This is a genomic window from Marinobacter xiaoshiensis, assembly GCF_031631795.1.
Lineage (GTDB): Bacteria > Pseudomonadota > Gammaproteobacteria > Pseudomonadales > Oleiphilaceae > Marinobacter > Marinobacter xiaoshiensis.
In genome coordinates this window covers 155,949-386,634 of record NZ_JAVMBO010000007.1, presented here as the reverse complement: position 1 = coordinate 386,634, position 230,686 = coordinate 155,949, and the positions used below count along the sequence as shown (strand labels likewise).

Annotated in this window: 204 protein-coding genes and 4 tRNA genes (1 of these 208 running past the window's edge); 67 read left to right on the top strand and 141 right to left on the bottom strand. The window is 53.2% G+C overall.

Going from position 1 to position 230,686, the window contains the following annotated elements:
• The 3 genes from RKA07_RS05565 to flhA all read right to left on the bottom strand — a co-directional run.
• Nucleotides 1–375: the 5' portion of a MinD/ParA family protein gene (locus tag RKA07_RS05565; protein ID WP_200201149.1), read on the bottom strand. It extends 438 nt beyond the left edge of the window; 375 of the gene's 813 nt are visible here — the first part of the coding sequence; the start codon lies at nt 373–375; the stop codon falls past the left edge of the window.
• A gap of 72 nt (nt 376–447) precedes the next feature.
• Nucleotides 448–1,764, bottom strand: a complete 1,317-nt coding sequence (gene flhF, locus RKA07_RS05560) for a flagellar biosynthesis GTPase FlhF (protein WP_310965817.1) — start codon at nt 1,762–1,764, stop codon at nt 448–450.
• A 60-nt stretch (nt 1,765–1,824) separates the two neighbouring features.
• Complete coding sequence (gene flhA, locus RKA07_RS05555) at nt 1,825–4,005, bottom strand: flagellar biosynthesis protein FlhA (protein WP_200201151.1); 2,181 nt, start codon at nt 4,003–4,005, stop codon at nt 1,825–1,827.
• A 226-nt stretch (nt 4,006–4,231) separates the two neighbouring features.
• On the opposite strand from flhA, the gene upp reads away from it, so the two are divergent.
• Together upp and RKA07_RS05545 are read left to right on the top strand one after the other, a co-directional pair.
• Nucleotides 4,232–4,870: a uracil phosphoribosyltransferase gene (gene upp, locus RKA07_RS05550; protein ID WP_200201152.1), complete on the top strand. Its 639-nt coding sequence runs from the start codon at nt 4,232–4,234 to the stop codon at nt 4,868–4,870.
• Nucleotides 4,871–4,872: 2 nt separating this feature from the next.
• Nucleotides 4,873–6,129 (top strand): uracil-xanthine permease family protein, encoded by a 1,257-nt coding sequence (locus RKA07_RS05545; RefSeq protein ID WP_200201153.1) that lies wholly within the window; start codon nt 4,873–4,875, stop codon nt 6,127–6,129.
• A gap of 253 nt (nt 6,130–6,382) precedes the next feature.
• Here the strand turns inward: RKA07_RS05545 and flhB are convergent, their stop codons facing one another.
• From flhB to RKA07_RS05430, 23 genes are all read right to left on the bottom strand, one after another.
• Nucleotides 6,383–7,519, bottom strand: coding sequence for a flagellar biosynthesis protein FlhB (flhB, locus tag RKA07_RS05540; protein WP_200201154.1), 1,137 nt, complete (start codon nt 7,517–7,519; stop codon nt 6,383–6,385).
• 22 nt (nt 7,520–7,541) lie between these two features.
• Nucleotides 7,542–8,327, bottom strand: coding sequence for a flagellar biosynthetic protein FliR (fliR, locus tag RKA07_RS05535; protein WP_200201155.1), 786 nt, complete (start codon nt 8,325–8,327; stop codon nt 7,542–7,544).
• Between the two features lie 3 nt (nt 8,328–8,330).
• Nucleotides 8,331–8,600, bottom strand: a complete 270-nt coding sequence (gene fliQ, locus RKA07_RS05530; RefSeq protein WP_071267679.1) for a flagellar biosynthesis protein FliQ — start codon at nt 8,598–8,600, stop codon at nt 8,331–8,333.
• A 27-nt stretch (nt 8,601–8,627) separates the two neighbouring features.
• On the bottom strand, nt 8,628–9,392 hold the full coding sequence (gene fliP, locus RKA07_RS05525) for a flagellar type III secretion system pore protein FliP (protein WP_265092097.1): 765 nt from the start codon (nt 9,390–9,392) through the stop codon (nt 8,628–8,630).
• 8 nt (nt 9,393–9,400) lie between these two features.
• Nucleotides 9,401–9,856, bottom strand: coding sequence for a flagellar biosynthetic protein FliO (fliO, locus tag RKA07_RS05520; RefSeq protein ID WP_310965816.1), 456 nt, complete (start codon nt 9,854–9,856; stop codon nt 9,401–9,403).
• A 1-nt stretch (nt 9,857) separates the two neighbouring features.
• Nucleotides 9,858–10,364: a flagellar motor switch protein FliN gene (gene fliN / locus RKA07_RS05515; protein WP_200201157.1), complete on the bottom strand. Its 507-nt coding sequence runs from the start codon at nt 10,362–10,364 to the stop codon at nt 9,858–9,860.
• The gene (gene fliM / locus RKA07_RS05510) at nt 10,357–11,355 is read right to left on the bottom strand and encodes a flagellar motor switch protein FliM (RefSeq protein ID WP_200201158.1); all 999 of its coding nucleotides are present in this window, start codon (nt 11,353–11,355) and stop codon (nt 10,357–10,359) included. The genes fliN and fliM overlap by 8 nt, the downstream gene beginning before the upstream one ends.
• Before the next feature lie 53 nt (nt 11,356–11,408).
• Entirely contained in the window at nt 11,409–11,921 is a 513-nt protein-coding gene (locus tag RKA07_RS05505) for a flagellar basal body-associated FliL family protein (protein ID WP_200201159.1), read from the bottom strand.
• A gap of 174 nt (nt 11,922–12,095) precedes the next feature.
• Nucleotides 12,096–13,235 carry a flagellar hook-length control protein FliK gene (locus RKA07_RS05500; protein ID WP_310965815.1) on the bottom strand — a complete coding sequence of 380 codons (1,140 nt, stop codon included), beginning with the start codon at nt 13,233–13,235 and terminating at the stop codon, nt 12,096–12,098.
• A gap of 134 nt (nt 13,236–13,369) precedes the next feature.
• Entirely contained in the window at nt 13,370–13,726 is a 357-nt protein-coding gene (locus tag RKA07_RS05495) for an Hpt domain-containing protein (RefSeq protein WP_200201164.1), read from the bottom strand.
• 33 nt (nt 13,727–13,759) lie between these two features.
• A complete protein-coding gene (locus tag RKA07_RS05490; protein ID WP_200201166.1) occupies nt 13,760–15,475 on the bottom strand; it encodes an ATP-binding SpoIIE family protein phosphatase in 1,716 nt (571 codons plus the stop codon).
• Nucleotides 15,476–15,499: 24 nt separating this feature from the next.
• Entirely contained in the window at nt 15,500–15,805 is a 306-nt protein-coding gene (locus RKA07_RS05485; protein WP_200201167.1) for an STAS domain-containing protein, read from the bottom strand.
• A 125-nt stretch (nt 15,806–15,930) separates the two neighbouring features.
• Nucleotides 15,931–16,374 carry a flagellar export protein FliJ gene (gene fliJ, locus RKA07_RS05480; RefSeq protein ID WP_200201168.1) on the bottom strand — a complete coding sequence of 148 codons (444 nt, stop codon included), beginning with the start codon at nt 16,372–16,374 and terminating at the stop codon, nt 15,931–15,933.
• Nucleotides 16,374–17,771: a flagellar protein export ATPase FliI gene (gene fliI, locus RKA07_RS05475; RefSeq protein WP_200201169.1), complete on the bottom strand. Its 1,398-nt coding sequence runs from the start codon at nt 17,769–17,771 to the stop codon at nt 16,374–16,376. Before fliI ends, fliJ begins: the two co-directional genes overlap by 1 nt.
• A complete protein-coding gene (locus tag RKA07_RS05470) occupies nt 17,752–18,675 on the bottom strand; it encodes a flagellar assembly protein FliH (protein WP_310965814.1) in 924 nt (307 codons plus the stop codon). The genes fliI and RKA07_RS05470 overlap by 20 nt, the downstream gene beginning before the upstream one ends.
• On the bottom strand, nt 18,675–19,718 hold the full coding sequence (fliG, locus tag RKA07_RS05465) for a flagellar motor switch protein FliG (protein WP_200201171.1): 1,044 nt from the start codon (nt 19,716–19,718) through the stop codon (nt 18,675–18,677). Before fliG ends, RKA07_RS05470 begins: the two co-directional genes overlap by 1 nt.
• Nucleotides 19,711–21,411 (bottom strand): flagellar basal-body MS-ring/collar protein FliF, encoded by a 1,701-nt coding sequence (gene fliF / locus RKA07_RS05460; RefSeq protein WP_310965813.1) that lies wholly within the window; start codon nt 21,409–21,411, stop codon nt 19,711–19,713. Before fliF ends, fliG begins: the two co-directional genes overlap by 8 nt.
• Before the next feature lie 15 nt (nt 21,412–21,426).
• On the bottom strand, nt 21,427–21,795 hold the full coding sequence (gene fliE, locus RKA07_RS05455) for a flagellar hook-basal body complex protein FliE (protein WP_200201173.1): 369 nt from the start codon (nt 21,793–21,795) through the stop codon (nt 21,427–21,429).
• Between the two features lie 340 nt (nt 21,796–22,135).
• Nucleotides 22,136–23,614 carry a sigma-54-dependent transcriptional regulator gene (locus tag RKA07_RS05450; protein ID WP_310965812.1) on the bottom strand — a complete coding sequence of 493 codons (1,479 nt, stop codon included), beginning with the start codon at nt 23,612–23,614 and terminating at the stop codon, nt 22,136–22,138.
• Between the two features lie 12 nt (nt 23,615–23,626).
• Nucleotides 23,627–24,889 (bottom strand): sensor histidine kinase, encoded by a 1,263-nt coding sequence (locus RKA07_RS05445; protein ID WP_200201175.1) that lies wholly within the window; start codon nt 24,887–24,889, stop codon nt 23,627–23,629.
• A 223-nt stretch (nt 24,890–25,112) separates the two neighbouring features.
• Nucleotides 25,113–26,564 (bottom strand): sigma-54 dependent transcriptional regulator, encoded by a 1,452-nt coding sequence (locus tag RKA07_RS05440; protein ID WP_310965811.1) that lies wholly within the window; start codon nt 26,562–26,564, stop codon nt 25,113–25,115.
• 71 nt (nt 26,565–26,635) lie between these two features.
• Nucleotides 26,636–26,989 carry an SOS cell division inhibitor gene (locus RKA07_RS05435; RefSeq protein WP_200201177.1) on the bottom strand — a complete coding sequence of 118 codons (354 nt, stop codon included), beginning with the start codon at nt 26,987–26,989 and terminating at the stop codon, nt 26,636–26,638.
• Between the two features lie 89 nt (nt 26,990–27,078).
• Nucleotides 27,079–28,437 (bottom strand): DUF1329 domain-containing protein, encoded by a 1,359-nt coding sequence (locus RKA07_RS05430; RefSeq protein ID WP_200201178.1) that lies wholly within the window; start codon nt 28,435–28,437, stop codon nt 27,079–27,081.
• 178 nt (nt 28,438–28,615) lie between these two features.
• Between RKA07_RS05430 and RKA07_RS05425 the strand changes: the two genes are divergently transcribed.
• On the top strand, nt 28,616–29,116 hold the full coding sequence (locus RKA07_RS05425; protein WP_200201179.1) for a DUF6586 family protein: 501 nt from the start codon (nt 28,616–28,618) through the stop codon (nt 29,114–29,116).
• 49 nt (nt 29,117–29,165) lie between these two features.
• A complete protein-coding gene (locus tag RKA07_RS05420; protein ID WP_200201180.1) occupies nt 29,166–29,426 on the top strand; it encodes a hypothetical protein in 261 nt (86 codons plus the stop codon).
• Between the two features lie 8 nt (nt 29,427–29,434).
• Here the strand turns inward: RKA07_RS05420 and RKA07_RS05415 are convergent, their stop codons facing one another.
• Complete coding sequence (locus RKA07_RS05415) at nt 29,435–29,926, bottom strand: cell division inhibitor SulA (RefSeq protein ID WP_200201181.1); 492 nt, start codon at nt 29,924–29,926, stop codon at nt 29,435–29,437.
• A gap of 45 nt (nt 29,927–29,971) precedes the next feature.
• Entirely contained in the window at nt 29,972–30,580 is a 609-nt protein-coding gene (lexA, locus tag RKA07_RS05410) for a transcriptional repressor LexA (protein WP_200201182.1), read from the bottom strand.
• A gap of 228 nt (nt 30,581–30,808) precedes the next feature.
• Here lexA and RKA07_RS05405 point away from each other — a divergent pair, with 228 nt between their 5' ends.
• Both RKA07_RS05405 and RKA07_RS05400 read left to right on the top strand, forming a co-directional pair.
• Nucleotides 30,809–31,810, top strand: a complete 1,002-nt coding sequence (locus RKA07_RS05405) for an amidoligase family protein (protein ID WP_227714564.1) — start codon at nt 30,809–30,811, stop codon at nt 31,808–31,810.
• A complete protein-coding gene (locus tag RKA07_RS05400) occupies nt 31,803–32,534 on the top strand; it encodes a gamma-glutamyl-gamma-aminobutyrate hydrolase family protein (RefSeq protein ID WP_200201183.1) in 732 nt (243 codons plus the stop codon). The genes RKA07_RS05405 and RKA07_RS05400 overlap by 8 nt, the downstream gene beginning before the upstream one ends.
• 32 nt (nt 32,535–32,566) lie before the next feature.
• Here RKA07_RS05400 and RKA07_RS05395 read toward each other — a convergent pair whose 3' ends face one another.
• Both RKA07_RS05395 and RKA07_RS05390 read right to left on the bottom strand, forming a co-directional pair.
• Entirely contained in the window at nt 32,567–36,352 is a 3,786-nt protein-coding gene (locus RKA07_RS05395) for a translocation/assembly module TamB domain-containing protein (RefSeq protein WP_310965808.1), read from the bottom strand.
• Nucleotides 36,349–38,082, bottom strand: coding sequence for an autotransporter assembly complex protein TamA (locus tag RKA07_RS05390; RefSeq protein WP_227714563.1), 1,734 nt, complete (start codon nt 38,080–38,082; stop codon nt 36,349–36,351). The genes RKA07_RS05395 and RKA07_RS05390 overlap by 4 nt, the downstream gene beginning before the upstream one ends.
• A 194-nt stretch (nt 38,083–38,276) precedes the next feature.
• Between RKA07_RS05390 and RKA07_RS05385 the strand changes: the two genes are divergently transcribed.
• On the top strand, nt 38,277–39,284 hold the full coding sequence (locus tag RKA07_RS05385; RefSeq protein WP_200201185.1) for a hypothetical protein: 1,008 nt from the start codon (nt 38,277–38,279) through the stop codon (nt 39,282–39,284).
• An 18-nt stretch (nt 39,285–39,302) separates the two neighbouring features.
• The gene (locus tag RKA07_RS05380) at nt 39,303–40,778 is read left to right on the top strand and encodes an amidase (protein ID WP_310965807.1); all 1,476 of its coding nucleotides are present in this window, start codon (nt 39,303–39,305) and stop codon (nt 40,776–40,778) included.
• 86 nt (nt 40,779–40,864) lie between these two features.
• On the opposite strand, the gene RKA07_RS05375 is transcribed toward RKA07_RS05380, so the two are convergent.
• Genes RKA07_RS05375 through RKA07_RS05365 form a run of 3 tightly spaced genes read right to left on the bottom strand, consistent with a single transcriptional unit; the run spans nt 40,865 to nt 44,577 of the window.
• A complete protein-coding gene (locus RKA07_RS05375; protein ID WP_310965806.1) occupies nt 40,865–41,083 on the bottom strand; it encodes a hypothetical protein in 219 nt (72 codons plus the stop codon).
• Between the two features lie 24 nt (nt 41,084–41,107).
• Nucleotides 41,108–42,805 (bottom strand): NADPH-dependent assimilatory sulfite reductase hemoprotein subunit, encoded by a 1,698-nt coding sequence (locus RKA07_RS05370; RefSeq protein ID WP_310965805.1) that lies wholly within the window; start codon nt 42,803–42,805, stop codon nt 41,108–41,110.
• The gene (locus RKA07_RS05365) at nt 42,805–44,577 is read right to left on the bottom strand and encodes an assimilatory sulfite reductase (NADPH) flavoprotein subunit (protein ID WP_310965804.1); all 1,773 of its coding nucleotides are present in this window, start codon (nt 44,575–44,577) and stop codon (nt 42,805–42,807) included. Before RKA07_RS05365 ends, RKA07_RS05370 begins: the two co-directional genes overlap by 1 nt.
• A 296-nt stretch (nt 44,578–44,873) precedes the next feature.
• On the opposite strand from RKA07_RS05365, the gene RKA07_RS05360 reads away from it, so the two are divergent.
• Nucleotides 44,874–46,109: an NAD(P)/FAD-dependent oxidoreductase gene (locus RKA07_RS05360; protein ID WP_310965803.1), complete on the top strand. Its 1,236-nt coding sequence runs from the start codon at nt 44,874–44,876 to the stop codon at nt 46,107–46,109.
• An 81-nt stretch (nt 46,110–46,190) separates the two neighbouring features.
• Here RKA07_RS05360 and RKA07_RS05355 read toward each other — a convergent pair.
• Nucleotides 46,191–46,267 (bottom strand) — tRNA-Met (locus RKA07_RS05355).
• Nucleotides 46,268–46,358: 91 nt separating this feature from the next.
• Nucleotides 46,359–47,696, bottom strand: coding sequence for an acetyl-CoA C-acetyltransferase (locus tag RKA07_RS05350; RefSeq protein WP_310965802.1), 1,338 nt, complete (start codon nt 47,694–47,696; stop codon nt 46,359–46,361).
• A gap of 313 nt (nt 47,697–48,009) precedes the next feature.
• Between RKA07_RS05350 and RKA07_RS05345 the strand changes: the two genes are divergently transcribed.
• On the top strand, nt 48,010–49,416 hold the full coding sequence (locus RKA07_RS05345) for a 3-oxoacyl-ACP reductase (RefSeq protein WP_310966017.1): 1,407 nt from the start codon (nt 48,010–48,012) through the stop codon (nt 49,414–49,416).
• 40 nt (nt 49,417–49,456) lie between these two features.
• On the opposite strand, the gene RKA07_RS05340 is transcribed toward RKA07_RS05345, so the two are convergent.
• The 5 genes from RKA07_RS05340 to RKA07_RS05320 all read right to left on the bottom strand — a co-directional run bounded on the left by RKA07_RS05340 (nt 49,457) and on the right by RKA07_RS05320 (nt 51,927).
• Nucleotides 49,457–49,532: transfer RNA gene (locus RKA07_RS05340), tRNA-Val, on the bottom strand.
• A gap of 8 nt (nt 49,533–49,540) precedes the next feature.
• Nucleotides 49,541–49,617 (bottom strand) — tRNA-Asp (locus RKA07_RS05335).
• 70 nt (nt 49,618–49,687) lie between these two features.
• Nucleotides 49,688–49,763: transfer RNA gene (locus tag RKA07_RS05330), tRNA-Val, on the bottom strand.
• Between the two features lie 131 nt (nt 49,764–49,894).
• Nucleotides 49,895–50,704 (bottom strand): DUF2846 domain-containing protein, encoded by an 810-nt coding sequence (locus RKA07_RS05325; protein ID WP_310966016.1) that lies wholly within the window; start codon nt 50,702–50,704, stop codon nt 49,895–49,897.
• 230 nt (nt 50,705–50,934) lie between these two features.
• Nucleotides 50,935–51,927, bottom strand: coding sequence for a hypothetical protein (locus RKA07_RS05320; protein ID WP_310965801.1), 993 nt, complete (start codon nt 51,925–51,927; stop codon nt 50,935–50,937).
• 310 nt (nt 51,928–52,237) lie between these two features.
• Here RKA07_RS05320 and purE point away from each other — a divergent pair, with 310 nt between their 5' ends.
• From purE to RKA07_RS05290, 6 genes are all read left to right on the top strand, one after another.
• Nucleotides 52,238–52,729, top strand: a complete 492-nt coding sequence (gene purE / locus RKA07_RS05315) for a 5-(carboxyamino)imidazole ribonucleotide mutase (RefSeq protein ID WP_200201192.1) — start codon at nt 52,238–52,240, stop codon at nt 52,727–52,729.
• Nucleotides 52,730–52,935: 206 nt separating this feature from the next.
• On the top strand, nt 52,936–54,060 hold the full coding sequence (locus tag RKA07_RS05310; RefSeq protein WP_310965799.1) for a 5-(carboxyamino)imidazole ribonucleotide synthase: 1,125 nt from the start codon (nt 52,936–52,938) through the stop codon (nt 54,058–54,060).
• An 89-nt stretch (nt 54,061–54,149) separates the two neighbouring features.
• Nucleotides 54,150–54,728: a superoxide dismutase [Fe] gene (gene sodB / locus RKA07_RS05305; protein WP_200201194.1), complete on the top strand. Its 579-nt coding sequence runs from the start codon at nt 54,150–54,152 to the stop codon at nt 54,726–54,728.
• Between the two features lie 269 nt (nt 54,729–54,997).
• The gene (locus RKA07_RS05300) at nt 54,998–57,058 is read left to right on the top strand and encodes a putative bifunctional diguanylate cyclase/phosphodiesterase (protein WP_310965798.1); all 2,061 of its coding nucleotides are present in this window, start codon (nt 54,998–55,000) and stop codon (nt 57,056–57,058) included.
• A 23-nt stretch (nt 57,059–57,081) separates the two neighbouring features.
• On the top strand, nt 57,082–57,669 hold the full coding sequence (locus tag RKA07_RS05295; RefSeq protein WP_200201196.1) for a LemA family protein: 588 nt from the start codon (nt 57,082–57,084) through the stop codon (nt 57,667–57,669).
• An 11-nt stretch (nt 57,670–57,680) separates the two neighbouring features.
• Nucleotides 57,681–59,690 carry a M48 family metallopeptidase gene (locus RKA07_RS05290; protein ID WP_200201197.1) on the top strand — a complete coding sequence of 670 codons (2,010 nt, stop codon included), beginning with the start codon at nt 57,681–57,683 and terminating at the stop codon, nt 59,688–59,690.
• Nucleotides 59,691–59,702: 12 nt separating this feature from the next.
• Here the strand turns inward: RKA07_RS05290 and gspD are convergent, their stop codons facing one another.
• The 6 genes from gspD to RKA07_RS05260 form a co-directional block, all read right to left on the bottom strand.
• The gene (gene gspD / locus RKA07_RS05285; protein WP_200369180.1) at nt 59,703–61,655 is read right to left on the bottom strand and encodes a type II secretion system secretin GspD; all 1,953 of its coding nucleotides are present in this window, start codon (nt 61,653–61,655) and stop codon (nt 59,703–59,705) included.
• A gap of 32 nt (nt 61,656–61,687) precedes the next feature.
• Nucleotides 61,688–62,545, bottom strand: coding sequence for a type II secretion system protein N (locus RKA07_RS05280; protein WP_310965797.1), 858 nt, complete (start codon nt 62,543–62,545; stop codon nt 61,688–61,690).
• The gene (gspN, locus tag RKA07_RS05275) at nt 62,545–63,336 is read right to left on the bottom strand and encodes a type II secretion system protein N (RefSeq protein ID WP_200369178.1); all 792 of its coding nucleotides are present in this window, start codon (nt 63,334–63,336) and stop codon (nt 62,545–62,547) included. The genes RKA07_RS05280 and gspN overlap by 1 nt, the downstream gene beginning before the upstream one ends.
• Nucleotides 63,337–63,511: 175 nt before the next feature.
• On the bottom strand, nt 63,512–65,164 hold the full coding sequence (gene groL / locus RKA07_RS05270) for a chaperonin GroEL (protein WP_200369177.1): 1,653 nt from the start codon (nt 65,162–65,164) through the stop codon (nt 63,512–63,514).
• Nucleotides 65,165–65,242: 78 nt separating this feature from the next.
• Nucleotides 65,243–65,530, bottom strand: coding sequence for a co-chaperone GroES (gene groES, locus RKA07_RS05265; RefSeq protein ID WP_100639400.1), 288 nt, complete (start codon nt 65,528–65,530; stop codon nt 65,243–65,245).
• A gap of 193 nt (nt 65,531–65,723) precedes the next feature.
• The gene (locus RKA07_RS05260; RefSeq protein ID WP_200201202.1) at nt 65,724–66,266 is read right to left on the bottom strand and encodes an FxsA family protein; all 543 of its coding nucleotides are present in this window, start codon (nt 66,264–66,266) and stop codon (nt 65,724–65,726) included.
• Nucleotides 66,267–66,357: 91 nt separating this feature from the next.
• Between RKA07_RS05260 and RKA07_RS05255 the strand changes: the two genes are divergently transcribed.
• The 3 genes from RKA07_RS05255 (at nt 66,358) to RKA07_RS05245 (ending at nt 68,590) form a co-directional block, all read left to right on the top strand.
• Nucleotides 66,358–67,119 (top strand): SDR family oxidoreductase, encoded by a 762-nt coding sequence (locus RKA07_RS05255; RefSeq protein ID WP_310965796.1) that lies wholly within the window; start codon nt 66,358–66,360, stop codon nt 67,117–67,119.
• Between the two features lie 141 nt (nt 67,120–67,260).
• A complete protein-coding gene (locus tag RKA07_RS05250) occupies nt 67,261–67,434 on the top strand; it encodes a helix-turn-helix domain-containing protein (RefSeq protein WP_310965795.1) in 174 nt (57 codons plus the stop codon).
• Nucleotides 67,424–68,590, top strand: a complete 1,167-nt coding sequence (locus RKA07_RS05245; protein ID WP_310965794.1) for a type II toxin-antitoxin system HipA family toxin — start codon at nt 67,424–67,426, stop codon at nt 68,588–68,590. The genes RKA07_RS05250 and RKA07_RS05245 overlap by 11 nt, the downstream gene beginning before the upstream one ends.
• Here the strand turns inward: RKA07_RS05245 and RKA07_RS05240 are convergent.
• The 3 genes from RKA07_RS05240 to RKA07_RS05230 are packed head-to-tail and all read right to left on the bottom strand — an operon-like array spanning nt 68,565 to nt 70,782.
• A complete protein-coding gene (locus RKA07_RS05240) occupies nt 68,565–68,870 on the bottom strand; it encodes an MGMT family protein (protein WP_310965793.1) in 306 nt (101 codons plus the stop codon). The two genes, RKA07_RS05245 and RKA07_RS05240, sit on opposite strands and share 26 nt — an antisense overlap.
• A 4-nt stretch (nt 68,871–68,874) precedes the next feature.
• Complete coding sequence (locus RKA07_RS05235) at nt 68,875–70,260, bottom strand: AmpG family muropeptide MFS transporter (RefSeq protein ID WP_435404608.1); 1,386 nt, start codon at nt 70,258–70,260, stop codon at nt 68,875–68,877.
• Between the two features lie 39 nt (nt 70,261–70,299).
• Nucleotides 70,300–70,782: a YajQ family cyclic di-GMP-binding protein gene (locus tag RKA07_RS05230; RefSeq protein WP_200201207.1), complete on the bottom strand. Its 483-nt coding sequence runs from the start codon at nt 70,780–70,782 to the stop codon at nt 70,300–70,302.
• A gap of 116 nt (nt 70,783–70,898) precedes the next feature.
• Between RKA07_RS05230 and RKA07_RS05225 the strand changes: the two genes are divergently transcribed.
• Together RKA07_RS05225 and RKA07_RS05220 are read left to right on the top strand one after the other, a co-directional pair.
• Nucleotides 70,899–71,870 carry a response regulator gene (locus RKA07_RS05225; protein ID WP_310965792.1) on the top strand — a complete coding sequence of 324 codons (972 nt, stop codon included), beginning with the start codon at nt 70,899–70,901 and terminating at the stop codon, nt 71,868–71,870.
• Nucleotides 71,871–72,192: 322 nt separating this feature from the next.
• Entirely contained in the window at nt 72,193–73,212 is a 1,020-nt protein-coding gene (locus RKA07_RS05220; protein WP_310965791.1) for an AraC family transcriptional regulator, read from the top strand.
• A 21-nt stretch (nt 73,213–73,233) separates the two neighbouring features.
• Here the strand turns inward: RKA07_RS05220 and RKA07_RS05215 are convergent, their stop codons facing one another.
• From RKA07_RS05215 to RKA07_RS05185, 7 genes are all read right to left on the bottom strand, one after another.
• Complete coding sequence (locus RKA07_RS05215) at nt 73,234–74,445, bottom strand: argininosuccinate synthase (RefSeq protein ID WP_310965790.1); 1,212 nt, start codon at nt 74,443–74,445, stop codon at nt 73,234–73,236.
• Nucleotides 74,446–74,677: 232 nt separating this feature from the next.
• Nucleotides 74,678–75,079 carry a flagellar export chaperone FliS gene (fliS, locus tag RKA07_RS05210; protein WP_310965789.1) on the bottom strand — a complete coding sequence of 134 codons (402 nt, stop codon included), beginning with the start codon at nt 75,077–75,079 and terminating at the stop codon, nt 74,678–74,680.
• Between the two features lie 33 nt (nt 75,080–75,112).
• Nucleotides 75,113–77,110 (bottom strand): flagellar filament capping protein FliD, encoded by a 1,998-nt coding sequence (fliD, locus tag RKA07_RS05205; RefSeq protein ID WP_310965788.1) that lies wholly within the window; start codon nt 77,108–77,110, stop codon nt 75,113–75,115.
• 260 nt (nt 77,111–77,370) lie between these two features.
• Entirely contained in the window at nt 77,371–77,805 is a 435-nt protein-coding gene (locus tag RKA07_RS05200; protein ID WP_310965787.1) for a flagellar protein FlaG, read from the bottom strand.
• A gap of 70 nt (nt 77,806–77,875) precedes the next feature.
• Nucleotides 77,876–79,387 (bottom strand): flagellin N-terminal helical domain-containing protein, encoded by a 1,512-nt coding sequence (locus tag RKA07_RS05195; protein WP_310965786.1) that lies wholly within the window; start codon nt 79,385–79,387, stop codon nt 77,876–77,878.
• Nucleotides 79,388–79,615: 228 nt separating this feature from the next.
• The gene (locus tag RKA07_RS05190) at nt 79,616–79,939 is read right to left on the bottom strand and encodes a helix-turn-helix domain-containing protein (RefSeq protein ID WP_310965785.1); all 324 of its coding nucleotides are present in this window, start codon (nt 79,937–79,939) and stop codon (nt 79,616–79,618) included.
• Entirely contained in the window at nt 79,926–80,414 is a 489-nt protein-coding gene (locus RKA07_RS05185; protein WP_310965784.1) for a type II toxin-antitoxin system RelE/ParE family toxin, read from the bottom strand. The genes RKA07_RS05190 and RKA07_RS05185 overlap by 14 nt, the downstream gene beginning before the upstream one ends.
• 249 nt (nt 80,415–80,663) lie before the next feature.
• Between RKA07_RS05185 and RKA07_RS05180 the strand changes: the two genes are divergently transcribed.
• Nucleotides 80,664–82,847: a flagellin N-terminal helical domain-containing protein gene (locus RKA07_RS05180; protein WP_310965783.1), complete on the top strand. Its 2,184-nt coding sequence runs from the start codon at nt 80,664–80,666 to the stop codon at nt 82,845–82,847.
• A gap of 157 nt (nt 82,848–83,004) precedes the next feature.
• Here the strand turns inward: RKA07_RS05180 and RKA07_RS05175 are convergent, their stop codons facing one another.
• The 3 genes from RKA07_RS05175 to RKA07_RS05165 form a co-directional block, all read right to left on the bottom strand.
• On the bottom strand, nt 83,005–83,175 hold the full coding sequence (locus RKA07_RS05175) for a type II toxin-antitoxin system YafQ family toxin (RefSeq protein ID WP_310965782.1): 171 nt from the start codon (nt 83,173–83,175) through the stop codon (nt 83,005–83,007).
• 85 nt (nt 83,176–83,260) lie between these two features.
• Nucleotides 83,261–83,545 carry a type II toxin-antitoxin system RelB/DinJ family antitoxin gene (locus RKA07_RS05170; RefSeq protein WP_310965781.1) on the bottom strand — a complete coding sequence of 95 codons (285 nt, stop codon included), beginning with the start codon at nt 83,543–83,545 and terminating at the stop codon, nt 83,261–83,263.
• Nucleotides 83,546–83,624: 79 nt separating this feature from the next.
• Complete coding sequence (locus tag RKA07_RS05165) at nt 83,625–85,031, bottom strand: plasmid pRiA4b ORF-3 family protein (protein ID WP_310965780.1); 1,407 nt, start codon at nt 85,029–85,031, stop codon at nt 83,625–83,627.
• A gap of 209 nt (nt 85,032–85,240) precedes the next feature.
• On the opposite strand from RKA07_RS05165, the gene RKA07_RS05160 reads away from it, so the two are divergent.
• Both RKA07_RS05160 and RKA07_RS05155 read left to right on the top strand, forming a co-directional pair.
• Complete coding sequence (locus RKA07_RS05160; protein ID WP_310965779.1) at nt 85,241–85,522, top strand: type II toxin-antitoxin system ParD family antitoxin; 282 nt, start codon at nt 85,241–85,243, stop codon at nt 85,520–85,522.
• Nucleotides 85,523–85,886: 364 nt separating this feature from the next.
• On the top strand, nt 85,887–87,887 hold the full coding sequence (locus RKA07_RS05155) for a hypothetical protein (RefSeq protein ID WP_310965778.1): 2,001 nt from the start codon (nt 85,887–85,889) through the stop codon (nt 87,885–87,887).
• Between the two features lie 211 nt (nt 87,888–88,098).
• Here RKA07_RS05155 and sbcB read toward each other — a convergent pair whose 3' ends face one another.
• Together sbcB and RKA07_RS05145 are read right to left on the bottom strand one after the other, a co-directional pair.
• Complete coding sequence (gene sbcB, locus RKA07_RS05150; RefSeq protein WP_310965777.1) at nt 88,099–89,541, bottom strand: exodeoxyribonuclease I; 1,443 nt, start codon at nt 89,539–89,541, stop codon at nt 88,099–88,101.
• A gap of 47 nt (nt 89,542–89,588) precedes the next feature.
• The gene (locus RKA07_RS05145) at nt 89,589–90,362 is read right to left on the bottom strand and encodes a hypothetical protein (protein WP_310965776.1); all 774 of its coding nucleotides are present in this window, start codon (nt 90,360–90,362) and stop codon (nt 89,589–89,591) included.
• Nucleotides 90,363–90,763: 401 nt separating this feature from the next.
• Here RKA07_RS05145 and RKA07_RS05140 point away from each other — a divergent pair, with 401 nt between their 5' ends.
• A complete protein-coding gene (locus tag RKA07_RS05140; protein ID WP_310965775.1) occupies nt 90,764–91,795 on the top strand; it encodes a response regulator in 1,032 nt (343 codons plus the stop codon).
• 3 nt (nt 91,796–91,798) lie between these two features.
• On the top strand, nt 91,799–92,773 hold the full coding sequence (locus RKA07_RS05135; protein WP_310965774.1) for a GGDEF domain-containing protein: 975 nt from the start codon (nt 91,799–91,801) through the stop codon (nt 92,771–92,773).
• Between the two features lie 77 nt (nt 92,774–92,850).
• On the opposite strand, the gene RKA07_RS05130 is transcribed toward RKA07_RS05135, so the two are convergent.
• The 53 genes from RKA07_RS05130 to cysQ form a co-directional block, all read right to left on the bottom strand.
• Nucleotides 92,851–93,219 carry a histone-like nucleoid-structuring protein, MvaT/MvaU family gene (locus RKA07_RS05130; RefSeq protein WP_310965773.1) on the bottom strand — a complete coding sequence of 123 codons (369 nt, stop codon included), beginning with the start codon at nt 93,217–93,219 and terminating at the stop codon, nt 92,851–92,853.
• A gap of 172 nt (nt 93,220–93,391) precedes the next feature.
• The gene (locus RKA07_RS05125; protein ID WP_310965772.1) at nt 93,392–94,798 is read right to left on the bottom strand and encodes an MBL fold metallo-hydrolase RNA specificity domain-containing protein; all 1,407 of its coding nucleotides are present in this window, start codon (nt 94,796–94,798) and stop codon (nt 93,392–93,394) included.
• Nucleotides 94,799–94,822: 24 nt separating this feature from the next.
• Nucleotides 94,823–96,766, bottom strand: a complete 1,944-nt coding sequence (locus tag RKA07_RS05120) for a nucleoside-diphosphate sugar epimerase/dehydratase (protein WP_310965770.1) — start codon at nt 96,764–96,766, stop codon at nt 94,823–94,825.
• Nucleotides 96,767–96,777: 11 nt separating this feature from the next.
• Entirely contained in the window at nt 96,778–97,554 is a 777-nt protein-coding gene (gene nagB / locus RKA07_RS05115; protein ID WP_310965769.1) for a glucosamine-6-phosphate deaminase, read from the bottom strand.
• Nucleotides 97,555–97,568: 14 nt separating this feature from the next.
• On the bottom strand, nt 97,569–98,123 hold the full coding sequence (locus RKA07_RS05110) for a sugar transferase (RefSeq protein ID WP_310965768.1): 555 nt from the start codon (nt 98,121–98,123) through the stop codon (nt 97,569–97,571).
• 4 nt (nt 98,124–98,127) lie between these two features.
• The gene (locus RKA07_RS05105) at nt 98,128–99,075 is read right to left on the bottom strand and encodes a UDP-glucose 4-epimerase family protein (RefSeq protein WP_310965767.1); all 948 of its coding nucleotides are present in this window, start codon (nt 99,073–99,075) and stop codon (nt 98,128–98,130) included.
• Nucleotides 99,072–100,247: a glycosyltransferase gene (locus RKA07_RS05100; protein WP_310965766.1), complete on the bottom strand. Its 1,176-nt coding sequence runs from the start codon at nt 100,245–100,247 to the stop codon at nt 99,072–99,074. The genes RKA07_RS05105 and RKA07_RS05100 overlap by 4 nt, the downstream gene beginning before the upstream one ends.
• The gene (wecB, locus tag RKA07_RS05095; protein WP_310965765.1) at nt 100,248–101,387 is read right to left on the bottom strand and encodes a non-hydrolyzing UDP-N-acetylglucosamine 2-epimerase; all 1,140 of its coding nucleotides are present in this window, start codon (nt 101,385–101,387) and stop codon (nt 100,248–100,250) included.
• Between the two features lie 54 nt (nt 101,388–101,441).
• Nucleotides 101,442–102,569, bottom strand: coding sequence for a UDP-2-acetamido-2,6-beta-L-arabino-hexul-4-ose reductase (gene wbjC / locus RKA07_RS05090; RefSeq protein WP_310965764.1), 1,128 nt, complete (start codon nt 102,567–102,569; stop codon nt 101,442–101,444).
• Nucleotides 102,570–102,574: 5 nt separating this feature from the next.
• On the bottom strand, nt 102,575–103,612 hold the full coding sequence (locus RKA07_RS05085; protein WP_310966014.1) for a polysaccharide biosynthesis protein: 1,038 nt from the start codon (nt 103,610–103,612) through the stop codon (nt 102,575–102,577).
• On the bottom strand, nt 103,602–104,816 hold the full coding sequence (locus tag RKA07_RS05080; RefSeq protein ID WP_310965763.1) for a glycosyltransferase: 1,215 nt from the start codon (nt 104,814–104,816) through the stop codon (nt 103,602–103,604). Before RKA07_RS05080 ends, RKA07_RS05085 begins: the two co-directional genes overlap by 11 nt.
• A gap of 59 nt (nt 104,817–104,875) precedes the next feature.
• Entirely contained in the window at nt 104,876–106,195 is a 1,320-nt protein-coding gene (locus RKA07_RS05075) for an O-antigen ligase family protein (protein ID WP_310965762.1), read from the bottom strand.
• 14 nt (nt 106,196–106,209) lie between these two features.
• Nucleotides 106,210–107,622 (bottom strand): hypothetical protein, encoded by a 1,413-nt coding sequence (locus RKA07_RS05070; protein ID WP_310965761.1) that lies wholly within the window; start codon nt 107,620–107,622, stop codon nt 106,210–106,212.
• Nucleotides 107,623–107,624: 2 nt separating this feature from the next.
• The gene (locus tag RKA07_RS05065) at nt 107,625–109,391 is read right to left on the bottom strand and encodes an SLC13 family permease (RefSeq protein ID WP_310965760.1); all 1,767 of its coding nucleotides are present in this window, start codon (nt 109,389–109,391) and stop codon (nt 107,625–107,627) included.
• Nucleotides 109,392–109,423: 32 nt separating this feature from the next.
• The gene (gene cysC / locus RKA07_RS05060) at nt 109,424–110,017 is read right to left on the bottom strand and encodes an adenylyl-sulfate kinase (RefSeq protein ID WP_310965759.1); all 594 of its coding nucleotides are present in this window, start codon (nt 110,015–110,017) and stop codon (nt 109,424–109,426) included.
• Nucleotides 110,014–111,426, bottom strand: coding sequence for a sulfate adenylyltransferase subunit CysN (gene cysN / locus RKA07_RS05055; protein ID WP_310965758.1), 1,413 nt, complete (start codon nt 111,424–111,426; stop codon nt 110,014–110,016). Before cysN (RKA07_RS05055) ends, cysC begins: the two co-directional genes overlap by 4 nt.
• 9 nt (nt 111,427–111,435) lie before the next feature.
• On the bottom strand, nt 111,436–112,350 hold the full coding sequence (gene cysD, locus RKA07_RS05050; protein ID WP_310965757.1) for a sulfate adenylyltransferase subunit CysD: 915 nt from the start codon (nt 112,348–112,350) through the stop codon (nt 111,436–111,438).
• A 184-nt stretch (nt 112,351–112,534) separates the two neighbouring features.
• Nucleotides 112,535–113,500: a DHH family phosphoesterase gene (locus RKA07_RS05045; RefSeq protein WP_310965756.1), complete on the bottom strand. Its 966-nt coding sequence runs from the start codon at nt 113,498–113,500 to the stop codon at nt 112,535–112,537.
• Between the two features lie 9 nt (nt 113,501–113,509).
• Nucleotides 113,510–115,474: a capsule polysaccharide biogenesis protein gene (locus RKA07_RS05040; protein WP_310965755.1), complete on the bottom strand. Its 1,965-nt coding sequence runs from the start codon at nt 115,472–115,474 to the stop codon at nt 113,510–113,512.
• A gap of 17 nt (nt 115,475–115,491) precedes the next feature.
• Nucleotides 115,492–116,394, bottom strand: coding sequence for a glycosyltransferase (locus RKA07_RS05035; protein WP_310965754.1), 903 nt, complete (start codon nt 116,392–116,394; stop codon nt 115,492–115,494).
• Nucleotides 116,395–116,404: 10 nt separating this feature from the next.
• Entirely contained in the window at nt 116,405–116,656 is a 252-nt protein-coding gene (locus RKA07_RS05030; RefSeq protein ID WP_310965753.1) for a DUF2442 domain-containing protein, read from the bottom strand.
• The gene (locus RKA07_RS05025; RefSeq protein ID WP_310965752.1) at nt 116,640–116,882 is read right to left on the bottom strand and encodes a DUF4160 domain-containing protein; all 243 of its coding nucleotides are present in this window, start codon (nt 116,880–116,882) and stop codon (nt 116,640–116,642) included. Before RKA07_RS05025 ends, RKA07_RS05030 begins: the two co-directional genes overlap by 17 nt.
• Before the next feature lie 33 nt (nt 116,883–116,915).
• The gene (gene rfbC / locus RKA07_RS05020; RefSeq protein WP_310965751.1) at nt 116,916–117,461 is read right to left on the bottom strand and encodes a dTDP-4-dehydrorhamnose 3,5-epimerase; all 546 of its coding nucleotides are present in this window, start codon (nt 117,459–117,461) and stop codon (nt 116,916–116,918) included.
• A gap of 33 nt (nt 117,462–117,494) precedes the next feature.
• Nucleotides 117,495–119,090: a phosphoglucomutase (alpha-D-glucose-1,6-bisphosphate-dependent) gene (gene pgm, locus RKA07_RS05015; protein WP_310965750.1), complete on the bottom strand. Its 1,596-nt coding sequence runs from the start codon at nt 119,088–119,090 to the stop codon at nt 117,495–117,497.
• Nucleotides 119,090–121,327 carry a glycosyltransferase family 2 protein gene (locus tag RKA07_RS05010; protein ID WP_310965749.1) on the bottom strand — a complete coding sequence of 746 codons (2,238 nt, stop codon included), beginning with the start codon at nt 121,325–121,327 and terminating at the stop codon, nt 119,090–119,092. The genes pgm and RKA07_RS05010 overlap by 1 nt, the downstream gene beginning before the upstream one ends.
• Before the next feature lie 11 nt (nt 121,328–121,338).
• A complete protein-coding gene (locus tag RKA07_RS05005; protein WP_310965748.1) occupies nt 121,339–122,685 on the bottom strand; it encodes a hypothetical protein in 1,347 nt (448 codons plus the stop codon).
• Between the two features lie 61 nt (nt 122,686–122,746).
• Entirely contained in the window at nt 122,747–123,634 is an 888-nt protein-coding gene (gene galU / locus RKA07_RS05000; RefSeq protein ID WP_310965747.1) for a UTP--glucose-1-phosphate uridylyltransferase GalU, read from the bottom strand.
• Between the two features lie 51 nt (nt 123,635–123,685).
• Nucleotides 123,686–124,687, bottom strand: a complete 1,002-nt coding sequence (galE, locus tag RKA07_RS04995) for a UDP-glucose 4-epimerase GalE (RefSeq protein ID WP_310965746.1) — start codon at nt 124,685–124,687, stop codon at nt 123,686–123,688.
• A gap of 80 nt (nt 124,688–124,767) precedes the next feature.
• On the bottom strand, nt 124,768–126,123 hold the full coding sequence (locus RKA07_RS04990; RefSeq protein WP_310965745.1) for a hypothetical protein: 1,356 nt from the start codon (nt 126,121–126,123) through the stop codon (nt 124,768–124,770).
• 98 nt (nt 126,124–126,221) lie between these two features.
• A complete protein-coding gene (locus RKA07_RS04985; RefSeq protein ID WP_310965744.1) occupies nt 126,222–128,477 on the bottom strand; it encodes a class I SAM-dependent methyltransferase in 2,256 nt (751 codons plus the stop codon).
• A 257-nt stretch (nt 128,478–128,734) separates the two neighbouring features.
• Nucleotides 128,735–129,442 (bottom strand): HAD family hydrolase, encoded by a 708-nt coding sequence (locus tag RKA07_RS04980; protein WP_310965743.1) that lies wholly within the window; start codon nt 129,440–129,442, stop codon nt 128,735–128,737.
• The gene (locus RKA07_RS04975) at nt 129,439–129,834 is read right to left on the bottom strand and encodes a glycosyltransferase family protein (protein ID WP_310965742.1); all 396 of its coding nucleotides are present in this window, start codon (nt 129,832–129,834) and stop codon (nt 129,439–129,441) included. Before RKA07_RS04975 ends, RKA07_RS04980 begins: the two co-directional genes overlap by 4 nt.
• 49 nt (nt 129,835–129,883) lie before the next feature.
• Nucleotides 129,884–131,521, bottom strand: a complete 1,638-nt coding sequence (locus RKA07_RS04970; protein ID WP_310965741.1) for a hypothetical protein — start codon at nt 131,519–131,521, stop codon at nt 129,884–129,886.
• Nucleotides 131,522–131,730: 209 nt separating this feature from the next.
• Nucleotides 131,731–132,603, bottom strand: coding sequence for a sulfotransferase family 2 domain-containing protein (locus tag RKA07_RS04965; RefSeq protein WP_310965740.1), 873 nt, complete (start codon nt 132,601–132,603; stop codon nt 131,731–131,733).
• A 119-nt stretch (nt 132,604–132,722) separates the two neighbouring features.
• Entirely contained in the window at nt 132,723–133,853 is a 1,131-nt protein-coding gene (locus RKA07_RS04960) for a polysaccharide pyruvyl transferase family protein (RefSeq protein ID WP_310965739.1), read from the bottom strand.
• Nucleotides 133,843–137,436, bottom strand: coding sequence for a glycosyltransferase (locus tag RKA07_RS04955; RefSeq protein ID WP_310965738.1), 3,594 nt, complete (start codon nt 137,434–137,436; stop codon nt 133,843–133,845). The genes RKA07_RS04960 and RKA07_RS04955 overlap by 11 nt, the downstream gene beginning before the upstream one ends.
• Nucleotides 137,437–137,497: 61 nt before the next feature.
• Nucleotides 137,498–138,361, bottom strand: a complete 864-nt coding sequence (gene rfbA, locus RKA07_RS04950; protein ID WP_310965737.1) for a glucose-1-phosphate thymidylyltransferase RfbA — start codon at nt 138,359–138,361, stop codon at nt 137,498–137,500.
• Nucleotides 138,362–138,413: 52 nt separating this feature from the next.
• Complete coding sequence (locus RKA07_RS04945; RefSeq protein ID WP_310965736.1) at nt 138,414–138,734, bottom strand: hypothetical protein; 321 nt, start codon at nt 138,732–138,734, stop codon at nt 138,414–138,416.
• A gap of 16 nt (nt 138,735–138,750) precedes the next feature.
• Nucleotides 138,751–140,754 carry a coiled-coil domain-containing protein gene (locus RKA07_RS04940; RefSeq protein ID WP_310965735.1) on the bottom strand — a complete coding sequence of 668 codons (2,004 nt, stop codon included), beginning with the start codon at nt 140,752–140,754 and terminating at the stop codon, nt 138,751–138,753.
• A gap of 3 nt (nt 140,755–140,757) precedes the next feature.
• On the bottom strand, nt 140,758–142,341 hold the full coding sequence (locus RKA07_RS04935) for a coiled-coil domain-containing protein (protein WP_310965734.1): 1,584 nt from the start codon (nt 142,339–142,341) through the stop codon (nt 140,758–140,760).
• Between the two features lie 118 nt (nt 142,342–142,459).
• Nucleotides 142,460–143,335 carry a dTDP-4-dehydrorhamnose reductase gene (gene rfbD, locus RKA07_RS04930; protein WP_310965733.1) on the bottom strand — a complete coding sequence of 292 codons (876 nt, stop codon included), beginning with the start codon at nt 143,333–143,335 and terminating at the stop codon, nt 142,460–142,462.
• A 109-nt stretch (nt 143,336–143,444) separates the two neighbouring features.
• Complete coding sequence (locus tag RKA07_RS04925; protein ID WP_310965732.1) at nt 143,445–143,816, bottom strand: GxxExxY protein; 372 nt, start codon at nt 143,814–143,816, stop codon at nt 143,445–143,447.
• 47 nt (nt 143,817–143,863) lie between these two features.
• The gene (gene rfbB / locus RKA07_RS04920; protein ID WP_310965731.1) at nt 143,864–144,952 is read right to left on the bottom strand and encodes a dTDP-glucose 4,6-dehydratase; all 1,089 of its coding nucleotides are present in this window, start codon (nt 144,950–144,952) and stop codon (nt 143,864–143,866) included.
• 3 nt (nt 144,953–144,955) lie between these two features.
• Nucleotides 144,956–146,191, bottom strand: a complete 1,236-nt coding sequence (locus RKA07_RS04915; RefSeq protein WP_310965730.1) for a glycosyltransferase family 4 protein — start codon at nt 146,189–146,191, stop codon at nt 144,956–144,958.
• A gap of 2 nt (nt 146,192–146,193) precedes the next feature.
• The gene (locus tag RKA07_RS04910; protein WP_310965729.1) at nt 146,194–147,282 is read right to left on the bottom strand and encodes a capsular polysaccharide export protein, LipB/KpsS family; all 1,089 of its coding nucleotides are present in this window, start codon (nt 147,280–147,282) and stop codon (nt 146,194–146,196) included.
• The gene (locus tag RKA07_RS04905; RefSeq protein ID WP_310965728.1) at nt 147,275–148,360 is read right to left on the bottom strand and encodes a KpsE/RkpR family capsule polysaccharide export protein; all 1,086 of its coding nucleotides are present in this window, start codon (nt 148,358–148,360) and stop codon (nt 147,275–147,277) included. Before RKA07_RS04905 ends, RKA07_RS04910 begins: the two co-directional genes overlap by 8 nt.
• Nucleotides 148,357–149,019 (bottom strand): ABC transporter ATP-binding protein, encoded by a 663-nt coding sequence (locus RKA07_RS04900; RefSeq protein ID WP_310965726.1) that lies wholly within the window; start codon nt 149,017–149,019, stop codon nt 148,357–148,359. The genes RKA07_RS04905 and RKA07_RS04900 overlap by 4 nt, the downstream gene beginning before the upstream one ends.
• Nucleotides 149,016–149,807, bottom strand: a complete 792-nt coding sequence (locus RKA07_RS04895; RefSeq protein ID WP_310965725.1) for an ABC transporter permease — start codon at nt 149,805–149,807, stop codon at nt 149,016–149,018. The genes RKA07_RS04900 and RKA07_RS04895 overlap by 4 nt, the downstream gene beginning before the upstream one ends.
• The gene (locus RKA07_RS04890) at nt 149,807–151,552 is read right to left on the bottom strand and encodes a polysaccharide biosynthesis/export family protein (protein ID WP_310965724.1); all 1,746 of its coding nucleotides are present in this window, start codon (nt 151,550–151,552) and stop codon (nt 149,807–149,809) included. The genes RKA07_RS04895 and RKA07_RS04890 overlap by 1 nt, the downstream gene beginning before the upstream one ends.
• A complete protein-coding gene (locus tag RKA07_RS04885) occupies nt 151,549–151,986 on the bottom strand; it encodes an RT0821/Lpp0805 family surface protein (RefSeq protein WP_310965722.1) in 438 nt (145 codons plus the stop codon). The genes RKA07_RS04890 and RKA07_RS04885 overlap by 4 nt, the downstream gene beginning before the upstream one ends.
• A 22-nt stretch (nt 151,987–152,008) precedes the next feature.
• Nucleotides 152,009–153,412, bottom strand: coding sequence for a capsule assembly Wzi family protein (locus RKA07_RS04880; protein ID WP_310965721.1), 1,404 nt, complete (start codon nt 153,410–153,412; stop codon nt 152,009–152,011).
• A 202-nt stretch (nt 153,413–153,614) separates the two neighbouring features.
• A complete protein-coding gene (gene rfaH, locus RKA07_RS04875) occupies nt 153,615–154,094 on the bottom strand; it encodes a transcription/translation regulatory transformer protein RfaH (RefSeq protein WP_310965720.1) in 480 nt (159 codons plus the stop codon).
• Nucleotides 154,091–154,867, bottom strand: coding sequence for a 3'(2'),5'-bisphosphate nucleotidase CysQ (gene cysQ, locus RKA07_RS04870; protein ID WP_310965719.1), 777 nt, complete (start codon nt 154,865–154,867; stop codon nt 154,091–154,093). The genes rfaH and cysQ overlap by 4 nt, the downstream gene beginning before the upstream one ends.
• 163 nt (nt 154,868–155,030) lie before the next feature.
• Here cysQ and RKA07_RS04865 point away from each other — a divergent pair, with 163 nt between their 5' ends.
• Together RKA07_RS04865 and RKA07_RS04860 are read left to right on the top strand one after the other, a co-directional pair.
• Nucleotides 155,031–156,392, top strand: a complete 1,362-nt coding sequence (locus tag RKA07_RS04865) for an MBL fold metallo-hydrolase (RefSeq protein WP_310965718.1) — start codon at nt 155,031–155,033, stop codon at nt 156,390–156,392.
• Nucleotides 156,389–158,590, top strand: coding sequence for a mechanosensitive ion channel family protein (locus RKA07_RS04860; protein WP_310965717.1), 2,202 nt, complete (start codon nt 156,389–156,391; stop codon nt 158,588–158,590). The genes RKA07_RS04865 and RKA07_RS04860 overlap by 4 nt, the downstream gene beginning before the upstream one ends.
• Nucleotides 158,591–158,639: 49 nt before the next feature.
• Here RKA07_RS04860 and RKA07_RS04855 read toward each other — a convergent pair whose 3' ends face one another.
• Nucleotides 158,640–159,851, bottom strand: coding sequence for a hypothetical protein (locus RKA07_RS04855; protein ID WP_310965716.1), 1,212 nt, complete (start codon nt 159,849–159,851; stop codon nt 158,640–158,642).
• A gap of 461 nt (nt 159,852–160,312) precedes the next feature.
• Between RKA07_RS04855 and RKA07_RS04850 the strand changes: the two genes are divergently transcribed.
• The 3 genes from RKA07_RS04850 (at nt 160,313) to RKA07_RS04840 (ending at nt 161,983) form a co-directional block, all read left to right on the top strand.
• Nucleotides 160,313–160,612 (top strand): type II toxin-antitoxin system TacA family antitoxin, encoded by a 300-nt coding sequence (locus RKA07_RS04850; RefSeq protein ID WP_310965715.1) that lies wholly within the window; start codon nt 160,313–160,315, stop codon nt 160,610–160,612.
• Nucleotides 160,587–161,114, top strand: a complete 528-nt coding sequence (locus RKA07_RS04845; protein ID WP_310965714.1) for a GNAT family N-acetyltransferase — start codon at nt 160,587–160,589, stop codon at nt 161,112–161,114. The genes RKA07_RS04850 and RKA07_RS04845 overlap by 26 nt, the downstream gene beginning before the upstream one ends.
• Before the next feature lie 659 nt (nt 161,115–161,773).
• Complete coding sequence (locus RKA07_RS04840; protein WP_310965713.1) at nt 161,774–161,983, top strand: hypothetical protein; 210 nt, start codon at nt 161,774–161,776, stop codon at nt 161,981–161,983.
• 337 nt (nt 161,984–162,320) lie between these two features.
• Here the strand turns inward: RKA07_RS04840 and RKA07_RS04835 are convergent, their stop codons facing one another.
• A complete protein-coding gene (locus tag RKA07_RS04835) occupies nt 162,321–163,058 on the bottom strand; it encodes a hypothetical protein (RefSeq protein ID WP_310965712.1) in 738 nt (245 codons plus the stop codon).
• A gap of 78 nt (nt 163,059–163,136) precedes the next feature.
• Nucleotides 163,137–163,715 (bottom strand): pilin, encoded by a 579-nt coding sequence (locus RKA07_RS04830; RefSeq protein ID WP_310965711.1) that lies wholly within the window; start codon nt 163,713–163,715, stop codon nt 163,137–163,139.
• A gap of 387 nt (nt 163,716–164,102) precedes the next feature.
• On the opposite strand from RKA07_RS04830, the gene pilB reads away from it, so the two are divergent.
• From pilB to yihG, 12 genes are all read left to right on the top strand, one after another.
• Nucleotides 164,103–165,818, top strand: a complete 1,716-nt coding sequence (pilB, locus tag RKA07_RS04825; protein ID WP_310965710.1) for a type IV-A pilus assembly ATPase PilB — start codon at nt 164,103–164,105, stop codon at nt 165,816–165,818.
• Nucleotides 165,819–165,820: 2 nt separating this feature from the next.
• Nucleotides 165,821–167,041 (top strand): type II secretion system F family protein, encoded by a 1,221-nt coding sequence (locus tag RKA07_RS04820; protein WP_310965709.1) that lies wholly within the window; start codon nt 165,821–165,823, stop codon nt 167,039–167,041.
• Nucleotides 167,042–167,155: 114 nt separating this feature from the next.
• Nucleotides 167,156–168,031, top strand: a complete 876-nt coding sequence (locus RKA07_RS04815; protein WP_310965708.1) for a prepilin peptidase — start codon at nt 167,156–167,158, stop codon at nt 168,029–168,031.
• A gap of 17 nt (nt 168,032–168,048) precedes the next feature.
• Nucleotides 168,049–168,651, top strand: a complete 603-nt coding sequence (coaE, locus tag RKA07_RS04810) for a dephospho-CoA kinase (RefSeq protein ID WP_200202772.1) — start codon at nt 168,049–168,051, stop codon at nt 168,649–168,651.
• On the top strand, nt 168,623–169,738 hold the full coding sequence (locus tag RKA07_RS04805; protein ID WP_310965707.1) for a hypothetical protein: 1,116 nt from the start codon (nt 168,623–168,625) through the stop codon (nt 169,736–169,738). The genes coaE and RKA07_RS04805 overlap by 29 nt, the downstream gene beginning before the upstream one ends.
• A 5-nt stretch (nt 169,739–169,743) precedes the next feature.
• Nucleotides 169,744–170,487 carry a tRNA (N6-threonylcarbamoyladenosine(37)-N6)-methyltransferase TrmO gene (gene tsaA, locus RKA07_RS04800; RefSeq protein ID WP_200202487.1) on the top strand — a complete coding sequence of 248 codons (744 nt, stop codon included), beginning with the start codon at nt 169,744–169,746 and terminating at the stop codon, nt 170,485–170,487.
• A 70-nt stretch (nt 170,488–170,557) separates the two neighbouring features.
• Entirely contained in the window at nt 170,558–172,882 is a 2,325-nt protein-coding gene (locus RKA07_RS04795; RefSeq protein WP_310965706.1) for a response regulator, read from the top strand.
• On the top strand, nt 172,879–173,067 hold the full coding sequence (gene yacG / locus RKA07_RS04790) for a DNA gyrase inhibitor YacG (protein ID WP_200202489.1): 189 nt from the start codon (nt 172,879–172,881) through the stop codon (nt 173,065–173,067). Before RKA07_RS04795 ends, yacG begins: the two co-directional genes overlap by 4 nt.
• Nucleotides 173,068–173,188: 121 nt before the next feature.
• Nucleotides 173,189–173,749 (top strand): YfaZ family outer membrane protein, encoded by a 561-nt coding sequence (locus RKA07_RS04785; protein WP_200202490.1) that lies wholly within the window; start codon nt 173,189–173,191, stop codon nt 173,747–173,749.
• 161 nt (nt 173,750–173,910) lie between these two features.
• On the top strand, nt 173,911–176,100 hold the full coding sequence (locus RKA07_RS04780) for a hypothetical protein (RefSeq protein WP_310965705.1): 2,190 nt from the start codon (nt 173,911–173,913) through the stop codon (nt 176,098–176,100).
• Between the two features lie 103 nt (nt 176,101–176,203).
• A complete protein-coding gene (locus RKA07_RS04775; protein ID WP_310965704.1) occupies nt 176,204–177,127 on the top strand; it encodes a glucosaminidase domain-containing protein in 924 nt (307 codons plus the stop codon).
• Nucleotides 177,128–177,164: 37 nt separating this feature from the next.
• On the top strand, nt 177,165–178,082 hold the full coding sequence (gene yihG, locus RKA07_RS04770; protein WP_310965702.1) for a 1-acylglycerol-3-phosphate O-acyltransferase, YihG family: 918 nt from the start codon (nt 177,165–177,167) through the stop codon (nt 178,080–178,082).
• A 20-nt stretch (nt 178,083–178,102) separates the two neighbouring features.
• Here the strand turns inward: yihG and RKA07_RS04765 are convergent, their stop codons facing one another.
• The 4 genes from RKA07_RS04765 to zapE form a co-directional block, all read right to left on the bottom strand.
• Nucleotides 178,103–180,790, bottom strand: a complete 2,688-nt coding sequence (locus RKA07_RS04765; RefSeq protein ID WP_310965701.1) for a LuxR C-terminal-related transcriptional regulator — start codon at nt 180,788–180,790, stop codon at nt 178,103–178,105.
• 166 nt (nt 180,791–180,956) lie between these two features.
• Entirely contained in the window at nt 180,957–182,315 is a 1,359-nt protein-coding gene (locus tag RKA07_RS04760; protein WP_200369110.1) for a DUF1329 domain-containing protein, read from the bottom strand.
• A 33-nt stretch (nt 182,316–182,348) separates the two neighbouring features.
• On the bottom strand, nt 182,349–184,205 hold the full coding sequence (locus RKA07_RS04755; protein ID WP_200369109.1) for a DUF1302 domain-containing protein: 1,857 nt from the start codon (nt 184,203–184,205) through the stop codon (nt 182,349–182,351).
• A gap of 255 nt (nt 184,206–184,460) precedes the next feature.
• The gene (gene zapE / locus RKA07_RS04750; protein ID WP_310965700.1) at nt 184,461–185,594 is read right to left on the bottom strand and encodes a cell division protein ZapE; all 1,134 of its coding nucleotides are present in this window, start codon (nt 185,592–185,594) and stop codon (nt 184,461–184,463) included.
• A 194-nt stretch (nt 185,595–185,788) separates the two neighbouring features.
• On the opposite strand from zapE, the gene RKA07_RS04745 reads away from it, so the two are divergent.
• Nucleotides 185,789–186,217, top strand: a complete 429-nt coding sequence (locus tag RKA07_RS04745) for a Z-ring associated ZapG family protein (protein ID WP_310965699.1) — start codon at nt 185,789–185,791, stop codon at nt 186,215–186,217.
• A gap of 36 nt (nt 186,218–186,253) precedes the next feature.
• Here RKA07_RS04745 and RKA07_RS04740 read toward each other — a convergent pair whose 3' ends face one another.
• The 11 genes from RKA07_RS04740 to RKA07_RS04690 all read right to left on the bottom strand — a co-directional run bounded on the left by RKA07_RS04740 (nt 186,254) and on the right by RKA07_RS04690 (nt 195,038).
• The gene (locus tag RKA07_RS04740; RefSeq protein WP_310965698.1) at nt 186,254–186,997 is read right to left on the bottom strand and encodes a Nif3-like dinuclear metal center hexameric protein; all 744 of its coding nucleotides are present in this window, start codon (nt 186,995–186,997) and stop codon (nt 186,254–186,256) included.
• A 168-nt stretch (nt 186,998–187,165) separates the two neighbouring features.
• A complete protein-coding gene (hisC, locus tag RKA07_RS04735; protein ID WP_310965697.1) occupies nt 187,166–188,218 on the bottom strand; it encodes a histidinol-phosphate transaminase in 1,053 nt (350 codons plus the stop codon).
• Nucleotides 188,219–188,405: 187 nt separating this feature from the next.
• Nucleotides 188,406–189,713, bottom strand: a complete 1,308-nt coding sequence (gene hisD / locus RKA07_RS04730) for a histidinol dehydrogenase (RefSeq protein WP_310965696.1) — start codon at nt 189,711–189,713, stop codon at nt 188,406–188,408.
• 29 nt (nt 189,714–189,742) lie between these two features.
• Nucleotides 189,743–190,381: an ATP phosphoribosyltransferase gene (hisG, locus tag RKA07_RS04725; RefSeq protein ID WP_200202502.1), complete on the bottom strand. Its 639-nt coding sequence runs from the start codon at nt 190,379–190,381 to the stop codon at nt 189,743–189,745.
• Between the two features lie 29 nt (nt 190,382–190,410).
• A complete protein-coding gene (murA, locus tag RKA07_RS04720) occupies nt 190,411–191,673 on the bottom strand; it encodes a UDP-N-acetylglucosamine 1-carboxyvinyltransferase (protein ID WP_310965695.1) in 1,263 nt (420 codons plus the stop codon).
• A 28-nt stretch (nt 191,674–191,701) separates the two neighbouring features.
• A complete protein-coding gene (locus RKA07_RS04715) occupies nt 191,702–191,944 on the bottom strand; it encodes a BolA family protein (protein ID WP_200202504.1) in 243 nt (80 codons plus the stop codon).
• 25 nt (nt 191,945–191,969) lie between these two features.
• Nucleotides 191,970–192,278 carry an STAS domain-containing protein gene (locus RKA07_RS04710; RefSeq protein WP_310965694.1) on the bottom strand — a complete coding sequence of 103 codons (309 nt, stop codon included), beginning with the start codon at nt 192,276–192,278 and terminating at the stop codon, nt 191,970–191,972.
• Nucleotides 192,275–192,931, bottom strand: coding sequence for an MlaC/ttg2D family ABC transporter substrate-binding protein (locus RKA07_RS04705; protein WP_200369102.1), 657 nt, complete (start codon nt 192,929–192,931; stop codon nt 192,275–192,277). Before RKA07_RS04705 ends, RKA07_RS04710 begins: the two co-directional genes overlap by 4 nt.
• A 31-nt stretch (nt 192,932–192,962) precedes the next feature.
• A complete protein-coding gene (gene mlaD / locus RKA07_RS04700; RefSeq protein ID WP_200202507.1) occupies nt 192,963–193,412 on the bottom strand; it encodes an outer membrane lipid asymmetry maintenance protein MlaD in 450 nt (149 codons plus the stop codon).
• A gap of 34 nt (nt 193,413–193,446) precedes the next feature.
• The gene (gene mlaE, locus RKA07_RS04695) at nt 193,447–194,229 is read right to left on the bottom strand and encodes a lipid asymmetry maintenance ABC transporter permease subunit MlaE (protein ID WP_200369101.1); all 783 of its coding nucleotides are present in this window, start codon (nt 194,227–194,229) and stop codon (nt 193,447–193,449) included.
• Nucleotides 194,226–195,038, bottom strand: a complete 813-nt coding sequence (locus RKA07_RS04690; RefSeq protein ID WP_200202509.1) for an ABC transporter ATP-binding protein — start codon at nt 195,036–195,038, stop codon at nt 194,226–194,228. The genes mlaE and RKA07_RS04690 overlap by 4 nt, the downstream gene beginning before the upstream one ends.
• 312 nt (nt 195,039–195,350) lie before the next feature.
• Between RKA07_RS04690 and RKA07_RS04685 the strand changes: the two genes are divergently transcribed.
• The 12 genes from RKA07_RS04685 to yjgA all read left to right on the top strand — a co-directional run bounded on the left by RKA07_RS04685 (nt 195,351) and on the right by yjgA (nt 204,693).
• Nucleotides 195,351–196,331: a KpsF/GutQ family sugar-phosphate isomerase gene (locus RKA07_RS04685; RefSeq protein ID WP_200202510.1), complete on the top strand. Its 981-nt coding sequence runs from the start codon at nt 195,351–195,353 to the stop codon at nt 196,329–196,331.
• 22 nt (nt 196,332–196,353) lie between these two features.
• Nucleotides 196,354–196,917, top strand: a complete 564-nt coding sequence (locus RKA07_RS04680; RefSeq protein ID WP_310965692.1) for a KdsC family phosphatase — start codon at nt 196,354–196,356, stop codon at nt 196,915–196,917.
• Nucleotides 196,918–196,919: 2 nt separating this feature from the next.
• Complete coding sequence (gene lptC, locus RKA07_RS04675; protein WP_310965691.1) at nt 196,920–197,540, top strand: LPS export ABC transporter periplasmic protein LptC; 621 nt, start codon at nt 196,920–196,922, stop codon at nt 197,538–197,540.
• On the top strand, nt 197,524–198,060 hold the full coding sequence (lptA, locus tag RKA07_RS04670) for a lipopolysaccharide transport periplasmic protein LptA (RefSeq protein ID WP_200202513.1): 537 nt from the start codon (nt 197,524–197,526) through the stop codon (nt 198,058–198,060). Before lptC ends, lptA begins: the two co-directional genes overlap by 17 nt.
• Nucleotides 198,061–198,087: 27 nt before the next feature.
• Complete coding sequence (lptB, locus tag RKA07_RS04665) at nt 198,088–198,813, top strand: LPS export ABC transporter ATP-binding protein (protein WP_200369098.1); 726 nt, start codon at nt 198,088–198,090, stop codon at nt 198,811–198,813.
• A 174-nt stretch (nt 198,814–198,987) separates the two neighbouring features.
• A complete protein-coding gene (locus tag RKA07_RS04660; RefSeq protein ID WP_265091908.1) occupies nt 198,988–200,523 on the top strand; it encodes an RNA polymerase factor sigma-54 in 1,536 nt (511 codons plus the stop codon).
• Nucleotides 200,524–200,616: 93 nt separating this feature from the next.
• Entirely contained in the window at nt 200,617–200,925 is a 309-nt protein-coding gene (gene hpf / locus RKA07_RS04655) for a ribosome hibernation promoting factor (RefSeq protein ID WP_200202516.1), read from the top strand.
• A gap of 84 nt (nt 200,926–201,009) precedes the next feature.
• Nucleotides 201,010–201,480 carry a PTS IIA-like nitrogen regulatory protein PtsN gene (gene ptsN / locus RKA07_RS04650; RefSeq protein WP_310965690.1) on the top strand — a complete coding sequence of 157 codons (471 nt, stop codon included), beginning with the start codon at nt 201,010–201,012 and terminating at the stop codon, nt 201,478–201,480.
• A gap of 29 nt (nt 201,481–201,509) precedes the next feature.
• A complete protein-coding gene (rapZ, locus tag RKA07_RS04645) occupies nt 201,510–202,394 on the top strand; it encodes an RNase adapter RapZ (RefSeq protein WP_200369097.1) in 885 nt (294 codons plus the stop codon).
• Between the two features lie 6 nt (nt 202,395–202,400).
• On the top strand, nt 202,401–202,670 hold the full coding sequence (locus RKA07_RS04640; protein WP_310965689.1) for an HPr family phosphocarrier protein: 270 nt from the start codon (nt 202,401–202,403) through the stop codon (nt 202,668–202,670).
• 114 nt (nt 202,671–202,784) lie between these two features.
• Entirely contained in the window at nt 202,785–204,146 is a 1,362-nt protein-coding gene (gene mgtE / locus RKA07_RS04635) for a magnesium transporter (protein WP_200202520.1), read from the top strand.
• Between the two features lie 25 nt (nt 204,147–204,171).
• Entirely contained in the window at nt 204,172–204,693 is a 522-nt protein-coding gene (gene yjgA / locus RKA07_RS04630) for a ribosome biogenesis factor YjgA (protein WP_200202774.1), read from the top strand.
• Between the two features lie 18 nt (nt 204,694–204,711).
• Here yjgA and RKA07_RS04625 read toward each other — a convergent pair whose 3' ends face one another.
• The 6 genes from RKA07_RS04625 to RKA07_RS04600 are packed head-to-tail and all read right to left on the bottom strand — an operon-like array spanning nt 204,712 to nt 213,033.
• Nucleotides 204,712–208,476 (bottom strand): YhdP family phospholipid transporter, encoded by a 3,765-nt coding sequence (locus RKA07_RS04625; protein WP_310965688.1) that lies wholly within the window; start codon nt 208,474–208,476, stop codon nt 204,712–204,714.
• A gap of 37 nt (nt 208,477–208,513) precedes the next feature.
• Complete coding sequence (gene rng / locus RKA07_RS04620; RefSeq protein ID WP_200202522.1) at nt 208,514–209,995, bottom strand: ribonuclease G; 1,482 nt, start codon at nt 209,993–209,995, stop codon at nt 208,514–208,516.
• Nucleotides 209,992–210,594: a Maf family protein gene (locus RKA07_RS04615; RefSeq protein WP_200202523.1), complete on the bottom strand. Its 603-nt coding sequence runs from the start codon at nt 210,592–210,594 to the stop codon at nt 209,992–209,994. Before RKA07_RS04615 ends, rng begins: the two co-directional genes overlap by 4 nt.
• A 2-nt stretch (nt 210,595–210,596) precedes the next feature.
• Nucleotides 210,597–211,073 carry a rod shape-determining protein MreD gene (gene mreD / locus RKA07_RS04610; RefSeq protein ID WP_200369094.1) on the bottom strand — a complete coding sequence of 159 codons (477 nt, stop codon included), beginning with the start codon at nt 211,071–211,073 and terminating at the stop codon, nt 210,597–210,599.
• Nucleotides 211,073–211,963: a rod shape-determining protein MreC gene (gene mreC / locus RKA07_RS04605; protein WP_310966013.1), complete on the bottom strand. Its 891-nt coding sequence runs from the start codon at nt 211,961–211,963 to the stop codon at nt 211,073–211,075. Before mreC ends, mreD begins: the two co-directional genes overlap by 1 nt.
• A gap of 29 nt (nt 211,964–211,992) precedes the next feature.
• Entirely contained in the window at nt 211,993–213,033 is a 1,041-nt protein-coding gene (locus tag RKA07_RS04600) for a rod shape-determining protein (protein ID WP_200202776.1), read from the bottom strand.
• Nucleotides 213,034–213,408: 375 nt separating this feature from the next.
• Here RKA07_RS04600 and gatC point away from each other — a divergent pair, with 375 nt between their 5' ends.
• Genes gatC through gatB form a run of 3 tightly spaced genes read left to right on the top strand, consistent with a single transcriptional unit; the run spans nt 213,409 to nt 216,667 of the window.
• On the top strand, nt 213,409–213,696 hold the full coding sequence (gatC, locus tag RKA07_RS04595; protein WP_200369093.1) for an Asp-tRNA(Asn)/Glu-tRNA(Gln) amidotransferase subunit GatC: 288 nt from the start codon (nt 213,409–213,411) through the stop codon (nt 213,694–213,696).
• 40 nt (nt 213,697–213,736) lie between these two features.
• Entirely contained in the window at nt 213,737–215,194 is a 1,458-nt protein-coding gene (gatA, locus tag RKA07_RS04590) for an Asp-tRNA(Asn)/Glu-tRNA(Gln) amidotransferase subunit GatA (protein WP_310965687.1), read from the top strand.
• A 6-nt stretch (nt 215,195–215,200) separates the two neighbouring features.
• Nucleotides 215,201–216,667, top strand: a complete 1,467-nt coding sequence (gene gatB / locus RKA07_RS04585) for an Asp-tRNA(Asn)/Glu-tRNA(Gln) amidotransferase subunit GatB (protein ID WP_310966012.1) — start codon at nt 215,201–215,203, stop codon at nt 216,665–216,667.
• Between the two features lie 213 nt (nt 216,668–216,880).
• On the opposite strand, the gene RKA07_RS04580 is transcribed toward gatB, so the two are convergent.
• Nucleotides 216,881–217,855 carry a LysR family transcriptional regulator gene (locus RKA07_RS04580; protein WP_310965686.1) on the bottom strand — a complete coding sequence of 325 codons (975 nt, stop codon included), beginning with the start codon at nt 217,853–217,855 and terminating at the stop codon, nt 216,881–216,883.
• A 133-nt stretch (nt 217,856–217,988) separates the two neighbouring features.
• Here RKA07_RS04580 and RKA07_RS04575 point away from each other — a divergent pair, with 133 nt between their 5' ends.
• From RKA07_RS04575 to RKA07_RS04565, 3 genes are read left to right on the top strand one after another with little or no spacing between them, the layout of a single operon-like run.
• Nucleotides 217,989–219,404 (top strand): acetyl-CoA carboxylase biotin carboxylase subunit, encoded by a 1,416-nt coding sequence (locus tag RKA07_RS04575; RefSeq protein ID WP_200202529.1) that lies wholly within the window; start codon nt 217,989–217,991, stop codon nt 219,402–219,404.
• Between the two features lie 17 nt (nt 219,405–219,421).
• Nucleotides 219,422–221,230, top strand: coding sequence for a sodium-extruding oxaloacetate decarboxylase subunit alpha (gene oadA / locus RKA07_RS04570; protein WP_310965685.1), 1,809 nt, complete (start codon nt 219,422–219,424; stop codon nt 221,228–221,230).
• A gap of 18 nt (nt 221,231–221,248) precedes the next feature.
• Nucleotides 221,249–221,911, top strand: coding sequence for a carbonic anhydrase (locus RKA07_RS04565; protein WP_310965684.1), 663 nt, complete (start codon nt 221,249–221,251; stop codon nt 221,909–221,911).
• A 59-nt stretch (nt 221,912–221,970) separates the two neighbouring features.
• Here the strand turns inward: RKA07_RS04565 and rimO are convergent, their stop codons facing one another.
• On the bottom strand, nt 221,971–223,314 hold the full coding sequence (gene rimO / locus RKA07_RS04560; protein WP_310965682.1) for a 30S ribosomal protein S12 methylthiotransferase RimO: 1,344 nt from the start codon (nt 223,312–223,314) through the stop codon (nt 221,971–221,973).
• A gap of 329 nt (nt 223,315–223,643) precedes the next feature.
• Here rimO and RKA07_RS04555 point away from each other — a divergent pair, with 329 nt between their 5' ends.
• From RKA07_RS04555 to RKA07_RS04540, 4 genes are all read left to right on the top strand, one after another.
• Nucleotides 223,644–224,054 carry a PilZ domain-containing protein gene (locus RKA07_RS04555; RefSeq protein WP_200202533.1) on the top strand — a complete coding sequence of 137 codons (411 nt, stop codon included), beginning with the start codon at nt 223,644–223,646 and terminating at the stop codon, nt 224,052–224,054.
• 182 nt (nt 224,055–224,236) lie between these two features.
• The gene (gene cysD, locus RKA07_RS04550) at nt 224,237–225,145 is read left to right on the top strand and encodes a sulfate adenylyltransferase subunit CysD (RefSeq protein ID WP_200202534.1); all 909 of its coding nucleotides are present in this window, start codon (nt 224,237–224,239) and stop codon (nt 225,143–225,145) included.
• Between the two features lies 1 nt (nt 225,146).
• A complete protein-coding gene (cysN, locus tag RKA07_RS04545; RefSeq protein WP_200202535.1) occupies nt 225,147–226,805 on the top strand; it encodes a sulfate adenylyltransferase subunit CysN in 1,659 nt (552 codons plus the stop codon).
• Between the two features lie 240 nt (nt 226,806–227,045).
• Nucleotides 227,046–228,062, top strand: coding sequence for a nucleoid-associated protein (locus RKA07_RS04540; protein ID WP_310965681.1), 1,017 nt, complete (start codon nt 227,046–227,048; stop codon nt 228,060–228,062).
• Nucleotides 228,063–228,209: 147 nt separating this feature from the next.
• Here RKA07_RS04540 and trmH read toward each other — a convergent pair whose 3' ends face one another.
• Nucleotides 228,210–228,941 carry a tRNA (guanosine(18)-2'-O)-methyltransferase TrmH gene (gene trmH, locus RKA07_RS04535; protein ID WP_310965680.1) on the bottom strand — a complete coding sequence of 244 codons (732 nt, stop codon included), beginning with the start codon at nt 228,939–228,941 and terminating at the stop codon, nt 228,210–228,212.
• A gap of 331 nt (nt 228,942–229,272) precedes the next feature.
• On the opposite strand from trmH, the gene miaB reads away from it, so the two are divergent.
• Complete coding sequence (gene miaB / locus RKA07_RS04530) at nt 229,273–230,619, top strand: tRNA (N6-isopentenyl adenosine(37)-C2)-methylthiotransferase MiaB (protein WP_310965678.1); 1,347 nt, start codon at nt 229,273–229,275, stop codon at nt 230,617–230,619.
• Nucleotides 230,620–230,686: the final 67 nt, after the last annotated feature.

Below are 230,686 nucleotides of genomic sequence, written 5' to 3'. Positions count from 1 at the left end.
CGTATCGATAATCAGCACATCAATTTGATCGCCCAACTCGCTGAATGCGTTAATCAGGCCGGCATGCTCCATGGGGCTGAGCTGGGTCATGCGCTGAGTTCCGGAAGATGCCGGTACGATTTTAATCCCGCCCGGACCATTTACCAGAACGTCTCTGAGGTCACACTCTCCTGCCAACACGTCCTGCAAGGTACGATTGGCGGTTACCCCGAGCAGCACATCAAGATTCCCCAGGCCAAGATCGGCATCAAGCAGCACAACGCGCCTGCCTTTTTGCGCCAGAGCGATGCCAAGATTAACTGAAATGTTACTCTTGCCGACCCCGCCCTTGCCGCCGGAAACCGCGATCACCTGTACCGGATGTGCTTTGCTCATACTGTTTATAATCTCTCGCCAGGATTAACCGGATATGGTTCATAACCGGATACAACTCAGATTTTCACAGCCTCATGCGATTTCCCGCGGGCGCTCTGTATCAGGCATTTTCTCTGCCGCCGCCTGTTGCTGAAGCATTTTCAGACGCTCGACTCCCAAGCGTACGAGCGGAACGGCTTCAGCATGATGCAGATCCCCCGGGATCTTTTGCCCATCAGTGTAGTAGGCAACCGGCAGCCCGGTTTCCATCACAAAGCCCAAAGATTCGCCCAGAGTCAGGGCTTCGTCAATCTTCGTCATCACGCAGCCTGTAAGACCTGCCATCTTATAGCAATGCCAGACGGATTTCATAATACGCGGCTGGCTGGTTGCCGAAACAACCAGGTGCGTCCGGATGCTGTGATGGCTACGGGCCAATTCTGCCAATTGTTCCTGATAGCCTCTGTCTGTACTGGTTAGCCCAGCCGTATCGATCAGCACCAGGTGCCGGTCTGAGAGCTCATCAAGAATATCATCAAGGGTGTTGCTTTCATCCACCACGCGCACCGGCACATTCAGTATACGACCAAACACGAAAAGCTGTTCATGGGCCGCAACCCGGTACCGGTCTGTCGTGACCAGTGCAATAGAATCGGCGCCGTGTTTCAACACATATCGCGCTGCCAGTTTGCCGATGGTGGTAGTCTTGCCCGAACCTGTAGGGCCAACCAGTGCATATACACCCCCTTCATCAAGCCACTCCTGATTGGGAGTACGCACGCCCGCAACAAGCATTTTCAGGGACTGTTTCCAACCATCTTCCAGCTTGCCACCTTTATGGCGGCGGGAGAGCGAGCTCGCCAGATCATTACCAAGACCAAATTCCTGGAGCCGCTCTGCAAGACGCTGCTGGACCGCGTTGATGCCGGGCTTCTCCGGCTCACCACGCTGGCCACTCATCAGATCCCGCAAGGAGTTTATTTCTGCACGCATGCGGGCGAACTCATCAGAATAATTTTCGTTACCAGCGTTTTGAGAGACTGGCTCTGCAAAATCTTCACTCGCGGCCCTGTGCAACTCTGCAAAGGATGCATCAGCGTAACCCTGCCCCCTTGCAGCTCGGCTTTCACGCACGTCGCGAATACGGGAGCGAGAGCGACTCAACTCATCCTCCAGCCGACGATGACGCTCTGCCTGCATCTCTGCAAGGCGGGCTCCGTTAGTGGCCTCACTGGCCTCTGCGCCCAAGCTCTGGCGCGCCATATTTTCGTCGTAGTCCAACGCGGTTACGATCTCGATGCCGCCGTCTACACGGCGATTGGAAAGGATGACAGCATCTGGCCCCATCTGCTCACTGACCTGCCTCAGAGCTTCAGCCATGCTTTTGGCAAAAAAACGTTTAACTTTCATGATATTGCATCCTCCAACGGCCACGCGTTATCTGCGTTACCCGTGCTTTCATCCGCCAGCTTATTGGCCCACGGACGCCACGATCGTAATCTGTTTGTTATCGGGTATTTCCTGGTAGGAGAGCACATGCAGCCGCTCCACACCGTAACTGGCAAACTTGGCGAGCACCGGCCGCAAGGGCCCGGATACCAGCAGGATGGCCGGCTTACCCAGCATTTCCTGACGCTGCACGCTGTCTTGCAATGAGCGCTGCAGCTTCTCCACCATATTCGGCTCCAGAACCATGCCTATATCTTCCAGTCCGCCAGATTGTTGACTCTGCTGAACAGACTTAAGCAACAACTGTTCCAAATCGGGATCCAGGGTAATAACCGGTATTTCTGAATCGTTACCGCAGATACTCTGGATAATCATCCTGCGCAGAGACTGACGCGCTACCGTGGTCAGCAACTTGGGGTCCTGGCTCTTCGGATGCACGTTCACCATGGATTCGGCAATGGAGCGCATATCCCGGATGGGGACTTCTTCTTTGAGCAGGTTCTGCAGCACTTTCAGCAGAAGGCTGATAGACACAGTGGTGGGCACCAACTCCTCTGCCAGCTTGGGTGAAGCCTTCTCCAGCTGATCCAGCCACTTCTGCACCTCTTCGTGCCCCAACAGTTCGTGCGCATGCTTTTGCAGAACCTGGTTCAAATGGGTTGCAACAACTGTACTGGCATCCACCACGGTATAGCCTAGCGTCTGCGCCTGGTCTTTCTTCTCAGGCTCAATCCAGCTCGCATCCAGACCAAAGGCAGGATCCTTGCCTTCTATACCTTCGATTTTTCCGAACACCTGCCCCGGATCAATTGCCAGTTCGCGGTCAGGGTGAATTTCCGCCTCCGCGATGGTCACCCCCATCAACGTGATGCGGTACACGTTCGGCATGAGATCCAGGTTGTCGCGAATATGCACGGAGGGCATCAGGAATCCCAAGTCCTGGGACAACTTTTTACGCACGCCTTTTATACGGCTGAGCAACTGACCGCCCTGGGTTCTATCAACCAGTGGGATTAGCCGGTAGCCCACTTCCAGCCCGACAATATCTACTGTGGCTACGTCATCCCAACCCAACTCACGGGTTTCGCCCGGAGCAGGTAGCTGACGCCCCGGATCACCACCCGCATCACCAGCCAGCGGCAAGTCTCGCCCACCAGAGCCTGACACAACACCCGCGCCTCCGCGGCTGGGGAACATGCCTCCTTCTTCCACTGTCTGGCGATCTTTTTTCCAGATATACCAAGCGCTTCCCGCTGCAAGCCCTCCAAGCCCCAGGAAGGCAACGTGGGGCATGCCAGGAATCAAACCAAGCAGTATCAGAATGCCGGCAGCAATCGCCAAGGCTTTTGGCGCACTGAACATCTGCTGAAGAATCTGCCCGCCCATATCCTGGCTGGAGGTAACGCGGGTAACCATAATGGCTGCGGAAGTAGAGAGGAGCAGTGAGGGAATCTGGGCAACCAGGCCATCACCAATGGTGAGCAGTGCATAGCGCTCCATGGCAAGCCCGAAATCGAGGCCGTGCTGGATCATGCCAATCGCGACACCGCCAACTATGTTGATGGCCAGAATCAGCAGACCAGCAACTGCATCACCTTTAACAAACTTGGAGGCACCGTCCATGGAGCCGTAGAAATCCGCCTCCTGGGCAATCTCTTCGCGACGGTGTTTTGCTTCATCCTGGTTAACCAGGCCTGCGTTCAGGTCGGCATCAATGGCCATCTGCTTGCCAGGCATGGCATCCAGAGTGAAGCGTGCGCTCACCTCCGACACCCGGCCGGCACCCTTGGTTACCACCAGGAAGTTGATGATCATCAGAATGGCGAACACCACGAGTCCAACCGCGTAGTTGCCACCGATCAGAACCGCCCCGAAGGATTCAATAACCTTACCTGCGGCATCGCCGCCTTCATGCCCTTCCAGCAAAACAATTCGGGTAGACGCAACGTTCAGCGCCAGGCGCAAAAGCGTTGCGACCAGCAGTACCGTTGGGAAGGACGCAAATTCCATGGGCCGAAGCGCGTATACGCACACCAGCAGAATGACAATGGAAAGCGTGATGTTGAACGTGAAGAAAACGTCCAGCAAAAAAGCCGGCACAGGCAATATCATCATGCCCAGCAAGCCCATCAACATAATGGGTACGCCGAGGTTGCCCTGCGTCAGGGATTTGACGTTACTGAGGACTAAAGCTCTGTCCATGCCCTAAACTTCTCCGATTTACTGATTCTGAAGGCGTTTTCAGGGTCGAGATTCTGACGCCAAAGTGTCTTTCACTCTGTTACCGCAAGATCCGTACCAGCCCGCACAGAATTTCATTCACGAGCTGACTTCTGGTGCCTGACTCACTCTGTAAGATGCGGTATCCTTGCGCCACAAATTGCAACACTCAACCCTTTATCCCCAGACCCAGAAAACAGGTGAGCCCATGCCAGTCCACGAGGTAAGACACCCCCTGATCAGACACAAACTCGGCCTGATGCGCCGCGCCGAGATCAGCACCAAAAACTTTCGTGAATTGGCTCAGGAGGTTGGGGCTCTGCTGACGTATGAAGCCACCAAGGATTTCAGCCTGCAGGAAAAAACCATCGACGGTTGGGCTGGCCCGGTAAATGTGGAACAAATTCAAGGCAAAAAAATCACCATCGTCCCTATTTTACGAGCTGGACTTGGCATGCTGGACGGTGTTCTCAGCCTGATCCCGGTTGCCCGGGTGAGCGTGGTGGGCCAGATCCGTAATGAAGAAACTCTGGAGTCCAACACCTATCTGGAAAAACTGGTGGGCGAACTGGATCAGCGCATGGCTCTGATCGTTGATCCTATGGTTGCCACCGGCGGCTCGATGATTTCCACCATCGACGTGCTCAAGAAAGCCGGAAGCACCGAAATTCGTGCTCTGGTGCTGGTGGCAGCACCAGAGGGTATAAAGAATGTTCTGGACAAGCACCCGGATGTATCCATTTACACCGCGTCTGTAGACGACGGCCTGAACGCGAAAGGCTACATCCTGCCCGGACTTGGCGATGCCGGTGACAAAATCTTCGGCACCAAGCAAAAGGACAGTTGATCATGCAAGACCACTCCACGGATTCAACCTGGAAGCAGGCAATTGCCGGCTCACAGATGCTCCTCGTAGCATTTGGTGCGCTGGTTCTGATGCCTCTGATCACTGGCCTCGACCCAAACGTCGCACTCTTTACGGCCGGCGTGGGTACTCTGATTTTTCATATTGTTACCGGTGGCCAGATCCCGATTTTCCTGGCCTCGTCTTTCGCTTTTATCGCGCCTGTTATTGCTTCCAAAGGCAAGTTTGGCCTTGAGGAGACTCTGGGCGGCCTGATGGCGGCAGGTATCCTCTACATTATTCTCAGTGGCGCAATAAAGCTGCGCGGCACCGGCTTTGTAACCCGCCTGCTGCCTCCCGTAGTTATTGGGCCGGTGATTATGGTGATTGGCCTTGGCCTGGCGCCGGTTGCAGTGCACATGGCTTCTGGCCGCACCGGCGATGGTGCGGTTCAGCTGATTCCAGAAGCTACTGCTCTTTGGATTGCCATGACGTCGCTGATTGTGACGATTGTTGCGTCGGTTTGGGCTAAGGGCATTTTTCGCCTGATTCCCATTATGTTTGGTGTGATTGTTGGCTATGTGCTGTCTGCTCTTGCAGGCATTGTTGATACAACGCCTATCCAGCAGGCCCCCTGGCTTGCGGTTCCCAACTTTGTGGCGCCAGCATTTAGCTGGGGCGCAATTTTGTTCATGATTCCTGTGGCCATTGCTCCGGCCATTGAGCACATCGGGGATATTCTGGCAATTGGCAATGTGACTCGTAAAAACTATCTGGAAAAGCCCGGCCTGCACCGCACTTTGTTAGGCGACGGCCTGGCTACCAGTGCAGCAGCTATGTTTGGTGGGCCTCCAAACACCACTTATTCAGAAGTAACCGGCGCTGTAATGCTGACTCGCAATTTCAACCCGAAGGTTATGTGGTGGGCGGCCTGCACTGCGATCGTGCTGGCATTCGTGGGCAAGTTCGGCGCAGCTTTGCAGACTATTCCGGTGCCGGTAATGGGCGGCATCCTGTGCTTGCTGTTCGGCTCTATTGCTGTGGTAGGCATGAGCACGCTGATCCGCCATCAAGTTGATCTTTCTCAGGCGCGTAATCTGGTTATCGTAGGTGTGACTCTGGTGTTCGGTATCGGCGGTATGGTTCTTGGGCACCTTGAAGGTATCGCCCTGTGTGCGGTAGCGGCCATCATCCTGAACCTGATTCTTCCGGGCAGCCGTGAAGCATGGGGTAAGGCGATTTACGAGCACAAAGAAGACTGACCTCAGCGTTAATTATTGTCCCACTGGTGCCTTCGGGCACTGGTGGTGGCTCTTCCTCCTTGTACCTACCCTCCTCTTTTGTAGCCTGCCGACTTTGGTGCTTGCCGCCATGCGGGGCTGCCTCCCAAAAACCGCTACGAGCCCATCCATGGGGGCTTGACGGTGGCCGTCCTTGGCCACCGACAGTCTTGGAAAGGCCACCCACCACCACTCCCCCACCAAAGCTAGCAGGCTAGGAGCCCAAGCCGGCCGGCTAAATATCCCGCCGCAAATCGGAAGGAATCGGCAAGTCAGGCATCCCAGGCTTGGGCCCGCGCCCCTTGCGGAACTGCCGGAGCTGGAACACATAAGCCAGAACCTGAGCTATGGCCATGTAGAGGCCATCGGGGATTTCGTCGCCTATGTCGCTGTTGTGGTAAACCGCACGAGTAAGCGGGGGCGTGCGGAGGATTTCGACTTTGTGCTCGCGGGCGATTTCCATGATTTTGAAGGCCGTTTGGTCATTGCCCTTGGCGACCACCATGGGCGCGCCCATGGAGTCCGGATCGTATTTCAACGCCACCGCATAGTGAGTCGGGTTGGTGATGACCACGTCGGCCGTCGGCACATCCTGCATCATGCGGCGCTGGGCCATTTCTCGCTGGAGTTGGCGAATTTTGCCTTTAACCTCGGGCTTGCCTTCAGAATCCTTATATTCGTCTTTGATTTCCTGCTTGGTCATTCGCAGCTTTTTCTGGTGATCGAAAATCTGGAATGGCACGTCGATCATGGCAATGATGATGGTGGCGCATGAGAGCAGGAAAAAACTCCAACCCAAGGTCCAGAGCACGTGCTCCATGGCGGGCACTGCCGGCTCATTGGCGATGGAGAGTAAATCTTCCGTGCGAACATTCAGAATGAGCACAGCCAAGGCCATTACCAGGCCCACTTTAGCGATAGCTTTAACCAGCTCGATAAGGGAGCGGGCAGAGAACATGCGTCCCAAACCCTTGATGGGATCCATGCGATTCAGTTTAGGGGCTATCGCTTTACCGCTGAATAACAAACCACCAATGCCGATGGATCCGGCTATAGCGGCAATCAGAAGAATTACAAGAATCGGGGAAAGCGCCCATGCAGCTTCTTTAGCCGAGGCCATCAGCTGGAGGCTCATGTGCCGGGTGTCAAATACTGCAGAGCGCTCCAGCGTGAAAGCATCACGCATGATGGCCTCCAACGCAGCTCCCAAGTGGGCGCCAAACATCAACAGACCACCGGCACCGGCGATCAGAACAGCCATGGTGGCCAGCTCTTTGGATCGGGCAGTCTGGCCATCCTCCCTGGCTTTCTCAAGCCTTCGGGGGGTGGCCTCTTCGGTTTTTTCCTGACTGTTGTCGTTTTCTTCAGCCATACTAGAACTCTTGGCGTATCAGTTAGGGTTGCCCTTGCAGGCCCCGCATGAACTCAAAGGTTTGCTCAGTGTAGTTCTGAAAGTGCGGCAGAAAGTTGGCATGCAGCACCCATATGGCAAACAATCCAAAAATCAGGCCAATCGGAAAGCCAAGTGCGAAGATGTTCATTTGCGGCGCAGCCCGGGTCATTACGCCGAAGGAAATGCTGACAATAAGAACGGCCGTTACCGCCGGCAACGCCAGCAGCATGGCAGAGGCAAACATCCAGCTTATGCGGTGCGCCAACTCCCAAACACCTACCTGGCCCAGGCCCTCCATGCCGATGGGCATGATTCGGAAACTTTCTATAAACACCTCAAACGCCACCAGGTGACCGTTCATGGCCAGGAACAGCAGAGTAATGGTAATGGTGTAGATTTGGGCGAGTACAGGTACGTTTACGCCGTTGGCCGGGTCGACCATGGAGGCGAAGCCCAGGCCCATTTGCATGGCGATCATCTGGCCGGCAACAACAAACAGCTGCCAGAGTGCAGTTAGCGCAAACCCCATGCCTACACCGATCAGAATTTGCTGGAGCGTAATAACAACGGCATCCGCACTCAGTGCTTCAACCTTTGGTACTTCCGGAATCATCGGCACGATCAGAATAGTCATTAACAACGCAAGCCCCAAGCGCACGCGGGCGGGAACCAGCTGGGTACCGAAAATGGGGATGACCATCAGAAAGCTGGCCAATCGGAACAATGGCCAAAGATGTTGCCCAACCCACTGGCCGAGCATGTCTGCACTGAGTTCCATGGGGGTCATGGATCAGCCGATCAGGTAGGGAATGCTGGAGATCAGCCGGTGTGCATGATCCAGAAGCTTGGTTAGTAACCAGGGCCCCAAAACAATGATAACTATAAGTGTTACCAGCAGGCGTGGCAGGAAGCTCAGGGTTTGCTCGTTGATCTGTGTAGCGGCCTGAAAGGTACTCACAACCAGACCAATAACCAACCCAGGCCCGATAATGACGGACGCGAACAGCACGATCATCCACAAGGCTTCACGGATGATGTCGATAACGGTTTCCGGAGTCATACTTCTCTCCTGTCTCTCATAGCCGGCCTATATCCCGTAACTGGCTGCGAGGGTTCCCATAATGAGGGCCCAGCCGTCTACAAGAACAAACAGCATAATCTTGAACGGCAGCGAGATGATGATGGGTGACAACATCATCATACCCATGGCCATCAAAACACTGGCGACGACCATGTCGAGAATAAGAAACGGAATAAACAGTATAAACCCTATCTGGAAGGCTGTTTTCAACTCGCTGGTTACAAAGGCCGGCATCAGAATCCAGAATGAAACATCCTGCGCAGTATCGTACTGAACGTCGGCAATGCGCATGAACAGCGCCAAATCATCTTCCCGGGTTTGCCCCAGCATGAATTCCTTGAACGGCTTACTGGCCAACTCCACTGCTTCCAGGGAAGTTACTTCCTCCTGAAGGTAGGGTTGCAGTCCCACGCGATTAGCCTCTTCAAGCACGGGCTTCATGATAAAAATACTGAGAAACAGCGCAAGGCCAAGCAGTATCTGGTTTGAAGGTGTCGCCTGCAGCCCCAGAGCCTGGCGCAAGATTGCAAACACCACGATGATGCGAGTGAAGGATGTCATCATCATGAGCATGGCAGGCAAGAAGGTCAGCGCGGTCATCAGCGCCAGAATCTGCAAGGTTACCGAGTATTCCTCAACACCTTCACCCTCGCCGGGCTGAACCGTGAATGCGGGAATACCAGGCAAGTCTGCAGCCGCCAACGGGGCCCAGAACATACCTGCAAGTACAACTAAAAATGGAATGTGTCGTTTGAGTGCGGCCACCATCATAGAATCCGTCATTCCTTGCTCGGAGCCGTCCAGGATTTGCCAATCATGCCCTGCAGCCGTTTGGCGAAGTCTCCGGAAGTTGCTTTACCTGCATCCACAACCGGTTCTTCAAAAACCTGAAGCGTTCGTATCGCTGACGGGGTGATCCCCAGTAAAATCTGCTGGCCGCCCACCTCAATCAGCGCGATGCGCTCGCGGGCGCCAATGGCCATTACGGAGACAACCTTGATGGCATTGTTATTCATGCCCGTCATGCCGTTCATTCTGCGAATAATCCAGGCGCAACCGTAAATAACGGCTATAACAGCCAACAAGCCGACACCCAGGCTAAGTAACGTGCCCAAGGTATCCGGAGCGTTGCCTGCCACTTTTGCCGGTGCGCTTTTTATGGCCTCAGCGGTTTCTTCCGCAATGGCGGGTAACGCCAACAGGAGTAGCGAGGCAACCGCCGTTTTAATCCACATACTATTTCTGCAGCCGCTTGATGCGTTCGCCCGGGCTGATCACATCAGTCAGGCGGATGCCGAATTTTTCGTTGACCATAACCACTTCGCCATGGGCAATGAGGGTTCCGTTTACCAACACATCCAATGGCTCACCTGCCAGCCGATCCAGCTCGATCACCGAACCCTGGTTCAGCTGCAGCAAGTTGCGAATGGGTATCTGGGTATTCCCGACCTCCATGGAGATGCTGACAGGTATATCGAGAATCACATCCAGATCCGGCGGCGTAGCGCTGCCCTTGGTCGCCATGCTGCTTTCGTCAAACTCTTCCATAGGGGCTGCGCGAACGCTGCTATCGGCGGCTTTACCGGCCCCAGTCTCCCCGGCCTCTTCCATAGCTTGGGCCCACTCATCTTCCGTGGACTCTTCAGAGCCTTCATCACCGGACTCTTCCATGGCTGCTTCCCATTCGGCAGCCAGCTTTTCGTCCTCGCTCAGCTCCTGACCTTCTTTCTTGTCGTCAGCCATTGCGTCCTACCTTCGATTGTTTTTTTACCTTTGGGCGTTCCGCCCGCTCATGAATTCTCAACGCCAGCTTGCCGTCTCGAGTTCCCATGGTTGCCTTGTAAATAGGAATACCATTGGCGGTAACTGTCAGATGCTCAGGTACCTCTACCGGTATAATATCGCCAGCCTTCAGCTTGGCGACTTCCCTCAGGGAAATCCGACGCCTGCAGACAGTGGTGTTTATTGGAACCTCCACCTCTTTGATGTCCTCCTGCATGGCACTGACCCAGCGCTCATCCACGTCGTCAACGTCGCTTTGCACACCGGAATCGAGCACGTCACGTATAGGCTCAATCATTGAATAAGGTAAGGCAAAGTGTAGCTCACCACCGCCGCCATCAAGTTCGATGTGGAAAGTGCTAACCACCACGACCTCGCTGGGGCTCACAATATTGGCCATGGCAGGGTTTACTTCGGAGCTGAGGTATTCAAAATCTATTTTGATAACCGCTTGCCAGGCTTCCTGCATGTCCTGAAAAACCTGGTTGAGGACCATCTGGACAATGCGATTTTCTGTTGGCGTGAACTCGCGACCTTCGATCTTGGCATGCCGCCCCTCACCACCGAAAAAGTTATCAACCAGTTTGAATACAAGCTTTGCATCCAGAACAAACAGGGATGTTCCCCGCAGCGGACGTACCTTGCAGAGATTCAAACTAGTGGGCACATACAGAGTGTGTATGTACTCGCCAAACTTCATGATCTGAACGCCGCCGGTGGAGACATCCGCATTGCGGCGCAGCAAGTTAAACAGGCTGATACGAGTGTAGCGGGCAAAGCGCTCGTTTATCATTTCCAGCGTCGGCATCCGGCCCCGAACGATACGATCCTGACTGGAGAGGTCGTAGGACTTTACGCCGGTTTCGTCGCTTTCTTCATAGGTATCGATGTCACCTTCATCTACGCCGTGAAGGAGCGCATCAATTTCATCCTGTGACAGTAAATCCTGCATACCTAGTCCTGCCGCTGAAAACCTGTGCCCATGTAGGGGCTCTGTTGCGCTAACTATTGAACGACGAAGTTTCTGAACAACACCCTGGTGATCGTGGGTTCGCCTTCCTGTTCCAAAACCTGATTAACCGTATCCAGCATCCTGTCTGCGAGGTTTTTCCGCCCTTCCGGCGTTTGCAACTCGGCAAAGCTGCTACTGCCAAGCACCATCACCAGCTGGCTACGAATCAAGGGCATATGCAGTTTGGCCGCAGCCAGAGCCTGAGGGCCCAGAGATTCCAGCGACACATACACCTGCACATAACGCTGGCGCCCCTCTCCCTGAACCGTTGTTACCAGAGCTTTTTCGATCTCCAGATAAACACTGGGTGTAAAGGGTTCTTCCGTTACCGTACTGTCCTCACTGGCGGCGTCGCCCCCCATTCCGGGTATAGTGCCACCGAGAAACCACAGGGTTCCTGCAACGGATAACGCAATCGCCAGTATCACTACGATCACCAGCAAAATGATCAGTTTCAGTTTACTTTTTTTGGCCGGTGCTGCCTCAGCTGTGCTGTTTTCTGCCATAGTGTTTTTCGCCAGAAATCCGTCAATGAACTCTTATGCCCAAGACGTTTGTATATTTTTTTGCAAGGAGCGGGCCAGAACGCCCTGCCCTCCGTTCAGTCCCGCAGTTTAGCCTTGCGAGAGGTGTGGGGCAAAGCGGATTGGCGAACAGCGTTCAGTATTTAGTGCTGGTGCTCAGGCAAATACATCGATGGCGCCATTCCAGCTCAGGTCAAGACTGCCGGCTTGTCCCCCTTCGTCACCGCTTTCTCCCGCTGACAGTGTTGTGCCAGACCCGGTCGATGAGCCATCCCCGTCACCTGTATTCTGTTCTCCAGACGAGTTCCGAGAGTTATCCGACACGTCAAATTGAGCCAGGGAAAGCCCTTGCTCGCCCAGCATGTCACGGAGCCGGTGGGAATGAAGTTCCAACTGTTCCCGAACAACGGGGTTTGCTGCATGTACAGTGATGTTGGCCTGGTCATTCTGAACCCGAACCCGAACCTCCATTGGCCCCATGTCAGGAGGCGTCAGGTGAATCTCAGCCACCGACAGGTTTTTGGCTGTGAGCCAACTGAGCTTGCCCATGAGTTTGTCGCCCCATTCTGCATGATTTACGGGCACATCAACCGATGTTGCGTAACTCCTCAGAGGCACCTGCGCGTCTGCCGCCAGCTTGCCGGCAGCGTTGTTGGCGTTTTGCTGGGAAACCAGTTCAACTGCCGATTCGAAACGGGTTCCGGTCAGCAGCGCAGAGGGGTCAATTGAACTGGCCGATTTACCGGCCAAGGGCATCACTGAATCGGACAACTGTGTGGCAGTCTGTTCAGGTTTGACTCCGGCAAGACCTGCAAACAACTGGGCGCCCGGCGCTACTGCAGCTGGATTATTCGCAGGTAATCCGCCTGCCACCGCAGCCTGCCCTGTTGTCGGCACCAGCAGCGCCTGCAACTCTGCAAACGTCAGGGGAATAGCCAGCGCTTCCATCTCTGGCGCTATTTCTGCGTTCGCTCCGTCAACACTCATACCAGCCACAGCCGTTTCGTCTGCTGCGGCCGTCTTGTCAGCTTTTGCTGGCGCGCCGGGCTTTCCGGAAGGCTGGGCCTGATTCGCAGTCGGCTCACTGTCTGCTTTCCGGGCGTTTCTGGCTTCGGTTTGTTTGTTATCGTCGTTACGCTGGGCCTGTTGGCGATCCAGTCGCTTCTGCTCCGTGCGGGAAACAGAATCATACCGGCTTTCGCCGCCCACACTGTCGCGAGCTGATCCGGCTTTCGAAGCACCGGCATCATTCTGCATCCCTGGTGCGGGAGTCTGGGGAAGAACCATCTGAGTCATGGCAACCTCTTGCCGCTTTTGAACCCTGGATGCCTGATTCAATCCGCCTAAAGGCGGTTTATCAGGCTCATACCCGGATAACTGCAAAAGCGGTGCCAGCCTACAGCCTTTGGCTCCATTACCGGTTCAGCAGACTATTCCGCGCCCCCGGCCATCAGCGTGTGCAGGGCATCCGTCACCCGCTGAAACTCTGCGTCTATGGTATCCAGAACGGGCTGAACATCACTCAGGCGCCCGTCCTGTCCGGCTTTCTCAACTTCCCGGCAAAGAGCTCCAAGACGCGGTGCTCCAATATTGATACAACTGCCCTTAAAACTGTGGGCGGTATGGGCCAAAGCCTCGGCATCTCCGTCACTTATGGCTTTTTTCAGGCTTTCGATTCTATCTCTCGAATCGCTCAGGTAGGTGTTAATCAGTGTTTCGAATTCATCTTCCATTACATCCTGAAGCTCTGCCAGAGCTTCTTCATCAAGGTGTGGCTTATCAACCATGACCAACTCCCTTGTTCCTGTTAAAGGTTATTATTAAAAGAACCATTCATAGACAACGTCTACCCGGCTCCCTTTCTTATCAAACTGGACGGTTTTCGCCAGCCGTTTTATTAATGCCAAGCCCCTGCCGCCGTAGCGGGGACCACTCTGAGCCATCTCTGTGGCTTGCAGAACGGGATGGTTCTGGAAATCGAAGCCCTCGCCGCTGTCCTCGCAGACAACACGCAAACGCCCCCCCAAAGCCGTCAAATCGTGATGAAAACTGAACCGTATATAGTGACCATCTACCCGGCTTAGACGTTTGGCCCGTTCGGAATAGTATCGGTCAAAGCCCTCTGGTGTATATTTCCATTCCGATGGAAGCTGAAGTACACCGTGCTCAAGCGCATTATTGTACAGCTCTGAAAGCAGTGTATAAACTTCTCCGCTCCTTCGCCGTAACCCGGGCACTTCCATACAGATGTGCAGGAGTAGTGGCAGAGGGTTAAACTCTCCAAGCGTACTCCCTTGGAGTTCGTAATCACAACGCCACTGCGTTGGCCCAGCCAGGGTCGACAGCTCAACGGCATCAGGCAAAGCCGCCTGACCTGCTTCATCAACCATTTCCAGACAACAAAGCGTTAGATCGTCGCCAAACTTGTGCTGCCCGGTAAACCGCTGTATTTCGCTCATAAGTGCATCAAACGGGTGCCTGCTAAGGCCAGCATTTTCTATAGCCCTACGAACGCCCTGCTCACCAAAGAGCTGCCCCTCGCTATCAGAGCATTCCAGCACACCATCGGTCATCAAGAGCAAACGGTCGCCTGGCCGCGACCTCACAGTTTCCATGTCTGCCTTAAACTGGTCCGGACCCAGAATTCCCAGAGGCAAGTGACGCGAAGGCAGGCTGTAACGCTCAGTTGGCGACCGCATCAGCCACATGTCAGGCAAGCCGCCATTCCAGATATTTAACTGATTCAGAGCAAAGTCTACTTCCACCATAGCGCCGCAGCAGAACATATCTTTCGGGAGAATCCGGACCAGCTTCTGGTTTATTTCCCTGAGGATATCGGCACCATTAAAGCCCTTTCCCGCCATGCCATAAAAGGACTCAGCTACGGGCATAGCGCCTATCGCTGCAGGTAATCCATGGCCGGTAAAATCTCCGGCAAATACAAGCATTCCACCGGCCGGCCGGGGTGAGGCAAACAGTACATCGCCACTGAACACTGATAAGGGGGATGCATGGAAACGAATATTAGGCGCATTCAGGCAACCGGTATGAGCGACATTATCAAAAACCCCTCGGGCTATGTGTTGCTCTTTCAGCAACTGCCGGTTTCGCTCATGCATCAGGTCTCGCTGATCAGACAGCGCCTGGTGCATCAGGCGCATCCGGTTGAACGCATTGACCTTGGCTTTGATCATCACCCGGTTATAGGGTTTGCTGAGAAATCCATCCCCTCCGGCTTCAAGGCACCCTGCCAGGTCCTCGGGCTCGGTCAGAGAGGTAATAAAGATCAGCGGCACCAGACGCTCACCCGCAAGTTTCTTGATATGTCGGGCAGCCTCCATGCCGTCCATTGAAGGCATGAGTGCATCCAGCAAGACAATATCCGGTGTTTCCGACTGAAAGAGTGCCACTGCCTCGTGGCCATTGGCCGCATCGACCACCATGTGGCCCAAGCGCTTCAATAAGGTTTTCAGTATCAGGCGGTCACTGTCACTGTCGTCTGCAATGAGAATTTTGAGAGGTGCAGATTCATCCATGACAGGTTCCAGTGCTCTGAGGGATCACCGAATGGTGAACAGTTGCTCAAAGTTGGAGATGGTCAGTATCTTGCGGACATCGTTGTTGCAGTTCTGAATGACAATATCGGCACTGTCTCCGCCCGCATGATCCCGGAGCAGAAGCAGCATACCCAGTGCAGAACTATCGAGATAGGTTGCGTCTGACAAATCCACAACGTAGCCACTAACATCCCGCCCACCATGTTCATAGGCATCACGAAAGGCCTGGTGAGTACTGAAATCAAAGCGGCCTTCTATCTTGATGGTCAGGGATCGTCCATCGTGACTACGGTGGGTCTCAATTGGCATCCGCATAAACCTCCGGTGGTATTTATTAAAACATCCGGCAACCTCTGTTCAGGCGCCCCGTGTTTATACAAGGATAGCGCAGCGCTGCCAGTTTGCATGAAGTGAAGAATGATTCAGCGCAAGCATCAACGACTGCGACGTGCAAAAGCCCGGCCAGCAGCCTCATCCGCAAGCTTCTGTTCCTGAACATCCTGTGCCCTGCTTTCTTGCTGGCGACAGGTTTCAATGTATTTTTCCATTCCTCGACGGCGCTCCCAGGCTTGTTGCCACTCTCGCCTGCGGGCCTCAAACACTGCTTCAGCCTGGGTAAGCTGTTTTTGCTGCTGCAGGATAACCTGATCAAGCTGGGCAATAAATGCCTGCCAGGCCTGCAAGCGATTTACCTGCACCACGCCATGCTGGCTTTCTCGAATTTGATCCCGGTATTCCTGCTGGTAGCGGTTGAGCTTTGCCACCTGTTCACTGTGCTGCTCAACCACTTCGCGAGCCTTGCCCATCAATTCGAGCGCTTCCTTCTCCTTTCGCTCTTCAAGAGTGAGCACAACCGCGAGGCGTTTTGAGCGCAGCATTATTCAGCACCTCTATTGGTACCGGCCGTTGGATCAAGAGCGGCAGATTTACGGCGCTCCGGTGAACGCCTCTCCGGAACGACCGACAGCAAGCCCTCAATACTTTCAGGCAAGGAAGCGCGCTCGTTAAGGTCCTGCTGCAGGAATTGGCGCATATTGCTGATATGAGTAATGGCAAAATCGGTTTCCGGGTCAGAACCCTTCACGTATGCACCAACACTGATCAGATCGCGGGCCTGCTGATAACGGGAATAAACCTGTTTAAACCGCTGGGACCGAGCAAAATGCTCGGTTTCTGTTACTTGTGGCATAACCCGACTGATGGAAGCTTCAACGTCGATGGCGGGGTAGTGGCCCTCTTCCGCAAGCCTTCGGGACAGCACAATGTGACCGTCCAGTATCGCCCGGGCTGCATCTGCAATGGGGTCCTGCTGATCGTCGCCTTCGGTCAATACGGTATAAAATGCAGTAATGGAGCCGCCTCCGGGTAAGCCATTGCCCGTTCGCTCCACCAGTTGCGGTAGTTTGGCGAACACAGAAGGCGGATAGCCTTTGGTCGCAGGTGGCTCCCCAACCGCCAATGCAATCTCGCGCTGGGCCTGAGCGTACCGTGTGAGCGAATCCATCAACAGCAGCACGCGCTTGCCTTGATCCCGATAGTACTCTGCAATGCGGGTAGTCAGCATGGCCGCACGCAATCGCATCAGAGGCGAATCATCAGCCGGGGAAGCAACTACAACCGACCGGGCCAGGCCTTCTTCACCCAGAATATCCTCAATAAATTCTTTAACTTCCCGGCCCCGCTCACCAATCAGGCCCACAACGGTGATATCGGCGTCGGTAAACCGGGTCATCATGCCCAACAACATACTCTTACCAACACCACTGCCCGCAAACAGGCCCAAACGCTGCCCCTGACCAACGGTCAACAAGGCATTAATGGCCCGGATGCCCACATCCATGGATTGGCGTACAGGAGCGCGGTTAAGAGGGTTGATAATGTCGCCGGTAAGTGGAACACGGGCTTCAGCCTGCAACGGCCCCTTGCCATCAAGGGGCTCGCCACTGCCATCCACTACACGGCCCAGCATAAGAGGACCAACCGGAACACGGCTGGCTGAGGATAGCCGAACTACCCTTGCACCTGGCTTAAGACCTTCAATGGCAGTCAAAGGCATGAGGTAGACTTTATCATCCTCAAACCCCACCACTTCCGCCTCAACCGTGCCGCCACCTTCGCCTTTTATCACACACCTGTCGCCCACCACCATCGGGCAGCCGACACATTCCAGCGTTAGCCCAACCATTCTGGTCAGGCGACCTGAAAGCTCAGGCTCCAGATCTGAGCGGAGATAGGCCTGATATCGATCGAGGCGGTCAGCCAGGGAGGATGTCATCAGGCTCGCCTTCGACAGGTTTATCTTCGGGGGGCGTACTGCCCTCAGTAGCCTCTTCGCTTGTTTTTTCTTCCGGAGAGCTCAGTACATCTCGCTGAAAGTCTGTCAGATCATCCATCAGCGCGCCCAATTCTTCAGGTTCGCCGCTTTCACCATTGCCGACCTGAGGCTCCAACATGCTCTGAACAGCGCGCTGAAAGCGTTTTTCGACGGTAAAGTCGACGAGACTATTGCGGGTTTCAACCCGACAGCCGCCAGGCAATACTTTGTCATCCTCTACAACAGAGGCTGTCGCTTCAAAACGCCCAGCCACTTCAACAACGGCACTGTGGTCATCCGGATGCACATAAATCCGAACATTTTCCGCCGTGGTGGGCAAGGCTTCCATGGCTCGGCGCACCACTTTACGTATCTGTGAAGAGTCGATAGTCAATTCGCGGTAAACAACGGCCCGGGCAAGCACCATGGTGAGGTTCAGCAAAGAAGTTTCAATTTCATCCTGGTGCCGACCGATAGGCACCAGCAACTCCCCCAGTAATTGTTCAAGGCGATCCAGGCTTGCGCTGACTTCCTTGCGGGTTTCGTCATAACCCTCGCTCTGGCCCCGTTCCTTCCCTTCGGCAAGCCCGGCTTCAAGGCCTTCTTTGTGGCCCTGCTCATAACCCTCAGCACGACCCTCCTGCAATCCCTGCTCTCGCCCTTCGTTAAAGCCATCGTCATGCGCAGCCTGGCGAATTTCGACGATATCGCCGGCGGTCAATGGCTTTACGTTACGTTCTTCCACACGGGCAACCTCGTTGCCACGGGCATCGAGCAACGGGAGTTCCCACCGCTCATAGGCGGTAAGTTCCTCTTTGGGAATGCGACTGAGATCTTTAAGAGGGTCTTTGGAGGAGTCTTTCATCACATCATTTCTTCACCCGCGCCGCCCAGCGTGATTTCTCCCGCTTCGGCCATGCGACGGGCAATGTTAATAATGTCTTTCTGAGCGGATTCCACTTCGCTCACCCGCACAGGGCCTTTCGCTTCCAGATCGTCCTGCAGCAGCTCGGCTGCACGCTTGGACATGTTCTTGAATATTTTTTCCTGCACTGCGTCATCAGCGCCCTTGAGGGCAACAACCAGCACTTCTGAAGACACTTCTCGCAGCAACGCCTGAATACCCCGGTCATCAATATCCTTGAGGTTATCAAACACAAACATAAGGTCTTCGATTGTTGTGGCGAGGTCCGGGTCCATATCCTTGATGGAATCCAGCAGGCTGCCTTCAATACTGCGATCCATAAAGTTCATAATGTCCGCCGCGCGCTTTATACCGCCTATGCGACTGGTCTGGGCCGCCGACCCGCCGGAGAACTGCTTTTCCAGAATATCGTTTAGCTCTTGCAGGGCCTGGGGCTGAATACTTTCGAGCGAAGCCACCCGCATCATTACGTCGAGACGTACCTTTTCATCCAGGGTTGCCAATATTTCGGCAGCCTGGTCCGGATCAAGGTAGGAGATAACTATGGCCTGAATCTGCGGATGCTCATAGCGGATAATATCACCGACAGCTCTTGGCTCCATCCATTTAAGCGTGTCCAGGCCGGTGGTATTGCCACCGATAAGAATGCGATCAATCAGGCTCGCAGCTTTATCGTCACCAAGAGCCTGTGTCAGCATGGCGCGAATATAATCATCATTGCCAACGCCAAGCCCGGTCTGGCCACCCACTGCATCCACAAACTGATTGAGCACATAGGTTACATCGCCTTTGCTCACATCCTTCATCTGAGCCATGGCAACACCTACCCGCTGGACCTCTTTGGGCCCCATATGCTTAAGCACTTCAGCAGCATCTGCCTCGCCCAGAGACATCAGCAGAATCGCCGCCTGCTCTACCCGAGGAATTTTCCTCTGAGGCGCTTTAGGTGCATCAGCACCTGGCGCTCCGGATTGATCAGTCATCAACATTCACCCACTGGCGCATCACCTGAGAAACCCTCGCCGGATCTTCGGCAATCAGGCCTTTAAGAGCATTCAGTTGTCTATCATAGCTGTCTGTCGCGCCCGGCAAAAGCAAGTCGTCCTGCGAGGTCAATGCTTGTCGCAAAGCATCGTTTCCACCCTCGTCATCATAACCATCCAAATCGGAATCCCCACTCCGGGCACGCTGAGCGCCACCAGACAGGCTCTTCAATGTTGGACGCAACAGGCCTAGCACCAATACCAATATCACCAGACCAGCCAAAACCTGCTTCATGAGATCCCAAAACCAGGGCTGTTCCCAGAACCCGGGAGTTTCAAACTCGTAAGCTTCTTCCGGGGCAAACGCTGTATTCATTACAGTTACACTGTCACCCCGTGCAGCAGAATAGCCTACAGCATCCCGCACAAGCATGCTCAGGCGCTGCAATTCCTGCTCGGGCCAGGCTTCATAGGTTACCGCGCCGGTATCCGGATTGACCACTTTCATGTCGTCAACAGCCAGTGCTACCGTTACACGCCTTACGCGCCCCAACTCCTGCCGCGTGTAACTGACGGTACGGTCCATCTCATAATTTCGTGTTGTTTCCTTGCGCACATTCACTGGCGGCTGCGCTGGTACTCCATCCTCTGCAGCGCCCGCTTGAGCATTAACCTGTTCAGGCACTGTGGCGTTAGCGGGAGGCTGATTAGACAGAGCACCCGGCACACCACCGTTAAATCCGGCAACGCGCTGCTCTGTTAAATCGCGCTCGCTGCGCACAGCTTGCTGCTCCGGATTAAACAGCTCCTCTGCCTGCTCAACTGAGGAAAAATCCAGATCTGCAGAGACTTCGGCCCGGTACCGGCCTTCGCCAACAATAGGTGCGATTAAAGAGGCAACGCGGCGCGTAAGACGCTCTTCCAGGCGCGAGGTGTACTCGTATTGATCCTGCATGCGCTCGCCATCGCCGCGAGTGGTTTTACCAGTCAGTAAATTCCCGTTCTGATCAACAACCGTGACATGGTCCTTGTTCATCATTGGAATACTGCCGGCTACCAGATTCACGATCGCTGCAATCTGTTCCTGCTCTGGACGGCGCCCTGCAAAAACTTCCAGAAACACCGAGGCGGTAGGATCACGGGCATCCCGCACAAATACAGAACGCTCGGGTATAGCCAAGTGAACCCTGGCAGCGCGCACGCCACGCATACTGCTGATGGTGCGCGCCAGTTCGCCTTCAAGGCCACGGCGGTAGCTGACCGTTTCCATAAACTGGGATGTACCCAGGCCGCGATCTTTGTCGAGCAGTTCGTAACCCATGGTTTTTTGATCTGTAACGCCCTCGGCCGCCAATTTAAGCCGGGCTGTATATACCTGCTCGGAAGGCACCAGCAGAGCACCAGTGCGCGTATCCATTTTATAATCGATACCATTACTGTCGAGAATGGTGGTTACGTCCTGAGGGTTGTACGCAGACAAGTCCCCCACCACTGGCTGATAGTTCGGCTCCTGCGCCCAAAGTACAACTGCGAGGCCCAGTGCAACACTGGCAGCAAGCCCCACCATAAGGCCAACCTGTCGCAGCAGGTTCAGGCGGTTAAAGCCCATAAACAAGTCACTGCTGCTTTCGGAGCCACCGCCACCCTGCGTGGCTGGCATATTCGGGACTGTTTCTGCGGGAACGCTGGCCATGTCTGTGCTCCGTTATCAGATTGGCATATTCATGATGTCTTCGTACGCCCTGACCACCCGGTTACGCACCTGGGTTAAGGCCTCAAAAGACACCGTAGATTTCTGGGCTGCAATCATCACTCGGGTAATATCCACAGTGGGGTCGCCCATATCGTAGGCCGTACGCAATGAATTGGCTTCCTGCTGAACCTCGTTCACATTGTTAACGGCCTTGCTCAGCATGTTACCGAAGCTGCTTGTCTCCTGGGTTTGATCAACCTGTCGCGGCCCATCAATACGGCCACGTACTGATAAATCCTGGTCAACACGCTGGTTCTGATTCATTTGCGAACGCAGTGCGCGGATATCGGAAAGAACACTGTTGATGTCGGCACGCTGAACCATAACTTTCTCCTGACACCACCCCGACAGGGGCTGGCTTGCTGATCTAACTGTATTGATTAAGTCTAAGCAATGGTCAGGCCAGGATTACTTTACCCTTAATTTACATAATGTTATGAGCGCCAACTAAAGACAGACGTTCCACAGCGACAGAGTTTTGACAGAATTAAATTACCCACAATACCTGTGGATAAGATTGTTAACACAGCAAGGACAGGTCACCTACAACACCGCGAAATGGGGCCTGCAGAGAACTGGTGCGAAATTGAACAGTATGAGGCACGCAGCCATAAAAAAGGCACCCATAGGGTGCCGAATGAAGGGGTACTACGATAATTCGGTTTTACGCCATAGCCAGCTCAGCATCCAGGTCTATTCCGGCATCGCGCATCTGAGCCAACTTGTATCTCAGTGTTCTGGGGCTGATACCCAACTGTTCCGCCGCCCTGTTGCGGCGACCCCGCTCACTTTTTAGCGTCTGGATGATGATACGAAACTCTTGCTGGCGCAGATCATCTCCCAAGGTCCCCGCTTCAACCATGGCAGGGGCGGGGTCGTCTGTTTCATGGACTCGTGATGAAAATGCTGCCGAAGCAGGCTGCCCCTGATGTTGCGGAAAAGATTCTTCAATACCAGCTGCAACCGTTGCCGGGGCTGCTGATACAACCGCGTGGCCATCGAAGCGTCCGCTTGTGCCCATATCGAGACACAGGTCGCCCGCGTGAATCACGTTACCCTGATGCAGAACCAGAGAGCGCTGGATGGCATTATCCAGCTCCCGCACGTTGCCAGGCCAGCTGTGTTGAACCAGAGCGTTGCGGGCATCCGCAGCAAAGCTGATGCCGGTCAGTTTCATCTTGCGACAGTGCTTCTTCAGCAAATAGGTTGCCATGGGCAATATATCCAGAGGACGCTCCCTCAATGGCTGCCAATGCATAGGGAATACACTCAACCGATAGTAAAGGTCTTCCCGGAACCGACCTTCCCGCACAAAATCTGCCAGATCCCGGTTGGTGGTCGCAATTACGCGCACATCCAGGGAGATGGTTTTGCGCCCGCCTACCCGCTCCACTTCCCGCTCTTGCAGAACACGAAGCAATTTGGATTGCAGAGCCGGATCCATCTCTGACACTTCATCCAGTAAAATCGTTCCGCCATTAGCTTGTTCAAATTTACCTGGGGCTGATGCAATCGCACCGGTAAAGGCACCTTTTTCATGGCCGAACAGAATCGCTTCAAGCATGTTCTCGGGAATAGCCGCGCAGTTAATGGCCACAAACGGCTGTTCCGCCCGGGGCGACTGCTGATGGATGTACCTGGCCAGCACTTCTTTACCGGTACCGCTCTCGCCGGAAATCATCACCGTAGAATCACTGCCAGCCACCTTGGCTGCCAGTTGAAATATGCGCTTACTGGCGGGGTCTTCAGCTACTGGCTCATCGCCAGACTTCGGGCGACTGCCGCCGACTACCTTGGTAACGGCATCAACCAACACCTTGGGCTCGAATGGTTTCACCAAATAATCCACTGCACCGGATTGCATGGCAGAAACCGCGTGGCTGATTTGGCCGTAGGCTGTGATCAGCATCATCGGCAAGCCCGGGTACAGCCGCTGCACCTCTCCCAGCAATTTATGGCCGGAGAGGCCGGGCATGTTTACATCGCTGACCACCATATCGACCGGCGCCTCTGCCAGACGCACCAGCGCCTCATGGGCATTGGAAGCTTCGCGCACGCGGAACTTTGCCAACTCCAGAGTGGTTACCAGCGCCTCCCGCAGGTCACGGTCATCTTCAACAATCAGTATCTGGGCCTTGGCCATGGTTGCCTCCGATTAAACGGTCTTACGAGAAAGGTTACGGGAAGGGCTACGCAAAAGCGGCAGACGCAGAGTTGCAACAGCACCGCCCTGCTCTGGCGAATCAATAGAAAACTGCCCTTGATGCGCTTTGACAACGGCCTGCACAACCGCCAGGCCAAGCCCGGTGCCGTGAGATTTCGTTGTGTAAAAAGCTTCTGCAAGCCTGCCAGCTTCTGCCTTGGCAAAGCCCGGGCCGTTATCCAGAACACGAATCAGTAGCTCGCCCGCGTCCAAAGTAACCTGAACAGCTACGGCGGTTGCACCCGCTTCAAGACTGTTATTCACCAGATTGGTACAGGCGCCCACCAACGCATCCCGGTTACACATCAACCGACAATCCGCTGGCACATCATTCTTTAGCATCACATCCGAACCGGATGCTGGCTTGATTCCATCCAGTGCAGATTCCAGAGCCGAAACCAGTGTTGCGGCAGAAAGCTCCTCCGCCAACCGGGTTTCGCCCCGGGCAAAAATCAACATATCCCGCACCTGCTGCTCCAGGTGGGTAAGCCTTGACATCAAGCGGGATGCACAACGCTGGCGCATCTCCTCATCCAGATCATCCTGGGTTAAGTGACCGCCATAGAGAATAGCCGCAGACAAAGGGGTACGAATCTGGTGCGCAAGCGACGCAACCATCTTGCCCATGGCGGAAAGCCGCTGTGCGTGAGCAAGCTGTGATTGCAGATGACGGGTTTCTGTCTGATCGGTCAGCAGAATCAGCTGCCCTGGCTGGTTTTCCATGGTACGAATTTCAATGCTCACCCGGCGCCCATCTTTCAAAGACACCTCGTGACCATCATCCCGGCGTGGCGAGAAACAACGGCGAATCACATCCACCCAGCGCTCACCGTCCAAAGGCTCACCCAACAACGCAGCCGCTGCCGGATTACTCTGGGACACCACACCCTGACTATCCAGAACCACCACACCCGCTGGCAGAGCTTTCAAAAGAGTAGAAAGCCGATCAGCCAACTGCTCCTTCTCTTCCAGCTCCTGCTGACGCTGCAGAGACTCCTGGCTCAATTCGCCAGACAACTGGTTAACCCGCGACTCCAGCGTGCGATATGAATCGGTAATCTGCCGCGACATCTGGTTAAACATCTCCAGCGCAGAATCCACCGCCTCATCATCCTGCTGCGGAAACAACGCCCTAACCTTATCGTTAGCATCCGCCGCCGCATTGGCCTGGGCCTCATGCTCCACCGACTGAATGACAAACTGTGCCTGACTCATAACCTGACTCCCGATTAACCCGTCACACCGGGCCACACCCTTCGGATGATTCGTTTGCAGATTACAAAGCGAGCTTCGTGCCAACTAGGCTTTTATCATATAAATCAATGAACAGGATTAACCGAAGAAAGGTGAACGACGGGTTTACGTCGTCCAGAAACGAGAAAACGCCAAAGGCCGAAAACCTTTGACGCCTTATTGTCACAAGAAAAAAGAAGGCTACTCAGGACTCCTCAGACTCCTCCTCCCGAAGCCCATACTTCCGAACCTTCTCAACCAGAGTAGTCCGCCGAACCCTGAGCTTCTCAGCCGCCCGAGCAACCACCCCGCCAGCTTCATCCAATGCCTGCTGAATCAACTGCCGCTCAAGGTTCGATAAATAATCCTTGAGATCAATGCCATTCACCGGCAACAAAGCAGGAGCATCCAGCCCAACCAATCCGGGAATGCCAGACGGCATGCCCGAATCCTCAACGGGCCGGTTCTCATCAAAGTCATCCACATACCGGAACTTCTTGGGCAACTCCTGCACACCGATTACCGAGTATGGGTGCATAATCGCCAGCCGCTCTACCAGGTTCGCAAGCTCCCGTACGTTACCCGGCCAGTCGTGCCGGCACAGACTCATGATCGCCGCCGAATTCATTCGTAAAGAGCCGCGCTTCTCTTTCTCCATGCGGGAAATCAGCTCATTAATCAGCAGCGGAATATCCTCCACCCGATCCCGCAATGACGGCACCTCAATGGGGAACACGTTCAGCCGGTAATACAGATCTTCCCGGAACTCACCGGTTTCGATCATATCCTCAAGGTTCTTGTGGGTTGCAGCAATCACACGAACATCGGCAGAAATCGTACGGTTACTGCCAACACGCTCGAATGTACGCTCCTGCAAAACGCGTAGTATTTTCACCTGCATGTTAAGGGGCATATCGCCGATTTCATCCAAAAACAGGGTGCCACCTTCCGCCATCTCAAAACGCCCGACCCGCGCCGTAATGGCACCGGTAAATGCGCCTTTCTCATGGCCGAAAAGTTCACTCTCCAGCAGCTCCGCCGGAATGGCACCACAGTTTACAGGCACAAATGGCTTGTCACGGCGAGATGAGTAGTAATGGAGATTTCTGGCAACAACTTCTTTACCGGTACCAGACGGCCCGGTAATCAGCACGCTCACGTCCTTATCGGCCACTTGCTCCATCAGCTGGCGTACTTGCTGCACCTTGCGACTGGTACCAACCAGGCTGCGGAACAGCTGCAGCCCCCGCTGCTCACCACGCTCTTTGGAACGCCGGAACTGATCGCTGTAGATTTGCGCACGGTACAGGGAGTCAACAAACTTGGTGTAATTAAGCGGCCATTCCATACGGGCAATAACGCGTGAGGCATCTGTCTCCGCGAGACCTTTGAGTAAAGGGTCGCCAACCGTGAGGAAAGGCACGCCCTGCACTGCCTTACACACTTTTTCGATTGTGCTGACGATATTCGGGTCTTCCCCGTTTACCACGACAACCGAAATGTCCGCCAAACTTTCTGCATCGCCAGATTCAAGGAGCGCCAAGGCTTCGTCGCCTGCTAAAACCTGCTCCTCGCCTACGAACTCCAGAATAGTCGCCAGATCCCGACGCCTCGACTCGTCCTCACTCAGCACCAGCACCTTGTTATTTTTGGACATTCACAAACATCTCTTTGGGGGATATGTGCGGTATTTAAGACTGTAAACACAGAAGAGTCAATTTTATGACGCTATTTTGGCTGGGTTGTTGAAACGTTGTGATAGGCTTTGGCAGCACTGCGGTTTCGATTCACACCTTTCAGAGCCTGTTCCGCTTCAGCCTTGGCTCGGGTGGCACCCTCACCCGCTGCGTCCATAAACTGGCGCAACTCTTCAAGCCGAGTGCGAACCAGTTCCGGATCGGCCTTCCCGGCTTCCAGCGAGGCCATCAGGGGTTCTATTGTAGGCTTTACCTGCTCGTTAAGCCGCACCAGGGCATCCCAATCCTGGTCTGCGAGTGCGTGACCCAGGTCTGCCATAAGCTGATCGAAGCTATCCAGGTAGGCCTGGAGTTCTGAAGAAGGGGGATTCTGAGGGTCGGCCATAACCTGTTCTCCTGGAAATAAGGGATAGAATACGGGCGACCCGGTCAAGCCGCTGGCTAGCGCCAGCAACTCAACCGTTTACACTGAAATCAGCGGCGAGCGTCTCGCCTTGCTGAGGAAGCCGTAAATTCGCTGCCCCGAAACCCGGGCTCGAAATTATAAGCGGGATAGTTATTGTTCAAACCATCAACATAATAACGCTTCGCCTTGAGGTCGTAGGTCATTTCCATGGTAGTCCAGAATACTGGCACCTGGTAATAACTGATGTTGTGGGCCTCGGAAACACGCCACAAATTGCCCGCCTCGTCATACTCTTCGGACATCAGGATTTGCCAACTGTCTTCATCCACATAGAAAACACGACGGTCATAAATGTGCTTGATGCCGGTGCGGCGAGTTGCCTCGACTACCCATACCCGGTGCAGTTCGTAGCGGGTCAGCTCCTGATTGATATGCCCGGCACGGATGACATCACCCGGCTTGACCGACTCATCATGCAGCTTGTAAGCATTGTAGGGCACAAACATTTCCCGCTTACCCTTCAACTCCCAGTCGTACTGGTTGGGCGCACCGTTATACATATCTTTCTGATCGACCGAGCGCAGAGAAGAAGAGTTCGGCAAGTCTGTTTCATACGCCAGGTTCGGCGAGCGCCTCAGGCGTCGGGATCCGGCGTCATAACGCCAAGCCAGCCGCGGCGAGCGCACCTGATCGAGGGTTTCATGCACCAGTGTGATTGTTCCAGCCAAGGTAGAAGGTGAAATTGTATCGGTCTTGAGATAGAAGATTTTGTTATCTATATCAGCAAGCACCGCCCCTTCCTTGCTGTAAGGGAAGTAGTAGTCGTAGTGATTAACTACAGGGTTGTAGGAGCCATCCACCTGGGGCGTTGCAGAGGCACTCCGGAAGGATACCTCTTCACCGCGATACCGCAAAATGTGGTTCCACATCACTTCAAGCCCGGTTTTCGGAATGGGAAACGGGCTTGTCATAATAGTGTTGCGCACGCCATTTCCGTTATCCAGCACCTCCGCAGTCAGAGCATTCTCATAGTATTTCTCGTACACATTCTCAGGAAATGCTGCTGTACGGCGAGTCTGGTAAACCGGCATAAAGAAATTCGGGCCGTACTGGCTCAGCATTTTAATGGAGCCTTCAGAGAGCCTGTCTTTGTAGAGGTGCATGTTGCTCGCAGTGATTACGAACAAGGTTTCGTCTTGGGGAAATGGATCTATCTCAACCTGGCCCTTACGCCAGTTAGCAGGCGCCTCACTCAGCCCGCCGGTCCACTCGGGAATGCTACCGGAGGCATTGCTTGCCCGCTCAGCACCAACCGGCGTCAAATCCCGTTTTAGCCGTTCTGCTTCAGCTACCGTTACTGCTGACAGCACCTGGCCGGTATACCCAACCAAAAGAACTGCCATACATGCGACTAATCGGCTCCGCATTCCATACCCCTCCAGACAAACCAATAACCCAAGACGAAGCATGCTTTTTGCCAAATTCAAACGCCCGTTTCAAGTCATTAATTGTGTTTTATTGTCACTTGGGACCAAGTCTGCAGGGGGGTAAAGAAATCTGCAAACCAAAATGGTAGAATGGCGGATTAATTAAGGTGAGCGCTCGATGGCTTCTCAATGGTATTCGCTGGTTTCACAAAAATTGTTTCTTGCCAGCACGTTACTTGATGTCGCGGCTCAAGCGGCTGCTACAGGAAGCTCGGCGCCAACGCAAAAACTGCAGCAGGAAGCAGCAACACAAGGCTCTATCGAACTGCTGCTGAGAGCGAAACAATTATTACTGGCAATGATTGCCAGGCTTTACCAGAAACGCCCGAATAGGCCTTTGTCCCTCGCGGAACTGGCCAATCTTATTGGCGATGAGGCCACGGAAATAGAGTTTCTTACAACTCTTGAACGGGACAGCAGAAGCTGGTGGAGCCACCTTGATCAGCTCGAGACTGCTCAGAACAACCCACCAGCGACACGGAAGACGGTTAACTCAGAAAACATTATTGCCGTCTCAGCAGAAACCGGGCCAGACCGATCAGCCCAAGCTCTCAGAAAAACTCTGAAAGCCATAAAACAGTTTACCGACAACCTGGAAGCGCAACACGGCGAGTGGTAATCCCTCCCAATACACACTTACAGGTTCTCAACATTAAAAGGTTATTGAAATGTCACCATCGTTTTTCGAAATTGTACAACTGAACAACGGCGATTATGCCCTTCGCCGCATCGACGACGACAGCGCGCCATTAGTCAAAATTTCATTTTCGGATGAAGCCCGTGAAATGATGGGAGATCGGGATATGTCTGTGGCCAAAGCCATGATTGCGGCGGGTATAGAAGCTGCCGGGACTGTGTCTCACGACATTGACTGGGAAGACGACGAACTGGACGTTTCAGACGCCCAGCCCGCATACACACTGCATTAAAACCGGACTCAACGCTGCCTGAGAACGACCCCGTGGCTGTTGCCTTTAGCAGCCGCTTCCTGCAAGGAAGCAAATGCTGTTTTACCCAGCTTCCCCGTCCACATAACCACCGCATGACAGGTACCCGCGCTTAGTGCTATCTCAGCAAGCTGACGAGCCGGGTACTCAGCGGTAGAACGCAAAACCAGCAGTTCACCGGTAATGATACCGTGCATCTTTTGCCACTTACTCACCAGCGCCTGGGGCGGGTCTATCCACGCCAACCAGCGCTTCTCCTGGTTCAGCTGAGTCAGCATTGGCAATAGCAGTTGAAAGTTCTCTACCTGCCCCTCCGGCAGAATGATTTCCGTTACATTTCCAGCCGGCGCAGGACTTTCCACATCAGGCTTGCGCCGCGTCCGGATAACCGTGCGCTGCTTCGGGGCTGTGTATTCCGGTACCAGGCCAGGCATAACGCTCTGCTGCCACGCAATATTCTGATTAAAGCTTAGCTGTTCCATATATTTACCCGCCTTTACAATGCGTCTGTGGTTATGCTGGCCCGATCAGTGCAGATCGGAACGCCGGATAACACCCACACCCAGCCCTTCAATAAACAATTCCTGCTCTTTCAAATCGATTTCTATCGGCGCAAACTCTTCATTTTCAGCGATCAGATAGACTTTTGAACCTTCTTTTCTAAAGCGTTTCACAGTCACTTCATCACCCACCCGGGCTACAACCACCTGGCCATTTCGAACATCCTGAGTGCTGTGCACAGCAAGCAAGTCGCCATCCAGAATCCCGATATCTTTCATGCTCATACCCCTGACACGAAGCAGATAGTCAGCAGAAGGCGAGAAAAACTCCGGCTTGAGCGTGCAATGGTCTTCAACGTGCTCCTGGGCCAGAATCGGACTGCCCGCCGCTACCTGACCAATAACCGGCAAACCGGGGTCTTCGGCAACTTCAGGCAACCGGATACCCCTGCTGGCACCCGGAACCATTTCGATGGCACCCTTACGCGCCAATGCACGCAAGTGCTCTTCCGCCGCATTCGCAGAACGGAAACCCATCTCTGTCGCAATTTCTGCACGTGTAGGTGGATAGCCGGTTTCGTCAACAGATCGACGAATAATTTCCAGTACCTGGGTTTGTCTTGCTGTCAGCTTCATTGTTTCGCTGCTCCGCTTGCTGCATGCAGGGCTTATACAAGCCGGGTCTTATATGTGATGGTGTATACAGTAATCCAACCATCCTGTCTTTTTATACAGTGATTTGACTATATACAGTGTTTTATCCAGTGTAAAGCCGCTCAGGTTATTTTCTTGCAGCTCCCTGACTGGTAGTGCTTTGGTAGTGTGATAGAGTGAAAAACTTCACACTCCGCCTCAGAGAGAACCATGAATAAAACCATCACCTTGAACATGCCAGACGTAGTCAAAACCGCCGACGGGAAAGAGCGCAGGGTGGGTGTGGAGATTGAATTGTCCGGGTTGGGATATCAGGAGTTAGTTGACCTGGCCGGGGAGTTGTTGGGCGGCGTTGCAAAACCGCAGTCCCGCTATGTGAGCACGCTTGAAACCCCCTTGGGCAGTTTCATCATTGAACTGGATTCCGACCCGATCAAAGATCTGGATCTTGCAGACGAGCGCCTTCCCCAACCCATTCGGGAACTTGGCGGGCAGGCAATGGAGGTTATAGACGCAGCGGCTGAATTGATTGTGCCGCTGGAAATTGTAAGTCCGCCCATGGCTTTTTCAGACCTGCACCAGATTGAGACTCTGGTCGACGAACTCCGGGAAGCGGGTGCATTGGGCAGCAGAAACGCGATCTACTTTGCGTTCGGCTTACAGCTTAACCCTGAACTGCCAGACCTCAAGCCGACAACACTTGTGCGCTATTATCAGGCGTTTGCAGTGCTATATGATTGGCTAAAAGCTCGCCATCAACTGGATATCAGCAGAAAGTTCACCCCCTACATTGAGCCGTGGAGCAGCAAGTACACCGACCTGTTGATTGAGGACAACTACGCACCAGATCAGCGGCAAATGATGGTGGATTACCTGGAATCCAACCCTACTCGTAACCGAGCCCTTGATCTACTGCCCCTGTTTGCTCATCTCGACAAACCCCTGCTCGACGAATACGTTGAAGACCCCCGCATCAAAAGCCGGCCAACCTTGCATTACAGACTTCCGGACTGCGACATAGATAACCCTGACTGGCATTTCTCCACTGTCTGGAATGACTGGGTCGTGGTTGAGCAACTGGCCAACCACGCTGAGGATTTGAGAGAACTTCGCGCCCTGTTCATGGACAGCCGTAAAATCAGCATACGCAATCTGACCACAAGCTGGCTGGAAACCTCTACACACTGGCTCGAAAGCAAAGGCTATGTCTGAACACATCGAACCTGACGACAGCCTGCCCGGGCTGACGATAGGCATCAGCGGCCCGGCTCGAAAACGTTTTGCCCAACGCTTGATTAGCCTGGCACTTCGCCTGAAGGGTGCGCATACCTACTACATACGCCCTGGTGCCAGGGTGGATGTGTCTCTGCTTGACGGACTGGTTCTTTCCGGGGGTACCCACGTGCATCCCGAGCGTTATGGCCAGCAGCCGCAGGTAAGCGCCAAGTATGACAAAGCACGGGACACCACAGACCAACTGCTCCTGGAACAAGCAGAAGCAATAGGAATCCCGGTACTGGGTATTTGCAGAGGCGCGCAGTTCATCAACATATTCCACGGTGGCTCCCTGTGCCAGAACGTTACCCCCTTACGGGTAAACACCAGACACCGCCCTTTATTGCTGCCGATGCAAACCGTACGACTTGTCGCAACAAGCTTGCTGGGGCAGGTTATGAGAGCGCCGGTAATAGGCGCAAACCGCATACACAGCCAGGCCATAAAACAGCTTGGGAAAAACCTGAAGGTGACCGCGGTGGATAACGACCTGTTTGTTCAGGCCATTGAAAGCACTCAGGGGCAATGGCTTATGGGACTTCAGTGGCACCCTGAATACCTGCTTTACCATGCCGGGCACAGGCGCATCTTTGGTCAGTTTCTGGAGGCAGCCTTAACCGTCAAGCTGGCCCGATTGAGCCAAACTGCTCCAGCTCATTGAGCGTCCGCTGCAACTGACAGGCCTGACAGAGTTTAAAAATCCCGGGTGTAGAAGATATCCAGAGATGCAGCCAGCCCGCTGGCTGCTTCTAGGTAAAAGTACTTACCCAGATCATATCGCAGCGCTACTGTGCTGATCGGTTCGAAAATTCCGACCCCATAACGGATACTGAGTTCATCAGTCAGGTACCCACTGGCTACTACCGACGTTTGGTCGCCACTGCCCTCTGCTTCCAGAGTCAACTGACGAATGCCGAACTCCTCACCGATTTGCCCTGTCACCTTGTTTACCTGGGTCAGGCCAAGTGAAATAGCAGCACGACTCATCTGACCATCATCACCCTGCCCACCGGGCGCCCGACCAAGAATCACATAAGACAGCGCCTCTGCTTGCGGCATGGAGGGGTTTGAGAACACTTCGGTTACGGGCGCCTGCACCGGGCCGCTTAACCGAATCCCTGCCACCACAGAATCCACTTGACGGACAGCTTCAATATCGAGATACGGCTGGACCAGACTGCCGACAAACAGCAATCGCGCCCTGCGCAACTCAAGCTCCTGCCCAAAGGCCTCATATCGACCATTAACCAGTTGCAGGGTGCCTCTGGTATCCATGTCGTTATTGATCCGCAAAGAGCCTTCCAGATCGCCGGTCACCCCGAATGCCGCAAAGGTTACCTGATCCTCACCGACCACAACCGTCACATCCATATCCAGCGAGCGGATAAGAGGCTCTTCCTGCTCCACACCTACAATCACTTCGTCTTCAGATACGGACACCGCCTGAGCAGGCAGGCCTTTAATTTCGATACTTCCTCGGGGCACCTCAATCCGGCCTTCCACACTCAGCGTGCTTTCACGGAATGCGATGGTCAGATCTGGCGCTACTTCCACGTGCGCGTAGGGCTCCAGACTAAAGGGCAGCCGTTCTCCGGTGATGCGAATTTGACCACCGGGAGCCCCTTGCCAGTCGACCTCTCCCTCGATAATAGCTTCGCTGCGCGCGTTGCTATGAATCCGGCCGCGGATGTCAGCGGAATAGCCCTTAAGCTCAATGCTGACGACCACTTCTTCCATGGGTAGCGGCAAACGTGGGTCGACCACCCGCCCATTGGTCAATGCTATCTCGCCCTTCACTGCAGGTTTCATCAGAGGCCCGGAAATTATGCCTTCGCCGTTTACCTCTCCGGCAATCTCCTCAAGCCCCGTAAACAAGCCGGCCAGAGCAATATCGAGACCTTCCAGTTTGAATTTGCCTTCAACTGGCCGGTCTTCGTCCATAGGGTCCAGGCTCATATCCACCGAGAGATTGCCAAGTTCCGGCCCCGACAACCGCACGGCAAGATCTGCCTGTTCGGGCTTCAGTTCCAGCTCTGTCGTTAAGGTCTGGTAGCTCAGAGTTTCCCATTCGCCATCCAGCAGCAGTTCGAAGCGGCCTTCGCCAGCGTCAAGCGCTATCCGGCCATCGGGGCCTGCGTCGGTAGAGGTGAAGTCGATTTCGCCATTAATGCTGGAATGCCAGCGCAAGGTCTCTGGTAAAATGGGCGCCAGGGCCGTGGTTGGGAAGCTGTTAATGCGGTAGGCAATTCTGGGCACTGGCAGCAGGGTTTGATCATCAGCGCAAACAGAGCTCTGCCGCCAGCGCCAGCAATGGGCGGCAAAAGTGAGTTCGCCATTTTTTCCATAGGCAAGCCCGGCGGGAGCCTCAAGCTCCCAGCTCTGTTCCTGCCCCGGCACATCAATCACACCTCGCGCAAGCTCGCCCTGCCAGCTTGCCCAAGCATCACCCGCCGCGCCTTGGAAATCCAGCTGCAACCTTGCTTCTTCATGCTGAGCATCAAGCACAACCGTATGACTCCCCTGGGTGCCTTGCGCTTTGACAATTAACGACTCAATGGTTTGCCCACTGCCGGTAATGCCCTTGCCCTGCACCTCACTGTTGAGACGTAAACCCTGCTCCAACTGCGCATTTACATCCAGGGTTTCAACGACCAGCAAGTCTTGCCAGCGCAATTCGGTTGCACTGGCAGTCAAGGTTCCTCGCGGATCATCGGGGGTACCGGCAAGCCGTAGCTGAAGATCAGCCTGCCCACCAAGACCCGGCAAAATCTTCTCCGGTTCTGTCAGCATAAGATTGAGGCTGGCTTTTAACTGCTTGCCCCACCGACCGCTACCTTCAACCCGGTTATCACCAATCACCAGCTTCAGTTCCGGAACATCCCAGTCACCGGTTGACGTATCAAGGCGGCCTGCTATCACAGTGGGGCTGGAGCGCCATTGCCCCGACAGATCCCAGCTGGCCTCCATATCGGGAACAGGGCCGTCGGTAAGCTGCCCTTCCGTGGTAACACCACCGCTGAGGTTTGCTTCCAGAATCGGCACCCAATAGCCAGGGTTAAAGTTCTCCAGCTCCAACGCCGCCTGCCAACTCAAAGGCCCAGAGAACCTCACGGAACCCTCCCCGGTCAGTGAACCTGCATCGGTGACCGCTGCGAGCTCGGTCAACCGGACTTGGGTTGCATCACCATCAACCGCTACCGCCAACTCTGTACTGCCCTGGGGGCTATCCACGTCTGCTGTGAGGTTCGCCTGATAACGCCCATCCCGCCATGAGACGCTTCCGTTCAGCATGCGTAAATCAATCGGCGGCTCTTCCAGATCAGCAATCAACGAATACCAGGGAAACTGCCGTAGCTGTATGTCTGCTTCTGCACTCAAGCCGCCTTGCCACTGGGTACTGCCGGTCACTATGACATTTCGGGGCAAGTTGTCTGCCTCGCCCTCCACGCCCTGATTGCCTGCAGACAGTTCCAGCCGTATATCCTTGGCACCATTGGTTGTAACCAATCCCGCCAGCGTCAACTCAATGGGCCCACCGGTACCTGGCAATATGGCCGCCCCATTTGTCTTGAAACCGCTCTGCAAGCTGCCTCGGGCCTCAGCAAACCAGTTCTTCAGCACCAGGGTGTCTGGCTGAGCCTCCACCGCACGAAAAGATTCAGAGGTTACCCGTAAACGCGCTGGCAAACTGGCTGCCAAAGGCTCCACTTTCCCCTCCAGTGAAGCATTCAGATAACCTCGGCTCTGCCCCGCCAGTGCAAGATCCCGCACGCTGCCAGAGAGTGCCAGATCAATCATCCAGTCGGCGCCAAAGGGCGGCGGCAGTGACGCATTAACCTCAAGATTTACTGGCCAGTCCCGCCGCGTTTCAACGCGCCCGGAAGCCTCCACTATGTAATCGTCCCGTTTGTAGTAAACCCGTTCCAGCATCCAGTCAGACCCGGAGCCCTTGGAGTCAAGTTCAAACCTGTCCCAAACTTTGCTGCCATTAAGGGTAAACGTGCCTAGCCGTACATCACTAACCCTGAGGGCGAGCGGTAGCTCAAGCCTCGGCAAGCTGATGTCATCCGGGGAGCCTTGCTGGTCGTCTGAAGGCTGCACATTAACGTCCAGTCGTTCCAGGTGAAGGGTTTCAAGACACACTTGCAGATCAAAAAGACAGGAGGGTGACCAGTCTATGAAAGGGGCTTCAACCGTCACATCCACCCCATAGCCGCGCCACTTGATTCGGTCTGCCTGCCAGGTTCCGAACAGCGAGCCATGGTCGTTCACTGCCTCAAGCCCGGGAACCTGATCAATCACCCAGGCTGTACCTGTTTCTGAGCGCAGCGCCAACAAAACGGCAGCGCATAAAACGACTGGAAGAAAAACAAGTAAACCCAGAATTAGTAATAGCCAGAATCGAAGGCGCCCCGTGCGCGTGCGCCGGGATTTTGATGGTGCGTCAGCAATGCTATTGCCCTTGTCCAACTCCGTCACAACTCTGGCCCCATCGAGAAGTGAACCCGCCACTCGCCGCCAAACTCAGGATTCAGACCTTTGGCAAGATCCAGGCGCAAAGGCCCCAAGGGGCTGATCCAGCGAATGCCAGCACCGACCCCGCTGGCAAGAGGATCAAACAGGTCATTAACTGCGTTGCCATGGTCAGCAAAAAGAGCGACACGCCACTTTTGGGCAAACTGATACTGGTATTCAGCACTGCCCACAAGCGTATAACGCCCGCCCACCGGAACGCCGTTTTCGTTCTCTGGCGAGAGAGTCTGGTAACCATAACCGCGAACACTTTGGTCACCACCGGCGAAGAAACGCAAGGAGGGCGGCACATCTTCAAACCGGTTGGTCCCCACACCTCCAATCTGAAGCCTTGATAAAAAGCGATGTTTTCCCGCAAATGTGAACAAGCCTTTGGCAATAGCATTCACATGCAGAATATCCACACTGGAAAGAGCCGCCCTGTGGGAGCCGGTTACGTTAATCTGCAAACGATAACCCTTGCTGGGGTCCAGCGGCGAGTTGACGTGTAACTTGGAATAGCCAAGCCCCGGAAGCAGCAACGTACTTGTTCCCTGCTCATCACCAATAATATTAAAGCGCTCCCCCTCCCAGTTCAAAGACAGCACCTGCAACCATTCATTATCCAGCTGGTGCTGCCATTGCTGCCCAAACGTCAGTAACTCTGATTCGATGTTTTCGATATCTTCGCGCTGGTAACCTGCCGTAAAACGGATGAGATCCGTCATCGGCGGATCCAGAGGCAGCTCATACCAGGTACTCAGATTTTGCCTTGGCTCGGAGAGCTCTGTTTCTGCTCCGCGCGTGTGCCCCATGGGATTGATCCAGTGCTCCCGCCATGTAGCCCGAAAACGCGGCCCAACGTCTGTGGAAAAGCCAAGGCCAGTGGAAATGGAGCGGCCATCCCGCCGGGTCAGACTGATACGAACGGGTATAACGCCATCTTCTGCGCTGGAGGGTGAGGCATCAATGTCTACGCCGGAGAAATAACCACTACTGAGCAGATCGCTGTTCAGCTTTGCTATTTCATCTGCGTGGTACGGAATGCCCGGTTCAAACGTAACAAAATCGTGCAGGAGGTCAGTTTCAAACCAGTGCCCTTCTTCAAAGGTAACCGCTCCCAGCCGATACCGGTCGCCGCTTTCGAACACCAGCGTAATGTTGGCCTCCAGGGCCTCGGGGTCCACCTCAAGACTGCGGGTAACAAGCCGGCCATCAAAGTAGCCCCTGCGCCTGGCACGTGTTTGCAGGGTATTCCGAAGGTTGCTGTAGTCGCCATGATTCAGCACATCGCCTTCCGCTGGATGCACAGGCAAGTTGTCGGTAAAGCGCGAGTCAGTCGCGGCAGCCCCGCGGATCTCAACAATGCGGGACTTGATACGCACCGGGTCGCCAGGTGTTATTTCCAGGATCAGCCTGGCTGTTTCTTCAGAGTCGCCCTCTTCCACCTGCCAATCCACAACCGGGCTGTAATAGCCTAAGGCTCGCAACCCTTTGCTGGCCTGACCAACCGCCGTAGATGCATAGCGTCGAAGATTGCCTGCACTGCGGCCCTCCACCTCACCAATGAAAGCTTCAGCATTTTCCTTAAGACCGGGATAGTCACCTTTGACACGAACCTCAACCTGTTGGGCAAGGCCCGTGGAAGACCACAGCAAAAGCAGCAGGCCCAGCAGCCGGATCGGTCCCGATTTCAAAATGTGATCAAGTGATAGCATCCGGCTGTTTCAGTGTTGCTTGTAACGGAAGTGATTATCGCTCAAGCGTGAGAGTTTAACGACGGGCGGTCAAGTTAATACGCGCTCAGACAAGTCGTCGGCCCAGTGCAAATGCGCTAACCTGTCGAAATACCAGAGAACGTTATTAGACCATAGAGGACGGATACCAGCGAATGCTGAAAATTAACCGCGAGAACCTGAAATCCAGCCACCAGACTACCTGGTTGATTATCGATTTCCTGATGCTGGGCCTGATCATCATCAACCTCGCGTTTATTATCTGGGATTCTGTCTATAGCTTCATTGCTATCCAGAATGCGCTGAAGGAACACCTTCCGGCCTTTCAGGCCGCCTACCACCCTATTCACGAAAACTTCATTTTTTATGATGCCATGTTCGTCGCAGTCTTCCTGGCCGAATTTTCTCTGCGCTGGGCCTATGCAATCAAGGCCAAAGTGTACGACCGCTGGTACTTTTACCCCTTTATCCACTGGTATGATCTGGTGGGCTGTATACCTGTAGGTAGCCTGCGATTCCTGAGAATTTTGCGAATCGTGTCTATTGTGCACCGCTTGCATCAGCACAAGATCATCGATGTTACCAGCACCGGAATTTACCGCTTCTTCAATTTCTACTATGAAGCGTTCATGGAAGAGCTTTCAGACCGTATCGTAACCAAGGTGCTGAGTGGTGTGCAGCACGAAATAACTCTGGGCTCTCCGCTTTTTGAAAAGGTCCAGAACGATATCCTGTACCCACGGCGGGAGATGCTGTCCGGATGGATCTCCCAGCGGGTTGCTCAGGCTGCCAAGGAAGGTTACGTCCCCAACCGCGGAGCATTGAGAAATTACCTTGAGGACCGGGTTGACCATGCGCTGAAACAAAATGTGGAACTGTCACGGCTCAAATACCTGCCAATAGTAGGCTCAACCATTCAGGAAACCCTTGAAGATGCAGTGGGCGATATTGTAGCCAACGTTATCCAGCAGATTCTGGAAGACCTGGCCTCTTCTGCAAACCATGCGTTTATTGAAGATATCGTGAACGCCTTTATTCGCGGGCCAGGAGAAGCAGACAGCGTTGAAGCAAGAAATGAGGCACTGATCGCGCTGATTGTCGAAATCATCGATGCCATCAAAGGCCAGGTCAAAGTCAAACGCTGGCGAGAGCAGCTCCCCTAACATAATAAGAGACGCACTATGGATGTACTGCATTATCAGCCGGCCCATGAGCTGCTGGCACAACTTGAAGCTGGCACCCTGAGCAGCGAGAAGCTTGTGACGGAACTGCTCGCAAGAATCCGCGAGCACAACCCGGTGGTGAACGCCATTGTTACTCTCGACGAAGCTCGCGTGCTTGAGCAGGCGCGGAAAGCCGACCAGAAGCGAGCATCTGGCGCAGCAGTCGGCCCCTTGCACGGACTTCCCCTCACCATAAAGGACACCTGGGAAGTGGCCGGGATGACATGCACTGCCGGCGCCAGCGCGCTGCGCGATCACAAGCCTGAGCGCCATGCCGATGTAGTGCAACGACTGGAAGATGCCGGGGCTATTATTCTGGGTAAAACCAACGTACCTGTATACGCGACCGATCTGCAAAGCTACAACAAGCTGTTTGGCGTAACCAACAACCCGTATAACCCTGCCCACACCCCGGGCGGCTCTTCAGGTGGCGCGGCTGCAGCCTTGGCGGCGGGGATGACACCGCTGGAGGTGGGCAGCGATCTGGCGGGCTCGATTCGCATTCCAGCGCACTTTTGCGGCGTATTCGGGCATAAACCGTCGCGCTCACTGGTGTCATTTCGCGGACACATTCCCGGGCCGCCAGGCACGCAATCGCAACCGGATCTGGCAGAGGGTGGCCCTCTCGCCCGGAACGCGAAGGATCTCGAACTTTTATTAAAGGTAATTGCCGGTCCCAAGCCAGTTGACAGCCGGTGCTGGCAGCTGGAAATGGCGCCCTCACGCCTGAAAACCCTGAAACAGGCACGGGTGGGGCTATGGCTGGAAGACAGCTTGTGCCCGGTAGAACAGGAACTGACCGACGGCTACCGGGCACTAGGCAAACAGCTTGCAGACAAAGGCGCTCTTGTATCAGAAGCAAAGCACCCCCTGTTGAACCTTGAGCACACACTACCTGCCTACTTCAATCTGCTGGGTAGCCTACTAAGCACTTCGCTAAAACCTGCCCAGCGCCGCCAGCTTAAATGGATTGCCCGACTGGAAAAGTGGCTTACTTTCTTTGGCCCCATGACACCCTTCATTGGTGAATATGGCCGTGGTGCAAACCAGCCCGCCTATCAATGGATGGCCATGAGCGAGGCGCGGGAGAAGATGCGAGCAGAGATCGAAACCCTGTTCCAGGAAGTAGATGTGCTTCTGACGCCCATAACACCCACGGCGGCTATCCGGCATGATCATTCCAACCCCGTGTTCAAACGTCGTATTACCGTTGCTGGGCAACCCCGCGCTTACATGGATCAGTTTTGCTGGATTGCGTTCGCCACGCTTCTCGGATTACCAGCCACGTCCGTTCCCATAGGCCGGACCAGCGAAGGACTGCCGTTTAATGTGCAAGTAATTGGAGCACCGGGGATGGACCTTACCACCATTGGTTTCGCACGCTTGCTTGAAGAGGCCGGGCTGGCCGGGTTCGAGATTCCGAACGGGTTTTAACTCCCAATAGCCAAGTAATATTCTCTCTGCGAACCTCTGAATAATGCCGCCAACTTTGGCCGTGTTATACAGAGGTTTGTTATTGCTTACTCATTCTTTGCAATATAGGACCGATAAACGGCAAGCGACGCATTCAAGCTGTCTCGATACGCAGCACCGTATTGATTGCCACCCGATTCCGCTTCACGAATCGCTGCACTGTATTGCCGGAAACCTTGCTGAGCAAATGCCAATGCAGCAGGCACACCATCCCGCCCCGCTACAAAGGCAAGACGCTCCCACTCTCTGGTTTCTGCGTCGCTCATAATGCTCCTTTCGAACAACCCGGTTCATTTCAATGGTTGATGCAACATAGCCGGCGTGCGCTCCTGCTCCACAATACCAACTCTGACCAGAAAATCACCAAACCGCTCCCGGGCATTCCGCTTTTGCTGATAGGCGCGGAACAGGGGGCGCAACTCGTCCAGTATGGTGTCTGTATCAATATTCTCACGGTAAAGCCTGTTCATACGCTGGCCTGAGAAATCCGCCCCCAGATAGAGATTGTATTTGCCAGGCGCCTTGCCAGTCAGTGCAATCTCCCCCAAATATGGCCGTGCGCAGCCGTTCGGGCAACCGGTAATCCTCAGGTTAATGGCATCTGGTTCCAGCCCCTCTTCTGCCATGGTTCTTTCAACCCGGGTCACAAAGTCCGGCAGAAAGCGCTCGGATTCTGCCATCGCCAAGCCACAGGTTGGCAGAGCAACACACGCCATGGAGTTCTGGCGCAGGGGTGAACTGCGATTGCCGGCATCCAGCTTGTATTCCTCTACGATGGCATCCACTGCTGCTTTTTTCTCAGGTGCGACGTTGGCGATCACCAGATTTTGATTGCAGGTAATCCTGAAGCTGCCGTTGTGCGCTTCTGCAATCTCTCGCAATGCCGTTCGCAAAAGCCCGCTTTCAGTATCGGCCACCCGACCGGTAGGAATAAGCAGCGTAAGGTGCTGGTTACCATCTTCGCCCTCAACCCAGCCAAACCGGTCGCCGTTGTGGCTCAAGCTGAACGCGCGCGGTTTTTCAAAGGCGTGCTTGTGGTATTCCTCAAAACGCTCACGGAACCAGTCCATGCCGTAATCATCAATGGTGTACTTGAACCGAGCATGGGCGCGGTTGGTACGGTCACCGAAATCCCGTTGAATGGCACATATTGCTTCGCACGCATCCACAATCTGCTCTTTCGCAACATAGCCCGCCATTGTAGCCAGGCGCGGATAGGTGGCCGGATCGCCATAGGTAAGCCCCATTCCTCCACCAACGACCACGTTGAACCCACGAATCTGGCCATCTTCAACAATAGCGATCAGCCCGATATCGTTAGCAAATACGTCGCAGTCGTTTTCCGGGGGAATCGCCAGCGCAATTTTGAACTTGCGGGGAAGATATTTGTATCCGTAGAAAGGCTCCTCTTCCTCGCCCAGTTTCTGGACGCACTCTTCCCCTAGCCAGATCTCGGCATAAGCTGCCGAGCGCCAGCGCAACCGCTCACTGATTGCCAGAGAGATTTCATGAATTTCTCCGTGCAGCTGCGACTGATGAGGGTTCACGTTGCTGATCACGTTACGATTCACATCGCCACAGGCTCCACGACTGTCCAGTCCCAAAGCATGGATTTTCTGCATGAACGGCTGCATCTGCTCCTTGAATACGCCGTGGAACTGGAACGTTTGGCGTGTTGTCAGGCGCAAGGTGGAATCCGCACACTCGTCGGCGATTTTATCCAGGCCCAACCACTGATCCGTGGTCAGAACACCCCCGGGCAAACGCAAACGCACCATAAACTGATACAGCGGCTCAAGCTTCTGGCGCCGGCGTTCATCCCGGACTTCCCGGTGATCCTGCTGGTATGAACCGTGGAACTTGGTCAGCTTGGTGTCGTCTTCCGGCAAGGCACCGGTGGTACGATCCGCCAGCCCTTCCAGAATGGTTCCACGCAGATAGTTACTTTCCCGCTTGATCACTTCGGCTTCAGGCAATTTTTCACTCATCAGTACACATCCCGCTGGTAACGTTTATCCCGGTTTAACTGGCGCAGGTAATCCTCAGCCTGCTCCGGATTCAGCCCTCCCTGCTCACTGGCAATATCCAGCAATGCCTGGTGCACATCCGGGGCCATTTTGTCGGCATCGCCGCACACATACAGACTGGCGCCGCGCTGCAGCCAGGCCCATACCTCGGCGCTGTTTTCCTTCAGGCAATGTTGCACATAGCGTTTTTCAGCCTGATCCCGGGAGAAAGCCACATCCAGCCTTGTAAGCAGGCCATCACGTCGCCACTTGAGCCATTCCGATTGGTAGAGAAAATCACTGCGAAACCGACGATCACCAAAGAACAACCAGTTTTCACCTTCCGCCTCCCGTTCTTCCCGCTCCTGCAGGAAGGCACGGAAGGGCGCTACGCCGGTGCCCGGGCCAATCATGATCACCGGCTTGCTGTCATCCGGCAGGGCAAACTTCGTGTTGGGATCGATATAGACTCGTAGCTTGGCGCCTTCACTCATCCGCTCAGATAGCCAGACAGATGCAACACCCTCACGATTTCGACCATGGCTGGCATAGCGCACGGCGGCCACGGTGATATGTACTTCATCTTCCACGGCGGTTTGGCTGGAACTGATGGAGTAGAGCCTTGGGGGCAGCTTGCGCAACAGGTCAACCAACGTTTGTGGTTCAAGTCCGGCTATGGGCCAAGCTTGAACCAGATCCAGAAGGTCACGCCCTTCTGTCCACGCCATCATTTCAGCCCTATCTGCCACCAGAGCCTTTAGCGCATCACTCTCCACCCGATCTGCCCAATGCTTCATTAGCGGCGGTGTAAGCAGGGTGATTTCCCGGTAGAAAGCCAGGGCCTCCCGCAGCGGAATATCGCTCTCCTCCACGAGCACACGCTGCTCACCATCAAAGCCCAAGGCACTCAACAAATTGTTAACCAGGGCGGGGTTGTTTTCCGGGTATACACCCACCGCATCACCGGGTTTATAAACAAGCCCGGAATCCTCCAGTGACAACTCAATGTGCCTCACCTCCTTATCGGAACCTCGGCCACTGAGCAATTGATTGGTGAGAATAGTCGCCGGATAAGGATTCTTCCGGCTAAAGGTCGAGATTGGTCGCTGCGCTGCCGCAATCGGGCTATTAGCCGCAGGCTGACTCGCTCCTGCCTCACTGGCAATGGTTTCCAGTACCCGGTTGATCCAGTCTTCAGCTTGATCCTCATAATCCACATCGCAATCCACACGCTCAGCCAAAGCCGTTGCGCCCAGAGCCGCAAGCTTGCTATCGAAATCCTGGCCGGTTTTGCAAAAATGCTCGTAACTGGAATCTCCCAACGACAGAACACTGTAGCGGAGGCCGCCCAGCTTCGGCGCTTTTTTACCATGCAGAAACTCATGCAAATCCAACGCATTGTCTGGTGGATCGCCCTCCCCATGGGTAGATGCCAGCACCGCCAGGTACTGTTCATTCTTCAATTGCCTGGGCTTGTAGTCAGCCATATCTATCGCTTTGGCGGATACGCCTCTTTCCAAAGCACGGGCGGCCAGTCGCTGTGCAAGCTCCTCTGCATTACCGGTTTGCGAGCCGAATAAAACGGTCAGTTCAGGGGTTGCAGACACGGGCGCGTTTGCGGAGTCACCCGAGCACTTCCCGGCCAGAAATCCAGCCAGCCAGAAAAGCTGACCTTCACCTATGCCGTCAAGAAGCTCTGCCAACCGCGCCTGCTGATTCGCAGAGAGGGGAGATGATTTCAGATCTGTCGTCATGTTGGATGATCCGTGTGGGCCGTAAATAAATTACCGGTTTCAACCAAACCTGTTGAAACCTCCACTACTCTAGGAATCACTAAATAAGCGACAAAATGAAATAGACAGGACAAACAAATCGATATATTCGATATATGGGCTAATTAGCTGTTTTTTATATACATTAAAGATATGCAAAATAGCTCTAACCGAAATGACCTTAATCATTTCATAGAATATCGAAATACTTTTAAGCTGATACCACTTTTCTCATGCACAAGGGGCTTCTCAGCAGGCTCCTTCAAGGAGTATCAGCAATGTCACAGAGTGCATCTTTACACACCCACCAAGTAGTCGTTATTGGCGCCGGTGCTGCTGGCACCAGTGTTGCCGCATCGCTGCTTCGACAACGCCCTGGTCTGGATGTCGCCATCGTTGAACCAGGCGATGTGCACTACTATCAACCAGCTCTCACACTTGTGGGTGGCGGTGCATATTCTCTGGCCAAAACGGCTCGCCCCCAAGCGCAAACCCTCCCGAAAGGCGCACGTTGGATAAGAGCTGCTGCACAGGAGCTTCAACCGGAACAGAACCGGATTATTCTTGATGATGGCCGCTCCTTTGGGTATGACATTCTGGTCGTCACGCCTGGCCTGAAGCTGGATTGGGATAAAGTAGAGGGCTTGCGGGAAACTTTGGGGCGCAATGGCGTATGCAGCAACTATGACCCCTCAGTGGCAGAATACACGTGGCAATGCATCAAACAGTTCCGTGGCGGCAAAGCCTTCTTCACGCAACCTCCGGCCCCAATCAAGTGCGCCGGCGCACCCCAAAAAATTGCTTACCTGGCCGCAGACTACTTCCGCAAAAATCAGATAGCCGGGCAGAGTGAATTGAGGTTTTACGCCGCAGGCGGCGCCCTTTTCAGCGTGCCGGACTTTGTCCCGCACCTGGAAAAGGTGGCTCGCAGGCACAACATCGGTCTTTTGATGAACCACAATTTGGTTGCTGTGAATGGCGACACGAAAGAAGCCACATTCCGCTTTACCGATGGCGAGGGAGAAGCCCGGGAAATAACAGAACGCTTTGATCTACTACATGTAACGCCACCACAGTGCGCCCCCGACTTTGTAAAAGCCAGCCCACTGGCGAATGCCGATGGCTGGGTAGATGTAGACCAGCACTCACTGCAGCATGTGCGCTTTCCCAATGTGTTCAGTCTGGGGGATTGCAGTTCGTTGCCAACGTCAAAAACAGCGGCTGCCGTCCGCAAGCAGTCGCCAGTAGCGGCCACCAACATTCTGGCTCAACTGGCGAACGGGCAACTGAAGGCAAGTTACGACGGCTACACCTCCTGCCCCATCGTCACAGGCTATGGAAAGGTGATGCTTGCGGAGTTTGTGTATGGCGGGAAGGTAACACCCACCCTGCCCCTGAGCCCCTTCAAAGAATCTGCCTTCTACTGGCAAGTGAAAAAGCGTGCGCTGCCTCCGTTTTACTTTGACTACATGCTCAGAGGTCGAGAGGGAGATATTGCACACAAAGCCCGTTAAGGCGGACCGCCGCAGGGGTAATTCAAAGAGTCAAAACGAAAAAAGGCAGATCAGTGAGTAACTGATCTGCCTTTTTTTATATGGTAGCGGGGGCAGGATTCGAACCTACGACCTTCGGGTTATGAGCCCGACGAGCTACCAGACTGCTCCACCCCGCATCAAACTGGTTGGTGGTCTCTCGATCACCGTGGCGCGCATACTACGGAGCCGAAGCCGGTCTGTCAAAGACTATTCCGACTTTCGGGCAACTTATCGCTCCAGAATGGCCGTTACGCCCTGACCACCGGCTGCGCAGATTGAAATCAGCCCCCGGCCACTGCCTTTCTCTTCCAGAATCTTGGCGAGCGTAGCCACAATGCGTCCACCCGTGGCGGCAAATGGGTGGCCAGTGGCGAGGCTGCTGCCCTTCACGTTCAGTTTAGCGCGGTCGATGCTGCCCAGAGGCTTATCGAGGCCTAGCTTGTCTTTACAAAACGCAGGATCTTCCCACGCCTTGAGGGTTGAAAGAACCTGAGCGGCAAAGGCTTCGTGGATTTCGTAGAAGTCAAAATCCTGCAGCGTAATACCTGCTTTTTCTAGAAGCCGGGGCACGGCGTATGCCGGAGCCATCAGCAAGCCTTCTTTTTTGTCCACAAAGTCAACGGCGGCCACCTCAGAGAACGTCAGCCAGGCCTTTACTTCAAAATTGTTGGCTTTCGCCCACTCTTCGCTGGCCAAAAGTACGCAGGAAGCGCCGTCCGTTAAAGCCGTGCTATTCGCAGCGGTCAGGGTGCCATTCTCGCGATCGAATGCCGGCTTAAGAGTTGCCAGCTTTTCCAGCGTGGTGTCCGGGCGCAGGATATTGTCTCTCTCAAGACCCGCCAGCGGCGTCATCAAATCATCAAAGAAACCTTCTTCATAGGCTTTGAGCAGCTTCTGATGACTTTCCCATGCCAGCAAATCCTGCTCATCCCTTGGGATTGACCATTCATGAGCCGTAACCTGGGCGTGGGCACCCATGGACATGCCTGTGCGAGGCTCGCCATTTTGCGGGATATCCGGCTTCAGGTGGCTGGGGCGTATGCGGCTGAGAATCTTCAACCTGTCACCGTTAGTCTTGGCACGGTTCAGGTCCAGCAGAATTTCCCGCAGGCCTTCACTTACACCAATAGGCGCATCAGAGGTTGTATCGGTACCACCTGCAATACCACACTCAATCTGGCCGAGAGCGATTTTGTTAGCCACAAGAATGGCCGATTCCAAACCTGTGCCACAGGCCTGTTGAATATCATAAGCCGGTGTTTCCGGTGCAAGTCCACAGCTAAGTGTCGCTTCCCGGGTCAGGTTGAAGTCCCGGGAGTGCTTCATAACAGCACCTGCTACAACCTCACCAAGGCGCTTGCCCTGAAGGTCGAAGCGGTCCACCAGACCGCGCAGGGCAGACGTCAACAGCTCCTGATTGCTGATCTTGCTGTAAACAGTGTTAGAGCGAGCAAAAGGAACCCGGTTGCCGCCAAGAATCGCGACGCGACGAACGCCGTTCGCGCCCTTTTCTGCGGCTTTTGCCGCTGATGGTTTCTTCTGGTTGGACTTTTGAGCCTGTGCCATGATGCTATCCTTTCGTTAATTTTGTTCCGGAGTAAGAGGGCATGAAGAAGGGGCCTTCCAAAACCGTGCGGAGCCAGGGATGGCGGAGCCGAGCGTACAGGGACGTATTCACAGCGTGTTTTGGAAGGCTCCTTCTTCATGCCCCTACACTCAAGATAAGCAATATAGGAACGCCAGTTTAGCGCTAACTGCAGCTGTCTCATTGGCAGGCATGACAATGCCGTACAAGCGTTGAGTCAATCACATGGCTGGCGGATTCATTACTCTGTGCATCAACATGCTCCACACATCTCACCAACGCAAGGACGAAGCCATGTCTGACATCTATCTCAAACTCGTAAACACACCCGTAGGCAAAACTGCCGCACAAACCCTTGGCCTGCCATCACCTGTGCCACTGAAGCGCCTCAAGCGCGCAGATCAGCCGTTTATTGAAGGTGACGTGCTGGTTGGCGCAGGCAACGGCGGCAAAGCCATAGCGGTCATTGGCGGCGTGCTGGGTGCCAGTGCAGCCACACTGCACCATGCCAGCGGCAAAGTGTCACTGGAAGATTCATCCAAAGCTGGCAATAAAGCCAAGGCTCTGGATCTGGCTTCAGAAAACACAACAAAATTCTCGGCACTGGTATTCGACGCCACTGGCCTGAAAGGTCCTGACGACCTTCGCGCTCTTTACGATTTTTTCCACCCCACAATCAAAAAGCTTGCCGCCAATGCACGGGTTGTTGTCATAGGCCAAGACCCTGCAACTTGCCGCAAAGCACCTCAGGCTGCAGCACAGCAAGCCCTGGAAGGCTTCACTCGCGCCGTAGGTAAAGAAATCGGCAAGAAAGGCGCCACCGCCAACTTGCTCTGGATTGCACCCAATGCCGAAAAGCAACTGGAATCCAGCCTGCGATTCTTCCTGTCTGCACGGTCCGCGTATGTTTCTGGTCAGGTAGTTCGTATCGGCAAAACCACCGGCACGCCCACTACAAACCCGGTTGCGCCACTTGCCGGCAAAGTTGCACTGGTAACGGGCGCTTCAAGGGGTATTGGCGCATCTATTGCACAGACCCTGTCCCGGGATGGCGCCACGGTGATCGGGCTGGACATTGAGCCCGCGATGGAAGAGCTCGAAAAAGTTACCAACGCCATCAAGGGCAAATCTCTGGCCTGCGACATCACCGCGGCAGATGCTCCGGCAAAAATCGCAAACTTTATCGAGAAGCACTTTGGTGGCGTAGATCTGGTTATTCACAACGCCGGCATCACCCGTGACAAGACTCTGGGGAATATGCCTGAACACTTCTGGGACATGACCATCGCCGTTAACCTGACAGCTGAAGAACATATCAACGACGAACTCATGGGCCGCGACCTGCTTAAAGAAAATGGCCGTATTGTTTGCATCTCGTCTATCAGCGGCATTGCAGGGAACTTTGGGCAGACAAACTATTCAGCTGCGAAATCCGGCGTGATTGGCTATGTGGAGGCCATGGCAAAGCAGGTAAAGAACGGGGTCACCATCAACGTGGTCGCTCCCGGGTTCATTGAAACCCAGATGACAGCCGCCATGCCTATGACCCTGCGTGAAGCCGGTCGGCGCATGAACAGCCTTTCTCAAGGCGGTCAGCCTGTCGACGTAGCTGAAACCATTGCCTGGTACTGCAGCCCTGCATCTGGTGGTGTGAACGGGAACGTTGTTCGGGTGTGCGGTCAATCACTGATCGGGAAGTAAAAAAAAGGGCAAGTCCATTGGACTTGCCCTTTTTAGTATCTGGTGGGTGGTACTGGGATCGAACCAGTGACCCTCGCCTTGTAAGGGCGATGCTCTCCCAGCTGAGCTAACCACCCAGAAAGAGTGGCGGAGCGGACGGGACTCGAACCCGCGACCCCCGGCGTGACAGGCCGGTATTCTAACCAACTGAACTACCGCTCCGCATTGATCCGGCATTAATGCCTGAATCGTGTACCGAACTCAAGAGCCCGATACTTGCCTTGAAAGAAAGTGGTGGGTGGTACTGGGATCGAACCAGTGACCCTCGCCTTGTAAGGGCGATGCTCTCCCAGCTGAGCTAACCACCCACTTCAGTCACCTTTCAAAGGCACTCACTTGAATTTGCTGATATTGCCTGCGAACAGACTTCATTGCTCAACCAAGTGAGAGGCGCATTTTAAGCATTTGTTCGGCGGTGTCAAATCTTTTTCCGGAAACCCTAGAAAAACCACCAACCACTGGAATTTTCCTCCTTACGACGTTTGCGCTCCAACTCCAGTTGGGCGTACTCCTGCTCCAACTGCTCCATCTTCTGGTCTGACTCCAACGGAACCGATGGTGCACCACCAAACGGCCAGTACCAGGGCGCTGGCTTATAAAGCCCTTCACGCTCCAGCCGCTCCAACTCCAGCTCACGCTCTTCTTCCAAAAGCGCCATGCGCCGCTCGTAGTCGGCATCTTCATTGTCTTCCACAATAGATGCCGCCGCGTGGTTAGGCGCCAGCAAATCACTATTCAGGAAACGAGTCGAGACTATTTCCCCCTCCTGCATCGCGTATTCCCGTGTAACCAGGCGAAGGTCACCCTGGGCAAGCGGGTGCTCAGGATCCAGTTCGGGATGGGCCTGCGTGGGCTCAGAGAGTTCGTTGTACCGCAAATAATAAATACCGCCCGGCTCGACAGTAAATGTGGCATCGGCAATCAGGCTAAGACTGAACGAGTTTAGCCCCTCTAGCCCCAGTAGTGGCCTGCGCATGGCAACATGGCGCTCACCGGGGCTGACCACCAGCCAGGTATAGCTATCGTTTCGGATATTAAAATAGTGTGAATCATCAACGTAAACACTGGGGGCTTCAATTTCATCGTCTGCCCATTCGGAGTGAGTACGATAAAAATACAATACGGCGTGCTTGCGATCCCAATCGTCGTTATCAATATGCACGAAATCATGGCCAGACACCGGATGCAAAAACGACCCGGTGCTTTTCCCGATAGACTGGTAAATAGTGCACCCGGATACAGACAACATCGATGCAATTAACAGCACATGGAAGGAAAACGAACGCAGATTGAACGGCTCAAGAAAAGACACAGGGGTTTTCATTTTTGTTAACTCTTCATCCTTTGGTGAGTTGCCCGATCATAGCAACTGCCACGCGGTATAAATGAGAGGTACCGCAAGAGATGAATAACAAAATGTTACGAAAGTGGGCGCCCACTACCAGTGCGGCGCCACTCGGGTATATTCCAGATTAGCTACTACTGGCCGGACACCTGGCTACGAAGCTGATTAACCTCTTCTGACAACCTTACAAGCCGCGACGTAAGTTGCGCACGGGACGAATCAATCGCCTGCACATCCCTCTTGATCGCCGCCAACTCATTCCTGAGGGCCTGCTCACCGTCTTTACTGGAAAGCCCGGCCAACTTCTTCTCAAGGACAGACAAGCGCCCTTCTATGCCGCTGATCCCAAGCTTCTGCTCCTGCTCAAAACGCCGTACCCGCTGCTCAACAACCTGGTCAACATCCGCCAACTGCTTAGACAGCGTGGTCAACTGCTCTGTTGCCTGACGATTTGCAGCCTCCAACACGGCCAGGGACGTTTCTGTTTGCTTCGCTAACGCGGCCACATCGGCACCAAGCGACACCCGAACCTTCTCAACCGTAGCGCTCGTATCGGCCAATGCTTTCTGGTTTTCAGTAAGCCTGGTTTCTACCGCAGCAATCCGGTTTTGATGATCTTCCAGCTGCTTTTTGTTTCGCTCGTTTGCGATAACCCAAAGCTTCCGTATTTCACTATCCGCTGCATCCAACTGCTTCTTCTGGGCCTCCAGATTCTCAGCCAAAGACGCGCCGCTCTCTGCCAGAGTCTCTCCTGTCTCTGAAAGATCTCCCTCAAACCGCGCCAACGCCAACTTACTCTGCCGCGCCCAGTAGTCTGCCTCTTCCAACTGCGCCTCCAAAACCTGAAGCCGCTGATTCTGGGAATACCATCCCGCCACAGATGCAACAGCCACCGCAATCACCAATAGCCATAAAACAGCCAACCCAGACCGACCGCTACCGCCGCCATTGCTCGCGCTTTTGGCCTGCTTCGGTGGCTTTGGATTCCCCCCTGCGCTTTTGCTTCCACTCTTACCAACACTCTCGCCTGAAGATTTCGGCTTCTTCTGGGCAGGCGCTTTTTTTTCCGGCGTGCCGATAGGTCGTTCAGCTCTGAGCTCATCGTCATCTGGACGGATGGGTTCCATTACTACTCCTGGGTATGGGGGATTCATTTAACTGGCCCTGATAATACATGCACCTGCCAAAGGGTTGAAATGAAGAAACCAAAAGGTATGAGTTATACGTTCCCACGCCAGGGATCGGGGTACGGTAGGGGCTTATTTTCCAGGAATGTCGTAGGCCATGGACGGCCGGAGACAAGCGCACAGGGACGTGCTTGTAGCGGTTCCTGGAAAAGAAGCCCCTGCCGTACCATGCACCCAAAGACCTTCCTTGCATGGCAGATAGCCAAAACATACAATGTCCGGCTTTCCAATTATCACAGGACAGTTGCGTATGCAGCCGCTTGTAGGACTTATCATGGGCTCCAAATCCGACTGGCCCACCATGGAACACGCCGCCAACATGCTCGAAAAACTCGGCGTAGCCTATGAAACCAAAGTCGTCTCAGCCCACCGCACCCCGGATCTGCTTTTCGACTACGCGAAAAGCGCCTCCGACCGCGGCCTGAAAGTCATCATTGCAGGCGCCGGCGGCGCAGCCCACCTGCCCGGCATGGTCGCATCGCAGACCTCCTTACCCGTACTGGGCGTGCCCGTTCAGTCCAAAGCACTCAGCGGCCTTGATTCGCTACTCTCCATCGTGCAAATGCCAGGCGGCATTGCTGTAGGCACCCTGGCCATCGGCAACGCCGGTGCCACCAATGCCGGTTTACTGGCCGCACAAATTATTGGCACCTTTGATGCGGATGTGAGAAAAACGGTAGATGAGTTCCGGGCAACACAGACCCAAACAATCCTGGACAACCCTGATCCGCAAGATCAGTGAGCCCACTGACCAGTTCAGATTGCGCGGCTGGGGCAAGGCTTTCCAAAACTGTGCAGGAGCGTGCGGGCAGGGCTTTCCAAAACACGCTGTGAATACATCCATGTACGCTTGGCTCCGCCATCCATGGCTCCGCACAGTTTTGGAAAGCCCTGCCCGCCCACTCCCCCAAACTTTGATCAATGCCCGACAGCGGCAGGAGAACACAAATGAGAATTGGTGTATTAGGTGCCGGCCAACTGGGAAGAATGCTTGCCCTCGCCGGATATCCGCTGGCCAAAACCTTTGTTTTCTATGACATGTCCGGCAGCCCCAGCGCTGGTTTGGGTGAAGTTATCATTGATCGCGAAGGCAAATACCTAGACGACTTTCTCTCACGGGTAGATCGCGTAACCTACGAATTTGAACACCTTCCGGTCGGGGTCGCAGAAGCACTGGCAAAAGAAAAGCCAGTCCACCCCTGCCCCCGCGCCCTCCAGATTTGCCAGAATCGCGAAGCCGAAAAAACACTGTTCGGCGAGCTTGGCATCCCAACCCCCCAATGGAAAATTGCCGACAGCGCTGAATCCCTGAAAGCCGCTGCGGAAAGTCTGGGTTGCCCGGTTGTTGCCAAATCCAACACCGAAGGATATGACGGCAAAGGCCAGGCCGTTCTGAAAAGCCCGGAAGATGCAGAAGCCGCTTGGGAAAGCATCGGGCACCCACGGCTGATGGTCGAAAAATTTGTAGAGTTCAGCCGCGAAGTTTCTATCATTGCTGTGCGCGGTGAGGATGGCCAGCTGGCCTTCTACCCGATTTCAGAAAACGTTCACCACGAAGGGATCTTGCGCTACGCCATCGCCCCCGCACCGAAACTGGAAAAACACGTTCAGGAAGATGCCGAGCGGTATATAAAGGCATTGTTGAACGAGCTGGGGTACGTAGGTGTACTTACCCTGGAACTGTTTGAAACAGCCAACGGGCTGGTGGCCAATGAGATGGCACCCCGGGTTCACAACTCAGGGCACTGGACTATTGAAGGCGCAATGACCAGCCAGTTTGAGAACCACATCCGGGCCGTAAGCGGGCACCCACTAGGCAGCATTGAGCCCCGAGGCCTAAGCTGCATGATTAACATCATCGGAGAACACGGAGATGTTGAACGTCTGCTGGAACTCCCTTACGCTCATGTGCATCTTTACAACAAAGGTGAGCGGCCCGGGCGCAAGCTAGGCCACGTTAATGTTCTTGCGGACAGTTATGAAGAGCTGGTTTGGCGGGTCAGAAACTGCGTGCAATTTCTGCCTGGCAGCCCTGAATTCAACAGCTCACTTATCAGCAACCGTAAAGAATGAATCGCCTTAGGGGTTGATATCGATCAAATCGACCCCATATAAGGTTCGAGACACACACCATAAACAGAGAGACCAGGGAGAACGACCTCATGGCATTTGAACTTCCAGCACTACCTTACGAAAAAAACGCACTGGAACCACACATCTCTGCTGAAACGCTCGAGTATCATTACGGCAAGCACCACAACACTTACGTAACCAACCTGAACGGTCTGGTTGAAGGTACGGACAACGCCAACAAATCACTCGAAGACATTATCAAAAGCGCCAGTGGCCCATTGTTCAACAACGCTGCACAAGTGTGGAACCACACTTTCTATTGGAACTGCCTGAGCCCGAACGGCGGCGGCGAACCCAAAGGTGCGGCAAAAGAAGCAATCGAAAAGGCGTTCGGCTCATTCGAGAACTTCAAAAAAGAATTTAATGACAATGCCGCCAAAAACTTCGGTTCTGGCTGGACATGGCTGGTCAAAAAAGCAGACGGCAGTGTTGCTATTGCCAACACCAGCAATGCGGAAACACCGCTGACCAGCGCAGACAAGCCAGTACTGACTGTTGACGTGTGGGAGCACGCATATTACATCGACTATCGCAACTCCCGCCCAAACTACCTGGCCGCGTTCTGGAATCTGATCAACTGGGATTTCGTGAACGAAAATCTGGCATGATTACTCTGGCTGGATTTCAGGTTGCAGTCGGCAGTGACTGACTAAAAAACGCCCGCTTGCAGCGGGCGTTTTTTGTGGGAGAATCAGTCACACTTACAAATAAAAACGTCAGGATTCTGAAGTATTTGAAATAATCACCCATACTCTATGCAGTGTGGTTTAACCTGAACCATAATCCGCATTGTCGGCAAGGGTATAGACCCGTTTACCGACATTCCGCGGCTTTAAGTTTACGGGCGCCTGACGAACAATGCTAAAGACGGGTCTGAATGCAGAAATCCTTTGAGGTCGAAAACCGCCTTGGCTACCGCATCCTTCGGTGGATACTTGCCGTCGCGCTGGTTAGTGGTGTGATCGTAAGTGCCATACAAGTGGTACTGGATGCACAGCGCGTATCTGCTGACCTGGATAACCAGGCCCAGCAAACCATTGCCATGGTTAGAGATGCAGCCACACAAGCGGTGTTCAGTATCGATGCCGACTTGGCTAATCAGGTCGTCGATGGCTTGTTTGCCCGGGAAGCGGTACTGCTAGCCCAGATTCTTCACACCAATGGGGAACCGCTTAGCAGCCGTGAACGGCCAAAAGCTGATAGTGCGTTCAACCCATTAATAAACGCCATCTTCGACTCCAGACGCCAGTTCACCACAGTACTTACCCGTAGCGGCGACCCTGGCACCGTGTACGGCCACTTTGTAGTTCACTACGATACTGTGCCCTCGGCCCATATATGGCTGAGCCGTGCCATGATCACGTTCACTTCTGTAGTGGCTACCGCTGTTATTCTTGGCATGGTGCTGTACTTCGTTTTCTACATGCTTCTGACTCGCCCATTGTTGCGCATCGTAGACTCAGTTAAACAAGTGAACCCCGAACACCCGGACGACCGCCTGGTCGTTACACCAACCGGGCACGAGAAAGATGAGCTCGGGCTCTGGGTCAGTGCTACCAACACGCTGCTCATTGCCATTGGTGACAGCCAGAAGCGTCACCGTGAAGCCGAAGACAAGGTGAGCAGGCTTGCCCGCTACGACCAGCTTACCGGGCTACTGAGCCGGGACAGTTTTATGGAACTGTTAAAGGCCGACATTGAAGAATCCAAACACAACAACACATTATTATCTGTGATTGTTTGCGGCATCGACGACTTCAAATCCATCAACGATCAATGTGGCTTTCGCACTGGGGATTTCACCCTGCAAACTGTCGCAGACAGGTTGATAAGTACACTTAGCGGATCACGCTTTACCATCGCGCGTCTCGGTGGCGACCAGTTTGTCATCACCGAAAAGGGTCTGAAAGACGGCTTTCAAGCTGCAGATACCGCGGAAGCAATCCTCGCCACTGTCAGCGAAACCATGGGCCTCGAAGGCCAAAGCATCTCTATGACAGCAACCTTGGGCATTGCGCTTTATCCCTCCGATGCCATCCAGCCCGATCGGCTGCTGCAAAGTGCAGAACAAACCATGATGCTGGCCAAACAGAAAGGCCGGGATCACTTTCAGTTTTACGTTGCCAGCATCGACCAGGAAATCCGCGACCGCAAACAGCTGGAGAAAGATTTGTCAGAGGCCTTGGCGCTTAACCAGCTGTACCTTGTTTATCAGCCCCAAGTGAACCTTGAAACCAAGCGAGTGATTGGGGCCGAAGCCCTCCTCCGCTGGGATCACCCTGTTCGCGGGCTGGTGCCACCGGATTACTTCATACCCGTCGCAGAAAACAACGGCTCTATTGTCGAAATTGGCCAGTGGGTCCTTGAACAGGCCTGCCTACAAGCCAGGTTGTGGGCAGACAAAGGCTTGCCTTTACGCATTGCCGTAAACCTGTCTGCGGTGCAGCTACGCCAGGATCGTATTGTTGATGATATTCTGGGCACCCTGAAGCGCCATGACATTCCCGCCGGCCGCCTGGAACTGGAAGTTACCGAAACCAGTTTTATGACCAACCTTGCAGATGCAGTAGCCAAGCTTCACACGCTTAACCGCGCTGGTATCAGCATTGCAGTAGACGACTTCGGAACCGGTTATTCGTCCCTTACCTATCTCAAGAAGATGCCGGTACAGCACCTCAAAATTGATAAGCAGTTCATTCGTGACCTGCTGGTTAATGAAGAAGATACCCGCATCACTAACACCATCATTGACCTGGGAAGAAGCCTCAACCTGACAGTTGTTGCAGAAGGTGTCGAAACGGCAGAGCAGGAGTATTACCTCACCCAGCGTGGCTGCAAGCTGGCGCAGGGTTATTTCTTCAGCAAGCCCTTGCGCCCTGCAGACTTTGAGGCTTTTGTGCAGGAATTTCACCAGAAAACCGTCGAAAATGACGCATGATTCATTACATCTGAGGAGTTGCCATGGGAACTACCATTATTGGCCTGATTGTTATTGCCGTTGCCGTAATTTATCTGGTTTCTATATATAACCGCCTGGTTTCCTTGCGCAACCAATTCAAAAACGCATTTGCGCAGATTGATGTGCAACTCCAGCGCAGGCACGATCTGATTCCCAACCTGGTAGAAGCAGCCAAAGCCTACCTCGTGCATGAAAAATCAACGCTCACCCAGGTGATGGAAGCAAGAAACAATGCGGTAAGCGCCCAGAAAGATGCTGCCAGAGATCCCGGTGATGGCACCAAAATCCAACGCCTTGGCGGTGCTGAGAACCTGCTCACCAAAGCACTGGCGAATTTTTACGCCGTAGCCGAAAACTACCCGGACCTGAAAGCCAACGAGACCATTCAGCAGTTGATGGAAGAGCTTTCCAGCACAGAAAACCGGGTGTCCTTCGCCCGCCAGGCCTATAACGATGGTGTAATGAGCTACAACATCTTCCGCGAGCAATTCCCCAACAACGTAATTGCCGGCATGTTCGCCTTCAAGGAAACCTCCCAGCTTGAGCTTGAGTCTCCTGAGGCCCGCCAGGTTCCCAAAGTAGCCTTCTGAGTCTCTGAACCATGGCTCATCCCGGTTTTTTCCAGCGCCAGGCAAGTGCCCGGCGCAATACCAGTCTGCTGGTGTTCCTGTTTCTGACAGCAGTAATACTGATTACCCTGGCTGTGTGTCTGGTAGGTTATTTCGTAACCCGCAGTGAGACCTCAGGCCAACCCTTTCACCACTGGCTGCTTTCCAGCCACGGAATGATTACCGCCTCAGCAGTGGTGCTTCTCATATGCGTGGGGTCCCTCGTGCGGTGGGTAGATCTTGCCGGTGGTGGAAGCCGCGTTGCCAAAATGGTTGGTGCACGGCCTATAGACCCGGATACCCGCGACAGCGACGAGCGAAAGCTACGCAATATTGTAGAAGAAATGGCCATTGCCAGCGGGGTGCCTGTGCCCGAACTCTACATTATGGACAACGAGACAGGCATCAACGCCTTTGTAGCAGGCTACACCCCCGGTTCCGCCGTCATGGTAGTAACACACGGATCTATCACACAACTAACCAGAGATGAGCTCCAGGGCGTTGTGGGACACGAATTCAGCCACATTTTTAACGGTGACATGCGCCTGAACGTTCGCCTTATCGCTTTGCTGTCCGGCATCTTGATGATTGGGCAAATCGGCGGTTTCCTGCTTCGTTCATCGTTCTATAGCGGCGGACGAACCACAGGCCGTAACCGGGATGGCCGGGCCCAGGCGGCCATGGGCATTATCGGCATAGCCCTGTTTGTCATCGGCTATGTGGGCGTATTTTTTGGCCGCCTTATTCAGGCCGCAGTGTCGCGCCAGCGGGAAACCCTTGCAGATGCATCATCTGTGCAGTTCACCCGCAACCCGGACGGGATTGGCGGGGCTCTTTTCAAGATCGGGCTTCGAGGCAGTTACCTGGATACCACTGGCCACGCCAGTGACATGAACCACATGTGCTTTGGCGAAGCTACGCGCATGAAGTTCTCCTCTTTGCTTGCCTCTCACCCGCCTATCGACCAACGCATACACGCAATTCAGCCGGGGCTTATGGCCCGGCTCAAAAGCCGCCTGCGCGATACGGAATCAGGCGATGACCTGCGCTCTGCAACCACGAGCCAGCAGCCAGCTGGCGCATCCGGTTTTGCCAGCGCCGCTACAGACCTTTATGGCACTGCCTCCGGCAGACGAACATCCCTGTCGGGCTCTGCAATTGCCACTCACACGCCTACTCCGGCGGCCAGCATGCAAAAACTGTCAGAGAGAGTCGGCACCATCAGCCCGGAAGGGGAAGACTTTGCGGTCAAACTGCTGCAACGCTTGCCCTCAACCTTTCGCGGTTTGCTTTATACCCGGGCGGGCGCTATTCAGCTCTGTTATGCCCTGCTTATCAGTGACCTGAACCAGAAAGAACAGTCTGAACGCCTTGCCCTGCTTCCTGATAACTCGCTGTTTGGCCCACAGCCTGAACTGCTCGCAAAACTCGTTCCGACGCTCCAGAAAATCGGTGAAGCAATTCGCTTTCCGGCCCTGGAACTCGCAATGCCAGCTCTGAGAAAACTGGATCCTGAAGAGCGTGCCGAGTTGATCCGGTGTGTGAGAATGCTGGTAAAGGCAGATAATCGGGTCACCCTGTTCGAGCTGGCTCTTACCAGCTTTCTCTCCCGCCATCTCGGGGTGGATTCAGCTCGGGTAATCCCGGTGCGTTACCGCAGCTACAAGGCTGTCATGCCCGCACTGCAAAGACTTCTGAGTCTTATGGCCCGGGCTGGATCAGACAGTACACAGGAGGAAGTTAACGCCTTGTATCTTGAGGCTATGGCCGGATTTGCCAACAACGGGGATTCGGAGTACCCAATACTTGCCAAGGTAAGCATGCGCGATTTACAGGAAGCACTCAAAGCTCTTAACGGGCTCTCAGCGCTATTAAAGCCCGCAATTATTGACGCCTGTGGCCACTGCATCACCTATGACGGGGTGATTGAACCGAGAGAGTACGAACTCATGAGGCTTGTGGCGGATCAGATGGACTGCCCGATGCCGCCAATGGTGGTGTAAGGAGAAGCCGGTTTACCGAAGAACCCGCTCCTCCTGATTGAACAGAATATCCACACTCGGGCTAGCGTTAATTTCTGGCAAGCCAAGCTTGTTGCGAATATCGAGGTTTACCTTCCAGAGTTTATTGAACTTCTCCGATGTAGCCTCAACAGCCTCAGCCTTGCCAAGCATGATCTTGGGCCGCAAGAACACCAGCAGATTGCGCTTTACCCGGCGCTCAGACTCTGATGAAAACAGCCTGCCGAGGTAAGGAATATCGCCAAGGAAAGGCACCTTACTTTTGTTAACCAGATAGTCATCGCGGGTAAGACCACCCAGCACAATGGTTTCACCATCATCCGCCAGCACAGTTGTCTTGATCTCGCGCTTGTTGGTTACAATGTCTGATGCATCTTCAATACTGTCGGCAACGCTTTCCGTTGTCTGTTCCACCACAAGTCGCACAAGGCCATCAGCACTGATGGTTGGTGTTACCCTGAGGGTGAGGCCTATATCCCTGCGTTCAATGGTGGTAAACGGGTTGGTAGTGCCATCACCCGTCACCGTAGACTGGCCCGTACGGAAAGGAACGTTCTGGCCCACAATAATTTCCGATTCCTGGTTATCCAGGGTAATGATGCTCGGTGTCGAGAGCAGGTTGGCCGCTGCAGAGGTGGAGAGCGCCTGCAAAAGAACACCCCAGCTCACACCGTTTTCATTTCTCTGGCCAGCACCAACGGTAACACCTCCTACCGCCGGTGTAATGACAGACTCCGTCAGTATGGCGCTGAGCACATCCCCCAGGCTTCGACCCACGTTACCAAAGTTTGTGCCCATTACCGGAGTCGAGCCCCGGGACTCATCACCCACCGCGAGCTGAACGCCTAGGTCCTGGCCCAGCTCATCACTAATCTCCACAATCGCGGCCTCAATCATCACCTGAGCACGACGTACATCCAGTGCTGCGACAATCTCTTCCGCTTCTTGCATCAACGAAGGCTCACCACGAACCACCAGTGCGTTGAGGCCCTCATCAGCAAATACCGCAAAGCTGCCTTGGGGCTTGCTGCTGGCACCACCACCGGCCGCTCCTCCTGAGCCCTCTTTGGATAGCTCACCCATCACCCCTTTCAGCAGTTCCGTAAGGCTTTTTGCGTCAGCATGTTTAAGGCGAATAACCTTGGTTGCTCCGCCGCTGGCGGAGGGCTGGTCCAACTGCGAAATCAAACCACGCATTTTGCTCCGGAAAGATTCATCACCCCTGAGAATCAAGCGATTACTGCGCTCATCAGCGGTAACACTGTATTTTCTTGCGGCGCTGTCATTACCTGCCCGACCCAACTCGTCTGGCGCCAACTCCTGCAAAAGAGTCACCATATCCCCAACCCAGGCTTCCTTGAGCTTGATAACCTCCACCTCGTACTTGGAGGGGCTATCCAACTCCCGAACAATCTGTTCCATACGCTGAATGTTGGATGCGTGGTCACTGATAATCAGAGCATTGGCTGCCGCGACACCAGCCAGATGGCCATACTTTGCCACCAGTGGCCGGAGAATAGGTACCAGTTCCAGCGCACTGGCATTATCAATCTGGATAACACGGGTAATAAGCTGTTCGGAGGGAATATTTGAGAATCGACCGAGAACCTCAGCGGATTGCTTGGCATCTACCTGCTGCACAACCTTGATGACTTCTTCACCGGGAATGGCCGTGAAGCCGTGCACGTTCAACACTGCAAGGAACAGATCGTATATTTGCTCCTTGTTCATGGGCGCGCTGGAAAGAACTGTCACCTTGCCCTTCACCCGCGGATCCACCACAAAACTGTACCCGGTTATATCGGCCACCTGAGTAACAAAAGCGCGGATATCCGCGTCTTTAAGGTTCAACCTCCATGTTTCATCCTGGCCGTGCGCCACCGACATCAGGGGAAGTAATATAAGCAGAGCCAAGGCCCGCAAAAAATTGGTCTTGTAGTTATACATCTGGCGATTTCGTCCTGTATCGATGAACCCGGTCAGCGCCACTGCTCAGGTATGGCATAACTGATGTTGAGAATAGACCCGTCACGTTCAATTTCTATATCCAGACTGGCTTGGCCACGCCAGCTTTCCAGCAGCGAACGATCCTGCTGCACATCACCCAGGCGCTGCCCGTTGATAGCAGTAATCACATCGCCCGCTTTGAGATTCACTGCGTTCAGCATGGCATTGGAGCCATCATACACGTAGCCGGAGCCACCAGTTTCATCAACCGGCTTAAGGCCGTACGGGGTCAGCGCGGCCGCGCCTGCGCTATCCAGTTGCTGTTTTGCGTTCTCAAGGAATGCTTCCGGTGATGATTCTGCAGGTACCTGTGCCACCTCTGCAACCATTGTGGAAACATCATCTTCCTCAAACGTGAGCGACTCGTACCGCCCGCCACGGCGAATCAGGATTCGACCCGGTTCCACCTCAGCCAGCTCTGCATTGCCCGGCAGCATATCGCCCACACGGTACCACGCGGTTTCTCCGTTACTCCCGGCCACTATAGCACCCGAGTCTTCCAGGCGCTGCCCTACCAGAACGCCTTCAAGCCTGAGCCTCAAACCGGTTTCCGGTGCCGAGCGTTTAACCGCTTCAGCTACCTCGCCTGGCGTTTCAGCCCGGCCAAAAAACTCATAACCGGCCATTGAGAAACCACCTGACCGAGCAAAAGCCTGGGCACCAGATGAACTGCCTGCAGGCATAGCCACAACTGGCTTATCCTGCCACGCAAACAGCCAGGTAACATTTGCCATGGCAACACCCATATAAACCACCAGCCACACAAGCAGCAGGTTAGCCAGCGTTTGGGCAATTCGGCGCTGGGTGTCCGGAGCCGGCATTGCAACCATCAACGCGCCCCCGGCAACAGCGGCTGCCTGACACGAAACACAATATCATCGGGGCTGGCTGAGTCTGGCCAGGGCTGGCCAGCGAGATCTATCATGCGTTTGTAGACTCGCAACTCCATCATCCCGCTCCAGAGAATACTGGCATCCGCCGCCGGGCCACTCCCCGCCTGTTCCGCGATCACCAAGGCCACGCCACCACTAGTCGTATCCATAGTAGCCTGCATGGGCGGGAACTTTGCCTGCCCGGTTTGATCACCCATGGGCCAGCTTACGCTACCGCCAGCCCACCGTCCGAGACCATCCGCACGAATAATGCGGTCATCCGCCCATTCAAGAACCAGGCGATCAATACTCACATCGCCCTCAATCATTGCGCCACCGCTGCGCTGAATCAATTCTTCGAACTCAGCAACTGCAATAGTGCCTCGCGCATTCAGCCGGGCATTTGCGGGCCATCCTATGGCTATATCACCCGAAACCTCAGATTGCAGTGACGCCACAGAAATCCGTACTGGCTGCTCCAACCGGGTAACAGACGGCCATCCCAGCTGCCACTCAACACGCAAGGGGAAACCGGCGACAGCTAACCTGGCTGCGCCATCCCACACCCGGCCCGATACCTGCAGCACTTGCACCTGAGCCGGCAATAAAACATGGGGCGACGCCTTGTGCCATACCCAACCGGCAGGAACAAAAACAATCAGTGCACCGAGATAAACGAAAAGCCCAAGCAACACAAGCAGCACAAGTTTGCCGGGGCGGAGAAAAGATTTGGATTCAGCGTCACTCATTCGGTTGCACACAGACAGTTGACCGGTTGCCGAGTCTAACAAACGCTCTGTTCAAGTTCATGACAAAAAAACAAAAACCCCGCACCAGTGTGAACCGGCGCGGGGTTTTGAAAGGCAGATCAGGCCACGTCTTTATATTTGAGACGCAGTCGGAATCAGCAAGTTATGACCGGCATTACATCATGCCGCCCATACCTCCCATTCCACCCATTCCGCCCATGTCTGGCATACCGCCGCCAGCTTTACCGTCATCCGGCTCATCTGCAACCATCGCCTCGGTGGTGATGATCAAAGAAGCTATGGATGCCGCAGCCTGCAGCGCAGAGCGGGTTACTTTGGCAGGATCCAGGATACCCATTTCCAGCATGTCGCCGTACTCTTCAGTAGCAGCGTTGTAGCCAAAGGAGCCTTTACCTTCGCGAACCTTGCCAACCACTACAGAAGACTCACCGCCAGCGTTGGAAACGATCTGACGCAGAGGGGCTTCCATGGCACGGCGCAGGATGTTCACACCGGCTTTTTGCTCTTCGTTGATGGCATCAACATTATCCAGCGCAGCAATAGCGCGGATCAGAGTTACACCGCCACCCGGTACAATGCCTTCTTCAACCGCGGCACGGGTAGAGTGAAGGGCGTCTTCAACGCGAGCCTTCTTCTCTTTCATTTCCACTTCAGAACCAGCGCCCACCTTGATGACGGCTACACCGCCAGCCAGCTTGGCCACACGCTCCTGAAGCTTCTCTTTGTCGTAGTCTGAAGAGCTGTCTTCAATCTGCTTACGCACCTGCTCCACACGGGCTTCGATATCAGCCTGTGCACCAGCACCGTCAATGATGGTGGTATTTTCTTTGGTCAGGTTTACGCGCTTGGCTGTGCCGAGATCATCAAGAGTGGTGTTCTCAAGGCTCAGGCCAACTTCTTCAGAAATCACAGTACCACCGGTCAGAATGGCGATATCCTGCAGCATTTCCTTACGACGATCACCAAAGCCAGGCGCTTTAACAGCGGCGACTTTAACAATGCCACGCATGTTGTTCACAACCAGAGTTGCCAGGGCTTCGCCTTCGATGTCTTCAGCGATGATCATCAGCGGCTTGCCTGCTTTGGCAACAGCTTCCAGCACCGGGAGCAGCTCACGGATGTTGGAAATCTTCTTGTCGACCAACAGCATGTACGGGTCGTCCAGTTCAACAGACATGTTGTCCTGGTTATTGATGAAGTACGGAGACAGGAAGCCGCGATCGAACTGCATGCCTTCTACTACGTCCAGCTCATCATCCAGGCCACGGCCTTCTTCAACCGTAATAACGCCTTCTTTGCCAACTTTTTCCATAGCGTCAGCAATCAGCTGACCAATGGTCTCATCGCCGTTAGCAGAGATGGTGCCTACCTGTGCAATGCTGCGGCTGTCGTCGCAGGGCTTGGCCATTTCACTAATAGCCATTACCGCTTGTGCAGTAGCCTTGTCGATGCCGCGCTTCAGATCCATCGGGTTCATGCCGGCGGTAACAGACTTAACGCCTTCATTAACGATGGCCTGAGCCAGAACCGTTGCGGTAGTAGTACCGTCACCAGCTGTTTCGTTAGCCTGGGAAGCAACTTCCTTCACCATTTGGGCGCCCATGTTTTCGAACTTGTCTTTCAGTTCGATCTCTTTGGCAACCGATACGCCGTCTTTAGTGATAACAGGAGCGCCGAAGGACTTCTCCAGAACCACGTTACGACCCTTGGGACCCAGAGTTACCCGAACCGCGTCTGCAAGGACGTTGACGCCTGCAACCATGCGCTTGCGGGCGCTATCACCGAATTTAACTTCTTTTGCTGACATGTGTTCTATTCCTGTTCGTTAAACCGAATTCGTTGAATCAATCGAGTTAGTGACTGTTCGTGCGAATTGCTTCAGCGATCACTCAAGCACGCCGTAAATGTCGCTTTCGCTCATGATGAGCAGCTCTTCACCGTCGATCTTTACGGTGTTGCCGGCGTATTGGCCAAAAACCACGGTGTCACCCGCTTTGACTGCCAGCGCACGAGTCTCGCCATTTTCCAGAATGCGACCATTACCCACGGCAATTACCTCACCCTGAGACGGCTTTTCTTTTGCATTACCCGGCAGCACAATGCCGCCTGCAGTTTTCTCTTCTTCTTCTTTACGGCGTACAACGACACGATCGTGTAGCGGACGAATCTTCATTGCTCGGTTTCTCCAATTAGTCAGATTAATGTGGCAATGACATTTGCTGTTGATGGCCGGATTGCAGATGCAACCCGACAAAATTGCCCGGCTTGTAACCTGCTGTTTTCCAGCAAGTATCAGCCTGCGGCTAACTTGTGATTCCTATGTGGGGCTGGTGTGGGGGTTTTCAACACCTGCCCGGATAAATTTTTCACTTTTTATCGAGGCGGTCATGGTTGGTTTCGGTCTCATCAGAGTATTCCCCTTCAATAATGTCGCCGTTATTATCGCGGTCGAAGGGGCGTTGCCGTCCGAAGGGATTGCCGGAGTCACCAAAGGGGTCCTGACCGAATGGGTTCTGCCCACCGCCAGTACGAAAATAAAACCCACCACTTGTATTGGTCGCCACCATACGCTTCAGGGCTTGAGCGGCGAGCCAGTGCCTGCTGAATGGCAGAAGGCATAAAAAGCCGACCGCATCGGTTATAAACCCCGGGGTGAGTAAAAGTACGCCGCCAACCGCCAAAATCAATCCCTCGGCCACTTCTTTAGCCGGCAACTCACCGCTGTTCAAGCGCTGATTGGCCTTCAACAGAGTTGCCAGCCCTTGCTGCCGAAGCAGCCAGGCGCCAACTACGGCAGTAAGCAATACGAAACCGATGGTATTGAACACGCCAATAACGCTGCCAACCTGAATAAGTACCGCCATTTCAGCGATCGGCATGACAATAAAAATAAACAAAAATATAGACATCAGGCTCTCGTGTTGCGGGTTTGGGTATTCCAAGGTCTGGTATACTCGCAGCCCTTTTGATTACATCTGTTATCTATATTTAGGGCGAAACATGAAACTTCAAGATTCCGTTATAGCAATTACCGGCGGCGGCCAGGGCCTTGGCCGTGCAATGGCAGAATATCTGGCAGCCAAAGGTGCGAAACTGGCACTGATTGACCTTGCCCAGGATAAACTGGAAGAAGCAGCAGCCGCCTGCAAAGCGGCAGGCTCTGAAGCAAAAATCTATTTGTGCAACGTAGCCAAAGAAGACGAAGTAGAAGCAACCTTTGCAGCCATTGCAAAAGACTTCGGCCAACTGAACGGCCTTGTTAACAACGCTGGCATATTGAGAGATGGCCTGCTGTTGAAAACCAAAGATGGCGAGATTACCAAGCGCATGGAGCTATCCCAGTGGCAATCGGTTATCGACGTTAATCTTACAGGTGTTTTCCTGTGTGGCCGTGAAGCCGCCACACAGATGATCCAGACTGGCAGCAAAGGCGCCATCATCAACATCGCCTCCATTTCCCGCGCCGGCAACATGGGGCAAAGCAATTACTCTGCAGCCAAAGCCGGCGTGTCTGCGCTGGTGCCAGTATGGGCTAAAGAACTCGCCCGCCACGGCATCCGCTGCATGGGTATTGCACCTGGCTTCATCGAAACAGAAATGACCGCCTCCATGAAACCGGAAGCACTGGAGAAAATGACCGCAGGCATTCCGTTGAAGCGCATGGGCACGCCCGAAGAGATTGCTTCAACGGCTGCGTTTATCTTTGAAAACGACTACTTGTCGGGCCGCATGATTGAAGTGGATGGTGCTCTGAGGCTGTAGAAATGACTAAAATACTTTACAAAACAGAGAAAAACGATAAATTGTAAAGTATATTAGACACACGGCGGCAATATGGATTACCAAACCTTAGGACAGACTATTTCAACTTTGCGCCAGCAACACGGGGTGTCTCAGCAAACAATGGCTGAACACCTCGGCATGTCCCGGGCCACCATCAATGCGCTGGAAAATGGTCGCTCGGGCGACATTGGCATACGAAAAGTAATGAAAATTCTGGATTACCTGGGCAAGGAACTCAACATTCGGGATAAATCGCCTTTCCCTACATTTGAGGAGCTAAGGGATGAGCAGTGAGCTGAATGTCTGTGTAGACGGCCACCAAACGGGGAAGCTGTTCAAGGAAACCGCGGATATTGTCTTCAGCTATAATGATAGCTCTGCCCCGGATCAATTCGTGTCTCTCACGATGCCTGTCCGCCGAAGGGAGTACAGCCATCGTTACCTCCACCCAATCTTTGAAATGCATCTGCCCGAAGGCTATCTACTCTCCACCATCAAAAAGCAGTTTGCAAAAATCACCGATACTGACGACCTGGGCCTTCTGAAGCTACTCGCCCCATCAATCCGTGGGCGTATCGAGTACAACCGCCAGGATCAACCTGAAAACAACCCACTTCATCTCGATACGCTCTTACATTCAGACAATCCAAGGCTGTTCGAAGAACTGGTTTCACGTTTTGCTTTACGCTCAGCGCTCAGTGGCGTGCAACCCAAAGTGCTGGCCCAGCTTGAGAACAAAGCCACGTTGCGCCTGGACGACTTCATTATAAAGGCCTGGGGGCAAGACTACCCGGCCCTTGCCGTGAATGAGTATTGCTGCATGCTGGTTTGCAAATACGCAGGTATTCCGGTGCCGGAGTTTCATCTCTCTGATGACGAATCACTCTTTATTATGAAGCGGTTTGATCTCAACGAAGATGGCAGCGCGTTAGGCTTTGAGGATATGTGCGTCCTTCAGGCAAAACAGCGGGACGACAAGTACACGGGTAGCTACGAACAGATTGCAAAAACCATAAAAACCTTTGTCAGCCCCGCGAACAAAAGAGCGTCGCTGGAGCAATTCTTCAAAATGATTGTGATCAGTAACGCACTACAGAATGGCGATGCCCACCTGAAAAACTTTGGTTTGATCTACGAGAATGCCGCGTCCATCAGGCTTGCCCCGGCCTACGATATCGTCTGCACCACTGTGTATATAAACCAGGACATCCCGGCACTAACGCTTGCTGGCAGTAAAAAATGGATGCGCAGGGAAAAACTGGAGCGCTTCGGTATACAGGCCTGCGAACTGACTGCCTCCAGGGCCTCTGCGCTTTATGATGAGTGCCGGAAAGCCCTGGGAAAATTACGGCCTTACTTGGCTACGCGACTTGCCCAAGCCACTGACAATGAACAGCGAAAGGTACTTGAGCACCTGCAATCCCTTATTGCCACCGAAACCGGCGCATAGCCACTCGGCCATTCACCACTTCCACACCCTCAGCTTCCAGCCGACCGACCTGTTCCTGGTAAATCTCTGAGCCTTCAGGGAAAGCAATCTGCCCATTACTGCGGATAACACGGTACCAGGGCACGGCATGACCTTGGGGCAATTTTCCAAGGGCGCGGCCAATGTAGCGTGCCTGGCGCCCAAGGCCGGCCATTTCCGCTACTTGCCCATAGCTTGCAACCTTCCCGGCGGGTATTGCCATAACAACTTGCCAGATTTTCTGGTCTTTTCCCGGTTCCATGGGCTTACCCGCTTGCTGTGTGGGCGGTTTCCGGGCCGCCGTCACCCGAATGGTCGGGCGCCAGGGCATCCAGCCTCTCACCCTGCCGAATCAGAAACATAGCCAGAAGAATGGCGGGAATGCCCATCAAACCGGCTATAAGAAAGAACTCCGCATAACCATAGCCCGCCACAACCATCCCCGAGAATCCGCCCAGGAATTTTCCGGGGAGGGTCATCAAAGAGCTGAACAGCGCGTACTGCGTAGCGGTGAACGACGCACTTGTCATACTGGAAAGCCAGGCAATCAACGCCACATTGGCAATACCACCACTGAGATTATCGGCACTCACCACAACCGCCAGGGTTGCCAGATTGGGCGGATACTGCGCCAGAAACACGAACAAAAGATTCGTACTGGCCGTGAGTATGGCCCCCGCCAGCAGAATTTTTCTCGTACCATAACGCACAACCAGAACGCCACCAGCCAGAGACCCTGCAATGGTCATAAAAAATCCGAAAATTTTCGTAACATCTGCAACCTGGGTTTTGCTGAAGCCCATAAAATTCAAATAGAAGGGGTTGGCCATCACACCCATGGCAATATCGGAAATACGGTACACCGCCACCATCAACAGAATCGCAATGGAAAGCTCTTTATAACGGCGAAAGAAATCCAGAAAAGGCCCCGCCACAGCAGCATAAAACCAGCCAGCGAAACGGGCTATTCGAGGGCTGAGGTGAGTTCGCTTTGCCGCTTCCTGCTCAATCTTGTGGGCAATATCCTGGGCGGCTGAGAAGTGATTCACCGCCGGCTCCTTCACAATCAGCACCGTTATGGCCCCCACCCCCACCAACGCAGCCATAACCTCATAGGACACCTGCCAGGACCAGAACTCCGCAAGATACAGAGCCCCAGCGCCTGCCACTAAAAGCGCCAGCCGATACCCGAAAATATAGGTTGCTGCCAGCGCCGCCTGCAACCGCTCTTCGGCGATCTCAATGCGGTAGGCATCGATGGCTACATCCTGGGTGGCAGAGGAAAACGCCACCAACAAGCCGCACAGCGCCATGGTTTCCGGAACGGCGATAGCATCCACATGGGCCATCAGGTACAAGCCCGTGGCGATACCAGCTTGCGCGAACAGTATCCAGCTCCGGCGCTTGCCCAGCAACCTGTCCAGCACCGGCAGTTTCAGCCGATCCACAACCGGCGCCCAAAATACCTTGATGGAATAGGTAATCCCCAGCCAACTGAAAAAGCCAATAGTGGCCGTTTCTACACCCACATCGGCAAGCCGGGCGTTCAACGTGGAGAAAACCAGCAAAAACGGCAACCCGGCCGAAAAGCCGAGAAACAGCAGAGCAATGACCTGCCAGCGCGTATAGGTGTGTAGCGTGTCCCGGATCAAATCCAGACGGGTGCCGGTTGAAATGGTGGAGCCTCCGAATCAGTCGCGGAAATTATTGAACTGCAGGGGTACGTCTAATTCGGTCTCACGCAGCAGGGCTATCGCGGTTTGCAGATCGTCCCGCTTCTTGCCGGTTACCCGCACTTTGTCACCCTGAATGCTGGATTGCACTTTCAACTTGGCCTCTTTGATCAGCTTCACGATCTTTTTTGCCATATCGGTTTCAAGGCCCTGTTTCAGCACAAAATGCTGCTTGATCAGTTTGCCGGATTTGCTTTCACCGTTCTCTGCAAGTGCACGACCATCAATATCGCGGCTGGCAAACGCCATGCGCAGAATGTCGATCAACTGCTCAAGCTGAAATTCCTGCTCAGCACTCACAGTTACGCCCTTATCATCCATCTCGATATCCGCATCTACATTTTTAAAATCCCAGCGATTACCCAGATCTTTCTTGGCTTTGTCCACCGCATTGGTAACTTCGTGCATATCAATTTCAGAAACAATGTCAAAAGAAGGCATGATCGTTATTCTCCAGGAGCTGTAGCGAGTATACTCGTTGCTTGAAATTAAGGGCCAAGCATACCAAGCCCCGGAAATCCCCGCATCTGACAATGGACTGGTAAAAGTAGGTAACAATGCCGAATCTGGATCTCCCTATCCTCGTAGTAGACGACGCGAAATTCAGCAGTATGGTGGTTGGCCGAACTCTGCGAAATGCCGGATATCGCGACGTACGCATAGCCAACAATGCCCCTGCGGCCCTGAAGCTGATGGAACAGCGCGCGGTGAGTGTACTGATTGCTGATTGGTTGATGCCTGAAATGGACGGGTTACAACTAACCGACAAAGTACGCCAGCTGGACGAACAAACCAATCATTACACCTATGTGATCCTCCTGACCGCCCGTGAAAGCGTAGAAGCCTTGGCTTTGGCGTTTGATCGGGGCGTGGACGATTTCATTTACAAATCCGACATGACCAAGCAGCTGATCCCCAGGATTTTTGCTGCAGACCGCATGGCAGATCGCCAGAACACGCTGCTACGGGCCAACGCCCTGCTCATCGAGAACAACCGCGAACTGGAATCCAGCAACATCATCGATCTGGAAACCGGGCTGTGCAACAACCGGTACGGCCGCGACAGGCTCACCAAAATGCTTCGCCACGCAGAATCCCGGGGCGGTGCATCAGCTTATGTGCTGTGCGGCATTCGCAACTGGCAGGATTTGAAACGCAAGCACCCTCCCACGGTAATGTCTGAGCTGGCGATTGGTATTGCGCGCAGGCTCAGCACCCTGATTCGCCCCATCGACGTGCTTTGCCGTGTGGGCGACAACCAGTTCGCCATCCTTGCTTACTTTCCGAATAGTGATCACTGCACTACCACGGCGTTTCGCCGGGTATTCGATGGCATTAACCACAAAGCACTGAAAACAACGGCCGGGTACATTTCAGTAGAGGCCGGCATGGTGCTCTGCAAAGCCGACGCCCAAAACGGAACGCCCTCCATTCGGGATATGGAACAAGCGGCTGTACACGGCCTTGTAGATGCCTACGAAACAAGGCGCTTTACTGAAACTGTGCCGGAGATAGGTGCAAACGCCTGAGCCGGGAACAATATGTAACACTGAGACACACATCACGCACAGACACAGACCAGCGAAAGCCCTATTCTGAGATTGTGGATTTAAGCAGTATCCCCCATGGCGGAGGAGCCGTGTTGTACCTCCGCCGTCAAATGGGAATCCACCGAATTAACGAATTTTTCAGGCACTTTCGTTTGTTCTCTCTCTTTAGGCCAGCTCTTATGCTGGCCTTTTTGTTTTTTGCTCCCCGCAAACCATTCGTTTAAGTTGTTCAGCACAAGTTTCGTTATACTCCCCCGATAACACCTATAAACAACCGTGCTGTAATCGTGACAAACCCATCATGACAAACCTAGGAACTGCCTCCGTTGCTGCCCTGCGCCAGTATGTGCGTGCCGCCGAATCCATTGGTGCCGACACCTCTGCGCTGTTCACTAAAGCAGGCCTTGACCCCGCCATTCTGGGTTCTGACGATGGCCGGATAAACGGCGACCAGTTTCAGCACTTCATTCTTTTACTCTGCGAACTCACCAGCAACCCCATACTCGGGTTGGAAACCGGCGACTTTGTGCAGCCAGGCTCCTACAGCGTGCTGGGCTACATCACCATGAGTTGCGTAACCCTGGGGGAAGCCGTGGCCCGCATTGCGCCCTTTGAAAAGCTCGTAGGCGACATGGGCACAACCGCATTGGCTATGGATAAGGATTCCATAAAGCTCATTTGGAACTGCAACTACAACGACCCGGTTGTGCGACCACAGGTTATCGACAACGTGTTTGCCTCCTGGATCAACTACGCTCGGTGGCTAGCTGATGATGAGACGGCCTCCCCCACCCATGTGCGCCTGATGCGACAATCACCCGGCAGTGAGCTCGAACAAGCCTACCTGAATCGTTGGAACTGCCCTGTGCAGTTTGGTGCTGACGTGGATTCCATCAGCCTCAAAAAGGAACTACTGGAAACTCGCCTGCGACAGCCAGACCCCATGCTGCGAAAAACCCTGGAAGCCCACGCCCTCACCCAGCTGGCTTCACTGGATACAGATACAGACCTGACATCGCAGGTAAAGCAAAGCATTCAACAACAGCTGATGCACGGCATAACCCGGCAAGACATGGTGGCGGATGATTTAGGAATAACGAGCAGAACCCTGCAGCGGAAGCTGAGCCAGGAGGGGGTTTCTTACCAGAAGTTACTGGATGAGGTGCGCCAGAAAATGGCGGAAGATTATTTGCTGAACAGTGATCTGAGCATTCCAGACATTGCATTGCGGTTGGGCTACAGCGAAACCACCTCGTTTCACCGTAAATTCAAAGCGGTAGCGGGAAAGACGCCCGGAGAATTCCGGGCGCCTACTACTTAATTTTACGACTTGGGCCTAGCCTTAAAGCTTACGGCCTTTACCCGCAGCAATCCGCAGGCGCAGAGCGTTCAGCTTGATGAAGCCTTCTGCATCTTTCTGATCGTATGCACCGTGATCTTCTTCAAAGGTCGCGATGGTTTCATCGAACAGAGAATCTTCAGACTTACGGCCAACTACATCGACGTTGCCTTTGTATAGCTTCAGGCGAACAACGCCATTCACGTATTCCTGAGTCTGGTCGATCAACGCCTGCAGCGCTTCACGCTCAGGTGACCACCAGTAGCCGTTGTAGATAACCTCGGCATAGCGCGGCATCAGGCTGTCTTTCAGGTGCGCAACTTCGCGGTCCAGAGTGATGGACTCAATCGCACGGTGCGCGCGCAGCATAATCGTGCCGCCCGGAGTCTCATAACAGCCGCGGGACTTCATGCCCACGTAGCGGTTCTCAACAATATCCAAACGGCCAATACCGTTAGCGCCAGCCACCTTGTTCAGGTTCTCCAGCACTTCGTGGGCCTTCATCTCCACACCGTCAACGGCAACAATATCGCCCTTGCGGTAGGTAAGCTCGATGTAGGTCGGCTTATCCGGAGCAGCTTCCGGAGACACACTCCAGCGCCACATATCGTCCTCAGCTTCTGACCAAGGATCTTCCAGATTCATCCCTTCATAAGAAATGTGCAGCAGGTTAGCATCCATGGAGTAAGGCGACTTGCCCTTCTTCATATCTACCTGAATATTACGCTCGGCACAGTACGCCAGCAGCTTCTCACGGGAGTTCAGATCCCATTCACGCCAAGGCGCGATAACCTTAACACCTGGCTTAAGCGCATAAGCACCCAGCTCGAAACGAACTTGATCGTTTCCCTTACCCGTCGCGCCGTGGGAAATCGCATCGGCACCGGTTTTGTTGGCAATATCAATCAAACGCTTGGCAATCAGAGGGCGCGCAATAGACGTACCCAGCAGGTACTCGCCTTCATAAATAGTGTTAGCACGGAACATCGGGAATACGTAATCGCGCACAAACTCTTCACGCAGGTCCTCAATGTAAATTTCCTTCACGCCCAAGGCTTCTGCCTTAGCACGCGCGGGCTCAACTTCCTCGCCCTGGCCGATGTCGGCGGTGAAGGTTACCACCTCACAGTTATATGTATCCTGCAACCACCGAACGATAACGGAAGTATCCAGGCCGCCGGAATAGGCCAGCACTACCTTTTTGATATCAGACATGTCTGAGCTCCAGACTGAATAGAATGGATGTATTGAAAAGAAGTGACGTATTGTACGGGATGGTGGGGGAGTTGGCTATTGGGACGATAGGAGGGGCATTAGCCCCCTCTCCCCAACCCCTCTCCCGCCAGGGGCGAGGGGCTAAAGACTGCCGCCTGAGTCATGGGGAGTACCTTCCCTCTCCCCTTGCGGGAGAGGGACCGAGGGAGAGGGGGAAAGGCTACTTCAAACCTCAACCAACCTGAGCAGACTGCCCCACCGCCTCTTCACGAATCCCATCCCAACCATCTTTGATGGAGCGCAGCAGATCAGCCACTTCATCCAGCTTCGCCATATCGTTCTTGGCGCTGGCTTCCAGAAGGGTACGCTCCATGTAGTCGTACAAACCCTCAAGGCGTGCGGCTAATTCGCCACCTTTTTCGAAATCCAGAAAGCTTCTGAGCCCACCGATGATTTCAATAGCCTTGCCAATCAGCTTTCCCTTGCCTTCAAAATCTTTGGCCTGCATACGAGCCTTGGCCATGTTAATCCGCTCCAGCGCACCGTTGTAAAGCAACTGGATCAGCTTGTGCGGATCAGCATCGGTGATGCTGGTCTGCGTGTTTACCTGTTGGTACGCTTTTAAGCCTTTCATCGTAAACCTCGTTTCTCACCGGCTACGCCGGTATCACTTCTTGTTGAAGTTCTGCGGAGCCAGAGCGTCGAGCTGCTGGGTCACGTAATCTCGGGTGCTGTTGAGCTGGGAAATCAGCGAATCTGCAGCACTAAATTGTTTCACCAAGCGCTCCCGGTAGGATTCAATACGAATATCCAGTTTCACCTGGCTTTCCTGAATCTTTTCCAGTTCACGATTTAGACTGCTGGTGCGGTTTTCAATCTTGCCATCCACACCCACAAAACTGTTGACCAAATCAACTGTGCTCTTGCCAATACCCTGCACAAAATTGATTGAACCGCGGGAGCCGGTCTGGTCGCCCAAGATACGTACTTGAATGCCAGATGCAGGGCCTGCGTCACTACCCAGATACAGCACCTGGCCATCACCCTTAGCAACCTGGCCATTAATGGTTCCAGCAACGTCTGTGCCCGCAACGCCATCTTTAGAGTTCAAGCTCGGCGCATTCAGCGCACCGGTCAACCTAACATTAGACTCGGCACCATAGTTCCCCGAAGTAAACGTGAGCCCATCCGTAGCATCCCATGAAACCTGCACAGAACGATCTGCAGCTTTTAGCTCACTACTGCTATCCAAAGCCTGCTGTATAGCGGCGGCGAACTCTGCTCCAGTAAAGTCATCCCCCGCGCCGGAGAGAGGCGAGCCATCAGGTGCGTTTTCCAAAAACACGCTCACCTGAGTTTCACCATCTACCTCAAAGGTAAACCGGTTGCCCGCCATAACCGTTACGGTTCCCGTATCGGCAGCCGCGTAATTCAAACTTCCCCGGGTCGCAGCCTGGGTAACATTAATATCGTATTTGCCTGCCTGAGTATTGATACCACTGCGAACAAACTCTACCTGGCTATCGGTGGCTCTGCCCTGCTCCGCAAAAAGTGCCGTAACATCATCTGGGTTGTTCTTAAGTTGGGTTTCAAATGCTTCACGGTCGAATTCCAAAGCACCGGTTTTAGGGTCGGTGGAAATGCCGACGTCTGCCAAACTGCGCACATTGGCATTTTCCAACCCTGGCACCACGCCCGTAAGAACTTGTCGCAACTGCCCTTGAAGCGCACGCACCGTGCTATCGCCTGTAAGTAAACCACCCACACCCGCGTCGCTGTTGAAGCCGGCAAGGCCGTCAATGGTGGACTGCAGCGCGTTGAATTTATCAACAAAACCCTGAACACGGTCGGTTACCGCGCCCACATCTTGGCTAACGGTTACGGTAGAAGTACCTGTTTCCTTGATGTCGAAAGAAAGACCATCAATCACATTCTCAAAACTGTTGGATGAGCGGGTAACTTCAATGCCGTTGATCTCCATTACCGCATCACTGGCAGCAATGGTTTGTTTCATATCCGGGTTGGCTGTAGGGTCCGCAACATCGAATGCAAAGCGCGCCAAACCTTCTGCACCCACCTCTTCTGTGGCTGAAATGCTCACCGAATTGGCCACGCCGGTTTCATCCGCCGACATCACCAATTGATAACCGTTGCCGGTATCAATGATGCCTGCAGACACACCGGCATTCGCTTCGTTAATGGCATTGGCCATGCCCTGAAGCGTATTGTTGCTGCCATCAATGGTAATATTGGTAACCTTGTCACCCACCGACAACTGCAAGCTGCCCTGCCCCACACTGGCTGTGTCTCTGTCTGCGAATACGGCTTGAGAGGCCAGAGCCTGAGCCGAAGCCAAGCTGGTTACATTCAGGCTATAACTACCGCGGCTGGCTTTGGTGCTGTCTACAGAAACACCGATATTTTCATTGGAAGATGTAGCGGAGAAAGCTTTCAGATTATCTGCAGAGCTTAGCTGGCGCATAGGCAGGCGCAACTCAGTAATGGCGCTGCGCAACTTGCCATAGGCAGAGAGCATTGCTTCTGATTGCTGGGTTTTCTGGGTTAACCGGTTTTCAGTCGGTGCACGTTCTGCCGCAACCAACTGATCCACCAGATCAGACGTCAGAACGCCAGACCCGATTCCCAGTGATGAAATACCTGCCATACCGATGCCTCCTTAAAGGGGCTGATCACTTTGTGCTCAGTTTAACCTATATTCTGTTTAACGGCCGCAAGCGGCAAAACTTTGCCCCTTTCAGCATTATTTTGTAACACCTCGTAATGCTTATTTTTATCCCCCTCTCCCCCTGCGGGAGAGGGGCTAGGGGAGAGGGGGCACCCCAAAACCAAAAACACCGCCGAACCCTCTCAGGTGCGGCGGTGCTGAAATACCATTGTTATCATCCGCGCAAAAGCGGCAAGCTTTTACACTTTAATGTTAAACAACGTCAGCGGTTCATCCTGCTGCAATTTCTCTGCCAACCTCAAAGCTACTTCATCCGGCATCTGGCGAATCACTTTCTGGGTAGACTGGTCAACCACTTTCACGATGGTCTTCCCGGATTCATTATCCACCTCAAACTGAAGATCCCGTTGCACATTCTGAACAAAATCGTTCAGCTGGCTAACCGCTTGACCCAGTTCTTCCCGTTGCGTTTCGCTACGCTCCTTCAGCTTTTCAGCTTTGGAGGCTTCGTTTGCAACCTGGGTATTCTGAACCTGGCGGGTACCGGCAGATGAAGCAACAAGGTCAGGGGCCTTTCTGCCCTCGGCCTGAGATGACGACATTGCCTTGGCCGGAGTCTGGGCACCGGGGCGCACCAGTTTGAGATCCGGACTGTTCAGGTTAACGTCATTCATAGCTTTACCTCGCTATACTCAAACGGCGTAAAACCGGAACCCGAAGGTTCCGGTTGTTACCGTTAATCCCTTACTGCAGGAGGGACAGAACCTGCTGCGGACGGGCGTTCGCCTGTGCCAGCACGGAGATACCAGCCTGCTGTAGTACCTGAGACTTAGCCAGGTTGGCAGTCTCTGCGGCGAAGTCAGCGTCCAGGATACGGCTGTTGGAGGCGCTGAGGTTCTCTACGGACGTACCCAAGTTAGCGATGGTGGACTCGAAGCGGTTTTGGATTGCACCGAGTTCGCCGCGAAGGCTGTTAACCGAATCCAGAGCGGAATCGACTCTCAAAATCGCATCATTAGCACCCGCAACGGTGCTAATATCAACCTTATCCATACCCTCTTTCGTGTTCACATCTACTGAATCAACTCCAACTGCAGCGGCGTCCGTAAACACAGCCTGAAGTTGATCATTAGTTGACTGCAGTGTGATTTTCTCTGCGCCGGAGAACTTAACGTCGCCGATCAAGGCTGCCGCAGAATTATTACCCACTGTCGCCCCTGCGTCGGTAATACCAGTAGCGGCATCACTAAGAGCCCCACCAGCAACATCCTGCGTAATCTCAATAGAACGGCCATCCTGCGTCGACAGCTCCAGCTCACCGCTAGCAGAAATCTTAGCCGATACGCCTGTGGCACCTGAGGATGAGTTTATGTCTGCAGCCAGATCATCAGTATTGAATGTCAAATTACCGGAACCGTCAGTAGTCGCGGAAAAAACATCCACCCCATTAATGTTAAGTGTGTAATCAGAACTAGTCGCCTCACCTGCCAAATCTGCCACGGTAAGCGATTGTTTGTTGCTAGCAGATACCGTCAACCCCTCAACGCCAGAGCTTTTAATGGCTTCTGCGACGGCATAAGCACTGTCAGCTCCGTAGCCTTCCCGAGTTGTCGTTCCATCAGCCTTAAGAAGAGCCTCTGAATCTGCAACTTTTGTGAAACCATTATTGCCGACCTGAATTGCCAAGTTGTTAACGCCATCTTCTACAGCTGCACCAACCGTAAAGCTCTCACTAGCGATGGAACCAATTTGCTCAGACTTGGTTCCTTTGCTCAGATCAATACCGATAGTTTCACCAGCATTAGCACCTACCTGGAAATTCTGGCTACCAAAACTGCCATCTAGCACCTTCAAGCCGTTAAAGGCTGTCTGACTTGAAATACGATCAATTTCTTCTAGGCGCTGCGTGACTTCATCATTCAAGGCTTGGCGATCAGATTCACTGTTAGTGGCGTTGGCCGACTGAACCGCCAGCTCCCGAATCCGCTGCAGGTTGTTAGTGATCTCGTTCAATGCACCTTCTGCAGTCTGCGCCAAAGAAATGCCATCGTTGGCATTCCGCTGCGCTACGTTTAGACCTGTAATCTGTGCAGAAAAGCGAGTAGAGATAGCAAGACCAGCAGCATCGTCTTTAGCCGAGTTGATGCGCAGACCAGAAGACAAACGCTGCAGTGCCTGATCGTTCATGCCCTGAGACTTGCTCAATTGGTTCTGAGCATTCAATGAAGCGACGTTAGTGTTAATTCCGAGAGCCATTATGCTTCCCCTTCGACAGATGTCGTTATTTCGTGGTTAAGGTCAGGCGTTCTCTTTTCGGGTTTGGAGCGCCGCCCTGTTACTTCACTTAACGGCACCTGATTCGGTTGCTTTAGGAAAAAAGCCAAGAACTTTGTAAAGGAATGTAAAACATGAATTTGGCGGGAACCGGAGAGTCGCTTTCAGCCACGGCACTTACCCTCAGACACCGATAGGCACACCCAGCAATCAGTAAAGCAAGACCTCGACACCCTTTCGCTTAACCAGGTTCAACAGCTTTAGCGAAGCGCCGGATGGCTTTTTCTCACCAGTCTCCCACTTTTGTACTGATGAAACACTGACATTCAAAACAGCCGCAAAGACAGACTGGCTCATTTGCGCTTTTTGACGTAATTCTCGAATATCCGGGGCGGGCAGTTGGCTATCATCCATTTGGCATAGCGCATCATACTCTTCCAAGCGGCGCTTGCTGATAAGGCCCGCTTTGTGGAGATCTCCCGCTACCTCGCGAACCTCGTCAAGCATACGGCTCCTATTTTCAGTGGTTGCCATATTTAATCTCCGTTAACACCCCTGCTTGCAGGGCTTCTTTCAAGCTTTGGTCATCCAGTCCCAGAAAATCAATTGCCATTTCCTGAAGGGCCCTCAGTTCCGCTCGAGAAACATTCGCTCGTTCGTTCTTTGCAAATGCGAACAGAAAAAACCACCTATCGCCAAAATTAGTAGCAATGATTGTTCTGGCTCCACCACGCTTGCCATGGCCTGGTATCGCCACTCGCTTTTTTACGACACCACCGCCGAGATCCGCGTCGATCAACCCGTCGTCCATCTCGGTCACAGCCAAGCGCAGCGTGTCGTCAGACAGATTGTTTTTACGCATCCAGCGCAAGAATGTTTTCGTTTTGAAAATCCTTTTCATCAGGTAAATATACCACTGAGTGGGACACAGTGAAACGTTCGAATTAAAAAGAACGAGCAGCGGAGCCTCGCGCTGGCAGACAAAATGCGCGCCTTTCCAGAACCACACATTCGTTAACCAAAAGCGGCAATGAGCTTCCTGTTAAACATGACAAAAAAGTGGCTCGCACATTTCTAGCCACTTCCTATATATAAAACATAACCAACTTAAACAATTACTTAAAAGTAAAACCTGAAAACTGGCACACACTTCGCTTAGCTTCCCTACAAACGGCCATTTAACGAATTTATTGCCGGTATGCTGCCTCAACCACTATTCAGCAGCGTGACCCGGCACCCATGAGTAGGGAGATTGGATATGCCACAGGTCATTAATACCAACATCGCCTCGCTGAACGCCCAGCGCAACTTGAACGCATCTCAAGGCGCTGCCAACGTAGCTTTGGAACGGCTGTCATCCGGCCTCCGCATCAACTCCGCCAAAGACGATGCCGCTGGGCTCGCTATTTCTGAGCGGTTTCAGTCGCAGATATCTGGCCTGAATATGGCGCAACGGAATGCCAACGACGGCATTTCTCTCGCCCAAACGGCTGAAGGGGCGATGGATGAGATCACCAACAACCTGCAACGGATTCGAGAGCTGTCCGTACAAGCTGCGAACGCCACTAACAGTATTTCTGACCGTCAAGCACTGAATCAGGAAGTTCAGCAGCGCGTTGAAGAAATTAACCGCATTGCCAGTCAAACATCGTTTAACGGTTTGAAGGTTCTGGATGGCACTTTTGGGGTGCAGACCTTCCAAGTTGGCGCGAATACGGGAGAGACTATTGGTATTAGTGGGCTTGACTCGCGGGGAAGTCAAATTGGTTCTATTATAAAAGAAACAAGCAACCTATCTGACTATATCGTTTCTCAAGGAGAGGCAGGAGCAATCTCACTTGATGTTTCAAGCCTGAACCTTGGAGCACCATCTCTAAGTGCAGATATAACCCTGGATGGCCAAGTGCTATCCGTTGACACCAGCACTATTTCTGATATTGGCTCCCTTGCAACTGCTATAAACAGTGCCATTACCGGCAATGGCAACCTCACCGGCCTTAGTGCAGCAGTCTCTGATGACCTCACATCTATCGTACTGTCGAACACCGAGAGCACCCCAGTTTCGGCTGACATTTCCATTGATGACGGCACTGGCACGAAGCAGACTGTTACCGGTATCGACACTGCCCCTTTATTGACAGCAACATTTACCCCCAATGACCAACAACTGCTCTCCACAAGTGGCCTGGCAGCATTGAATCTGACGAGCGACACGACGGTCTCCTTCGATTACAACGACGGCACCGGGGGCACGGGCTCGTTCACTACTACGATGACTGGCGGGAATAACATCGCCGACCTCCGTGACCAGATCAACTCCCAACTCGCCATCGACAATCTGGATAGTAAGCTTGAGGCGGTAGTGAACGGCACCGCCATCGACATCCGCAACAAAACATCCGACTCCATTTACCAGCTCAGCAACGTAAAAGCAGTGGATACCACAGGCCCGACTACCACCAATACACTGGATTTCACACTCTCAGCAGGCACCCTCGTTGAAAGGAAGTCGCAACTGACCGGTAATATTTCCAGCTTTAATTTCGCCTCTGGTGTTACAGGCTCACTAGAAATAAACGGTAACCCCGTAAGCTTTACCTTAGCGGCCAATGGCGCAAACAACATTGGCTCTCTGGCCAGCAGCATTACCTCAGCGCTGACGAATGCAGGGCAAACACAACTTAGTGTTTCAGTTAACGGTTCAACGCTGGAGGTCGTCAACAGCGATACTGGTAACGCTTATGCTGTTACCAGCTTTAATGCCGAAGATAACGGAACCGTAAATGCCGTCTCGTCCACCAACCCGATCCCGTTTGCAGACACACTAACCTTGTCTGAAAGTTTTGCTGACGGCGAATCTTACAATTTTAACGTCGATATCAATGGAACAGCCTACTCTTTTGACGGCCTGACATCCCTTGAGGACATAGTCAGCCAAATTAATGCAAAATCGAATGACACTGGAATTAATGCAAACCTCAATGCAAACAACGATGAAATTCTATTTTCATCTCAATTTGGCGAACCGTTTACCATCAATATTCACGCCGACCTTGATGGCAATGGGATCTACGACACAGCAGAGACAATCCAATCCGTAACAGCAACTGTCGCAAACGACACCAAATCGATGAATGACATTGATATTTCAACTCCTGAAGGAGCCGACCTCGCCATGATCGCCGTCGACTACGCCATCGACACCATCAACGGCTTCCGCGCAGAACTCGGTGCCGTACAGAACCGCTTCGAGTCCACCATCGCGAACCTGGCAACCACCTCTGAAAACCTCTCGGCCTCCAACAGCCGTATCCGCGATGCCGACTTCGCCGCAGAATCCGCCGAACTGGCCCGCACCCAGGTGCTCCAGCAGGCTGGCCTCTCGGTATTGGCTCAGGCCAATGCTCGGCCGCAGCAGGTGTTGCAGTTGCTGCAGGGTTAATAGCCCAGCACGAAAACGCCCGGCTCGGATTTTCCGAGTCGGGCTTTTTGCGTTTTATCTGTATGAATTATTCGTTCACGGTGCTTGGTAGAGTCAGGCAGCAGTTTGCCGAGCGTTGCCCGTCAGCATAGATTCGATGCTGAACACGGCAAGGCCATCAAAACAGTTCGCTATGGCTGCCAATTCTGGCGAGTTGCAGAACAGCACCGCTAACTCTGTAGATCAACACAAGGTCTGGCTTAACATGGCAATCTCTGAAGCCTTGCCCATTACCGGCAAGCGGATGATCAACATGTTTCTCGTCTAGTGACCCACCACGCTGCAGCACTGAAATAACGCCCCCGACTTACAGAATGTCTGGAATTGGCAGCTTTGTGATCTTTTTAAAGTCTTTCTTGAACTGGGTTGAATACTCAAGACTGTACATTCGTGACTTTGCCATCCGTGAGCTCTGTCAACAAGCCATCCAGTGACTCCGCACTGTGCCCCCTGCCCTCCAGTAATTCCTGCATGGCCATGGCACTGCGTTCATTAGGCCGAGGGACCTTCACTTCAAACGGAATTCCTCCGTAATTAATCACTGCTCGCGCAAAAAGTTTGATTGCCTGCGAAGGGCTGATGCCCACTTCTTTACAGATGTGCGAAAACGCAACCTTGGTTTCGTGGTCAATACGGGAACTAAGCATGTCTGTCTTCATAACGTCACCATATGTAGCACATTGTCAGACATCGTATCACAATCATCAGGCGAATTCTTAAGATTCCGAGGGTTTGGCCTCACACCCTAACAAAAACCCCCTCAAACAACCCAGTCCGCCGCATCATCTGCTGCTCTTCCTTCCGCATTAGCGTGTATTCCGGGTTCAACTCCAACAGCCCAAGCATCCGGCAAAGCCGTATCATCCGGAACTCCAGCGCCCACTTTGCCTGCTGCTCCTGGCTTGCATAGCTAACCGGATAAGCCGCCAAAGGTAAGCGGGGAAAGGCTCTTAGCATATCGCTGAGGTAGTCCTGCACCGGCAACCACTGGCCGCCTTTTTCTGAGAGCAACCAAAAAATAAACGGGCCTATATACTGCACGTCTTCCAGGCCTTCGCTGTGATCCATCCAGGCCCAGTTGAACTGTGAAAGCGCTGCAGAGAGCATGTCCATATAAAAGATGAGCCAGCCCTTCTTTTCAATGCGCTTGGCGGCGATTTTCTTGAGCAGCAGGCGGCCCTTTTCCTTCTTGGTGAAACCGGCGACTTCCATTAACACGCGAGTGAGATGCACACCCAATACATGCTCTTCCGAACGGGCTGCGCTGAAGCCTGCCATGGGGAACACTATGTCTTCTCCACCAGCTTCTATCACTGCCTTTACATGCTTGAGTGGCAGGTTGCCTTTACCCGTCAGACGAATGCCCTTGTCGCCCATATCGTGGATCAGCGCTTTGGCCATGCGCATCATCGGGGCGGTATCCAATTCGCGGTTTACGGCTTCGGTATTAAACAAGGGCTTGAAGACTGAGGGGCAATTCAGCGGGCTTTGCAGCAACTCATGCACCTGGTTTGGGCTAAGGCCAAGGAAGTCGCTGGCTTGTGGAGGGAAATCCGGCTCAGCTTCGCTAAATAGGGTATCCCGCTCCAGCAGGTCTTCGTTGATCTGGCCAAGGTCTACAAACTCAGGATCAAACTGTTCACCGCCGCACCACTCCCGTACGGCTATGTGCTCCGGGTGGGCGGCATCTTCCATGGCGTCGAGAAAATCATAGAACCCAGGCAAACCGCCAACGTCTTCTGGCGGGCACTGGCGTGCTGCTTGTATACACTTGGGCAACGGCTCTGCTTGTTCGCCCGGCTGCATCTTTTCAAGTTTTACTTCGTGCTCCCAGCTATCCCCGAAATCGTATTCGTACTTCAGTTTCTGCCCTTCTTTATTAAGCACGCTGGAAACAGGCACGGTGGTTTCATCCAGAAAATTCATCATGCCGTCGAAGTCCTCGGCCGGGTCGCCAATCAACCGGCCGTTGCCCGCCTGGAACAAATGCAGGTGATACCCCTGCCAGCCCAAGGCAACTTGTATGATCCGGTGCAGATCCTGAAAGGTAGTGTCCGGCTCAATCAGTAATCGCCGCCAGATGGGTGGTCGGGCGCCCGTAAGCGATATTTTTATTTGGTATGCGCTGGCAATGGGTTCGGGCATGCATGCTCCGGTGTTTGTTGAGTGGCCTAAAGGCGTTCTTTGTTAGCAAATTTAACAGAGACGACTTTCACTCACAAAATCACCTTTGGCGATCTGGATTTTCATGTATTGCCTGCACGTAAGGGCTACTGGCAACTCCGATTCGTAGGGTCTTGGCACAGATCCGTGTGAATGGCATTATATGCCAATCAGTTAACCGGAGGCCTTACATGGCAACAAGAAACATTGTTTTAACCGATCATCAGGAACAGCTGGTAGGCACCCTTGTTAAAGCTGGTCGCTATCAGAATGCCAGTGAGGTTCTTCGGGAAGGACTCCGCCTGGTTGAAGAGCAGGAATTGCAGCACCAGCAGAAGCTTTTGGCTTTACGAGATGCCGTGGCTGAAGGCCTGCAAGATGTAGCTGAGGGACGCACGTTCAACCTTGGCGTTGGTGAAGAAATTACCGAGTATCTGACACGCAGAGCCGCTGACCTCACTAAAAAGGACTAAGCTTTATGCCCCCACTATGGACGGTGGAGTTTTCGCAAAGAGCTGCGACTGATTTTGACGATATTATTCGTCACACCTTTAAACACTTTGGGCAAAATCAGGCACAACGTTATAGCCACTTAATCGCTCATAGCGTGAGAGAGCTGTCTGAATTAGGCCCAGATCACCCTCTCACAAGAAGTCGCCGAAAAGCAATCAAGAAAAATCGTGATTCTTCGGATCCTGCATGTATCCATGGATTTTAGCGAACACCTCTAAACTGGCACACCTTTCGCAACACCTCCCCCAAAGCACAGCAAACAACCAAAAACTGCAGGCCGTTGCCGCAATTTTTGAACCTAGCGGCAGGTAAATGAGGTATCCCATGCAAGCCAAACATCACATTCAGGAATCCCATTCCCAACAGGCACAGGCGGCGCGGCTGCTTCTGCAGGCCAACCTTGCCTATGGCGAGTCTAACAGCGTCGGGTTGAGCCATATCCAGCGTTTGCAGGCCCGGCAGGAATGCCGTGTGTATCTGGAAGAAGTGATTGCGCTTGAGCCAAACAGCGCCATCGCTCTGGGTTTGCTGGGGCGTGTAGAGATGGACGACGGGCAGCTTGAGAACGCCCAAGACCTTTTTAATGCCAGCCTGCAAGCTCAACCTGGCCAGGCGCAGCAATACGCCAACCTTGGGTACTGGGCCTTGAAAACCGAGCGCCCTGCTCTGGCAGAGCAGCACTTTCTGCAAGCTCTGGATTGCGACCGGCAATCCGCCGCCGCTTTCTGTGGTGTGGCCCATGCCAAGCTGCTGCAGGGGCAGTTTGATGTGGCCTACCTGCATTACCGCAAGCTACTGGAAACCGGCGCCGAGTGGGATTCGGTATACAGCGGCATGCTTTCTTGTGCGCAGCACCTTGAGGTGCACAAGGCAGATAGTGATCTGGCGCTGGATGCGATTTCCTTGCTTCGGCAGGAGGGATTACCCCATCAAGAGATCGGACGTTTTGTGGGGGCGATCATTCGCCAGCAATACGATCTGGATAATCCACAGGCCGAGATTTTCCTGGATGCCGCCAGCACAGACGAACTGCTGATTCTGGCTTTGCAAAAAACACTCATGCCAGACCCAGCCGTGGAAGAACTGGTTGTGATGCTGCGCCGCGCGATTCTGGCGGAAGTTGCGCAAACCGTGGAGCTGCGCGATGAACTCCAACAGCTCGCCCTTGCCATAGCGCAATACGCAGACCGCACGGGCTACGCACTGGCAGCGGAGGAGGATGAAGAGCGGTTGGTTGCTGCGGTGAATGACAGCCTCAAAGCCCAAATCGTAATGGGTGAGTCTCAGGAAGCTTTGATTGGCTCACTGATGATCAGCGCCATGTACGGCGCCTTGTTCCACCAGGATTTTGCTGTTCAGCTTGGGCAATGGAATCTGGTGGACTGGCCCTTGGCACTTCAGCCGGTTCTGGCCGCCAGCTACTACCACCGCGCGGAAGAAGAAGGCATAAAGCAGTGTTTTGATGAGAAAGCAGAAGAGCTGTGCCTGGATAAAACCGATGTGCCTCAAGCTTGGCCCGCCTGGTCGAAACTGGCTTATCGCGCGGAAAGCAGCTTGAAGTCACTGATGGCCACGGAGCTGGGCTTGGCGACAGACAAGCTGCCAGACACCTTGCGCATAATGGTCTGCGGCGCGCAATCTGGTCAACGTGCTATGGAACTGGCCAGCTATCTGGCCGATGTGGAAGTGATCGCGGTAGATGAATCACTGGCCAACATCGCCAAAGCCACCCGCATGGCTGCCGAATCCGAGATCAGCAACATCGTGTTCTGGCCCTGGTCCATCGCTCAACGGTTTGTGGCCGACGGCCATCAAGTGCACTGGGTTGAAGTAGGCCGCCTGCCCTCACCGGCCATGACGGAACTCTCACTGGCCGCGCTCGTAAACAACGCAGCGGGCTCCGGTGCCGTTGTGCACCTGCACACCTCCATCGCCGAACAAACAACCGGCGATAAGCAGATGCGGAAATTGATTGCAGAGCACAGGCTGCAACCCACCCGCTCTACCTTGCGCCAACTTCGCCGAATGGTTCTCACCAACCGGCAAGATGCCACTTGGCAGGAACTTGCGCAGGAAGACGACTTCTACAGTTTAGGCGGATGCCGTGATCGTTGGTTCAAGCCACAGGATGAAGGTCAGCTGAAAGACCTGATGGCGATGGTGAGCAACGAAGTGGAATGGAAGTTGATCAAAGCCCGTGATGAGGATGGCCATAGTTTGGCAACCAAGCCTGTTCAAACCCAGATTCAGGCAGAGGCGCTAGGGAGTGAAGTGCAGAGTGTGATGGGGCAGAATTTGAGCGTTTATTTTCAGAGGAGAAGGTAGAGGTTCAGCCCCCTCCCGAAGCGTCGGACCGCCCCAACCCCTCTCCCGCCGGGGGAGAGGGGCTTTACTGCCTTGACCTCAGGGGTGGCTACATACCTCTGACTCTTGCGCAATCCCTCAGGCTTCGAGTGTGTAGCTCCCCTCCCCCTTCACGGGGGAGGGGCTGGGGGAGAGGGTGCATTACTACGGCGGCCCGCAGGGCCAACATCCTTTAAATATAAGGAATCAAAGACTCCCCATACAAATGCAAATCTTCCAAAATCTGCTGCTTCTGCGGCGTCAGTTCCGGGTCGCTGGCCAGTCGTTGTAATTCAAGCCCAAAGGCCTCCAGCGACAGCCAACCTTTTTTCGGTGCCATCAATCGCTGAGTGCGGAACTGCTCCCACCTTTCTGCCTCTTCACTGGTCAGCGAATCCGGGTAGTTCCGGGCGCGGTAGCGGAACAGCAGTTCCTGCAAGCGTTCGTCTTTAAAGTTGAAGGTTTCCTCCACCAACAACTCCGGCGGCGTTTGCAGCACGCGGTTCAGCTCACTGCGGTCAGCCGGGGATATAAAGCCGCCTGCGTAGAGTTGTTCATCCGGGTCTGTCAGGTCGCTTTGGTGTGGCTGATCGAAGGCTTCTGCAATTCGCTGCGCCAATCCTGGGGCCTTTCTTAGCAATGCAAGATTGGCACGAAGGGTGTCACCATGCAGTTCAAGCTCTTTCAAACGTTCAGGAGAAAGCGTGGTAAGCATGTTCGCAGGTGCCAAAACCGGGCATTTGTTCAGTTGCACACCCTTTAAAGGGAAGCGCTTTTGCTCCCCTAACTCCGCTTGCGAAATAAACACACGCTCACGTATCTGCTCAGGCGTAGCATTGATCAACTCACTTGGGTCTTCCCGCAGGTCGTACACAATCACCAGGTTTTTATTGCTGGGGTGATCCGCAACCGGCGCAACCATGGCACAGCAGCCGCGGGTAGCCGGGTATTTGGCGGAGATGTGGAGTACCGGCTTCATGGCTGCCGTATCCAGCATGGCGCGGGCGGAGTGTTTGTCTTTGTTGTTCAGAACAAAATCGAACAGCTTGGGTTGTTTTTCCCGAATCAGTTTGGCTATTGCCAGAGTGGCTTCCACATCCGACATGGCATCGTGGGCGGCTTCGTGGATTATGCCGTTGGCGACGGTAAGTTCTTCAAGCTTGAAGCTGGGGCTGCCGTCTTCCTTGCGGGGCCAATTGATGCCTTCCGGGCGGAGTGCGTAGGTCAGCCGCACCATATCGATAATATCCCAGCGGGAATTACCGTTCTGCCATTCACGGGCATAAGGGTCTTGCAGGTTGCGGTAGAGGGTGTGGCGAGTTACTTCGTCATCAAACCGCAGGCTGTTGTATCCCACCACACAGGTGCCTGGCTGACTGAAGGCTTCATTTATCTGGCTGATAAATTCCGTTTCCGGGAAGCCCTCCTCCATCGCCTTTTGAGGCGTAATGCCGGTAATCAGGCAAGCTTGCGGTGATGGCAGGTAATCGTCGGTGGGTTTGCAGTAAATAACCAGCGGGTCTTCAATAATATTAAGGTCCGCATCGGTTCGCACGCCGGCAAACTGAGAGGGCCGGTCATGTACCGGGTCTACACCAAAGGTTTCGTAGTCATGCCAATAGAACGAGCGGATCAAGGGAAGACTCCTGCCTTGTGAATCATTAGGTGCAGGAGTCTAACAAATCAAAACAGGTTAGTACCCATGTCGACCTGATGAGTGCGCAGGCGGTCAATGCCAGCACCGGTAAGTGTTTGCAGATCAACGGTCATATTAGTAGGCAAATTGATGAACACGCCCTTGCCAACATTAATAGTGTTCGCACCATCCAGGCTTTGCCATTCCATGTTGTCATCCCGCTGAAAACCGATGAAGAAGCCATCAGTAAAACCTATAGTTCCGTCAGTCGCGCCTGTATCTTCACCAACAACAATGGACCGCAGGTTGGTTAACGGAGCGCAGTTAGCCAAGGCGCCATCTACGTTGCAGCCAGCCACCTGCCCCGGGCTACTGGGTGCAAGGCCTATGTGAGTGGCGCGATTATTTGTTGCCACGCCACCAACGCCACTAAACAGCATAGCGTCGTACACTTGGCCGGAATCGCTAATTTTCATACCTATATCGCCGCTAAAGCTCGCGGTATGGGATGAAACAGACCCACGGGCCTGCTCAAAACCCATACGAAAGCCAGCCAGGCCAGCGCCGTCTTTAGCCAGTTCGATATAAGGTTTACGGGCCTCGAAGGGAATGGCATCGCCTTCGTTATAGGTAACCCCATTAAATTGCTCACCATTGGTGCGAGCAATGTGACCCAAGGCTACATGCTGGGCAGAAAAATCCGTACCGCCGTTAATCTCCCCAATCTGCACGTCATCAATATTCACCCGCGTATCCACATCCATATTCAGGCTCATGCGGGTGTATTCATGATTCGTGCCCGCGATATTCTCAACACTCATAAACGCCTGCCCTGTTATTTCCCCCATCACGGATTCAGAAATAGGGTCCAGTTCAGCTTGGGCAACAGGCACAATACCTAGGCTTAAACTAAGGAGGGCGACGCATCCATACGCGTTGTAATCCATAACAAAGCCTCTCTTAATCCGGTCGTTCGCTGTCAGTCTTGATTTCTCGGCTGCAAGCAGACAGCCTATACTTGCGTTTTGCATCTTAAATTGAGTGCCGAAGTATCACTATATCGGAGACCCCAAGGCCAATGAGGTGTTCTCAGTCACAAACTGGAATAACAATTCATTACAAACCATCAATTTGCAGCAGCTGAAGGTGTCGTATACGTGTACATATTCTGGCACAATGCTATGATCAGCAAACAGCCACTCAATAGCCCCCGGGCACATCCATGAACACCCGCATTCTTATCTGCGATGATTCGGCACTTGCCAGAAAACAAATGGCCCGTGCCCTCCCGGCCGGCCTGGCCGACACCATCCTTTTTGCCAACAACGGCCTGGAAGCGTTAGATAAGCTACGCGCAAGCGAAGCCGACCTGATGTTTCTCGATCTGAACATGCCGGAGATGGACGGTTACCAGGTTCTGGAGCATGTTCTGGCCGAAGATCTGCCCATCATGACCATCGTGGTATCTGGCGACATCCAGCCCGAAGCTCGGGAGCGGGTACGCAAACTGGGTGCGATCGATTTCATAAAAAAGCCCACAGACATGGGGGTTGTCCTCGGCCTGCTCGCTGAATACGGCTTTTACCGCCCAGGGGAGCTTGAAAGCACCGCACTGAGCGATGGCACACTCAGCCCCGACGACACCTCCCGTACCCCGGAAATTTCAGTCTCACTCAACGATTACCTGCAAGAAATCGCCAACGTCGCCATGGGGCGCTCGTCGGACTTACTCGCCCGGCTGTTGCGAGTGTTTGTGAAACAGCCCATTCCCAAAGTGGCCTTTATTGCCAACTCCGAACTCCACATGGCCATTTCTGCGGCCCACGACAGCGACACCTATTCCGCGGTATGCCAAGGTTTCACCGGTGCGGGGATTGCCGGCGAGGCTCTGCTGCTGTTTGCGGATGCCAGCTTTCGGGAAATGGCTGAACTGCTTCACTACGAAAACTTTGAGGGCGCATCCGTAAACGTGGAAGTGCTGATGGATATGTCGAGCATTCTGTTCGGCGCTTTTCTCAAAGGCATGGGCGACCAACTGGATCTCGAACTCGGCCTTAGCCACCCCAGCGTGCTCGGCCAACACCGGCAGATCACGGATCTACTTGAACACCAGAACTCCCGGGAGGAACAACTCCTGTGCATCGAGATCAGCTACACCCTTGAAGACAGGAATATTCAGTGCGATATGCTGGTGCTGCTCACGGAAGACTCAGTGCCCTTCCTTGAACAACGCCTCCAATACCTGACGGACTAAACCATGGCCATAAACGAACTTGAAGCCCAATCCTTCCACTGGCTGGTGGATATGCTCGAATCCGTTGAAGTTGGCCTGGTGGTGTTGGATCTGGACTTCCGGGTACAAGCCTGGAACGGCTTCATGGAAAACCACAGCGGCATTACCGCCAGTAAAATCCGTAACCAGGTGATTTTTGAGCCATTCCCCAACATTCCCGAAGCCTGGCTGAGGCGCAAGGTGGATGCCGTCACATTGCTGAATACCCGAGCGTTCACCTCTTGGGAGCAACGGCCCTACCTGTTCCAGTTCCGCAATACGCGCCCCATTACCGGAACGGATGATTATATGTTCCAGAACCTCACCATCAGCCCGCTTTCAGGCAGTACCGGGCAGGTGGAGAAAATATGCATCATGGTGTACGACGTAACCGATATAGCCACCGCCAAACGGGCTCTGGAACAAGCCAATGAACTGCTCGCCAAACTCAGCATGACCGACCGTTTGACCGGCCTGTTGAACCGGGGAACCTGGGAGAACCTGGTGGATGCAGAGTTTGAACGCTTCCGCCGCTATGGCCACACCACCAGCCTTGTGATGTTTGATATCGACTTCTTTAAAAAAGTAAACGATGCCCATGGCCACTTGGCGGGAGATGAAGTAATCAAACACACTGCAACAACGGCTAAAGACAGCCTTCGGTCATCCGACAGCATTGGCCGGTATGGCGGCGAAGAATTCGGAATTATATTGCCGGAAACCGATGCCGAAGGGGCCCGCGTTATATGTGAGCGAATACGGGATAGCATCGAAAAAAGCATTGTACAAACCAGTGTAGCCCCCATTCGATACACAGTAAGCGTGGGGATTTCACAATTAAGTGGCAAGCCTGAAAACCATATGTCGTGGATGCAGCAGGCCGATGAAGCTCTATATGCAGCAAAGAAAGCCGGCAGAAACCGCGTTATTGTTCACCAAAGCCCTGATCTGTCCGATTAAAATAAACTGAAAAAGATTAGTACAAAAAAAGGCCGGATGAATATATCACCCGGCCTTTTTTGCACATCTCTGGCTAATCAGTCTTGCTGCCAGCTCTGTACCGTTTCTTTGCCGTGGGTTTTGCGCCACTCGTTCAGCGTTTTGTGATTACCACCGCGAGTCTTCACCACTTCACCCGTGTGCGGGTTAGTGTAGGTTTTCATTGGGCGCTTGGCGCGGGTGCCAGTGCTGCCTTGTGCTTTTTCTGTCGCGATAGAAGGATCGATAGCGGCCAAAATACGAAGCACGTGCTTCGGCGACTTATCGTACTCTTCCATGAGCTCACGAATGCTGCTTTCAAAGGCAAGTTCGCGCTTCAGAGACTGATCCTGTTCCAGCTGGTTAATCTCGTTAGCGAGCTGTTCCATTAGCTGCTTCTTCTGGTAATAATCGTTAATCTTTGCCATGGAAATAAAACCTTATAGTTTCTGTGGACTCTCGAAATCAAGCCTGGCTAAAGCAAACACAATGTTAGCGGCCTGCCAAAAGACACAGGAATAATAATTCATAGTGATATATGTGGCAAAGACTAATAATTCAGAAATCTTTAACAAATCATAATATAGGTTTAATTCACTATTAGTTCGGTATCAAAACACCGGAATAACCCAGGCTCTCAAGGCGCTGTTTGAATGCCTGCTTTGCAGAAGCATCTCCGTGCACAATACGGATCTCAGCCGGCATATCGGGAATACCTTCAACAAAGCGAATTAAATCCGATTGCCCGGCGTGGGCGGAGTAGCCACCCACCTGATGCACCTGGGCCCGTATATCAAACCGCTCCCCATCCAGCTCTACCCAGCCACCACGGGGACCATAAGTAAGAATATCCCGCCCGGGTGTGCCCGCTGCCTGATAACCCACAAACAGCACATCGTTTCTGGCGTCGCCAAGCATGGCCTTCAGGTAATTAACCACCCTGCCCCCGGCACACATACCAGACCCAGCAAGCACAACACAGGGGCGATGTGAGCGGGCAAGATAATCCACGGCGTTCAGATGATTCTCGTGGGAATTAATCACCGTTAATTGCTCGAACGACAGCGGGTGACGGCCTTGCCGAACCAGATCAGCCGCCTCGCCATTCCAGAACGGCTTCAACTGACGGTAGATGCTCGTGAACTCGGCAGCCAAGGGCGAATCCACTACAATCTCCAGATCACGCCAGGCCAAGCCATCGGTTACACAGTCACTTCCAAACTCGTGTATCAAACCTTCAATTTCGTACAGCAACTCTTGAGTACGGCCAATACTGAAGGCTGGAATCAGCACCGTGCCGCCGTCAGCCAGCGCCCGTTCCAGAATGGCCTTCAGGCGATAACGGCGTGTTTCCCGGCTCTCGTGATCCTTATCGCCATAGGTGCTTTCAATCACCAGGCGATCAGCCCGTTCTGGCGAGGCAGGCTCCTGCAGCAAAGGCGCATGGGGCGCGCCTAAATCGCCACTAAATACAATCCGCTCGCGCTCATCCCCGGAAACCGCATCAAACTCAACATAGGCCGAGCCCAGAATGTGCCCTGCTCGCTGCAATCGTACCGAGAGTGAACGGCCAGGCTCTGAGAACACCTCATGCCACTGCCCATAAGGCACAGGCACAAGCCGGGAACGAATCAGCCCGAGCACTCGCTCAATCAGCTGCCTGTCTCGAGTGAAGCCGATCTTCAGCGCATCTTCCAGAATTTCCGGAAGCATGATGGCGGAAGGCTCGGAACAAATAATTGGCCCCTCAAACCCCGCCGCTAGTAGATACGGAATACGGCCTACATGATCGATGTGCACATGGGTTACAACCAGGGCACGGATATGCTCAATGGGGAAATCGACGGAGAGATCAGATGCGCTGGCACCCTCGGCTTTCTCTTGCCCCTGAAAGAGACCGCAGTCGATAAGGACACCAGCGGAGGTGTTTTGCTTGGTGCCAAGAGTAAGCTCGTGGCAGGAGCCAGTAACGCCAGAGGTGGCGCCGTGGTGGGTTATATCTATCATGCTCAACAATCCTTGTTGTACATTTTACTGAACTGGCAAACGATGAACCTTTCCGGTGCTCTCCCCATCCAGCGGTCCAATCTGTTTGCCATTGCACCACACCAAATCCGCCACATCGCCATTGGGCGCAAAGCCAGTCGGCGCTTTTTTCAGGGTGTCGACAATCAAACGGCAATCAAAATCCTGGCTGGCACGGGACAATTTATTGAGAACGACCTCCAGCTCCTCCCAGAGCATGGATACCTCTCGGGCCATCATAATACGAGGGTGGGAAGTGCCCTGGGGATCGTCGCCAATGAGCAATTCCTCGTAGAGTTTTTCACCGGGGCGCAACCCGGTAAACACAACTTCAATATCACCCTCAGGCTGCTCTGGCGTTTTCTCCATAAGCCCCATCAGGTGAATCATCTTACGAGCCAGATCAGCAATTTTCACCGGCTCACCCATATCCAGCACAAACACCTCGCCCCCACGGCCCATACTGCCCGCTTGCAGCACCAGCTGGCTGGCCTCCGGAATGGTCATGAAGTAGCGGATGATGTCTTTGTGGGTAACCGTAATAGGCCCGCCGTCGCGAATCTGATCACGGAACAGAGGCACCACAGAACCGGATGACCCCAACACATTACCAAACCGGACCATGGAGAAAATCGTTTTGCTCTGGCGCTGAGCCAACCCCTGCAGCACCAGTTCTGCCATGCGCTTGCTTGCGCCCATCACGTTCGTTGGGCGAACCGCCTTGTCGGTGGAAATCAGAACAAAGCGCTCAACCCCAGTGGCAATTGCAGCCTCTGCTGCGTGCAACGTGCCAAATACGTTGTTCTGAACGCCTTCAATCACATTGTGCTCAACCAAAGGTACATGTTTGTAGGCCGCTGCGTGGTATACGGTTTGAATACCAAAACTGCGCATCACCATTTCGCAGCGCCGGCGGTGAACCACACTACCCAGGAGCGGATGAATCTCAACATCCAGACCATCAATCCGGTTGATAGCTTGCAGCTCGCGCTCGATGGCATACAAGGAAAACTCGGATTGCTCAAACAACACCAGAACCCGGGGCCGGTGATGAATAATTTGGCGACAAAGCTCGGAACCAATGGAACCGCCCGCTCCGGTTACCATCACCGCTTTGCCATATAGGCTAGCCGCTACCTGAGCGTTGTCCGGGCGCACTGGATCCCGGCCCAGCAAGTCTTCAAGCTCCAGATCGCGGATGTCGTTTATTCGGGCCTGGCCTGCTACCAATTCGCTCATGGAGGGAACGGTTTGGACTGGTAGTTTCAATGTCTCCAATTGGTTAAGAAGTTTGCGGCGGTCAACCTTCTCATCTGCATCCAGTGCCAGGAGCAATCGCTTTACGCCATGTGTTCTGACTGCGTCCTCAAGATGACTCAAAGCAAACACTGGCAAGCCAGCAATAAGTGCTTTGTGATTTGCTGGCGACAAGCCAATGAATACCACAGGGTGATACTCGGTACCCTGCTGCAGTGCTTTGGCTAGTTGGGCACCAGTTTGTCCCGCGCCGACAATAGCGACCCACTCTTTGCCAGTGTTGAAAGAATGCTGCACTAGCATGCGCACACTCATGCGACTACCACCCACGAAGATGAAGGCCAGGGCTGCGTAAATCAGAGGAACGGAACGAGGAACTAGAACCTGAAAGACATATCCTAAAACAATTAACGCCAGTGCAGATATTACTACGCCCAAGACTATCGTCAGAAAAGCCCGGTCGCTCATGTAGCGGACTACCGCACGATAAAGGCCAAGGCGAACAAAGCCAGCGAGAGTGAGCACGATAGAAATAAGGCAGACCAAAAACTGCCCCTTACTGGGCAGCCAAAGGCTATCTTCTAACCTCAATGCAAACGAAGCCCACAGTGAAAAAGAAAGCGCTACAGCATCAACAGAAACGGAAATCAGGCGCTTGTGTATACGGGGCAACTCCAGGAATTTTTTAAACATTTTTTAATTCCTCACAAGCCGAGCCCTGTTTTTTCTATGCCCATAGCCTCACCAAGAACCTCTCGAGGAAGTAAAGACGCAGCTTCGCGATCCAATACAAAAGTTACATTGCCATGCTGCTTCAATGCAGAAGCCGGTAATGCCACATCCGCTGCGCTACGGTACAAATCTGCCATTACTGCTGCTTTTTTTGACCCCGTTGCCAACAAAACAATCTCTTTTGCGTCTAGTATATCCTGAATCCCCATAGTAATCGCTTGGGTAGGTACATCCTTCTTGTTGGCAAAAAAACGACCGTTGTCCAGCCTGGTTTGTTCCGACAACTCAACTACGTGGGTTCTGCTGAAGAAACACGTATATGGCTCATTAAAACCAATGTGCCCGTTAGAACCAATTCCCAATAATTGGAAATCCAAACCACCGACGGCCTCGATTGCCTCAGAGTATGCGTGGCAGGCTCGCGAAACATCCGTAGCTTTGCCATCTGGAAGATTCACCTTATCTTCAGGAATGCTCAGTTTGTTAAACAAATGATGCTGCATGTAATAACGGTAGCTCTGAGCATGTCCTCTGGACAAACCAATGTACTCGTCCAGATTAAAGGTAGTCAATTGTGACAGATCAAGCGGATCACGTTTCAGGCACTTCACCAGAAAACGATAAACGGGCTCCATCGTGCTGCCAGTTGCAAAACCCAAACTTGCGCGCGGGTTTAAGCGTATCTGATTGAGTAGGCGCCGCGCAGTGTACTCCGAAGCCTCACCGGCAGTGTTGAAGATTTTGTACATAACTCAACACTCAATCACTGTCCTGGCACTCGGTCACCAGACCCCTTGCCAGAAACTGTCATTAATATGTACTTGAAGTAGGCACCCAGGCTCAAGTTGGACAGCATTTTGGCGTCTGTTTCTGCAAGCAGTTTTGGCGTTGACATGTCGATATCATTAACCTGCGCCAAACCCGTGATACCAGGCCGTGCTTCTAAAACACCGCGCCGTTCCCGCTCTTCAATCAATTCCTCTTGGCTAAATAAACACGGCCGTGGGCCTACCAAGCTCATTTCGCCTTTTAGAACATTCCATAACTGTGGTAGTTCGTCTAGTTTGGTTCGCCGTAAGAAATGGCCAAATTTTGTGATGGATGTACTACTTGCCAAGTGACTGGCAACCGACACAGTATCCACAGACATCGTACGAAACTTGACCAGCGTAAATGGAACTTTATGTCGCCCCACCCGCTCCTGGCGAAAAACAGGAGATCCAGTATCGAGTAATCCAATCACATAAAGAATAAGCAATACCGGAAAACCCAGCACCAAGCCAAACAACGAGAATAAAAAATCCAAAGTACGAATCACAACTTCAATCCTGATGCTTGGTGAAGCAGCGCTGAAGGCCCTGCTTCACCGTTAGGGGCGGCGTCCAGTTTAGGCACTTCTGGGTATGACTGATATCAACCTCAAGAGAACCTAATAAACGCTGAGCTATGTCCTTTTTCCCCAATAGTATTGCCCCGAATCGCAGCAAACCAGCGGGTATAGGTATGAGCCGACATGACTTACCCATAGCTTCAGCGACATGCCGAAGCAATTGCGTTGTCGACAGGTCATCGCCGTCACTGACAAGGAATGTCTGATTTCCTGCGGCGGGGTGATCTATGCAGGTGATGATCAAATCAATCAGGTTGTCCAAGGCAACCAAAGAGCGCTTGTTGTGAACGGCGCCCAATGGAAGCGGCAAACCTTTTTCTACCAACTTTATCATACTGGCAAAGTTGCCCTTCACGCCCGGACCGTAAACAAGAGGGGGCCGTATGATAACGACTTCCATTCCACTTTCAGCAGACAACTCACATAACCCTATCTCCGCTTCGTGCTTGGAAATACCGTAACAATCTTCTGGAGAGGGCACGTCATGGGGTGAAAAAGAGTGGCCGGATGTGGTTTGCTCTCCGTTCACTTTAATGGAGCTGATAAAAATAAAACGCTTTACGCCTGCAAGGGCTGCTTGGCGGGCAAGATTGAGTGTGCCTTTGACATTAACATCTCGAAAGGCAGCAAGCGGGTCTTTTTCAGAATCACTCATGACATGCACTCGCGCCGCTGCATGAATAACCACATTGATCCCTTCCAGAAACTCGTGCGCCGCTGGCAAGTGTGTTAAAGAGGATATTTCAACGATCGGATACGACTTGCTGACAGGGGCTCTCGCTACTCCAACCACACTGTAAGCTTCGGAAGTAATCGCATCAGCCAAGCGCCCCCCAACAAAACCGCTGACCCCTGTTATCAAAATACCGGGAGGACTCACTCGATTACGACCTCTGTAAGCATTAAACTGCATAACTGTTCAACGAAAACATCAAATCCGAGCGTGTTTTTAAGCTCACTACGCTCCATATCAAAATCCGTCTCATCCAATTGGCTGTTTTCGATGGACTGGTACATCGACACGATCTCGTCGACATCGGGTTCAACACAAACGCCGAGTCTCTTGTCAGTAACCCACTTGGCCACGCTTGATTTTTGGCCGCAAATCGCCAGAATTTTTGCGCCAGAGAATACATAAGATGAAGTCTTGCTAGGAAAAGCAAAGCGCGTAACTTCATCCTCAATCGGCAACAACGCCCATTCATAAACAGCGTTAACTTGCGCTGCTTCGAGAGGTGTTACATGACCAAGATACGTTACTTCTGAATACCGCTCCGAAAGTGCTTTCAGCTCATTCGAAAAAACCCCGGCACCGGCAAACGCAAACTCTAGCGTACCTCCTTCATCCAGATACTTTGATATTGACGCTATAACCAGGGGAATACGCTGCAGACGGCCTGCATTGCCACAAAATGAAAAGCCTGGTTTTCTTTGATCTGAAAAATCAACCGCATCAAACGATACCGCTGGATTGGCCAATACTTTTAAAGCTGACTGAGTACCTGATCGCCATCTTATCTCCTCAGCCATTTCCTCTGTGATCGTTATCAACTGATCGGCCCGACGCATCGTTACACAATCCAAGTTGCGCAAAGCACTGTACAGAAGAGTATTCAACTTGATTACAACATTGGCAGCTTCCGGATGAATATCTTGCAAATGGTACACGAAACGAGCGCCAAACAACTGCGCATACAGCATTACAATGAAGGGTACCAAGATGGGTGGGTCTGTAGAGACATAGACCTTTCTTGGCCGCTGCCACAACAGAACGCCCATAACCCAAAGCATGAAAAAAACCGCATCCACCATTCGCAGAAATATGCCGCTGGAGGAGGTTGTAAGCGCCTTGCAAGGAAAGAAATCAACGCCACTCCCACGCTGGGCTTCATGCAGCTTTTCTCGAATGCCCACATGGTCTTGCAGGATAACGCCAACGCGACGCTCGTTTGCAGCCTTCTCAGCAAATTGGAGTAACGCTTCACCGATTACGGGATAAATCGGCCAGAAGCTCCGATTGATAATGACAATATCGGCCTTAAATCGAAGCATTCAATATTTTTTCCAGACAACCCGATTCACATAATCAGTATAGCTATGAATTATACGAACCACTTTATCAGAAACGTTCGGCATTCCGTAATCAGCGACCAGACGCAGAGTGCGCTGAGTATCGCCTCTAGCCTGAGACTCCAAAATAGCTAGACCTTGTTTAACCCTTTCAGCCTCAAGGCCAACCATCATGACGGCAGCCTCCTCCATACCTTCCGGACGCTCATGAGCTTCCCGGAGATTCAGTGCAGGGAAATTGAGAATAGAAGCCTCCTCATTAATAGTGCCGCTATCTGACAATACGGCTTTAGCAGAAACCTGCAGCCTAACGTAATCATGAAAGCCAAGGGGCTTTAATAGCCTCACCTTGGAATGAAACTTTGAACCCACAGCATTGATTCGATTTTGGGTGCGGGGATGCGTCGAGACTATGACCGGGAGATCATAACTCTCCGCAACACTGTTCAGCGTCTCAACTAACTTACTGAAGGAACGCTCTGATTCAATGTTTTCCTCGCGGTGCGCGCTGACCACAAAGTAATGCTCTTCTTCTAAGCCTAATCGCTGCAACACATCTGAGGCATCTCTCTGAGAACGGTAGTGGTTCAAAACCTCAAACATGGGGCTACCGGTTTTTATCACCTGATCAGGAGAAAGTCCTTCGCGCAGCAAGTAGTCACGTGCGATGGTACTGTAGGTCAAGTTAATATCTGCAGTGTGGTCAACAATGCGGCGATTGGTTTCTTCTGGCACCCGTTGGTCAAAACAGCGATTGCCAGCCTCCATATGGAAAATGGGCACCTTTCGACGTTTGGCAGGAATCACGGCGAGGCAACTGTTTGTATCACCCAATACCAACAAGGCCTCAGGCTTGACACTATCCAGAACCTCATCAACAGCAGATATAAGATTACCAATTGTGTTTGCTGCGCTTTTGCTGCCGTCGGCACTGTTCAAGAAGAAATCCGGCTTGCGAATATTCAAATCATCAAAAAAGACTTGGTTTAACTCATAATCGTAATTCTGACCAGTGTGGACCAGTATATGCTCACAAAACTCATCCAGTCGGGCCAGTACTCGAGAGAGACGGATTATTTCGGGTCGAGTACCCACAACGGTCATTACCTTCAGCTTTTTCATGACAAATCTTACTCAACTGTTTCTTTATCAAATGGGTGCGAGGGAACTGAGATTTTATAATGGGCAGGCGAAGGTATCCGGATTTTCCCGGTCAAATATCTCGTTCGCCCAAAGCATTACCACCATTTCTGTGTCACCGATATTTGTGATGTCGTGAGTCCAGCCTGGCACTGTCTCAACAATTTCAGCCTTTTCGCCTTCAGTCACAAGCTCATACTTTTCACCTGTCTGGATCTGGCGAAATTTGAAACAGGCCTTGCCTTTAATCACCAAAAACTTCTCGGTTTTTGAATGGTGGTAATGCCCCCCCCGAGTAATACCTGGGTGAGCAGTAAAATAAGAAAATTGACCGCAGTCCGGGGTTTTAAGCATCTCCACAAACACACCACGGACATCGCCGTGCATCGGAATTGTGTAAGAAAACTCTTCAGGTGGTAAAAAGCTAACGTAGGTTGAGTGCAAGGCTCTGACCAGCCCCGCCCCCACTCGCTCAGTAACCAATGAACTCCGGCTCGCTTTGAATGCCCGGATAGTTTCAGCCAACTTGCCTACAGTAATCGAGTACTGAGGCTGAACCTTTTCAAAACCATCAGCGTCCGGGTCAGGCTGAGCACCGTCTAACAGTTGCAGGAAGCGCTTTACTACATCGTCAATATAAACTAGCGTTATATCTGCGTCAGCTCTGGTGATTTGGATAGGTTCGTTACGAGCAACATTATGGCAAAATGTTGCAACCGCCGAGTTGTAATTAGGGCGCGACCATTTCCCAAACACGTTAGGCAGGCGAAAAATGTAAAGTGGAAAACCGGCATCGTTTGCGGCTTTCTGCGCAGCAATTTCGCCATTCCGCTTGCTGATACCGTAGTCATTTTCAGCAACAGCCTGCGTAGAGGAAGTAATAAGCAAGGGTACTTTATCCCCGGTTTCTCGAGCCCTCGCCGCCAGAATATGACTGACCTTCGTCGTCAAGTCTGTATTACCTTCCTTAAACTCGCTAACGTTTTGCGGGCGATTTACCCCAGCTAAATGGAACACAAACGTTGCTTTGCTTAATGCTTCCTGAAGCTCATCTTCCGATGTTTCACGAGTAACGAGTGAAACATCGACCCCTTCTCTTTCAGACAAATGTTGGCGCAAATTTCTGCCGATAAAACCATTTGCGCCTGTAATAACTACGTGCATAGCTCTCAATCCTGCGGTTGGACGTTTTCACCTTTTACGATGGCCTTAATGAAGTCCAACTTCATTAACAGCTGCTGCATACCGGCCTTATCAAGTCTGGTGGTATTATGAGAGTTATAGTCAACTGCGTCAGAAATCTTTTGTTCTCCCTGCTCCACATACTTACCATAATTCAAGTCTCGTAAATCTGGTGGTACACGGTAGTAACCATCCAGATTTTCTGCTGCGACCATTTCCTCGCGGCTAAGTAGAGCCTCAAAAAGTTTCTCTCCGTGACGGGTACCTATAACTCTTATCAAATGCTCCGGCACTCCCAACAAATCAGTAAGCGCGTAGGCTAGCGTTTCGATCGTGGCAGCTGGCGCTTTCTGAACATATATTTCACCTGGTCTGCCGTGTTCAAAGGCATACAAAACCAAATCTACCGCATCATCGAGAGTCATCATGAAACGTGTCATATCAGGATCAGTAATCGTAATCGGCTGCCCTGATTGGATTTGCTCAACAAACAACGGAATGACTGAGCCGCGCGATGCCATAACGTTACCATAACGCGTCGCACAGATGACGGTATCATCACTGGAACGGGACTTCGCTACAACAACCTTCTCCATCATCGCCTTGGATATCCCCATTGCGTTGATAGGGTACACTGCTTTATCAGTACTTAAACAAACGACACGTTTCACCCCGCAGGAAATAGCAGCCTCCAATACATTTTCAGTGCCAAGCACGTTGGTTTTGACAGCTTCCATTGGATGAAACTCACAGGACGGCACTTGCTTGAGTGCAGCCGCATGATAGACAAAGTCAGCACCACGCATTGCATTCAAAACAGATTGGTAGTCACGCACATCGCCAATGTAGAATTTGAGCTTTGGATTACTGTAGCGCTTGCGCATGTCGTCTTGCTTTTTTTCGTCTCGGCTAAAAATTCGTATTTCCGCAAGATCAGACTCCAAAAATCTGTTCAGTACAGCATTGCCGAAAGAACCGGTGCCACCTGTAATCAAAAGTACTTTATCTTCAAAACTATCCACAATGAGCCTCCATAAAACTGACTATTCTTTGACCGACTGCACCACTGGTCTTTTCTTTTAAAAGCCATTCACGGGCGCCATTGGCTTTGTCCAATAATATTTTACTGTCGCGATCGTCCAGACTCTTTATTGTTCGCGCTATACAATCGACAGAAAATTCATCTATAACATTCAAATATTTATAGTATTCGCAAGGTATTCCATCTAACTTCGTCGACATTACTGGCACACCACTCGCCAAGTATTCGAGTATTTTGGACGGAAAGGAATACCGGGTATAAGTCTCCGCGGGATCTCGAGTCAAGGCCAATAAAGCAGCCCGCCGCTGAATAGCTTGAGCATGTGCAGCCGGCACAAACCCGAGATATCGAATTGCCGCGCAGTTTTTTGCTTCGGCTTCAAGATACTCTTCCAAATCGCCACGGCCGCAAAGCCAGAGCTCATAAGACGAGCCGGATTTTTTGAACCCCTCTACCAACTCCATAATTCCGTAGGCTCTATTAACAGAGCCAGCATAAAATATGATTTTCTTACCCGAATAGTCGGGTAACACCTCGGGATAATCATCGCCCATAGCAACAGTGTCGTCAGAGATGCCCTCAACCACCAATGAGGGAACATGCTTCCAGGTAACACTATCTTCAGCCATCTGCTTGCTCGCCACGATAACTCCAGCGGCCTTCGCCAACAGAAAACTGATTATCTCGACATCAAGTTTTTTCAACCATCTTAAAATAAATGATCTTTTTAAGCCCATGTCCATATAAACAGGAAGATCCGGAACGTATACGAAAAAAGGTATAGACTTGAGAACTGAATACAAATAGGCCGCGAGCAAGTTGGGAGTGTGCGCAGAGTAGACGCACACTATCGGCTTCTCAGATTTTTTCTGGCACAAAAGGGCGAGCAGGGTTCCGATGAAACGCGACCCCAGTTTTAAAACCGGTAGATTAATGAGAGGAATAATCTGCCCTGTGCCTCCACCAGACGTGACCCTGGCATGCCCCGGCAACAGCACATGCGGATTACGAGGATAGGTAGACACAGCTGCCGTAGAAATAGGCCGAACTTCCGCGCCACCCAAGCGTAGGGCCCGTAAAAAACGAGACTCCAATTTAAAGGCTGCAACCTGCGGAAGAGCATCGTTACCCGTGTATTTCTCAAAGTACTCTGCGCTCACGCAGAACCCTACCAATAAGACCTTCATAATCTCTCAATGTTGTTTGTAGCTACGATCATGGCCCCAAACTAATCGACCGATTAACATCATGTGTCGCAGTGTACCGAGCAAGGTAACTCCGAGGCTCCCCCAACCGTTAAACTCACGACACCTGACTTTTTCAATCCGCCCAGCAACCCGAATAAAAAGAACGCAACCGCCCCGGCACTCGGGACAATCAGGATGTCCCAGGCCAGCGCCATAGGACCAAAGGCCATCAGAACAGCCGCCCATGCGAAGAAACGTTCAGCCGAACCTTCGGTCGCCATAGTCCCTACGATGGCCGACCTCAGATTTATTAAAATCATTATTAGGAATGGCACAAAGAAGACCAAACCGCCTTTCCAAAGCAATGTTAAATAGTATATGTGGGTAGATGTATTTTGACTCAAACTGAAAGACACTTCAGTCGATGTATATCGACCATAGCTAGAAAATCCATTCCCGACATACGGGCTAGCGATCACTTCTTTTATGCCTTCAACCGCAAGCTCAATGCGACCGGTCGTAAACTGGTCCACCTTTTTTTCTAACCTCACCCCTTCTGAAGGTTTGCCTTGCGTAGTCGGATTTTCCCAGATAGCTTCGATGGAAGAAAGCATCCGGCTTTCTTCAATGCCATTTGAGTATGCTAGTCCGGCTGCCATTAATATTACTACGAACGCGACAACCGATTTATAACGAGCCCCACTATTACGAACACCATAAAACACAATCGACGTAAGGATCCACATAAGCAATATCTGCGCACTACGTGATTCGCTTCCGGTGATCAAAAATGATGCGCAAAATAAAGCCACCCACATCAGCACCGATGAGAGCAAGCCGGCTTTTCCACCGATCAAAGCTCCGCAGATGATCATTGCCTGCAGACAAACAAGATGGGCGAGACTCAGAACACCAAACGTTGCAAACACCGGCCAATTAAAAAACTTTGCGTTCATCGCTGCCAACCCGAGAGGCCCTAAGTATATCCGAACAGCTTCACCCAGGTATAATATGCGAAAAGAAATAACGATTAAGAATATTGAACAAAATATCGAAAGCCAGTTGAGTACTCGGGAAATATCATTACTCTTCGCTACATATTTACCTAAAAATAGAAATGATGGCGAAAACATGATTAACACCAAAGAAAGAAAGTGCCGCTCTAAAACACCATCAGGAGATATGTGATTAGCAGCTAGTATTGATACAATCCCAAACAAAAAAGATAGTAAATATAAAAAATTAGCTTGCCCAAAATCTTTAATGAAGGCCCATCCAATTAATGGAGCAAGCAGAAATGCGGGATTTATATCGTACCCGAAAAGTGGAAAAAGCACTAAAGGAAATGACAGTGCGGCTGCTATAAAAGGAACACTCATTTCCCGGCCAGCGATCACGTGAACGATCCCCAATTAACACCCTTCCAGAGAGCCAACAAAACCAGCGAGGATAATCCCGAAAACCATATCAAACTATCCTGCCAGTTCTCGATGACATTTTTCCCATCTATCAGTAAGTGAGTTAACACCACCCCACTACCAAACAAAAAAGCTGCCCATAATACCGGCTTCAGGAACAAAAAAAAGCGGAGCTTTTTTTGAAGACTCTTAATCAACACGACCAAATACAACAGTTGCGCCAGCGCGGCTGCAAAAGCAACCTCAAATACGCCACCCACCGCGCCGGCAGCAAAACCGACCACAATGGAAACCATCGCGCACGCCAAAGAGATCAGCGCGAGCCTTCCTATCTTACGGTGAACCTCTAATCGCTTTTGCACATACACAGAGGCAGAAGCGAGAGCAATTGCCAAAAAAGCAAGAAACACCGCGCCGCGAGATATACCTTCAGGCTTATCGGTAATCAGTGCGAAGAGCTCCAGACCCAAAAATTGCAAAAATACCCACATGCCAGTAAAGACGATAATCAGAAAGGACACAGACGCCTGAACAATCTCCATAGCAAAGCGGCCATCCCTAAACCGACTAATCAGCAAAGAATGAACCATCATAAGAAGCGGCATGCTCAGCAGGCCGGCCCCGCCCACAAACAGGTCTTTAAGCGAAAGGTACGCATCGCCGCCCTCCAGATTATAGTAGCCAATAACGAATCGATCAGCCGCAGCCATAACCAGCATTCCGAGCATCCAGGGCGACAAGGCTGAGCCATACCGGTAAATAGCCAGAAAATTAGCTCTGAGCGTATCCATCCGAACTATGAAACCACCTGTGCCGTATTCCTTTATCTTGACCAAAAGGAGGAACAACGCGGCACCGAAATATCCTACCGATAACGAAGCAATAGCTAGCTTGTAATCAACTGCAACGTACTCAAACAGAACAAACACCGCCGCAACTTGCGCCACTGCCTGAATGAACACAGCAACCAGCTGATGCTTCACAAAAAAAGTGGCCTGAAAGACCGCTGAAAGGAAGAAGAACAGGCTTTGGCTCAGGCACAAAAATAACACAGGCAAAAATGCATCGGCCTCAACAAAGAAAACAGATACCAAGCCAGCAATCAGGGCTGCAGCAGGAGCTATAACAATCAGGATCCAAAAGCAGCTATAAAAGAACGTGGCCTGGCTTTTCGATCCTGCGGCGTAGTAAATATAAGAATTGCCTATCCACATAGTGGTCAGCTGCGCGGCAATCAAGGCAGATGTAACACCTACAGAGTATTTTACATACCCACCTTCAGGGAAAACTGAATACAGTAGAAATATAAAGAAAATGCCCAGAAATGCCGGAACAAGCTTGACCGGAACATATAGCAAAAGCTTCCCAAAAAACGTTGAGGTATTCATTATCAAAAAACCCAAACCAACGGTATCAACGCAATAGCCACACTCCCCACTAGAAGCGACAACGGCACACCAATACGCACATAATCGCTAAATCGATAACGCCCAGGGCCATAAACCATAAGATTAGTCTGGTACCCCAGCGGCGTTATGAAAGACGCAGAAGCCGCAAACATTACAGCAATCGCGAAGGGCAAAAAGCTCACACCAAGCTGGTCGGAAACCGCAAGTGCTATCGGGAACATCAGCACTGCTGCAGCGTTGTTAGTAATCACTTCAGTAAACATGGCTGTCAGCACATAAACCATCGCCAGAGCAATCCAAGGGGTCAGCGGACCAAAACCAAGCAAGCCGCCCGCTATCCACTGGGCTGCGCCGGTTTCTGTCATTGCATTGCCAAGAGCAAAGGAGGAGGCAATCACCACCAATACCGGCAGATCCACGCTGCGGCGGGCGCGACTGGCGGTGAGGCAACCTACCATAATCATACCGCCAGCTGCCAAGAACGAGGCCTCAAGAATCGATAGCAATCCAGAAGCACTGAGCACTACCATTACCAGCAAGATACCCAGCGCCCTCGGCGCCTTACTAAAATCTGGCGGGGTGGAATCGTTCAGAGCACTAACCAGCAAAAAATCCCGACGGAAGCGATACTGTTCGGCAAACTGATGACTGGCCTCCAGCAACAGGGTATCTCCCATGCGGAAGGTGATATCACCCAGTTTGCCCGGCACCCGCCTACCCTCTCGCGACACTGAGAGAATGACTGCGTTGAAGCGAGTACGAAAGCGACTGTCCCGAATCGTTTTATTCAAAGCTGTAAACTCCGGCCCCAGAACCACCTCTACGAGGCAACGCTGGTTATTTTGGATGTCCAGCTTGTGCACGCTGCCGTTAGCCGGCTTCAGCCCCTGAATGCGGCGCAGTTCACTCGCACATTCCGGCGCGCCCACAAAATACAGTTTGTCACCCGCCTGCAGAGTTCGGTCTGGTTCTACCGCAGTAATTAACCGGCCATCACGGTCTATTTCCGTTAAGTAACCATAGGTTAGTGCGCGCAGGCCAGCCTCAGCAATTGTCTTGCCTACCAAAGGCCCTGGGCTAACCACTTCTACCTCAACGCCATATTCCCGAACCTGATCCAGCTCTTCCTTTAGACTGCCCCGATCTGGCAACAGCCGATGGCCAACCAACACCAAAAATGCGCCGCCAACCATCAGCAGTGGAACACCCACCCAAGCCAGCTCGAACAATCCCAAGTGAATGCCCAAACGGCTCTGCAGCATGCCATCAACCACCAAGTTGGTGGAAGTTCCGATCAAGGTGCAAGTGCCACCCAAAATGGCAGCATAGCTCAGCGGTAATAAAAGCTTCGATGCCGGAATACCCAAACGCTGGGCCCAATCCTGAATGGCCGGAATGAACATGGCCACCACCGCTGTGTTGTTCATAAACCCGCTCAACACCCCAGTAGGTAAAATCATCCGCAGCTGCGCACCGCGGGGAGTTTTCGGATGGCCCAGCAATAACCGAGCAATCCACTGAACTGCGCCGGTTTCCTTAAGGCCTGCTGCCACCACATACAAAGTGGCAATGGTAATCACACCCGGGTTCGCAAACCCTGAAAGCGCATCCACAGGCCCTAGCACACCACTCACTAGCAACAGCGCCAGCGCCGACATTAACACCAAGTCTGCCGAAACCCGCGTAGTCACAAGTGTCGCCAGCACACCTGCTAACGTAATCAGCGTAAAAACCGCCTGCCATTCCATGAAATTCAGCCTAGATTGGGGTTAGCCCCCCTTTATCGAATAAGTTCGCTATTTACCAGAAAGTCGATGAGGGCGTTTACGCATTCATCAATGGTCATCGTGGCGGTATCCAGGCGGACTTCCGGGCGCTCGGGAGCTTCGTATGGGGAATCGACACCAGTGAAGTCTTTGATCTCGCCAGCACGGGCTTTTTCGTATAAGCCTTTGGGATCTCTCTCTTCACAGGTATCCAACGGGGTGTCCATAAAGACTTCAATGAACTCACCGGCCGGGAATAAATTACGCACCAAGCGGCGGTCGCTGGTGAAAGGCGAGATAAAGGCACTGAGCACAATCAGTCCAGCGTCTGCGAAAAGTTTACTGACCTCACCAATGCGTCGGATGTTTTCTACCCGGTCGTCATCAGAAAACCCCAGATCTTTGCACAGAGCGTGGCGCACATTATCGCCATCCAACAAAAAGGTGTGATAGCCCCGCTCATGCAGAGCCACATCCAAAGCGTTGGCAATGGTAGATTTACCCGAGCCACTCAGGCCGGTAAACCAGAGCAGGCAGGGCTTCTGCTTTTTATTGGCGGCGCGCTCAGCGCGGGTTATCTTGTGGTGGTGCCACACAATGTTACTCATACCTCTTTACACCCCCACTCCGGGAAATTCTCACGAACAAACTTGTTCAAATTACGCTCAGCCTCTGTGTACTCCCGTTTCAGCAACTCGCCGGAGCCATCCAGAGCTTGCTTAACCATTCCCGCCGCCACCGTCACATTCGTTAACCGGTCGATCAGAATAAAGGCTCCAGTGCCAGGGTGGTTCTGGTAATCCTCCACCACAACCGGCTCAGCCAGATCAATATCGCACAAGCCAATGCCATTCAGCTCCAAACCATTAGCGGTTTGAGCGCTACGCTCCAGGCTGTTAACGTCAATTTCTTCCACAACCTTATTCACGAAGCAGCCCGTTACTTTGGTGCCAATCTTGATGCCGTACTCGCGGCCCGGCACTAGCGGCTTCTCGCTCATCCAGACCACATGGGCGGCAAAGTGCTGGCCCATTTCAGGCTGCTGGTTAGCATGCACTAGTATATCGCCGCGTGAGATGTCAATTTCATCTTCCAGCGTAATCGTGATCGCATCGCCCGGCCAGGCTCGCGGTATCTCACCTTCGTAAGTATGAATACCCTTAACGCGGGATGTCATGCCGGAAGGCAGCACGGCCAACTCATCGCCTTTGTGCACAACACCACTGGCAACCGTGCCGCAGTAGCCGCGAAAATCCAGATTCGGGCGGTTCACAATCTGCACAGGTAACCGGAAATCCGTTACGTTTTTGTCTGCCCGAACCTCCACCTGCTCCAGAATGGTCATCAAGGTTTCACCGTGGTACCAAGGCGTATTTACGCTGCGGATAACCACGTTGTCGCCATTCAGCGCAGAGATCGGCACGTAATACACGTTTTCCAGGCCCAACTGTTCTGCCAGCTTTTCATATTCCGCACGAATCTCGTTAAAGCGTTCTTCGCTGAACCCCACCAAATCCATCTTGTTAATGGCCACTACAACGTGCTTAAGGCCCAGCAAAGACACAATAAAGCTATGGCGCCGGGATTGAGTCAGCACGCCTTTACGGGCATCAACCATCACAATGGCGAGATCACAGGTGGATGCACCTGTGGCCATATTGCGGGTGTACTGCTCATGGCCGGGGCAATCCGCAATAATGAACTTGCGCTTGTCGGTGGAGAAATACCGGTAGGCCACATCAATGGTAATCCCCTGCTCCCGCTCGGAAGCCAGGCCATCAACCAACAGCGCCAAATCCAGCGCTTCACCGGCATTGCCCTGGCGCTCATTATCCTTGTGCAAGGCCGCCAGGTGGTCTTCGAAAATCAGTTTGGAATCAAACAACAAACGGCCGATCAACGTGGACTTCCCATCATCCACACTGCCGCAGGTCAAAAACCGCAAAAGATCTTTATTCTCGTGTTGATCCAGGTACGCAAGGATATCGGATTCAATTAATTCAGAGGCATGAGACATAACAATTCCTTAAAAGTATCCTTCGCGTTTTTTCTGTTCCATAGACGCAGCAGCGTCGTGGTCAATCACCCGGCCCTGGCGTTCGGAAGTGGTGGTCAGCAGCATCTCCTGAATAATCTCCGGCAGGGTTACGGCTTCTGATTCAACCGCACCTGTTAGGGGATAACAGCCCAGAGTGCGGAACCGCACCTTCTTCATCATGGGCTTCTCGCCAGGCTCCATCGGCATACGGTCGTCATCCACCATAATCAGGGTGCCATCACGCTCCACCACCGGGCGTTCTGCGGCCAGGTACAAGGGCACAATGTCGATGTTTTCAAGGTAGATGTATTGCCAGATATCCAGCTCAGTCCAGTTCGACAATGGGAACACACGAATGCTCTCGCCCTTGTTCACCTTGCCGTTGTATAGATTCCATAACTCCGGGCGCTGGCTCTTGGGATCCCAGCGGTGGAACTTGTCGCGGAAGGAATACACCCGCTCTTTGGCTCGGGATTTCTCTTCATCCCTGCGGGCACCGCCAAACGCAGCATCAAAACCGTATTTATCCAGCGCTTGTTTCAGTGCCTGGGTTTTCATCACATCCGTATGGGTAGCGCTGCCGTGGGTGAACGGCCCAATACCCTGTTCAACACCCTCCTGGTTGGTGTGAACCAATAATTTCATACCCACCTTCTCGGCCATCTTGTCCCGGAAGGTAATCATCTCCTTGAACTTCCAGGTGGTGTCTACGTGCATCAACGGAAACGGCGGCTTGCCTGGCGCAAAGGCCTTCATGGCAAGGTGTAGCATAACCGCCGAATCCTTACCGATGGAATACAGCATTACCGGGTTATCAAACTCGGCGGCCACTTCACGGATAATGTGAATCGATTCCGCCTCAAGCTGCTTGAGGTGGGTTTTCTTTGGGGGTGTTAGTGTCATTACTCTTCCATTTATTTGTTTGGCCACGAAATCCGCTAAAAAACACTAAAAACTAAGAACTTTTTGCCACGGACACTCACGGAAGCACACGGACAACTACTCTAATCTTTTGTTCTTGAGGGTCTATGAGTGACCGTAGCCAATTCGTTTTTAGTGTTTTTTAGCGGATTTCGTGGCAAAAAAATCAGTTATTCCAAAAACTGGCCATCACGCGAACAAACCCATCCAACTGCCCATGCGGCAGCTCATTAACCCCTGCTGCAGCCTTACGCCCGCCACCGGTGGGGAACTGGCGTGCAACCTCATCCGCCCCGGTTCGGTTATTCAACGGTGCGCGAATGCTAACCAGGTAGTACCCATTTGCGCTATCCGTAACAATCGCACAGGCCTTACCGGGGTTGCGGTTAGCTAATTCATTACCCAGCACGCCACTTACTCTGCGAGCCCAAGGATCATCCGGCAACTGCACAACCAGTGAGGTGGCGGTTTCGTTCAACACAGGCGCAGCCAAGCCTTTCGCCATATCCGCTTCATAGCCATCGCGCAACTGCTGCCAGGCAACAGGCTCGGATGCAATCAAATCCAACGGATCTGAAAACTTTACGAATTCCCGGTACAGATCTGCGGGATGAAAATGCAAGTCCGCCACGGTGGAGCCATAACCATTGTAGTTAATGCACACACCCAAAGCCTTCAAAGCATCCGCTTGGGCAGACGACAAGCCCGCTTTCTCAGCCAACTCCTCCCCCACCGCATTCAGGTTGTCCCCAAACGCCGCTGTAATCGCCCAGTTATGGTATTGGCCACCTAAGTGCTGATCGATTAGCAAGCTGGTGCAAGTGGTGGGCTGGGTATCAATCAGCGCGGTAAAGCCTGGGTGGTCAGGCAAGGTATCGCCGGGGAAGTGGTGGTCCACATAAAACACTTCAGCCCTAGCCGCCAGCAACGCGTCCACGGCCTCACGGTTCTTGTCGAGGCTTACATCCAGAACCGTCACACTCAGAGGCGCTAGGGTTGGCAACTGCCTAACAAGAGCGATATCCCGCTTAACCCCGGTAATCAGGGTGCTGTCTTTTGGCTCTGCCAGGCGGAGTTGGATAAGGGCACAAATGCCATCTGCATCACCATTAAACACATCATAAATCTGCATCGTTCATCCTTAAAAACGCCAGGCCCGTCGCAGAGTGCGAGAAAAACGCACTAGCTTACCAGCCTCGGACGCACTTTTGGCTCTCTGTTCCTGAATTTCGGTAATTACCTGCTCCACGGTAGTGAAAGCCCCCGTGTGTTGGCTTACATACGTGGGGTAGCAAATCAAAACAGCCGCCACCAGCTCTTCAAGTGTTATCTTGCGCGTGCGGCGGGTACAGGAAAGCATGTCCTCCGTAAGCCCCCATCCGCTATAAAACGGCAAGCCATAGCAGGTAACCGGCAAGCCCCGAATGAGCGCCTCAAAGCCCGAGAGCGACGTTATGGTGTGCAACTCATCAGAGCTTGAGAGCATGTGGGCCATATCCTGATCAACCACAACCTCATCACACCAAGTCAGCACCTCATCTTCTCCTGCCCCGGATTTTCGCAATCCGGCCACTACATCCGGGTGCGGCTTGTAAACCAGCCAAGCGTTAGGGCACCTGCTCCGCACCTGCTGCAGCAGTTTCATATTGGAGCGGCATTCCGGGGAGCCGAATTCAATGGAAGCATCCGTTTCAACCTGCCCAGGCACCAGAATAACCCTGGCCACCCCCGCCGGCCGCTGCCAGGTGCACTTACCAATGTTGTATTTGCTCACCCCCTGGCTGGCCAACAGCCCAATTAACGCTCGGGCACGTGCCAACAACCCATCATCAAAACCGCCTGCTTGCAGCATACCTTCGAGGTGCGAGGGCCTGGTGGCGTCGTAATACATCCCCACATCATCCAACACCCAGGATTGAGGCTGCACCAGGTCTGCCCCCAGGCCAACAGAACGGATAAACCCATCCTCCACACGAATCACCGGGCCAGAAGATTCTGCCAGCCCCCACACCACTCGTGTTGCGCCTTCCGGAACCGGTTGCTTTTGCTCATCCACCAACTCGCTGCCAGCAAAAAAACGCTTTAGGGCGTGTCGCTTCCAAAGCGGAACGCGCGGAGAGTAGAGTTTTTCAGGAAAACGCGCCCGTTGAGCCCGCTGCAAAGCCAGCCACTCAAGAACCCGCTCAGGCTGACAGCGCTCACCGGTTTCCGGATCAAGGTAGCGCGGGTAGGCCACCAAGGCAGCATAAGCAAGCGCCTCCAGGCTAACGGGCTTGCGAAATCCTGGCGCTGCCAGAGCATCGTTGGTCAACCCCCGCCCCGCGTAGAATGGCATGCCAAACACATGCACCGGCTTGCCCCACAGCAACGCCTCGAAACCCATTTGTGAGGTTACACAGAACACCGCCTCCGCGTGCTCAAGCAATGCAGGGGCATGCACGTTATCGCCAAGCCAAATAACCCGCTCTGACTGCGCACTCACTAATTCGCTAAAATACCCCTGCTTTTTACCCGCCACCACATCCGGATGGGTTTTAAGCAATATCTGATGATCCGGAAACTGTGCCAGTGCTGCGCCAAGCATGGCCTCGAAGCTGCCGGCATCTGCCTGGCCATAGTGAACAGACGCATCACCGCAGGTTTGGTCTACCACCAGCACACAGGGTTGCAGATGGGAATAATCCCGCTCACGAGCGTGGTTGTACTTTGACACCCGCCCCTTGCGCCAAGACCTGATCAGCGCCTGGGCTCGTACTTTCTGCTGTGGGCTCAGAGGCTCACGCAATAGCGCATCCAACCGACAAGGCTGGCTGGCATCGTAATAGACCCCTAAGTCATCCCAAATCAAAGACAGCGGCGCCTCTGAGCCGGGTTCTACCGAGCGCAAGAAGCCATCTTCCAACCGCACCACTGGCAAGCCCAGCTTATACGCCACGGCGTCTGCTTTAGCTGCCGAGGGTTTACGACCCCACGCCAGCATGGCTTTGGCACTCTTGCCGGAATGGCCAAGGCGATAACGCCTTACCGGAGCCTCGGTGAAGGTCTCCAGGTTAGGGAGCGAGTGCAAGGCTGAGGATGTTGTGAGGTAATAAGCTTTATCTGGCACGGGAATCTGCTTGGGTTTTAATAATTTTTTCTCTTTTCACGATCATCCAGCAAGTCCAGTGCCGCCTCTGCCCAGACCTGCGACGAGTCCATCGGCAGCAACAACCCGTTTCTGCCATGCTCCACCAACCGCCGATACACCGGCGAATCGGCATAGATACCCACTGCACCGGCAGCGGTGATGTCGTAGAACTTGGTGGGTGCTCTGGCCGCATTAAAAACGGTGTCCAGCAGCGGCGCCAGGCCAATGGTTCGGCCGGGCCGTTGAATAAAGGTTTTATAGGTTGGCCAGCTCATCGGGTGAACCACCTGCACCCCATGCAAGTGCGCGAAGCGGTCTCGTACTTTTCTGTCGCCGATCACCTCGAAACACACGTCGCTACGGGCAGCTAATACCTGCTCCACCACTGGCACCAGCCACTGCAGTTCACCACGGTGGGAGGCAGAGCCATGGTAGAAAATGGTTTTCATGGCAGGCTCATCAACCGGTGCGGCCAACGCATGAGGATTACCCGGTTCTAAAACCAGCGGATTCCAATCAGCGTACTTCTGAGCCAGCCAAGGTGACGAAACCCACAGCTCAGCGCCAACCTCCTTCAGCCAACGCTGATGACGCCAGGCCAGGCGGTACAGTTTGCGCTGGTAGTGCCAGGGCATCCCCCGGAACGCCCGCCAATCAAACAGATCGTCATCCATGAACAGCACCACCCGAGCGGCAGGATAGCGCTTCAACAAAGCTTTCCACACAGGGGGGATATAACGAACAAATACAACCGTGGAGCCCGAGAGTTCGCCAGGGTTCGGCGTTTCTTCGAAGGAAAAACGGCGCCATTTCAAGCTTTGGGACGAAAGAAACGGCGCAACAAAGAAATCTGTCGACGGGTTAGCGCCTTGATGGACAACAAATACGGAAGGGGGCATCAGCTAAATCTTATGCCACCCTTTTACGCTTTGGGTGAGTTTGGTCCCCGAGCCCTGCTAAAAGCCCGTCTACACTGATATCTTCGTCCAACTCTTCCCAGTGGATACCTCGGGCGCTCATCTCATATTTCTGCAAGTCAGACGAACCAGCGCCCAACAACCTTGGGAACCACGCTAAGGGAGCACCAATAGTCCGGCCGTCAGATAACATCACCCACAGGCTATCCTCATCAAACCAGACCTTTTCAGGCGAAATAGTCATACCAAGCCTCCTCAAACAGCTTCTGGTGGTTCTGAGTCAACTCCAACAATACCCTAATCGTACGTGCATCAAAACCATCATTTCTTGCCAGCAACACCTCGGGCGCCAACCAAAATTTTGCTTCTTTTCCAGAAGCTCGCACATGCACATGCGCAGGTTCCAAAGGGTTTCCTTCGTTAGAATAAAAGAAGAAACAAAATCCTTGATAGCGATAAATAACCGGCACTTATGGCTCCCCTTCCCTGGAAAACACTAAACCTTACTCAAAACCCGGCGCATCCTTGAACAACAACCCATTAGCATCCTTCTCAGACACCTGAGGGGCACCGCCATTCAGCGGCCAATCAATTGCCAAATCCGGGTCAGCCCAGCGAATGGAGTACTCATCCCCTGGTGCATAATAGTCTGTGCACTTGTACTGGAACTCCGCTTCATCGCTGGTCACGTAGAAGGCATGGGCAAACCCAGGTGGCACCCAAAGCATCTGCCTGTTGTCTTCACTTAGCAACGCCCCAACCCACTGGCCATAAGTTGGTGATTTTTTGCGCATATCCACCGCCACATCGAACACCTCACCGCGGGTAACACGCACCAACTTACCTTGAGGCTGGTTCAACTGGTAATGAAGGCCGCGTAGAATGCCCTTGGCCGACTTGCTGTGGTTGTCCTGCACAAACGTGTAGTTGCCACAGTACTCTTCGAACTCGCTCTGGCGGAAGGTTTCCAGGAAGAAACCGCGTTCGTCGCCGAAGACTTTTGGGGTTAGCAAAACGACATCGGGAATGTTTAAGGGCTGGTAATCCACTGTTGCAAATTCTCCTTTGTAACCTGAACGAATTTAAAGCAGACTCTCAGCCTGCTCGAAGATGCTAGCCAAATGCTCTGACCCCACAAAGCTCTCTGCGTAAATTTTACACAGATCCTCCGTACCGCTGGGGCGGGCGGCGAACCACCCATTCTTCGTTGTGACCTTTACACCACCAATGCCTGCACCGTTGCCCGCAGCGGTGGTAAACGCTTCCAGAACAGGGGCTCCTGCCAACTCTCTGAACGGAATGTCGGCCGGCTTCAGGTTTTTGAGGCGCAGCTTCTGTTCGGGCGTAGCTGCAAAGTCCTTACGCTGGTAGGTCGGCTGACCATAACGCGAGGTCAGCTCACTATAGTACTCGCTAGGCCGCTTTCCGGTTTTCGCAAGAATTTCTGCCGCCAGCAAGCAAAGAATTATGCCATCCTTATCGGTGCTCCAAGGCCTCCCATCCAGAGTCAAGAAACTCGCACCTGCACTCTCTTCACCACCAAAAGCCAACTCACCGGTGTGAAGCCCCTCTACAAACCACTTAAAACCAACCGGCACCTCATATAAGGCTCGCTCTCGGCCAGCGACAACCCGGTCAATGATAGATGAAGACACCAGAGTCTTACCCACCTTCAAGCCGGCTGGCCAAGTTGGTCTATGGCTGAGCAGATAATCAATACATACCGCCAGATAATGATTCGGGTTCATCAGGCCAGCAACATCTACCACCCCATGTCGATCGGCATCAGGGTCGTTGCCAAACGCCAAGTCAAAGCGATCTTTAATCTCAAGAAGGTTCGCCATCGCCGCTGGACTGGAACAATCCATCCGAATCTTGCCATCGTGGTCCGGCGGCATGAATGCAAACTCAGGGTCCTGCTGCCGGTTAACCACCTCCAGGTTTAACCCGTAAACCTTTGCTACGGCATCCCACACCGCCAGTGCCGAGCCACCCATGGGGTCAACACCCAGTTTAAGGCCACTCGCGGCAATCGCCGCCATATCCACCACCTGCGGCAGGCTATCCACGTAGTGCGCCACATAGTCCCACGGCTCGGCCGCAACAACCGCCATCCGCCGCGGCGAGGTTTTCACCCCCACCAAACCGCTCTCCAGCAAGGCATTCGCCCGGTTTTCAATCCATCCAGTAGCGTCGGTACCTGCCGGCCCGCCGTCGGGGCCGTTGTATTTAATACCGCCATCTTCCGGCGGATTGTGGGAAGGCGTAATAATCAGGCCATCCGCCAGCTCGTCGGCACCGGAGCGGTTATGGGCAAGAATGGCATGAGACACCAGCGGCGTTGGCGTGTAACCACCGGCGGCATCCACCCGCGTGACCACCCCATTGCCGGCGAGTACCTCAAGCACCGTATCCATCGCCACATCCGACAATCCGTGGGTATCTTTGCCCACATAGAGTGGCCCGCAAATGCCCTGCCCGGCTCGCCAGTCCACCACCGCCTGGGTGATGGCGAGTATGTGGTCGCGGTTAAAGCTGCGGGTTAACGACGAACCCCGGTGGCCGGAGGTGCCGAAAGTCACACGTTCAGCGGGTACCGAAGGGTTAGGGGAAAAGGATTTGTAGGCCGAAAGCAGTTTGGATAAGTTCATCATGTATTTAGGTGCAATCTCATCCATCAACGGAGAGAAAAGTCCTCAAAAGCAAGCGTTAGATTAGGGTTGTAGGCCGGATCATTCTGAAGCCTGTGCTGCCACCGCTTTTTCATATAGGCAACCTCACTGGCAAACCGGACCTGTTTCTCCGGCGTATCCTCTTTACCACGGGAAACCGATTCGTGGTGAATGGCCTCTGCATGGGGGGTCCACACATTCCAATACCCCGCCTCACGCACTTTCAGGCACAGGTCTACATCGTTAAAGGCAATTTTCAAATGCTGTTCTTCCAGCCCGCCGACCTCTTCGAACACCTCCTTGCGCAGCAACAAACAGGCGCCGGTAACGGCAGAAAGGTTCTGCGTCAGCATCAACCGGTAAAAGTACCCCGGGGCATCCCTGTCTGCGAACTTATGGGAATGGCCTGCAACCCCTCCGATCCCCAGAATAACGCCACCATGTTGCACTTTGTGGTTCGGGTAATACAACTTGGCACCCACACAACCCACCTCAGGCCGAACGGCATGGCTGACCATTTCAGACAGCCAGTCGCTATTGATAGGTTCAATATCGTTATTGATCAGCCCCACAATAGTGCCCCTGGCCTGTTGGGCTCCGAAGTTGTTAATCGCCGAATAGTTGAACGGATAATCCCACTGAATAACCCGAACCCGCTCATCACGGCGCTGCACTTCATCCATGTAAGCCAGGGTTTCCAGGCAATCACTCTGGTTATCCAGAATCAGCAATTCGAATTGGCCATAGCCCGTGCGTTCCAGAATCGCATCTACGCAGGGGCGGAGAATGTCCACACCGTTGCGGGTAGGCACCAACAGGCTGACCAATGGTGGGGGCTGGGGCAATGGGTATCTCACCCGGAAAGTATTGGGAAAACGCCCGGGCTCCGCCACAGCACCCTCACGGCTATTTTCCAGATAGTCGTTTACCGCCTTTAGGCCCGCCCGAGCGGCATAGTCTTTCTCGGAGCCGGCCAGCGCGGTTGAACCCTCCGACGACCGCCAGTGATACAGCACCCGGGGAATGTGCACCACCTGTTGGGCAGGGTCAGCCAGCTCTAACACGCAGCGGAGCAGCAAATCGTGATCCTGAGCCCCCTCAAACCCCACCCGAAAGCCGCCTATGACATCAATAAGAGCTTTGCGGAACACCCCGAGGTGAGAAACATAGTTCTGTGTCAGGATCAGCTCCGGGTTCCAATCCGGCTTGAAGTGGGGGTCATAAAAATGGCCGCCAGCATCAATCTTGTCTTCATCCGTGTAGAAGATATCGGCATCCGGATAGTCATTAATGGCCTGAGCAATGTGCAGGAAGGCATGGGGGGCGATCAGGTCATCGTGATCTACCAGGGCCACATACTCACCGCTGGCGAGCGCTAACGCGGAGTTACTGGCCGCGCAAATATGCCCATTCACCTCGCGATAACACACCCGGACCCGGTTATCTGACTGGGCGAAGCGCTCTAGAACTTCTTTAACGCCAAGAACCGTGGAAGCATCATCCGCAATACACAGCTCCCAGTTAGCATAGCTTTGCTGCTGAATGGACTCTATGCACGCAATAAGGTGTTCCGGGTTGGGGTTATACACCGGCATCACCACCGAAATCAGTGGCCGCACCGCAAGCTGTTCCAGGGTCTGCTCTGCGATGGCATCCATCAAGTCCGGGTGCTGGGCCAGCCACTTCTTGTAACCGGCACCTGCCGTGGTGCGCTGAAAAGTTTCCTCGTACGCCGGTAACGCCTTGCTTACCCACTCAGCCCCGGCTTGTTCCAGAACCTTGTCGATCTGCCCCGCTCCAAGATGATTCCACTCCGGGTGAATGCCAGACAACCGCCGCGCCACACGGGCCCGCGCGAAACCGTTGCGCCCCCAGGCCAAACGCAGGGATTCAACGATGAAGGGCTCCGTCGCCCCCGGGAACTCTACTGCCAGGTGAATGGTGCCAGCTGGAATATACACCAACCGTTTAACCAGCTCCGCATTGGCGAGCGGCAGCGCGAAGCGCCCCGTTTCTTCGCCACTTTTCGACTGCGCCACCAGCACTGCCTCGTTACCAGCGTGGGCAGAAGACACCTTAAGTTCCGCCATGTACCAACCAGCGGGCCAAAACCACCGGTTCCACTGCAAAGCATCCGCTGCCACTCGCTGCCCGGGCGCACTAACCAGGTTCTTTACCAGCGGCGAGCACTCCAACAGGCCAGGAAAAACGCCAGCCAGCCAGCGGGCAAGACTTACCAACATAGAGCCACCCACTACCCTTCCGAACTCTGGCTGGCCTGCACTTTCAAACGCTCCAGGTAGCTCTCGTGCAACTTGATAATGCCCTGGCCGTTGGGGCGAAGGTTTCGGGCCTTTTCAATTACCTTTACCGCCTCTTCCAGCAACCCCTGCTCAGCCAGAACCTTCGCCAGTTCACGCAAATAATCTGCGTCCTTAGCATTTCCGGAAAGCACAGATTTAACTGCCCCCGCTACGACAGAAGGCTTAGCTTTGCGCTGCGAAGGTTCTCGGAAAGGTACCCCCATCACATTGGCTAGCTTTAGAACCGCAAACGGGAGCTCCCCGGCAGATTTGCTTTCCAGAAGCTCAGTAAGCTTTTGCTCAAGCTGTTGTACGGTTGCGGGTATCGTCTGCTGCAAATGGCTAAACGCCTGAAACACCTCAGCCAGTTCAGACCGTTTCGGCCCCGTACCCGCAGGCACCACCGTGACCGGCCGCCAGAAATCCTCCGTGCAGTTTTCAAGCACTTCCGAGCGCATTCGCTCCAGCGCGGGCTTGAAGCCTTCAACCAGCAAGGCCAACACCTCAGGATTTACCTCCACCGGCGCCTTCTCAGCAGCCGAGCGCTTGGCACTCGCTTTGTCTGAAAAGCCCTGCAACGCCCAGTCCACTTCCACACTGTCCTTCGGCGCGTCCGGGTCCAGCACAAAGTTCAGCAAACGTTTGAGCTCCAATGCGCCAGGCGTATAGCTGGTATTGATCAATCGCTTTTCCAGGCGGAAGCTGCGAGCAGAAAAACCACGCACACCCAACATGTCGAGAAAATCGTATTCAATACGATCTTTTTTGAATGCTGAAGGATTGTATGGGCGAACACGAACCGCCTGCGACCCGAAAACCTTCACCCAATCAAAAAACACCTCGCCGTTCACTCCACGGTTATTGGGGGTAGCCCGCTGCTCCAGAAAGTCTGCCAGAGGCAAGCGCCCGAAATGCCGTTTAATGGATTGGTTGTGGTTAGAAACCAGCGCTTCCACAGGATTGCGAAAATAGGCAAAAATCTGAACATTATGGCCCTGAAACAGCTCCTGAACCTCTGAAATCCGCCCATACAGAGCTTCAGACGAGATCAGTAACGTCAGCTTCCTGGACTGAGCCTCCTGAAGCCATCCGCTCACCAAATCCGCGGCTTTCTCCAGATCACCCGCAATAATCGCACTCCCCAGCTCCGCATGGCCGCCTGAGACATCATTCTTATCGGTGCGGTGCTCGGGGTAGAAGTAACCATACTTTTCCAGTTTTGAGCGGTTGTTGCGCAGAAAATACTGAATCGCGGAGCTGCCTGTTTTGGGCGCCCCGATGTGAATGCAGACCTTCATCGATTACAGCCAGCTGTGGAACAAAAATGCAGGTTGACGACAATCTGAACAGAGGCCGGCATCACAATCCCTTCACAAATTGACTAAACGCCCCACCCAACTCCGGGTGACGCATACCGTAGGCCACAAACGCCTGCATATAACCCTGCTTGTTACCGCAATCATGGGAATGCCCCTGAATGTGGAATGCATCTACTGTCTCTTCTTCCATCAGCATGCCAATGGTGTCCGTTAGCTGGATCTCATTGCCCGCGCCTGGCGGGGTGCGCTTGAGTAGATTCCAAGTACGGGGTGAGAGAACGTAGCGCCCCACCACAGACAAATTCGAAGGAGCCTGATCCACCGGAGGCTTCTCAACAATGGCCCTCATTGCGCGAGACTCACCCGCATTCAACTCACCGCCATTGATATCCACTACCCCATAGCTGGACACCTTCTCATGAGGCACCGGTTCCACCATGATCTGGCTGCGGCTGGTTTGTTCGTATTCACGAATCATAGCCGCCAGGTTGTCCTGGCTAAGGTCAGCCGCCGCATCATCAATCAGAACATCCGGCAATACCACTGCAAAGGGCTCGTTACCAACGGCCGGGAAAGCACAGCTAATAGCGTGCCCCAATCCCAGGGCCTGGCCCTGACGAACGTGCAGCAGAGTTACGTCCGCTGGACAGATGGATTGCACCTCATCCAACAACTGGCGCTTAACCCGCTTCTCCAGCATCGATTCCAGCTCAAAACTGGTATCGAAGTGGTTTTCAATGGAGTTTTTACTGGCATGGGTGACCAGCACAATTTCCTTGATACCCGCAGCAATGCATTCATTAACCACGTACTGAATAAGTGGCTTATCCACAATCGGGAGCATTTCTTTGGGAATGGCCTTGGTGGCCGGGAGCATACGGGTGCCAAGCCCCGCTACAGGGATCACGGCCTTACGAACTGAGTGCATAGTTGTTCCTTTAACTACTGAACGCGAATTATTTAAAAGGAGGGGTAAAGATCAGAGCGAATGCTGGCCAGCCAGCTGTTGTTCCCACTGCCAGGCATGTTCAATGATGGTTTGAAGATCGGCATATTTCGGGCGCCAGCCCAGCTCTGCCCTCGCGCGCCCGGAATCTGCGACCAGAACCGCAGGATCTCCGGGCCGGCGCAGCCCTTCTTCGACAACCAGGCTGTGACCGGTTTTACTGACCACCTGCAGCGCTGCATCAATAACTGACTGGACCGAATACCCCGAACCATTACCAAGATTATAAGCAACCGCCCCCCTCTTCTCGCCTGACACCAACGCCTCAAGCGCCAGAGCATGGGCGGAACACAGATCTTCGATGTGGATGTAATCACGAATACAGGTGCCGTCTTCCGTCGGGTAATCCCGGCCAAAAACCGTGATCGACTTACGACGGCCAGATGCGGCTTGCAGGACCAACGGAATCAAATGTGTCTCGGGGTCATGACATTCGCCAAGCTCACCCTCCGGGTCTGCACCGCAGGCATTGAAATAACGCAGACTCACTGAATTAAGGCCGTAAGCATCAGCGTAATCTTTCAGAATACGCTCGACCATCAATTTACTGGCCCCATAGGGGTTAATGGGCGCCTGCGGATGGGCTTCATCAATCGGTGTATATACCGGCTCGCCAAAGGTTGCCGCAGTGGAAGAGAATATAAAGCGCTTTACGCCATTGCGAACCATAGCATCCAGCAGCGTGATGGTGCTCGCCACATTATTTCGATAATACTTTGAAGGATCTGCAACCGACTCCCCAACCAGGCTGCTGGCCGCAAAGTGCATCACCCCATCAAACTCACACTCTCGAAACATCCTTTCTAATAAAGCCGCATCGCCAAGATCACCTACAATCAGCTTGCCATATAAGGCAAGTGACCGAAGACCCGTAGTGAGATTATCAAGGACAACCACCTCATGGCCGGACCGGGTTAGCTTCTTGACCATGTGCGAACCGATATAACCGGCTCCACCTACAACCAGAATTCTCATAACTCAAAGTTCCTGAAGATAATCGTCTGTAACTCCCAACGACGGCATTGGACTTCACTCTGCGAGATAACTGCCACGACTCACCGGTTCCAGACCGATGCCGCCCGGAACGCCAGGTCTTTGCGTAGGTCCGGATGTTCTACACCGGTTAAAGCCCGGGCTGTCTTTTGCCAGGCCTCCAGGGAGCTGGACCTGTTCCTGGCCCAGGCTTCGAATGCAAGGCGGCCATCAGGCTGCCCGCCCTTCAGCATAAAGGCAATGCGGTGACGCTGGAGCAATTCGGAGGTGGCGGATGCAGAATTCAGGAGGGCAACCGCCTCACCAGTACGGCCACGCAAGTCCAGTACCGTCGCCTTGAAGTGGAGCAACAGGGGCACCTCACCTAGCCGCTCTATTGCGGATGAAAGAACGCTCTCCCCAGCCTCCAGCTGTCCAGAAACCAGAAAAATGCAGGCCAGCCGGACATGGCTCGCCACGTCACAAGGGTTCAGGTCGAGGACTTCCCGGGTGTAACGCTCGGCATCCAACAGGAGCAGCGTCCGATACGCTCGATCCGCCCGGGCTGCCAGGTCGGCCACGGACAAGTCAACAGCTGTTTCCCCGTGGGTAACGGCAATCTTACCTTTTGCCTCAGAACCTGTCGGGGCCGACTTATAAGGGGAAGCTGCCAGAATGCTATACGCCAGCCTGCGGTCCCAGTCAGATCCGGAGCCTGCCACCCAACGGGGGGACTCGTGTTCAGCCCGGTGCGCGGCAAACGAGAGTAACCTGTCCCATATAGCTTCCATGCGATCGACCTGGTCTTCAGTCAAATGAGCATGAAGTGACTCATCAACCTCATCGTGGACCAACCCTGGCTTGATCGGGCTTACAGTGTCTGACTGCAGAGGAATAGCGAAATAACCTTCAACCAGGTCCGGCAAAACGAGCCCGTGCATCACGGCCTGCTGCGTCACAACCAGGCGCTGTTTCGGAGGGCATTGTTCGAGAAATTCCAGTAAAGCCTCGTTATAGGCAATCCAGATCCGCGCAGCGTGGCCATAATCCTGCCAGAGGGCGGCATTTTCACGAGTGGCCCCCAAACCGAGCGCTATGTCCTGTGCAGAGCGCTTCAATAATGACTGAATGCTTGCGCTCCAGTGCCGAAGAATAACCAGGTACTGGCCACGTTCACCAAGCACCTGGTGCCAATTGGGCAGAAACAGGCACTGTCGCGGGTCTTTCATCCCCCAGTGGTGTCCATGCAAGCTATCACGGAGGGCTACGTAGCGCTGCAGAACCTCCAGGCCTGCGTCTGGAGATAACGACACCTCTCCACTGAACTGCCAGGTCGTACCCTGCTGATCCAGCAGGTCGTCATGCAACGCCACCAGAGGCATATCCTCATAATGCCCATCGGGATTGGAGGGGGCCGGCGGCATAAGATACTCACCCATGCAAACACCGGAGTTGTGCATCCAATGAGCCACAACCGAGGTTAAACTTCGATGAAATCCGATCACTGCCAACATGGCTGCCCTATTGCGCCTTCAAATCACAGTCGCGCAGGCCAGGCCGACAACCTGACCTCCAGCACAGCGCCTGCCGCATAGGCCAAGATATTTTCCGGAAGGTCCAGCACAAACTGGGGATCGTTGCCCCGGCTCAAAAGACAAGAGCGGCGCGCCTGCGGGTCCAGCACCAGGGCCATCCCCTGAACGCCGGAAATCACCTCTCTGTTATGCTCCCATTGCCACAACATAGTTCCGTCGCTTCCCAAAAGAGCCATCTGCTCCACTTCAAAGCAACCCGGCCGATTAGCCACATCAAACCTCAGAGCGACAACACCTTCATCACTGGAGCCTGGGGTGATTGGCAAACGAAGCGTCTGAGTACTTCCATCCAGCGTCAGCCAGTCAGCACTGGCGTTTTTCTCTGAGAAATCCTCGGCGCTTGTAGCCCAATAAAGCTTGACTGAATCCGTCAGCGAGCGAGGCACCTGGCGTGCAGGCAACCTGGCCGGGGCCGCAAGGGGAGTCCCGGTCACTCGCTCCCAATGCTGAGACAGCGCAGCAAGATCCCTTTCATGAAAGGGATAACCAAGGTGCTCAAGTACGGCATCAATAAGCTTCACCGGTTCAAGCCAGAGCGTATCCGCTGGTTCAGCCACAGAAGTAACGGTAAAAAGCGTATCCAGCAGCCCTGCATAAAGCACTCCTGCCATTGGTGCGGTCCCTTCCCGCCCCTCAATGCTCCGCAAACATTCAAACCAGCCATCGTCACGCCCTACCCAGCGACTCGGCGTGGCCTGGAACAAATCCTGGGGCACCCAGAGTTCATACTCGCCCTGATAGTGCTCCCCATCCTCTCCTACCGGTACCAAGGAATCATCAGCACCCAATGACGACAGTAAACACCTCAGCCACAGTGCAGCCCAGTGGAGCACCTGCTCGAACTGCCAGCCCGGCTCCTGCAGCAGGTCATCCAGAAAATCCCGATAAACAGGCCCGTTAATATACGGAGCGATGGCATCAGGCTTTAAGCTTCCCAGCGAATAGCGCTCAACAACCGGATCGTCTCCCCCTGCGCCCGATTTATAGCGCGTTTCCGCCCCTGCCTCATTGTCTTGGCTGACATCGAAACTACTCGCCAGCCACCCATCGACCGCCAGCACCTTCTGGCCCGTTTTGTGGGCAATAAAAACGTAGCCATCGCTCCAAGAGGCCAACTCCATTGCCTGCAGCACGCTGTGTAAGAGCCGGCTTTCGGAGAACCGATGCTGCCTATCGGCTTCCTCCCTATGAACTGAACGGCGCACCAGTGTTTCCAGGTTCCACTGTTCAACTGGCGCAGAGCAACCCGCTGGCGACACCAGCAAACTGGCATTTTCAAACGAGCCCATTAACGCGCAACGTTCTCGATGGGGGAACCCCGCTTCTGCCAATGCCTTCGCCACGGCAGAGGCAGGCCAAAGTCGGGGACCACCGTCAGTAAAGCGACCTTCGAGCGCAACGGCCCCCTCACGCCCATAGTGATCACGCTGGTCGTTAAAGTGCCCCAAGGCAAGGGAATTGTGCCCACAAAGAAGCAAGCAGCCATCCGTCGCCAAAGCCGTGTTTGCCTTTTTCAACAAGTGACTCAAAGGTTCGAGTACACTCGCCTCACCGGCATAAACTTCATGGTAACCGGCAATTAAAACCACGTCGTAAATGCCACGGAACGGGATCGCGTGTGGGGCGTCATAAACTACCTGCACATTTGGCAGACCGGCGCACTGAGATGCCACAACACGGGCATCCTGCGGGTCCGGCGTCACCACCGTTACGGATGCACCACAGTCAGCCAGAAAACGCGCCCTCGCCCCGCTGCCACAACCCAGCTCAAGAACCCGAAGCCCGCAAAACTGTTGACCGAAAGGGTACAGAACGGCTGCAGACAAGCCTGAAACGAAAAGATGGTCGAAATCTGTGGGCTCGCCCGGCGGTGGGAGCTCGCGCCCCTTACCGCGGTATATGCCCGTGGATGTGTCACAATCATACCAACGCGAAAGGCCGCCCGATCCCGGGGCGGATACAGCAGCCCCTGGCGAAAGCCAGTAAGCCGCCGCCGAAAGCGACTGACGCGCTCGGTCCAGTAAAAAACGCGCTACATGCTCTCTGGTAAGGTCAGTCTCCAGCGCCTTGTTCACCAAGGCCCGGGCATCCCGCACCCGCCCCAGAGCGAGAGCCTCATCAGACAACAAAAGCAATTCCTGACCGGAGGCACTTTCTCCTGCCAGGGCTGCATCCAGGTTTGAACTGAAACTGCTCACCTGTTCGTTTTCATTCTGTTGAGAGATTGGAGTCGCTCCGGTTTTAACCAATTTGTTGGCTACGCCGTCACCTTCGGAAGCCTGTCTACACTCATAGTGTCGGATGGGGCACCCCCTTGATAACCAGACCTGGCTTCTAAACATTCACATTGCTGGCCAAGTCGCCCCCAGGAAGAGGATCAATTCCAACCGTATTATGCCAATACACTCATTCCTGACTTGGCTTTTTGGGTGAGCCAGAATGGCATTATGACACGTCAGAAGCTATAGGGAGACTGTCCGTTCACCTGCATGCCAACCCCCTGAGACTGCAACGACTGGATAGAATCAACTGAGCATATACCCTGCTCTGCCACCCAGGAGCTCCAGTCAATCACCTCGCTCCAACCACTAACAAACACGAAATCCAGACCAGCGGCACGGGCCGCCTGATGGTCGTACTTGCTGTCGCCGAGAAACAGCGCTGGCTGCGAAATGTTGCCAGACGCCATCTCACGGGCCAGGATCTCGTCCTTGGTATCGGGGCTGCCGAAGATACCGCCGTCGAACCACTCGGAAATTCCGCGTTGGGCAAACACATCACGCAACTCAGATTGGTCACCACCGGAGACGATCAGCCAGCGGGCATCGGGTACCTGCTGGCGCAGCACTTCCAGCCCCGGGGCCATCTCACAACTCAGCAACCCTTCGCGCACATGACTAGCATAGGCTTGCAGAAGTGCATCCAGGTCTGGGCCCTGATGCTCAGCATGTGTCGGTGCTATCTGCTCCAGGAAGTAAGCAAATTTCTTGTAGCGCGACACCCCGCCGTTAGCCACGTGGTAGTCGACCATGGCTTGGGCGGCGGCTTCACCGTAGGGCAAAGTGGCCTGGTAAAAGGCTTCAGTTTTGACCTTGTTAGAATCCAGAACCACACCGTCGCAGTCGAAAACCAGAGTGGCGTAGTCATTGGCGGGATAATTCATGCTGGAACCTGGCCTGCACGACGCAAAGCAGCTTCCACCTTGGCTACGTCCTCGGGTACGTCCACTGCCAGACTGCCGGGCTGAGTTTCAACCATGCGGATGGTCTTGCCCAGCTCCAGGAAGCGAAGGATCTCGATATCCTCCGAAAACTCCAGCTCGCTCTTGCGACCAAAGCCACGAAAGGCCGCGAGTTCCTCCCGAGTGAAGGCGTAGATGCAAACCTGTTTCTTGTAGCGGCTAGGGGCGCACTTGGTGTCCTTGAAGCCCGGCAAGGCTGCCCGGGACATGTAAACAAGCTCGTCGCGCTCGTTGGTGATAACTTTGGGGATGTTAATGCTGTGTGGATCTTCATTATCACCCACCCAGCTATAGCCGTTGATGATAGCGTCCATATTGGCCACCTTGGCGTCGCGAACCGATAACAAGATTAATCACTGAATTTCACGGAATATCCTTTCCGGCTTTAACTATCTCCTCAGCTCGCCTCACTAATTCTGGATCAGACCTAAGAAAATGACTATAAACTTCTGACAACATTGAAGAGCTTTTTTGTTCAACAAGGTACTTAAAGCTTCGAATTCTGTTTCTATAATAATCATCTACATCAAAAACACGATCAAAACGATCAGCAATCCCTAGCATATCCAACATAAGGAGTGTTCTCATGCATTTTCCACACTTTCCACAATTAATTTCCTTACTTGGATCAAGGCAAACATTAAGATGTGCGTGAGCAACTTCAAAATCACCAATTTCTCTCGTCTTCTCCAATCGTTCAGAAGCCCCACCCCCGGTAACGACATTAAAACCTGGCATACTAAAACAATAGAGCAACAATAGCTCAAAAACTGCCGTATCGGTCGTACTATTATTCTTAATATTAAAGTGACTGAAATCTTCAGCCGAAGAATAATAATAAATTTTAAATAGCTTCCTTAAACACAAAACACCAAACATCATTTTAAAAAAATGTGTATACAGATGCGGCAAACGCAAAACCTCATTTATGTTCGTTTTAGTCCAGACCAATGGCAAACCCATTTCATTTGAAACCGCTTCTGCCCTTTTGTAAACTGGTGTGTCGTTTCCATAAAGATAATTACCGCAATACAAGTGACTAAGCTCCATGGAGTTATATCTGCCGCGACTATACAATTTCGCAGTGTAGAAACTATCCACCCCACAAGACATTCCCGTTCCAACTGCACCTTGACAATCCACGAAGCTGGTACCAAGAACTCCCTTAATAGTAGCTTTGTAAAGCCGACGATCGTGGGCGCAAAGTTGAGGGATCAAGATCTCCGTCATATTATGAAAAAATTCCTCCGTTATCGGAGATTCACTAACAATGTCTTTTCCTGTGCGCATTGCAAACGGTATAAGAATACTCAAAAACGCATCAGAACATTCAGTAACCAATAACGACGAATATTCTTCACTGGTTTCTAACCATAAGGTAATATCTTCTGAATCAATCTTAATATCAGCATTTAGCCGACAAGAACCTGCACTTGAAGTGATGTAAGGCTGAGATACAGTTATCTCGCTTGTATAAGCTAAAGGCCTCTCGTACAAGACAGCCGGTTTTTTTTGAAACCGGCACAAATCATTGGAAAACATTGAGAGCCTTGAATCATTTCCACTTATAAAATCTCGCATAAGAGCAATGTTTTTTTTGCCACTAGAAGAATATATTTTTTTTACCCTTTCTCCCGGAAAACCAAGAACTTCAGTAAGATACTTGCATGTAATATCGCCACGCACACCAATCGAGTTGGATCTCTTTAGCACCTCAGCGCAAAGCGCTCGAACTGCCAAATCCCGTTTCTCATGCTTAAATCTTGAAAAATCGAAGCTTGGAATAGTTGTTTCACAGCCAATGATATAACATGGAACTCCGCAGGGATAAGTAGATACCCATTGCGTCAGAGCATCAATTTTATCAACGCTCGCCCCTCCCCAATTTTTTCCCAGCGTAAGAATAATCATATCAACTTCATTTTGGCGTTCACCCAACCAAACAAAATCAACTTCATCATGAGGAAAAAAATGACCAGGGTTATTGCTCGCAACAATCATAAAAAACAACCTTAAACCAAAAAAATGAATGATCACCAAAAAAGAGAAATTCAATCAATACCTTAAACCCTTGGCCGACAAAACTGAGTGCAACACTTGAGAATTACGCTAAGGTGTTGTCCCATGTCATACATCGAACTCAGCATTGCATAACGTGAAGCACCCAAGTTGATCAAACTCGAGGGATGAGCTTACGGGATTGTTTTAAATCAAGACTGGCTGCGGTTTAGCTTATCCCAAATAACAAGCCTAAATTCGTCATCTTTGAAAGGGAAGTCTCTAAGCAAGTCTAATGCATTATTCGCCTTGAGATCCTGAATCAGACTCGATGCATGAAAGTTAAAGAACCTATCTTTATTAAATTCACTATTCACATAAAAATCTAGCTCCGAATTTTGGACCTCATCTCGGGATAGATGCCAACACCGCTTATACCATTGATAAAGAAGGACATCGTCCTCCAGAGCACCAAGCATTGCTTCTATTTGATGACAATCAAGATTATGACCATCTTTTGGTGCTTTATTTTTAACTACCTTCAGATTCAGATTTACACCAAATTCCCGCGCGAAGACCTCCTGGAAGGATTCAATACCTTCAGTGTCACCAACAAAATCGAATTTCTTTAAAATTGAAGCCGCCTTCAACCAAGCTTGTTCCGTTCGGCAACTCTGATCAACCAAGCTTGGAAACCTTTGCAGAAGAAACTTTGTCATCGAAGGTAAGGTTTTAATAAAGTCAGAAAAGGCTACTGGCTGCCTACCAAGTGATTGCTTCATCCGATTTACATATTTATAGTGACTTACTGCCCTTTCAAGTGGATCTCTCAAAAATGTAAATAAAAAAACATCACGACCAATAATTTTCAAAAGCTCGTCGCAAAAATGGTGACCAAAATATCCAGAATAATCAAGATTTTTATATGTATCAGTGAGATCGGATTTTGAACCACGAAAATTATTAACTAATGACGTTGACTGATAACACTGATCACCATAAACCCTTTTTAACTCGGAGAGGATACTACTACCAGCACATTTTGGAACATGAACCCCCAAAAATACTTTTTTTTCAATTGACATTCAAAACCTCTACCCAAAACTTAAATAGCCAATCTAATTGGTTAAAACTCAAAATAACCGCAACAAAAACTAAGCTCACCAACATCCGAAATTCGTCATTTTGATCTTGAGCACGCTAATCAGAAACTTACTTGAACCTCGTTCTCGGCGAAGAAATTCGAAAAACCTCTAAAATACCCCCCCCAATTATCAGAAAAGTTCTCGAGGGAAAATTCTGAGCGAGCTTCCTCAATCAACCCAAAATCAAATCCCGAATAATTTCTTATGTCGATGTATGGTAGCAAGAAGAAATCAGCAAGCTCCTTGGTTCTCTCATCATGAACTAGTAGAGTCGAAGGCACGCCGGAAAGCAAACCAGAAATTACACCATGAATCCTCGTTCCAATAAGCATGTTGAACTTAGAAATAGAACTTAACCAGTCATCAATATCCCAGTAGATCAAACCGAAACCTTCCAAGTAGCGCTGAACACTCTCAGCATCTGACTCATAAACCTTTTGCAAGTATTCAATATTCTTCTGATAGATCTCTTTATTATTGTTCCGTCGCATTGTCAGATAAATATCAGGCTTTTCACTTTGGAGAAGTAAAGGATGGTGATTCTGAAAGGCATAGCGATAGATGCTCATATTAAACACATGAGCAGGATCATCATTGAACACACTGTCAGAAAAGCCGTGCCGGGTGCTTTGGAGTATGATGTTAGACGGCTCCAACCCTTCAAGCTTACACATATCTACTTTCGGTGCAGTACGCCCGGAAAGTCCCAATAAAGAGGGACAGCCGGTGACCCGCGTATTCTTTATGCCCATCCGATTAAGCACATCCTGCGTGTATTCTCCTCGCACGGAAATGGATTCGGAGCGTTCCGAAACTACGCTCAAAAATCGTTTTGTGCCTTCGGTCAGCTTCGGGTCTTTCCCTCCAAATGAAGCTTGAGCCCCCAGCCCCACCACCAAGCAAGGCAAATCCGTTGACTCAATGAAATCAGTCAGGCCGCCCAGGTTAACGCCCGGATTCACCCAGTTGGCGGCAGAAATGGCAATGTAGTCATATTCTTCTACAGAACGGCGGTAATAGCTTTCGTCTCGGTAGATGTCGTCACTCGTGCCCAGGAGGTTACGCAGCGCTCTTACGAACAGAAAGTTGCCCGTATTAAGGCCGGATCGACCGATGAGGTTTTCTACTTGCACACCTTCAGTGGACGGTATACCACCGGCAATGCCAGTGAATAGGGGTTTACTTTTCATTAATAACTCCGGAAATTTCCGTCAGCCAGGCTGACAGACAATTCTCAAGTGAATAGGCGCTCGCTCGTGCTCTGGCGTTGGCTCTTAACGACTGATGAAATTGATCGGTGATGAAGGCTGTGATCACATCACCCAGCTCCTTAACATCACCCACGAGTTTTCCATTAACATCGCTCTGGATAATTTCGTTCGGTCCGTTGCAGTCTTGAAAAGCTACCGATGGCAGACCAAACGAAAGTGCTTCCAGGAGAGTGATGGGTAAGCCTTCAAAGTCAGAGGGCAGTACGAAGAAGTCTGCCTTGCGGTAGACCGCCTCAATATTCGGCGTTGCACCTTTCAGAATGACAATATCGTCGACATTGAGGGAGTTGATCTGGTTATGCAATTCGCTATACAGAGGCCCATCACCATAGATTTCGCAGCGATAACCCTGGCCCCTTACACTGTCCTGAACCAGGGCAACAGCCTCTATGAGACGGTCGAAGCGCTTCTGGGGTGCAAGCCGGCCAACACTGACGATCAATTTCTCCCGAGGCTGGTCGTCATATACTTCTGGAATAGAAACCCCATTTGGAAGCACAAAAGTTTTCTCTGAAAATTCAGATGGTAAAGATTCCCGATACTTGTCCAGCAGCAGGTGAACTTTGTCTACCTTTCTGAAGCAGGAGATTCTTTTCTCCTCCTCCCACCACAATTCCTGAATTTTCCAAGGGTCATTGTGCTCGGAAGCAATGATGGCTACGCCTGTATTCTGCGCGGCCTCAATCACAGGTTCGAACAGCCACTCAGATAGCATGGGAACGAATACATCAATGTCTGAATGACAAAGCGCTGTGTTGAGGGCTTTTACCGATTTTTCCAGTTTATGCTCATCGAAAAGCGGCAACACCTTCACGCTTTCGTAAAGTGGGTAGATTGGCTTTCTGCTTGGGTGGGTTTTGCAGAATATGGTTACCTGCCAACCGTTTTCCACCAGATGATTCGCTATCTGGCCCGCCAGGCGCTCGATTCCGCCTTTGGAGAACATCATGCCGTGTACGTAGAAAGCGACGTGAGGTTGCCGTTCCAGAAAATTGGATTTTATTCTTATAGCTTCCTGATTGTATAAGTCCGGGAGGGTCTTGCCTGGGTTTTTGTGAGCAAAGCGCTCCCATTCGTGGTTTATGGCTGCGAATGCTTTTTTGAGCATCCGCCGGGATACAGTGAAGTTCTCTGCCACAAAGTCTGTGATGGCGTAGCGCTCGTTAAAGTAGACCTCGGTACCCTCTACTTTGTGAACTTGCGACGCCGAGTGACGCCGGAAGTAGTTCCTCGTATTGATATCGTAGGCTATTTTTCCGCCTTTCAGGCATTCCAGGTAGATCAGCCAATCGCCACACATTTTAAAGCTCTGGGCAGTGCTCAGAGTGTCGCCGAAAGATTGCTTTCTGATCAGCAATCCGCTCGCATTCACCAGGGTGCACATGGCGCCGAGTTGCTCGTTGATTTCCTGGAAGCCGTCCTTGACGTAACTCTTGTCAAACTTTCCAGGGAACGCCATGTCCAGGTAGGGCGACAGCGCGTTTTCTTTCAGGGTACCGTGCTCATCTATAATCTCGGTTTTCGCCCCGACGATGTTCACCATAGGGTCATCGAAATAGGGCAGCAGGGTTTGTATATAGTTCGAATCGCAGCTGTCATCCCCTTCGGCAATCCAGACCACATCCCCTTGCGCCAGACGAATGCCCTTCTCCCACTGTTTGAAGGGGGAGCCGGAGTTGGTCTCGTTCTCGATCAGGGTGACGCGACTGTCTTGCAGGTAAGGGCGCACCTTGGCCACGGTGCTATCCGTGGAGCAGTCATCCAGGGCGATGACCTCAATGTCTTTGATAGGCTGCGCCAGAATACTGTCCAGCCGCTCTTCGATGAATTTTTCGTGGTTGTAGAACGGTACGATGACTGAAACAGACGGCTTGTAATCCGTGACTTCCTGGATGGTGCGGTAGATCTTGAGGTTCTGTTGGTCCGTTGTGTAGTTGGCGAACAGTTTTGCCCTGGCGTTGTTGCCAAGCTCTTGCCGGTAGTGAGGATGCTCCAGCAGCTCCTGAAGGGCTTTGGCCGCCAGTTGCGGACTGATTTCCGGTACTGCGATGCCGGCATCCTGCTCGATAAAGGCTGTTATGCCAGTTGCGGGCTCAAAGCAGACGGTTGGCACGCCGTGTTGCGCAGATTCCAGGACCACGAGGGGGAACGGGTCTTCTCTGGAGGACATAAAGAACACATCTGCAGCCGCAAGCAGTTTGTTTGCGTTGTTTCTGTTGCCGGCAAAGATTACCCAGCCTTTTTCCTCTTCGGTGAGCGACGCTTCCAATGTTTCCTTGTCTGGCCCCTGGCCCAACCACACGAATTCAATCGGTTGGTTGGTTTGTTTTTTCAGCAAGCGGGCGGCTTCCAGGAACAGGTCCGGGCCTTTGCGCTCGTAAACAGTTCCACAACCCATAACCACGAAGGCATTCGGGCTTAAGCCCAGCTCTTCCCTTGCTTCGGCCTGGAGTTCGTTGGTGGTGACTTCTTTTCTGGCAACCGGGTTAATGAAGGCGGGTACGGTTGTCAGTGTTTCGGTGGCTATCTTGTACTTGGCTTCAAGCGTTGCGGAGGAAGCCGGGGAGGCAGAGATCCAATGCCTGGTGCGGCTGAGTAACGCGTCCATTTCATCCGGGAAGGTAGCCAATACCTTTTCCATTTCGTGGATGTGGGTAACGATAGTGCAATCCAGCCGCGCGCCAGCTTGTTCCAGGTAATTGAACAGTCGGCCGGAGACAACGGTATTGAGATAGGCGAACTCGAAGTTTTCGCTCAAGAAGGCTTTCAGGTCCTCCGGCTGGTCGACACCATCACCCGGCAGCACATAGACATCGGCGAACTCAGCGTAACGGTCAGCTATCGGGCCAGGCGCAAGAAGCAGGAGTTTGATTCTGCGTGTGGTGTGGTTATAGAACCACCGAACTACTTCAAGCAGGACAATTTCAGAGCCTGCCAGCACACCGTCGTGCCCCACGAACAATAAAGGCTTATGGGCGGCGGTGGTTACCCGCTTGCCGTCCTGTGCGGGCGAGTGACTCGCGCGGCCTTCCTGTCGGCCTGAATCTATGTAATGGCGGAAAGCCGAGATGCCAGCTTTGCGAACGTCCGCGTTCAACCTGTAGTAGAAGGAAGGATCAAACCATGGGTTGGGCTTTCTGCCCTCTCGTTCGCCGTTTGACCAGTAGTGCTCTTCAGGATTAATGCCCGCTTCGCGCACATCGTCGTTTTCTTGCAGGTAGTATTCGGGGTCAAAGCGGTACGCTGTTTTGCTCTCTCTCGCTGCGGGTTTCTCAGGAGTCGGTGCAGGGCTGGCCTGAGTTACCTTTACCTCTGTATGAGTACGCGAATGACCGTTCAGGCGCTTCTGTGCAAGTTCCAGATTAAATTGAATCGACTTGCCCAACTCCGGGTTGTCCCGGAGTAATTGACGATAGGCATCGATGGCCTCGCGATACTCCGCTTCTCTGAATTTTGCGTTCGCGATGCTTAGCAGTGTTGCGGGTTTTACCTGACTGTTCATAGGGTACCAGATACTAATTCCGTGTAATAGAGATGATGAGAGACTTAATGACTGGAGGAATTCACTTTACGAGGTCACAAAGGTAACTGCCGTATCCCGTCTTGTTGAGGGCTTCGCCCCGGGCACGGAGTTCTTCGTCAGTTATCCACTTATTGCGCCAGGCGATTTCTTCCAGGCAAGCCACTTTCAATCCCTGCCGGTGCTCAATGGTCTGCACATAGCTGCTGGCTTCCAACAGGCTGTCATGAGTACCCGTGTCCAACCACGCAAAGCCACGGCCGAGTTTCTGAACGTGCAGATCGCCTCTCTCGAGATACGCGTTGTTTACGGATGTGATCTCCAGTTCGCCGCGGTCGGATGGTTTAACATTTTTGGCAATCTCTACTACATCGTTGTCGTAGAAATACAAGCCTGTGACCGCGTAAGGGGATTTTGGCTGTTCGGGTTTCTCTTCGATACTGATGGCTTTGCCATCTTCGTCGAATTCCACCACACCAAATCGTTCAGGGTCTCTAACCCAGTAGCCGAATATTGTTGCGCCTTTGTCTTTTTGGGCGGCATGTTTGAGCTGATCGCTGAAATGCTGGCCGTGAAAGATGTTGTCGCCCAGTACCAGGCATACGCTGTCGTTACCTATGAACTCTTCGCCAATGATAAACGCCTGGGCCAGGCCTTCGGGCTTGGGTTGTACTTTGTAGCTGAAGTTCACACCGAACTGCTCGCCGGTTCCCAGTAGTTTCTCGTACTGGGGCAAGTCATCCGGGGTGCTGATGATGAGGATGTCGCGGATGCCGGCCAGCATGAGTACGGAGATGGGGTAGTACACCATGGGCTTGTCGTATATGGGCAGCAGTTGTTTGGAGATGCCCAGGGTGATGGGGTGCAGGCGGGTGCCGGAGCCGCCGGCCAGGATGATGCCTTTCATTTTTTAAATACCTTTTTTGCCACTAAATCCACTAAAACCACGAAAAAACTGATTACTCACCTGATTCTTCATTTCGGTCGTTCATGAGCTCCATGATGAGTTCTATTTGGGCTTCGGCTTTTCGGAGCTCTTCGTCCATGAGTTTTTGCCGTTCCTGGGTTTCCTGGTTTTCTTGGTGGAGTTGGCGGTTTTTGATTTTTAGTTCGTTGAGTTCCTGGTTTTTGGCTTCTATGAGTTGGTTTTTAGCCAGGAGTTCTATTTTCAGTTCTTCAACTTGCTGAGCTTCACTTCCAGTGGCTCGTTGCAGGGCCTGGGGGTCCGTTTTTTGAGCTGGCTGAGCGAAGGTCAGGTTCAGGGGTTTATCCAGTTTCATGCTGTTTTACTCCCTGCTACGGGTTCACCGTGATGTGTTGTACCTGGGCGGTGCCAAGAGGTTTTGGTGCTGTGTGCTCCAGGCCCCGTTCTTTCAAGAGGTTTTCCCATTGCCCTGCAAGTTGCTGTTGGGCTGGTACGTGAGCAATCACATCCAACTGGTGGGCTGCGAGGTATTGCAGTACGGCGGGTAATGCAGCGCCTGGTTCCGGGCCGGTTTCTGTTGGGTCTGTATTCACCACAATCAGAATTATGGCCTGGCGGCTATCGAACAGGTGCGAGATTTGCTGCAGGCGGGTGCCGCAATCGTAAAAGAGTTGTTCTTTGCCGTTATATTGCGCGGGCACCAGCGGTGTGAACTGCAGGCTTACATAATTGGCCAGGCCGGTGCTATTCAGTTTTTCACTCAATTCTTTCTGGCGGCTTCGGTTGTGGTCGAAACTGAGAATACGTTTTGGCAGGTCGTCGTCGCTGGCTTCTACGTAGTGGCTCAGTTCTTTTTGGTTTGAGTGAGGGCCTGCAAGCTCTCGGCCGGAATTTTTGAGGGTCTGGGCTATGAATTGCGTGGTTATTCCGCTGCCCATCTCGATGATCAGGTCATAATTCCTGGTGCGGAGTTGGTTGGCCAGTTCCAGTGCGGCGCTCTTGGGCAGGCCACTTTGGGCGGTTGCAGCACCCGAGGCCAATTGCTGCAAGGCAATGCCGGCTTCCAGTTCCTTTGCTGTGGTTTCCGCCGTTTGACTAACGTGCTGGCCCAGGGCATTGGCGGCCTGTTCCAATTGCAGGGTGTTTTGGCCGAACAGGTATTCCATTCGGTCTTGCAGGGTTTTCAGGGTGTTTTGGGTGTTGGTTTGCGAAGCGAGTTGTTCTTTGGTTTTCTCTAGCTCCTGCTTCAGGCTTTCCAGCTCTGCAGTCAGGCGCTGTTGTTCATGCGTCTCGACTTTGAGGGCTTCGTTGAGCCGGGTTTCAATAGCTCTTTTCTCTTCCTCCGTCTTCACTGCGGCATCCTGATTCGCTTGCGCCTTCTGCTCAGCCTGCTCAACCCTTGCGGCCAACTCCACTTTCTCAGCGTTAAGGTTGCTTTTGCGCTGTTCAAGTGCCTGGTATTGCTGGTTCTTTGCTTCCAACGCCTCTTTTGTAGCGTTATGTGCAGTTTGCTCCTGCGCTAGAGCCTGCTGAAATTGTTGGTGTTTCTCTTCGGTTTTCGCAAGTTCTGTTTTAAGAGTTTCCAACTCTGCATTCAGGCGTTGCCGCGCCTGTTTTTCTGCTTGAAGGGTTTCGTTCAGCCGATCTTCAGTAGTCTTCTTCTCGTTCTCCGCCTTTTCAGCGGCATCCTGATTCCCTTTAGCCTTCTGCTCTGCATGCTGCAACCGTTTTCTGGTTTCAGCCAGTTGTTGCTCTGTTTCTTCAAGGTGTTGCTGCAGAGCTTTACCGCCTTCGGCCTCAGCCTGGCAATTAGCCTGGGCTTTTTGTAGCTGATAGCGCAGGTCGTCTACTGTGTTCTGCAAGGGGTTGCGCTTGAACTGTAATACGGGCCAATCCGGATCTTCTGTATTATTTCCGTCACAGTCAAAGCCCTGCTCTGCCAACCAAGCAACCACCCTGGAAGCTGGCTCTGCAGTTTCATAAAGAGGTGTTTCGTGCGCCAGTACGGACAGCTTGTTGAACGTTTTTAACAAACTGCTCTCAGCCAGTGCCCTGAGTATTCGGTGGTCTTCACCGGGGCTTTTGATAATCAAATGATCGCCCTGCTCAGGTTGCGGGCGATACTGGCATACCAATTCCGCTGGGTGCTGGGTGTCCACTTCCCTCTTTGCTTGCAGCTTCAAGCCAGGAAAGAGTTCCTTAAGGCCTGCAGCAGGGTTCAGACTGTTGGCTTCCGGCAGATTGTATTGGTGCAGGGTATGTTTGGCCGGGTCTGGGGTAGCTGCTACCGGGATAGTTTGGGTGCTTTGCTTACCGTTGGGGTCAATCGTGGTGATTTCCGCGCTTGCCGGATTCAGGGTAATGATAACGGGCATGGGTTATTTCGCCTCCTGAGGTGATGGGAGGGAGTTTTGCACTCTTGGGTTGGGCGCTCGCCCTTCTTCCTGGCCGTGGTTCAGGAAGTGAATAAGAGGGTTGATGCCAGACTCCTGAACATCCGGGTTTGCCTGAACATACCATTGTGTGTCGAATTCCGGGCCGGGGTTACGGCCTTCCTGAGCCCCGAACTTAAGGTAATGTTCCGCTGGGTTCGCCTGGCTTTCCGCTACATCCGGGTATGTGTTGAGGTACCAGGCTGCATCGAAGTATTGCGTGGATTGTAGCTGTTCTGCTTGTTTTTTGAGTTTACGCTTTTCGGGCGGTGTCCGTTTGAAGGGGCGGCCCATAGCCCGCACAGGGGCGACGGCTTTCCATGCGGCGCTGTCTTTGATTCTGTTCAGTTCGTTCTGCAGCCGGTTAATCTGGTTATTGGCGGCCGCCAGAGCGTGGTCTTGATCCTGAGTTAACTCTTTGACCTGGTTTTCGAGTGCGTGCTTATGGATAAGCTGGCGTTCTAGCTCTTCTTGCACCAGGTGGAGCTGTTCGATAATCAGCTGGTTTTCTGCTTCCAATGCTGATGTGCCCTGCTGGCCTTGCTGACGAGTCTGTTCCAGCTCTTGCTGCAGCCTTTTCGCCTCACTCCGGCTTTTTTGGTACTGAGATTCTGCCGTCTTCAACGAGGCACTCAGTTTGTTCAGTTCTTCGGCACGTTGCTTTTTCTCGGCATCTGCTTTGGTTTGGGTCGTTTTTAGAGCGTCTATTTCCGCGCTTAGTTTCTCGGTGGCCTTTTCTTCATTTTTGTGGGCCTGCAGGGTTGATTCCAACTCCTCCTGAACCAGATGGAGCTGCTCGATAACCAGCTGGTTTTCTGCTTCGAATGCTGATTTCTGCTCTTGGCTTTGTTGACGAGCCCGCTCCAGCTCCTCCTGCGCCTTGGGGAGCTGCTGTGTAATCTGCTGATTTTCCTTTTCCAGCGATTCATATTGCTTCGTTAACGCCTCGTATCGGTCTTTTTCTTGGTAGAGCTCCGAAATGCCGTGATACAAGGCGTTTATATCAAGTTTGGTCTTTGGAGCCGTCTCCTCGTTATTAACGGGAAGGGTACAAGCTTCCAGTTGTGAAAGAAGCCCGGTTAAGTGGTGATTTTGCTGCACGGCAAATGTTGCGATGAGCTGAAAATATGGGTTTACCGGGCGCTCACGGCCGCTATCTGCGCTTATGGATAGTGGAATTTCCACGTTCCAGTGGTTGGAAAGCGCGGCGGCTAATCCCTTGAGGTTACTACCCGCGGTGTGGCTATTTATAAGCACGGCGCGCCGGCGATTCTTTTTGTAAAGCGCAATTAAGGCGTTCGCACCCTCTTCCCATTCCTGCAATGCCTTCGCTGGCTCCTGGCCTCGCTCCATGGCGTGCACCAAAGCCAGCTGAGGCTGGGTGTAGGCGAGGATAAGATAGCCTTCCGGAAGGCTTTCGTGGTGCTTGTACCAGGTTTCCGGTTCTTTGGCGTCACAGCCCAACGCTTGTAGCAAGGGAGCCAGTTCTTGCCAGTTGCTGTGGGGGGTTGTGCCTAGGGTGGCATTCATGGGTGTTGCTCCGGGGGATTAAAGATTTTTTTGCCACGGAATCCACGGAAGGACACGGAATAAAAAGAATAGAAAAAAATTTTGATTTTCCGTGTTTTCCGTGGATTCCGTGGCTAAATCATTTCAGTTCAAGGTACTCGGCAAGGGTTAGCTGTAGTTGGCTTTGCCAATCTGGTAGCTGGAGGTTTAGGGCGGTTTCCAGTTTGGTCAGGGCCATTCTTGAGTTCAGTGGGCGCTGTGCCGGTGTTGGGTAGTCGCTGGTTGGGATGGGCTGTGCATTGCTGGGCCCCATGGCCAGCTGTTCGCCCCGCTCTATGGCCTGGCGGAAGATTTCCTGGGCGAAGCCGTGCCAGCTGGTTTCTCCCCTGGGGGCCAGGTGGTACAGGCCGTTGGGGATGTTGCTTCGGATGGCCATGCCTGTTATTTGGGCGATAAGCCTTGCCGGTGTGGGGGCACCGATCTGGTCTGCCACTATGTTGAGTTCGGTTTTGCTCTGGGCCAGGCGCAGCATGGTTTTCATGAAGTTGTTGCCGCGGGCGCTGTAGACCCAGCTGGTGCGGAAAATCAGGTATTCGCAGCCGCTTGCGGCGATGGCCTGGTCGCCTTCGAGCTTGGTCTGGCCGTATACACTCAGGGGCCCGGTGGCGCTGGTTTCCTGCCAGGGCTCGGTGCCATTGCCGGGGTAGACGTAGTCGCTGCTGTAGTGCACCAGATAGGCACCCTGCTCTGCGCTGTATTTGGCCAGCTGCTCGGGCAGGCCGGCGTTGAGGCGGCGGGCTTCGGTTTGCTGCTGTTCGGCGGCATCTACGGCGGTCCAGGCGGCGGCGTTTACGATTAGGTCTGGGTGGTGGTGTTCCAGGTAATCGGCTACGGCCTGTTCGCTGGTTAAATCGAGCTCTGCCCGGCTGGGGGCGGTGATGGGGCCCAGGGGGGAGAGGGTTCGATGGAGTTCGAAGCCGGCTTGGCCGGTTTTGCCTAGTAGTAGGATGTTCATTTAATGATAAAGACCTTTTTTGCCACGGAATCCACGGAAAGACACGGAAGAAAAAGAATAAAAAAGTTTTTATTTTTCCGTGTTTTTCCGTGGGTTCCGTGGCTAATCCCTATAAGACAATGCGCTCGACACTGGCTTTTGGGTACGTGAAATTAACGAGTAAACCAACATTCAGGTTGGTTGCCTTCAGGTAATTCAATAGCTGGGCTTTAGCCCCCAGCGGGAGTTTTTGCTGTGCTTTGAGCTCTACAATAATTTGATCTTCTACCAGCAGATCCAGACGATGCTCACCTACAATCACGCCCTTGTAATCAACTTGTACAGGCACTTCTGACTGCACACCTAACCCCCTACTGGAAAGCTCGTGCAGCAGTGCTTTATGGTAAACACTTTCCAGAAAACCATAACCAAGCTGCCGGTAAACCTCAAAAACACATCCCCGAATCCGGTAGGTTAATTCCTCTTCCCTAAGCATTTTCATCCTTGTATTTTTCCGTGTCCTTCCGTGGATTCCGTGGCAAAAAGTCTTTAAGCCGTTACCCCCAGGCGCTGGCCCTGGTAGCTGCCGTCTTGTACTCGCTTCCACCAGTTTTCGTTATCCAGGTACCACTGTACGGTTTTGCGTAGGCCGGTTTCGAAGGTTTCCTGGGGTTTCCAGCCGAGTTCCCGTTCGATTTTGCTGGCGTCTATGGCGTAGCGGCGGTCGTGGCCGGGGCGGTCTTGTACGTAGGTGATCTGGTCGCGGTATTTGGCTTCTTTGGGCACCAGGTCTTGCAGGATGTCACAGATGGTTTGTACCACTTCCAGGTTCTGTTTTTCGTTGTGGCCGCCGATGTTGTAGGTGTCGGCTATTTTGCCCTGTTGTGCGACCAGGATGAGGGCGCGGGCGTGGTCTTCCACAAACAGCCAGTCCCGTATTTGGCTGCCGTTGCCATAGACCGGGAGTGGCTTACCCGCCAGGGCGTTGAGGATCACCAGCGGGATGAGTTTTTCCGGGAAGTGGTACGGGCCGTAGTTGTTGCTGCAGTTGGTTACCAGCGTCGGCAGGCCGTAGGTGCGTTGCCAGGCGCGTACCAGGTGGTCTGAGCTGGCTTTGCTGGCGCTGTAGGGGCTGCTTGGCGCGTAGGAGGTGGTTTCGGTAAACAAATGATCGGCAGCGTTTTCCACCTCGTCCGGGTGCGGCAGGTCGCCGTAGACTTCATCGGTGCTGATGTGGTGGAAGCGGAAGTTGGCGGCTTTTTCCGGGGCGGTGTCCTGGAGTTGTTTCCAGTAGGCGCGGGTGGCTTCCAGCAGGGTGTAGGTGCCGATGATGTTGGTTTCCATAAAGGCGGCGGGGCCGTCTATGGAGCGGTCCACGTGGCTTTCCGCGGCCAGGTGCATAATGATGTCTGGCTGGTGTTTGGCCAGGGCGTTGTTCATGGCCTCGGCGTTGCAGATGTCGGCCTGGATGAAGGTGTAGCGGGGGTTGTGGGCTACGGATTCCAGGGATTCGAGGTTGCCGGCGTAAGTGAGTTTGTCGATGTTGACCACGGTGTGGTCGGTGTTGTTGATGAGTTCACGTACTACGGCAGAGCCGATGAAGCCGGCGCCGCCGGTGATCAGAAATGTTTTGGACATGTTTTATTTAACCAGACTATGTGTGTAATGCCAGTCGTTCGCTGTTTCGGAGCTTGGCTCTTCTATTTTGAGTGGCCGGGGTTCCAGGCCTATTTCGCGCATGATGGTTTGATTGATGATGCGTACATCAAAGGCTTCTCTGGCCAACCGGCAGCTTGCGATACCCATTGTGGGGATCAAATCCGGGTTGTGTATGAACTTGAGCATGGCACTCTCAAGCCCGGTTTGGTCGTGGGGTTCCACCAGGTAGCCGTTAATGCCTTCCCGCACGGTTTTACGACACCCTGGCATGCGTGTGGTGATGACCGGGCGGCCTGTGGCGAGGGCTTCCTGGGTGCTTCGTGGTACGCCTTCGCGGTAGTAGGTGGGCAATACGAACACGCTGCTTTTGGCAAGCCAGGGGACTACATCGTCTACCGGGCCGGGCCATATCACGGTGCCTTGGGCTACCAGTTGTTCCAACTCGGCTTTATTGATGGCGCCGGGCTTGTTATCTGGCGCGCCCACCAGAATAAATTCCGCGCTGGGATGCCTTTTCTTGATGGCTTGGGCGGCGTTTACGAAATAACGCACGCCTTTTTCCGGGAGCAGGCGGCCGATAAAAATGAACCGAACAGGCTCGATAACCGGAGGGCGAAAGGGGTACCGCTTCATGCATACGCCTATGCCGCCCAGCAGGGTGGGCTCGGGTATATTGGGGCTAAAGCGTTGCAGGTCGTCTTTGTCTCCCTGGTTGAGAACAAATACCGTGTGGGCATGGGGCAAGCTGATGCTGAACAGCCAGGCCATAACCCGCCTTAGGGCTCTTTTTTTGGCTCCATCGCCCATTGGGCTTTGAGTAAACACACGGCCCAGGCCTTCAATTTTTGCGACACGCTTGGGTACGCCTGCAAGCTTTGCAGCCAGTGTTCCGTATATGGCCGGTTTTGAGAAGTAGCAATAGCTGAGGGTAATCCGGTGTTTTCTAAATAACTTCTTGAGCTGGAAAGTGGCCCTCAAATCACTCAATGGGTTGGCGGAAAGCTGGCCCATTTTGTAGGAAACAGGCCGGGCGCCCATTTGCCGTATCTTTTGTTCCGTTGCAGGGGTGTAATCAATGGCAAAGGCATAAACCGTATGGCCAGCGGCAATCAGCTCTCTGATCAGCTCCCCCCTGAACCCAAGCATGGTATCTGCCAGAGTGCCAACCATGGCAATCTGTTCTACCCCGTTTTTCTGGCGTTTAAAGCTGTCGCCCATGGCTACCTTGCCCCTGCAATCAGGTTTATTGCTTTTCTGGCTGCTTTTCCGATGCCACTTTTTACGCCTGATTTTCGTGCCCTAAGGCTCTGCAACTCACCGAGCGCCTGTTCTGGCGTAATAAAGCCACCGTTCATCAAGCTGGCGTATAGCGGGTATTGTATCAGCACTCCGTAGGCCAGCTCTTCAAGGCTGAGCGTTCGGTTGCGCCTTTGGCATTCGAGGCGGTCTTTCGTCAGGCCCCAGCCGGCGTAGAAGGGCAAGCCGTAACAGGTAACCTGTTTGTGTCTGAGCAGGGCTTCGAAGCCGGTCAGTGAGGTGAGTGTGTGTACCTCATCTACCTGATCGAGTACCGATGCGATGCTGGCCGTGGTGATGATTTCATCGCAGCACGCTTGAGCATGCTGCTCGCCCTCCCCCGGCTTGCGTGCCCCTGCGTACACATCCGGGTGTGGTTTGTAGGCAACCCAGGCATCCGGGTTTTGCTGGCGCACGGCTTTCAGCAGTTCCATATTGGTGTTTATGCCCGGAGCCCCGTATGCCAGGGAGGCGTCGGTTTCAACTTGGCCCGGTACCAGTATAACCCGTTCGCGGGCCGGCCGAACCCATGCCTGTGTGGCGGTGTTGAATTTGCTCAGGCCCAGGCACTTGATGGTTTCAACCAGGCTGCCTGCACGCTGGCGCTCGGCCTGTGTGAATGGGTGATGCTGCAGGATTTGCTCAAGCCGGGATGGGCCGTTTGCATTAAAATACAGGTACTCGAAATCCATTACCCAGGAAAGCGGCTGGGCAAATTGGGCACCCAGGCCTACGGAGCGCAAAAAACCGTCTTCCAGCCTTACCAGCGTGATATCTGACCCGGTTACGTTTACCGGCCTTTGCCCCCACACCAAGGCGACGGCTCCTGCGGGAATTTTGCTGGCTGAGCGCACGTGGGTTATGCGGCTGCCACCTAAAAAACGATGCAGGCTTTTTCGCCAATGGGGATTAAAGCCCAGCGCGAATATCGGGCGGCCTGCCAAGCCCTGCTGCGCGGTAAAATCGTTCCAGCCATTCGGTTTTAAACCACTCTGCATTGCCGGCTTAATCACTATGATCCCGTATTACCGCCATCACCATCTGCATAATGGCCGCGAACAGAATGGCGAAGATGCCGAATACAATAATGTTGTAGGTTCTGTCTGGCTTAATGGGGTATTCCGGGAGTGTTGGAAACTCCAGCACAGATACCTGCTTGAGCTTACGAGCCGCCTCTACCCGTGTGGTCTCCAGGGTAGTCAGTGCGCTTGAGTAGAGCTCCAGAGCAAACTGGGCGCGCATTTGCAGGGTTTCATATTCTGCAGAGACCTTATTGAGCGCATCGCCGCCCTGGCGTGCCATTTTTTCTTTTTCAATATCGATCTGCTCTTCAATAGACTGGATTTCTGCTTTCAGGCGGCGGATTTCCGGGGAGCTTGCACTTTGGTAGCTGCTTTGAGCGGCCGTGCGGGCTCTCAAAACTGCAAGTTCCGATTCTAGCCGGGAGACTGTTGTAAAAATCGCTTCAATGGTTTGCGTTGGCGCTACCAGGCCATGCTGGTTCTGGTACGAAAGCATGGCATCTCTTGCCTCGAACAATCGAGCCTCCAGCGCTTGCGCTTGTTTGTCGATGAAGTCGACCTGCTCTGCCGCCAGGCGCTGGCCCATGCGGTTCATGTGGCGTTCGCCTTCTTCCAATAGGGCCTCCACAATTTTCTGAGCCATTTCCGGTGTGTAGGCCTGCACTTCAATTTTCAGAACACTGCTGTAATCATCAAAAAGGATATTAATGCGCTTTTGCATGTAACCATGGAACTTTTCAATTGGTGCGCTCTCATTTGAAAACCTTGAGAAAACATCGATATCTGCCTGGGCATAATGCCCCCGAAGATCAAGCCGTTTCTGGAGTGTTTTTAGCATGACAACAGATTCAAGATGGTCTTTAAGCAACAAAAGATCACCGGAACCGCTGGTGCCGGAAAGCAGCGACGAGACATTCAAGCCGGAGGGCACTATTTCCGGTGTTTGCAGCACGATGTGAGCGCGGGACACGTAGCGATCTGTGGCCATTAAACCCCAGTAAATGATGGCCAGGAGTGTTGCCATGGCGGCGACCACCCAAAACGGGTTGCGTTTGCAAAACTGAATCATTTACCAATGCTCTCGTGGTAGCGTTTTATTGCTTCGTGTATGTCGTCAAACCAGATGGCTTCGCCTTCGTGTATCCAGACACCTGCCTGGCAAAGGTCTTTGAGCATGCCTACCTGGTGTGAAACCATAATGATGCTCGCTGTGCCTACCCGATCCTTGAACGCTTTGGTGGCCTTGGCCTTGAAGGCCGCATCACCAACGGCGGTGGCTTCATCCGAGAGGTACACATCAAAATCGAACGCGAGAGACAAGCCAAACCCAAGGCGGCTGCGCATGCCCGAGGAATAGGTTTTCACAGGCTGATCAAAGGCCTTACCTATTTCGGCAAAATCCTGCACCCGTTTGATTATTTCGGGGATGTGATCACCGCCCCCGTGAATTCTGGCAACAAACTTGACGTTTTGGCGCCCTGTCATGGAGCCTTGAAACCCTCCGCCTAAACCTATCGGCCAGGAAACGCGACAGTTGCGGATTACTGAACCTCTATCGGGCGCATCCATGCCACCGATAATTCGCAGCAAGGTGGATTTGCCCGCCCCATTGCGGCCAAGAATACCCACACTAGTATTTGCCGGTATGCGAAAGTTTACGTCTTTAAGCACCCAGTCGCCGCCGAACGGCCCGTGGTATCGCTTGTATAGATTGCGAACCTCTATCATTGAGCCAGCAACCTTTGGCGGAACCTTAGCTGCAGGAGCAGGCCAAGAAAGAGGCTGCCCCACACCCAGTAATGGAGGTAGAGGAAACTGATACCGCTAACCGGCCGGTATGCTTCGAAAATCCCTGTACGCAAAAGCTCGATGGCATGAAGCATCGGGTTGTATATCAGGTACTGCTGTAATTCGTGTGGAAAGTACTGGACGGGTATCATAACGCCGGAGAGGAAGTAGAGTGGGAACATCACCATTCGGATAAATTTACCCGCCTCAGGCAAGCTGGTAACGATCACCGAAAAGATCATGGCCACCCCAGCCCCAAAAACCCATACCGCAAGCCAGGCGTGCAAAACCTGAAGCGGGTGTTGGGGCAGCAGATGGTACCCGGCCAGAGAGAACAGCAAGATAATCAGGCTGAAAACCAAGGTACTCAGGATGCCCTCAAGGCCACACCTGGCAATGACGGTATCAACCGGCTGAACCTGGCGATAGGCGAACAAACCTCGGTTAGCAGATATGGCTTCCATACCCCGGTTCATCTGGTTTCTGAACATAATGAATGTAGTTATGCCCACCACAAGCCAGGGGATGTATTCCGCACCGGGCACCAATCGCACGCGCCCGATAAGGGTCCGCACCCATACCAACAAAAGCACATGAGCAATGGGCTCCGCCAGCAACCACAGCCAGGCCACACGATCGGCGCTGATGCGGGCAACCGCTTCCCTTAGAAAGAGAGCCTGCCATACGCCAATAGTAATCTGCCAAGGGGTTCGGTTAGCCGTTTGCACTACAAGTCCAGCGCCACCTTGGTTGCTACTGCGATCTGATACAGAATTTGGGTAACCGTGGACGCAATTTGCAGGTTTTTGGTTTCTACTTTCGGTAAGACCAAAATCTGGTCGCCGGGAAGAAGTTCCACTTCGCCTGCGTTACGCACTTCGCCGTTCTGCCGGGCAATCAATATGTGATCTTCGTTTGCATGCTGGCTGAAGCCACCGGCCGCCTGGATATAATCATCTACGGAGCGACCGGGCACGTACACCAGGGATTGCGGTATGTAGACTTCGCCCGATGTTAGTACGGCATCGGTTCTCTGGGGCAAGGTAATGATGTCGCCATCCTGCAGGCGCACATCTACCAGCTTACCTTCGTGTGCAACAACCAGCCGACCGTTCGGCTCTACTTTGCGGGCTTCTTCCACGAAGCGAGAAATAAGCTCTGCTTCCTGGATCCGGATGGCCGACTCTTCAGCGGTGGATGAGGAGGCCCCCAGATAGGTGGTTTCGAGCCGGCGCAAGCTGCTATCCAATGCTTCTTTCTGGCGCTCTGCCACGCTCTCCCTGCGCAATGAGATGCTTTCCCAGGCGGTTTCCTCTGCGTCTATCGCAATTTCATTCATGAGTTCATGCAGTGTCACGCCCTTTGGCACCACATAGTAGGAGCGGCCAAGGTATGCGCCTTCTAGCTGCACTACCAGGCTATCCGGGCGCTGGTCTGCCAAAAACAGAATCTCGTCGCCGTTGGCCAGCTCTGCTGTTTCAAACTGGTTGAGCGGTAGATATTCAGAATGGGGAGTCGCACCACGTTTTCCCCGCACGAGCGCATGAGAGACACCTGGAAGCAAGGGTGCCATCCCGGTAAGCATTGCGCCTGTTAAGGGGCCTGCGGGCAATTCAAAAACGTTGGCTTTGCTGACATCACCCAGAACGGTGAGTGCCGGCCCGCGTTTTTCGACGAGCAGTGTGTCGCCTTCTTGTAGCTGTGGGTGGTCAAGCTTGCCTTCCAGCAGGAAGTCGTAAAGATCGACGTGAGCAATCACCTCTCCGTTACGGCTGAGCTTTATGTTCCGATAGCTGCCCAGTTGTTCATCAATGCCAGAGGCTTGATCCAGTAAATACAAAATGGAGTCACTGGGCACACCCACGTAACGGCCCGGTTTGTTCACGTAGCCGGTTACGAATACGGAGACCGGCTGAACCCCTTGCAGGTTGGTGTACACATTAACGTTGTTGGGGTATACGCGGCGCACTGCGCTTTTAACGACGGCATCCAGTTGGCTGTGGCTAACGCCCTGCACCTGCACGGGGCCGATGGCGGGTATAAATATGTTGCCTTGGGCATCAACGGGCAATACACGGTCCATCTCCGTTGCACCCCATAACCTGAGGGTGACCTGATCACCCGGGAGCACGCGGTAATCGGGGTTCAGCCCATCGGAGCGCAGCCCGCGGAAGCCGCCGGTGAAGAGTTCGGCACCGAAGGGGGTAAGTTCTTCTTTCTGGCTTTCCATAAGCACCGGGCCATAGGTGCCTGCGCGCCGGTTAGTGCCCGCCTGGCGCTGTTGCGCCGCAGTATCGGCCTCGGAGGGCGCGTTGGCTCTGTTGCCCGCCGCTGCTTCTATTTGTGGCAATAGCCGCTCGCGCTGGCTTTTGGGAATATCGCCAAAGCTTTGGCTGAGCGCATGTGATGGCAGCATCAAGGCGAGACAAACCAACGTGACTATTCTGGCCACTAACCGGTAATAGTGTGTCATTTCAGGCTCCCGACAGTTGAATTCGCTGGCCCGGGATCCACCGCACTGGTTGCTCGCGTTGCACCCCAAGCACCCTCTGGATATTTGCACAGCGTACTTGGTACACGGCGCGCTTCGGATACAATGGTTGCCGCAAAGCAGACTTTTCCTGTGGCGGAAAAGTAAGTGTTTTCAACGGTTAGCCAGGTATTGCCCCCCCACGGTGTGTTCCCCAGAGTGACCATCTGCCCTGGGCTTGTGGCTTCAATCAACTGAGATTGCTCTGACGAAAAAAAAGTGACCGTGCCAGAGGTATTTAGCCAGCGGGAGGCGGGAATATCATTTGGTTTTGCATGACTAAATGAACTGTTCGCTGCGCAACCTGAGGTTATTAATACGATGCCAGCAATAATCAACCGCTTGCACAAACTGCTTTGTGTGACGTTAATACGCATTCATCCTTGCCTGATAAGGGTGTTAAAAGCCGTAGGACCAGCGCGCAAAGAGCGACCACTGATCCAGTTCGCCTGAATGTAGGGCGATTTTATCTTCTGCTATTTGCCCGGCTATCCGAACGGTGCCATAGGGTGTACCAAACTCCCAAAAGCCGGTGTAGAGCATGATGGATTGATCCCGAGCCGGCACAAAATAGGTTACGGCTGGGTTAGGCGTGGTTACCCGGGATTCCGGATTACCGGTGAAATCTACCCAGCTGACAGATGCGCCAACGCTGTTGCCGCCACCCAGGAAGTCAAAATACCCTAGCGTGACTATTTGGCTGTCGGAATCTATTGTAGCGGCCATATTCCGGCCTTTGTAGCGGTAACCGGTTCTGTAAACCCTGTGCTCGTATGAAATATCGGGCATGGGCGAGCCGAACAGGTTGTCTGCAAGGGTGTCTGTGCCCTCTAGAAACCAGCGTTGCTCTCTTCCCCACAGGCTTGTTGTGGCGTCCAACCCAAATAACCAGGATTTGCGCGCTGGGAAGCCCCCTGCCTCATCCTCGCCCATCATTTGGCCGTATAGGGCAAGGGTTTGCTCGCCGATCTCAAAACCGTAACGCACATCGACGGCGCCCAGCTGATTACTGGGGTCTTCAGAGCTGTCTCTGGGATTATCATTGCCAATAAAGGCATCCCAAAAAGTTGAAAGTGAGGATGACCTACCATCGCCACCAAAAATAAAGGTTCGTGCAAGCCCGATATCCAGCCCATCTATTGGCCTGAAGGTTCCCCGAAAGCCTACCAGTAAGGGGTCTGCTACTGCTCGATCACTCTCAAGCTGGCTTACCATAGCTGTTAGTTGCCATGGGCCAAGCCATGAAAGCAGAGGCGTCTCAAAGGGTTGCGCCTCGTTTCGGTTCAACCAGAGGCCTGGCGCAGGCCTGGCGTTATTGGAAAGAATCAGGCTGTTTTGCCAGCCTGGGCCCCACCAGCGGTCGATGGCTCCAGCACCCAACACCCAATTGCCAGCGAACACAGTGAGGTAGCTTTGATCCAACCGAAAGGCATCATCGTCGCCAGGGGAAGCAACCACTGCCGGGCTCATGCCAGCAGCCCACCAACCGCCATCGTACTCTGCGGTCAATCTTACTTGCCCTTCCTCTGACGAGTTGTCGCTGTAACTGTTAATAAACCAATTTTCTGTGCTGCCGGATACGGACAACCTATATTTTGGGCCAGCTTGTCTTGAAACGCCCACCGAATCCTTCATCACGGGCCAGGTGGTTACAGTGCGGTTTAATTGGCCGGAGTCTGCTCGCTTCTGAAGCTTGTGACGTGCTGCTGCATCGCCCGCAGAAACCCAGGGTGCGGCGCTCACAAAACCGGCTGCCAGGCACGCTACCGCCCCACCGACCAGGGCCCAGTGTTTTAAGGTCATAGATATAAATTGCCAGCAATGACAGAGAGAGAACCAAGAGGGGAAGATACGCTCCCAACTGCATCCCTGTCAGTGTGTGAATGTTCCATGTCTGAAGCGCGGCGATTTTACGCCTTCGAGTGAGACAAGCAAGTGTCAAAAGGTCTTGTATCTTTTAAATCAGCGAGTTACAGCTGTTAAGAATTGTTAAAGTACTCAACTGTTAAGGCTTGAGCGCAGAAACCCGCACTCTCACCCGCTGCTGCTTCTGCATAAAGTTGATCAGCACAATAGCCCGTTCTTCCCCATCATACGCCTGAAAAACCGCTTTAATACCCTCAAACGGCCCCTCGCTCAACTGAACCACCTCTCCACACTTTAGCCCACCCTGCTGAACAACGGAGCCCAGGCTGTCTTTGATGTGCTGTATCACGCCGTCCGCGATAGCGGCAGGTTTGTTGGCAAAGCTCACAACGCGCAGCACGCCACGGGTAGAGCGCAGCTTCGCCCATGCAGGATCTGCCTGTTCCAGATTAATGAACAGGTATCCGGGAAACAAAGGCTCCAGTTTTTGGGTGCGCTTTCCGGCCCTGATCTTTTCTACCGGCACTTTCGGGTAGAAGCAGGCGATATCCTGATTCTGCAGGTGCGCCAAAGCGCGATCGCCCTGGGCGGGCTTGTGTTGAAGTGCGTACCAAGTCATGGGCGGGGAATGTACCAGTTTCCCGCCGCAATGAAATAAGGGTTAAGCACATCCTCCTTGCCATAGCGCAACGCTGTGCCATCCAGTGCGTTCACACTACCCCCTGCCGCAAGCAACACAGCATGAGCCGCGGCCGTATCCCACTCGCTGGTAGGCCCCATGCGCGGGTAGAGGTCTGCATGGCCTTCGGCGATTCTGCAGAATTTGAGGGAGCTGCCTGCCTGAAGTGTTTTGTGGGGCCCAAGCGCCCTAATGAAGTCGCGAGTCTCATCATTCATGTGGTTCTTGCTGGCGACGACACGAATGGTGTCGGGCAACTCTGCCACTCTGATGCGATGCTCCCGCCCCGTTCGGTCACGCTTATGGGCGCCCTCGCCCTTTATTCCCCAAAACGCTTCTTTTAATGCCGGAGCAGTGACCACGCCCAATACCGGCTCACCATCTTCAATCAGCGCAATGTTCACCGTAAACTCACCGGTACGCTGAGTGAACTCTTTGGTGCCATCTATTGGGTCAACCAACCAGAACCGACGCCAGCGCTGTCGCTCCTCCCATGGCGCCTGGGCACCCTCTTCCGAGAGAATGGGAATGTTCTGACTGATATTGCGCAGGCCTTTTACGATGACTTCATGGCTCGCAATATCCGCTGCGGTGATGGGCGACTCGTCTTCCTTGTAGCTCACCTTAAAATCTGACTGATAGATGTGGAGCACTCTGGTGCTGGCCTCATCCGCCACTTTGATCACTTCCGGGAGTATTGAGCTGTATTGCATTGCCGGCATCCTGCGTCACTGATAGTCATGCGGTGTAAGTGAATAGTAGCAAATATTGGCGGTCGGCCGTATCCGGGCTTTTCTGGCGTTGCACTTTCAGGCAATCTGAAAGGGAAATCTTCAGGCGCATTTCTCATCCTGACCAACCATAAGGCCTTCTGTTATGAAACTTCGCTTCCTCGGCGGCACCGGTACGGTAACGGGTTCGCGCTATCTGTTATCCGACGATAAACACCGGGTCTTGGTTGACTGCGGCATGTATCAGGGCGTTAAAACCCTACGCAGGAGAAACTGGGCCAAGTTTCCCGTGGATCCCAGCACAATCGATGCGGTGGTCCTCACCCATGCTCACATCGACCACTCAGGCTACCTGCCTGCCCTGGTGAAACATGGTTTCAAAGGCAAGGTTTACTGCACTCAGGGCACGCACGATTTATGCAAAGTGTTACTTCCGGATGCGGGTTACCTGCAGGAGGAAGATGCCAAATACGCCTTCCGCAAAAAATTTTCTCGGCATGAAAATCCCGAACCGCTTTTTACCGTGAAGGACGCCTGGGAAGCCTTGAAACACTTTGAGCCTTTTCATTACCACGAGACGTTTGAACCGGTGAAGGGTTTTGAGGTGACTTTTACCCCTGCCGGGCACATTTTGGGATCGGCTTGCGCACATGTTCATCACAAGGCTCACGGCCGCTCAGTGGTATTCAGTGGGGACGTGGGTCGACAGAACGACCCGATCATGAGACCCCCAGAGCCCATAAAGAAAGCCGACGTGCTTGTGTGCGAATCCACCTACGGCGACAGGTTGCACGAGGAAACCGACCCGGAAACCGAATTGGCAGAGATCATCACTCGCACCGTTAGCCGCGGCGGGATTGTACTGATTCCATCATTTGCGGTAGGGCGGGCGCAACTGCTGCTTTACCTCATTCACAAGATCATGAGAGAGGGGCGCATTCCCAAGCTGCCGGTATTTCTCAACAGCCCCATGGCCATCAAAGCCACGGAGATTTTTTCCAAGCACCACAAGGAACATAAGCTGAGCGCCAGTCAGTGCGAGGTGATCGACAGCCATACCGAGTTCGTTCGCACCGTTGATGAATCCATCAAGCTGGATTCCGTGCGCTATCCCTGCATTATCGTGTCTGCCAGCGGCATGGCCAGCGGTGGCCGGGTGCTCCACCATCTTAAAACTCTGCTGCCAAATTACAGGAATAGTGTGGTATTTGCCGGCTTCCAGGCACCTGGAACCCGTGGTGACAGGCTGGTCGCCGGCGTGGAATCGGTAAAGATTCACGGCGAATACTGGCCAGTAAAGGCCGAGATCCACAATATGGGCTCGCTCTCAGCGCACGGCGACTACAATGAACTCTTGCAATGGCTTGAGCAGGGCGCACTTGAACCCGAGAAAGTGTATGTTACCCATGGCGAAATGTTAGCCAGCGACATTATGCGCAAGCGCATCAGTGAAAAATTCGGATGGGACACCGAGGTACCCGATTTGTTTGAAGAGGTAGAGATTTGAGGTTAACCGCGCTCTTTTTTGGCTTTATCTTGCTGTTTTCTGCTGTGGGCGCGGCCCAGGCGCAACCCTTCACGCTCCCCGGCATTCCCGGGTTCTCGACACAACAGGCTGAGGAAGAAGCCTCACCCGAAGAGCTTGAAGCATCATTAGAGGTAGCCATTCAGGCACTGCAAGACGACGAAAGCCGTGAGGCGCTGGTACAACAGCTCAAATCCATTCAACAGGGATTGCACGCAGAATCTTTGCAAACAGGCAAAAGCACTTCCGGTGGTGAGGGCTTATTGGGTGCCCTTGCTGTGTTTTTTGATGAAGCCACCAACGGTGACAGCACAGCAGAAACCCCTCTCTCCATCTGGAAAACACATTTTCGCAATGCCTACAGTGCGGCAAAAAAGTTACTGACCGGTGCGTCCTACCGCGTTCTGGTAGAGATCACCGCTGGGCTGATTGCATGGATAGCCGCACTGTGGGGCTTGTCACGCCTGGTTCGCATGTTTTTCTCATGGCGCGGATGGCCACTGCAAATGCCAAGGCACCCTCGCCCCTGGATGCTCATCGCCCATTTTGTAAGGCGGATTTTACCCTGGCTGCTCACTTTCACCGCGCTGCTGGCCGGGTTACCCACATTCGGCATGTCGGATGATGCTCAAACAACGATTCTTATTTTGGCTTACGCAGGCTTGAGTGCCCGGGCGCTGACCTCGCTTTTCGATGTAATGATTTCCATTTTCTCCAACGGCCATCGCCTCACGGCCGTTATGATTCTGCGCCGGCGAATGCTCTTGCCACTTTTTATAATCGGTGTGCTGTTTGCCTTAGAGGATGCCCTGAGTACAACCGAGCTTACCGATCAACTCGGAGCAGAGTTAGCCAGTGCACTTGCGCTGGTATTCAGCGTTATTGCCGCTCTGCTTAGCTTTTACCTGATAGTGAGGAACCGGCGCCCAGTTACCCACCTGATTCGAAATCGCCCCTACAAGCAGCGCAAAGACCAAGGCGTAGGGCGTGAAGTCACTGCCCTGCTGGCCAGGCTTTGGCACATCCCCATGCTCGTGGCCATCAGCGCCTCGGTGGTCGCGGTTTTTGTTAACGGGGGGGAAGCTGATGCAGCCTTAGGCAAAGCCATGATCTGCGCCTTGCTGCTTGCGCTGACGCTTGCCTTGCAAGGGCTCATTGGCATTCAAGAAAACCGCCCCAAGCACCAGGCCCTGAGCATTTTCAGCCGCAGGCTGGTGCGGTTCGGTTACAACTTGATTCAGGCCTCCGCATGGCTGTTATTTTTCGAATTAATCCTGCAAATATGGGGACTGTCTTTGTTCGGTGTAGGCGGAAAACCATCAGTGAGCAAGGGCATAGCGGGAAGCCTGCTTGGCGTGACCTTTATTTTGCTCGTAGCAAAGCTCACCTGGATATTTGTAGACGAACTGCTCGAAAGAGCCATGCGCGGGGGCGATCGTAACAAACGCATCAACCCGGCCAGAGCCCAGACGATCCTCCCGATTGCCCGAAACACCCTGCTGATCACAATACTGATCATCACTGCCTTAGTGAGCCTTTCCACCCTGGGTGTTGATGTAACCCCCTTGCTCGCAGGTGCCGGCATCATCGGCCTTGCCGTAGGCTTTGGTGCGCAAACACTGGTACAGGATTTGATCACCGGCCTGTTTATTGTGGTTGAGGATTCCATGTCGGTTGGAGATTTTGTGGAGATCAACGGCTTCATGGGCACCGTAGAAGGCTTCAACCTGCGCACCGTGCGCTTGCGAGATCTTGAAGGAGTGGTGCATCACATCACCTTTAGTAAGATCAGCTCTATTCACAACATGTCGCGGCAGTTTGGTATCGCTCTGATTAAAATTCGCATACCCCGGGAGCTACCGATTGATGATGCGATTCTGTTGATGACAGAAACCGCTGAGGAATTGCGCACACTGCCGGATATGCGCTGGCTGATTTGGTCGCCTCTGGAAATGCAGGGGATACATGCGTTTGAGGAAGGCTGCCCGGTGCTAAGGATGCGGATGCGGACTAAGCCGGAGTATCAGTGGGATGTTTCCAGGGCGTTTAATTTGCTGCTAAAGCGGAAAATGGAAGAGCGGTATATTGACCTAGCTGCACCGCGGATCAGTGTGCAGATGGAGGGGGAAGGTGGGAGTAGGTCGCCTTATGTGGACAGGCAGGCGCCGGGTGAAGCTTGAGTTAGACCCAAGCCTGGAACCCCGACAACCTGCCCACAGCCAGAGCGACTTACCTGGCCGCTGAAAGCGCCTGAAGCCCAGCGTGATACGCCTGCAGTGAGTCGTTCACAACCTCCTTGGAGAAGCCCATCTGCGCTTCTATCTGGACTCTGCCATCGGGCGTTTGTGTGACATCGTGAGAAGCAATGCCAAGCGTTCTCTCAAGTACCGTTACGCGCATGCCATCCTCCAGGTTCACAACATTGATCTTGCGGGTACCTGCTTCCTGAACAACGGCATAAGGCCCCTCTGGCGTTTGCATCCAGTCGATACGCCAGAAGTAATGGCCGCGATTGCGGGACCCATCCAGGCGATAGAGGCTTTCATAAGAATCAAACGAACTGCACTTATTCACAAAGTCATTCTGCCGCTTACAACCCCGACCAACCGATACATCTTTATCGTCGGTACTGATATCCAGTTTAACCAACTGCCCGGTTTCCGCATTCAGCAGCATATACCCATCCGCTTCAGATAAACCCACGGTTTCGCCGATAGAACCAACAATACTGGTCAGGCCTGCTAAGCCTTGTTTGTCTTCCTCATTCTTTTCGATGAGCAAGTAACCCGTAGAACCAAAGTCGCCTTTCTGCAATGCCGCCACATGATAATTCTCTGGCACCATCAGCGTGCTTACACGTTGCCCGGGCGTATAGTGAAAAACCGATGCATCGCGGGTAACAAGCACGCCAGTTGATGAGGCAAGCACATTTTGCCCGGCAAGCTTTTTGCCCGTTACAGAGGTAAACGCAACGCCCGTAGAATCACGGGTAGCAGTGCCCAGAGTTACAGGCTCGGCACTCCCTGTGCTGGAGAGGTACTTGAATATAAGCTCATCACGTCCACTTTTGAGCGCGTAAACAATGTCGCCAGCCAAGGCATTCGCAGAAAAACCGGTGATCTCACCTTCGGGATCGAGATAAGGTGAACCACCAATCATCAAACCATCCCGCATACGAACAATCTCAACCGGGCCGCCCTCACCCTTTACAGCCGCAACCTGTTCTGCAAGCTCCTGCTCACTGACTAAGCTGACCGGCTCAGGCGCTGATGCCTGTTGTGCCATCTGCTGCTGTGTACCAGCCTTCATGCGAGCTATAAATGCTTGCTGCATTTCTAATGCCATTGCTTGCTGTTCTGGCGTCATGGGCGGCTGCGAACTCGCACATCCCCCTAACAACCCCAAAGATACCGCAACCACCAACCCCCTGACCTTGCCCATACTTACTCCCTAAATATCGGCTTTTAATTAGCCTAATTATCATCAACGTAAATAAAACCGGGAGGATTATATACGAGCGCCAAAAATATGACTTTTAAATGATGTGAAATGTGATCTGATGCCAAAGAGCGATTGAATTGGGGTACCTCACGGGCCATCAAACTTCATCTGGACGAAACGATGGAAAAAGCCAAAGCTATGACGTACCTGCCAGCAAGTTAAGCTGTGCCAGTCCCTGAGGACTTATATGTATATGCCAATTTGGCACCTACTGTTGATTCGGGTTTTCATGTGTGCCATTATGGCACCATGAAATAGGTTAAGCAGCAGCTATAGTTTGAATACAGAAACGTAACCCTAAAAATAGGGCAATGCGGATCGATACAGTAAATCAAAAAAAAAGGGGGGGGGGTGATGCAGTGGGGACCTATTCAGTCCAGCTCCACACATCGATAAAAAATATGATGAATATGCAAAACAAGGACACACGCCTAGTGGCGCGTGTCGACGAAGAAACCCAACAACTCATTGCGCATGCAGCGGAGTTAACGGGGCGCAGCATTAGTCAGTTCCTGATTTATGCAGCCAAGAAAGAAGCGATGGAAGCCGAGCGCCAGGCTGTTCAAATTCGAGTCTCCCGAAAAAGCGCGGATAAAATGCTGGAACTTCTGGACAATCCAGAGCCAATTAACCCGGAACTCCGTGCTGCTGCGCTTAAACACAGGAAGTTAGCGCGTGACTTTAAAAACAGAAGAAATTAATAAGAAACACAACCGCCGGAAGTTTGATTGCGGCAAAGAGGCATTAAACGAGTTTCTGAAGAAAATTGCTCGGCAGAGCAATGAAAAAATGGCAACTCGCACCTATGTCCTCATTGAGGATGAGGGTGACCCAACAGAAATACTCGGGTATTACACCCTTCTCCCCAGCTCGGTGGCCTTTCCTGAAGGGCACACTCTTCAGAAAAGGTATCCGACAGATCCTCCTGTTTATCGTCTAGCTCGCCTGGCCATTGATAATTCCGCAAAAGGATATGGCTTGGGTGCATATCTTCTAATTGAGTCTTTAAAGCGAATTGTTGACGCCTCCCTATCAGTTGGCGGAATCGGCTGTGCGGTGGATGCCAAGGACGATGATTCAAAACGATTCTATGAAAAATATGGTTTCATCACCATTGATAATGTTGACGGCGATCCATTAGCACTTTGGCTCCCAATCGATCAGTGCATTGAGGCTGTAGACCTTGCCTATTCGGAAACATGAATGCGGGGACCAGGCTATTGTTACGAACACCGACGAGGCTGGATTGAAGAACGAATCCGGCTGCTGGCATCTGTGTTTACCGTGTACGTGGCAGCTTACGCGGTGATGCCGAACCACTACCACCTAGTTGTAAAATTCAGCCCGAATGAGGCGGAACCCTGGGCCTGGATGAGGTACTGGCGCGCTGGTGCAGCCTTTATAAAGGGCCATCACTGGTTCAGCGGTATCACCGCGATGATGAACTGTGCGCTGCAGAGCTTCGGCGAGTTGAGGAGTACGCGGAAACTTTCCGGCAACGGTTGGCAGATTTGAGCTGGTTTATAAAGTGCCTGAATGAGCCGATTGCCAGGCAGACCAATAAAGAAGATGAATGTACCGGCCACTTTTATGATGGCCGTCCATGGCCATCACCCCTGCGGGGCCAGCCTTCGGCTGTTCCAATTTGATCCCGTAAAATTGGTGGGAAAGCCGATTTAAGTCTCAAGCCCTAGCTACTGAAGAAGCCCTCCCCTCCTGCATGGCCTACGTCGACCTGAACCCCGTACGGGCTGCCATGGCCGAGACACCGGAGACCTCCGAGCACACCAGCATTAAAGAACGCATTCACCCCACCTTTTAATCTGGCAGAAGCGATTGCACGACAAACGGAACAGCAGGCATTGAATGATTTTTCAGTGCCGTTAAAACCGCTACTGGCTTTTGAGGGCGTGATTCGGAACGGCTTTCAGCGAGGCATTCTGTTCAGCCTTGAAGATTACCTGGAGCTGGTGGATTGCACTGGGCGAATTAGCCGAAACGATAAACGAGGGGCCATTAGCGAAAAAGCGCTGCCAATTCTGGAGCGGCTGAATCTGGACCCGGAGCGATAGTGCCATCGGGCAACCGCTTTTGAAGACAGCTATCAGGATTACAGAAACCCTGGACGGCGACGAGCAGCCTAGCTCCCGCTCCCCTTCCTTTGCTTATCAGCGGTCCTGCCGAGAACCTCACTCGTTTGAAATCCATCGATTGCCATAACTCGCGGTGGGTTGCCGGCGCAGTTTCGCCGTAACGCCGAATAGACGCATCAGAAACGACAAAGGCCCGAGGGTCAAAACGCCGGGCCTTTGGGAGTCAGGCTAGGCACTGGCGTGCCTGTCCATTGCTAAGTGTATGCTGTGCCTTGTCCACGCTTACTGCTGAAAGCGCTACAGCTACCATCTGAAATCACAACGAAAATGGATCTTCGTTTACAAATAAAGGCTTATTAACATCACCATTTGGATAAAATACGAGCCACGCACCGAACCGTGTAACAACAGGCAACCAAGTGAACTCTGGCCCTTCTAAAGACTCGGGAATAATCGAATTATCAACTGTCTCAATCGCGAAAAACTCTCCGCGCGTGTACGCATTCGATGCTATCTCTCCTTCACGACACTCTCGATAGAACTCAGGGATCAGCTGAATATCCATCCCACGCAATGCCGAAAAAAGCAACTCAGATTTTTTCTCGGGACTTTTTGGAAACTCGACACATATAGTGCTAGGTCCCAACTTCGGCAAACTGCGGAACTGAGAGCCAGCATGAGTAAAGTCAGCATTATTAAGCTCGACTGCCGCCACCACTTCAATTCGGTCTTTTACAAAAACCAAATAAACTGGCCTAGAAATATAAACTGAAAAAATCCCATAAAAAAATGCAGAGAATTGGATCATGCCGACAATAAAATAGTCACGAAGCATTTCCGATTTTTGCTTCCGAGTATTAAATATCACTAAAGAGATTGTCGGACCTAAAACTATTTCAACCAGCACAATTAATAGGAAAAGATCAGTTCCATGACTCATCTCGGCAAACGGCTTAGGGTACCAAAGCCCATAAATGACCAGAGCCGCTAACAGAGCCAGGATTACGGTAATAACTCCGTGAATTGCAGCTGCCTTTAACTTTGCTTTTACCACTCAGAGCTTCACCTATAAAATAGTTGAGACCTCGTTATGAGGCCTCAACTTTAACTCACAATTATTAAACAGCTCTGTTTACGAGCGACACTCAGCAGGCGCCAAATTGCCTGGCAGGGTTGCACTAGCAGGAGCTGAAGCTTTGCCTGCAGCATAGCAAGTCCAAACAATTGCCCCGGCAGGACGTGTACCTGCAGCCAAAGCAGCGCCAGTAGCAGTAGGGACCAAACTGAGAGTGCTTGTAGCAGCTGCTGATATACGGCTAGAGTATGCAATATCAATTTGACCTGTGGCCGTTGTCACAGTAATCGTCCGAACATTTTGTGACGTATTTGCAGTTGTACCATTGTCACCCACTGTTTGAACGCAAGTTCCGGCTGCGTTGCAAGGAGTAGTGGCTGCACCAGCTGTAGCGCTTGTCGGATAACCCGCAGCCAATCCACCGGTGGCATCCGGAGTAACGTTTGAAGCGTTATCTGCAACGGTCAGTTTAGCTTCTGACGCAAGATTTAATCCCTCCGAAACTCGAGCGCGAGCCGTGTAATCTTGATACGCTGGTATGGCTACGGCCGCCAAAATACCAATGATCGCCACAACGATCATCAGTTCGATCAGCGTAAAACCCTTCTGGGAATAATTCATTTGCATATTTTTCATAGTCGACCTCTATATATTGTCGTTTATTAACTCAAAATGGCCCGGGGCCGGTGGAGCTTAGCCCCGAAACCGGTTTTTGGTGAGCCTACCTAGATCTAAGCATGTTTCGTGCCAAAAACCTAAACGAAACATTAACCCAACCTTAATCAGCACCTTACAGCACTGTTATCTATTTACGCTACACAACCAAAAACAGCATCAACGCCGCGCACTGTCATTGAGTGACGAATTTTGTCACACACCACCGGCCTCTCTGGCAGAGTATATTGGAGGCGCCTTGTACACCCAATCTCCCACGCACCTTTCCAAACCCACACCAGCCATCTAAACTCTCTGCAATCGTGAAATATCTTTTCAACCACTTAGGCAGCACTCTTTACTCCGTTTATGGCTACTAACAAAAGCAACATCACCCTCACCGGTCTGGCCCGGCGTTTTGTGGAAGACGGTCTTCTTGATGAAGCAACCGCCAAGGATGCCTTTGTACAGGCTTCGCAAAACCGTATTCCATTAATAACCTACCTTACCCAGAACAAACTGGCCGATAGTGCCAAGCTCGCGTTCTCCGCGGCCATGGAGTTCGGCGTTTCGGTTCTGGACCTTTCATCCTTTCTCCCTGAAATGATGCCGGAAGGCGTGGTTGACGAGAAACTGATACGAAAGCACAACGCGCTTCCCCTTTATAAACGAGGCAACCGTCTCTTTATTGCAGTATCTGACCCCACCAACATCCAGGCGCTGGACGAAATAAAGTTCAACACGGGCCTGAGCACCGATGCAATCCTGGTGGACGACGCAAAGCTTCGAGAGGCGATAGATAAATATCTGGACTCCCAGGATACCTCTATGGGGGACCTGGACGACGCCGATCTTGAAGATGTGGAGACCGAAGGTGGTGAGCAGGACGATGACGGTGCTGTTTCCGCCACCGATGTCGATGACGCCCCTATAGTTAAGTATGTGAACAAGATGTTGCTGGACGCCATCCGTGGCGGCGCTTCGGACGTACACTTCGAGCCTTATGAAAAGACCTATCGGGTGCGTTACAGAACCGACGGCATATTGAAGGAAGTGTCCCGTCCGTCCATTAAGCTGGCCCCCAAGATTTCTGCTCGCATAAAGATCATGGCGCAGCTGGATATTTCTGAGCGTCGGGTACCTCAGGACGGTCGCATCAAGATGAAACTGTCCAAAACCAAAGCCATTGATTTCCGAGTAAACACTCTGCCTACATTGTGGGGGGAGAAGATCGTACTGCGTATTCTGGACCCCAGTCAGGCCAAGCTGGGCATTGATGTGCTGGGTTACGAGGAAGAGCAGAAAAAGCTTTACCTTGATGCGCTCAGCCAACCTCAAGGCATGATTCTGGTTACCGGCCCTACGGGTTCTGGAAAAACCGTCTCCCTGTATACTGGCCTGAATATTCTTAACACCGCAGATATCAACATATCCACCGCAGAAGATCCCGCCGAGATCAACCTGGAGGGCGTTAACCAGGTGAACGTAAACAACCGGGTTGGTTTGGGCTTTGCGGAGGCACTGCGAGCGTTCCTGCGCCAAGATCCGGATGTGATCATGGTGGGCGAGATCCGGGATCTTGAAACTGCCAACATTGCGATCAAAGCGGCCCAGACCGGGCACCTGGTTTTGTCTACCTTGCACACCAACAGTGCAGCAGAAACCCTAACCCGAATGATGAACATGGGCGTGCCGGCGTTTAACATTGCAACGTCTGTAAGCCTGATTATTGCCCAGCGCCTCGGTCGAAGACTTTGCAGCGCGTGCAAGCAACCCGGTGAAGTACCAAATAACGTGCTTTTGGCCGAAGGGTTCACACAGGAACAAATCGATACAGGCTTTACGTTGTACCACCCCAAGGGCTGTGATAAATGCACTAATGGATATAAAGGCCGCGTCGGTATTTACGAAGTGGTTAAGGTTACTGAGCAGCTGGCTAACATGATTATGGAAGAAGCCAGCTCCATTAAAATTGCAAAGCAGGCTGAGGCCGAGGGCTTCCGAAACTTACGCCAATCCGCACTTCGTAAAGTGATTGAAGGCGTAACGAGTCTTGAGGAAGCTAACCGCGTGACGAAGGATTAAGCATGGCAGAGAAATCGCAAAAACTGGAATCGTACGTTTGGGAAGGCAAAGACCGAAAGGGTAACAAGTCGAAGGGTGAACTTACTGGTTCCAGCTTGGCATTGGCTAAAGCCCAACTGCGGAAGCAGGGCATTATTCCGGATAAGATAAAGAAAAAGCCGAAGCCTTTGTTTGGTGGTAGCAAAAAGATCACTCCCTTTGATATTGCCATGCTTACCCGACAGCTGGCAACCATGATGAAGGCGGGCGTGCCTCTGGTTCAGAGTTTCGACATAGTTGCCGATGGCCTGGAGAACAAGGGACTGCAGGAACTAGTGATGTCTATTCGGAATGATATTTCTTCCGGTACCAGTTTTGCCGGGTCTTTGAGGAAGCATCCCAGACACTTCGATAACTTGTACTGCAATCTTGTGGATTCCGGTGAGAAGGCTGGTGCGCTGGAACAGATGCTGGATCGCATCGCTCTTTATCTTGAGAAAACAGAGCTACTCAAGAAGAAAGTTAAAAAGGCAATGACTTACCCTATTTCAGTTATAGTCGTTGCAATCGTTGTTACTGCAATTCTTCTTGTCAAGGTTGTCCCCCAGTTCGAGAGCATGTTCTCAGGGTTTGGAGCAGAACTCCCGGTGTTTACTCAAATGGTTGTAGGGCTCTCTGAGTGGATGCAAACATGGTGGTTTATTGTACTACTAGGAATTATCGGCTCGATCTTTCTATTCAAGGAAGCCAAACGTAGATCGCTGAAATTCTCGGATATTGTGGATAAGTACGTTCTAAAGCTGCCGATTGTTGGCGAGATTCTTGATAAATCCGCTGTGGCCAAATTTGGCCGGGTGTTGTCGACCACTTTTGCTGCGGGCGTTCCGCTTGTAGACGCGCTGGATTCCGTAGCAGGCGCTACTGGCAACGCCGTTTACCGTGATGCAATCGACCGGATAAAGAACGACGTATCCAGCGGTACTCAGTTGCAGGCTTCCATGCGGCAGCAGGATGTTTTCCCGGTGATGGCTGTGCAGTTGACAGCGATTGGTGAGGAGTCCGGTAATCTGGATGAGATGCTCGAAAAGGTGGCCGTGCACTACGAAGCCGTAGTTGATGACATGGTGGACAACCTGACTGCACTGATGGAGCCGATGATTATGGCTGTGCTGGGTGTGCTGGTGGGTGGTTTGATTATTGCCATGTACCTGCCGATATTTCAGATGGGGCAGGTTGTTGGGTAGGGATTTTCTCTTCCCCCTCTCCCCCGGCCCCTCTCCCGCGAGGGGAGAGGGGAGTAAGACAGTCCTCTCCCGCAAGGGGAGAGGGGAGTTAAAACTACAGCAGTTGAGTTTTGAATGGCTACCTTAGATATCTTTCTCTCAACCCCCTGGCTCCTTTACCTAACCGTTACACTCGTCTCCCTCTGCATCGGCAGCTTCCTGAACGTGGTCATCCTCCGTCTACCAAAAATGATGCACCAGGAATGGCGCTGTCAGTGCGAGACCTTTCTTGAGGTTCCAGAAGCAGAGCGCAAGCAGGAAGAGCCTGTAACACTCTCCCGCCCTGCCTCTACCTGCCCTACCTGCGGGCATAAAATTCGCGCTTGGGAGAACATCCCCGTTATCAGTTACCTGCTCCTTCGCGGCAAGTGCAGTGGGTGTAAAACCCACATTTCAGCCCGTTACCCGATCATAGAAGCGGTTACGGCGTTGTTTTCGGTGATCACGGTAGTGATCGGCGGCCCTTCGGAATCAACCTTGTTGGCGCTCCTGCTGGTTTGGGCGCTGATTGCTCTTACCGTGATCGATTTCGACACCCAGCTATTACCAGACAGCATTACCCTGCCCTTGATGTGGCTCGGGCTGATGTTGAGTTATTTCGGGTATCTGGGCGATTTTAACAGCGCGTTTCTTGGGGCGGTTGTTGGTTATCTTTCGTTGTGGTCTGTGTATTGGTTGTTCAAGTTGGCAACCGGCAAGGAAGGCATGGGCCACGGGGATTTCAAGCTGCTAGCAGCTCTGGGTGCTTGGCTGGGGTGGGAGCTGCTACCGGCAGTCATTCTGCTGTCGTCAGCTGTTGGTGCTGTAGTAGGCATCAGTTTGATGGTCTTTAAAAAACACGGGCGCGAAGTACCGATTCCGTTTGGCCCATACCTTGCCGCGGCAGGCCTGTTGTGTTTGTGGTTTGGCACTGAGATTCAGCAATTCTGGTATCAATTGCTGGGGGTTTAACGAGCTTGACTGATCGCATGGTTATTTTAGGGTTAACAGGTGGTATTGGCTCCGGCAAATCCACAGTTGCGCGGCAGTTTGGAAACCTGGGCGTACACTGGGTGGATGCAGATGATGTGGCACGGGAAGTGGTTGAACCGGGAACCCCCGCGCTGGCTGCAATCGCCGATCACTTCGGGGAAGATATTCTCACCGATGATGGGGCTTTGGACCGGGCACGCCTTCGGCACATTGTGTTCGAGCAGCCCGAGCAGCGCATCTGGCTGGAGAACCTGCTACACCCGATTATTCGTGAAGAGCTGATTCACCAACTCAACAACCCGCAGAACTACAGTCTGCCCTATGTTCTGCTGGTGTCGCCCTTACTGCTGGAAACCGACCAACATCAACTGGTGGAGCAGGTACTGGTAGTGGATGTACCGGTAGAGGTTCAGATAGAGCGCACCATGGGGCGGGACACCAATTCCCGACAGCAGGTGGAGCGCATTATTGCCGCTCAGATGCCACGTGAGCAGCGGCTTGCCCGCGCAGATGCAGTCATTGATAATAACCAGCCTTTAAACAGTATTGCAGCCGAGGTTCGGGCATTACATGAGTCGTTCATGGTGGACTTTGGTTGAATGCCGCGGCTTGGTATTTACTTGGTTATTCGCCACGCATACCTTCCTGTACAGCACAAACGCGAGTGGTATCGAAGATACGCTTGAAGCGCACGAGCACGCCATTACAGATATCCTGTCGTCGGAAAAGCTACCTCTGTCTTTTTACACATTTAACTCGGATGAGCGTTGGGCTGAACCGCTGGATTCCTACTGGCTGGATTTCAGCAACTTTATTTTACGCCAGGAACGCCTTCAGAGCCCCAAAGTTCAGGCTTTTGGGCAGTGGGCAGACCGAACCCTTTCCGGTGAACCCAGCAGGTTGCCTTTAAACGACAGCTACTTGCGCATTGGTATTGCCACCGAATCTGAATATGGCAATGTGTTTCAGTTTGAGCCAGAAGTTCGGTTCCGGTTGGATGTTCCGACCACCAAGCGCAAACTGCGCCTTGTCATCGAAAGCGAAAGCGATGAACTTATTCCACTCGAAGAGCGCCAGCGCGACCGCCAGCTCACAGCAACAGAACGCACCTCAGGCACCAGCACAGGGGCCCTTCGGTATTTGTCCCAGATTGGGGAATCCATCAACCTGTCAAACGATGTGGGTGTGCGGCTACGCTTCCCGCCTGATGCATTCTGGCGAGCAACGGCAGAGAAATATTGGCAGGCGGGTGACGATTGGGGGCTAAGGGCCCAGCAGCGGTTTTACTATTACCACCAGGATGGCTGGGGCGCTCGCTCCTGGCTTGGTGCAAGTCGGAATTTAGGTATGGGGTGGCGGTTCTGGTCATCCTCTGAGCTGGAGTGGGTTCACAGCGACCGTAAATTTGTAGCCGGCCAAACATTCAGTACCAGCAAACGGATCAACAGCCGCTCAATACTGACTCCGCGGGTAGGCGTACTTGGCGAGAGCCAGCCAAACTGGCGCACGACCTCCGCCTTTGCCGATCTCACCTGGCGCTACAGACTCCACAGCGACTGGCTGTTTGCAGATCTCATCCCCGCGCTAACCTTTCCGCGGGAGAAGAACTTTAAAGATCAAGGCTCCATTCTTTTCCGGGTGGAAATGTACTTTACCGGCAGCATCAATCCAGACTTCATGAACTAGGCCCTATGCCCAGACACCACGCCATACCCGCCCAAGATGCACTGGCACTCACCCCTGTTGCCATCACTCGCTCCTGCTTCAAAGACAAATTCGGTGTCCCCCGTCAGCCGGGGCTGACGCGATACGCCAGAGCTGACCTGATTATACAGGCGCCCTATGACCGAGAAGATGCCTTCCGGGGCCTGGAGACCGCCAGCCATCTTTGGCTTATCTTTCAGTTTCACGAAGCCGTGCGTGCAGAGTGGCGACCCGTAGTTCGACCCCCTCGCCTGGGTGGTAACCGAAAGGTGGGGGTATTTGCCAGTCGCTCGCCTTTCCGGCCAAACAGTCTGGGGCTCTCGGTAGTGCGTAACGAGGGGTTAGTGCACAAGGATGGCCGATTGGCGCTGCAGATAAGTGACCACGACCTGATTGAAGGCACCCCAATTCTGGATATAAAGCCATACCTGCCCTTTGCTGACTCGGTTCCGGAAGCCGGCCTCGGCTGGGCTGAAACAGCACCCACTGAGCAACTGGACGTTATATTCCTGCCAGAAGCGGAAAAACAGTTGGCGAACCTGTCGGCAGAGCAGTATCCGGATCTGAAACTGCTGATTAACGATGTGGTTAGCTACGACCCTCGCCCCTCTTTTCGCCGAGGCCGCGATGAGGAGCGTATTTACGGTGCGCACCTCTATGATCTGAACGTTCGATTCCGGTTTGTGAATGCCAATTCATGGAAGCGTGTCGAAGTGCTGACTGTCTGTTAAACTTCTGCACATAATTTTGTAGTCGACACAGGGAATTTGTGCCTTGCCTTCAAAACGGTTTTTCACGCGCATGGGTATTCGGCCGCTCGCAATGCGGCTGCTCGTGTATGTGTTGCTGTTCAGCTTTGTTATTTCTCTGGTTGCTACCGGCGCACAAATGATTGGTGAGTTTGAGCGTCGAAAATCAGACCTGCAAGAAACGCAAAAGCGGGCCGCCGGTCTGGTCTCCGGGGGCATGAGCAACAATATCTGGCTGATGAACTTCAGCGAGGTTGCCAACAGCCTGGACGATATGCGGGCGGTGGAAGCAATTCACTACGCCAGGGTTGTGACCTCTACCGGAGAGCAGTTCACCACCGGCAGCTACCCTGAGGGCCGGGTAATTTCACAAACTTTCCCTCTGGTCTTTAACCGCTCTACCTACCGGGGTTCGGAAGACATGGGCACCCTGACCATCACTTCGTCCGTCGAACAGGTCTATTCAGAGCTTCGAAACAGCGCCCTGATAAATCTGCTGTTTCAATCGATCGTGGTGATGCTGGGCACCCTTGGACTGATGGTGATCGTTCGTCTTACGCTTTCCCGCCATTTGGAAACCATGGCGGACTACGCAGCGCGGCTTAATCTGGATGCATTAGTAGACCCCCTGCACCTCAAACGCAAAGGACGCAGGAACCCGGATGAACTGTCGGAGCTCGAATTCGCATTGAACAAGATGCGTCTGCAAATTCTGGAAGATACCCGCTCACTCCGGCAATCCACCATCCAGTCTCAGAGTGAGCGAGATGAAGCAATTCGGGCCAACCGGGCAAAAAACCAGTTTCTGGCCAATGTAAGCCATGAACTGCGAACGCCTCTGCAATCGGTTCTTGGCTACGCCAACCTGCTTACCGATACACCGCTCGATCCGGATCAACGAGAATACGTCCAAACCCTGCTCAGTGCCTCAGAAGGCCTCTCATCCATCATCAATGACCTTCTGGATATCTCCAGCATGGAGGCTCAGAAGCTGGAGCTTGAAGACATTCCCTTTGATCTGCGGGAAACTCTGAACGACCTGGTGCACATGCTTGGCGAACGCGCCCGGGAGAAAGGGCTGGCCCTGGAATTGCGCATTGATGAAGAGCTGCCCTGGGCTCTGCGCGGCGACCCGGCGCGCATTCGGCAAGTGCTGTTAAATCTGGTATCCAACGCCATCAAGTTTACAGATTCAGGCCATGTGCTGATCAGCATTGAGGTTCTTGGTCGTCGAGAAGACAAGGTTCGCTTGCGTCTGGCAGTGGAAGATACCGGCATTGGCATCAACCCGGAAGATCTTCCACTGGTCTACGAACCCTATGTTCAGCTTGGCCAGCGATTCCAGCGCCAACTGCCAGGTGCCGGGTTGGGACTGACAATTTGCCGCCAACTTGTCACTTTAATGGAAGGCTCTCTGGATGTGGAAAGCCGGCCTGGTGAAGGCTCTACTTTCTGGGTTGAACTGTCCCTTCCTACCGCTCCCGAAAGCACGTCCAGGGTGCGCCCGGATGCACGCATGGTTAAGGGAAAGCGGGTGCTGGTGGCGGACTCCTATGAGCTGTCCCGCAAGATCACGCTTGAGATGCTATCGCGCCACGAGGTCCACATCGAGGCTGTAAAATCTGCTGGGGAAGCCCTGACTTCATTGCGTTTGGCATTCGATAGCCAGGAGCCTTTTGATGCCATTATTCTGGATGGCTTTTTGCCAGACATGGACAGCGATTTGTTATGCCGGCAAATTCGAGGCAATGCGCTCTGGTCTGACATGCGTCTTGTCATTCTGTCCTCAAACCCTCAACGGGGCGATGCCGAACACTTCCGGCAGGCCGGGGCAGATGCTTTTCTCAGTAAATCCTTAAGAGAGTCCTGCCTCACACCAATTCTTAACCAGATTTTTGAGGATTCTGCCAAGGATGAGCGGCCCTTCCTCACCCGTTTTTCCCTGCAGGCTAACGGCGACACTGAAAAACGCCGTGAGCTTTGGTCCCGCAGGATGAAGGTTCTGCTCGTAGAGGATAACCCGGTCAACCGCACGCTGACCCGCAGGCTTCTGGAGAAATTAGGCTGCGATGTAATGACAGCCAACGACGGCGAAGCAGCATCCAGCCTTTGGCAGTGGCATCCATTCGATCTCATTTTCATGGATTGCATAATGCCTAATGTCGACGGTTTTGAAGCCACCCGGCGCCTGCGAGTATGGGAGACGACCCACAAACGTAGTCGGGTGCCAGTAGTGGCACTCACTGCCAGCGCAATGGAAGAAGATGAGGAGCGTTGCCGCCGTGCAGGCATGGATTCTTTTGTTGCAAAGCCTGTCAACATTGAAATGTTGCGGGCAGTACTGGAACAATATGCCCATGGAGGTCCAAAAACATGAACGTAAACTGCCCCACCTGTAAAAAATCCGTTGAATGGACAGAAGCCAGCCCCTGGCGCCCATTCTGCTCAGAGCGCTGCAAGTTGATCGATTTTGGTGCTTGGGCCAATGAGGAATACCGGGTACCGGCAGAAACGGCGTCACCCGACGATCTTGACCAGGGCGGCGAAACAACACGCCACTGATTCGCTCAGATAAGCTATCGCGTTTCTTTCTACCCTCTTACATGCTTGTAAGTTGTGGTACGGCAGGTAGCCCGTTACCATTCGCACCTATTACTCGCACCGCAATCCAGAAGGTAAAAGAATGAAAGTATCCCGTATTTCCATGTTGGCTCTGTCTCTGTTCGCTGCTCCAGTGCTGGCAGCCGATATGGATCTGAGCCTGACTAACGATTCCGTGAAAGGGCAGGTTAACTTTTTCGGAAATAATAACGATATTCAGCTGGGTGCCGGTTATACCTACCACGAAGGCAGCCGCCATATTGGCAACGTGGATTTTCACGCCCAGGGCCGCACTGCACTGGGTAACCTGCCTACAACCGCGGGTATCGGATTACGCGCAATCGGCTGGGATGACGACCGCCTTGATGGTGGCGCAGTAGGCCTGGGTGGTTTTGCCACCGTGAACATTCCTGATGCTCCTGGCCTGTCGTTCACCGGTGGTTTGCACTACGCACCGCGAATTCTTTCATTTGGTGACTCGGAAGAGATGACCAGCCTGGAGCTGCGTGCCAACTATCGTGTTATCCGCAACGCGGAGCTGTTTGCCGGTTACCGGTACCTTAATACCGAGCTGGACGCGCCATACCGAGGCGACATCAACCTGGACGAAGGCGTTCTGGTTGGCATGAAGATCTTCTTCTAAAACTATCCCGCTATCTGCAACAGGCGCCTGTCTCCGGGCGCCTGTTTCGTGCCCCCCCTCACGCTTTCCCTTCCACTGCACTGCTACACTGATTATCGGCGTTTTCGATGTCACAGATATCGCCAACAACTCCAATACAGCTATAGCATGGGCAGCCAGATATGCGACTGACACTGGGAATTCTTCTTGTTTCTGCGGTGACGCTAATAGCCGCCTGCGGCGGTGAGTCTGCAATAGATGGAGCCCGGAACAAGCCCAATTCCTTTGCTGCTGTGAAAAACCCGGCAAATGATTTCAGCCCGGGCAGTACCGGTGATTCAAACAACAACAGCGGGCTCAACTATGGTGAAGTCCGCATCACTATGGAGCTTCCCGGTAACCTCGCGCCAGATGGCGAGCCAACGCGGCGCAATCTGCGTATTGTTCAGCCGGATAGTGTTCGCGCGTACCAAATAGACAGAAACCTCAAGTATATTGGCTCCACGGCATATAGCACTCGCAAAGATGATGAAGGCTACACGATTATCAAGTTCGAGAACGGGCAACCCTTGTCACCAGACGTTGTCATCGAAGCCCGGTATGGCGACACCACTCTGCGATCCCTGGCAGCCGATGACGATCGTGATATCAAGGTTAATCCTTTCTCGGAGTACCTACTTCTCAACACGCTTCCAAACTACTCCCCCGGGGAATTCCAGCGCCTCCTGGACTGTGCGGATGATGCCAGCGACACTTTGTGTCTGAATAAACTTGTATGGCCGGCTCTGGCAGACCAGGTGCACGATTTTGAAATTGATATTCCAACCGGTGCCAGCATCGCAGGCGCACTGAACCTGCTATCCCAACGAGCAGACTTTGTCAGTTACATAAACTCAGCGGCGAACTATCCGCTTCTGGATGATCAATCTGTAAGTGAGATTTCAGCAAGCTCAGCAGACTACAACTCGGTCTTCTTGGGTATGGAGTTGGGGCAAACATTTCTGGAAAGCAGCCTGGCAGGATCTGGCCAGTGGGGCATTCGCATGGGACGGGAAGAACCTACCAGCTCCCAAACCTATAGTTACCCGGGATCAACACTGGCAAGCCTCGATTTTATTGGTATCAAAGTCACTTCTCTTGCCGCGCAAATTCCGTATGACAGAAAGACACTGGTCCATCAGAAAGGCAATGCGTTCTTTGAGCGCGGGCCCGAGACTTGGGACCTGAACACTCATTCGGCCTCCCCCGGCGGAGCCACATTGGACAGCGATACTCGATTGCTGGCCATTCGCGCGCTTTATCAAAGCATCACCGGCCGCGACAGTTCCAGGGTCATTGGCTGGACTCGTAACCCCTACTATATGAACGCGTATATCGGCGCAGCCAACGGCACCAACACCGGCCCTGATCGCGCGTTAGCTGGCTATTTCAGCGCTGGCAAAGCCATCAAACTCGAATCTGAACAAGGTAAGCTGGCGCGAAAGGATGAGCTGGAGGCCCACTATGTTTCAGCACTTGAACTGAACCTTCTGAGGAAAGAAGGTTTTGACGCAAGCATTCTGAACAATCGTGATTACAACATGCTCTACCTGGCGACCCGATTTTCAGCAGGCTCCGCGTCACCACTGCAGATTGAATCGGGAACTGGCTCTTGGCAGGTTACCGCAGGCTCAGATATCAGCACCATTGCTCAATTTCAGAGCTATACCACACTGAACCGTGACAGCTCCGGCGGGGTATCGGTAGGCAGTACAGGCAGCCGTGCTGACAACTGGACCCTCAGCTCCCGCACTGCTCGCCTAAGCACCGGAGACAAGAACATCGGCCGGCTTAATCTCGATGTTAACAATCCCGCGGGTGCCTTTGGCCAACCAGATCTGGGTGTGGGTGCCAGCGTGCCGGATGGCTCTTTACTGGCGTTTAACCTGGTTAACGCCGCTTCATCCGGGGGCGCTGTTATTGGCGACGGCCTGCTCATTGCGGCTGAGAAAACCCCTACCGCTGCCCCAACCTCAGGTCGTTACAGGGTTCAAGGTTTTATCATGGGCATGGAGGATGGCTTCAACAGACTGATTCATCTGGATAATGGCACCCTGGAGCTTTCTGGCAGCACTGCAAGCCTTAGCAGCAATACCTTTGAAGTACTGCACTCCGTGGACAGCGAAACTATCTCAACGCCGGCAGCTGTCCAACTGACTACGCCCCTGCTGACCTATGCCGACGGTGGTAACGGGCAAGTGAGTTTCAGCGCAGGAGGCCTGTCTCTCAAAGGCTTTGTAACGGCCGATCAGAACCAGTTTTTCTTGCTGTATCAAAGCAATCTCAACGGAGAAGAGCGTCGCGGCCTCCTGCTCGCAACCAAGCTGCCATGAACCGACGGATAACCCTGCTCGTACAACCTGTTATAATTGTGCACACATAGCTCGATGCGTATACGCTTAACGGGCATAAAAACAGATTGTGACGAGAGGTTTTATGTTTCCCGCAATGCGCTCTCTAATGCTGGCTATTCCCATGGTGGCTTTTGCCATCGCGGGAGGTATGCACTCCCCCCCGGACACTTCAGTCAGTAGTAACAATTCTGGCTCCGAACCTGCACTCAGTTCGCTCCCCCCCCTGCCTGAGTGGGCACGCGCAGATCTACCGGACTTTTCCGGCTATAGTGATACCACTGAAAAGAAAGTCGCTTTCTTTTCATTTCTCTATCCTCGTATAGTACTTGCCAATTCCCGCATCCTCATTGAACGGGATTATCTCGATAGCCTCTCCCAGAAGAATGTCTTGTCCAAAAAGGAACATGCCTGGCTCGCAGCCCAGGCTATGCGGTTACGCGTGGACGAAGAGCCCGGCAGCCCTGAGCAATTTGCCCTGCTCAGAAAGCGTCTGGATGTTATCCCGCCTTCCCTGATTCTCGCACAGGCTGCCAATGAATCCGCTTGGGGCACTTCACGCTTTGCTTTGCGCGGTAATAATCTGTTTGGCCAGTGGTGCTTTTCCAAAGGCTGCGGCCTTGTGCCACTGAGTCGCGCTGAGGGCGCCAACCATGAGGTGGCAACCTTCGCCTCGCCCTACCATTCGGTTCGGGCTTATATCCAGAACCTGAACCGACATGGGAGCTACAAAGGGCTTCGTGACACCCGCCTTGATGACCGGGAAGCGGGCGATCCTCTCTCAGGGCTTGCCCTTGCCCGAGGGCTAATCAGTTATTCCGAACGTGGCGAGGAATATGTTGATGAAATACGCTCGATGATCCGTTATAACAATCTAGAGTTTTACGATAGCGAATTCCGTAAAATTCTGAGCGACCGCAGCCCATCGCACCTGAAGGTTCTTGCCTCAGCAAGCACCGAGAAAGCATTACTGCCCGGCCAAGGCACTGGCTTGTCGGCCGAGGGCTAAACACCACGAACCTTCTGACAAACAGAGACGTTTCCGAATGTTTTATTTTCTACCTGCGCCGCTAAAGGGAACCTTGGCGGCTCTTCTTGTAGTGCTGAGCACTCTTATACTTTTCCCCTTCCTGATGCTGTTTGCACTACTGAAACTGGTGCTTCCCATAACCCCCATTCGTAAGGGCTGCACGGTCGTTCTCAACACCATTGCCCGGGTTTGGATTGGCTTCAACAATCTGGTGATGGATAGTCTGCACAGGATTGAGTGGGATATACGGGGCGCGCAGCATCTCAGCCAGAAACACTGGTACTTTGTTACCTGCAACCACCAGAGTTGGGCCGATATACCGGCCATTCAGTACGTGCTCAATAGCAGGATTCCACTTCTCAAGTTCTTTTTGAAAAAAGAGCTTATTTGGGTGCCGCTGCTGGGCATTGCCTGGTGGGCATTGGACTTCCCGTTCATGCACAGGCACACGAAAGAGCAAATTGCCAAGAATCCTGAACTGAAGGGGAAAGATATTGCGGCTACTGAGGCAGCGTGCGAGAAGTTCCGTTATACACCGGTAACCATTTTCAATTTTATGGAAGGCACCCGTTTTACGCCTGCCAAACATGAACGCCAGAATTCTCCCTACAAGCACCTTCTCAAACCCCGTGCTGGCGGCACAGCCTTTGTTCTGGGCGCCATGGGTGAAATGCTGCATACCATGCTGGATGTAACAATCGTGTACCCGGGCACCGGTGAGCAGCGCATCGGTATTTGGGATTACCTGTCCGGGCGCATCGAACGAATCATCATTGATATCAGGATTCGGGAGATTCCACCGAAGTTTCTCGGAATGGATTATGAGGGCAATCGCGAAACCCGGGTGGAGTTTCAGCGCTGGGTAAGTGAACTATGGGCCGAAAAAGATGCCCTTATCGAAACCCTGAAAAATGAAAAGCATAGCGGCATCTGAGCCGCTATGCAGCAAGCACATTACAGCAAACCCAACTCCCGGGCGCGAACTGTTGCCTGGGTGCGGGAACGAACTTCCAGCTTGGCGTTTATGCGGCGGGCGTGAGTTTTCACGGTGTGCAGAGAGATATGCAGCTTGTCTGCAATCTCCTGATTCGATAACCCCTTGGCAATCAGCTCCAGCACCACCTGCTCTCGATCACTGATAGGCTCGGCAAGCGAAGCAGGCAGCTCAATGCCGGATATACCAAACAGGCGTCCTAACGCATCCCGAAAGGGAGAGCTTGGCAACTGCCCATATGCCTTTGCCATCAACTCACTCAGCTCCAGCTTTAGCTCTGCAAACGGGCTTATAAAGTGCTCTTTTTCGGCTTCGGACACCACATTCGCTATTATTTTTTGTGCGGCAGCCGGGCCCTTGTCTTCATTGATCAAAATGGCTTCCAGCAACCGCATGTGGAGATCAACCCCCCAAGGAATGGCCTCTTCATAACGCTTGCGGGTGCTTGCAAGTGTTTCACGAGCCCTTACCGTTTCGCCCCGGGCAAGATCCAGGCGCACCTGCAAACAATCGAGTAGCCCTGGCATCATGGGGAAGAGTTCCGGCACACAGCCAGCATCCCGGTATGGCTGCAATCTCGCGAGAGCCTGAGCGACACTATCCAGTTGATTCTGAGCCAGCCAGCAACTGGCTTTGAGGGCTTCGAGCACTGGCACGTAGAGAGACTCATCCACATGCCAGGCATGCATAGTTCGCTCAGCACGCCCTATCCATACGAAAGCATCTTCCAATCGATCTTGAGACCGGCACATCAACACTCGTATGGCCATTGCCAATAGCAAGCCAAGATCCCGTGACTGCTCAGCATGGCGACCACAAGTTACCAACAGGCGATCCGCTTCCGCATCACGTCCTTGGTGCCAGAGCACCAGCACCAGGTTCAACTGCAGCCTTGTTTCACCGATCCGCGCAGGGCGAGCCTGCTCCTGAATAACCGTGTCCAGGCCGGTTCGAAGCAACTGCTCAGCATGTTTGAGCGCGCCCTTTCCAAGCTCAATTCGGGCATGGGCATATACTGAGAGAGCCTCTGACCCCGGGTCGCCGGCCTCCCTCGCCAGGCGAGATGCTGCCCGGTTCGCCTCCCTCGCTTCCGGGAATCGTCCAGATGCGCAAAGCGCACTGGCCCGAACCATTTGTGTGACCAACTGTCCCTGAGGTGACAACTCTCCACCAGACAAGGCCCTGTCGGCCATCTCCAGAGCTGGAGCAACCTGCCCTTCCCCACGCAGAATAAACGCCCTGAGCGCACAGATCCGTGCCTCATATTCCTGACTACTCTGCGCCTCCATACCGTCAAGCAGCGACCTCGCCTGCCTGAACTGACCACCAATGGCATGCACCCAGCTATACACTATCCTTAGCCGCGCGCTGCGCTCAAGAAGGGGCGCTGGAAGGCTCTTACGTAAACGTAGCAATGAGGCAGTATCCTGCCCAAGTAGAAGAGCTTCAGAACCTTCAGAGGCGATCCGGATAATCTCTTCTACATCTCCGGCCAACAATGAGTATTTCAACGCCTCGGGAAACTGATTACGAGAGCTAAACCACTGGCTGGCGGCCAGCATTCTGTCGGTATAGCCCGCCATCACCGGGGCTTTCAGCCATTCCATCAATAATGGGTTGATTCGATACCAGCGCCCCCAACCCGACATGATCTTTACCGGGAGGCCGCGTTCACACGCCTCGGATGGAAGCAGCAGTCCGCCCGGAATAAGTGGTTCCAAGGCCAAAAGCAATTCGTCTGAGCACAGCCCCAGTTCTGAAATCGCCCTTAACGATCTCAACTGGCCATGCGACAAACTGCCCAGCACGGACTCCTTCAAAAAACGTTCTACACCCGGCGTCTCAGAAACCGAGTGTCTCTCTGAACTATGCAGGATATCCCGGCGATAGAGGGCAAGAGGTGTGGGCCAACCTTCCGTCAAGTCATAAAGATGATCAATGGCCACACTGGTCAGCTGTTGATCACTCAATATTTCCTTGAAAAACTCAAAGGTTTCACTTCGGCTGAATTCGAGCTTTTCCGCTCCGATACGAGTGAAACGGTTTTCAAGTTCCAGCGGGTGCGTTTCATAAGGCAAGGCCTGCCGTGAAAGCATAACCACCGAATAATTTGACGGGATATCAGCCACCAACTGCTGAAGCAGGGCAATAACGGCAGGGTTCGTAATCTGGTGCAAACCATCAAGAACGAGCACAAAGCGCTTCTGTTCTGGTGCTTTTTTGAGCGCTAAAAGCATTAAGGCGAGAACGTCAGGAAAGGTAGTGCTCCCCTGCAGGCCACTTTCGCAAGATTCGGGTATATCCAGCGCCACAGACAACAAGCCCAGAAAACGGGTCGGCGCGTTGTCCTGACTATTCAGCTGCAACCAACGAACGTTTTCCTCTGGGATGCCCGCAGCTTGAATGCCCATCGCAACCGTATGGGATTTGCCATAGCCACATGGGGCGTCAACAAAAAGCACGCCACGGGATGTTAATGCATCGGAAACCAGCGCCGCGAGATTCGGACGTGCCAAAGAGTGCGCCGGCACAACCGGTGCCTGCAGTCTCTGCCTGAGCAAATCCCGTACAAGCTCACCTCGCTGAAGCCCGCTGTTTGCAGACTGGAACTCGTCATTGGCTGCATAGCCGTCATTAAATGATTTCAAACGCTGCCCCGGATACGCCTTTAGTGTTATACGGAGGTTAAACCAATTGAGGGGCTGGCTGCAAAGTTTTGACGTTAAAGACATCTATCTGGCGGCAGTTTTTGAACGCAGAAATAAAAACGGCAGGCCAAAGGCCCGCCGTTTATGAACAATCTACACCTACCCTTTAGGTACCTGCACGACGCAGTGCCGCGGGCGTGTAATCTCTGGACTGGCGCTGTACGCCAAACTGGTATGGGTTAGTCTCCTCGTTTGTCAGACCGTTGACCAGATAGCGGCCGGACAGAAGATCATAGAGGGTTTCGACTGCATACCAGGGAACAGCTTTGTCGTAAAACTGCATGGAGTGAGCTTCTGCGACTCGCCAGAGCTCCCCACGACCATCGTAATGGTCGACAACCACAGCCTGCCAGGTATCTTCATCAATGTAGAGGTCACGCTGAGCATAGATGTGGCGCTCGCCCTCTTTCAATGTGGCTTTTACATGCCAAACCCGGTGAAGTTCGTAACGTGTCAGCTCCTGGTTGATATGACCCGGCTTGATGATCTGGTCATAGGTGAGATTGCGATCAACCAGTTTGTAGGAGTTATACGGGATGTACATTTCCTTTTTGCCGACCAACTCCCAGTTGTAACGATCAGGTGCACCGTTGAACATATCGAAGTTATCCGATGTCCGCATGCCATCTGCCGCTGTACCTGGTCCGTCGTAAGCTACCTGAGGTGCACGGCGAACGCGGCGCTGTCCTGCGTTGTATACCCATGCGCGACGTGGCTCAGCTACCTGATCGAGAGTTTCGTGAACCAGAAGTACGTTGCCGGCCAACCGGGCTGGCCCGGTGATTGCCTGCTTGAAGTAGAACAGCACGTTAGCATCTTTGTCAGGGGCGTAATCTGACAAATGGGTACGCCAGGTCAGTTCGTCCTGAAACTTTACGATAGAGTAGGCGCCATTAACGGTAGGCGTAGCCTGCCCGACGTTACGCTGCACCGAGCCACCACGATAGCGGGTGATATGGTTCCAGTATACTTCCAGGCCGTTCTGCGGAATCGGAAACGGCGTTGCGTTCTGATACTCACCCAGACCGTTGCCGTCTTTGATCAGTTCCGACCGAGTCGCATTTTCGATAGTCTCATCCATGATTGCTTTTGGATAAGCAGCGGTACGGTGTGTTTCGTATACCGGAAGCACGTAATCCGGATATTGTTTAATCATCGCAACCTGCCCGGGAGACAGTTTGTCAGCGTATTCCGCGACGTTGCTCTGATTAATGGTGAACTTTGGTTTTTCGTCAGGGAACGGGTTTACATAAATTCCGTCGCCTTTATAGCCTGCTGGTGGGGTGGTAAGACCGCCGTCCCACGCTGGAATTTCACCACCATTACCTGCTTGCTCAGCGCCCATAGGCGTCAGAGAGTCACCCAGCTTGGCTGCTTCCCCTGCAGAAACCGCACCCCAAGCCTGACCAGCAACGAGACTCGCCGCCAGTACACCTGTGGCCAGTAATTTCTTGTTTAGTTTCATTTAAATTACCTCGTTAAACGAATTTTTGACGGTTCAGAATGAGTAGGAAACGCTGGCACTCACGAAATCCCGATCAGTCAACTCGTTATACGGCTTGCCACCGAAAAAGTTTGTGTAACCGATTTCACCGGTAATCTTGTTTTGGTATACAGCTTCAACAGACAGACCAATAGCCTTGTTGCCTTCATTAAAGCTACCGCCAGGCGAAGGGGCGTAGCCCTTCACGTCGTGGCTCCACGCCAACTGTGGTGACAGGTTGATACCGGCAAAGACGTTCGGGTAGCTCCAAACCAGACGGGAACGGTAGCCCCAGGAGAAGTCGGTTGTGAACCCGTCGTTATTACAATAGTTAGTATTGATGTTTTCAGCAGGACCACCTTCGCCCTTACAAATATCACCTGTGGATAAAGGTAGCGTACCAATACCAAAGGTGCCCGAACGGCCGTACCGCGCCTCATCATAGCTTGGAAGGTCGTGCACATAGGTGGCACCGAATTCAGCAATCAAAGACATTCGGCTGGCACCCATAATCTGATCAAAGAACTTGATCAGCGTGAACTGTGCCTGAGATACGCCAAAGCGATCGTTACCGGACACTTTCATTCCTGGAGTCAGCGTTCCCAACTCCTCGCGGCGCTGATCTTCCAGCTTGCCCAGAACCTCTCCGTTCGGCCCACGCTTCTGCAAGCCAGCGTAAATCAGCTCAAAGGCGTTCCACTGCAGCGGCATATTATCGCGGTAGGAATATTCAGCACCAAGCGACCAGCCACCCGGGGTGTTGGTGTTGATACTGATACCATAAAGGTCAATGTTTTCCGGGTACTCAATAAAGTACGACGGGAATGGGCTGTTACCATCATTTACAGTTCCGCTTACGTATGGGAGGCGGCTGTTGTACTTGATGTAATAAAAGCCGAGCTCAGAGTCGTTCAGCGCCGGGACATACCAGCGCATGGCAATACCGAACTGATCTTTTGAGTCCGCTTCTTCGTCACCCAGGCGTGGCGCAATAAAACCCTGAGCATAGGCTTGGGAATCAGGCAACTGACCCGCAAGTAGCACCGGGCCACAACCATCAGATGTAAAGTCGTTGGTAGAGAAGAAAGTGCCGCAGTCATCCGGGCGAACAGGTGCCCAATCTGTCTGTATGAAAGTCTCCAGAGTGATGTTCTCTGTGATACCGGCAGACATGTAGAACATTTCAACAGGCAGGAGAGCATCTTTCAGCTCAGAGCCGGGCGCACGAAATGCGGGCACGTCAATGGGGTTAATGGTGTTGATACCGCCCTGGATAAAGGTACTCTCACCCCAGCTCACTACCTGCTTACCGTAACGCACACTCAGGGGAACATCGCCAAGGTACCAGTTGGTAAACACGTACGCATCGAGAAGCTCACCGCCCGATGCGTTGCCTTTTGCTGCACTGTTGAGTTCGCGTCGCTGCCCCACGTAGTCGGTCGCACGCCCCTCATCTTTCAGTTCGAAATCATACCAGTAACGAGCACGCACCAAGCCACCGACACGGGTCAGATACTGGCTATCAACGGCGTAATCAAGGAACAGCTCACTGTTTCCTTTTACGATCTTGGAGTAGGTGTCGCCCTTCTCAAAGTTCAGGTTGCCATCATCATAGTTGTTCGTTGATGCACCTATGTTCTCGTTCGCTCCACCAGGCGCGTAACTTGGACCAAGGTTACCCTGGGCAATCAGCCGCACGTCCCGATCTTGGGTACGCCAACCGACACCAGCAGATAGTGTGGTGTTAATCTGGGCTTCCACATCCCCAACATAGAACGAGTAAGCAGATGCCTGGCCCGAAAAGCCGGCTGCAACTGCCACGGCAAGCGGTAATTTTGTCCAACGCTGCCATTGGTGTGTTTTTCTTGTCATTGGAAGGCTACTCCATTGTTGTTCTGAGTCGCTGCTCTGATTATTGGTATTCACGATGTATTGGAGGCTTCATGCACAGTGCTCGTGATGTAAGCACTATAGCTAACGCTGTCCAGTGCTTTGATCAGTCAAAAGTATGATTTTGCTCTTACTACCTGCTCACCGCCCCGATCGGCGCCGGGTTTACTCGCACGCCTTCACTATAGACAACATTCGTAGATGCAACCACTTTGCTTTTGATGGATTTTCGCTGGTCTAGGGCTTATGCGGAGCTTCGAGATATTCCTGTGACTGCATTTCCAGAAGACGGGATTCCGTTCGCTCAAACTCAAAGCTCAGTCGGCCACCGGAGTAGAGTTCGGTAATGGGGGCAGCTGCAGAAATGATGACTTTCACGTTGCGGTCATAGAACTCGTCAATCATGTTCACAAAACGCCGGGACTGATCATCTTTGTCACCCCCAAGCACAGGTACATTGCTCACGATGATGGCGTGAAACTGACGCGCCATTTCAATGTAATCATTCTGGCTGCGTGGGCCGTCGCACACATCTTTGAAATCAAACCAGACCACATCATCAGCATGAGCCTGCGCGGGGATTTTACGGCCGTTGATCTCCATGGATTTACTGTGCTTGCCCGCCTCTACCGCCAGTGCATCAAAGCTCTTACGCAAGCTGGCATCTGCCTCTTCACCCAGGGGTGAGTGGTAGAGCTCCGCCTGCTCCAGAGTCCGCAAACGATAATCCACACCGCCGTCGACGTTCACCACATCAGTATATTTATTCACAAGCGCTATAGCGGGAAGAAAGCGGGCTCTCTGCAAGCCGTCTTTGTAGAGGCCATCGGGCACTATGTTGGACGTGCACACCAAAGTAACGCCCCGCTTGAACAGGCCGTCCATTAGCGTCGCCAGGATCATTGCATCGCCGATATCAGAAACAAAAAACTCATCAAAACAGATTACGCGGGTTTCATTGGCGAACTTTTTTGCAACCAGATCCAGTGGATTTTTCTCGCCTTTGAAGTTTTTCAGCTCTTGGTGAACTCGCTGCATAAAGCGGTGAAAATGCACTCGCATCTTACGCTCGAATGGCAACGACTCAAAAAAGGTATCCATCAGGTAGGTTTTACCACGGCCAACGCCACCCCAAAAATATAGCCCCTTAACGGGCTCCTCCCGGCCTTTTTTCAACTTGCGCCGCAATTTTGTTACCGCTTTGCCACGTTCGCTTTCCGCTTCCACCAGTTTATCGTAGAGTAACTGAAGACGTTGAACCGCATCCGCCTGCGCCGCGTCCTTTAAAAACTCCGGGCGCTCAAGATCCGCTTGGTAACGCTGCCATGGTGTCTGGTTTGCGGTGACTAAAGAAGGCGTAGAGGCTGTCATCAGGAAATCCCGGGGTCAGATCGTTGATTTTGGGCGGCGTATTATCGCGCATCTGCGTTTTTTTCGCCACGCGGAAGACCCGCCGGGCAATACGACGATTGGCGCAGTATTCAGGCATGGGCTGATGAAGCTGCGGGCGCTATACTGCCCTCTATGGATTTGCTCATTTTTAAGGCAACAGGACGAGATATCATATGACAAACCTGATTCTGGCAGCGATTGCCGCATTGATTGTTGGCATTGTCATCGGAGCGATTTTTGGCCGCTCGGGGCAAGGTTCCACGCTTCGGCAGCGCCGTGCTGAGCAACAGACCGAAGAAGTGCGTAACGAGTACACTCGCTACCAGGCACAGGTGAACGAGCATTTTATGGAGTCAGCTCACTTGCTACGCCGCTTTAACGATGCCTACCGTGATGTAAACCAGCACATGGCCCGCGGAGCCAACCGCCTGTGTAACGATGAAGAGTGGATGGCTGAACTGGCGGAGGAAACCTCTCGCAAGCGCCTCGAGGAAGTCAGCGAAGATGGTGCTGAGCCTCCCAGGGATTACGCGCCAAAGACATCCGGAACCTTGTCTGAAGACTTCGGGCTCAAGAAGGGTGGCAAGTCGGCAGAGGCTTGATTTCGCCTGCTGCCGCTAATAGTTTGCTCCGCTTTGTTATACCGGATTATCGCAATCAATGAAGCGGTGCTTGATCCCGAATTCTTTTTCTAGTGCCGCCCCCAGTGCTTTCACACCATATCTCTCTGTTGCGTGGTGGCCGGCGGCGTAATAGTGAATACCACACTCCCGGGCCGTGTGCGTAGTCGGCTCGGAGATTTCACCACTGATGTAGGCATCGAGGCCTGCATCAATTGCTGTGTTGATGAATCCTTGCGCAGCACCTGTACACCACCCTACCCGTTTGATTTCTGCTTTGCCGTTACCGACTCGCAGGGGTTCCCGGTGTAGCGCTCTTGCGATGTGCTGGCTGAATTTTTCCGGGCTCATTGGCTCATTGAGCTCACCTTCCCAAACCAGACCGTTTAACGGCCTTGGGTTTTCAATACCGAGGATATCCGCTAACTGTCGGTTGTTGCCGTATTCAGGATGGTCGTCCAATGGGAGGTGGTAGGCCAGCAGGTTGATGTCGTTATCCAGCAGGCGTTTGAGGCGTTCACGCTTCATGCCCCGGATGGCTTGATCTTCACCTTTCCAGAAGTAGCCGTGGTGAACGATCAGCATGTCTGCGTTTGCGGCGATGGCGGCTTCGACGAGATCACGGGAGGCGGTTACGCCGGTGACGATGGTGTTGATCTCACTTTTTCCTTCGACTTGCAGGCCGTTTGGGCAGTAGTCCTGGAATTCGCTTGGGTTTAGCCATTCGCTGAGTTTGGCGAGAATTTTGTCACGGGGGGCCATGGTTTATCCTCTTTTCGTTAGACTCTGGAGTTGCCGACTGGCAGGGCGGAGGGGCTTTCCGGGAACCGCTACGAGCACATCCATGTGCGCTTGTCGTCGGCCATCCTTGGCCGCCGGCATTCCCGGAAAGCCCCTCCGCCCTGCCAGCCTCGATCAGCCTTTGGTCGTTTACAGGGTTTTAAGGCCGGTAATTAGTGCGTCATTTTGTACTGGAGTACCGATGGTGATCCGCAAAAACTCGCTGATTCTTGGCTTATTGAAGTGACGAACTATAATTCCTTGCTCCCTTAGAGCCTTAGACAAGCTATCACCTGATTTCTCTTTGTGGCGGGCAAAAACGAAGTTGGCCTTAGACGGCAAGACTTCAAAGCTCAAACCTTCCAGAGCCTCAGTAACACGCTCCCGCTCAGAAATCACACCATTGCAAGACTTCTGAAACCAGGCCTCATCTTCGTAGGCGGCTTTTGCGCCCGCCTGTGCAAGTCTGTCCAGCGGGTAGCTATTGAAGCTGTCTTTAACGCGGTTAAGTGCGTCGATCAAATCCGGGTGACCGATGGCGAAGCCAACCCGCAAGCCAGCCAATGATCGGGCTTTGGAGAGAGTCTGGCACACCAACAAATTGGGATATTGGTCCACAAGCTTGATGGAGGATTCGCCGCCGAAGTCGATATAGGCTTCGTCGACTACGACAACACGCTCGAAGTTGGCCTGAAGGATGGCCTCTACGTGTTCCAGCCCAAGGTAACGACCGGTAGGCGCGTTGGGGTTGGGGAAGATGATTCCACCGTTCGGCTGTTTGTAATCTTCCGGGTTGATTTCAAAGCTGTCTGTGAGGGGTACTGTTTTGCCTTCGATGTTGTAAAGGCCACAGTACACGGGGTAGAAGCTGTAAGTTACATCCGGGAAGAGCACGGGCTGGCCGTGCTGGAACAGTGCGTAGAATATGTGGGCCAGAACTTCATCGGAGCCATTGCCTAAAAAGACTTGCTCGGGCTTTACGTTGTGATAGCCGGCGATGGTCTGGCGCAGGCTTTCGCCTTCGGGATCCGGGTATAGGCGCAGGCTGTCATTGAGTTCAGATTGGATGGCCTCAATTACCTTTGGCGATGGGCCAAATGGGTTTTCGTTGGTATTCAGTTTTACCAGGTTGGCCATTTTGGGTTGTTCGCCTGGTACATAAGGAACCAGGCTCTTGACCAGGGGGCTCCAGAATTTACTCATTTTTTTGCTCCAATGGAGACGGCAGCTGGGACAGCATTTGCTCCGGGAACCGCTACGAGCACATCCATGTGCGCTTGTCTCCGGCCGTCCATGGCCTCCGACATTCCCGGAGCAAATACTGTCCCAACTGCCTGCAGATTAAGGTGATATATTCATGCATTTCGGGTCATTTTGAAACTGACCAAAACTAATCGTTCTTAATCCGATACTCAGCTGAGCGTGCATGGGCAGTAAGCCCCTCGCCTCTAGCCAACACCGACGCGACTCGCCCCATCCGGTCGGCGCCCTTGGCGCTGAAACCGATGATGGATGAACGCTTCTGGAAGTCGTAAACACCCAGCGGCGAGGAGAACCTGGCGGTGCCACTTGTCGGTAATACGTGGTTCGGCCCAGCGCAGTAATCGCCCAGAGCTTCGGCGGTGTATCGGCCCATGAAGATAGCGCCGGCGTGGCGGATTTCTTCCAGCAGGGCTTCCGGGTTTTCTACGGATAGCTCCAGGTGTTCAGGCGCTATGCGGTTGGAGACTTTTGCGGCTTCGCTCAGGTCTGCAACGTGAATCAGCGCTGCGCGGTCAGTCATGGAGGTGCGGATGATGTCGGCGCGCTCCATAGTGGGGAGCAGCTTGTTGATGCTGGTCTCTACAGCGTTGAGGAAGTCTGCGTCCGGGCTGATCAGTATGGACTGGGCTTGTTCGTCGTGTTCGGCCTGGGAGAACAAATCCATGGCGATCCAGTCGGGATCGGTTTTGCCGTCGCAAATTACGAGGATTTCCGAGGGGCCCGCGATCATGTCGATGCCGACGGTGCCGAAGACTTCGCGTTTAGCCGTGGCTACGTATATGTTGCCGGGGCCAACGATTTTGTCGACCGCCGGGATGGTTTCCGTGCCGTAGGCCAGCGCGCCAACGGCTTGAGCGCCACCCACCGTAAATACACGGTCAACGCCTGCTATCGCCGCAGCAGCCAGTACCAGATCATTCACCACGCCATCCGGGGTAGGCACTACCATGATAACTTCTGCTACGCCCGCTACTTTCGCGGGAATGGCGTTCATCAGCACGGAAGACGGATAGGCAGCCTTGCCACCAGGCACATATAACCCGGCGCGATCCAATGGCGTAACCTTCTGGCCCAGCACAGTGCCGTCTTCGTCCTGATACTGCCAGGACTTCTGATCCTGACGCTCGTGGTAATCCCGAACACGATCAGCTGCTTGCTGCAGTGCCACGCGTTGATCTTCTGGAATTGTTTTCAAGGCTTGCCGTAAACGAGCCTGACTCATTTCCAGCTCTGCAACGCTAGCAACATTCAGCCGATCAAACTTCTCCGTAAACTCAAGAACAGCCTTGTCACCACGGGTTTTAACCTCATGCAGGATATGACGTACCGACTCGTTCACCTGATGATCAACACTGTCGTCCCATGCCAAAAGCGTGGCCAACTGACTGTCAAAGTCTGCCTGGGAAGCGTTCAATCGTTTGATGTTAACGGTCATTTCTCAAATCCTGCTTTGGATTATGAACTTTATCTGCGTTTTTCGACGGCGGCGGCCATCTTTTCAATAATGGGGTTAATTTGCTGGTGCTTCATTTTCATGGAAGCTCGGTTAACCACGAGCCTTGTGCTGATGTGATCAATCAGTTCGCGGGCTTCCAGACCATTGGCCTTCAAGGTATTACCCGTGTCCACAATATCGACGATCTCATCTGCCAGCCCGAGAATCGGCGCCAACTCCATCGCACCGTAAAGCTTGATGATATCGGCTTGTCGACCTTGCGTAGCGTAATACCGACGGGCCATGTTGACGAACTTGGTCGCTACACGGATACGCCCTACCGGCGGCTTTTCGCCTTTGGGCCCTGCGGTCATCAGCCGGCAGCGGGCAATATTCAAATCCAGAGGCTCGTAGAGCCCTCCGCCGCCATGCTCCATCAGCACATCTTTCCCTGTCACTCCCAAATCAGCACCACCGTACTGCACATAGGTAGGCACATCGGTGGCGCGGAGAATGAGCACACGCACATCCGGATCTGTGGTGGGGAACACCAGTTTCCGGGATTTCTTGATATCGTCAATCAGCTCAATCCCGGCTTCTGCCAGCAGTGGCAGGGTTTCTTCCAGGATTCGCCCCTTCGACAGGGCGATGGTGATGGAATCTGTCATGCGTCCTTCCGGTTTCCCGTTTATGTCTGTCACGCTGGCAAGCGGCGGATGCTGGCGCCGAGCAGTTGCAGCTTCTCTTCAATGCACTCGTACCCGCGATCAATATGGTAGATACGATCAATAATCGTATCTCCCTCTGCCATCAAGCCTGCGATAACAAGGCTGGCAGAGGCTCGCAAGTCCGTTGCCATAACCGGAGCACCCGTCAGGTGGTCAACGCCTTTTATAATCGCGGCATTGCCTTCCAGCGTGATGTCAGCACCCATACGGGTCAGTTCCTGCAGGTGCATGAAGCGGTTCTCGAACACCGTCTCGATGATGGTACCCGTGCCTTCTGACACTGCGTTCATAGCGGCAAACTGAGCCTGCATATCGGTCGGAAAAGCCGGGTAAGGCGCTGTGCGAATATTAACCGCCTTCGGGCGCTTGCCTTTCATGTCCAGCTCGATCCAATCGGGGCCGGAGGTGATGTGAGCGCCAGCTTCTTCCAGCTTGAGCAGCACTGCGTCCAACAAATCCGCACGAGTATCTTTCAGCTTCACCCGGCCGCCGGTGGCTGCCGCTGCTACCAGATAGGTTCCGGTTTCGATACGGTCTGGCAGCACGTTGTAGTGGCAACCATGCAGGCGTTCAACGCCTTCAATTTCAATGGTTGAAGTGCCGTGCCCGGTGATTTTCGCACCCATGGCAATAAGACACTCCGCCAGGTCCACCACTTCCGGTTCGCGAGCCGCATTTTCGAGGATGGTTTTGCCATCTGCGAGAGTTGCCGCCATCAACAGGTTTTCGGTGCCGGTTACCGTCACCACGTCCATGAAGATGTGCGCACCTTTCAGGCGGCCATTCGTTTTCGCTCGAATGTAACCATTCTCTACCTTGATATCCGCGCCCATTTGCTCAAGGCCCTGAATATGCAGATTTACCGGGCGGCTACCAATGGCACAGCCGCCTGGCAGAGACACTTCCGCTTCACCAAAGTGCGCGACCAATGGCCCCAGCACCAAAATGGAGGCGCGCATGGTTTTAACAAGCTCATAAGGCGCATGAAAATGCTTGATGGTATTGGCGTGAATCTCCACGCTCATCTTCTCATCAATCATCAAATCCACACCCATGCGGCCCAGCAGCTCGATCATGGTAGTCACGTCATGCAGATGCGGCAGGTTACCAACGGTAACCGGCTCATCTGCCAGCAGGGTTGCGGCAAGAATAGGAAGCGCAGCGTTTTTGGCGCCGGAGATCCGGATCTCGCCGTCCAGAGGCTTACGGCCCCGGATTAGAAGTTTGTCCACAATAGTAATCCTGTTGTGTGCGAGAGGCTCAGCCTTTGCGCGCAGCCCATTCAGCCGGGGTAAAGGGTTTCGGGTGAAGAGCGTGAATAGTGCCATCCATAATTTGTTGGAATAGCGCTTTATTGATCAGCTGCTGCCGCTTGATGCTCGACAGGCCTTCAAAAACGTCACCTATAACGACCACCATATAATGGTTACCGTCGATCTGTACCTGCACCTCACAACCGGGCAGTGCTTCTTCGACCAACTTGGTGACTTCGGTGGCGTCCATAGTAATTCCTCAGGTATTTATGAAATCAGGGGCGCGATTGTAACCAATCTGCGAGGCTGCTCAAAGCGGCAAGAGACACGAGGCGGTCGGGAGCTCCGGTAAACGTCAAAGAAACCCCCTGTTTTTCTGCCAGTCTGCTCCAGCAAAGTAGCATGGAGAGAATAACGCTGTGAGTAGTGGATAAGCCCGAAAGGTCCACCACCACGCTATCTCTGACGCCAACAATCAATCCCTCGCCTTCAGCCCGAAGGGCGGCAACATTGTGGGCATCAATCGCGCCGGAGACAAACAGCGCGCCTGCCTCCAGCCGAACTGCCGGTGTTTCCGGGCTCATGATTTATTCACTTCATCTTCCAGGTTGAGGGATTTCACCGCATCGCTCCAACCATCAATAACAATCTCGACCTGTCCGCGATTGGCTTCCATTTCCTGGGTAAAGCGGTCACGGAAGGAAAGGCCGATATTAACTCCTTCAACGATCACGTTTTCCATCATCCAGTTGCTGCCTTCGTCCTTGCGGTACATGGAATAGGTGACTGAATGGCGGTTGCCTGAAGCGGTAATCACTTCCATGGCCACAGACGCCCGGTTGTCGTCCCCGGGGTTAATCGTAGCGCCCCGCACCTTGATCTCGAAGTTGTCAGCGCTCATCAGCGCCTGCGCGTAGCTATCAAACAGGCTGCGCTTGAATTTGACCACAAACTCGTTCCGCTGCTCAGGCGTTGCCTGTCGCGCATAGCGCCCCATTACCCGGGCTGCGATGCGACGGAAGTCCACGAAGTCTTCCAGCGCATCGTCCATATTCTGATAAAAAGCTTCAGGATCACGCTCATAGAGACCACGCTCAGAGGTCAGCTTTCTCACTAACTTCTGCGTATTTTCATCGACATATTGCTGCAAGTCGTCTTCCGGGCCCGCCTGAACCGATGCCACACAAAGCGCCATCAGTGTAAAGGCGAGAAAAAATCGCTGTGTTAACGCAATCATCGGGCTTCTCCTGCTCTGTCTCTAATCTGGGTTATTTGCCAGATGCAAAATTGCTGATCAGCCGTTCAATATTCATGGCCGACTGGGTGGAATAAAAGGTATCACCCGGCTGAAGTGACTCCATATCACCACCGATAGATATATCAATATACTGCTCACCTAGCAGTCCGGATGTGCGTATTACTGCTGCGCTATCGGCCGGGATATTGTTCACGTCGCCATGGATGGACATGGCCACCCGCGCCTGGAAGGTTTCCTTGTTCAGGGTGATCGAATCAATGCTTCCAACGGTTACACCCGCCATGGAAACCCTACCGCGGGGCGTAATACCGCCGGTGTCGTTAAAATCCGCGTATATGGTGTAGGTGCTTTTGGCAGATTTGGGGGACAGCCCACTTACCTGAAGTGCCAGAAACAGCAGCGCTGCCAATCCAGCCAGCATAAACAGGCCAACTGTGATGTCCGTTGTTCTTTGTGTCATTACCGGCTCCCGGTGTTATCTCGTCAATCGTTGATCAGAAGTTGCCGAACATTACGGCAGTCAGCACAAAATCCAGCCCCAGAACAGCCAGCGAAGAGTAGACCACGGTTTTGGTGGTAGCTGAGCTGATTCCTGCAGATGTGGGCACACAATCATAACCTTGGTAAACCGCAATCCAGGCGCAGACAAAACCGAAAACAACGCTTTTGATGATGCCATTCACTACGTCGTCCCAGAAATCGACAGACGCCTGCATGTTGCCCCAGTAGGAGCCTTCAAAAACACCAAGCCACTCAACGCCTACCAGCATGCCACCCCAGATACCCACCATGGAAAAGATGATGGCCAGTACCGGCATAGCGATAAAACCAGCCCAGAGCCGGGGGGCAATTACCCGTCGCAAGGGGTCTACGCCCATCATTTCCATGCTGGAAAGCTGCTCTGTTGCCTTCATCAGGCCAATTTCAGCGGTCAGCGCCGAACCGGCACGCCCGGCAAACAGCAACGCAGTTACTACAGGCCCGAGTTCACGTACCAAGGTAAGCGCAATCATCTGGCCGATGGCGGCTTCGGAGCCAAAATCACTGAGTATGGTATAGCCCTGCAGGCCCAGCACCATACCGATAAACAAACCAGAAACCACTATGATCGCAAGCGACAGCACACCAACAGAGTACAGCTGCTTCATCAATAGAGGAAAGCCGGTTATCGGGCGCGGAACGCCTGACAGCACCCCCGCCAGAAAACGACCAGCGCGACCTATGGAAACAACAAGGTCTGTCCCACTGCGCCCGAAGGAAGCAATTCTGTCGATCAAGAGACACCTCCTGCAAGCCCGAAATCTTCAGTTGCCGCTGAAGATGGGTAATGGAATGGCACAGGGCCATCCGGATGCCCATTCAAAAACTGTTGTACCTGCTCAGACGGGTGATCCTGCAATTCGGAGGGCGTGCCAGCCCCAATCACTTTACCGTCTGCAATAATGCATGCGTAATGACAAATGCTCAGGGACTCCTGAACATCATGGGACACAAGGACACTGGTGAGCCCCATGGAGCTGTTCAGATCACGAATCAGTTTCACCAGAACGCCCATGCCGATAGGGTCTTGCCCGGCGAAGGGCTCGTCATACATGATAAGCTCCGGGTCCAGAGCAATACTGCGAGCAAGAGCCACGCGCCTATTCATACCGCCGGAAAGCTCAGAGGGCATGAGCTTGCGGGCGCCGCGCAGGCCAACTGCCTCCAGTTTCATCAACACTATGTCGTTAATCATGTCTTCCGGCAGTTTGGTGTGCACTCGCATAGGGAACGCCACGTTCTCGTAGACACTCAAATCAGTAAACAGCGCACCACTCTGGAACAGCATGCCCATTTTTTCCCGGAACTTGTAAAGCTCCTTCCGGCGAAGCTCACCGATCGGTTGGCCATCTACAATAATGCTGCCTGAATCCGGCCGGAGCTGGCCACCAACCAAGCGAAGCAATGTGGTTTTACCACTGCCGCTAGGCCCCATAACAGCGGTGATTTTCCCCCGGGGAATCTCCACGGACACACCATTAAAAATGCGGCGATCAGAACGCGAAAACACAACGTCCTTCAATGTAATGTACGAGTCCAACCCCATATTCCTTACCTTTCAGCCCATAGCTTTTAGCCTTCACCCCGCAGCCTAAGCTCTCAACGCCTGACCGTAATGCCTTCAGGGAGCGGCTACATTATGTCAAGGAGCCCTCAAGCTCAATCAATGGTTCCCAAAATGAATTGATAGCAATGATCAGTTTTACTGACCAGTCGGTTTAACTTACGGTAACCAGACTGATCAGCTCGCGGGAAATGTTATACTCCGCTAATCTGATCGCACCCTTCTATTTTCACATAGATAGCACCAAGTCTTTTCATACGAACAATGCCAACGAAAAAGCAGGTTTTTAGCCCGATGACTGAAAAGAGAACATACGATTTCCGTACTCCCGCACTTCAGGCTATCCGAATAGAAAGAGATGCCATCAGCGCTCTTGAACACCGCATTGATGATCACTTTATACGTGCCTGCGAAGTCATCATGGCCTGCAAAGGCCGGGTAGTCGTAACCGGCATGGGCAAATCGGGCCACATAGGCCACAAAATCGCAGCCACCCTGGCAAGCACCGGAACACCCTCGTTTTTTGTTCACCCGGGCGAAGCCAGCCACGGCGATATGGGCATGATTACCAGCCAGGACGTGGTTATTGCCATTTCAAACAGCGGCAATACCAGCGAAGTGGTTACCATTTTGCCTTTGATCAAACGCATGGGCGCCCCCCTGATCAGCATGACGGGAAACCCCACATCTACCCTCGCAAAAGAAGCCGTCGCAAATCTGGATGTCAGCGTTGAGACAGAAGCTTGCCCACTCGGTTTGGCACCCACTTCCAGCACAACCGCAACACTGGTCATGGGCGATGCACTAGCCGTTGCCTTGCTGGAGGCGCGGGGCTTCAGCGCAGAAGATTTTGCATTCTCCCACCCCGGCGGCAGCCTTGGCCGCAAGCTGCTGCTCAGGGTGTCTGACATAATGCACACCGGCGATCGTATACCCATCGTCGATGAAGACACGACATTGAGCGGAGCCTTGCTTGAAATTTCCCGCAAGGGACTTGGCATGACCACAGTGGTGAATCCCAATGGCACCATGACGGGCATTTTCACCGATGGGGACCTGCGCCGCACTTTGGATAAATCTATAGATGTACACGTCACCCCTATTCGAGACGTGATGACACGCAACGGCAGAACCATCCAGCCAGACCAACTGGCGGCAGAAGCGCTTAACGTGATGGAAGGCCTTAAAATCAGTGCCCTGCCGGTAACCGATGCAGACGGCGCCCTGGTTGGTGCAATCAATATGCACGACCTTCTTCGCGCTGGCGTGATCTAAAGAACAAATTAAAGGCATCATGATGGACGAACTGAAAAGCCCACTGCAAAAACTCTGGCCGGAACCCCTGCTGGGGAAAGCTGCAGGCATCAAGCTCGTTGCCCTGGATGTTGATGGCATCATGAGTGATGGCAAAATCTACTTCAGCGCAAACGGTGATGAACTCAAAGGGTTCAATATTCTCGATGGGCTGGGGCTGAAGCAACTGATGGCCGCGGGAATCACCGTAGCCGTCATTACCGGTCGCAGTTCGCCACTGACCGAAAAACGCATGAACGACCTGAAAATCACGCACCTGATGCAGGGCCGGGAAGACAAGAAAATCGCGCTGCAGGAGCTGGTCAGCACTCTGGGCATCGCGCCGGAAAACATTGCCTATATGGGCGACGACTTACCAGATTTGCCCGCCATTCGCTACGCAGGCCTCGGCGTTACGGTGCCCAATGGGTACTGGCTGGTTAAGGAGCACGCGGATTACTGCACACACGCGACAGGAGGCAGTGGCGCTGTGCGGGAATTGTGTGACCTCCTGCTGACAGCCGGGGGGCACCTGAACGCTACACTGACGCCTTACCTGGAGTCATAAAAATGGAAGAGAGCGCAAAAAGCAGCTTGCTCTCAAGACTGGCCTTGGCAAACAGGCCTCGGCTGCGCATGCTCGGGCTCGCCATAACCATAGTAGCGACCGCATTTCTGCTGTGGCAAAGCGATGAGCCCCCGCTCAGCAGCTACAGTGATGCCAGGCAGCTCCGTGGCGAAACAGAGCCTGACGGATTCGTGATTAACGGCAACTACACTTCTTACGATGAGAGCGGCCAGCGCAAAATTGTATTTACAAGCCCGCGGATAGAGCAATTCGAAGAAGGCAACCTGGCTGCAATGGAGTCGCCCAGCGCTGAACTGTTTGGCGCTACCGGAGAAGGCCCGTGGATTTTGAATGCCGAGAATGGCACCCTGCACCAGAACGATGACCTGCTCAACCTTGCGGGAAACGTTCGGGTGGTGCGAACAATAGGCGACCGGGAGGCAACACTGAACACCGAAAGCCTTACGCTGGATAACAAGCAGGGCATGGTTTATACCGATGACCCGGTAACAATCACCGACACCCTTGGCACAACTCGGGCAAAGGGCATGAAAGCGTGGATCAACGAACGCATTCTGGAACTGAATTCCCAGGTGGAAGGACGCTATGAAACCGTTAAATAATTCTGTGCGCAGGCTTCTTGCCACCGTTCTCGCGGCAGGCCTTATGAATTCAGCGACAGCCTTTGACCTTGACTCCGACCAGCCCATTACCGTGAGCGCCGACAGCGCTCGCCTGGACGATGGCAAAGGCATTGCCATCTACACAGGTGCGGTTGAACTGGCCCAGGGTAAAACCCGCTTGTCCGCTGAACGTGTGGTTCTCTATCGCAGCGCCGACGGCCTTAACCGCATCGAGGCCAGCGGCTCTCCTGCCCGCTATCAGCAGCCCGTTACCAGCGGTGAGGGCGAAACCGATGCCAAAGCAAAAAACATTACCTGGTCTGCCACTGACAAACAGCTCACCTTTGAACGTGAAGCGGTGATTGAGCAGAATGGCAACGTATTTCGCGGCGATATCATTCATTACGACACTGAACAACGAGTGGTTACGGCGGAAGGCGGCGAGGATACCGGAGCCGGCCCCGGACGGGTAGAGATGGTTATCCAGCCCCGAGGCAACAGCACAGACTCCACCCAATAACAGCTGATTACAGTAAACAGGAATCCGATGGCAGTCCTCAGAGCGAGTAACCTGGCAAAAAGCTATAAGCAAAAGAAAGTCGTCATCGATGTGTCGCTTGAAATTCGCAGCGGTGAAATCGTTGGCCTTCTGGGGCCAAACGGAGCAGGCAAAACCACCTGTTTTTACATGATAGTCGGGCTGGTGAACGCAGATAATGGCCGTATCACCATCGATAGCCAGGACATCACCCCCCTACCCATGCATGGTCGGGCGCGCAAAGGCATTGGTTACCTGCCTCAGGAGGCTTCCGTGTTCCGCAAACTATCAGTGCGCGACAACATCATGGCAATTCTGGAAACCCGCAAGAACCTGAGCCGAGCCGAGCGTCTGGAAAAAGTTGAGCAATTGCTGGAAGAATTCCATATCACCCACATCCGTGACAGTGTGGGCATGGCTCTTTCTGGAGGGGAAAGGCGCCGGGTGGAGATTGCCCGCGCCCTGGCCATGGAGCCCGCCTTCATTCTTCTGGACGAGCCCTTTGCCGGGGTAGACCCCATTTCTGTCAGCGATATCAAACAGATTATCCGCCATCTCCGGGACAAGGGCATTGGTGTGCTGATCACCGACCACAACGTGCGGGAAACTCTTGATATCTGCGAGAACGCTTACATCGTATCTGGCGGGCACATTATTGCTTCTGGAAATGCCGAAACCATCCTGGCCAACCAGCAAGTAAAAGAGGTTTATCTTGGCAACGAATTCCGACTCTAAGCCATGTTTTCGGTATGACGGCATGCCCGCTCGATTGTTTTGCTGACCCGGAGCAAGTAAACTCGGCAGAGAACTTGCTAGGATAACTTTTAATGGCGGCAAGTGGCCGACACATAAAGAATTTTTAGCCGTAGCAAGAAATTCAGAGCGGGTATAAGTGACGGATCCTGAGCGATGGTTATGAAAGCCTCATTACAATTAAAGCTGGGTCAAAGCCTGACCATGACGCCCCAGCTGCAACAGGCGATCAGGCTTCTACAGCTATCAACCCTCGACCTCCAGCAGGAAATCCAGCAAGCACTGGAATCCAATCCACTGCTGGAATCCCAGGATGATGACGATCAAATCGACACATCCACTGCGGATAACGAGCAGGACAAGGACAACACCTCAAACGACACCAGTTCAGAGACAGCCCCCGATTCATCCAGTTCTGACTGGGATGAAAGCGAGAACGGCCCCGACTGGCAAACCGAAAATGAAATACCCGACACGATTCCTGACGACCTGCCCGTAGATACCGCGTGGGACGACATCTATCAGTCCGCCCCTGCTCCGGCAGCGCGCAACGAAGACGAAAGCGACCACGATTTCGAGACCCGCAACTCCCCTAGTGAAACCCTTCGGGACCATCTTGAGTGGCAATTGAACCTCACTCCCTTTGGCGAGCGGGATCAGGCCATTGCTCACGCTCTTATGGACGCCGTTGACGAGCAGGGCTACCTCACAAGCCCTTTGGAAGAGATCTACAGCGGCCTGACGAACGATACGGATGACGACCCCCTGGAGATGGACGAAGTCGAAGCAGTGCTGCGCCGGTTGCAGTTCTTCGATCCTCCCGGGGTGTTTGCGCGAGATCTCCAGGATTGCCTGCTGATTCAACTCAACCAATTGCCACCAGAGACACCCTGGCTTGCCCAGGCAAAGCTGGTAATCACACATTATATAAACCTGCTGGGCAACCGTGATTACGCTCAGCTGCTTCGCCGCAGCCGCCTTAAGGAAGACCAGTTGCGCGATGTGCTGGCACTTATTACCAGCCTCAACCCGCGCCCCGGTGACATCATTGATCGCACAGAGCCGGACTACGTGATTCCCGATGTTATCGTGCGCAAACACAATGACCGCTGGCGTGTTGAGCTGAATCCGGAAATTGCGCCGCGCATACGCGTGAATGCCAGCTATGCTTCATTAATAAAACGTGCGGATAGCAGCGCAGACAACACCTATCTGCGCGACCAGCTTCAGGAGGCAAAATGGTTCATCAAGAGCCTCCAAAGCCGCAACGAAACACTGCTGAAGGTAGCAACCCGGATTGTTGAATATCAGCAGGGTTTTCTGGATCACGGTGAAGAAGCGATGAAACCGCTGATCCTGTCGGATATTGCCCAGCTTGTGGAAATGCACGAATCGACCATTTCCCGTGTGACTACGCAGAAATACATGCATACACCGAGGGGCGTTTTCGAGCTGAAATATTTTTTCTCCAGCCACGTCAGTACCGATGAGGGCGGAGAATGCTCATCAACAGCCATTCGGGCAATGATCAAAAAGCTCATTGCTGCAGAAACACCGAAAAAGCCGTTGAGTGATAACAAAATTGCAGCCATGCTGGGAGAAGAAGGAATCAAAGTGGCGCGACGCACTGTTGCAAAATACCGCGAAGCCATGAACATTCCGCCCTCAAATGAACGCAAGCGACTGGTTTAAATCCGGCGCAGCAAATGGTTTTCGCTGGTGCAGCCATGCGCCAGCACTCAGACCGGCTCCCTGAGCCGGAAAGGATGACAACAGGAGACGTCTATGCAACTCAACATTTCAGGCCGTCACGTAGAGCTGACACCCGCTCTGAAAGACTATGTAGCCGAGAAGTTTGAACGACTCGAGCGGCACTTCGACCACATCAGTAACTGCCAGGTAACATTGGAAGTAGATAAGGTTCGGCAGATTGCAGATGCGACGCTCCACGTGGTTGGTGGTGAGATTCACGCAAAGGCGGAAAATGAGGATATGTACGCAGCCATCGACGGACTCGTCGACAAGCTTGATCGTCAGATCCTCAAGCATAAAGAAAAGACTGTAGACAGGATGCAGGGACACACCGCCCGCTAGGCGAGTGTTTTCAGGCATGTCATCTAATCAAGCTGCGACGCGAACTACGCGTCGCAGCTTTTTTCACGGAAGCGCGGTCGATTCATGAGCGACACAACTCTGACAATAGACAACATCCTTGTGCCGGAGCTGACTCTGTGCAATGTTCCCGCATCAAGTAAAAAGCGGGTTCTGGAGACCATTGCCGAGCAGATTCGGGAACACAACGATTCGGTCAACGAAAGTCAGATCTTCAATAATCTGATTGCCCGGGAGCGGCTTGGCAGCACTGGAATTGGCCAGGGGATAGCCATTCCCCATTGTCGCCTCGAAGGCCTTGAGCAGGTTATCGGCGTGCTGATGACTCTGGAAGAAGCTGTCGAATTCGACGCTATAGACAACCAGCCAGTGGACCTTCTGTTCGCACTTATTGTGCCCAAAGAAGCCACCAGCGAGCATCTTGAGCTGCTTAGCCAGCTCGCTGAAAAATTTAACGAGCGCTCATTCTGCGACGCTCTCCGACAGTGTGAAGATGCACGAACACTGTTCCAACGCATGACCGCCACAAGCGGCTGACATCCATTCGGGCAACAGGTTATTTCACTATGAAACTGATCATTGTCAGTGGCCGGTCAGGTTCCGGCAAGAGTACCGCTCTGCACGTACTGGAAGACCTGGGATACTACTGCATTGATAACCTGCCAATCGGGTTGCTGTTCCCCCTGACACGGGAAGCCGCAAACCAGCCAGCACCGGGGCGGCTGGATAAAATGGCCGTCAGCATTGATGCCCGAAACCTCTCTGGCGAGCTGGCCAATTTCGAAGAGATTCATCGCAAGCTCCGGCGAGATGATATTCAGGTTGAGGTTATCTACCTGGATGCCGATGAGCAGTCTCTCCTGCAACGGTTTCACGCCACCCGGCGCAAGCACCCCCTGAGCGACGACAAAACCTCCCTTAGAGAGGCTATCAGCAACGAAAAAGAGCTGCTTGAGCCACTTTCAAAACTCGCGGATTTGCACATCAACACCAAAGGGCTGTCGATGTATGAGCTACGGGACATGGTGAAGCAACGGGTTGCCGGCCGCAAAGACCAGGAACTCGCGCTACTTTTCCAGTCCTTCGGATTCAAGCACGGTGTGCCGCTGGACTCTGATTATGTATTCGATGTGCGCTGCCTGCCCAATCCCTACTGGGACCATAGTTTGCGCAAGTTTACCGGACTTGATCAGCCTGTTATCGAATTTCTCGAGGCTGAGCCTGACAGCAGCAAGATGGTAAACGATTTGATCGGGTTTCTGGAAAGCTGGATTCCATCTTTTGCGGACAGTAACCGCAGCTACATGACCATTTCTATTGGTTGCACCGGCGGCCAGCACCGCTCAGTGTATATCTGCGAACAGCTGGGGAGGCACTTCCGCAAATCCTGCAGCAATGTGCAGGTACGCCATGCCGAACTGCCTCACCTGCAGGCCCGGAAAGAGATCTGACCTGCTGTGATACGCCACCCCATTGTCATCATCAACAAGCTTGGACTTCATGCCCGCGCCACTGCCAAGCTGGTGGCCACGGCTTCGCAGTTCGACAGCTCCGTGAGAATCTGCGGCAAAGGGCGCGAAGTGGATGCCAAAAACATCATGCATGTAATGATGCTCGCTGCCAGCAAAGGCACAGAGGTTGAACTGGTGGCCAACGGCCCGGATGAAGAAAAAGCTATAGAAGCCCTCTCAGAATTGATCAATGACTATTTTGGCGAAGGCGAGTAAGCCACTCTTAATTGCCTCAACTGCCCATTTTTCCTGGCGTATCCCTGTAACTCTTTCTCACGTGCTGCGGCTAACTCCGTTATAATGCAGGCGTTTTCTGACTGCAGGTGATTCATGTCCGATATTCTGGAAAAAAGCCAAGCCCGCCAACGCCTCCGCTCACTGAGCGAAGCGCTGGACAGTGGTGCGCTGAAACAGGTTGCCCGTATTCTCAATGGCGGCCTTAGCCCCAGTGATATCGCGCACTTGCTTGAATCATCACCACCACGCCAGCGTGCCTTGCTCTGGAACCTGGTAGACAAACAGCTCGAAGGCGATGTTCTCCAGTACCTTAACGAGGACATACGCGCAGAGTATCTGAGCCGACTGAACGCCCAGGAACTGGCCGATATTATTGAGGACTTCGAGTCCGACGATCTCGCCGACCTTCTGCAACAACTGCCAGACAAGGTGATCCAGGAAGTTCTGGACACCATGGACGAGCAGGATCGCCAACGGGTTGAGGAAGTCCTGTCCTACCCGGAAGACACCGCCGGCGGCCTGATGAACACGGACACCATTACCGTGCGTCCTGATATCAGCATTGATGTGGTATTGCGTTATCTGCGTCGGCACCGGGCGCTGCCCCCGATGACCGACAGCCTGATTGTAGTGAGCCGGCGCGATGAATTTATCGGGATGCTGCCAATAACCAAGATGCTTGTTTCAAACCAGGCGGCAACTGTTCGGGAGGTTATGGATACAGATATAGAGCCGATTCCCGTCGCGCTCTCAGATACCAAGGTGGCCACCCTGTTTGAACGTTACGACCTTATTTCTGCGCCGGTTGTAAACCAGGAAGGCCATCTACTGGGCCGGATCACCATCGATGACGTGGTAGATGTTATCCGTGAGGATGCAGATCATTCACTGATGAGTATGGCCGGTCTGGATGATGATGAAGACACATTTGCTCCGGTCTGGAAAACCACACGGCGCAGGGCAATCTGGCTGGGTGTAAACCTGATCACCGCTTTCATCGCTTCTGGCGTTATTGGCCTGTTTGAAGACACCATCGAAAAGGTGGTTGCCCTGGCTGTGCTCATGCCCATAGTGGCCAGCATGGGCGGAATCGCTGGTAGCCAGACCCTCACCCTGGTTATCCGGGGCATGGCAGTCGGGCAGATCAGCGGGACCAATGTGGGCTGGTTGCTGAACCGGGAGTTTCTTTCCGGTATTCTCAACGGCATACTTTGGGCCGGCGTGGTAGCCGCCGCAGCAACCGCCTGGTTTCAGGATTTGTTAATAGGCGCCATTATTGCTGCTGCTCTGATTATTAACCTGGTTGCCGCCGCGCTGGTAGGCACCGTATTACCGCTGTTCCTGAAATCCCGTGACATCGACCCGGCACTGGCAGGCAGCGTTATACTGACAACCGTCACAGATGTGGTCGGTTTCATGTCATTTCTTGGCCTGGCGACTATTTTTTACGCGTGAACCGAAAAACCTGGATGAAAACATGATCGACGACCACGAAGACGAGGCTCCGCAATACTCGGGCCCAAGCAAGTCCCAACTCAAGCGGGAAATGCATGCGCTTCAGGGCATTGGCAAGCGCATGCTGGACCTGAGCAACGAACAGCTTGATACGCTAACCATTAGCGACACTCTGAGACGTGCCATTGAAGAGTCTCGCAGAATCAAGCAAAACGAAGCCAAGCGCCGCCACCTGCAGTATATTGGCAAGATTATCCGGCAGGAAGATGACCCGGAAGCAGTTGAGCGAGCTATTGATGCGTTCGATTCGGGAAGTGAAGAGCATACCCGTCGCCACCACCTGGCTGAGCGCTGGCGCGACCGGATGATTGCCGAGGGCGACTCGGTTGCCGGAGAATTCTTCAACTACTGTCCTGGTGCCGACATACAGCATTTGCGCAATCTTGTTCGCAATGCCCGCAAAGACCTGGAAAAGCAGAAAAACACCGGGCAAGCCCGCAAGCTGTTCCGCTACTTGCGGGAGTGCGTTGACGAAGCTGAAGCCTGATGGTGGCATCGGCCCAGGCTACTTGCCTGTGTCAAACACACTGCGCAAATCGACTTTAGGCTCATCCCAGGGGCCGGTCACATTGTAGGTGGCGCTGGTGAGCCTGCTGAGCGGGTCTCCCAGCACCTTATCCAAAACGAATAGCGCTCCACCAATGGGTGCACCGGCACCCATCAGTAATGCAGCCAGAGGCAGGTTCTGGGTGAGCGGCAGAACCACAACCAGGCGCATATCGAACACCTCGTCCGCCAGATTAGTGCTTCCGCTGAGTTTGAACGCTCCTGAAGGGCCAACCACCTGCAGCTCCGGATCCATTGTCAGCAGGCCATCCTCCAGGCGCGCCTTGCCCGAAATTGCATCAAAGGCTACGCCACGTTTATACAGATCCGAAAAATCCAGCTTGAGCCTGCGCCATAGCGTATCGGAGTTGAGCAGGTTGAATATCCTGAACACCTGCGCACTATTGTTGCTCTCCAGAATTACGCCATCATCCAGGCGAAAGCTGACGTTTCCGCTGAGACTTGCCAGGTCAAATTCATCAGGCCGCCCTGGCCATTCCAGATCGAGCTCAATGTTGGTTTGCTTGTTCGATAAAGGTATTTCGGTATCGAAAAGCCCATCCAGGTCCGCCAACGCTCCCCCCGTGACAGAACCCGAAAACTGACTGGTTTCCCGATTATTTACAACACTCCAGGTCATATCGCCCTGCAGTGTAATGGACTTCAGGTGGCCTTCAATGCCATGGACGTTGAGCTTCTGACGCTCAGGCCGAAGCTGAAAAGACCAACGCCCCAAGCTGTCATCGTTAAGGCGCAAATTGGATATGGCAATATCTACATCTGGCCAGCTCTCCATATCCATTGCGCGGAAGGCTTCAAGTTGCTGCTCTATGGTCAAGAGTTCTGGCGCATCCCTGGCTGCAGTCTCGTCCCGAACCAGCTGCACCACTGCAAAATCAGCAGTTACAAGACTATTATCATTCGGGATATCAATCCGGCCAACCGCCCGCTCTGACTGCGTACTCAAAACCCAGCGGTCGCCAAGATCAAAAGCCTCCAGCTCTATGTTTCTGAGGATCTGTTCCCCAAGATAGAGTTCACCAAAGGTCAGCTCAACACCGGAGTTCTTCAATAAAAGATCGAAGGTAGCGCGATTCTCCCAGGTTCCTGAAATACCCAAACCTTGCTCGTTTCCGGTATCTATCTCCGCCAGGAGCGGCGCGGCCTCACCTGCCTTTTTTGAAAAGGGGTCTGGCCAGTCGACAGAAAGCCCTTCAAGACTGGAACGAAGCGTTATTCTTGGGGGGCTTGCCGCTATAACATCCAGCCGGGCAGAGTAGTCAAACTCGCCTTTAAGGCCATACTGGCTGCCACCAGAGCCGCTACTACTCACTTTCCGGGAATCTACAAGCCCCGCCTGACTAAACGCTTTGGCTACAGATAACGTTCCAGTTTGCTCAATCCGCAGTGCCTGCGGCGTGTCGGGCTGACTAAACGCCACCTTGACTGGCTCGTCCAGAAAGTGGGCACTCAAGGGCGCTCCGGAAAAACCCTTTGTTGAATGGTACGTCAACGCTCCTGTAATCCTGTCCCAAAGCAGGTCCGTGCCAGGATAGGCTATCGAGCCATTACCGGTGCGGACATTAGCTTCAACCAAGGGTGATGCATCGTCCTTGAGAGGCAAATCTATCGACAGATCGAGTTTGTAATCGCCGCCGTACTGCAGCTTTGCAGCCTCAGACCCAACCATGGCGCCAAAAGGACTGTTGGCCAGCCAATAGCTGATGGAATCTGCCGCCACAGGCGCAGAAACATTCACCTGCACAAGCGCGCCTTCCTCCTCCGGAATCACGGCGACAGTGCTCGGATCTATCGCCAAGCCGCCAGTGGTTCCCGCCTCCAGATGAACCAGCGTATCCCCGTTTTGTATATCAACACGCCCGCGCGCGCCGGTCACCTCTGGCCACTGGCTATCATAGCGAACACTGGCGTTATCAAATTCATACCACATGGAGGAAACAAACGAGCCCGAGGGCGCATCTTTACCGATTTGGCCATGGCCGTAGTAGACACCAGACGTTATGTCTGCCTTTGTTATGGACGTAGTCAACCACTCATAGAGCCCAGCATCCACGATCTTCTCAGGAACAAAAGCGGCCAGCATGGAGGCTTCGCCATTCTCGACACCAACACGGAGACCGAGATTGTCCTCACCCTCCTGATCCAGTTTCAAATCGAAAGCGCCGTTCAACTGGGTGCCACTGCCATAACTCATGCGAATATCGTCTGCATAAACACGGGTGACTGGCCCATCCATACGCCAGGCTACTGTCGCGAAGAATTCTGGCAGGGACCACTCACTGCTGAACAGTTCCGGGAAAGAAAGAGTCACCGGGCGGGCGCCCGCGCGAGCCCGAACGTAGCCAGTACTCTGGTCAACATATATAAAACCGTTCACTCCGCGCACGGCTGGCGCACCACCATAGGCAGCCGCGCCAACATCCCGGAGCCGCCCGGAGAATTCAAAGCTATTGTCGTCACTCCCCGGAACACGGATTGTCACACCATCCAGAAACCCTGAAGGACGATAGTTCTCCAAAGCGTCACTGGCCACTGGCGGCAATAAAGGCAGAGTGCCTGTCAGGCGTCGAAGCGGGCGCAAAGGCATGGCATCGGCGGTGATGGTAATACCCTGTGGCTCTGGAACCAGCCTCAAGCTGAAGGGCGGTACCTGGTCCCCGTTCCAGGTCCAGGCGAGCTGTTTCAGATGCCACTCGCCAATAGTCTCTGGCCGATCACCGCTCTCCTCCGGGTTCACCATCACAGCATGGTGCCGGCGCCAGCCAAAACGGGCACGAATGTCTTCCAGTGGTGCCAGCGACTCCCCGGCAACGCCCAGTTGCAAGTAGGGTGTTCTTACGGTGCCGCTGACCTGTTGCAATACTCCTTTGCGGAAGGTTAGCCATGCCTCACCACCCAGATCAAAGCCTTCCACACGAATATCTCGCCACTGGTATTCATCTATCAGTCCATCGAACAAACGCCCGGAATCTACGCTGAGATAGAGCTGACCACTGAAATCACCACGGAAGAACTGTTTTCCTACAAGGGTAAAACTGGCCAGCTGTTGAGTAGTCGCGGACCGCATAGCTCTGCCAGATGCCCGGAACAAACCTTGCTGATACATCAGATCAAGCTGGGGAATATCGAGAAAGCGGAGTTGGCCCTGGTTGTCGCGAATACCCAGGTTCACACGGGTAACTTTTATGTAAGGGTCCGACAACCATTTCCCGGAAATTCTGAGCCAGTCCCGGAAACGATTGTTCAGGGGCTCCGGAATATCAGCCCCCCGCACACCCACTTCACCACTGCCCTGCTGGTTCAGTGTTAACTCAAGCCCGTCAGCTTCAAAATCCTCGAATACAATTCTGAAACGCATCAACGATGCAACCGCATCAAAGCGAATGGTCAAATGCTGCAGGCTTACAACCCGGTCACCGGAGTCCGGATTGGTGACTTCTATGTCTTGTGCGGTAAAGGAGGGATCGAGCCAGAACCAGCGCGAAGACAGACTACCAATACTCACGTCGTGGCCCAGACGGGCAGAAAGCTCTTGAGAAAGCTCGTCCCGGAAAGAATCCACGTTTTGGGTAAGTTGCCTACCTATGCCGGCATAGAGAGCCAGCAGCACCAGCACAACCAGTATCAGCCACCATACCGCATTGGCAAGCAGCGCCATCAAGCGGCCAGGCTGACTCTCGGAGGACGTCTTCAGGGAATTCATCGCCTGCTATCCTCGGCGCCGGTGTATCGCCCCGGAGTCAGAGCAAAACAACATCGTACTGTTCCTGGCTGTAAAACGGCTCTACCTGGAAGCGAACGGTCTTGGCGATAAAGGTTTCGAGATCCGCTACGTTGTCTGACTCCTCATCAACAAGGCGATCGACTACGCTTTGGGACGCCATCACCAGATAGCTTTCTGCATCGTAGGCACGGTTTATCCGCAGGATCTCCCGGAAAATTTCGAAGCAAACTGTCTCGCTGGTTTTCAGAAAACCTCTGCCATCGCATATAGGGCATGGTTCGCACAGAACCTGGCCGAGGCTTTCTGTGGTTCGCTTTCGGGTCATTTCCACCAGGCCCAGCTCAGACACGCCAGTGATTTTGGTTTTGGCATGATCCCGCTCGAGCATTTTTTCCAGCATCCGGTGTACCTGGCGCTGATGCTCAACATCTTCCATGTCGATAAAATCGATGATGATGATGCCACCCAGATTGCGCAGGCGCAGTTGGCGGCTGATTGCCCGTGCAGCTTCAAGGTTGGTCTTGAAAATGGTCTCTTCAAGATTACGATGCCCCACGAAGGCACCGGTGTTGATATCTATGGTGGTCATTGCTTCAGTCTGGTCAATGATCACATAGCCACCAGACTTCAGCTGTACTTTGCGGCTCAGTGCTTTTTGAATCTCGTCTTCTACCGAGTAAAGATCAAAAATAGGCCGCTCTCCAGGGTAATACTCCACCTTATCGGCAAACTCAGTCACAAACTCGTCAACAAACTCCATAACTCGCTGGTGGCTCTCGCGGCTGTCGATGCGCACTTTTTCTGTCTGTGGCCGAATAAGATCACGGATGGTGCGGATAAACAGGGGCAGGTCCTTATAAACGGCGGCCGGCGCCTGAACCTTCTCAATCCGCTCATGTATCGACTGGCTAAGGTGGTGCAGATAGTTCATATCTGCAAGCAACTCTTCTTCTGACGCGGCTTCCGCTGCCGTTCGAATGATGTACCCGCCCTGCACATCCGGGTGCGCTTCGGCGCCCTGCTCAACAATGGCTTTCAAGCGGTTACGCTCGGTTTCATCTTCGATTCGCTGGGAAATACCCACATGGCTGACGTCGGGCATGAACACCAGATAACGCGAGGGTATGGAAAGTTGAGTGGTAAGCCGGGCACCTTTTGTGCCGATGGGGTCCTTGGTGACCTGAACAACCAGCGACTGACCTTCCCGCAGCAAAGTGCGGATATCTGGAACGGGTTTAGGTCCATCGCCGGGAACTACTGCACTGGCCTGGCTGGAGACCACATCGGAAGCATGGATAAAGGCCGCCCGCTCCAATCCTATATCTACAAATGCCGCCTCCATGCCGGGGAGCACGCGCACAACCTTGCCTTTGTATATGTTACCGACAATGCCTTTGCGGCTGGCACGCTCAATGTAGGCTTCCTGCAGCATTCCGTTCTCAACCAGCGCGACCCGGGTTTCAACCGGTGTTACGTTGATCAGGATTTCTTCGCTCATGATTGGCTCTCCTGACTACTCATCCAGTGCTTCCAGACAGGGCCACCGGCATCCGCCAGCAAGGCGGCTGTTTCCTGCAATGGCAGGCCAACAACCGCACTGTAACTCCCTTTGAGTTCCTTCACAAAAATACCACCCAGGCCCTGAATTCCATAACCTCCGGCCTTGTCCATGGGCTCGCCTGAAGCTGCATAGGCTGCAATCTCAGTCCTCGAGAGCACCCGAAAGGTAACTTCCGTAATAACCAGCGTGGAGTCACAGCCATCATCCTTGGCCAGCGCAACGCCTGTCATTACCTGATGAGTTTTACCAGACAACATCCCCAGCATGGCTTGGGCATCGGCTTCATTTGATGGTTTGCCCAGAATAGCGCCATCCAGAACGACAGACGTGTCCGAGCCAATAACCCACTTCCCGGGAAAATGGGCAGAAACCGCAAGTGCTTTCTCCCGGGCTAGCCGCTCCACATAATCACCGGGGGCTTCAGATATTCTCGGTGTTTCGTCGATGTTGGCCGGCTGCACCGAAAAGGGGATGCCTATCTGCGTGAGCAACTCCGAACGGCGTGGCGATGCAGAGGCGAGAATAATGGATGTCATGGCTAGCCCAGTTTCCGGTTAATGTTGTCCAGCAGTATGCAGAACACCGGCCATATCAAAGCGCTGGTTATCGCTGGCCAAAGATAACTGAAGCCTGCATCCTCGCCCCCGAACATCTGCTTGAGAAAGTGCACCAGCATCTGGTTAATACCCAACAAAAGAAAAACCATCAGACATTGCTGTGGCATGGGGTACATCCGCAGCCGCTGGTGGATGGTCAGCACCAGAAACGCAATCAATCCCATGCCAAGGGCATTAACACCCAGCGGGGTTGCCTCCAGAACGTCCAGCAACAGGCCCAGACACCACGCGAGCAATACGCCGAACTGCGCAGGTGCGCGGAAGGTCCAGTAAAACACTACCAGACCTAACCATTCCGGACGAAACTCAAACCAGCCCGAGGGAAAGAGAGAAATGCTCAATACCAGTGACGCGACCACAGACAGCACAAATACCGGATAACTGATAACAGACAACATCAGTCTTGCCCCCCTTGAACCGCGTCCATTGCCGGGATATCGGAAGGCACCTCATCACCTGTTTCTGGCTCACGTTCGCTTTTGGGCGGGAAGACAACCAACACCAGGCGGCTCTGATTAAGCTGTGCCTTGGGTCGGGCCCGAATGGTAACAAAAGGCTCCCCAGGCTCCTTTTTGATCAGACTTACCTCGGCAACCGGGTACCCTCTGGGGAAACGCCCGCCGAGACCGGAGCTCACCAGAAGATCGCCCTCACGGATATCTGCCGTATCTGGCACGTGCACCAGATCCAGAGTGCCTGAATCGCCGGTACCCAAAAGGATTGCGCGCAGCCCGTTGCGCACAACCTCAACGGGTACCGCATGACTACTATCCGAAACGAGAAGCACACGAGAGGCAATTTGACTGGTCTGAACCACCTGCCCCATCAGGCCATGGGCATCCAGAATGGCCTGCCCCACTTGCAGGTCATCACTACGGCCTTTATTGATAATAATTTCATGGGAATAGGGATCTGGCGATACGCCCACAACTTCGCTGACTATTACCCTGTCATCCAGAAGCTCGGAGGAGTTCATCAAGCGGCGAAGTTCATTGTTTTCAGATGCCAGTGCGGCGTATTTGAGGGCCCTACGCTCGAGGATAAGGAGCCGGGCTTTGAGATCTTCGTTTTCCTGTTTAACATCTTCCCGGGTGGTAAACAGGCCGGCAACCCAGTCGCTGAATTGATAGGGCGCGTTGCCAAGCCAGTAAACCGGCGTCAGGCCGGTTGCCAGCGTACTGCGAACAGGAGTAACACGGTCAAACTGCTGGTCGGCCACGATTAACGCCGCCGATACCAATACAATAAGCAGAAGCCGGAGGCCTGGTGCTGGCCCCTGAACAAAAATGGTTTTAATGGCGATCCCTCCCCAAAGGATTATCCCTCCTGGGAGAACATTCCAATGCCACCCCGGTCAATAACCTCCAGCGCCTTGCCACCACCACGGGCAACACAGGTTAGCGGATCTTCTGCGATGATTACCGGCAACCCGGTTTCTTCACTGATCAGCTTGTCCAGTCCACGTAACAGAGCACCACCACCAGTAAGCACGATGCCACGCTCAGCAATATCTGACGCCAGCTCTGGCGGAGACTGCTCCAATGCACTTTTAACTGTCTGTACTATTTGTGCCAGGGATTCCTGAAGAGCGTCCAGAATTTCCTCACTGTTAAGTGTGAAAGCACGGGGCACACCTTCGGCCAGGTTACGGCCACGCACGTCAATTTCGAGAATTTCAAGGCCTTCGTATGCACAGCCAATTTCGTGTTTGATACGCTCGGCAGTCGTGTCACCAATCAGACTGCCGTAATTGCGGCGCACGTAGGTAACAATGGCTTCATCAAACTTGTCACCGCCAACCCTGACTGAATCGGCATATACAATGCCATTCAGGGAGATAATGGCGATTTCTGAAGTACCCCCACCGATATCTACAATCATTGAGCCACTGGCTTCTTCAACCGGAAGCCCTGCGCCTATTGCAGCGGCCATGGGCTCTTCAATCAGAAACACCTCCCGTGCACCGGCACCCAGAGCCGACTCGCGAATGGCTTTGCGCTCTACCTGAGTCGATTTGCTGGGCACACACACCAGAACCCGCGGGCTTGGGGTGATAAAGCTGTTCTCATGCACTTTGTGGATGAAGTGCTGGAGCATTTTTTCAGTCACCACGAAATCGGCGATAACGCCGTCTTTCATCGGGCGAATGGCAGTGATGTTGCCAGGTGTACGACCCAGCATGCGTTTCGCCTCGGCACCGACGGCGGCAACCGTTTTCTGGGAGTTGGTGGTACGAATGGCTACTACGGACGGCTCGTTCAGCACAATCCCGCGGTCACGCACGAAAATAAGGGTGTTGGCGGTGCCCAGATCAATGGACAGGTCGCTGGAGAATAAGCCTCGGAGTCTTTTAATCAACATTCGTGTAGTTTCAACCTGAGAGTTGCGGTTGCAGAAAGATGCGGCAACTTTATCAGTGAGCCCCCCAGCAGGCAAGGCGGCATCGGGCTTCAGACCCTGTTATTCTCGCATTTTAGCCATACTTTGGCCTCTGCCGCATGTGTTGGAATCTGTTAACATGTGCCCTCGAATTTTTGGTCTGGGTGCAAGGCCATTCGGGGAACGCTTTTCAAAACACGCTACAAGCACATCCATGTGCGCTTGTTTCGGGCCGTCCATGGCCCTCTACAGTTTTGAAAAGCGCTCCCCGAATGACCCCATAACTCGGTGCAACACTCTTTTTAGAGAGAGTGTCCTTTATTACCGACATTTCATTTATCTGGGAGGCAATTCGTGTCCATTTCCCGTGAAGACATAGAAAAAGTCGCCGTTCTTGCCCGTATCCGCGTAGACGAAGCGCAGATTTCGGCGCTGGAGAGCGATCTGGGCAACATCCTGAATCTTGTCGACGAGCTCAGCGCAGCCGACACCGCAAATATAGAGCCTTTGTCTCACCCTCTGGATGCTGTGCAGCGTTTGCGTACAGACGAGGTAACCGAGACCAATCAAAGGGAAGCCTTTCAGGCAATCGCGCCAGCCACTGAAGACGGCCTTTACCTCGTTCCTCGCGTTATTGAGTGATCTGACGAAGCCCTCTATCAGCCCTCGAACAGGATTGAACATGCATAATAAATCCGTAGCAGAGCTTTCCCGTGAGTTGGAAAGCGGCAAGATTTCAAGCGTGGAACTGACCCGTGAGTTCCTCGATCGTATTAAAGCCGAAGACAAGCAGTACAACAGTTTTATTACCGTAACCGAAGACCAGGCCCTAGCCGATGCCAAAACCGCTGATGAGCAGCGTGCAGCAGGCAAGGCCAGCGTTTGGACGGGCGTGCCCTTTGCCCACAAAGACATCTTCTGTACCAATGGTGTGGCAACCACGGCCGGCTCAAAAATGCTGGCCAACTTTGTGCCACCCTACGATGCAACAGTAACCGCAAACTTCCGCGCGGCCGGTGCTGTGTGCCTGGGCAAAACCAATATGGATGAGTTCGCCATGGGCTCCTCCAACGAATCCAGTTTTTTCGGCCCGGTAACCAACCCCTGGGGATTGAGCAGCGGCGACAAGCGCGTACCCGGTGGTTCTTCCGGTGGTTCCGCAGCAGCTATCGCCGCTCGTTTGGTGCCGGCAGCAACGGCTACAGATACCGGTGGATCTATTCGCCAACCGGCAGCCCTATGCGGTATTACAGGCTTGAAGCCCACCTACGGACGCGTGTCTCGCTACGGCATGATTGCCTTTGCCTCCAGCCTGGACCAGGGCGGCACCATGGCTCGCACGGCAGAAGACAACGCCTTGATGCTGAATGTGATGGCTGGTTTTGACCGGAAGGATTCAACATCGGTTGATCGTGCTGTGCCGGATTACACAGCCTCTCTGAACGAGCCGCTGAAAGGCCTTCGCGTCGGTCTTCCCAAAGAGTACTTCTCCGACCAGTTGAGCCCCGCGATGGAGCAGCAGGTTCGCAATGCGGTGAAGGAATACGAAAAGCTGGGGGCCACCGTAAAAGAGGTGTCGCTGCCCCACGCCAAGCTGGCAATTGCTGCCTACTACGTTATTGCACCAGCAGAGGCCTCAGCAAACCTGTCCCGCTTTGATGGGGTGCGTTACGGCTATCGCTGCGAGAACCCCCAGGATCTGAACGATCTCTACACCCGCACCCGGGCTGAAGGTTTCGGGGACGAGGTGAAGCGTCGGATTCTGGTTGGCACTTACGCACTTTCAGCCGGCTATTTTGATGCCTACTATCTCAAAGCCCAGAAGGTTCGCCGCCTGATTCAGCAGGATTTCATCAATGCCTTCAAAGAAGTGGATGTGCTGATGAGCCCGGTATCGCCCTCTCCTGCTTTTGTGCAGGGCGCGAACACAAACGATCCGGTAGCCATGTACCTGGAAGATATCTTCACCATTGCCGTAAACCTTGCGGGTGTTCCAGCCATGTCGGTACCTGCGGGTTTCGTTGATGGCCTGCCTGTTGGCTTGCAGATTATCGGGAACTACTTTGAAGAGGCTCGCCTGCTGAATGCGGCCCATCAGTTCCAACAAGTTACCGATTGGCACCAGAAGCTTCCCCAGTAAGCCCGAATCAGGAGAACGACTATGCAGTGGGATATTGTGATCGGGCTGGAAATTCATGTTCAGCTTGCCACCAAAACCAAGATTTTTTCCGGCTCCAGCACTGCGTTCGGTGCCGAGCCCAACACTCAGGCCAGCGCCGTTGATCTGGCTATGCCGGGCACCCTGCCCGTACCAAATGAGCAGGCGTTCCGTTATGCCGTGATGTTCGGTTTGGCGGTAAACGCAGAAATCGGCCGACGCTCTGTGTTCGATCGTAAAAACTATTTTTACCCGGATCTGCCCAAGGGGTATCAGACTACACAGCTGGACCACCCCATTGTTGGTCCTGGCTTTGTGGATATTGATCTGGCGGATGGCAGCTCAAAGCGGGTTCGCATTCATCACGCACACCTGGAGGAAGATGCCGGCAAATCCCTGCATGAAGACTTCCACGGTATGACTGGCATCGATCTGAACCGCGCAGGCACGCCACTGATTGAGGTGGTAACCGAGCCGGATATGAACAGTGCGGAAGAAGCTGTGGCCTTCGCCAAGAAGCTGCACGGCCTGGTGTCTTCTCTGGGCATTTGTGACGGTGACATGAGCCAGGGTTCTCTGCGCTTTGATGTGAACATTTCACTCAAGCCAAAAGGCTCGAATGAACTGGGCACCCGCACGGAAACCAAGAACCTGAACTCTTTCCGTTTTATGGAGCAGGCCATTGCCCATGAAGTGGAGCGGCAGATGGATATTCTGGAAGACGGCGGCCGTATCATCCAGGAAACCCGACTGTACAACGGCGAACGTGGCGAATCCCGCTCCATGCGCAGCAAGGAAGAGGCCAATGACTACCGCTACTTCCCTTGCCCAGACCTGCTGCCTGTGGTTATCGACGATGATTTCATTGAGAGCGCCCGTAAGTTGTTGCCCGAACTGCCAGACGAGCGCAAAGCGCGCTTCAAGGAGCAATACGGCCTCAACGATTACGATGCTCGCTTGCTTAGCGACGATGCGCGCATGGCGGCATTTTTTGAAGAAACCGCCAGCCATGGCAAAGATGCAAAGCTGGCCGCGAACTGGGTACTGGGTGAGTTTTCTGCGCGTTTGAATGCGGAAGACAAGACGGTTGTTCAGGCACCTATTACTGGTGCGCAGTTGGGCCAATTGGTGGCGCGGATTGCTGATAATACTGTGTCGTCGTCTGGTGCCAAGAAGGTGTTTGAGGCTCTGTGGAGTGGCAGTGGAGACAATGCCGATGCGGTTATTGAGGCTCAGGGGCTGAAGCAGGTTTCGGATACTGGCGCGCTGGAGGCGATGGTGGATGAGGTTCTGGCGGGGATGCCGGATCAGGTTGCTCAGTATCAGGAGGAAGGCGATCCGAAGAAGCAGAAGAAGATGCTGGGTGGCTTTATGGGGCCTTTGATGAAGGCTTCCAAAGGTCAGGGTAATCCTAAGCTGTTTAATGAGATTCTTGTTCGGAAGCTTGGCGGTTGATTGAGTTGGGCTTGAGGCTTGGGCCGGGGTATCTGGCTCTGGCCCTAGCTTCCTGGTTATGGGGAGGGGTGGGTTCAATACCCCTTCCCAAAAACCGCTACGAGCACATCCATGTGCGCTTCTCTCCGGCCGTCCTTGGCCTCCGAGATTTTTGGGAGGAGGTATTAAACCCACCCGATCTGGATGCGAGATAACTCTAAATAAAACACCGCATCAACTTTCTGAATTAACCCTGCCTTGATTGGAAGCCAGCCTCCGAAACAATCGCTCGAATTGCGCGATATTCTGCTGAACGTAGTCTATAAAGGCCTTCATAACGGGTGTTGGGTAACGTGCTTGCGGATAGACAAGACACCAGCTTCTGCGCAGCGGGAAATCGGTAATATCAAGCGCTGTCAAAGTGCCCAAGGCGAGTTCTGATAACACACTCAGTTTGGGTACAACCGCGACACCCAAGCCTGCCAGCACAGCGTGTTTAACCGCATCGTTGGAGCCTAGCTCCATCGCGGGCGCTATTTTCAGGTGGTGTTGTTGGCAATAGACTTCCAGTGCCAGTCGGCTGCCCGAGCCGGGTTCTCTGGTGAGGAGGTTGCTGTTCAGGAATGTCTCTGCGCTGACTGATTTTTGGTCGAGCAACGGGTGGCCGGCCGGGACTATGGGGATGAGTTCGTTGTCCAGGAATGGCAGTGAAGTTAGTGGGCGATCCTGGGGCACCATGCCCATGATTACCAGATCGTCGTTATTTTGGTTTAACCGTTCTAAAGCTGTTGCGCGGTTGACTACGGCTACGGAGATGTTCACCTGAGGGTTCAGCTGCAGGAATGAACCCAACAGATAGGGCACCACGTATTGTGCGGTGCTCACCGCAACTAATCGCAAATCCCCTGCTACACGCCCTTCCAGAGCCGCCAGGCGGTTCTGCATGTCGGCAAGCTCGCCGAATACTGAACGTACGCAGGCGGCCATTTCTTCTCCAGCAGCTGTGCAATAGAGTTTGCGGCCTATGTATTCGAACATGGGCATGTTCAGCGCCTGCTCCAGATGACGCACCTGGCTGCTGACGGCAGGCTGGGTTAAACCCAGCAGGTCTCCTGCCTTGCTGTAGCTTTTCAAATCGTAGACGGCCTTGAACACCTGCAACTGCCTAAACGTCAGCCGGTTCGCCAGTTTCTGGATACTGAGCGGCATAAACCCTCCTTCATCGACTCTACCCATAAGTTATCTATTATACTTAAGCGAAATAATATCAATTTTTACTGATCAGTCATCCTCGTTATTCTTCCCCAACCTTCATTCGGGACGAAGCAATGAGGAACTTCCCATGCTGAAGAAAGTGTTAATCGCCAATCGCGGCGAGATTGCCGTCCGCATCGTGCGGGCTTGTGCAGAGATGGGGATACGGTCGGTGGCTATCTATACCGAACCGGATCGTTACGGCTTACATGTTAAGCGAGCCGATGAATCCTATTCTCTTGGTGACGATCCGCTGGCAGGCTATCTCGACCCGGCTCGCATCGTGAACCTGGCGATAGAAACCGGCTGTGACGCCATTCATCCGGGCTACGGCTTTTTGTCAGAAAATGCCAACTTTGCCCGCCTGTGCGAGCAGAAAGGCGTGGCGTTTATTGGTCCGAAATCCAGCGTTATCCACGGCATGGGCGACAAAACCCAGGCCCGCGACAGCATGCGGGCCGCAGGGATACCAATTACTCCGGGCTCGGAAGGCAATCTTGACAGCCTTGAGGAAGCTCTGGAATTGGCCAACAACATCGGTTATCCGGTGATGCTGAAAGCCACATCGGGTGGCGGTGGCCGTGGCATTCGCCGGTGCGATTCATCGCAAGAGCTGAAAACCCAGTACCCGCGAGTCATTTCCGAGGCGACCAAGGCCTTCGGCTCGGCCGAAGTGTTTATGGAAAAGTGCATCGTGAATCCCCGCCACATTGAGGTGCAGATACTGGCAGACAGCCAGGGCGATGCCATCCATCTGTTTGAGCGGGACTGCTCGATACAACGTCGCAATCAGAAACTGATCGAGATCGCCCCCAGCCCACAGCTGACTCCGGAACAGCGCCAGTACATAGGCGATCTGGCGGTGCGCGCGGCGAAAGCCGTGAACTATGAGAACGCCGGCACGGTGGAGTTCCTGCTTACGGGCAACGAAGTCTACTTCATGGAAATGAATACCCGCGTGCAGGTGGAACACACCATTACTGAAGCCATTACCGGTGTGGACATTGTGCGGGAGCAACTGCGGATCGCTTCGGGCTTGCCTTTAAGCTATCGGCAGGAGGACATTCAGTTTCGGGGTTATGCGCTGCAGTTTCGCATTAATGCTGAAGACCCGAAGAACGACTTCTTGCCCAGCTTTGGCCGCATCACCCATTACTACGCCCCCGGCGGCCCGGGTGTGCGGGTGGATACCGCCATCTACACCGGCTACGAAATCCCGCCCTACTACGACTCCATGTGCCTGAAACTGGTTGTGTGGGCACTGACTTGGGACGAGGTAATCGCACGGGGCAAACGTGCACTCGACGACATGCGCCTGCATGGCATCAAAACCACCGCCAATTACTACCAGCAGATTCTGGATCACCCGGATTTCCGCGCGGGCAAGTTCGACACCAGTTTCGTACCCAGCCATCCGGAACTATTGAACTACTCCAAGAAACGCCACCCCAGTGCCGTGGCACTGGCGATTGCCGCCACCATCGCAGCCCATGCTGGCTGGTAATCCACAGGAGACTGAACATGAGCAACGCAAAAAAGATTGAAGTTACCGACGTAATCCTTCGTGATGCGCACCAATCCCTTATCGCTACCCGCATGCGCACTGCAGACATGCTGCCAATCTGCGACAAGCTGGATCAAGTAGGCTACTGGTCTTTGGAAGTCTGGGGCGGCGCCACCTTTGATGCCTGCGTGCGGTTCCTGAAAGAAGACCCATGGGAGCGCCTGCGCCAGCTGCGCAAGGCTTTACCAAATACCCGCCTGCAAATGCTCTTACGAGGCCAGAATCTTTTGGGATACCGGCATTATGCCGACGATGTGGTTGAGGCCTTTGTACAGAAAGCAGCAGACAATGGCATTGATGTGTTCCGGGTGTTTGATGCGCTGAATGATCTTCGCAACCTTGAAACCGCCATGAAAGCCGTGAAGAAAGCCGGCAAGCACGCCCAGGGAACCATTTGTTACACCACCAGCCCGGTACACACGCCTGCGCTGTTCGTGAAACAGGCGGAAGAACTCAAAGCCATGGGTGCTGACTCAATTGCCATTAAAGACATGGCGGGATTGCTGACCCCCTACGCGACGTTTGAACTGGTTAAGGCGATCAAATCTGCCGTTGACCTGCCATTAGTGGTTCACAGCCATTCTACTGCGGGGCTTGCCCCAATGTGTCAGCTCAAAGCGATCGAAGCCGGCGCCGACCGGATTGATACCGCCATTTCGGCGTTCGCCAGCGGCACCAGCCACCCGGCGACAGAGTCCCAGGTCGCAGCCCTGAAAGGCACAGAGTACGACACCGGCCTGGATCTGGAGAAGCTCAGCGAGATTGCCGATTACTTTCACGAAATCCGAAAGAAATATCACCAGTTCGAAAGCGAGTTCACCCGGGAAGATGTCTCGGTGCAGATCAACCAGGTTCCGGGCGGCATGATGTCTAACCTGGCCAATCAACTGAAGGAACAGAATGCTCTCGATAAGATCAACGAGGTATTCGATGAAATACCCAGGGTGCGCAAGGATCTCGGCTATCCGCCGTTGGTGACACCCACGTCCCAGATTGTTGGCACCCAGGCGGTTTATAACGTTCTGGCCGGGCAACGCTACAAAACCATCACCAACGAAGTTAAACGTTACCTGCAAGGTGGCTACGGCCAACCGCCCGCAGAGGTATGTGCGGAGGTTCGCAACAAGGCCATTGGCAATGAAGCAGTCAATGATGGCCGGCCTGCTGACCTGATCGATCCTGAGCTGGATAAATTACGAGAGGACATTGGTAGTCTGGCCAGCTGCGAAGAAGATGTGCTCACATACGCCATGTTCCCGGACCTGGGCCGGGAGTTTTTGCAGCAGCGCAAGGACGGCACTCTCAAGCCGGAGGAGTTGCTGCCTGTTGAACAAACCGGACAAAGCCGTTTGGGCACAGGTGTTGCCACTGAGTTCCGCATCGACGTACATGGCGAAACCTACGAGGTTGCAGTCACCGGCGTTGGCACAACGGGGCCCGGCAAGCGCAAGCTATACTTGTCGCTGGATGGCATGCCAGAGGAAGTGGTGTTCGAACCCTTGAATGAATACGTGGCAGAGGCTGGTGGCAAAGGCCGCAAACGAGCTACCGATCCCGGCCACGTCAGTACAGCCATGCCTGGAAATGTTGTGGATGTGCTGGTGAAGGAAGGGGAATCTGTGACCGCTGGCCAGGCAGTTCTGATTACCGAAGCCATGAAAATGGAAACTGAAATTCATTCGAGTGTAGATGGCACCGTGCAGGCGGTTCACGTTAGCAAGGGCGACCGGGTCACTCCGGGTGAAGTACTCATCGAAATTGCCTGATCGGCATAAGGAGGCAACATGGATCACATTGTTCGCGGCGTACTGAACTTTCACAAAAACGTTTATCCGGAGCACAAAGACCTGTTTGGCGCTCTGGCCAACCACCAGAACCCAGACGTGCTGTTTGTAACCTGTTCGGACTCACGCATAGATCCGAATATGCTTACAGGCTCCCACCCGGGCGACCTGTTTATTTGTCGAAACGCCGGCAACGTTATCCCTCCGCACAGCAATGAAACCGGAAGTATGACGGCGTCCATCGAATACGCTGTTGCGGTTCTGGGTGTTCGCCACATTATTGTATGTGGCCACACAGACTGCGGCGCCATTAAAGGCGCCTTGGACATACCGGCCCTGAAAGGCTTGCCCCACGTCAAGGAGTGGCTGGGGCATTGCCGCTCAGCCATGGAGATCGTCCGTGAGCGGCACAACATTGGCACCGAGGAGTGTCTGGACAGCAAGTACCTTAACGAAGCCATTGAGGAAAACGTTCAGCAACAGGTACAGCACCTGCGCACACACCCGGTAGTGGCGGCAAAGCTGGCCACGGGTAAAATCGAAGTGCACGGCTGGGTATATGACATCAAATCAGGGAGCATTCGCTGCTGCGGTCGAGACAGCTTGGAATTCAAGAGCTTCGATCAGTATTATGCGAATTATATCGCCAAGATCAGCGATTAATCGCCAACCACCATCAAAAAGGCCCCGAACATGTCGGGGCCTTTTTGATTTCGCTTAGTTCACACCAGAACTGCCCATAGATCATGCTCATCGGCATGTTCAACAAGTGCTTTCACTATCTGACCGGGTTTCAGGTCGGTTGCGCCGTTCAGATACACCATGCCATCAATCTCTGGGGCATCAGCCTTGGAGCGGCCAATAGCCCCCTCCTCATCTACCTCATCAATCAACACATCAATGGTGGTGCCAATCTTCGCCTGCAAACGTGCGGCTGATATTTCTGCCTGCTTTGTCATAAAACGGGCCAAACGCTCTTCTTTCACTTCCTCAGGCACCGCACCCTCAATCTCGTTGGCCTTGGCACCCTCTACCGCACTGTAAGTAAAGGCACCCACTCGATCCAGCTGCGCCTCATCCAGCCAATCCAGCAGGTACTGGAAGTCTTCTTCCGTCTCACCCGGGAAGCCCACAATAAAGGTGGAGCGGATGGTGAGTTCCGGGCAGATTTCCCGCCATTTGCGGATACGATCCAGGGTTTTGCTGTCGTGGGCCGGGCGCTTCATGGCCTTCAGCACTTTCGGGCTGGCGTGCTGGAAGGGAATATCCAGATACGGCAGAATCTTGCCTTCAGCCATCAGTGGGATGATGTCATCTACGTGCGGATATGGGTAAACATAATGCAGGCGCACCCAAACACCCATCTCCCCCAACGCTTCGCACAATGACTGCATTTTCGTTTTCAGCGGACGCCCCTGCCAGAAGCCGGTACGGTACTTGGTGTCTACACCATAGGCCGAAGTATCCTGGGATATCACCAGCAATTCTTTAACTCCAGCATCAACCAGCCGTTGAGCTTCATCCATCACATCGCCGATAGGCCGGCTCACCAGGTCGCCCCGCATGGATGGAATAATGCAGAAGGTGCAACGATGGTTGCAGCCTTCAGAAATCTTGAGATATGCATAGTGCCGTGGCGTCAGCTTGATGCCCTGGGGTGGAACCAGATCAGTAAACGGATCGTGCGCACGGGTCGGTGGTACATACTGATGCACTGCACCCACCACTTCCTCGTAGGCGTGAGGGCCAGAAACCGCCAGCACCCCCGGATGGGTTTCACGGATTTTTTCAGCTTCCACGCCCATGCAGCCGGTGACAATCACTTTGCCGTTTTCCTTGATGGCCTCACCTATGGCATCCAGGGATTCCTGTTTGGCCGCATCAATAAAGCCGCAGGTGTTAACTACAACAATATCCGCATCATTGTACGTGGGCACCACGTCGTAGCCATCCAGCCGAAGCTGGGTGAGTATGCGCTCGGAATCCACCAGGGCCTTGGGGCAACCCAGACTGATGAATCCAACTTTGCCGTTTCCGGCTACTGTGTTTTCGGCTTTTTCTGTCATAAATCGTTTCAGGAATCCTGGCACTCGGCGGCCGCACAGGAATGAGCGCCGGGAGTATGCAAGTGAATAGAGCCAGGAATTTTACACCAGTAAGGGGCTCTTCTGCAGCAAAAGCCGAGCGATCTGATAAGCGAAACAATTCTGATCTTAATCAAATTTGTGAACCCTTGTTCAGAAATAAATTAAAAATCTGCCACAATGTGCGACACTCAAGTTGCTGATCAGAAAATAAACAACTACAATTTTTGTAGGTTACACGTTGTTCTGAAACATTATTTGAACCCAAGCATACCCAGCAGTGCCACCACGAGCGGCTAATACGAGTGCCCATGAAAGCAGCCACAGTCAAACCAAACCTGCGCAACCAGCAACGTGTAGATGTTGAAAGTGACATCGTTATCGAGAAGCCGGATGGTTGCCAGCTCACCTGCAAAATCTCCAATCTGTCTCGCACAGGCGTTATGGTTTTTTGCAATCAGGAAGCTGCTGGCCAGCTGATACCACGCCTGAGAGCCCCCACCCCGGGAAACTGGATTGACGTGAAGGCCCGCTTTTCTGTGCCTGTTGTTGCAACCCAACCGGTATCGATTTTAGCCAAAGGGCATATTGTTCACCTGCGCAGAATGGCCCGAGATGAATTTCAGTTGGGCATTCAGTTTGCCGATTTCGAGGGGAACGGGTTTGACTACGTTGACAGGTATGTTCGGAAACTTCTGGCCGATACGCTAAAACCCGCCTGATCCAGAACAACTTTCCTGCCCTGGGCCGGAATCCAAACGATTGATCACAGCAGGACTTTTTGAAGCGCTATATTTTTATAACTTAAAACTCTAAGAGCAACACTTCTTATAGCCATATCGCCTCTGATATAGTTGCCATTCTATTAGCACGCCCTCAAGGCCCGCTGCGGCAACGGATTATCATGACCACATACAACCTTACGCATCTGAAACAACTGGAAGCGGAAAGCATCCACATCATCCGCGAAGTGGCTGCCGAGTTTGATAACCCGGTGATGCTCTACTCCATCGGCAAGGACTCCGCGGTAATGCTGCACCTCGCCCGCAAAGCCTTTTACCCCGGGAAAATGCCTTTCCCTTTGATGCATGTGGATACCACCTGGAAATTCCGGGACATGATTGATTTCCGGGAGCGCAAGGTAAAGGAATACGGCCTGGACCTGATCGTACATACCAATCAGGATGGCGTTGAACAGGGTATAGGGCCGTTTACCCACGGCAGTGCAAAGCATACCGATGTGATGAAAACCCAAGCCCTGAAGCAGGCTCTGAACAAATACGGATTTGATGCTGCCTTCGGTGGCGCTCGCCGGGATGAAGAGAAATCCCGCGCCAAAGAGCGGGTTTATTCCTTCCGGGACGAATACCACCGCTGGGACCCTAAAAACCAGCGCCCGGAACTCTGGAACACCTATAACGGCAAGGTGAACAAGGGCGAAAGCATCCGCGTATTCCCGCTGTCCAACTGGACTGAACTGGATATCTGGCAATACATCTATCTGGAAAACATTGAAATCGTTCCCCTCTACTACTCAGCCGTGCGCCCGGTTGTAGAGCGCGACGGCTCCCTGATCATGGTGGACGACGAACGCATGCCACTGAAAGAGGGCGAAAAGCCGATGATGAAGTCCATCCGCTTCCGCACTCTCGGGTGCTACCCGCTCACCGGCGCGATTGAATCTGAAGCAGATACATTGCCCGAAATTATTCAGGAGATGCTGTTGGCCACCAGCTCAGAACGTCAGGGCCGCGTGATTGATCACGATTCGGCAGGCTCCATGGAACAGAAAAAGCGCGAAGGGTACTTCTGATATGTCACATCAATCTGATCTTATTGCCGACGATATCCAGGCTTACCTGAAGCAGCACGAGAACAAGGAACTGTTGCGCCTGCTCACCTGCGGCAGCGTAGACGACGGCAAGAGCACCCTCATAGGCCGCTTGCTCCACGACACCAAAATGATCTACGAAGATCACATGGCCAGCCTGAAAACCGACAGTGCCAAAATGGGCACCACAGGCGAAAAGCTGGATCTTGCCCTGCTGGTGGATGGTTTGCAGGCCGAGCGCGAGCAAGGCATTACCATTGATGTTGCCTATCGCTATTTTTCTACCGATAAGCGCAAGTTCATCATTGCCGACACACCGGGGCACGAGCAGTACACCCGCAACATGGCCACCGGTGCATCTACCGCTCAAGTTGCCATTCTGATGATCGACGCCCGCCGTGGCGTGCTGACCCAGACACGCAGGCACTCTTTTATCGCCTCCCTGCTCGGCATCCGGCACATCGTTGTGGCAGTGAACAAGATGGATCTGGTGGATTTCAGTGAAGATCGTTTCAACGAAATCAGAGAGGACTATCTCTCGTTCGCCGCAAAGTTGGGACTGAAAGACATCCGGTTTGTACCGATCTCGGCGCTGGAAGGCGATAACGTCGTCAACCGCAGCGAGAACACGCCCTGGTTCAACGGCCAGCCACTAATGGATATTCTGGAAACGGTAGAAGTAAACCGCGACAAGAACCTGGAGCACTTCCGGTTCCCCGTGCAATACGTCACCCGACCCAACCTCAACTTCCGTGGCTTCTGTGGCACCATCGCCTCAGGCGTGATTCGCCCGGGTGACAAAGTGATGGCCCTGCCCTCGCGGCGCACCAGTACCGTCAAGGAAGTTGTGACGTTTGATGGCAATCTGGAAGAAGCTTATATTGATCAGGCGGTTACGCTGACACTGACCGATGAAATTGATGTCAGCCGTGGCGACATGCTGGTAAAACCGGAAGACGAGCCGGAAGTGGGCAACCGTTTTAAGGCCAACATCGTGTGGATGGCGGATGCGCCTTTGCATACCGGTCGCCTGTACGACATCAAGTTGGGCCCAACCTTCACCTCCGGCACGGTTCGGAAGATTCACTATCAGACCGACGTGAACACGCTGGAACAGCACGCCAATCCTGCCCTGTTGCAGGTGAATGAAATTGGCCTGTGTGATCTCACCCTGAGTCAGCCAATCGCGTTTGATGCCTATCAGCGTAATCACGCCACCGGCAGCTTTATTGTGATCGATCGACTTACCAACGTGACAGTTGGTGCCGGCATGATTGATGGCTTGGCAGATACTGCAGGCACTCTTGAGCCCGTGAGCCCAGAGGAACGTGAACGCAGGCTTGCGCAAAAGCCGATGATTATCGGTTGCTCCGGTAAACAGGCCCATGCCCTTGCCTTGGCTGTTGAACGAGCGCTGTTCGACCAGGGAAAAACTTCGGTAATTTTGAGCGAAGACAATGCTGGTGATGCCGACGACCGTCGCCGCACAGCACAACTGCTAACTGCCTATGGACTGGTAGCGATTGCTGTGAATCTTGGCACTGACATCGCCAATGTTTCCATAGCAGCTGATAGCACTGACGAAGTTTCTGATGTCGCTGCATCACTAGTGCAGGAGTTGGTTCGCAACAAGCGGGTTTAAGGACAGGACTGCTTAAAAAGGTGTTTGCCGCGGGGCGGGGTGTCTTTTCTTCTGGAAAAACAACTCGCTTCGCTCAGACATCTTTTTCCTGCCAGAAAAGACACCCCGCCCCACGGCTATCACGTTTTGTTACCAGTCTCCTTTTTTAGTCGTGAATGTATTTGTTGTCCGTGGCAGAATCTTTGGCCCTGAAGGTTTCCTTCGGGGCTTTTTTGTTTCTTTATTCGGGATTATCTGTTTATGGCTATTAAGCATCTGCGCACCGCGTTTTCCAGTCAGTATCAGCCGGGGCAGCCTGCCCGCCTGCAAAGTGGTGAGGCGCTGCAGGAGCCGGGTGGCGACTACGAGGGCCTGCACAAGCAGATGAAGCGGTTGTTTAACAGCAAGCCGGGTAAGAAATACGGGCGGTTTTCGGAAGACATTGGCGAGAGCCCGTTCAGCAGTTGGCTGAAGGATTATCTGGAGGACAAGCAGGGCTTTACGTCTTTTACTGATCGCTTGTTCAACCAGTGGCAGGAGTTGCTTACCAACTGCCAGGAGGAGTTTGTAGGGCAGCTCATGGTTGTCCACGAAGCGCTCGCAGATTCAGATGTGGTTTATTTGATGATTCTGGAGAGTGATGGCGCTCTGCGTTTCGACGGCAATCAGGCTCTGGATACAACGGATGTGCTGAGCACGTCCCGCCTGAATCTTGCCATGCGGGTTGAGCTGGATGACTGGCTGGGTGATAACGCGGCTGAGAACTATCTTACGTTGGTGCATGCCCGGGGCACGGGTGAACCGGGGGAGCTGTTTATCCGGCTGTGTGGTTTCACTAACCAGATCGATGTTGAAAAGGAAACACTGACGTTTCTGGATGCGGTGGAGGCGTTTGCAAAGTCTTCAGAGCCTGAGAAGGCTGGCGAAGTTCGCACGCGGGCTTATGAGTTCTGCAAAGAGCAGCATGCGTTGGGTGAGCCGGTGGCTATTGAAGCGTTGTCTGGCTATCTGGATGAGGATGAGCCCGGGCGTTTCAAGGAGTTTGCCAGTAAGTCTGCGGAGATGCCCGAGAGCGGCGTGCTGCACCCGGATCATCGGAAGGTGAAGAAGCTGGTGCGGATTGCGGGCTCTGGCGGTGGTATGAGTGTTTCGTTTTCTTCCGATTTGGTGAATCAGGCGATTTACTATGATCGCGACAAGGATGCGCTGACGATTACTCGCCTGCCTAAGGCTTTGCGGGAGCAGTTGGAGCGGTATTTGGAGAATCGCGAGGACTGATCCATTTGCGGCCTGCCGCTTTGGGGGCTCGCTCCGCGGCGCGGTGAAGCTTTTCTTCTGGAAAAATAACTCGCTGCGCTCAGACATCTTTTTCCGGCAGAAAAGCTTCACCACGCCACGGGCCGATCTGGGCAAAAGGAGTTTACGTTAGCTGGCTTCTACTGGGTTTTCTTCATTCCAGCGGGGGCGGTTTGCTCTCTGCACCCTTACTTCCTGCATCCAGCCTACTCCGTCGATTAGTTCACCGGTTTCGTGATCAATGGGCGGGTATGACAGGTTTCGGTCGTCGCAGTAGCGCTTGACGACGGGCTGGCACCAACTGAAGAGTAGGCGGTTGTATTCTTCATCCGGTATCCGTCGGTTATCGAACAAGCCGGCTTCTTTGCGCTGCCTTTGGGCTTCGGAGAGGATGATGGCACAGGCTGCGGATACGTTGAGGGATTCCACCATGCCCATCATGGGAATAACGATGTGCTCATCCGCCTGTTCCGCTGCGCCAGCACTTACGCCATCCACTTCGTTCCCCATAATCACTGTGCAGGGCACGGTGAAGTTTGCAGATCGGTAATCGATCGCCCGGTCCGAAAGCTGCGCGGCGTAAATCTTTTGGCCCTGCCCTTTCAGATGGGCTATAGCCTCGTCCATGGTGCGGTGGGTGTGAGGTGTTACCCATTTGAAACTGCCGCCGGCGGTTTTCCGGAAGGCCCGGAAGCCCTCTTTTGGCCACACCACGTGCATGTTGGCTAGCCCGAAGGCGTCGCAGGTTCTCAGTATGGCGGAGAGGTTTCTTGGTTTGTGAACCTGGTCGGTCAGGACTGTCAGGTCCGGCTGTCGAGTGTTCAAAACCTGTTTGATGCGGGCAAGGCGCTCTGGAGTCATAGTCTTGTGAAGTTTGTAGTAAGAGATTAATCCACCGAAGCTCGACGAAGCGATTGGTGCAGGGCTCTCCAAAAACGTGGAGGGCCAAGGATGGCCCGACCGAGCCCTACATGGACGTATTCACGGGCGCTTTTTGGAGAGCCCTGCACCAATCGCTTCTGACTCCGAAACTTAAACGCCGGAATAATACCACAGCAAAACTGGCAGATTACCGAGACAACGCTGGTTGCAGATTGATCACCCCGTTATAATACCCAGTTCTCCTTTATCAGCGCGCAATCCGGACAGTTTCTGCTCCGGGCGCCAAATACATCCAGTTGTGTTGAGACCCATGGCCAAAAAGCTGTACATCAAAACCCACGGTTGCCAGATGAACGAATACGATTCATCCCGCATGGCCGACCTGCTTAAAACCGGCGAAGCGGTAGAAATGACCGAAACGCCTGAAGACGCCGATATCCTGCTGCTGAACACCTGCTCCATCCGTGAAAAAGCCCAGGAAAAAGTGTTCCACCAGCTGGGTCGCTGGAAAAAACTAAAGGCCAACAAACCGGAACTGATCATCGGCGTGGGCGGCTGCGTTGCCAGCCAGGAAGGCCAGGCCATTCTTGACCGGGCGCCTTATGTCGACATGGTCTTCGGCCCGCAAACCCTGCACCGCCTGCCGGATATGATTACCGAAGTGCGCATGAAAGGTAACGGCGTAGGCGTGGTGGATGTGAGCTTCCCGGAAATCGAAAAGTTCGACAACCTGCCGGACCCCGGTGCCGATGGCCCGTCCGCCTTTGTTTCCATCATGGAAGGTTGCAGCAAATACTGCACCTTCTGCGTAGTTCCCTACACCCGAGGCGAAGAAGTCAGCCGTCCGGCAGACGACGTGATTGCCGAAGTTGCGCACCTGGCCAGCCAGGGCGTGCGGGAAGTGAATCTTCTAGGCCAGAACGTAAACGCCTATCGTGGCGAGACTCACGATGGCGACGTAATGGATTTGGCGGAATTGATTACCCTGATCGCCACCATCGACGGCATTGATCGCATCCGCTACACCACCTCGCATCCGGTTGAATTTACTGATGCAATGATTGAGGTTTACGAACAGGTGCCCGAGCTGGTCAGCCACTTGCACCTGCCGGTACAAAGCGGCTCGGATCGCATTCTGGCCGCCATGAAGCGCGGCCATACGGCCCTGGAGTACAAATCCAAGCTTCGTCGCCTGCGCAAGATTCGTCCGGATATCAGCTTTTCTTCAGACTTTATCATTGGCTTCCCGGGTGAAACCGAGAAAGACTTCGAAGACACCATGAAGCTGATCAACGATATCGGTTTCGATATGTCCTTCAGCTTCGTTTACAGCGCACGCCCGGGTACGCCGGCATCGGATCTGCCTGATGAAACGCCGATGGAAGTTAAGAAACAGCGCCTGAAAATCCTTCAGGATCGCATCAACCAGACGGTGATGGATATCAGCCGGAAAATGGTTGGGTCGACCCAGCGTATTTTGGTAACCGGGCTATCGAAGAAGGACCCTGGTGAGTATTCCGGGCGCACGGAGAACAACCGGATTGTGAATTTCCGGCATGAGAATCCGGGGATTGTTGGGCACTTCATCGACGTTGAGATAGTTGAGGCTTACGCCAACTCTCTTCGTGGTTTACCTGTGGATTCGGTGCTTTATTGAGCTTCGGCTCCCATGTGATTGGAAACCGGAGTATGAGAGTGGTGGTGGCTTCCTCCCAAAAACCGCT

Coding starts and splice junctions, on each gene's coding strand:
- flhF (WP_310965817.1), bottom strand. CDS start 1,764: ATGAAAGTTAAACGTTTTTTTGCCAAAAGCATGGCTGAAGCTCTGAGG.
- flhA (WP_200201151.1), bottom strand. CDS start 4,005: ATGGACAGAGCTTTAGTCCTCAGTAACGTCAAATCCCTGACGCAGGGC.
- upp (WP_200201152.1), top strand. CDS start 4,232: ATGCCAGTCCACGAGGTAAGACACCCCCTGATCAGACACAAACTCGGC.
- RKA07_RS05545 (WP_200201153.1), top strand. CDS start 4,873: ATGCAAGACCACTCCACGGATTCAACCTGGAAGCAGGCAATTGCCGGC.
- flhB (WP_200201154.1), bottom strand. CDS start 7,519: ATGGCTGAAGAAAACGACAACAGTCAGGAAAAAACCGAAGAGGCCACC.
- fliR (WP_200201155.1), bottom strand. CDS start 8,327: ATGACCCCCATGGAACTCAGTGCAGACATGCTCGGCCAGTGGGTTGGG.
- fliQ (WP_071267679.1), bottom strand. CDS start 8,600: ATGACTCCGGAAACCGTTATCGACATCATCCGTGAAGCCTTGTGGATG.
- fliP (WP_265092097.1), bottom strand. CDS start 9,392: ATGATGGTGGCCGCACTCAAACGACACATTCCATTTTTAGTTGTACTT.
- fliO (WP_310965816.1), bottom strand. CDS start 9,856: ATGTGGATTAAAACGGCGGTTGCCTCGCTACTCCTGTTGGCGTTACCC.
- fliN (WP_200201157.1), bottom strand. CDS start 10,364: ATGGCTGACGACAAGAAAGAAGGTCAGGAGCTGAGCGAGGACGAAAAG.
- fliM (WP_200201158.1), bottom strand. CDS start 11,355: ATGCAGGATTTACTGTCACAGGATGAAATTGATGCGCTCCTTCACGGC.
- RKA07_RS05505 (WP_200201159.1), bottom strand. CDS start 11,921: ATGGCAGAAAACAGCACAGCTGAGGCAGCACCGGCCAAAAAAAGTAAA.
- RKA07_RS05500 (WP_310965815.1), bottom strand. CDS start 13,235: ATGACTCAGATGGTTCTTCCCCAGACTCCCGCACCAGGGATGCAGAAT.
- RKA07_RS05495 (WP_200201164.1), bottom strand. CDS start 13,726: ATGGTTGATAAGCCACACCTTGATGAAGAAGCTCTGGCAGAGCTTCAG.
- RKA07_RS05490 (WP_200201166.1), bottom strand. CDS start 15,475: ATGGATGAATCTGCACCTCTCAAAATTCTCATTGCAGACGACAGTGAC.
- RKA07_RS05485 (WP_200201167.1), bottom strand. CDS start 15,805: ATGCCAATTGAGACCCACCGTAGTCACGATGGACGATCCCTGACCATC.
- fliJ (WP_200201168.1), bottom strand. CDS start 16,374: ATGCTGCGCTCAAAACGCCTCGCGGTTGTGCTCACTCTTGAAGAGCGA.
- fliI (WP_200201169.1), bottom strand. CDS start 17,771: ATGACATCCTCCCTGGCTGACCGCCTCGATCGATATCAGGCCTATCTC.
- RKA07_RS05470 (WP_310965814.1), bottom strand. CDS start 18,675: ATGAAAGACTCCTCCAAAGACCCTCTTAAAGATCTCAGTCGCATTCCC.
- fliG (WP_200201171.1), bottom strand. CDS start 19,718: ATGACTGATCAATCCGGAGCGCCAGGTGCTGATGCACCTAAAGCGCCT.
- fliF (WP_310965813.1), bottom strand. CDS start 21,411: ATGGCCAGCGTTCCCGCAGAAACAGTCCCGAATATGCCAGCCACGCAG.
- fliE (WP_200201173.1), bottom strand. CDS start 21,795: ATGGTTCAGCGTGCCGACATCAACAGTGTTCTTTCCGATATCCGCGCA.
- RKA07_RS05450 (WP_310965812.1), bottom strand. CDS start 23,614: ATGGCCAAGGCCCAGATACTGATTGTTGAAGATGACCGTGACCTGCGG.
- RKA07_RS05445 (WP_200201175.1), bottom strand. CDS start 24,889: ATGAGTCAGGCACAGTTTGTCATTCAGTCGGTGGAGCATGAGGCCCAG.
- RKA07_RS05440 (WP_310965811.1), bottom strand. CDS start 26,564: ATGTCCAAAAATAACAAGGTGCTGGTGCTGAGTGAGGACGAGTCGAGG.
- RKA07_RS05435 (WP_200201177.1), bottom strand. CDS start 26,989: ATGGCCGACCCTCAGAATCCCCCTTCTTCAGAACTCCAGGCCTACCTG.
- RKA07_RS05430 (WP_200201178.1), bottom strand. CDS start 28,437: ATGCGGAGCCGATTAGTCGCATGTATGGCAGTTCTTTTGGTTGGGTAT.
- RKA07_RS05425 (WP_200201179.1), top strand. CDS start 28,616: ATGGCTTCTCAATGGTATTCGCTGGTTTCACAAAAATTGTTTCTTGCC.
- RKA07_RS05420 (WP_200201180.1), top strand. CDS start 29,166: ATGTCACCATCGTTTTTCGAAATTGTACAACTGAACAACGGCGATTAT.
- RKA07_RS05415 (WP_200201181.1), bottom strand. CDS start 29,926: ATGGAACAGCTAAGCTTTAATCAGAATATTGCGTGGCAGCAGAGCGTT.
- lexA (WP_200201182.1), bottom strand. CDS start 30,580: ATGAAGCTGACAGCAAGACAAACCCAGGTACTGGAAATTATTCGTCGA.
- RKA07_RS05405 (WP_227714564.1), top strand. CDS start 30,809: ATGAATAAAACCATCACCTTGAACATGCCAGACGTAGTCAAAACCGCC.
- RKA07_RS05400 (WP_200201183.1), top strand. CDS start 31,803: ATGTCTGAACACATCGAACCTGACGACAGCCTGCCCGGGCTGACGATA.
- RKA07_RS05385 (WP_200201185.1), top strand. CDS start 38,277: ATGCTGAAAATTAACCGCGAGAACCTGAAATCCAGCCACCAGACTACC.
- RKA07_RS05380 (WP_310965807.1), top strand. CDS start 39,303: ATGGATGTACTGCATTATCAGCCGGCCCATGAGCTGCTGGCACAACTT.
- RKA07_RS05375 (WP_310965806.1), bottom strand. CDS start 41,083: ATGAGCGACGCAGAAACCAGAGAGTGGGAGCGTCTTGCCTTTGTAGCG.
- RKA07_RS05370 (WP_310965805.1), bottom strand. CDS start 42,805: ATGAGTGAAAAATTGCCTGAAGCCGAAGTGATCAAGCGGGAAAGTAAC.
- RKA07_RS05365 (WP_310965804.1), bottom strand. CDS start 44,577: ATGACGACAGATCTGAAATCATCTCCCCTCTCTGCGAATCAGCAGGCG.
- RKA07_RS05360 (WP_310965803.1), top strand. CDS start 44,874: ATGTCACAGAGTGCATCTTTACACACCCACCAAGTAGTCGTTATTGGC.
- RKA07_RS05350 (WP_310965802.1), bottom strand. CDS start 47,696: ATGGCACAGGCTCAAAAGTCCAACCAGAAGAAACCATCAGCGGCAAAA.
- RKA07_RS05345 (WP_310966017.1), top strand. CDS start 48,010: ATGTCTGACATCTATCTCAAACTCGTAAACACACCCGTAGGCAAAACT.
- RKA07_RS05325 (WP_310966016.1), bottom strand. CDS start 50,704: ATGTTGTCTGTATCCGGGTGCACTATTTACCAGTCTATCGGGAAAAGC.
- RKA07_RS05320 (WP_310965801.1), bottom strand. CDS start 51,927: ATGGAACCCATCCGTCCAGATGACGATGAGCTCAGAGCTGAACGACCT.
- purE (WP_200201192.1), top strand. CDS start 52,238: ATGCAGCCGCTTGTAGGACTTATCATGGGCTCCAAATCCGACTGGCCC.
- RKA07_RS05310 (WP_310965799.1), top strand. CDS start 52,936: ATGAGAATTGGTGTATTAGGTGCCGGCCAACTGGGAAGAATGCTTGCC.
- sodB (WP_200201194.1), top strand. CDS start 54,150: ATGGCATTTGAACTTCCAGCACTACCTTACGAAAAAAACGCACTGGAA.
- RKA07_RS05300 (WP_310965798.1), top strand. CDS start 54,998: ATGCAGAAATCCTTTGAGGTCGAAAACCGCCTTGGCTACCGCATCCTT.
- RKA07_RS05295 (WP_200201196.1), top strand. CDS start 57,082: ATGGGAACTACCATTATTGGCCTGATTGTTATTGCCGTTGCCGTAATT.
- RKA07_RS05290 (WP_200201197.1), top strand. CDS start 57,681: ATGGCTCATCCCGGTTTTTTCCAGCGCCAGGCAAGTGCCCGGCGCAAT.
- gspD (WP_200369180.1), bottom strand. CDS start 61,655: ATGTATAACTACAAGACCAATTTTTTGCGGGCCTTGGCTCTGCTTATA.
- RKA07_RS05280 (WP_310965797.1), bottom strand. CDS start 62,545: ATGGTTGCAATGCCGGCTCCGGACACCCAGCGCCGAATTGCCCAAACG.
- gspN (WP_200369178.1), bottom strand. CDS start 63,336: ATGAGTGACGCTGAATCCAAATCTTTTCTCCGCCCCGGCAAACTTGTG.
- groL (WP_200369177.1), bottom strand. CDS start 65,164: ATGTCAGCAAAAGAAGTTAAATTCGGTGATAGCGCCCGCAAGCGCATG.
- groES (WP_100639400.1), bottom strand. CDS start 65,530: ATGAAGATTCGTCCGCTACACGATCGTGTCGTTGTACGCCGTAAAGAA.
- RKA07_RS05260 (WP_200201202.1), bottom strand. CDS start 66,266: ATGTCTATATTTTTGTTTATTTTTATTGTCATGCCGATCGCTGAAATG.
- RKA07_RS05255 (WP_310965796.1), top strand. CDS start 66,358: ATGAAACTTCAAGATTCCGTTATAGCAATTACCGGCGGCGGCCAGGGC.
- RKA07_RS05250 (WP_310965795.1), top strand. CDS start 67,261: ATGGCTGAACACCTCGGCATGTCCCGGGCCACCATCAATGCGCTGGAA.
- RKA07_RS05245 (WP_310965794.1), top strand. CDS start 67,424: ATGAGCAGTGAGCTGAATGTCTGTGTAGACGGCCACCAAACGGGGAAG.
- RKA07_RS05240 (WP_310965793.1), bottom strand. CDS start 68,870: ATGGAACCGGGAAAAGACCAGAAAATCTGGCAAGTTGTTATGGCAATA.
- RKA07_RS05230 (WP_200201207.1), bottom strand. CDS start 70,782: ATGCCTTCTTTTGACATTGTTTCTGAAATTGATATGCACGAAGTTACC.
- RKA07_RS05225 (WP_310965792.1), top strand. CDS start 70,899: ATGCCGAATCTGGATCTCCCTATCCTCGTAGTAGACGACGCGAAATTC.
- RKA07_RS05220 (WP_310965791.1), top strand. CDS start 72,193: ATGACAAACCTAGGAACTGCCTCCGTTGCTGCCCTGCGCCAGTATGTG.
- RKA07_RS05215 (WP_310965790.1), bottom strand. CDS start 74,445: ATGTCTGATATCAAAAAGGTAGTGCTGGCCTATTCCGGCGGCCTGGAT.
- fliS (WP_310965789.1), bottom strand. CDS start 75,079: ATGAAAGGCTTAAAAGCGTACCAACAGGTAAACACGCAGACCAGCATC.
- fliD (WP_310965788.1), bottom strand. CDS start 77,110: ATGGCAGGTATTTCATCACTGGGAATCGGGTCTGGCGTTCTGACGTCT.
- RKA07_RS05200 (WP_310965787.1), bottom strand. CDS start 77,805: ATGAATGACGTTAACCTGAACAGTCCGGATCTCAAACTGGTGCGCCCC.
- RKA07_RS05195 (WP_310965786.1), bottom strand. CDS start 79,387: ATGGCTCTCGGAATTAACACTAACGTCGCTTCATTGAATGCTCAGAAC.
- RKA07_RS05190 (WP_310965785.1), bottom strand. CDS start 79,939: ATGGCAACCACTGAAAATAGGAGCCGTATGCTTGACGAGGTTCGCGAG.
- RKA07_RS05180 (WP_310965783.1), top strand. CDS start 80,664: ATGCCACAGGTCATTAATACCAACATCGCCTCGCTGAACGCCCAGCGC.
- RKA07_RS05170 (WP_310965781.1), bottom strand. CDS start 83,545: ATGAAGACAGACATGCTTAGTTCCCGTATTGACCACGAAACCAAGGTT.
- RKA07_RS05165 (WP_310965780.1), bottom strand. CDS start 85,031: ATGCCCGAACCCATTGCCAGCGCATACCAAATAAAAATATCGCTTACG.
- RKA07_RS05160 (WP_310965779.1), top strand. CDS start 85,241: ATGGCAACAAGAAACATTGTTTTAACCGATCATCAGGAACAGCTGGTA.
- RKA07_RS05155 (WP_310965778.1), top strand. CDS start 85,887: ATGCAAGCCAAACATCACATTCAGGAATCCCATTCCCAACAGGCACAG.
- RKA07_RS05145 (WP_310965776.1), bottom strand. CDS start 90,362: ATGAGTGTTGAGAATATCGCGGGCACGAATCATGAATACACCCGCATG.
- RKA07_RS05140 (WP_310965775.1), top strand. CDS start 90,764: ATGAACACCCGCATTCTTATCTGCGATGATTCGGCACTTGCCAGAAAA.
- RKA07_RS05135 (WP_310965774.1), top strand. CDS start 91,799: ATGGCCATAAACGAACTTGAAGCCCAATCCTTCCACTGGCTGGTGGAT.
- RKA07_RS05130 (WP_310965773.1), bottom strand. CDS start 93,219: ATGGCAAAGATTAACGATTATTACCAGAAGAAGCAGCTAATGGAACAG.
- RKA07_RS05125 (WP_310965772.1), bottom strand. CDS start 94,798: ATGATAGATATAACCCACCACGGCGCCACCTCTGGCGTTACTGGCTCC.
- RKA07_RS05120 (WP_310965770.1), bottom strand. CDS start 96,766: ATGTTTAAAAAATTCCTGGAGTTGCCCCGTATACACAAGCGCCTGATT.
- nagB (WP_310965769.1), bottom strand. CDS start 97,554: ATGTACAAAATCTTCAACACTGCCGGTGAGGCTTCGGAGTACACTGCG.
- RKA07_RS05100 (WP_310965766.1), bottom strand. CDS start 100,247: ATGCTTCGATTTAAGGCCGATATTGTCATTATCAATCGGAGCTTCTGG.
- wecB (WP_310965765.1), bottom strand. CDS start 101,387: ATGAAAAAGCTGAAGGTAATGACCGTTGTGGGTACTCGACCCGAAATA.
- wbjC (WP_310965764.1), bottom strand. CDS start 102,569: ATGCACGTAGTTATTACAGGCGCAAATGGTTTTATCGGCAGAAATTTG.
- RKA07_RS05080 (WP_310965763.1), bottom strand. CDS start 104,816: ATGAAGGTCTTATTGGTAGGGTTCTGCGTGAGCGCAGAGTACTTTGAG.
- RKA07_RS05075 (WP_310965762.1), bottom strand. CDS start 106,195: ATGAGTGTTCCTTTTATAGCAGCCGCACTGTCATTTCCTTTAGTGCTT.
- RKA07_RS05070 (WP_310965761.1), bottom strand. CDS start 107,622: ATGAATACCTCAACGTTTTTTGGGAAGCTTTTGCTATATGTTCCGGTC.
- RKA07_RS05065 (WP_310965760.1), bottom strand. CDS start 109,391: ATGGAATGGCAGGCGGTTTTTACGCTGATTACGTTAGCAGGTGTGCTG.
- cysC (WP_310965759.1), bottom strand. CDS start 110,017: ATGAGTAACATTGTGTGGCACCACCACAAGATAACCCGCGCTGAGCGC.
- cysN (WP_310965758.1), bottom strand. CDS start 111,426: ATGTCTCATGCCTCTGAATTAATTGAATCCGATATCCTTGCGTACCTG.
- cysD (WP_310965757.1), bottom strand. CDS start 112,350: ATGACACTAACACCCCCAAAGAAAACCCACCTCAAGCAGCTTGAGGCG.
- RKA07_RS05045 (WP_310965756.1), bottom strand. CDS start 113,500: ATGCAGATTTATGATGTGTTTAATGGTGATGCAGATGGCATTTGTGCC.
- RKA07_RS05035 (WP_310965754.1), bottom strand. CDS start 116,394: ATGCCCCCTTCCGTATTTGTTGTCCATCAAGGCGCTAACCCGTCGACA.
- RKA07_RS05030 (WP_310965753.1), bottom strand. CDS start 116,656: ATGACTATTTCGCCTGAAAAGGTCTGGTTTGATGAGGATAGCCTGTGG.
- pgm (WP_310965750.1), bottom strand. CDS start 119,090: ATGGATGAGATTGCACCTAAATACATGATGAACTTATCCAAACTGCTT.
- RKA07_RS05010 (WP_310965749.1), bottom strand. CDS start 121,327: ATGTTGGTAAGTCTTGCCCGCTGGCTGGCTGGCGTTTTTCCTGGCCTG.
- RKA07_RS05005 (WP_310965748.1), bottom strand. CDS start 122,685: ATGAAGGTCTGCATTCACATCGGGGCGCCCAAAACAGGCAGCTCCGCG.
- galU (WP_310965747.1), bottom strand. CDS start 123,634: ATGCACTCAGTTCGTAAGGCCGTGATCCCTGTAGCGGGGCTTGGCACC.
- galE (WP_310965746.1), bottom strand. CDS start 124,687: ATGAGAATTCTGGTTGTAGGTGGAGCCGGTTATATCGGTTCGCACATG.
- RKA07_RS04990 (WP_310965745.1), bottom strand. CDS start 126,123: ATGGGTGAGTATCTTATGCCGCCGGCCCCCTCCAATCCCGATGGGCAT.
- RKA07_RS04980 (WP_310965743.1), bottom strand. CDS start 129,442: ATGAATTATCCCGCCAATGACTACGCCACTCTGGTTTTCGACTGCGAC.
- RKA07_RS04975 (WP_310965742.1), bottom strand. CDS start 129,834: ATGGACGCTATCATCAACGGCTATAGCTGGGTGGGTGATAATGAAGAT.
- RKA07_RS04970 (WP_310965741.1), bottom strand. CDS start 131,521: ATGATTGTTGCGAGCAATAACCCTGGTCATTTTTTTCCTCATGATGAA.
- RKA07_RS04965 (WP_310965740.1), bottom strand. CDS start 132,603: ATGTCAATTGAAAAAAAAGTATTTTTGGGGGTTCATGTTCCAAAATGT.
- RKA07_RS04960 (WP_310965739.1), bottom strand. CDS start 133,853: ATGAAAAGTAAACCCCTATTCACTGGCATTGCCGGTGGTATACCGTCC.
- RKA07_RS04955 (WP_310965738.1), bottom strand. CDS start 137,436: ATGAACAGTCAGGTAAAACCCGCAACACTGCTAAGCATCGCGAACGCA.
- rfbA (WP_310965737.1), bottom strand. CDS start 138,361: ATGAAAGGCATCATCCTGGCCGGCGGCTCCGGCACCCGCCTGCACCCC.
- RKA07_RS04945 (WP_310965736.1), bottom strand. CDS start 138,734: ATGAAACTGGATAAACCCCTGAACCTGACCTTCGCTCAGCCAGCTCAA.
- RKA07_RS04940 (WP_310965735.1), bottom strand. CDS start 140,754: ATGCCCGTTATCATTACCCTGAATCCGGCAAGCGCGGAAATCACCACG.
- RKA07_RS04935 (WP_310965734.1), bottom strand. CDS start 142,341: ATGAATGCCACCCTAGGCACAACCCCCCACAGCAACTGGCAAGAACTG.
- rfbD (WP_310965733.1), bottom strand. CDS start 143,335: ATGAACATCCTACTACTAGGCAAAACCGGCCAAGCCGGCTTCGAACTC.
- RKA07_RS04925 (WP_310965732.1), bottom strand. CDS start 143,816: ATGAAAATGCTTAGGGAAGAGGAATTAACCTACCGGATTCGGGGATGT.
- rfbB (WP_310965731.1), bottom strand. CDS start 144,952: ATGTCCAAAACATTTCTGATCACCGGCGGCGCCGGCTTCATCGGCTCT.
- RKA07_RS04915 (WP_310965730.1), bottom strand. CDS start 146,191: ATGGGCGACAGCTTTAAACGCCAGAAAAACGGGGTAGAACAGATTGCC.
- RKA07_RS04905 (WP_310965728.1), bottom strand. CDS start 148,360: ATGATTCAGTTTTGCAAACGCAACCCGTTTTGGGTGGTCGCCGCCATG.
- RKA07_RS04900 (WP_310965726.1), bottom strand. CDS start 149,019: ATGATAGAGGTTCGCAATCTATACAAGCGATACCACGGGCCGTTCGGC.
- RKA07_RS04890 (WP_310965724.1), bottom strand. CDS start 151,552: ATGACACACTATTACCGGTTAGTGGCCAGAATAGTCACGTTGGTTTGT.
- RKA07_RS04885 (WP_310965722.1), bottom strand. CDS start 151,986: ATGCGTATTAACGTCACACAAAGCAGTTTGTGCAAGCGGTTGATTATT.
- RKA07_RS04880 (WP_310965721.1), bottom strand. CDS start 153,412: ATGACCTTAAAACACTGGGCCCTGGTCGGTGGGGCGGTAGCGTGCCTG.
- rfaH (WP_310965720.1), bottom strand. CDS start 154,094: ATGACTTGGTACGCACTTCAACACAAGCCCGCCCAGGGCGATCGCGCT.
- cysQ (WP_310965719.1), bottom strand. CDS start 154,867: ATGCAATACAGCTCAATACTCCCGGAAGTGATCAAAGTGGCGGATGAG.
- RKA07_RS04865 (WP_310965718.1), top strand. CDS start 155,031: ATGAAACTTCGCTTCCTCGGCGGCACCGGTACGGTAACGGGTTCGCGC.
- RKA07_RS04855 (WP_310965716.1), bottom strand. CDS start 159,851: ATGGGCAAGGTCAGGGGGTTGGTGGTTGCGGTATCTTTGGGGTTGTTA.
- RKA07_RS04850 (WP_310965715.1), top strand. CDS start 160,313: ATGATGAATATGCAAAACAAGGACACACGCCTAGTGGCGCGTGTCGAC.
- RKA07_RS04830 (WP_310965711.1), bottom strand. CDS start 163,715: ATGAAAAATATGCAAATGAATTATTCCCAGAAGGGTTTTACGCTGATC.
- pilB (WP_310965710.1), top strand. CDS start 164,103: ATGGCTACTAACAAAAGCAACATCACCCTCACCGGTCTGGCCCGGCGT.
- RKA07_RS04820 (WP_310965709.1), top strand. CDS start 165,821: ATGGCAGAGAAATCGCAAAAACTGGAATCGTACGTTTGGGAAGGCAAA.
- RKA07_RS04815 (WP_310965708.1), top strand. CDS start 167,156: ATGGCTACCTTAGATATCTTTCTCTCAACCCCCTGGCTCCTTTACCTA.
- coaE (WP_200202772.1), top strand. CDS start 168,049: ATGGTTATTTTAGGGTTAACAGGTGGTATTGGCTCCGGCAAATCCACA.
- RKA07_RS04805 (WP_310965707.1), top strand. CDS start 168,623: ATGAGTCGTTCATGGTGGACTTTGGTTGAATGCCGCGGCTTGGTATTT.
- tsaA (WP_200202487.1), top strand. CDS start 169,744: ATGCCCAGACACCACGCCATACCCGCCCAAGATGCACTGGCACTCACC.
- RKA07_RS04795 (WP_310965706.1), top strand. CDS start 170,558: ATGGGTATTCGGCCGCTCGCAATGCGGCTGCTCGTGTATGTGTTGCTG.
- yacG (WP_200202489.1), top strand. CDS start 172,879: ATGAACGTAAACTGCCCCACCTGTAAAAAATCCGTTGAATGGACAGAA.
- RKA07_RS04785 (WP_200202490.1), top strand. CDS start 173,189: ATGAAAGTATCCCGTATTTCCATGTTGGCTCTGTCTCTGTTCGCTGCT.
- RKA07_RS04780 (WP_310965705.1), top strand. CDS start 173,911: ATGCGACTGACACTGGGAATTCTTCTTGTTTCTGCGGTGACGCTAATA.
- RKA07_RS04775 (WP_310965704.1), top strand. CDS start 176,204: ATGTTTCCCGCAATGCGCTCTCTAATGCTGGCTATTCCCATGGTGGCT.
- yihG (WP_310965702.1), top strand. CDS start 177,165: ATGTTTTATTTTCTACCTGCGCCGCTAAAGGGAACCTTGGCGGCTCTT.
- RKA07_RS04760 (WP_200369110.1), bottom strand. CDS start 182,315: ATGAAACTAAACAAGAAATTACTGGCCACAGGTGTACTGGCGGCGAGT.
- RKA07_RS04755 (WP_200369109.1), bottom strand. CDS start 184,205: ATGACAAGAAAAACACACCAATGGCAGCGTTGGACAAAATTACCGCTT.
- zapE (WP_310965700.1), bottom strand. CDS start 185,594: ATGACAGCCTCTACGCCTTCTTTAGTCACCGCAAACCAGACACCATGG.
- RKA07_RS04745 (WP_310965699.1), top strand. CDS start 185,789: ATGACAAACCTGATTCTGGCAGCGATTGCCGCATTGATTGTTGGCATT.
- RKA07_RS04740 (WP_310965698.1), bottom strand. CDS start 186,997: ATGGCCCCCCGTGACAAAATTCTCGCCAAACTCAGCGAATGGCTAAAC.
- hisC (WP_310965697.1), bottom strand. CDS start 188,218: ATGAGTAAATTCTGGAGCCCCCTGGTCAAGAGCCTGGTTCCTTATGTA.
- hisD (WP_310965696.1), bottom strand. CDS start 189,713: ATGACCGTTAACATCAAACGATTGAACGCTTCCCAGGCAGACTTTGAC.
- hisG (WP_200202502.1), bottom strand. CDS start 190,381: ATGACAGATTCCATCACCATCGCCCTGTCGAAGGGGCGAATCCTGGAA.
- RKA07_RS04715 (WP_200202504.1), bottom strand. CDS start 191,944: ATGGACGCCACCGAAGTCACCAAGTTGGTCGAAGAAGCACTGCCCGGT.
- RKA07_RS04710 (WP_310965694.1), bottom strand. CDS start 192,278: ATGAGCCCGGAAACACCGGCAGTTCGGCTGGAGGCAGGCGCGCTGTTT.
- RKA07_RS04705 (WP_200369102.1), bottom strand. CDS start 192,931: ATGATTGCGTTAACACAGCGATTTTTTCTCGCCTTTACACTGATGGCG.
- mlaD (WP_200202507.1), bottom strand. CDS start 193,412: ATGACACAAAGAACAACGGACATCACAGTTGGCCTGTTTATGCTGGCT.
- RKA07_RS04690 (WP_200202509.1), bottom strand. CDS start 195,038: ATGGGGTTGGACTCGTACATTACATTGAAGGACGTTGTGTTTTCGCGT.
- RKA07_RS04685 (WP_200202510.1), top strand. CDS start 195,351: ATGACTGAAAAGAGAACATACGATTTCCGTACTCCCGCACTTCAGGCT.
- RKA07_RS04680 (WP_310965692.1), top strand. CDS start 196,354: ATGGACGAACTGAAAAGCCCACTGCAAAAACTCTGGCCGGAACCCCTG.
- lptC (WP_310965691.1), top strand. CDS start 196,920: ATGGAAGAGAGCGCAAAAAGCAGCTTGCTCTCAAGACTGGCCTTGGCA.
- lptA (WP_200202513.1), top strand. CDS start 197,524: ATGAAACCGTTAAATAATTCTGTGCGCAGGCTTCTTGCCACCGTTCTC.
- lptB (WP_200369098.1), top strand. CDS start 198,088: ATGGCAGTCCTCAGAGCGAGTAACCTGGCAAAAAGCTATAAGCAAAAG.
- RKA07_RS04660 (WP_265091908.1), top strand. CDS start 198,988: ATGGTTATGAAAGCCTCATTACAATTAAAGCTGGGTCAAAGCCTGACC.
- hpf (WP_200202516.1), top strand. CDS start 200,617: ATGCAACTCAACATTTCAGGCCGTCACGTAGAGCTGACACCCGCTCTG.
- ptsN (WP_310965690.1), top strand. CDS start 201,010: ATGAGCGACACAACTCTGACAATAGACAACATCCTTGTGCCGGAGCTG.
- rapZ (WP_200369097.1), top strand. CDS start 201,510: ATGAAACTGATCATTGTCAGTGGCCGGTCAGGTTCCGGCAAGAGTACC.
- mgtE (WP_200202520.1), top strand. CDS start 202,785: ATGTCCGATATTCTGGAAAAAAGCCAAGCCCGCCAACGCCTCCGCTCA.
- RKA07_RS04625 (WP_310965688.1), bottom strand. CDS start 208,476: ATGAATTCCCTGAAGACGTCCTCCGAGAGTCAGCCTGGCCGCTTGATG.
- rng (WP_200202522.1), bottom strand. CDS start 209,995: ATGAGCGAAGAAATCCTGATCAACGTAACACCGGTTGAAACCCGGGTC.
- RKA07_RS04615 (WP_200202523.1), bottom strand. CDS start 210,594: ATGACATCCATTATTCTCGCCTCTGCATCGCCACGCCGTTCGGAGTTG.
- mreD (WP_200369094.1), bottom strand. CDS start 211,073: ATGTTGTCTGTTATCAGTTATCCGGTATTTGTGCTGTCTGTGGTCGCG.
- gatA (WP_310965687.1), top strand. CDS start 213,737: ATGCATAATAAATCCGTAGCAGAGCTTTCCCGTGAGTTGGAAAGCGGC.
- RKA07_RS04580 (WP_310965686.1), bottom strand. CDS start 217,855: ATGCCGCTCAGTATCCAGAAACTGGCGAACCGGCTGACGTTTAGGCAG.
- RKA07_RS04575 (WP_200202529.1), top strand. CDS start 217,989: ATGCTGAAGAAAGTGTTAATCGCCAATCGCGGCGAGATTGCCGTCCGC.
- oadA (WP_310965685.1), top strand. CDS start 219,422: ATGAGCAACGCAAAAAAGATTGAAGTTACCGACGTAATCCTTCGTGAT.
- RKA07_RS04565 (WP_310965684.1), top strand. CDS start 221,249: ATGGATCACATTGTTCGCGGCGTACTGAACTTTCACAAAAACGTTTAT.
- rimO (WP_310965682.1), bottom strand. CDS start 223,314: ATGACAGAAAAAGCCGAAAACACAGTAGCCGGAAACGGCAAAGTTGGA.
- RKA07_RS04555 (WP_200202533.1), top strand. CDS start 223,644: ATGAAAGCAGCCACAGTCAAACCAAACCTGCGCAACCAGCAACGTGTA.
- cysD (WP_200202534.1), top strand. CDS start 224,237: ATGACCACATACAACCTTACGCATCTGAAACAACTGGAAGCGGAAAGC.
- cysN (WP_200202535.1), top strand. CDS start 225,147: ATGTCACATCAATCTGATCTTATTGCCGACGATATCCAGGCTTACCTG.
- RKA07_RS04540 (WP_310965681.1), top strand. CDS start 227,046: ATGGCTATTAAGCATCTGCGCACCGCGTTTTCCAGTCAGTATCAGCCG.
- trmH (WP_310965680.1), bottom strand. CDS start 228,941: ATGACTCCAGAGCGCCTTGCCCGCATCAAACAGGTTTTGAACACTCGA.
- miaB (WP_310965678.1), top strand. CDS start 229,273: ATGGCCAAAAAGCTGTACATCAAAACCCACGGTTGCCAGATGAACGAA.